This is a genomic window from Ruegeria sp. HKCCD7559, from assembly GCF_013110575.1.
Taxonomy (GTDB): domain Bacteria; phylum Pseudomonadota; class Alphaproteobacteria; order Rhodobacterales; family Rhodobacteraceae; genus Ruegeria.
Window position 1 is genome coordinate 54,267 of the sequence record NZ_WVQU01000005.1, and the last position, 229,204, is coordinate 283,470.

Below are 229,204 nucleotides of genomic sequence, written 5' to 3' on the forward strand. Positions count from 1 at the left end.
GAAAGCCTTATCGGACATCAAAGGTAGCCTGACGGTTAGAACCTCAGCACGCCACGGCATCGGAGGGAACAACCCTCCTAAGAGCATCGAAGATGAACGGTTGTCCGACGCGTTAACCTTGATCTGGGAAACGACCGACGACCTCTCGACGGCATTGGAAGAGGAAAGCCCTGCTCGTGAGTGGATTGAAGCAATTCTGGGCAAACTCAAAGCAGGACTGTTTGGCTTACTCAAGTGGTGCGTTGGTAAGGCAAATTTAGGAGTTGGCACTGCGGTCGTTGCAGGCTCAACCAAAGGCACTACAGCGATCGTTGACGCTTACATAGCTAAACACCCGGAGAAAATTGAAGCGTTGATCGAGGCCATTGAAAGGTGGCTCCCGCTCCTGTCCTGACCGGTGCCGGGCTGAAACCCGGCCTACGGGGGTGGCGGGATTGTATCGTTTCCGGCTCGTGCAATCACTTTTTCGCAACGTATGATTGATCCGCGCGCCCATTTGATTCATACTCCGCCGCAGACCGAGAGGGGCGCAAGACACCTCCGGGCAGGCAAAAACGAGGCTCGAGTATGAAACAGTTCCTCTTAATCGCATTTTGTGCGGCATCGCTGACGGCGGTGGCTCCGGTTGCGGATGCGGCGCAGATCAAGCGGGCGTGTCTGGCGTCGGACCGGTCGGCGGCGACGCGGGATCGGTGCAGTTGCATCCAGCGCGTGGCGGATCAGGCGCTTACCCGCAGCGATCAGAAAACCGTGGCCAAATGGTTCACCGACCCCCATCAGGCGCAGGAGTTGAAGATGTCGCAGACCGCGCGCGACGATGCGCTGTGGGACCGGTATCAGAACTTTGGCCAGATGGCGCAGGCGATCTGCAGCTAAGCCCCTCTGAAACCTTGACCTGATCCACGCTGCGCCCCAGAAAGGCGCAGCGAAAGGTGTATCTTATGGTGATGAAAGGGCTGACCCTGCGGGGCCTTGAGGTGTTCGAGGCTTTGGCGCGGACGGGATCGGTGGCACAGGCCGCCGAGATCACGGGGCTCAGCCAGCCATCCGTTTCCCAACAGTTGCGCAATCTGGAAAAGGCTTTGGGCACCGAACTGGTCGATCACGGGCGCCGACCGATGCGCCTGACGCAGGCCGGGCGCAGTTTTCTGGTGCGGGCCGAGGCGGTTCTGGCCGAGCTGCAAATGGCACAAAGCGAATTGTCGGTCATGGATCTGGGGCATCTGACCACGCTCTCCATCGGATTGATCGACGACTTCGACAATGACCTGACCCCACGGCTGGCCACGCTGCTGGCGGACAGTCTGACCCGATCGAATTTCAAACTGATCACCTTGTCGAGCCTCGATCTGTTCGAGGCCTTGGCCGAACAACGCCTGCATATGGCCGTCACCGCCCATAGCGGAGAAGTGCTGGAAGGGGTGGTCGAGTACCCTCTGGTCCGGGATCCGTTCATTCTGGTTGCGCCTCAGGGGGCGGGCGGAGTGGAGGCTGTGCAGAACAGCCTGCCATATCTGCGCTATGCCCGCGAGCAGCTGATCAGCCGGCAGATCGAGGCGCATATGGCGCGCGGCGCGCAGGAGTTCGAGGAACGGTTCGAGATCGGCTCGCACATGGCGCTTATGGCCATGGTTGCACGGGGTCTGGGTTGGGCGATCACGACGCCGCTGGGCTTCATGCGCGCAGCGCGTTTTCATGACGGGCTGGAGGCCCACCCTGCCCCGTTCGGGGATTTCTCGCGCAGCATATCATTGCTGGCGCGAACGGGCTGGTCCGATCAGGTGCCGCAGGAGGTCGCGGGCATGACACGGCGTCTGATGCAGAACCAGATCGTTGACCCGGCTTTGGCCAAACTGCCCTGGCTGAGCGGATCGCTGCGGGTGATCGGCGGTTAACTGTCCAGATGGGCAGCAAGGCCGTCAACCGCTGCCTCGATCAGGTCCAGCGCGCCATCGAAATCCCGTGTGTAATAGGGGTCAGGCACATGATCCGCGCCGGCCTCAGGGGCGAAATCGGTCAGCAGGCGCACCGGGGTGTCACTGCCGGCGGGGCGCAGATTCTCGATATCCGCGATGTTGTTGGCGTCCATGCCCAGGATCAGGTCGAAGCGGTCGAAATCGGCAGCGGTGAACTGACGCGCGCGCAGGTCGCCCAGATCGATTCCCCTGACCTTCGCAGCTGCCTGCATTGGGCCGTAGGGCGGTTTCCCCGCATGCCAGCCCATGGTTCCGGCACTATCGGTTACGTGATGCGGCGCGCGGGTGCGAAAAACGCCCTCTGCCGCAGGCGAGCGGCAGATATTGCCCAGGCAGACAAAGAGGATACGGTGTGACATGCACCAAGCTGTACCGCGCGGAGGAGAAATGGAAAAGATCGTGATTCTGACCGGGGCCGGAATATCAGTCGAGAGCGGGTTGAGCACCTTTCGCGATGAGGGTGGATTGTGGGCCCAGCACCGCATCGAGGATGTCGCCACACCGGAAGGATTCGCCCGCGACCCCGCACTGGTTCAAGGGTTTTACAATGCGCGGCGGGTTCAGGCCTCCGAAGTTCAACCCAATGCCGCTCATGAAGCACTGGCCCGGCTCCAACGGGACTGGCCCGGAGACGTCGTGATCGTAACCCAGAACGTGGACAGCCTGCACGAGGCGGGCGGCGCAAAGGATGTCATCCACATGCACGGAACTTTGGCGGGCGCGCTGTGTTCAGCCTGTGGCCATCGCTGGACCGCCCCGCCCGAAATGGCGGTTGGGGAATCCTGCCCCGCCTGTGCGCGGCCCACGGCCCGGCCCGATGTGGTCTGGTTTGGTGAAATGCCCTATTTCATGGACGAGATTTATGACCACCTGAGCAGCGCGTGGCTTTTTGCCGCCATTGGCACCTCGGGTCAGGTTTATCCGGCGGCAGCGTTCGTGCACGAGGCACAAGCGGCGGGCGCTCGGACGATCGAGATCAATCTGGAACCGTCGCCGGGCGCATCCGGGTTTGATGAAAGAGTTGTCGGCAAAGCGACCCAGACAGTTCCGCAATGGGTCGGGCACCTGCTTGCGCCGCATAGTTAAAGTACAGACAACACTCGCTTAATTCGGTTAGAATGCCCCCGAAACGACTGGAGGACAAGACATGACGGATCAGGACCCCCGGACCGGTGAAATTCTGGATGAAGGCAGCATGGCGGGGCGCGACATGCTGGGAGAGCAGCTTTCCAGCCTGTGGTGGACCTTTCTGCTGCGCGGAGTATTAGCCGGGCTTGTCGGTATTGCAGCACTGTTCTGGCCGTCTGGCAGCATCGCGTTGCTGCTGCGGCTGGTTGGCGTGCTGCTGATCCTCGATGGTGGCCTGACGCTTTTGGGCGTTGGGCGTCGCGGGGTAATGGGCGGCGCTGCAATCGGTGCGCTTCTGATCGGGCTTGTCCTGCTGATCTGGCCGGAAGGGACGGTCAAACTCGCCTTTTTCCTCATGGGCGCATGGGCGCTGATTATCGGGATCGGTTCGCTGGCGGCATCCGGGCAAATGCACGAGAGAGACCCTCAACGCGGCTCCATGCGCGTCTCGGGTTTTGTCGCGCTTGTGGTCGGGCTTGTTTTGATGATCTGGCCAGCGGTCGCGCTTGTTGCGCTGGGATGGGGCATCGCCTTTTCGGCACTGGCCATCGCCGCGGTCATGTTCTGGCTGGCATCCCGATTCCGCCAGGCCGGTGACCGCGTCGGTATGAAAAACGTCAACAAATAGCACCAGCGGCGGCCGCAGGAACAACAGGCCGGGCAATGCCCGGCCTGACGCATGGATGACGGCCGCAGCGCGGCCCGAAGACAGGCGTTGCCCTAGTTCGAATGAGATCCGTGCCCACCCATGTCCTGACGCTCCAGATCGACCGGGATTTCGATCTCAACCTCGCCAGCCTTTTCAAAGATCAGCGTCACCGGAACCATGGCGTCCTGCTCGAACGGTTCGGTCAGCCCCATGAACATCACGTGGTCTCCGCCGCGTTTCAGCATGTGGGTTTCGCCTGCCGGAATGGCAAAGCCTTCCTCGACATGCACCATCTTGGCCACGCCATTGTCGTCGACTTTGTGCGTGTGCAGTTCAACCCGAGCAGCGGCATCCGACGTCACGTCGACCAGACGGTCGTCCGCATCGCCCAGATTCTGGATCATCATGAACGCGGCACCTGCCTTGGCGGTCTTTCCCGACGACCGGGCAAAGGCGTCATCAACTTTGATAGTGCCTTCGGCAACAGCAGGCATGGCCAGGGTCACGGCGGCCAGGGTTGCAAACAGAGTAGTTTTGAGGGACATCGTGCCTCTCCTGTATTGTAGGTTTGAAAAAGTAGTGTCTTCAAACACGTACAGGCGGCGCGCGCGCCGGGGTGCCGGGGACCGGCAAGGCGATTTGATTGACCAGATGTCGCAGCGGCGCTAACTGCGCCTGCTCTGGTGCCATAGGCATGGGCGGCTGGGCAATGGCGACCGCGCCCATCAGGGACAGCGCGTAATCCGGGCAGTAATGCGGTGGCGCGGTGGGCTGTCCGTCTTCGTCCATATAGACAACGACCGGACCGGTGCCTGTGCACAACACCATCTGACCCACGGCCCTGTCCATGCCGCGGGACACAGCAAGGCCCTGCCCGGTCAGAACCAAAAGCAGGGACAGAGCATAAGGCAGGAATCGTGTTATGGCAGGTCTCATCCTGACCCGGGTATAGGTCAGTCAGCAAAGTAGCTTCAAGCGCCAAAGGGTCGCGCTTGAAGCTGGTTTCAGTAATCAATTCCCGGTCGTTTCACCTTGCTTGTATTGAAGCTGGTGTGGGAACGATTCACCCTGCGCTGCATCCGCGTACAAGCCGAAATTGCTTTGCGAAAAACCGCGGCCAGAAACAGGAAAAGGTAGAAACTTTTTAACGTCATAGTGAGGCCCCCGCCCGATGAATGACAGTGACGATAGGTCAGATTCGGCTTTCCGTATGTGAAGCAATTCACCAATGGCGAGAAATAATTTCGAATTTGAAAACAAAGCAAGGCAGCAGCGGGCGTCTCAAAACAAAAAAGCCCCGCACCTCAGAGGTGCAGGGCCTGAAATCCCGTAAGCGAAAAGGCTTAGGCCGTGGCTTGCGCCTTGGCGATTTCCTTCTTCACTTTCAGCGCGTTCGCCGACAGTTCTTCATCCTTGGCTTTGGCCAGGAATGCGTCCAGACCACCGCGGTGGTCAACCGAACGCAGGGCGGCTGCCGAGATGCGCAGCTTGACGCCGCGGCCCAGGGTCTCGGACTGCAGGGTAACGTCATTCAGGTTCGGCAGGAAACGACGACGAGTTCTGTTTTTGGCATGGCTGACATTGTTGCCAGTCATCGGGCCTTTTCCGGTCAGTTCGCAACGGCGCGACATGGTTTCTTCCTTTGTTTCTGGAGGCCGGGCACAAAGCCCTCGGCCAAATCACAAGGGGCACAACCCGAAGTCGCGCCCGAAAACTGGTTGGATGCGTGTAGTGGGAATCGCAGGAAGCGTCAAGACGGACCGAACGAATTCTTTCATTTTGCGCACGCCTTTGAAACCTTGCCCCCTTTCACCCCGTCAGCTCAGTGTGCCAAGCAGTTCTTCGGCCGCGCGGGCCGGGTTCAGACGCCCGGCCGAGACTTCAGCGTTCAGGCGTTCCATCTCAGCCTTGGCCCGCGGCGTGTCGAGCCGGGCCAGAAGGGCATGGCGGACTTCCTGATCGAACCAGTATCGCGCCTGTGCGGCCCGGTTGGCTTCCCAGATACCGTTGTCGCGGCGCCACCGGGTCAGGGATTGCATCTCGTCCCAGGCTTGCTCCAGCCCCTGTTCTTCGACCGCTGAAACGGTCATTGCCTTGGGGAAACCTTCGGGATCCTGCGGGCGCTTGCGCAGCAATCGCAACGCGCCGGCATAGTCTGCGCATGTCCGGGTCGCCGTGGCCTTCAGGTCGCCATCCGCCTTGTTGATCAGGATGATATCGGCCATCTCCATGATGCCACGTTTGACACCCTGCAATTCGTCCCCACCCGCCGGGGCCAACAGCAACAGGAACAGGTCCGACAATTCGGACACCACCGTTTCAGACTGCCCGACGCCCACGGTTTCAATCAGCACCACGTCATAGCCTGCGGCCTCGCACAGGGCGATGGCCTCGCGGGTCCGTCGGGCAACGCCGCCGAGATGGCTCTGGCTGGGGGAGGGGCGAATAAAGGCGTTCTTCTCGCGGCTCAGGCGTTCCATCCGGGTTTTGTCCCCCAGAATCGAGCCCCCCGAACGGGCAGAGCTGGGATCGACTGCCAGAACCGCGACACGCAGCCCCTGCCCCGTCAGCATCATGCCAAAGCTTTCGATGAAGGTGGACTTGCCCACCCCGGGCGTACCCGACAAACCGATCCGGAGCGCCTGACGCCCCGATCCTGCGAGCTGGGCCAACAGCTCGCTGGCCTGTGCACGATGATCGGCGCGATTGCTTTCCACCAGAGTGATCGCGCGGGCCAGCGCCCGGCGCTCGCCCTTCAAAATCCTGTCGCTGAGGCTGTCTGTCTGCATTCTTGTCCCGATCCTAGAGGCAGGAATAGTTGCCGCGCTCTGGGGGCGTTTGTCCAGACCGCAGGTCTCCGGAAATGCGATCAAAGCGAAAGCTGCGTCAATTCGTGCGTTGCTTGGCCCTTCAGGGTTGGGCCTGCCGCCTCGGTGTCACCAGAACGCGCGCGGCGCGAGAACTGGACGACACCAGCATGATCGCGGATAAGAGCCGGATGACGATACGCCTGCCCATCGACGACGCCATTCCCGAACTGCTGGACAGATTGCGCGCGCAGGGCCGCGCGGTATTGCAGGCCCCACCGGGGGCGGGCAAGACCACGCGGGTTCCCCTGGCAATGCTCGAGGCGGGTTTGTGCGAAGGCAGGATCGTGATGCTGGAGCCCCGGCGGCTGGCGGCCCGGGCCGCTGCCGAGCGGATGGCCGAGACCCTGGGAGAGCGCGCAGGGCAGACCGTGGGATACCGTGTGCGCGGCGAGGCGAAAGTGTCGAAAGACACCCGGATCGAGGTGGTGACCGAAGGCATCCTGACCCGGATGCTGCAATCCAACCCGGATCTGCCGGGAATTGGCGCAGTGATTTTCGATGAATTCCACGAACGGTCTCTGAACGCCGATCTGGGGCTGGCCTTGTGCCTCGAAGTGACCGACGCATTGCGGGACGATCTGATCCTGCTGGCCATGTCAGCCACGCTGGATGCGGATCCGGTCGGCGCGTTGATGGCGGCCCCTCTGGTCACATCGGACGGGCGCAGCTTTCCGGTTGAGACGCGCTGGCTGGATCGGCCATTGGGGCCGCAAGCGCGACGGTTGGATGCGTTGATCGATCTGGTGGTGCAGGCCGAGCGTGAGACCCGGAAGTCCGGCGGCGGAATTCTGGTTTTCCTGCCGGGAGAGGGTGAGATCCGACGCGCTGAAAGCCTTTTGAACGGTCGGTTGCCCGACAGTTGCGTGGTGCGCCCGTTATTCGGAGCCATGCCCTTTGCGGCCCAGCGTGCCGCGATTGCCCCGGTGGAACAAGGGCGCAAAGTCGTGCTGGCGACGTCGATTGCCGAAACCTCGCTGACGATCCCCGACATCAAGGTCGTGGTGGATATGGGACAGGCCCGGCGGGCTCGGTTCGATCCGGGATCGGGCATGTCCCGGCTGGTGACCGAACGGGTGACCCGGGCCGAGGCCACACAGCGCGCGGGCCGGGCCGGACGGGTGGCCGAAGGGGTGTGTTACCGGCTCTGGTCGAAGGGGGAAGACGGTGCGCTGGCCGCCTACCCGCCTGCCGAGATCGAAGCGGCGGATCTGACCGGGCTGGCGCTGGAGCTGTCCCTGTGGGGCGCTGACGCGGCCGATCTGGCCTTTCTGACTCCACCTCCCGAGGGGACGATGGCCGAGGCGCGGGCTTTGCTGTCAATGCTGGGCGCACTCGATACCAATGGGCGGATCACCGATCATGGGCGCGCCCTGGCGGCACTGCCCTTGCATCCCCGGCTGGGGCACATGCTTGTGCGGGCCGGTCCGAACGCCGCCCTGTTGGCAGCGTTGATGGCCGAGCGTGACCCCCTTCGCGGCGCGCCGGTGGATATCACCCTGCGGCAAGAGGCGCTGCGCGATCCCCGGGCCTTTCAGCGCAACAGGGTCTGGCAGGTCAACATGGGCGCAGTGGATCGGATCAATGCCGAAACCAGACGGCTGCGGAAACAGGCCAAGGGCGACTCGGTCGATCTGAGCCCCGCCGCCATGGCCGGGCTGGCCTATCCTGACCGCATCGGACAGCGGCGCAAGGGCGACGCGCCGCGCTATGTGCTGTCAGGGGGGAAAGGCGTTGTTCTGGACAGTGCGGATTCACTGGCCAACGCTCCGTTTCTGGTCGTCATCGACACGGATGGCAACCCGCGCGAGGCGAAGGTCCGGATGGCCACCCAGATTTCGGAACGCGACATCCGCGATCTGTTCGCGGATCAGATCGGCTGGGTCGAGACCTGCGCCTGGTCCAAACGCGAGCGGCGGGTCGTGTCGCGGCGGCAAGAGCGGTTCGGTGCGATCACATTGGACGACCGCATCTGGAAGGACGTCCCGGACGACGCTGTGGCCCGCGCGATGCTGGATGGGATACGCGATCTGGGCCTGCGGCTGGAGGGTGCCGCCGCGCGCCTGGCCGCCCGTGTCGAACTGGTGCGCGCCGATGGCGTCGATCTGCCCGATTTTTCGGTCGCAGGCCTGATGGCCGATATGGAAGACTGGTTGCTGCCCATGCTGTCAGAGGTCAAAAGCGCCGAAGACTGGAAGAAATTCGATCTTTTGCCCGCCCTGCGCGCGCGGCTGGACTGGGCGCAGACGCAGGAACTGGACCGGCGCGCTCCGGGGTCATTTGAAACGCCGCTGGGGCGCAAGGTGCCAATTGATTACAGCGCGGCCGTACCGGAAATCTCGGTCCGTTTGCAGGAAGTGTTTGGCGTGACCCGACACCCGGCGATCGGCGGCCAGCCTTTGAAGATCACTCTGCTGTCACCGGCGCAGCGCCCGATCCAGATAACGCGTGACCTGCCCGGTTTCTGGGCGGGCTCTTACGCGGATGTACGCAAGGACATGAGGGCGCAATACCCCAAACACCCCTGGCCCGAAGACCCGACCCAGGCTGATCCCACGCTGAGGGCAAAACGCAGACGTGACTAGAGCCGTCAGCAAAGCCCGAGCCTTGCCCAAAATCCACAAAACAACCCAGAAAACCCTCAAGAATCGGCCAAACCCGGCCAATACTGGAAGGTTTAATTGAAACTCACCATTTCCGTTGTTAAGTCGTATCAACTTTGAAGGCATAGAGTAGACTGACAAAAAACTGATGAATGCATGGCTGCAAAATATCTGGGAAGAGGTCGGGCGACCGCTGTTCCTGCGCCCCCGACGGGTGCAGTTTGCGGCGTTATGCACCCGCGTTTATGACGGGCACGATCAGGTTCTGCTGATCACCAGCCGTGACACCAAACGCTGGATCATCCCGAAAGGCTGGCCCATCGATGGTTTGAGTGGCGCGGAAACAGCCCTTCAGGAGGCCTGGGAAGAGGCCGGAGTGCGCGCGGATGCAGTTCACGATGAACCCGTCGGCCAATTCACCTATGACAAGATCCTCAAAAACGGATCAGCGCAACCGGTATTGACCAATGTCTACAGGATTTCGGTGCGCGCGCTGGCGGATGACTTTCCCGAGGCCGATCAGCGCGAGCGCAGCTGGTTTTCGCCGGTTGAAGCGGCCACTCTGGTGCAAGAGCCCGAGCTTCAGGCCTTGTTGCGCAGACTGTAAGGAATTCGCAACATTTCGATGGCACCCAGCTTGCCTGAGCATCCGGATACCGTTAGTGGCGCACGATCCTACAATATCTGACCAAGTTCATGTCTGACACGAATCCGAAACCACGCTGGCAAACGTTGGACAGCGACCTGCACCGAATTTCGCGGGTCGAAACCGCCAACATCCATGTCGCGCGCCACCTGCTGGCACCGGGGGTCGCACTGGCCTTCATGGCGCTTGCCGGGCTGACGGCGGCGGTCCTGTTCGGTCGGGCGGATGGCAGCCATGTCGTGGTCGCGGCGGCCGCGTTCGGGGCCTATATGGCGATCAATGTCGGTGCCAATGACGTGGCCAACAACATGGGGCCAGCGGTCGGCGCGAATGTGCTGACCATGGGCGGCGCCATCGTGATTGCCGCCATCGCCGAAAGCGCAGGTGCGTTGCTTGCGGGGGGTGACGTGGTCTCGACCATCTCAAAGGGGATTGTCGATCCCGCCTCGGTGCAAAACAGCGAGGTGTTCATCTGGGCCATGATGGCAGCGCTGATATCTTCGGCCATGTGGGTCAACCTGGCGACCTGGATTGGCGCCCCTGTGTCCACAACGCATTCAGTCGTGGGCGGGGTGATGGGTGCGGGCATTGCAGCAGCGGGCCTGAGCGCGGTGAACTGGGGCACGATGAGTGCAATTGCAGCCAGCTGGGTGATTTCGCCGATGCTCGGGGGTGCGGTTGCCGCGGCTTTTCTGGCGCTGATCAAGTCGAAAATCCAGAATCAGGACGACAAGATCGCCGCCGCACGCAAATGGGTACCTGTCCTTTTGGCGGTGATGGCGGGGGCCTTTGCCACCTATCTGTCCGTCAAAGGCCTGCAACGGATCGTGCATATCGATCCGGAAATGGCCCTGTTGATCGGGTTGGGCGTGGGGCTGCTGACTTGGTCCGTGACCGTCCCGTGGGTCAAGCGCAGATCCGAAGGGATGGAGAACCGAACCCGGTCGCTGAAGACGCTGTTCGGCCTGCCGCTTGTGATCTCGGCCACGTTCCTGAGCTTTGCCCACGGCGCAAATGACGTGGCCAATGCGGTCGGCCCGCTGGCCGCGATTGTCCATGCGGCCGAATTCGGAGAGTTCGCCGCGAAAGTTCCAATCCCGCTTTGGGTGATGATCATCGGAGCGTTCGGGATTTCCTTCGGTCTGTTCCTGTTCGGCCCCAGGCTGATCCGGATGGTGGGCCGCCAGATCACCAAGCTGAATCCTATACGCGCCTTTTGCGTCGCCCTGTCGGCGGCGATCACCGTAATTCTGGCCAGCTGGCTTGGCCTGCCGGTCAGTTCGACCCATATCGCCGTTGGTGCAGTCTTTGGCGTCGGCTTCTACCGAGAGTGGGATTCCGAGCGCCGGCGCAAACAGGGAAAGCGTCAACGCACAGAACATCACCTTGCCCCGGAAGAATACCGCCGTCGCAAGCTGGTACGGCGGTCGCATTTCATGACCATCGTGGCCGCGTGGGTAGTCACTGTGCCCGCCGCCGCAACCATGTCGGCCGTCATTTACTGGGTGTTGACCGCGTTCGCCTGAGGGAGACCGTCAGAGCCTGATCTGTTCCGGCGACAACGGGTGATCGGGTGCATGCTTGATCAGGTCTGACACCTGCGTGCAGATGGGTGTTGGCACTCCGGTTTCGTGACCCATCCGGATGATGTGACCTTGCAGGCTGTCAATTTCCGTTTGCCGCTCGGCCATGAGGTCATAGGCCATGGACGTTCGCGCGCTGGGGTCGATTGTCAGCATCCGGGCCGCGATGCGGGTGAACAGCGGTGTCGGCAGCCGCAGAATATGCGGGGTCATCCATGCCGGAAGCGGTGTGGTCGAGGCCACGGGATGACCCGCCGCCTTGAGGACGGTCAGCGCCTCGGACATCTGATCCGCCATGAGATTGCGCCAGTCGCGGTTCATCAGCTGATCCACCAACGTGAGGCCCGACAAGGCATTGAGCGCATTGTTCAGGTTGATCACCAGCTTGCCCCATTGCACGGCTTCGATCTGGTCGCTGGACTTTACGGGAAGGTCTGCGCTGCTCAGCTGCGCGGCCAGATCACCGGTGCCGCTTTGGATGACGATCTCTCCGGACGTGGCCCGATGATAGGTGGCAGGGCCGTTTGGCACCACGTTGAACGGAACCATACCCGCACGCACATCGCGCCCCGGCAAGGCCTCACGCAATGTTGCGGCAGCTTCGATACCGTTTTGCCAGGACAGGATCGGGGCATCCTGCCGCGTAAAGCGCTCAATTTGCTCGGCCATGTCTGCGGTTGCACCCGATTTGACGGTGACGATGACCAGTTCGGCCTGATCCAGACAGGCCGGATCTTCGCTGAGCGTCAGGCCCCCGGTCGGAATCGTGACGTCAAGGCCATCAAAGTCAGTGACCTTCAGCCCGTGCTCTCGGATCGGGTCCAGCACACGGGCGCGACCCAGCAGGGTTACAGCGTGGCCCGCACGGGCCAGCAAAGCACCACAGTAACAGCCAATGCTGCCCGCGCCTGCAAGGACAAGATTCATGATACCCCCTCCGGTACACCCGAAAAGGATCACCGCAAACGTCCTGTGACACAAGCCCGCTTGCCCCCGACGTCACGCGCTAGCGGGCCAGCCGGGGTTTGGTGCGCTCAAGCTCTTTGGAAATAGGGATAAATTCCTGATCGTCGCCCGGAGGCAGTTGAAATGCACCATTGGCCCAATCGGCGCTTTTCCACTCACGGGTTGCGGTTTCGATTTTTTCCTTCGAAGACGAAACGAAATTCCACCAGATGTAGCGGTCTTCATTCAGGGTCGCTCCGCCCAGCAGCATCAGCCGTGCGCCCAATGCACCGGCCTTGACAGACAGCTTGTCCCCGGGCCGGAACACCATCATGCGGCCCTCGTCAAACCTGTCGCCCGCGATTTCGACCGAACCTTGCGTAACATAGACACCGCGATCTTCGTGGTCGTCAGGCAGAGGGAAAGACGCGCCGGGTTCCAATTGCACGTCGAGATAGAAGGTTTCGGACAGCATCGTGACCGGGCTGGTTTCACCATAAGCCGAACCCAGGATCAACCGGGCGCTGACGCCTGCATCCTGAATATGCGGCAACGCGGCCTGTTTGTGATGTTCGAAATCTGGGGCCATATCCTCATGCGCTTCGGGCAAAGCAATCCAGGTCTGAATGCCGAACAGGCTGTGTTTCCTGCCGCGTGTTTCGTCACTGGTGCGCTCGGAATGGGTGACACCACGCCCTGCAACCATCCAGTTGACCTCGCCGGGATAGATCATCTGATGTGTGCCAAGGCTGTCACGGTGCTCGAATTCGCCCTGGTACAGATAGGTAACCGTGCCCAGTCCGATATGGGGGTGGGGGCGCACGTCGATGCCGCCTTCGGTGATGAATTCAGCCGGCCCCATTTGATCGAAAAATATGAAAGGGCCTACCAACTGTCGTTTTACCGAAGGCAGCGCGCGGCGCACTTCGAACCCTCCCAGGTCACGGGCACGCGGGATGATTAATGTGTCCAGCGCCGGATTCTCCGAAATGCACTCCGGATTGTGTGTCGGGTTCCAACTCATTTCAGCTCTCCCTTCGTTGCAGATGGTCAGGCCACCCGCGTTCACTCAGGTAAGAAATAGCCACGCAAAGCCGCCCATAAAGTGCACAATCGCACAGATTGAGTGCGGCGCCGTTCCGATCAACGCGGCCAGAGTTGCGGGAAAAACGGCCCGTCAATCCGATCCCCCTCGCCATAGCCTGCCGCCTCGAACTGCGCACGCTCGTCCTTGGCCCAGTCGCCGCGATACCGGATGACACCATCAGGTGCCGTCATGCGAAGGGTGAAGCGCCGCACCGTTTCCGACGGCGTGGTCGAGGACAACCCGCCATGCAGCGTTCGCATGTCGAAAAAGATACAATCCCCAAGCTCCAGATCCCATTGCAGCAACTCATACGCGCCTGGGTCGGCATTGACATCGGGTGGCGGATGATAGGTCAGCCCGGCGACTTCGGTGGGCTCATAGCTGGGATGTCCATCGACAAACCGCACCCGCATGAACAGCTTGTCCCATAGGTGTGAACCCTTCACGAATGCGATGCCGTTTTCCTTGGTCACGGGTTCCAGCGGCAGCCAAAGGACACACATCGCGCCTTCGAAGTCGAAGTAAGACAGGTCCTGATGGAAGGGCGGGCGCGAGGTCGAGCCGGCCTCGCGCAGGAACCAGTTGTCCATGACAAGGTTGATGGATGGCGCCCCCAGCAACCCGGCGGCAAGCGGAGCGCAGGGCGACTTGTGAACGAATTCGTTGAATTGCGGGATTTTGTTCCAGGCCCAGTAGTCTTCGTAATAGCCCGGGGCGTTCGGATCCTTGGTATGACGGGTGAAATTATCCGTCGGCGTGTCAAGGTCGGCGTCGATACCTGCGCGCAGCAATGACAACCAGTCGGATGAGAATTTCGACCGCAGAACAACAGCACCATCGCGTTGGAAGGCGGCAACGTCTTCCTGTGTGACCATATCTGCTGTCGTCATGGAATAATCATCCCGATGTGGTTCGGTGGCCCCGAGCATCGCACCAGGCACCGCCAGAGGTCAAAGAGATTCGTTTCGACGACCCGGAATCACTCACAGAACCGTGAGGACGCGGGGATCCAACCGCGCACTGCCTCGGATTTTGAACGAAACATGCTATGTTTCAGATGGAAGCCGCAGACTGACAAGATTGGATAGCGTATTGGAGGTTTCTCGATGACAGATGCGTTGCTGTCCCGCCGTTCCCTGATCACCCAAGGTGTTGCCGTTTTGGCGACCGGCGCCACAGGGCTTTTGGTGCCTGCCCGCGCAGCCGGGATTGCGCCGACGCCTTCGATGCGGGGCGGATCGAACAACTATCGCCCCGGCGCGCCAATCGTGGACCGGATCGGTGGCGGCGGGTTCTGGATGACCGGCACCGTACGACGGGCGGGCAATGGCGCCCCCCTGCCCGGCCAGCGCATACAGATCTGGGCCCATACCACAGAAGGGCACGAGCGTGACCCGCAAAGCCATGGAGCGACCTTGACGGATGAAAAGGGTGAATTCCGCCTGGAAATGCCGCAGATCGTTCCTGCATTCGGTCAACCGCACGGGCATCTGGCCTATGACAGCGGCGCGTTCGAAACCGTGTTCCTGCGGCCTGTGATGTCCAGTTCCAAAGACAAGACACTGGCTGCGCATTTCGTGTTGCAACCGCTCTGATCCCGGTGATCCGAACCGGTGCCATTTGGGCGACCCTGATCGCCGCCCTTGTCGTTCCCCTGATCGCTGCGGCAGGCAGCCCGTATCTTGCCTGGCGCGATCCAGCCTATATCCTCGCCGGGTTTGCCGGAATTCTGAGCTTGGGCCTGCTGCTGCTGCAACCGCTTCTGGCCGGAAGATACCTTCCGGGCCTGTCCGCAGTGATGAGCCGCCACATTCACCGCTGGATCGGCCTGACCCTTGTGCTGGCGATTGTTGTCCATGTCGCGGGGTTGTGGCTTACCAGCCCGCCGGATGTGGTGGATGCATTGTTGTTCGCATCGCCAACGCCGTTCTCGGCCTGGGGTGTCATTGCCATGTGGACCGCTTTCGGGGTGGCCCTGTTAGGGGTCTTCCGCAAACGTCTGCGCCTGCGTTTTCGTTTTTGGCGGCTGAGCCACACCGCACTGGCCGGGGTGACGATTGTCGGCAGCCTTGTTCACGCCATGCTGATCGAAGGCGCGATGGAGATCGTAACCAAAACAGCGCTTTGCGCACTGGTCCTCTTGGCGAGCGCAAGCACGCTCGCCAAATTGAAAGTGTGGGATATCCGTCGACGCCCTTAGACGCCCAGGCACCAGCGCATCACCGCCTTTTGTGCATGCAGACGGTTTTCGGCCTCATCAAAAATGACCGAGTTCGGGCCGTCCATGACCTCGGAGGTCGCTTCTTCCTCGCGGTGGGCCGGCAGGCAATGCATGAACAGCGCATCCGGTTTGGCATGCGACATGAGTTCAGCATTGACCTGATATGGACGCAGCATGTTGTGGCGGCGCTCTTTGGCCGACTGGGAATCATGCATCGAAACCCAGGTGTCCGCGACGACGAGGTCCGCGCCTTCCACCGCTTTGTGCGGATCCCTTTCGATCACGATTTTCGAACCTTTCTGGCGGGCAAACCCCATGAACTCCTCTTCCGGGTCAAGCTGAGCGGGGCCGGTGAAGGTCAGATCGAATCCGAATTGACCGGCGGCGTGCAGGAACGAGGCGCAGACGTTGTTGCCGTCGCCGGTCCAGACCACTTTCTTGCCCGCGATAGGGCCACGGTGTTCCTCGAACGTCAAAACATCGGCCATGATCTGGCAGGGATGGGTGCGGTCGGTCAGACCGTTGATGACGGGCACGTCGGAATATTCGGCCATTTCGGTCAGGATGGTTTCATCAAAGGTGCGGATCATGATCATGTCGACATAGCGCGACAGCACGCGGGCAGTATCGGCAATGGTTTCGCCGTGACCCAGCTGCATGTCCTTGCCCGACAGCACCATGGTCTGGCCGCCCATCTGGCGCACGCCCACATCAAAGGACACGCGCGTCCGGGTCGAGGGCTTTTCGAAGATCAGCGCGACCATGCGGTCTTTCAGCGGTTGTTCGTCATCAGGGGCGGCCTTGGGACGGCCCAGACGCGCCTGTTTCATCGCGCCCGCCTGATCGATCATGGACCGAAGCGCGGTAGCATCGGTTTTGTGGATGTCGAGAAAATGGTTCATGTCGGTTCGTTTCCTGGCTGTCGGTTGCCGGGGGCGCTGCCCCCGAACCCCCGGAGTATTTGGGAAAATATGAAAATCAGGCGGTTTGGAGCTGGGTCTCGATCTGCCGGGCGGCCTTGTCGAGGCGGATCATGGCCTGAGCGATATCGTCCTCGGTCAGAGTGAGAGGCGGCAACAGGCGGATCACGTTGTCGGCGGCGGGAACGGTGATGACGAGGTTGTCATAACCTGCATTGACCACGTCGATATTGGCAGGCTTGCACTTGAGGCCGAGCATCAGGCCCGATCCGCGCACCTCTTCGAACACGTCGGGGTGATCTGCGATCAGGGCTTCGAGCTTTTGGCGCAGCAGGCCCGCCTTGCGGTTGACGCTTTCCAAAAAGGCGGGTGTTGCCACATGATCGATCACCGCGCAGCCCACCGCGCAGCCCAGCGGGTTGCCGCCATAGGTCGAACCATGGGTGCCTGCTGTCATGCCGCTGGCCGCGTCTTCGGTGGCCAGGACTGCGCCCAGCGGGAAGCCGCCGCCGATGCCCTTGGCGACCATCATGATATCAGGGGTGATCCCAGCCCATTCATGGGCAAAGAGCTTGCCTGTCCGGCCAACGCCGCACTGGACTTCATCAAGGATCAGCAGCAGCCCGTTGTCGTCGCAGATCTGGCGCAGCGCCTTGAGTTCGGCGTCCGGCACCGGGCGAATACCGCCCTCGCCTTGGATGGGCTCGATCAGGATCGCGGCGGTCCTGTCGGTGATGGCGTCGGTCACGCCGTCCAGATCGCCGAAGGCCACATGCACGAAACCCGGCAGCAGAGGGCCGAAGCCCTTGGTCATTTTCTCGGACCCGGCAGCGGCGATGCCGGCTGACGACCGGCCGTGGAACGAACCGTTGAAAGTGATGATCTCGACCCGCTCGGGCTGATCCTTGTCATAGAAATACTTGCGGGCCATTTTTACGGCCAGTTCGCAGGATTCCGTGCCGGAGTTCGTGAAGAAAACCGTATCGGCAAAACTGTTTTCCACCAGCTTGTCAGCCAACGCCTGTTGCTGAGGAATGTTGTACAGGTTCGAGACATGCCACAGCGCATGGGCCTGGTCAGTCAGCGCGGCCACCAATGCCGGATGGGCATGGCCCAGCGCGTTCACGGCGATCCCTGCGCCGAGGTCCAGGAAACGTCGGCCATCCGCCTCGGTCAGCCAGGCGCCTTCACCCTTCACGAAGGTCAGGGGCGCACGGTTATAGGTCGGCAGAACGGACGGGATCATGGGATCATCCTTTTCAGGTAGTATGAGCCTCGTGAGTGATACACGAAGGCCCTGTTCGTCAACAATTTTGGTGAGGTCTGTGCCGATTTATCGGGCACACGAGATCAAACAGGCCGGTTACGCAAAGATGCGTCGGCGTCGGAGCAGTTGGATATGCACATGTTTGATCATGGCCGACCGTATAGCGATGCTTGCACAGGTTGGGAAGCCAGTATTTTGCAGGGATCGAATTTTGCCCTTGCCAAAGCCTGTGCAACGGCGCACCGCTTGGCCATGTTCCAACCCAAGCACCACAATCCACCGCTTGCCGCTGCGCTGATTTTCGTCGCCACCGCCTTTATCGCCGCGACGACGCTGCTGGCCAAGGCGCTCGGGACGGATGCGTTGGGCCCGTCCTTGCACGCCATGCAGATCAGTCACGGGCGGTTTCTGTTTGCCCTGCTGGCGATCGTGCTGGCGGTTGCAGCTTTGCGGCCCCGGTTGGTGCGGCCCCATTGGGGGCTTCACGTCGGGCGGACCAGTTTTGGCTGGGCGGGGGTGACATTGATGTTCGCGTCGGTTGCCTTCATTCCGATGGCGGATGCGACGGCCATATCCTTTCTGAACCCTGTCTTTGGTATGGTGCTGGCCATGCCTCTGCTGCACGAGCGGGTTGGTCCTTGGCGCTGGCTGGCGGCGGCTGTCGCCTTGACGGGCGCGTTGATCCTGCTGCGCCCGACCCCCGCCAGCTTTCAGCCTGCCGCGCTTCTGGCGCTGGCGGCGGCTGCGCTGATCGGGATGGAGCTGATTTTCATCAAAAAACTGTCCGGGCGCGAGCCACCGATGCAGATCCTGCTGATCAATAACGCGATGGGTTTGCTGATCGCCACTTTGGCCGTCAGCTTCGTCTTTCAGATGCCGACCCCGCAGCAGTGGGCGGCATTGGTGGGGATCGGCGTTCTGATGGCCTGTGCGCAGGCCTGTTTCGTCAACGGCATGGCGCGGGCGGATGCATCCTTTGTGGCCCCGATCAGCTATGCCACGCTGATCTTTGCCGCCCTTTACGACTTGGCGGTCTTTGATGTAATCCCCGACTGGATCAGTCTGATCGGGTCTGCGACCATTCTGGCCGGCGGGCTGATCCTGGTCTGGCGAGAAGCGGTGCGGCGCCGCGTCTGAGAGCCTGCCCTGCACGGCGGAAACGGGTGCGCCTGCATCCCGGCCCCGGCCCTTGCAACTGGTCGCGATGGCTGGGCTACCCTAAGCTTTGAGGCGATATCCGGTGCGCAGCATCAGCCAGGTGATGGTTCCGATCACGAGTGTTGCAAACGTACAAACCGCCATTCCCAGCCACGGAGAGCTGTCGGACACTCCGATCATTCCGTAGCGCAAACCATCGATCAGATAGAACACCGGGTTCAGGTGGGTCAGGCGGTTCAGCACGGGCGGCAGCGCCTCGACCGAGTAGAACGTGCCCGACAGGAAGGCCAGCGGCGTGACGATAAAGTTGGTGATTGCTGCCATCTGGTCGAACTTGTTGGCGAAGATACCGGCAAACAGGCCCAACGCGCCCATGAATGCCCCACCCAGAACAACAAAGGTCAGCGCGATTAGGGGGTGCTGAGGCGCAATGGAGAGCAAGACCAAAAACGCAATCGAGATCACCAGTGCAATCATCACGCCTCGGGCAATACCACCCGCGAGGTAACCCAGCAGAATCTCGAGCGGTGACAGCGGCGGCATCAAAGTATCGACGATATTGCCCTGCACCTTGGCGATCACCATCGAGGACGAGGTATTGGCAAAGGCATTCTGGATCACCGTCATCATCATGATCCCCGGTGCCAGAAACATCACAAACGGCACACCCATGATATCGGGCCGGCTGGGTCCGATGGCGATGGTGAAGATCAACAGGAACAGCCCCGCCGTAACCAGAGGTGCCAGAACCGTCTGCGTCCAGACGGCCAGAAAACGCAGGGTTTCGCGCTGCGCCAGCGTGTACAGGCCCATCCAGTTGACTGCTCCGAAGCGACGCGCGGTCTGATCTGCGGGATTTTGCATGATTTGCCCTCAAGCTGATTCGAAGACAGCTTGTAACTCGGGCAGCAGTGTTTAGAATAGGGGGCTGAGACGAATTCCCAAGGCGGCCCGAATCCGGGGCCGCTTTCCGCTTTTGAAAGGCTAACGATGTCCTGGACAGACGAGCGTGTTGAACTGCTGAAGAAGATGTGGGGCGAAGGCCAGTCGGCCAGCCAGATTGCCAAGGAACTGGGTGGCGTGACCCGCAATGCGGTGATCGGCAAGGTGCACCGCCTGGGCCTGTCGAACCGGACGGCAGGCGCATCCCCGGCCAAGGCGGAACCGAAAGAAAAACCGGCGCCCGCCCCCAAGGCCGAGGCCAAGCCCAAACCTGCACCCAAGACCGAACCGGCGCGTCCGGCCCCGGCCCCTACCTCCGAGGCGAAACCGGTCGTTCCGGCCCGCCGTCAGATCATCCCCGCCGGTCAGCCGCTGCCACCGCAGCCATCGGCCAATGAGATCAGCCCCGAGGCGCTGGCCAAGGTCAACGAGGTTGAAAAGAAAGCCAAGAAGCTGACTTTGATGGAATTGACCGAGAAGACATGCAAATGGCCCGTGGGCGACCCCGCGACCGAGGATTTCTGGTTCTGCGGCCTTCCGGTTGAGGCGGGCAAACCCTACTGCGAGGCACATGTGGGCGTGGCCTTCCAGCCGATGAGCTCGCGCAGGGATCGTCGGCGGTAATTGCGAACACAAGAACCTAAATCATGTCTATGGAACGTGAAAAGGGCGCAGGCATTTCGCCACGCCTCTACCGGAGACGTTGCATAGTCAAGAACGACGCAAGGCGTAACGGGTTCTTACAAAGAAAACACCCTCGCTGAATGCTGCGAGGGTGTTTTAGTTCGGAGCGTCAGCTTTGCGGACAAAGTTGCCGTAGGCTCATCGCTTTCTGATCCTCCCCCTCTGAAGTGGTCCGCCGTTATGGTTAAGAAAATGGAGGTACCACATGGTGAACAAGCGACCGAAGCCGGAAGAGATTGTCTCGAAGTTGCGGCGGGTTGAGATATTGATGGGGCAAGGCATGTCCCGTCTGGATGCGATCCGGCAGATTGGTGTTGTTGAACAGACCTATTATCGCTGGAAGAAGAAGTACGGCGGAATGGGTACGGATCAATTGAAGGAACTCAAGCGCCTTCAAAAAGAGAATGAGCGTCTTCGAAGGGCCGTCTCGGATCTTACCCTGGACAAACTGATCCTGACGGAGGCGGCCAAGGGAAACTACTGAGCCCCGCCCGTCGCCGTGCCTGCATCAACCATGTGCGCCACAAACTGCGTGTCTCAGAACGCCGGGCGTGTCGCGTCCTGAAACAGCACCGATCCACACAGCGAAAGCTGCCGAAAGGTCGAGCTGACGAGAAGCGCCTGGTGGCGGACATGATAGAATTGACCCGCCAGTATGGCCGCTACGGTTATCGCCGGATCGCGGCTTTGCTGAGAGATGCGGGCTGGCAGGTGAATGACAAGCGTGTCGAAAGGCTTTGGCGTCGGGAGGGGCTGAAAGTGCCAATGAAACAACCGAAGAAGGGACGGCTCTGGTTAAATGATGGATCGTGTGTTCGGCTGCGGCCGGAGCATCGAAACCATGTCTGGAGCTATGACTTCGTGCATTGTCGAACGGATGACGGAACGGCATTCCGCACGCTCAACGTCATCGATGAGTACAGCCGGGAGTGCTTGGCGATCCGTGTGGACCGCAAGCTGAACTCCAGCGATGTCATCGACGTGCTGAGTGACCTGTTCATCATGCGCGGTGTGCCAAGCTACATTCGCTCCGACAATGGCCCTGAGTTCATTGCCGTGGCGGTGCAAGACTGGATCAATGCAGTTGGAGCAAAGACCGCATACATCGAGCCAGGCAGCCCATGGGAGAACGGTTACTGTGAAAGTTTCAATGCGCGGTTCAGAGATGAGTTCCTGAATGGAGAAGTCTTCTACTGTCTAAGAGAAGCGCAGATTTTGATCGAAGAATGGAGGAAACACTACAACACAAAACGCCCTCACGGTGCTCTGGGATATAAACCGCCGGCCCCGGAAACCATCGTTCAAATGGACCAAAGGCCGGTCATGCACTAACAATCAACTTGGACCACACAAGTGGGGCTGATCACCTGCTTGTTTGTTTGCTGAATTGGCCGCTACTCAGGTCTTTGCCCGCGGAAATCACTACGGATGGTGCCGAGGCGTAGGGAACCCACACCAGTCGAGCCAAGGATGCGGGCAGGCCGGTGGGCTAGGGGCAGGCAATCAAATTACCGGCCCAACGCAGCCGGTGGCAAATCAGTTGCCATCTCGAGGAACGCCGCAAACGCCCACGTCCGTCACAGTGCCGGTCCTTGCACCGGGCGCGGTCCCGAACGCAATTCCCGGTCAGGTTCCTATCGCGACACCAGTAGCGGTACCCGGTCAGGTGCCAACGCCGATCGTAGCGCCGACACTAGCTCCGCCATTAGTGCCAAACCCGACACCAAACCGGGTTCCGACAGCCGTTCCCAATCAGGTTCCGCCGTTGGCTACCGGACCGACTGCTGTGCCGCCGCAAGTTCCGACTGCAACTCCCAATCAAGTTCCGATAGCTGTCCCAGGCCAGGTTCCGCCTCAACCCAATGTGCCGCCCCTGGTGCCAACAGCAACACCCAACCAAATACCAGTCGCTGTTCCTGGTCAGGTTCCGCCTCAACCTAACGGTCAAACTGCTGTGCCACCGCTCGTCCCAACCGCGACTCCCAATCAGGTTCCCACAGCGGTTCCTGGTCAGCTTCCACAGTTGACTCCAAAACCTACGGCAACTCATATGGCCGTCCCAGGACATCCGAAACCACAAGGCGTAGTGACAGTTATGCGCCCAAAGCCAAGGCCGACAACCGGTACTGTCCAGCCAACTGGCACAACACAAGTTACCCACCATTTGACCCACCAAAGCAATTCAAAGAAACTCGATCATGTCGCAGCAACACCTGGACGGCATGACCCGCACGACTTACCCAGGTTCCGCAACGCAGCGGCAAAGGAAAACTGGGAATGCGTTGCCAGCGGATTTGGACAGCGCCGTTACGATGCAGGGCGTGGTGTGTTGCTGAACAACGGAGCGTTGCGGCACCTCGGAAACGTGGACGCTATGGCGCGGGATGTACCAGCACGGCATCCAAAACACTCTGGGTGCATTATTTCGGTTAAACGAAAACAGCGCTGAAGCTTGTCTGGCAGCTATCGCTCGGACAATGATGTTAATCGACCAATAGTTCGTCCAAAATCGTCTGATTTGTTGGAGCTTGTACTGCCCTTATTCCCCTAGCACTAACGTTGGCTGACGTAGCACAACACTGCTCAGTACCTAAGTTTTTTCAAATAGGCCAACAATCTATAGTGCCGCACTTCCAAGATGGGCCTCCGGCTATCTGGGCCGGTCTGGTTAGGCGAGCAAAAGCATGAACGGCATCTTTGCAAAGTCAGATTTCTGCGCATTGCTGTCATGGGGGCATCGATCAGCATCGGTCAAAGTGGGCTCGAACCGAACCACTGCCGCGGTGCGACCGTAGGTCTGGTCTGAGTTGGCGAACGGCAAGTGCCGCCCGCCAACATGGTTCAAATGTCGATGTGCTCGGCAATGCTCAACGCATCTTCAAGTTCGACACCAAGATATCTGACAGTGCTGTCAACCTTTGTGTGCCCGAGCAGGAGTTGAATTGCCCTGAGATTTCCGGTTTTGCGGTAGATTTCCGCTGCTTTGGTCCGGCGCAGCGAATGGGTGCCGTATCCGCTGGGCTCCAGCCCAATCGCGGCCACCCAATCCCTCACAAGCCGGCCATATTGGCGTGTTGAGATATGCGGGCGGTCATGAAACCTGCTGGGAAACATGAAATGGCAGCCGAGCATCTCCGGTGACTTGATCCATGCGGCAATGGTATCCCGCGTGTTTTCAGAAAGTTCAAACTGAACAGGCCGCTTGGTTTTGCTCCGGATCACGGACACGCGTTCGCGAACGCGATCATCCTTTACCAGGTCGGCGACGGCCAGTTTCACCAAATCGCATCCGCGAAGCTTGCTATCAATGGCCGCATTGAACAGCGCAAGATCGCGCAGGTTGCCCGCCAGCTCGAGCCGCGCGCGGATCGCCCAGACCTTTTTCGGCCAAAGCGGCCGTTTCTGGCCGATGATCCGGCCCTTGTACCAGGCTCTTCGTTTCGGGGTGACAGCGGGAAGTTGGACTCTTGGCATTGTGCGCCCTCCAATCCTCCCGCCAAACCCTGACATATGCACAGCGCTGGCGCCTCAGTTTGCTGGTGGTTTGAATGGCCGTTATAAGCTTGCTGTTTCATTGGCGAACGCCGCAGACGCATTGGGCAGTAGAGAGCCCAAAGCAGAATTGCTTAATCTATACACTTTGCATTCGCAGCCAGCGAATTATTCTGCCTGCCAGTTGTGCGATCGGGTCTCCTCATTTAGCGTGTTTGCGATCGCCGTCCGAATTTACGCACCTGCGTGAAAAGCTTCGGGCAATTCAATTTATCATTCGATCGAGGCGCCAAGTGAGCAAATTGCGAAACTTCAATTTGATGGCTTTGGTCGCTGCACTCCTTTTTCCTGCTCCGGGAGGTGCTCCTCTGCTCGCGCAGGAGGCACCAGCGGAGACATACACTCTGGAGGCTGATGTGATCTACGGCGCGGGCCTCGTGACGAAGGACGGGACGCAAGTATCGCGTGATCTGTGGATGGACATCTACTATCCCGCCGAAAATGCTACCGAGCCACGGCCAGCTGTGATCCTTACTTTCGGCGGGGCTTTCCATCGCGGCAGTCCACGTCTGACATTTCAATCCGGAGGTGCGCAGGACACCTCGATGGGCAACTATTGCCGCCGATTTGCTGCGAGAGGTTATACCTGCTTTGCGATTGATTACCGGCTTACAACGGAACGCCCGGTGCTGTCCGGCGAGGGCTACCAAGAAGACTGGATAGATCCTGAAAGTCTGTTACCGCTTTTACCTCAAGCCAATTACATTCGGGGGACGATGAACCTGCCGCCGATAGATTTCGCGATTCCGGATCAAAAAAAGACAATGGTTGATGGCGTAGTCGCCGCCGCTGAAGACCTGCGCACAGCCGTTTTACACATTCGCAAGGCAGCCGGGACATACCAGATCGATCCAAACCGTATCGTTCTGGGAGGTTTTTCAGCAGGCGCGGTGACGTCCTGGAACGTCGCTTATGGCATGGGCGTCCCCGTTGCAGGTGTCTTTTTACTTTCCGGAACCGATGCGGGCTTTGACGTGAAAAAGACCGTGACATCGACCTCAGTAACACCACCGACTTTGATGTTTATGGGGCAATATGATCTTCCTGGCGCGCTATCCTCTGTGCCTGAACTCATCCAGCATTATGAAAAAGTCGGCGTTGACTATGAGTTCGCATGGGTTCCCGGGTTTGGCCATTTTTACCCTGCTGGTGCTGCCAGTCTGGGCGGCGATGCGGTGAGTGTGTCGATAGAAGGTCGGATTGCAGCCTTCCTTGACCGCTCCTTTGCCGATGATCGCTGAAGTGCGGCTTGCACATTCGCCTTCGGCAGTTTCTGCTAGTGACTGTATTTACAGCGCATACCAAAGAGAACTTTGCAACGCTCTTCAGGCAGTAGAGCACTTTGCGACGGTTATTTGCTTCAATCTTCATAACTATTTCGACGCTTTGACAAATCAGAGGCAAAATACCGACGACCACTTCATTCAGAAGTGCCGACAGCGTTGCGAACCAGCACACTTTACTTTCGATTGGAGGATTCAATGATCCGTAAAAGCGTCTGGCTGTCTGTAGCCGCTTTTCTGCTTTTTTCAGCCGCCAAATCTGGCAACGCTGATCAGGTGTTTGGATACGAAACTGAGCTCGACGTTGTTTACGGGACAGGAAAAATCGCGCCTGATGGTATTCAGACAGAGCGGGAACTGCGGATGGACGTCTATTCACCCTCTGCTGCCAACGCGGACTACACCAAGGCTGCGTCAGTTTCAGACGGCCCGCATCCGGCGGTAATATACGTGCATGGTGGCGCGCATCACCGCGGTGGAAGACGTATAGAACCCTTTCGGCTAGAGGCCGCTGTGCACTCGCGCCCGGAAGATTATGCGCGGTTGCTTGCGCCGCTTGGCTACGTTGTTTTTGTTATCGAGTATCGGCTTGCCACCGAATACCCTGAGCCTGCTTTAGCGCCGGGGGAAGGGAACCTGATTGCCGATGTTGACGCCTACATCACGCCGCAGGTGTTTGAGGCGACAGTTCGGGCTCGGAATGCAATGGGATTGCCACGGCTAGAGAACAGCCCCGAAGACAGGCTTTATCTGTGGAAAGCCGGGCTGGCTGGTGCGGAAGATGCCAACCTCGCCCTCGAATTTGTCATTGAGAACGCGGAGCGCTTCAATATCGATCCTGAGCGCATTGCAATGGGCGGGCATTCGGCCGGTGGCGGAATTACACTCAACGTCGGAATTGGTATGGACGCCCCACTTGCCGCGATTTTTCCGCTGTCCGGGCCGAACATTCTCTTCGAGCATGAGGCGGTGATGGACCACCCTGATTTGCCACCCACACTACTGGCGTACTCTCAATTCGACGAACACACGCAGTTAAGTGACCTGCCAGGAGTTGTGTCGCTTTTGAGGGAAGCCGGTGTGGAATACTCACTGTCATGGATTCCGGGATTTGCCCATTTTTATCCGCACAATGCTGTATCGCTGGGTGACGATGGCACTCGAATGTCTTTGGGAGACCGGATCATATCATTCCTTGATGTGCACTTGGGTTCAAAGTAAGGGTCCCCCGGCATCTACAAAAACCGAAAGCATTCACGAGTTCAGACGAACTTCAGCAATTTCGGATTTCCGCAAACGAGTGAATGACGAGAACGGCAGCAAAGTCCCGCTCCTGGTGAATTCGGCGTCTGTTCCTCGCTGCGGTCAACATGAATGACTGGTCCTTCCGCTGCGCGGCGGCACCGAAATTCACGCGCATGCAGCATTTCTGGTGCTGCGTGCGCGCGTACCAAGAAATTCGAATTTACAAGTTGGGCTCGAACCTGACAGTGAAGTGCCGGTGATCTTGGAGTCACCGGCACATTGTAGCCTTTCACTGCGCGGGATGTGTCGGCAGGTTCGGCATCGCGACCCATCCGGGCAGTTCGTCCGGCGAAACTGAAACATGCAGGCGTTCTGACGGGTCCTGCCCGACCTTGCGATGCTTTCGCAGCAGGAAAATCTTGCCCCAGCCGCGCCATGTGCCAACCGACGGCGCATGGGGATCAATGGGAAACCGATCGCGCCAGCCGTCGGGCAAAGGCAGACCGTGCAATTCCGCCTTGTCCAGCATCCAGATCAGGGAAATGTTGCTCAGCGGCCGCGCCTCTTCGTAGCCGTTCAATTGGCCACCTATGTCGCCATGGGTTCCGCGGAACCAGACCTGCTCCACATGGCCCTTGAACTCGGGCGTGCAGGTCCACAGAACTGGTTCGAACACTTCGCGCGTCTCATCCAGCGCCAAAGCGTGATACCCGTGGCGGGTGACCGGGCCCAGCTGATGGTTGTGAAAGGCGTGCTTCTCTTCGGCCCTACGCCACAGCAGCGGCAAACGCAAACCCAGCGCCTTGACCGTGTCCCAGACGCCGACCATCTCGATCTCGACCCCTTCGTGGCAGAAACGTCGGCGGAATTCGCTGGCGGCGATGCCCTCTGGATTGCATTCATAGTGGCGATACGCTTGCAGTATGTTTCGTTCAGTGGCGTGTTCCGCCTTGAGCAGGCCGATCATGTCGATCACGCCGGCCAGACTGCGCACGCCATAGGCACCGCGCGAATAACCGATGAAAAAGATCTTGTCGCCCGGCTTGTAGCGGGACGCCAAATACCCATAGGCGCGACGGATCTGGCGGTTGATGCCCCTGCCCATCATCACGTCCAGCGAGGACTTCCAGCTTTCCCACTGCACGCCTGCCTCGTAGAACACCGAAACCTTGCTGCCCATCTCGCAGCACAGGCGAAATGTCTGACCGGCGTGGGTTTCAAACCCCGGTTCCAGAGTGGACATGGTGCCATCAAGGATGATGACATGGCTGATCGGTTCGCGGTGCCGCGTCTCGGCGGAATGCTCGGACCGCAAAGGGCGCCCGAGCCATCCCAGAACCTTTCTACTCAGCCGCGACAGATTCATGCGTCAGCAATTCCCATACTTTGTGAGGTGTGAAAGGCATGTCCGCCTGCCGCACCCCATGATCCCAGAGCGCATCCTGAACCGCGTTTGCCACAGCGGCCAGCGCGCCCACGGTGCCAGCCTCGCCACACCCTTTCATCCCCATCGGGTTCGAGGTTGACGGAACCGGCGCCGAGGTAAACTTAATCATGGGTATGTCGGTTGCACGGGGCAAGGCGTAATCCATAAACGAAGCCGTGAGCAGTTGCCCATGTGCATCGTGCACGACATGTTCGGTCAGGGCCTGCCCGATTCCCTGCACCACCCCGCCATGCACCTGCCCTTCGGCCAGCATCGGATTGATAAGATTGCCAAAATCGTCAACCACGGTGTACCGGTCCACCCAGGTTTCGCCGGTGCAAGAATCGATCACGACTTCGGCAACATGCGCGCCGTTCGGATAGCTGCGCGCATCCAGGTTTGCGCGGGCCTCATGTTGCAGCAGATCCGTTCGACCATCGGCACGCGCCATCTCGGCAGCTTCGGTCAGGGTCGGCGTCAGGTTGGAGCCCGGCGCTCGGAATGTCTCGTGGTCAAAATGCACATCACTGTCCTCGACCCCCATCTTATCGGCTAGATAAGGCGTGAATGCGGCGATCATCTTGTCAATCGTGGCCAGGGTGGCCGTGCTTTGCACCGTGACCGAGCGGGACCCGCCAGTGCCGCCGCCATGGGCAAGCCGGTCGGTATCGCCCTGAATGACGGTGATCTTGTCCATGGGGATACCCGTCTGATCTGACAGGAACTGGGCGTAGACCGTCTCATGCCCCTGCCCGTTCGATTGTGTGCCGACGTAAAGATTCACCGTTCCATCCTCGCAAAACGCGACCTTCGCGTTTTCGGAAGGGTCCCCCAAAATGCTTTCGATATAGTAACAGAGACCCTGCCCCCGGGTCAGACCGCGTTCGGCATCCGCAGCTTTTCGGGCCTCGAACCCGGTGGTCTGGTCGGCCGCACGGGTGAGGACCATGTCGAAATCGCCGACATCATAAGTTTCGCCAGTGGAAGTGTTGTAGGGGAAATCGGCGGAGCGGATGAAATTCCTGCGCCGCAGTTCCCACGGGTCAATGCCCAGTTCGCGCGCGGCGCGGTCCATCGCGCGTTCAAGCACGTAAATCGCCTCGGGGCGGCCCGCACCGCGATACGCATCCACCTGCGTCGTGTTCGTATAAAAGCCTTCGACCCGCAAATAGGTGGTCTGGACGTCATAGACACCCATCAGCACTTTGCTGAACAGGCTGGTCTGGATCGCCTGACCGAAGTGGCTGTTATAGGCGCCAAGGTTCACCTTGCTGTGGACGCGATAGGCGGTGATCTTGTGATCGGCGTCAAAGGCCAGCTCGGCCAGCGAGGTCAGGTCGCGGCCCTGGTGATCGGAAAGCATCGCCTCGGACCGGTCGGACATCCAGTGCACCGGCTGACCCAGCTTCATCGCCGCCACGGAAACGCAGAAATATTCGGGGTATGGCATCACTTTCATACCGAAACCACCACCCACATCCGGGGTCGTGACGCGTATGTTGTCCGCATCCAGTTTCAGTTTTTGCGCCAGTTGGGCCTTCATCGCCCAAACGCCCTGACCTCCGTAAGAAAAATGCAGGCGCCCCTCGGACCAGTTCGCCTGACATCCGCGCGGCTCCAGCGAACTAATGATGACCCTGTTGTCGGCGACGTTCAGCGACACCGTATGCGCGGCCGCCTGAAAGGCAGCCTGGGTTGCGGTTTCGTCGCCCAGCCCCCAATCGAAAGCACGGTTCTCGGGCGCTTCCGCGTGCAGGATCTCACCGCCTGCCTTCACGTCCAGCTTGGCAGGGCGCTCTTTCGTGTCCATCCAAATCAACTCGACCGCGTCCTGCGCTTGTGCCAGCGTATCCGCGATAACAACCGCCACCGGCTCGCCCACGAAACGCACGCGATCCCTGGCCAGCATGTGCCGATCGGGCGCAGCGGCCTTCGATCCATCGCGGTTTTGTAAAACGGCAGCGTTTAGCACCGTGTCGATGCCCGAAGCTGCCAGATCGTCCAGCGTCATGACCAGCCGAACGCCGTCGGCAACCCGTGCGGCCTCGACATCCAGAGACGTGATGTCACCATGCGCCACCGGGCTGCGGAAGAATGCGGCAAACAAAGCGTTCCCGGGCACCGCATCATCCATGTAACGCCCCTGCCCGGTCAGGAACCGTTGATCCTCGGTCCGTTTCACCGGCTGGCTTCTGCCGAACTTTTCCATGGGTGGCCCTCCTGCGCGGTCTCAGGGGCGAGCCTAGCCCGCGACCAGGCGATGTCCAGCGGAGTTCACTGAAATTCGTTTGCGCGCAAAGGATGTTCGGCTAGCCTTGGGCCATGAGCTGGACGCATGATACCGTTTTTCCCTTCTCTGCCCCGATGACCAGCGGGCAGTCGACCACACATGACGTTTATGTCGGCGGTGAAGGCCCACCGATCCTGATCCTTCAGGAACTGCCCGGGATCGGGCCCGAAACGCTGGCGTTGTCCGCCAAGCTCAACGCATCCGGCTTTCGCGTCTACCTGCCTCATTTGTTTGGAACATATGGCAAGGTTGAAATGGCCAAAAACATGGCCCGGTTGTTCTGCGTGCGGCGCGAGTTCAACATTTTCGCCCGTGGCAAGCAGAGCCCCATTGCAGGATGGATGCGCGCCCTGACCCGTGAGATCAAGCAACGCGAAAACAGCGCCGGTGTGGGCGTCATCGGCATGTGCCTGACCGGCAGTTTCGCCCTGACCCTCATGGCCGAAGACGCCGTTCTGGGCGGGGTAGCCAGCCAACCTGCGCTGCCGATCCTCGGGGGTCGCCATCTGCACATGAGCGCTGAAGACATCGGCGCGGCCTCTGCGGGTATGACCGCGAAAGGCCCCGGTCTGGCGATGCGGTACTCCGAAGACAAGCTTGCACCAAAGAAACTGATGCAGGCGCTTGAACAGGCATTCGGCAATCTGCTGGAAACCGTCGAATATCCCGGCAAGGATCATTCGCTGCTGACGCTGGATTTCCATGAACCCGCCTATCAACGCGTTGACGCCTATTTCAAAGCACGCTTTGGCGTGGCTTAGGCGCACTAGGCCTTCCCCTTGCCGCGCGCATTCGCTATTGCAGGCGCGGACCCGAATTTGTTGACGCAGGACGCATCCCATGGCGATGGAAAAGACATTCAACGCGGCCGAGGCCGAGGCCCGGATCTACAAGGCCTGGGAACAGGCCGGAGCCTTCAAGGCAGGCGCGAACCGTTCGCGCGAGGAAAGCTTTACCATCATGATCCCGCCGCCCAACGTGACCGGTGCTCTGCATGTGGGCCATGCGTTCAACAACACCCTACAGGACATCCTGATCCGTTGGCACCGCATGCGTGGCTTTGACACGTTGTGGCAGCCCGGCCAGGACCACGCCGGCATCGCAACCCAGATGCAGGTCGAAAAGATGCTGGCCGCCACCCAACAACCCAGCCGCAACGAATTGGGCCGCGAAAAGTTTCTGGAGAAAGTCTGGGAATGGAAGGGTGAATACGGCGGCACCATCATCGAGCAGCTGAAACGCCTCGGCTCCTCCTGCGACTGGTCGCGCAACGCCTTTACCATGGCCGGTGCAGCGGGCGACCCGCGCACGGGCCATGAAAACAGCCCCAACTTCCACGACGCGGTCATCAAGGTTTTTGTCGACATGTACGACAAGGGCCTGATCTACCGCGGCAAGCGGCTGGTCAACTGGGATCCGCATTTCGAAACCGCGATCTCGGACCTCGAGGTCGAGAATATCGAGGTCGCCGGCCACATGTGGCACTTCAAGTACCCGCTGGCCGGGGGTGAGACGTACACTTACGTTGAAAAAGACGAGGACGGGAACGTCATCCTTGAGGAAGAGCGGGATTACATTTCCATCGCCACGACCCGCCCCGAGACCATGCTGGGCGACGGCGCGGTCGCGGTGCATCCCTCGGACGAACGCTATGCGCCGATCGTCGGCAAGCTGTGCGAAATCCCGGTTGGTCCGAAAGAGCATCGCCGCCAGATCCCGATCATCACCGACGACTACCCCGACCCCGATTTCGGCTCGGGCGCGGTGAAGATCACCGGCGCACATGACTTCAATGACAACATGGTCGCCAAGCGCGGCGGCATTCCGATGTACCGCCTGATGGACACCAAGGGCGCGATGCGGGCCGATGGGGCCCCTTATGCCGAAGAGGCAGGCAAGGCGCAGGACTATGCGCGTGGGCGCGCGTTTACTGAGAACGAAATCGACGCGATCAATCTGGTGCCGGATCATCTGCGTGGCCTCGACCGGTTCGAAGCGCGGGCCAAGGTGGTTGAAGAGATCACGGCTGATGGTCTGGCCGTGATGACCCGCGCGGATGATCCGCGCCTGGGATCGACCGCATTGAAGCCGGATCAGGAAGGCGCCGACACACTGGTGCCGCTGGTCGAGAGCAAACCGATCATGCAGCCCTTCGGCGACCGGTCGAAGGTGGTGATCGAGCCGATGTTCACCGATCAGTGGTTCGTCGATGCCGCCAAGGTCGTCGGCCCTGCGCTGGACGCGGTCAAGGACGGCACGGTCAAGATCATCCCCGAGTCGGGCGAGAAGACCTACTACCACTGGCTGGAAAATATCGAACCCTGGTGCATCAGCCGCCAACTGTGGTGGGGGCATCAGATTCCGGTTTGGTATGGTCTAGACCTGTCCGCAGAAGACTTCATTGACGACGAGAATGATGGCGACCTTGATCTGGTTGAATTGGGTCGTTTGCTGAACGAAGGCGGCATGCTGCATCGTGGCAATGTCATGGAATGTGCCGCGAGCTTCGAGGCCGTTACCGAAAAGTTCCTGGACGACAATGCGGACATTCCCAGCCCTCTGAGCCACGCGACCGTGATCGAAGTCGCCGACAAGCAGGAGGCGATCCATCGGTTCGCCGAAAGCCTGGCGCAGTACGCCGTTGAACAGGATCCGACCAAGCTGGTTTACCCGGTGTGGCGCGACCCTGACGTGCTGGACACGTGGTTCTCCTCTGGCCTGTGGCCCATCGGCACGCTGGGCTGGCCCGAACAGACCGAAGAGTTGCAGCGCTACTTCCCGACCGATGTTCTGATCACCGGTTTCGACATCCTGTTCTTCTGGGTCGCCCGGATGATGATGATGCAGCTGGCCGTGGTCGATCAGATCCCGTTCCACACCGTATATCTGCACCAGCTCGTCCGCGACGAGAAGGGCAAGAAGATGTCCAAGACCACCGGCAACGTCATCGACCCGCTGGAGATTGTGGACGAGTTCGGTGCCGACGCGCTGCGCTTTACCAACGCGTCGATGGCGGCGATTGGCGGGGTGCTGAAACTGTCCCGCGAACGCATCACCGGTTATCGCAACTTTGGCACCAAGCTGTGGAACGCCGTCCGCTTTGCCGAGATGAACGAGGTTTTCACCGACGCCGTGCCGCAATTGGATGCGGCTGATCTGAAGCCCAAAGCCGCCGTAAACCGCTGGATCATCGGCGAAACTGCCCGAGTGCGCGAAGAGGTCGACGCGGCGCTGGACAGCTACCGCTTCAACGACGCGGCGAACGGGCTTTATGCCTTTGTCTGGGGCAAGGTCTGTGACTGGTATGTGGAACTGTCCAAACCTCTGCTGCAAGGCGATGACGCCGAGGCCCAGGCTGAAACCCGCGCCACCATGCGCTGGGTTCTGGATCAGTGCCTGGTCCTGCTGCACCCGATCATGCCATTCATCACCGAGGAACTGTGGGGCCTGACCGGCACCCGCGCCAAGATGCTGGTGCATGCCGACTGGCCGACCTATGCCGCCGTCGATCTGGTTGATGCCGCCGCGGATCGCGAAATGAACTGGGTGATCTCGGTGATCGAGAACACCCGTTCGGCCCGCGCCCAGATGCGCGTTCCGGCCGGTTTGTACGTGCCGATGCTGGTGACCGAGATCGACGCCCACGGCCAGGCCGCCTGGGACCGGAACGAGGCGCTGATCAAGCGGCTGGCCCGGATCGACAGCCTGACCAAAGCCGACACGCTGCCCAAGGGCACGATCTCGATCGCGGCGCCCGGAGCGTCCTTTGGCCTGCCGCTGGCGGATATCATCGACATCGGAGCGGAAAAGGAACGGCTGGAAAAGGCCAAGGGCAAGCTGGCCAAGGAACTTGGTGGTCTGCGCGGGCGTCTGAACAACCCGAAATTCGTGGCCTCGGCCCCTGCAGAGGTCGTGGAAGAGGCCAAAGCCAACCTCGCCGCCCGCGAAGAGGAAGAAGCGAAACTGAACGAGGCGCTGGCCCGACTGACCGAAATCGCCTGATCTTCATCTTTTCCCAAATACTCAAATCCGGAACCCCGCCGCGACCACAACGGCGGGGTTTTCTTTTGCACGTTCAGACCTTGCCCGACCCTGCCCCTGCTTGTTAGCAATCAGCGAACACATTTCCCCGAGGCCGTCATGACGCACAAAGCCCCACCGTTCCAGACAGTCTCGACCGGGCTGGTTGTGGCAATCGTCGGCTTTTTCAGCTCTTTCCCGATTGTATTGCAAGGGTTGGCGGCGATGGGCGCGTCCCCGACGCAGGCGGCGTCCGGATTGATGATGGCGGCCATTGCCATGGGCCTGACCGCCATCGTGCTGAGCCTGTGGTATCGGCAGCCGATCAGCGTGGCCTGGTCCACGCCGGGTGCGGCCCTGCTGGCGGTTTCCGCCACACCTGCACTGGGGTTTGCCGAAGCGACAGGCGCGTTCCTTTGTGCAGGGGCTTTGACCGTGTTGGCCGGGCTGTGGCGACCATTGGGGCGAATGGCTGCGGCGATACCGACGACCCTGGCGCAGGCCATGTTGGGGGGCGTGTTGCTACCGCTTTGCATATTGCCCTTTCAGGCAGCGGTTGACCTGCCATGGCAAGCCTTGCCGGTAATTCTGACATGGTTCATCGCCGGCCGGATCAACCGCCTGTTTGCCGTTCCGGCTGCGGTCGTAGCAGCGGCAGCCGTCGTCGTTCTGAACGCCGGGGACGCGTCGCTGACGCCGACGCAATGGATCGCGGCTCCGGTCTGGACCACGCCCAGCTTCTCTGCGGCTTCGGTCATCGGGATTGCCGTGCCGCTGTTCATCGTCACGATGGCGACCCAGAACATCCCCGGCATCGCGGTGATCCGCAGCTTTGGCTATGCGCCGCAGACCGGCAAGCTGTTCTCGTCCGTGGGTATTTCCAGCATCTTGTCTTCTCCGTTCGGTGCCCCCGCCACCTGCCTTGCGGCGATCACCGCTGCGATGTGCGCGAACGAGGACAGCCACCCCGACCCCGCGCAACGCTATTGGTCTGCCGTGATGGGTGGGTTGTTCTATTGCCTGTTCGGGGTGTTCGCCGTGGCGATTACCGGGTTCGCCATTCATGCCGATCCACTGTTGATGGGCACGCTGACCGGTGTTGCGCTGATCGGGGTGATGGCCAATGCCACATCCGCCGCGCTGGAAGTTCCGGCCGAGCGCGAAGCGGCCATCCTGACCTTTGCCATCACTGCATCCGGCATTACCGCGTTTGGACTTGGTGCGGCCGTCTGGGGCTTGCTGGCAGGCGGGATGGCCTATCTTGTGAAACAACGCTTTCGGTAAACGGGTTCAAACCGCACTTCAAAGCAAGTATGAAGAGGCCATGTTTGGAGCGTTGGGAAAACTGGTCGAGCGCCAGATCAAGAAAGCCCAAGCCGAGGGTCAGTTGCAGGGCCTTGAGGGCGAAGGCCAACCGCTGCCTGACCGGTCATCCGAGGCATTGAGCGATCCGGCCACCGCCGCCGGCCATCGGATCATGGCGCAGGCAGGCGTGTTGCCGGAAGAATTCGACATCAAAAAACAGCTCGACACAGCGCGGCAGGATTATGCGACCCTGACGGACCCCGCCGAGCGCAAAGCCGCAATGGCCCGTATCGCCGATCTGGAAATGCGCTACAACATGGCCCGCGACGCACGGCAAGCCTTCATGCGGTGATCATTTGAACACGGGCTTGCGGCCCTGCATCTGCGCCATGACAACTTCCATCTGGTCGGGTTTGCCAATCAGTTCCACCTGCTCAGCAGATTCCGCCATCAAAACGTCTGCGCGGGGCTGAGTTTCGGCAACCTCGATCAGACGCTTGGCGGCACGGATGGCCGAAGGGCTTTGGCCCGCGATGTTTTCGGCTAGGGCCAACGCTTCGGTCAACGGATCGTCGGACAATTGCGTCACAAGGCCCCACTCCGCCGCCTGCGGCGCACCGATCGGGCGGGCCGTATAGGTCAGCAGCCGCAGCACGTCCGACCGGACCAGCCGAGGCAACAGAACCATGCCGCCCATATCGGGAATGATGCCCCATTTCATCTCCATCACGGCCAGTTTCGCTTCGGGATGCGCGATACGGATATCCGCGCCCAGCGCGATTTGCAGGCCACCGCCATAAGCCACGCCCTGAATTGCGCAGATCACCGGAACCGGAACGCGACGCCAGATCAGCGCCAGCTCCTGCATCTCGTTGGCGTCTTCATGGCTGCGGGTCATCAGCCATTCCGTGGGGTCCATATGGGCCATCTTGGCAAAGCTTGCCATGTCGAGCCCGGCGCAAAAGCTTTTGCCTTCGCCGGACAGGACCACGGCACGGGCATCCGACGCGGCGACCTCTTGCCCGGCGGACAAAAGTGCCTTGATCATTGCATCATCCAGCGCATTCATCTTGTCGCCTCGGGTCAGAGTGACATGGGCAACGTGGTCTTGATAGGCAACGGATACGCGTGACATGGAGGACCTCCGGAAACTCAATCGTGACAAACATGCCCGGACAGACTGCGGAATACCACTGCGACGTCAGGGCATGTCGCTGACAGGCATTCGCCCGAACCACGGGGAATCGAGCGTCATGACATAGAACTGATCCCCCGCAATCTTACCGCCGGTCGTGATGCCCAAGCGGCCTTGCGGGTCCTGTAGCGTGCGCAGGATCGTACCATCGCCATCAAACTGCACCATCATGCCGCGATGGATCGGCGCGGGGCGCACTGCCGGACCCAATCGCCAGATCACCTTGCGCAGGAACGGGTACGGCATCAGCGCCTCGGACGGGACACGCGGGCTGGCGAAGGCCATCCAATAGGTGCCGTCGCCCTGAGCCTCGAGGTTGTCGGGATAGCCGGGCAGGTTTTCCAGCAGGATCTCTTGCCGCCCTGCATTTGGTCCGGTCAGCCACAGCTTGTGCAGGCGCGCGCGACCTGTTTCCGCGATCAGCAGAAAATCCTCGTCAGGTGAAAGCGCGACACCGTTGGTATAGACAAAGCCCTCGGCGATTTTCTCGGTGCGGCCGTCGGGTGTGCGACGCGCGACGTAACCCGTATCGGACTGTTCCCAGATGGTGAGGACAGAGGTCGGTTTGGTCCCGCCCATGGTTTCAGGATCGAAGCGGTCAGATGAATTCGAGAAGTAGATCGTGCCATCCCGCGCCACATCCAGCTGGTTGGCGTAGATCACCGGCGCGCCGTTGATGTCGCCCACCAGCGTGTCCAATGTGCCCGGACCGGTCCAACGCATCACCCCCCGATAGCTGTCAGCGATGAAAAGCGCGCCATCCGGTCCGGCCTTGAGGCCGAGGGGACGACCGCCAAGTTGGTCAACCTCGACCGGTTCCGCCCCGTCGATGCGGTAGAGAGTGCCGGACAGGCTGGTTGTGTAGATCGTGCCATCTGGCATGAAAGCGATGTCTTCAGGGCCAATCTCTGCACCCGGCAGGCGAATCAGCTGCGCGACGCCCAGCGCGTTGTTCTCTGCGAAATCACCTGTGAAACCGGCATCTACCGGCATTTCGACGGCGACAGGTTTTACCGGGACGGGCCAGACCAGAAGATAGGCGAGGCCCAGGAGAACAACGATCGAGAGAATGCGCATCTGCGCTCCTTTATTCTTACTTCTTTTCCAGCGCGCCCAACGCCTGTGCGCGCTTGCTCATTGATCGGGCTTGGGGTTATCTGCGGACATGACCGGACCTCGATACACCCCGCTTGCCCAATCCCTGCCCGCCACCGTGCCCTTTGTCGGCCCGGAAACGCAAGAGCGCCAGCGCGGCGCGTCCTTTGTGGCCCGACTGGGCGCCAATGAGAGCATTTTCGGCCCCTCGCCCCGCGCGATCGAGGCCATGGCGCAAGCCGCGTCCGAGATCTGGATGTACGGCGACCCCGAAAACCATGACCTGCGCCATGCTTTGGCCGACCATCACGGCGTATCGCCGGAGAAAATCGTCGTGGGCGAAGGTATTGACGGGCTGCTGGGCTATCTGGTGCGGCTGATCGTCGGGCCCGGGGATGCGGTTGTCACCTCGGACGGGGCCTATCCGACCTTCAACTATCATGTGGCCGGGTTCGGCGGCATTCTTCACAAAGTGCCGTATTCAGGTGATCACGAGGACCCATCGGCGCTTTTTGCCAAGGCGGCTGAGGTTGGTGCCAAGCTGGTCTATCTGGCCAATCCGGACAATCCGATGGGCAGCTGGCATTCCGGCGCGGACATCGTGGCTACCATGGATGCCTTGCCTGATGGGTGCCTTCTGGTTCTGGATGAAGCCTATGTGGAATGTGCGCCCGAAGGGACGGCTGCACCTGTCAGTATAGATGATCCGCGCGTAATCCGGATGCGGACATTTTCTAAGGTCTATGGCATGGCGGGCGCGCGGGTTGGCTATGCCCTAGGAGCGCCCGACCTGATCGCAGCCTTCAACAAGGTGCGCAACCATTTCGGCATGAACCGAGCGGCGCAGGCCGGGGCGCTGGCCGCGTTGCAGGATGGCACCTGGCTGGAGCACATTAAGGCGCAAATCGCCGAGGCGCGTGAGCGGTTAGCAACGATTGCCTGCGAGAACGGGTTGGAGCCCCTGCCCTCCGCCACCAATTTCGTGGCGATTGACTGCGGGCGGGATGGCGATTTCGCCAAGGCCGTACTGGACGCTTTGGTTGCGCGGGGCTTGTTTGTCCGGATGCCGTTTGCAGCGCCCCAGAACAGGTGCATCCGGGTAAGCTGTGGTGAAACAGCAGATCTGGATGCTTTTGCGGTCGCATTGCCCAAGGCGCTAGCGGAAGTGCGGGCAAAGACAGGCTAGCGCTGGTCTGTCTTGCCATCAGGTCAAAGGGGGGCTGTCTGCCCCCCATCGCGCAAAGCGCGATCCCCCCGAGGATATTTTTGGCCAGATGAAGGGGCGGATCGGTGCTGTTGGTCTGAGGCGTGTCAGGCGGCCAGAACGGCGGCTGCGGCCTCGAGCGCGCCTTTGCCACGGGGGATATCAAGAGCGGCCATGGCCGTTTCCATACCCCCCAGCATCGCCATCACCATCTGCCCGTTGACATGGCCCATATGCCCGAGGCGAAAACAGCTGTCGTAGTCCTCCATCCCAAGACCAATGCCCAGCGTCAGGCCCAGCTGATGTTCAGTGAACGCGCGCAGGGCCGTGCCGCGACCTTCTGTCAATCGCAAGGCCGTGACGGCGTGACTGCGGTGGGCGCGATCGGCAACGTTCAGATGCAGCGCGCCGCCTTCGGCCCATGTTTCGCAGGCCGCCCAGATGGCAGTGGCCAGACGTTCATGGCGGGCCCAGACCTGTTCGATCCCCTCTGCATGGATCAGATCAAGCGCGGCGCGCAGGCCATAGAGGTGGTGCGTGGGCGCGGTGCCGTTGAAATACTGATAGAACAGGTCTGGATCGGCGCGCGGCTGCCAATCCCAATATTGCGAAACGCGCGGCATGGTGGCCCGTTTGGCTTGTGCTTTTTCGTTGAAGAAAACAAAGCCGATGCCCGCCGGGGTCATCAGGCCTTTTTGGCAAGCGGCAACTGTGACATCGACGCCCCAGCCATCCATCTCGAACCTGTCACAGCCAAGTGAGGCAATGCAGTCTGCCATCAGCAGCGCCGGGTGTTGCAGGTCGTCCAGAAGCCTGCGCAGCGCCGGGATGTCGTTCCGGATCGAACTGGATGTATCCACGTGGACCGCCAGAACCGCCTTGATCTGGTGGTTTCGATCCGCACGCAACGCGTCTGCGATCCGGTCAAAATCCCAGGTTGACGAGGTGCCGAAATCGATCAATTGAACCTTTGCCCCGATGCCTTCGGCCATCTCGGCCCAGCCATGGGTGAACCGACCCGAGGCAGGAGCCAGAACGGTTTCGCCGGGGGCGATCACGTTGGACAGAGCGGCCTCCCAGGTGCCGTGGCCATTGGCGATATAGATGGCAACGTTGTGATTTGTGCGGGCAACCCGGCACAGATCGTGGGTCAGGTCGGGCATCATGTCGATGAGCGCGCCATCATAGATGTTGGGCGACGGACGGTGCATGGCTTGCAAAACCGCATCCGGCATGACCGAAGGGCCCGGAATGGCCAAATATGTCCGCCCCTGGGAAAGGGATACCGTCTGTGTCATGGGGTCAACCTGTATAAATTGACGCCCACATTACCGAGAGGCCGCGCGGCGTCAATCCGCCAGCTTCGACGCCTCGCGCGCAAGTGTCTCGATCCCGGCCCAGTCGCCGTTTTCGACCAGTTGCTTTGGTGCGACCCAGCTTCCGCCAGCGCAGATCACGTTGGGCAATGACAGGTAGTCGCGGGCGTTGGCGGGGGACACGCCCCCGGTCGGGCAAAAGCTGATCTGGGGGAGCGGCGCGCCGATTGCCTTGAGCGCGGGCGCGCCGCCCGAGGCCTCGGCCGGGAAGAATTTCAACATGTCATAGCCTTTTTCCAGCAACGCCATAGCCTCGCTTGCCGTCGCGGCGCCGGGCAACAGCGGCAGGTCTTCGGCTTCGCAGGCCGCGATCAGGGCATCCGTGGCACCGGGGGAAACGCCGAACTGCGCGCCCGCCTTTTTGGCGGCGCAGACGTCTTCGGGTGTGACCAGCGTACCTGCGCCGACCACGCCGCCCGGCACCTTGGCCATCGCGCGGATCGCGTCGAGCGCGGCGGGCGTGCGCAAGGTGACCTCAAGCGCGGGCAAGCCGCCGGCGACCAATGCCTCGGCCAGCGGGCGGGCCTGCGCGACGTCATCGACAACCAGAACCGGAACAATGGGCGCCATAGCGCAGATTTCGCGGGTGCGTTGGGATTTGGACATGAGGTTAAACTCCGAAAACGCTGGCACCGGTGTCGGCCGAGCCGACATTCTGGCGGAACGCACCAAAAAGATCGCGCCCAGCGCCGTGTTGATTGGCGGACAGGTCGGCGGTCGCGGGGGACCGGTCCAGAACGCCTGCGGTGAGGATTTCCAGATCACCCCTGACCGCGTCGACGCGCAGGACGTCACCGTCCTGAAGGTATGCAATGGGGCCGCGGTCGAGCGCCTCGGGGACAACATGGATGGCGGCGGGTACTTTGCCGGAAGCGCCAGACATGCGGCCATCGGTGACCAGAGCCACTTTCTGGCCCCGGCCCTGCAGGATCGACAGCATGGGCGTCAGCGAGTGCAGTTCCGGCATCCCGTTGGCCTTGGGGCCCTGAAACCGGACCACGACGATAACGTCATCTGTGAACTCTCCGGCTTTGAAGGCGGCTTTCACCTCATCCTGATCGTGGAACACCCGCACGGGTGCTTCGACGACCTGATGTTCCGGCGCTACGGCTGATACTTTCATAACCCCAGTGCCCAGATTGCCGGTCAGGCGCGACAGGCCCCCGGTGGGTTGGAACGGGTCATTGGCTGGGCGCAGGATCTTTTCGTTCAGGCTGTGTCCCGAACCATCCTGCCAGATCAACTCGCCATCGATCAGTTTGGGTTCCTTGGTATAGTTGTGCAGCCCCTGACCTGCGACGGTCAGCGTGTCCGGGTGCAGCAAGCCTTGTTCAAGCAGAGTACCGATCGTGTACCCAAGGCCGCCGGCCGCGTGGTAATGGTTCACATCCGCCAGGCCGTTGGGATAGACCCGCGCGACCAGCGGCACCACAGCGGAAATATCGGAAAAATCCTGCCAGTCCAGCACGATACCACCAGCGCGCGCCATGGCGATCAGGTGGATCAGCAGATTGGTTGAACCACCGGTTGCCATCAGACCGACGATGCCATTGACGAAAGCGCGCTCGTCCAGAACCTGACAGACCGGAGTGTAGCTGTTGCCCAACGCGCTGAGCGACAGGGCACGGCGCGCGCCTTCCTCGGTCAGGGCGTCACGCAACGGGGTATTCGGATTGACGAAGCTGGAGCCCGGCAGGTGCAGCCCCATAAACTCCATCAGCATCTGGTTGGTATTGGCGGTGCCATAAAAAGTACAGGTACCGGGGCCGTGATAGGCCGCCATTTCAGCCTTCATCAGCTCTTCGCGGCCCACTTCCCCGGCGGCGAATTTCTGTCGGACCTTGGCTTTTTCGTCGTTCGGCAAGCCGCTGGTCATCGGGCCTGCGGGCAGGAATACGGCAGGCAGATGGCCAAAGGCCTGCGCGCCGATGATCAAGCCGGGCACAATCTTGTCGCACACCCCAAGAAAAACAGCCGCGTCATAGGTGTTGTGGCTAAGCGCCACACCGGTTGCCAACGCGATGACGTCGCGTGAGAACAGCGACAGCTCCATCCCCGCTTCGCCCTGGGTGACACCGTCGCACATGGCTGGCACACCGCCTGCCACCTGTGCCGTTCCGCCGGCGGCACGGATCGCATCGCGGATCAGGGCGGGATAGCGTTCAAACGGCTGATGAGCCGAAAGCATGTCATTATAGGCGGTGACAATACCCAGATTGCCCGCAGTGCCGGTGGCCATCGATTGCTGATCCTCGCCCGCGCCCGCATAGGCATGGGCCTGACCGCTACAGGACAGATGCGCACGGGCAGGACCCTTGGATCTGGCTTGCTCCATCCGTTCAAGATGTGGGCCGCGCAGATCGGCGCTGCGGTCGATGATCCGTTTGGTGACATCGGAAATGACTGAGTGAACCATGATTACCCTCCGATCTGACGCCAGCGGCGCCCATCGCGATGCATCAGCATCAATGCTTCTTCGGGGCCTGAACTGCCCTGATCGTACCGGGACGGGCGGTCTCCGCGCTGCTCCCAGCCCTGAATGATGGGATCGACCCAGGCCCAGGCGGCCTCGGCCTCGTCCCCACGCATGAACAGTGTCTGATCGCCACGGATGACATCCATGATCAGCCGCTCATAAGCGTCGGGGGCTTGCGCTTCGGCCCCAAGCGCATCGGCAAAGCTCATGTCCAGCGCAACATCCGACAGCCGGAAGCCCCCCGGTCCCGGATCCTTGATCGTGGTGCGCAGGGTGATGCCTTCGTCAGGCTGCAACCGGATCACCAGAACGTTTCCGTGCAGAGGGCCGACATTGGGAAAAATCGTGTGCGGCGGATCGCGGAAGAACACCGCAATTTCGGATTCCCGCGCGCGCAGACGCTTGCCAGTACGCAGATAGAACGGCACACCTGCCCAACGCCAGTTGCCGATATGAACCTTGAGGGCGATGAAGCTTTCGCTTCGGCTGGCGGGGTTGCCGACATGATCGACATAACCGCCCACGCCCTTATCGGCCCGATACTGACCGCGCGCGATGTCAGACTGGGCCACGGGCTCGAGCGCTTCGATCACCTTGACCTTTTCATCGCGCACCGCGTTGGGCGAGAATTTCGAAGGCGGTTCCATTGCGGTCAGACACAGCAACTGCACCAGATGGTTCTGGACCATGTCCCGCATTGCGCCGGACTGATCGTAATAGGCCCCGCGCCCTTCGACGCTTACGGTCTCGGCCACCGTGATCTGCACGTGGTCGATATGGGTCGAATTCCAGAGCGGTTCGAACAGCGAGTTGGCAAAGCGCAGCGCCATCAGATTCTGCACGGTCTCTTTGCCCAGATAATGGTCGATCCGGTAAATCTGATGTTCTTCGAAACAGGCACGCAAGCCTTCGTTCAGCGCCTTCGCCGAGGCAAGGTCGTGCCCAAATGGTTTTTCGACGACAATGCGGCTGTCCGGTGTCGCAAGACCGGCGTCGTGCAGCCGCTGCGCGATACCCGAAAAAAGGCTTGGACCAACGGACAAATAAAAGGCCCGCACGACGTCTTCGCGCATCCGTTCTTTCAGGTCGGACCACCCGGCCTCGCCCAGCGCATCCACGGGCACATATTCGACATGGGCAAGGAACCGATCCATTGTTTCCCGGGAAAAACCGGGCGCGAACTGTTCCATCGATTTTCGGACCTGATCGCGAAACCCGTCATTGTCGATATCAGAGCGTGCCGTACCGATGATCCGCGCGCCGTCGGGCATTTGGCCGACCTCGAAGCGATGGTACAGGCCCGGCAGGATTTTACGCTGCGCCAGATCGCCGGTCGCACCGAAGAGTACCAGATCAAATGGCTCTACCGGAATTACGCGTGAAACCATCACAGGCTCCTTCTGAATTTGCCGATATCAGCTTAGCACGGCGTGATACCCCGCAAAACCTGACATGTTATCGCTAACAATGCCTGTCTATTAGAAAGCCGCCCATGAAAAATCAAGCACAGTTTGAAGAAACCGTGCCGTTTAGCGCATCAGGTCTGATGGCGCAGCCAGTCCATGACCGCAGGACGCACCGATTGCTCTCCGCGGTGGCGCGCGTCAGCGATGATTTTGCGAACCTCCGTCAGATTGGACCGCAACAGCAGGCTTTTGACCGGGCCGATCGAGGCAGGCCGCATCGACAGCGTCCGAATCCCCATCGCCGCAAGGCACAAGGCCTCGACCGGGCGACCAGCATCTTCGCCACAGAAGCTGAGTGGCGTGTCCGAGATATCGCAGCGTTCGACGATGCGTTCCATCAGGCTCAGGAAGCTGACATTCAGCGTGTCATAGCGACGCCGGACCAGTTCGTTTTCACGGTCAGCAGCAAAGAAGAACTGCTTTAGATCGTTCCCGCCAATCGAAATGAAGTCCACTTCGTCAAAGAATTTCTGCGGCGCGAAGGCCAGCGACGGCGTTTCCAGCATCGCGCCAACTTCAAGCATCTCGGGCAGCACATGACCCAACCGTTTTTCCCGCTCGATGGTTTTGTTCACTTCCCAACGGGCTTCGCGATATTCCTCGGCCTGCGCGACAAAAGGGAACATGATGGTCAGCGGTCGACCATTGGCGGCGCGCAGCAGGGCCTGCAGCTGCATCCTCATGACGCCGCGCTTGTCCAGACCGACCCGAATGGCGCGCCAGCCCAGCGCCGGGTTTGGTTCCGCCACGTGCTTCATATAGGGCAGAACCTTGTCCGACCCGATGTCGAGTGTGCGGAATACCACCCTTTTGCCACCTGCCGCGTCCAGAACGCGCTGATACTGGCTGACCAGTTCTGACCGTTTCGGCATCTGGTTGCGGATCAGGAATTGCAGTTCAGTGCGGAACAGGCCAACGCCCTCGGCGCCCGAGGTGCCAAGCGATGGCAGGTCGGCCATCAGACCTGCATTCATCACAAGGTTAATCCGCGAGCCATCGCGCGTCACGCAGGGTGTTTCGCGGATCGACGCATAACGTTCCTGCGCCTTTGCCTGCATCGCGATCTTGTCGCGGAAGGCACTGACCACGCTGTCTTCCGGGCGCAGATGCACAACACCTTGATCACCATCCACCAGAACGTGATCTCCGTTCAGGGCCTCGGTGGTGATCCGGCCCACATGCACGACCAAAGGAATCGCAAGCGCCCGCGCAACAATCGTGGCATGACTGCCGACAGAGCCTTCTTCAAGCACGATCCCCTTCAGCGCCCGTCCGTATTCCAGCAAGTCGCCGGGGCCGATATTGCGCGCGATCAGGATCGGATCGGGTGGCAGATCAGCACTGTCCGTCTTGCCTTGCCCAGTCAGGATGCGCAGCAGGCGATTGCTGAGATCGTCCAGATCCGCAAGACGTTCACGCAAGTACGGATCGGTGACCTGTCCCATGCGCGCACGGGCCTGGGATTGTTCTTTCTCCACTGCGGCTTCGGCGCTGAGACCCAGGGCTATGTCTTCCTCCATCCGCCGCATCCAGCCTTTGGAATTGGCAAACATGCGGTAAGCTTCCAGGACCTTCAGCTGTTCCTTGTCGCCGCCCTGCGAAATTTCGAGCATCTTGTCGACGCCGACGCGCAGTTCTTCTACCGCATCGACCAAACGTTCGCGTTCCCGGTGAGGGTCTTCGGCAATGGGGTTGGTAACCACCACGCGGGGTTCGTGCAGCCAGACATGCCCTTCGGCAGACCCTTCCTGCGCCGGGCCGCCGCGCAGCAGAACCGATTGCTGGTGCAGGGGTGACAGGGCCGCGCCTTCGCCGACAAAGGCGCCAAGCTCGGCCATTTCGGCCAGCACCATGGCGACCACTTCTAGTGCATAGACCTCATCTGCGGAAAACTCGCGCGCCTCGCGGGACTGGACGACCAGAACGCCCAGCTTTTCCCCAAGGCGTTGAACCGGCACACCCAGGAACGAGGAGTACCGCTCCTCGCCGGTTTCCGGCATGTAACGGAAGCCCTTGGCCGACGGCGCGTCGGCGGTGTTGACGACCTTGCCGAACTTGGCGACCCGCCCCACAAGGCCTTCGCCCATGCGCATCCGGGTTTTATGAACCGCTTCCGGAGACAGCCCCTCGGTCGCGCAAAGTTCCAGCGTGTCTTCATCGCGAAACAGATAGATGGAACACACCTCGGCCCTGATGCTGTCGGCAATCAGGTGCGTGATCCGGTCAAGACGTTCCTGACCGGCGGCTTCGCTCGCCATTTCTTCGCGCAACCGCCGCAGCAGCTTGCGGGATTCTGTTTCCGTGCCGTCCGCCATGGCCCAACCGATTTAGTGTGTCAGGCGATACCTTTGGCCGATAAGCTCAGGCCGCCTTGTCCAGTTCAAAGGCATCATGCAGTGCCTGAACAGCAAGTTCCATGTATTTCCTGTCGACAAGGACGGAAATTTTGATCTCGGAGGTTGTAATGACCTTGATGTTGATCCCCTCATCCGAGAGCACCTTGAACATCTTGGCCGCCACGCCCGATTGCGAGCGCATCCCGATACCCACAACCGAGACCTTGCAGACATCAGTGTCTGCAACCAGTTCGGCATAGTTCAGCTCGCCCTTTTCCTTGATCTCCAGCAGCGCTTTTTCGGCGCGTGCCACCTGATCGGTGGGACAGGAAAAGGTCATGTCCGTACGCCCCTCGTCCGAGATGTTCTGGACGATCATGTCGACGTTCACACCCTCTTCGCTGAGCGCCGAGAAGATTGTCGTGGCGATGCCGGGGCGGTCCGCCACGGAAACAACGGTCATTTTCGCCTCGTCGCGGGAATAGGCCACACCGGCCACAACATTGGATTCCATGATATCCTCCTCGTCGCAGACCAGCGTGCCGGCCTCATCGGATTGTTCTTCAAAACTTGAGAGAACGCGCAGTTTGACTTTGTATCGCATCGCAAGTTCGACCGAGCGGGTTTGCAGCACCTTGGCACCAAGCGACGCCAGTTCCAGCATTTCTTCGAACGAGATGCGGTCCAGCTTGCGTGCCTTTTCGCAGATGCGCGGATCGGTGGTATAGACGCCATCAACGTCCGTATAGATGTCGCAGCGTTCGGCGTCGAAGGCTGCCGCAAAGGCAACCGCCGTGGTATCCGACCCACCCCGACCCAGCGTGGTGATGCGGCCTTCGGGGCTGATCCCTTGGAAGCCTGCAACCACGGCAACGCGCATTCCTTCGCCGAATTTCTGATTCAGGTTCTCGGTCGGGATTTCCTCGATCCGCGCCTGACTGTGCGCGCTGGTGGTCAGCAGCGGCACCTGCCAGCCCTGCCAGCTGCGCGCGGGGATGTCCATTTCCTGCAAGGTCAGCGCCATCAGTCCAGCGGTAACATTCTCGCCCGAGGACACGACCGCGTCGTATTCCCTGGCGTCGAACAGAGGCGACGTTTCGTTCACCCAGCCCACAAGCTCGTTGGTCTTGCCCGACATGGCCGAGACGATGACGATCACGTCATAGCCCTTGGCAACTTCAACGCCGATACGTTTGGCGGCGCGGCGGATGCGGTCCAGATTGGCGACCGATGTGCCGCCGAATTTCATTACGAGTACGGGCATGGGGGCAAAAGTCTCCGCGCCTTGGATTTGACGTTCCGTGCCTCATAAGCGAGGGGCACCGCAAGGGCAAGGGCGCAAAGGAGTTCTGCCTGCGGCGCAGGGCCGCTTTACATTGCACCGGCGCGATGTCAGCCTAAGGATAACAACCAGATCAAGAGGTTCCTCATGTTTCGCCTAGCCCTCGCCTTTGCCCTATTGTCATCGCCTGCACTGGCCCAGGTCGCGAGTGTCGCCGGGACGGACGGCAAGAACGCGTTGGGAACAATTCCCTGCGCTGCAAATGCCGGTGATCCCGTACAAAGCTGCCACGCGGAACTGCGCCGCCATGATGACGGAAACATAACGGTCGCAGTGGCCCTGGGAGGCGGACATGTGCGCAATATCTATTTCAAGGATGGTGTGCCGGAATCCAGCAATTCGACCTCGAAAATCTCACATGAAACGCGAGGCGATATGATGGTGGTCTACATTGAACCTGGTGAGGTCTTCGAAATCCCCAAAGCCGCATTGGCCTCTCAGTAGGCGTGCGGTTGCCCGTCATAGGTTTCAAAACAGCCCGTTGTGCTTAGCGACAAGGCATCAAATCGTTCAATCAGGCCGGACACGGCCTGATCCACATCGATATCCGCCGCTGCACCGCCCATATCCGTCTGAACCCAGCCCGGATGATAGATGCCGACGGCAATCCCGTCATCTTTGAGATCCATCGCCAGATTCCGCCCAAGGTTCAGAGCCGCCGCCTTGGATGCGCGGTAGATATAACTGCCACCCGGCGCAAGTGTGTGCGACGCCATTTTCGACGAAAGGATCGCAACTTTACCGCCCGCGGCGCGCAAGTTGGGCAACAGGGTCTGTATAGTCAGAAAGACCCCCGTGACATTTACCGCAAAGCTTTGCGCCCACATGTCGGCCGGGTAGCCATCGATCGAATGCCCCTTGTCCAGATACACGCCGGCATTGCAGACCAGCAGATCGACAGGCTGGTCTTTCATCTGTTCTGCCATGGCGGATTGCTGCACGGGATCGGACACATCCAGACGCACCTGCATGCTGCCGTCACGCGCCGTCCCAGTGACCTTGTCACCCTGGTTCACGTAATGCTTTGCCAGGGCTTGCCCGATGCCGCGATTGGCGCCGGTGATCATGATGTGCATGATCAATTGGTCTTTCTGCTGGGGACAAATGGCAACGGAGCCACCGGCACGCCATCTTCGATCAGGGATTTCGCCTCATCCAGCTTGGCTTCTCCGTAGATGGCACGCTCCGGAGCCTCGCCCAGATGAATCTTGCGCGCCTCGCTGGCGAAATCTTTCCCGACATAATCCGAGTTTTCTTCGACATGGCGGCGCATTTCGGCCAAAACCTTCTCGATTTCGGGCGATGGCGTTGCAACGTCGATCTTTTCTTCCGGAGTGGAACGGATTTCACTTTTCTTCCTGGCATTCCGCGCCGGGCGGACGCGAGGCGTCATGACCGCTTTCTCGACCTGCGTGCACCCGCAAACCGCGCAGGTGACCATACCCACAGAGGCCAGCTTGTCATAGGCTTCTGCGGATTGGAACCAACTGTCGAAACTGTGGCCTTCGCTGCATTTCAACGCGTATTGAATCATGTTCAGTCCAAAAAAACGATTGGCGAATAGATACCGATCAAGGTGACAATATCAAGCCTATCAGATGCTACTTCAATGTGAGTACGGCTTAAAGTCGCGCAACAATTCAGCGAGCTCATGAGAATCGACCTTTAGCGCCGCTTTTTTTGGCGAAAACCATTTGCGCCGACGCTCGGTCTTTTCCGGGTATTCCTGCGACACAGCGCTTACATGCACTGGAAAAACATCCACCAGACATAAGGATGGAGGCCGGTTCGAATGATGTTTGTGGTGCAGGAACTGCCCCAGTCGCACCCCGCTGATCCGACCAGATACGCCCGCCTCTTCCCAAGCCTCTTGCAATGCGGTTTCCTGCGGGCTCAGACCGGGGATGAGCCATCCTTTGGGAATGATCCATCGCCGTGCCTTGCGTGTCGTGACCAACAGAATCTTGGGACGGCCGCGCTTGATCCGGAAACACAAAGCCGAGGATTGCCGCAAAACTGGCTGCCTTGCAGCTTTTGGAAGGTCATGAAGCAACAATCGTGCTTTCATCAAGCGACGCTCCCTTTCGGTCGAACGTCAGCCATCCAAATTGGTACGCTCACCCAATCTAGCGGCTGCCACCTGCAATCATACCACATGATGTATCACACGCCAAGTCACTCACGTCGCCCAGGATATCGCCTACATTCGGGCAGAAAGCCGCCGTGCCAGATCCTCATGGGGGATGTCAGCGTCAATTGCCAACCGGCGCAAACCGAAATGCACGCGCGCTATCTGTTGGTAGTAGCGCGTGTAGACATAATTCGTGCCACCGCCGGCCAATGCCCCCAGCACAGGAACGGACTGGGCTGCAAGCTTTTGCCCCAGTACTATCGAAAAACGCGGCGCAACGGCGGCAATCAGGCGTTGCATGGCCGGTCCGGTCAGGGTCAGCCGGACCGAGAAAAACCCCAGGTCTGCCCCATCATCATGCGACAATGGTCCAGCTGCCGACAAGACGCGAACGCAATCGAACTTTACGTTTTCGGCAGAGGGATCAAACCCCTCGCGCGCGGCGGCCCCTTGAATGGCACGCAGCAGCATCGCGGTTGTCGCGGGCAGCTCCATCAAGGCTGTCGAAACGCCGCCCAGCCCCCCGGCCGCACCCATGGCAGTCGTCAGCGCGGTATTGACCCAGGGCTGTTGATCAGGAACCGCGCGCCGCGAGCCCTCGGCCGCATGCATCGCCAGCCATAACGCCTGTTCGGTTGCGCCTGTCAGGCCATTCCGAACGGGTTCTGGCAATTGCTCCAGCAAAGACTCGGCTGACCCCCCAAGTTTGTTGAGAAGTTTCACGCCGACCCCTCCGGCGGACCGGTAGTGATCCGCCAAACGATCCAGTTCGGCCTCGGTATCCACGTTTTCAACAAGAACAACGTTCTGCATTCACGCCCTCCTGCCTTTCAACATCGGCGTTGCGCAGCATGGTTTCAATAGGTCAGCGGCTCCAACGTGTCACCGCGCCCTGAACCCCGGACCAGGCGCCGGGCACCAGTTCCAGCCCCAAAACCCGGTCAGGGTTGGTGGGCGGAGGCATTTCGACCGCGTGCAATCGCGTGAAACCGAACCGGCTGTAATAGGGCTGATCCCCGACCAGCATGACCCTCTGCCAACCGCGGGTGCGCCCCGCTTCGACTCCTGCATGTATCAGATATCCACCCAGGCCTTCACCTTGGTGGGTGGGGTGCACGGCAACCGGCCCCAGCAGCAGAGCATCATGATCACCAACATGAACCGGCCAGAACCGGATCGCACCGGCCAGAATCCCCTGACCGTCGCGCACGACCAAAGACAAGCCCGCAACCGGCGGTACATCATCACGCAAGCGGTAGGACGACAAAGCCTCGCGACCCGGCGCAAAACACAGGTCATACAGGGCTTCGACCTCCCACCAGTCGTCCGGCTCTTCCGGCCTGATCCCGAATTGCTGCACCCTGCCCTCATTTACTTGCTGGCAATCGCCCTAGCACTTCGCTACGCCTTGGGCAAACGCTTGGAGATCAGATGTTCTACCGCCCCGAAGACGGCCACGGATTGCCGCACAACCCGTTCAACGCCATCATCACGCCGCGCCCGATTGGCTGGATTTCGACTCGGGACGCGGATGGGGTCAACAATCTGGCACCCTATTCCTTCTTTAACGGCGTCGCCTATACGCCACCACAGGTCATGTTTGCCTCGACCGGCACCAAACAGGATCAGAACGCCGGCAAGGACAGCATCGCCAATATCGAGGCCACGGGCGTGTTTTGCGTAAATGTCGTGGCCCAAGCGCATCGGGACGCAATGAATGCAAGTTCGGCCGGGTTGCCGAAAGAAGTTGATGAGTTTTCGCATGCCGGGCTTTCACCCATAGAATGCGAAACCATACCCTGCGCACGGATCGAAGGGGTCCCAGCTGCGCTGGAATGCAAGCTGACCCAGATCGTCACGCTGCCCGGTGAAGCCAATCGGGTGGTGTTTGGCGAAGTGACAGGTGTACACCTGCACGACGATCATATTCGGGATGGCAAGTTTGACGTGACCTCGTTCCAACCTTTGGCGCGGCTTGGGTATCGCGATTACTCTGTCGTTTCCGAGTTGTTCAGCCTTTCGAGACCGGATGACTGATGCCCCTGCCTGACGCTGCGCGCCGATATCCTGTCACTCTGCCTGACGGCACGGAACATAAAGGAACGGCCTTTCTGTCACGAGTTATCAACCACCCCAGAATTCAGGTGGGAGATTACACCTACGCATCAGAATTTGACGAACCCGAGGATTGGGCCAATCGGTTGGCCCCTTACCTGTTCGAGTTCTCGCGCGAAAAGCTGGTTTTGGGAAAGTTTTGCCAAATTGCCCATGGCGTCCGCTTTGTGACAGCCTCGGCAAATCACGCAACGGATGGGATAACCTGCTTTCCCTTTCCGGTTTTCGATCCGGAACAGATGCTGGAATTCCAGCCGGACGTCCGCGACACCGTGATCGGCAATGATGTCTGGATCGGCTATGGCGCGCTGATCATGCCAGGAGCCAGTATCGGTGACGGAGCGATAATCGGCGCGGGTTCAGTCGTGCGTGGAACCATCCCGCCGTATGCGATCGTCTCGGGCAATCCTGCCGAAGTACGGCGATACCGGTTTGACGCCGACACAATCGAGCGGTTGCTTGCTTTAAAGTGGTGGGATTGGCCAGCCGAACTGATCGCCGAAGCCGAAAGCGCTCTGCTGACGGGAGATATCGATAAGCTGGAGCGCTTGGACCCTTGAAAAAGGCGGCCTGATTGGCCGCCTTTCGAAGTCAGTGCCCGCCCAGAATACCGGTGCGGACAGAGTAATCTACCGCCAGTTCGTAGTCCGGGTCATCATCACTGTCGACCATGAGGTGTCCGGCTTTGTTCAGCAGTTTGTGACAATCCCGGCTCAGGTGGCGAAGCATGACTCGTTTGCCTGCTGCCTCGTATTTTCCTGCGATATTCTCGATGGCTTGCAGCGCGGACTGATCCACCACGCGGCTTTCGGCGAAATCGATGATGACGGTTTCGGGATCGTTCGGGACGTCGAACAGTTCGATAAAGCCGTCAGAGGACCCAAAGAACAACGGCCCCTGAATTTCATAGACTTTCGCGCCTTTCTCGGTCTCGGAGTCACGCGTGACCGCATGAATGCGCTTGGCATTGTTCCAGGCATAGGCCAGCGCCGAGACGATGACGCCGACCACAACGGCAACGGCCAAGTCCTCCATCACCGTTACGACAGTGACCAGAACGATGACGAACGCATCGGTCATTGGTACTTTGCGCAGAATTTTGAACGAGTTCCACGCAAAGGTGCCGATCACAACCATGAACATCACGCCAACCAGCGCGGCCAGCGGGATTTGTTCGATCAGGGGTGATGCGAACAGGATGAAGACCAGCAGGAAAAGCGCTGCTGCAATTCCGGCAATACGAGTACGCCCGCCGGATTTCACGTTGATCATCGACTGCCCGATCATCGCGCAACCGCCCATGCCGCCGAAAAATCCGGTCACGATATTCGATGCGCCCTGCGCGATGCATTCCTGAGACGCCCCACCACGCTTGCCTGTGATCTCACCCACAAGGTTCAGGGTCAGCAAGGATTCGATCAGGCCGATGGCGGCCAGAATGACTGCATATGGCAGGATGATCTCAAAGGTTTCCCAGTTCAGAGGAACCATTGGAATATGGAAGGAAGGCAGGCCGCCTTCGATCGATGCCAGATCGCCGACGCGCGGCACATCAAGGCCAAAACCGATCACGATTGCCGCGACAACCAGAATACCGGCCAGCGGCGCAGGAATGATGCGTGTAATCCGGGGCATGACCCAGATCACTGCCATTGTCAGCCCGACAAGACCCAACATGGTGTAAAGCTGCATCCCGGACAACCATTCGCCGCCGCCCATGCCATGACCGGTATTTTCCATGGTTCCGGGCACTTTGAACTGCCCCATCTGGGCAAGAAAGATCACGATGGCCAGACCGTTCACAAAGCCCAGCATGACAGGATGCGGCACCAAACGGATGAAGCGCCCCCAATGCATCGCCCCGGCGATGACCTGAAGGAGTCCCATAAGAACAACGGTCGCGAACAGGTATTCAACCCCATGCTCGGCCACCAGTGCCACCATGACAACCGCAAGCGCGCCGGTCGCGCCCGAGATCATGCCCGGCCGTCCACCGATCAGTGCGGTGATCAAACCGACCAAAAACGCCGCATAAAGACCGACCAGCGGGTGCACACCCGCCACAAAGGCAAAGGCCACCGCCTCGGGCACCAGTGCAAGGGCAACAGTCAGGCCGGACAGCAGCTCGATCCGCAGGCGTGAGACGGTCAGCCCTTCATCTGGAACCCAGCGCAGATCGGGAATGGCAAGGCGATTGGCAAAGCTTGCCAGCAAGGCTCGGGGCATCAGACAGTCCTATAGGATTATATGTTCGCGCGAAGGCGTCGTTGTAGCTGGCGCGCCGGCATTGAGCTACTGCATAAAACGGGATGCAGCCATGCGTGTGACGCATACGTGACGCTCGCGGCAAGTTGATTTGCAGAACCATGATGAAGCCACAACATGTGAGGCCATGCGTTGGATCCTCTTCTTACTGTTCCCGGCCCTTCCCGTCCTTGCACAGGATTTGGATGGCAATGACACGGCCGGCAACTGGCGGGTAACGCATCACGAGATTTTCGGCATCTGGAATTCGATCTGTGACGAGCGCGAAGAAGACAACACCCTGCGGCAGCGGTGTTACATCCGACGGGCCGAGGTGTTTTCCTTTCGGCCAAAATTTGCGGCACAGTTCGTTTTCATTACGCCCGAACCTGAAGGTTTCAAAGTTGAATTCGGGATCGAGCCGGGCACTTTCTTCAACCCATCCGGATTTCGCATCGACAACAGCGAAGAAGCCATATGGCGCACGCGGCGCCCCGGATGCCTGACCGGGCTTGGCTGTACCTTCGAAGACCAACGTGCCGAGGCGCTTTTGGACGCCATGCTGACCGGCGATGCGTTCCGCTTTGTGTTTCGAGACCGGCACGGACAATCACAGGATCTGACCTGGTCTCTGGGCATGTTTGGCGCGGCCTGGGATGATTTCACCGTGCAATCGCAGCAGCGCAACCTGTTGACGTTACGGGAATAGGCCTCTTGTCAAATCCGGGCTGAACCCGCACAAATTCAACATCAGATATTCAGGCGGAGCAGGACAGTGACCCAAACCAGAATAGCCGTCATCGGCGGATCGGGCATCTATGACATCGATGGGCTGGAAAACCCGGAATGGGTAGAGGTTGAGACCCCTTGGGGTACGCCGTCAGACCAGATCCTGACAGGGTCGCTTGACGGTATCGAAATGGCCTTTCTGCCACGTCATGGGCGCGGTCATGTGCATTCGCCCACCGATGTACCTTATCGCGCCAATATCGATGCGCTGAAACGGTTGGGCGTGACGGACGTGATCTCGGTGTCGGCCTGCGGATCGTTCCGCGAACATATGGCACCGGGTGACTTCGTGATTGTCGATCAGTTCATCGATCGCACTTTTGCACGGGACAAAAGCTTTTTCGCAACGGGCTGCGTTGCCCATGTCAGCGTTGCTCATCCCACCTGCCCACGCCTGTCGGACTCATGCGAGACGGCAGGTAAGGCCGCCGGCATCACAATCCACCGGGGCGGCACCTATCTGGCGATGGAGGGCCCCCAGTTTTCAAGCCTTGCGGAATCCAGGATGTATCGCGAGCAATGGGGCTGTGACGTGATCGGCATGACCAACATGCCCGAGGCGAAACTCGCCCGCGAGGCCGAGCTGTGTTACGCGTCGATCGCGATGGTCACCGATTATGACAGCTGGCACCCGGACCATGGCGAGGTGGACGTGACCACGATCATCGCCACCCTGACCGGCAATGCCGAAAAAGGCCGCGCACTGGTCAAGGGCCTGCCGTCCCTTCTGGGGGCCGAACGAACACCCTGCCCGCACGGTTGCGACCGGGCGCTGGAATACGCGATCCTGACCGCACCGGAAAAGCGCGACCCGGCGCTTATGGCCAAGTTGGATGCGGTGGCCGGGCGTGTGATGTAAACGCCCGGTTTTGCTACTGATGGCCGGAAATCGCGCCGAAACCCGGCCTGGCACAGGGTACTGGTAAGGTTTGTTGTCCTGCCGGTTTGTCAGAACGGAACGTTCCGTGGCATTTTTCTTTAAGTGTTTCCTGCGACTTCTTGGGTTTCGAGCGTAATGCGTTTTGCGTATTTGGCCTGTTTTAGCGCCTCGAACAGGGAAATTGAATCCGACATTGTCGACTTGAATCCAATTCGTAGTATGACAGAAAATCTGTATGAATTGAGTTGAGTAAAGGAACCGCATTATGCCTTTTGAAGTCTGGCTGGCCTTTGTGGCTGCATCTACGGCTTTGCTGCTGCTCCCCGGCCCGACGGTGTTGCTGGTTCTCAGCTATGCCCTGTCCAAGGGGCGCAGTGTCGCCGTCGCATCGGCCACGGGGGTGGCGGTGGGCGATCTTTTGGCCATGACCGCATCTTTGCTGGGGCTTGGCGCGCTTGTTCTGGCTTCGGCCACGTTGTTTTCCGTTCTCAAATGGGTGGGCGCGGCCTATCTGGTCTGGCTTGGGATCAAGCTGTTGCGCAGTGCGCCAGCCGGTGGATTGAACATGGTCGACACCGGGCGGGATGTCACAGCGCGCAGCGTATTTGGCCACGCAGCCGCCGTCACAGCCCTGAACCCGAAATCCATCGCCTTCTTCATTGCCTTTGTGCCGCAGTTCATACACCCCGCTGAACCGCTTGGACCTCAGTTCGTCATCCTGATTGCCACATTCGTCGGGCTGGCCTGGTTGAACGCGTTGGCCTACGCCCTGTTGGCAGACAGGTTGCGGCGTTTGATCGGCCGCGCCAGCGTAATCACTGCGATGACACAGTTTGGCGGGTTGACCTTGATCGGCATGGGTATGGCCACGGCGGTCCTACGCCGACCGGCCTGACACCGCATCAGTCTTCGGCGTGCTCTTTCATGAATCCACGGATAAATCTGCGGATTTCGCGCGCAGCCGACGTGTCCAGCTCTTTGCAAAGCTCGACAAACGAGTCACGTTCATCCCTGTCGAGGCGTAAGACCAACTGACTGTTTTTCTTGGTCGATCCTTTGCCTTCATTCCTGGCCACGTGTATTTTTCCCAACGAAGTTAAGCTCTATCTGGCGATGCTGTGCATATCCATAGCATAGTTTTTGTCGTTATCGGGCACTTAACGGCAAGGACAGGACATTGACAATGAACCTTGCCACCTTCGGACCGTTCTTGAGCCAGCTCCTCGCAATTGAAGCCGACCGCGCCTGAGACACGGACATGTCGAATTGCAAACCAAACAGATTGCTCATTGCGCTACCGGAAATTCGAGCGTGGAACTGTTTGGAACAGGTGGCAGCAAGCAAGAAAATGGGTCGGAGACTTATCTTGGCCGGCGCACAAGTTGCCTCGGTTTTTGGCCTGCTCAACGCTGCAACCTCACTCCCGTGCTGATCCAGCCGTGGAATTGTTCCTTGCATGGCCAACCCCGTTGGGCCAAACACAATACCTGTGTTTGACGCTAAAAGGTTGGTCCATGTCCAGAAATAAATCTGTCAAAGATTATATCCGAACCATCGTCGATTTCCCGCATGAAGGGATCATGTTTCGGGATGTGACAACTCTGTTTGCCGACCCCCGTGGGTTTCGGATGGCGATTGACCAGATGCTGCACCCCTATGCCGGTGAGCAGATAGACAAAGTGGTCGGGCTTGAAGCACGCGGGTTCATTCTGGGCGGTGCGATTGCACATCAGTTGAGCGTCGGTTTTGTCCCGATCCGCAAGAAAGGCAAACTGCCCGGCACGACAATCAGCCAGGACTACAAGTTGGAATACGGAGAGGCGATCGTCGAGATCCATGACGATGCCATCCAACCCGGCGAAAAAATTCTGGTGGTTGACGATCTGCTCGCCACGGGCGGAACTGCAGCGGCGGGCATCAAGCTGATCGAGCGGCTTGGGGGCGAAATCGTCTCGTGCGCCTTCATCATTGACCTGCCCGAGCTTGGCGGCAGTAAAGTGTTGGAAGAGATGGGCATGGACGTGCATGTCCTGTGCGAATTCGAAGGACTCTGACCAGGAGTTTTTCACAAAAACGTGACTGGAAACTAAAAACCGGAAAGGCTTAGGCTGGTTTTCGCGCCGATCAAGCCGCAAAACGGATCAATATAAGTGATCTTGTGGTCAGGCTGTCCCGTACCCTGTGTGATGCTACTTGAAGCATTTCAACCCAGGGAGTTTAGCTCATGTTCCGCAAATTCGCCGCCGCCGGTGTCGCCTCGATCCTCTTCAGCACTGCTGCATTCGCCGATGGTCACGGCAAGGACATTGTCGACACAGCCGTCGCCGCTGGCAGCTTTGAAACACTTGTCGCGGCAGTTCAGGCCGCCGAACTGGTGGACACACTTAAAGGCGAAGGCCCGTTCACCGTGTTTGCCCCCACCGATGATGCGTTCGCGGCTTTGCCAGAAGGCACCGTCGAAAACTTGCTGAAGCCCGAAAACAAGGATCAGCTGGTTGCCATTCTGACCTACCATGTCGTGCCGGGCAAAGTGATGTCAGGTGATCTGAGCGATGACATGACGGCTGCAACCGTACAAGGCGGCGATATCACGATCGATCTGGATTCGGGTGTGATGGTGAATGACGCCAACGTGGTTCAGGCCGACATCGAAACCAAGAACGGCGTGATCCATGTGATCGACAAGGTGATCCTGCCTGCATCGTAGGAAACAACCGGGCACGGTCCGACGTTCGGGCCGTGTTCACCCTTTCAGAACCGCGCCGGGATTCATGATGCCCTGCGGGTCCAATGCCCGCTTGATGGCCCGCATCGCGCCCAGCTTGGCTGGATCGCAGTAGCGTTCCAAATCGCTGGTCTTTAGGCGCCCGACCCCATGTTCGGCACTGACCGAACCGTCGAAGGAATAGACCAGATGATGGACGGCCTGCTTGATCGCGCCTCTTTGATCATCAAATTCCGATCGGTATCGCCCTTTGGGCGGGAACACGTTGTAATGCAGGTTGCCGTCACCAAGATGACCAAAGCAATTGATCCGGAAGGGCCCCAGGCGTGCAATCAATTCTCTGCCTTCGCAAATGAAATCGGGAATTCTGGAAATCGGGATCGAGATATCATGGCTCGACACTGACCCGATCAGACGATTGGCTTCGGGAATGCGTTCGCGCACCGCCCACAAATCGGCTCTCTGCGCTTCACTTTGGGCGATTACTCCGTCCTGAACCTGACCGAGTTCTTCAGCGCGAACAAAGAGTTCCTCCAACGCGGCAAATGGTGATTGCCCATCAGCCAGACCCAGCTCGATCAAAACGCTCCACTCCGGGGGCGAGGCGAACGGCTGACGGACATCCGGCAGAACCTCGGTCAGGAAATCAAGCCCTTGCCGGTGGATCAGTTCAAACGTGCTGACGGCCTCACCCACCTTGTCCCGCGCCAAAGCCAGCAGGTCGATCGCCGCTTCGGGAGAAGCCACCTGAAACACCGCGGTCCCGACACCGGTGGGTCGCGGGAACAGCTTCAGCGATGCGGCAGTGATGATCCCCAGCGTCCCCTCGGCCCCAATCAGCAGGTTGCGCAAGTCATAGCCGGTGTTGTCCTTTCGCAGCCGGCTGAGGCCATGCCAGATCTCACCACTGGGCAGCACCGCCTCAAGCCCCAGGCACAGGTCGCGCGCGTTGCCATACCGCAAAACGTTGACGCCCCCTGCGTTGGTCGACAGGTTGCCCCCGATCCGGCAGGATCCCTGCGCCGCCAATGACAAAGGAAACAACCGGTTTACCGCCTCGGCTGCGGCCTGAACGTCTTGAAGAATAGCCCCGGCTTCGGCGACCAGAACGTTCTCGGTTGGAAAGACAGACCGGATGACGGTCATCCGTTCCAACGAGATCACCAACGGCGCAGGCCCCGCCGACATCACCTGCCCGCCGACCAGGCCAGTGCCGCCGCCATATGGAACAATCGGAACCTGTGCCTGTGCAGCCAATTTTACAAGCTGCGCCACCTCATCGGTGTTGCGCGGCAAGGCCAGCAGACCGACCCGTCCCGAAAAACGCCCGCGCGGTTCTTCCAAATACCGTTCCTCTACGGGGCGCAGCACACCGTCGCCCAGTTTCGAACGGAGCAGCGCGGCAAAACGGTCATCAGCGGGGTTCAAACTCATACGCCTCCAATGCCCAAGCGATGCGGTTGCCGCAAGCCTTATTCAAGATCAATCAGATAGCGCGGCTCAAGCACCACAACCGTGGGGCGGTCCGGAAGGTTCCGCAACGACACGGTGATCTCCGACACCCCGTCGCGCTCAACCGGAAATGTATCCCTGATATCCACCAGGAAGCGATCCAGCGAAAACTGCGAGAACCAGTGCATCGGAATGATGACAGAACTTTTCAGCCGTTTCAGAACCGCAATCATATCGGGCAAAGGCATCGTGGTCCCGCCATCCACGGCGGCCATGACCACATCCAGCCGCCCGAGCGCGGCAAACTGTTCATCCGAAGGGACATGATGCAAATGCCCCAGATGACCTATGCACAACCCCTCAACCTCGAACACAAAAATCGAATTGCCGCGTTCTTCGACCCCACCATATACAGACCGGATATCGGTCGAGACATTGCGCACCAGCATCTCACCCAGATCCAGATGATGCTCGATACCTTTCCCGAACTCTCCCCACCCCGGGAGAACATGCGGAATGGCCGGGTCGGGATGCGCCGTCCAATGCGTGCCGTGGGCATGGTTCATCGTCACCACGTCGGGGATCAGGTTTGCGCTGCCGATAAATCCGGTAAAATCCGTCACCGCATTCAGCCCGCCGCGGGTCTGGATCATGAAAGACGCATGCGCGATATAGCTGATCCGCACCGAGAATTCCGGCACCGGATCCTGCCAGGCCGCCCTGTGCAGATACTCGATTCCGGGCGCCGCATCGGCAATGGCGACACAATGACTTGGCCGTCGCTCCTGCGCAGCGGCCCCGCCCGAAATCACCATCAATGCCGCAATCAACCAGCGCATACCCCGAGTGTAGCGCAGAAAGACAACAAGTCATGCCCGTTGTTCATCTGGCCCCAAATATCCCGGGGGAGGCGCGGCTTGCCGCGACGGGGGCAGCGCCCCCTATCCCGCGTCGGTTTTTCCACGCCGGTCAGACCGCAGGCTGGCATACAGAACATGCGTCCGCCACCGCCCGTTGATTTGCAAATACGACTGCGCCACGCCCTCGTATTTGAAGGCCGAGCTTTCCAGCAACCCGCGCGACGCCCGGTTTTCCGGCAGGCAGGCGGCTTCAATCCGGCTCAGGTCCAAACGGGTAAAGGCATGGTGAACCATCGCGCCGATGGCTTCACGCATATACCCTTGTCGGGCAAAGGCCTGACCGGTCCAGTACCCCAATGTGCCCGCCTGTGCGGGACCGCGCCGAATGTTGTCCAGCGTGATGGCCCCAACCAACACGTCATCTTCACGGCGAAACAGAAAAAGCGGAATTGCCGTCCCGGCCGCTACCGAACGTTGTGCCCAATACACACGGTTGGTAAAGGATTTGCGGCTCAGGTGGTCCTTGGCCCAGATCGGTTCCCAAGGCGTCAGGTAACCTTTCGAGGCTCGCCGCAACGCGGCCCAATCGTTGAAGTCGGAATGTACAGGCGGGCGCAGGCTGAGCCGCGCAGTCTCGAGTTTCAGCTTGCGTCTGCCCAACAGCATCACGCCGCGCGCCTCTCCTGTAGTTCGGCCAATGTCGGCGCCCCCGAAACCGGCCCGTACAGCGCCAAAGCGGCAGGTGCGTTGACGGCCATCTGCTCGGCAAATACGCGCACATTTTCGGTGCTGACCGCATCGATCTTGGCCACCGTATCTTCCAGAGACGGGACCCGCCCCCAGATCTGAACCAGCCGCGCCAGCCGTTCGGCCCGGTTTGACGGGCTTTCCAGCCCCATCAACATCCCGGCTTTCATTTGCGCACGGGCACGGGCAACCTCTTCCGTGGTCATGTCCTCTGCTGCGCGCTTCATCTCGTCGATGGTGATGGTGGCAAGCTCTGCCACCTGATCTGCCGAGGTACCGGCGTAGATCGTCGTCGTACCGGTATCCGCATAGGCACCAGTCTGGGCAAAGATCGTATAGCAGAGCCCGCGTGTTTCACGCACCTCCTGGAACAGCCGTGAGGACATGCCGCCACCCAGAGCCGTCGAATATATCTGCGCCGTATAGATCGCATCGTCGCGATAACCCGGGCTTTCCAGCGCAAGTGCAAAATGGGCCTGCTCCAGCTTTTTCTCCTGCCGTGCTTCACCACCGGTAAAGCGCGCAGGGTCGGCGATCAGCCCGGTGCGTGGTTGCAGATGACCGAACATCTCTTCGGCCATTTTCATCAGCTGATCGTGATCCACGGCACCGGCAGCAGACAGGATCATCTGATCGGGGCCATAATGCTCTGCTACGAAGCCAGAGAGGTCTTCTCGTGAAAACGCACTGACCCGTTCGGATGGTCCCAGAATGGTTCGGCCCAAAGGCTGGTCGTGATAGCTCTGCTCCTGTAACCAGTCAAAGATCACATCGTCGGGCGTGTCATAGGCCTGACCGATCTCCTGAAGGATCACGCCGCGTTCGACCTCGATTTCGCGCGGGTCGAAAACCGGGTTCAGAACGATGTCGCCGATCACGTCCATCGCCAGCGCCACGTCGTCCTTCAGAACGCGCGCGTAATAGGCCGTTACCTCGCGCGAGGTATAGGCGTTGATGTATCCGCCCACATCCTCGATCGCCTCGGCGATTTGCAGCGCCGAACGGCGCTCGGTTCCCTTGAACGCCATATGTTCAAGGAAATGCGCGATTCCGTTCTGTTCGATCCGCTCATGCCGCCCACCGGCGGTTACCCAGATGCCGATGGCCGCAGATTGCAGCCCCGGCATATGTTCACTGACGATACGAAACCCGTTCTTCAGTTGGTCTTGTCTGACAGTCACTCAGCGATGTGCCTTTTTATATGATCCTCAAGGGCACCCAGATCATTGGCGATGCGGGTCACCCGTTCCGGACGTTCATACAGATCAGACATGCGGGATGGAAGAGGTGGATGCACGTCGCTCGCCTTCTCGACTGCGGCGGGGAACTTGGCGGGATGCGCAGTGGCCAAGGTGATCATCGGGGTATCGGTGGCACGGTGGTCTTCGCCGACCTTGATCCCGACCGCAGTGTGCGGGCAGACCAGTTCCGCGCTGTGGGCAAGCGTATGCCTGATCGTCGCCAGCGTTTCGTCTTCGGACACCCGGCCCGAGTCGAAACTCTCGCGCAGCGCTTCCATCGCGCCCTGGCTGACGTTGAAGCCGCCATTTTTGAGCTCGTCCATCAGCTGCGCCACGGCACCGCCGTCCTCGCCATAGGCGTAATACAACGCCCGCTCAAAGTTCGAGCTGACCTGAATGTCCATCGACGGGCTGATCGAGGGGATGGTGTCGCCCTTGAAATACCCCTCACCCGACAGACAGCGGTGCAGGATGTCATTCTGGTTGGTTGCAACGACCAGACGGTCGATGGGCAAGCCCATGCGCTTGGCCAGATAGCCTGCGAAGATGTCGCCGAAATTGCCGGTCGGCACAGTGAAACTGACCTTGCGGTGCGGCGCGCCGAGGCTGACGGCGGCCGAGAAATAATAAACGATCTGCGCCAGCACCCGGGCGAAGTTGATCGAGTTCACACCTGCCAGCTTGACCCCGTCGCGGAAGTCGAAATCGTTGAACATATCTTTCAGCGCGGCCTGACAATCATCGAAATCGCCATCCACGGCCAAGGCATGAACGTTGCTGTCCGCAGGCGTCGTCATCTGGCGACGCTGCACCTCGGACACGCGGCCATGCGGGAACAGGATGAACACATCCACGGCATCCAGCCCCCGGAACGCCTCAATCGCGGCAGAACCGGTGTCGCCGCTGGTCGCGCCCACGATGGTCACGCGGTCATTGCGCCGTTTCAGGGCCACCTGGAACAGCTGGCCGATCAACTGCATGGCAAAGTCTTTGAAGGCCAGCGTGGGGCCGTGGAAGAGCTCCAGCAAGAAGTGATTCTCGTTCAGCTGCTTCAGCGGCGCGCGGGCGTCATGACCAAAACCCTCGTAGGCACGCGCGATGATCTGCTTGAACTCATCCTCTGCAAAGGAGCCGCTGACATAGGGCCACATCACACGGAACGCGATGTCTTCATAGGGCAGACCAGCAAGCGCCGCGATCTTGTCATGGCTCATCACAGGGATCTCGGCGGGCAGATAAAGCCCCCCATCGCGGGCCAATCCGGTCAGCATCGCCTCTTCAAAGGTCAGTTCTGGCGCTTGGCCACGGGTCGAGATGTATTTCATTGCTCTTCACTCTCAGAAGGGGCGCGATTGCGCCACAGAAAATAACCGGTCATCACAGCCCAAACCAGAGCCAAGCCAAACCAGGTGATTGCATATTGCAGGTGATCGTTTGGAATCCCCGCCGTATCCACCGGCAAAGGCGTCACGTTCGGGTCGGTCTGAGACCGTGCAATCAGCAACACCGGTTCGGCCCCCAGCGCGGCGGCCAGATTGGGCACGTCCCGGGCAAACCAGATGTTGTCGTCAATATCGGGCTCGGGCGTATAGCTGTCGACCTCATCCGGCCAGTGCAGGTTGCCGGTGATCTCCATCGGACCGGTCAGACGCGACGCCTGTTTTGCAGTTGTCGGCACAAACCCCCGATCGACCAGAATTGTGCGGTCCTCGGTGTTGAACGATTGGATGATGCGATACCCTGCCCCGACCTGTTTGACCGAAACAAGAACATGGATTTCGCCTGGTTCCATCTCACCCGAAACCGTTATCGGAAGGTATTTGTCGGTGTCCTCTGAAACCTGCCGGGGCAAGGCGATAGGGTCGGCTGAAATGCGACTTTCAATCTCTGCCAACAGCTCCTGTTTCCAGGCCAGACGCTGCATCTGCCAGATCCCCAGCGACAGCAGAACGCCCAAACCGGCGAGGCCGAAGATCAGCAGGAACAGAATGCGGCGCATGGCAGGGTCGAACCTCGTTTCAGGAACCGGCGTCTTGTTAAGGGGCGTGTGGGCCAAATTGCAACCACGCAATTGTATGGGGCGCAATCTTGCGCCCGGAACAGAGAAAAAGCCGCCCCTCAAGGGCGGCTTTTGCAATTTGATCAGCTGATCGGGCTTACATCAGCGGGGCCTGTCCCCAGATGTAGACTGCAAAAAACAGGAACAGCCAGACAACGTCAACGAAATGCCAGTACCAGGCCGCCGCTTCGAACCCGACATGCTTTTCCGGTGTGAAGTCGCCTTTGAGGGCCCGGATCAGGCAGACCGACAGGAAGATGGTGCCGATGATGACGTGGAAACCATGAAAACCGGTCGCCATGAAGAAGTTCGAATAGAACTGATCATCGCCAAATTTCCAACCTTCATGGGCCAGCAGCTCATAGTATTCGAACGCCTGCAAACCGGTAAAGGCAATGCCCAGAACGATACCGATGGCCAGACCGTTGATCAGCGCTTTGCGGTCGTTGTCATGCACCAGCGCGTGGTGGGCCCAGGTGATAGCACAGCCCGACAGCAGCAGAACCAGAGTGTTGATCAGCGGCAGGTGGAACGGGTCAACCGCGTGGATGTCCGGCTGGATGTATTCGGTGCCGGCATAGTCGTACATCGGGTACATGCGATGTTTGAAGAACGACCAGAACCAGGCAAAGAAGAACATCACCTCGGACATGACGAACAGGATAAAACCGTACCGCAGACCGATGCGAACCACAGGGGTGTGATCCCCCTGGCGGCTTTCGACAACAACTTCGGACCACCATGCGAACATGGTGTAAAGAACTGCGACCAGACCGGCCCAGAACATCCACGGGGTCAATCCGTGCATCCAAAGGACGGCTCCGAACAACATCACAAAGCCGCCGACAGCTCCGATCAGAGGCCAGATCGACGGGGCCAGAATGTGATAATCATGGTTTTTAGCGTGTGCCATCAGCGTCCCTCACCTACAGGCGTTAGTTCGTGTTTGTTTCTGCCTGCGCTTCAAGGGCGGCATAGCCCTCTGGCAGGTCAATTTCGTAGAATGTATACGACAGCGTGATCGTATGAACATACTTTGCTTCAAGATCTTCGACCATTTCAGGATCGACGAAGAAGGTCACCGGCATCTCTACCCGTTCGCCGGGTTGCAGCACCTGCTCTTCAAAGCAGAAACAGGCAATTTTTTGAAAATACCCGCCCGCCGAATAGGGTGCCACATTGTATGAGGCCTGACCCGCTATTGGACGATCCGTTGGGTTGTAGGCCTCATAGAAAGCCAGTCCGGTCTCGCCGATGCGCACTTCCATCTCGCGAACGACCGGTTTGAATTCCCAGGCCATGTTTTTGGCCTTGGACGCATCAAACCGTACGGTGACCGTGCGGTCCAGAATGTCTTCGGGGGCGGCTTCGGCCACACCGGTTGTACCGCCAAATCCGGTCACGCGGCAGAACCAGTCGTAGAATGGTACCGCCGCCCAGGCCAGGCTACCCATCAGGACAACCACACCCACGGTTTGAGCGACCGTTTTCTGTGGACCAGACAAAGCCATCAGTTCTGGATCTCCTGTGTGGCCATGTTGAAGTCAGTACCCGAGACCTTGACGATCGTCAGGCCGAAAATGATCACGATAAAGGCAGCCAGCGTCAGGCCGACGCCCAGATTGCGGCTGAACCGACGCTGATGCAGTTCATGGCTTTTGCGCAGGCTCATGACCATCCTCCCAAACCATAGGGTTTCAGCAAGGCTTCGGCCAGAATAGCGCCGAAATGCAGGAAGAGGTAGAGCAGCGAAAGCTTGAAAAAGCTGCGTTCGACCTTGAAACTATCGGCCTCCGAGTCATCCTCGGTCCGACGTGAAATTTGCCAGGCGCCGCGCAGGAACAACGCGTTCAACACCAAAGCCACGGTCAGATAGATGGGACCACCGATGCCAGAGAACGCGGTTCCCACCGCCAGTATCGCCAGCAGGGCCGTATAGACGAGAATGTGTACACGCGTCGCACGGCGACCATGCGTGACGGTCAGCATAGGCACGCCCGCGTCATCATAGTCCGAGCGCATGAACAGCGCGAGTGCCCAGAAATGCGGCGGTGTCCACATGAAGGTCAGGGCGAACATCAGCCACGGTTCAACCTCCATGGACCCGGTAGCAGCCACCCAGCCAATAACCGGCGGGAAGGCCCCGGCGGCACCGCCAATCACGATGTTCTGCGGCGTCGTGCGCTTCAGCCACATCGTGTAGACGACAACATAAAAGAAGATGGTGAAGCCAAGGAAAGCGCCTGCGAACCAGTTGGTCGCAAGGCCCAGCATGATGACCGACAGGCCCGACAGGGTCAGGCCGATGGCCATCGCCTCGCCCTCTTCCACTTTGCCGGACGGGATCGGGCGGCCCTTGGTACGTTTCATGACACGGTCGATATCCGCGTCCCACCACATGTTCAGCGCACCGGACGCGCCGCCGCCAATGGCGATGAACAGAATGGCGCAGAACCCGACAAAGGGGTGGACCGGAACCGGGGCCGCCAGCAGACCGACCAGCGCCGTGAACACGACCAGAGACATCACGCGCGGCTTCAGCAGGGCGAAGTAATCGCCAAAGCTGGCCTCGTCCGCGTGGGCGGTCGCTGTGCTGGCATTGATGCTTGCGTCGGTCATCTCGGGTCCTTCTGGGGCGAAAGCTGCGCGGTCAGCCCGCACAGCCTGCATTTCGTGTCAGGCGGGCTTTTACCCGCCCTCAGTGTGCTCAGTTCGAAGCAACCTGATAGCTTTGCGGCAGACCGGCATATTCTTCGATCGCACCTTGCAGCCACTGGTCATACGCTTCCTGGCTGACGACTTTCACGGTGATCGGCATATAAGCGTGGTCTTTGCCGCAGAGTTCCGAACACTGACCGAAATAGATGCCTTCCTTCTCGGCCTCGAACCAAAGTTCCGCCAGACGCCCGGGCACGCCATCCTGCTTCACGCCGAAGGACGGGATAGTCCAGGAGTGAATCACGTCAGATGCGGTAACCTGCATCACGACAACCTTGCCAACCGGGACAACAACGGCAGTGTCGGTGGCCAGCAGCCATTCGTCTTCGCTGTAACCCGCATCTGCCAGCTTGGCGCGCATGGCGTCATCCAGAACAAACGGAGTCACATCCGCGTCGGCCGGGCGCGCGCCCTCGTCCAGAGTGGCCGGATGGCCCAGCAGGTAGCTGTCAAAGGCAAAATCGTGATCAACATATTCATAGGTCCAGTACCACTGGTTGCCCACGACTTTGATGGTGATGTCGCCTTCCGGAATTTCCTGCTGTTTGAACAGAACCGGCAGCGAAAACGCACCGATGAAGACCAGAATCAGGATCGGGCCAAGGGTCCATGCAATCTCAACCGGGGTGTAGTGTGAAAAACGCGCCGGTTTCGGGTTAACGCGTTCGTTGTAACGCACGATGCAATAAACCAGCAGGCCGGCAACCAGCAGGCAGATGACGGTGATGATCACCAGAATCATGCCGTCCAGACGCTGAATTCCCGTGGCAAGGCTGGTGGCCGCGGGCTGAAAGCCCATACCGCCGTCAACCGGCTTGCCAATAATCTCAAGCTCCTGAGCCATGGCTGGAAGGCTGGAGAGGGCTGTCATAAACCCTGAAAGCATCAAAGCATTCTTCATGTTCTGTCCTGATCGTTTGATCTTTGCGTCCCTGGCGAAAAGGTGTGAATCGGTCGCACCTCTCCCGTTGTCTTTGGCCGCGTTAAAAACCATATTCCGTCGGGTAGATAAAGCAAAATGCTTGCGTCAAACAGACGCTATTTTTGATCTGGATCAAACCCGAAAGGTCGCAACCCATGTCCGACGCCCCGTTTCGCCCGTTTGAAAGCGCTCTACCACACGATGAAGCGCTTGCCATTTTGCGCTCGGCCACGGACGGGGCCGAGGACGGAGAGCTGTTTGTCGAGCGGCGAAAATCCGAGTCTCTCGTGTTCGATGACGGCCGTCTGCGCACCGCGTCTTACGATGCGTCGGAAGGGTTCGGGCTGCGTGCCGTACAAGGTGAAGTGGCTGGATATGCGCATTCCACAGACGTCTCGATTCCTGCCCTGAAACGGGCGGCGGAAACAGCAAGACTGGCTGTCGGGGATGGCGGCGGGGTCTTGGCGGATGCTCCGCGCTCCACCAATACGCGCCTCTATACGGACGAAGACCCGATTGATTCTGCCGCTTTCCCGGTCAAGATCGAGACATTGCGTGAGATCGACGCCTTCGCCCGCGATCTGGACCCGCGTGTGGTTCAGGTCAGCGCCACGATCGCGGCAGCCGTGCAAGAGGTCGAGATTCTGCGCCCCGATGGTGTGATGGTCCGCGATGTGCGCCCCATGACCCGCGTGAACGTGTCGGTCATTGTCGAACAGAACGGACGCCGCGAAAGCGGATCCGCCGGTGGTGGTGGCCGGGTTGGCCTGAGCGGGTTGATCGACCCCGCCGACTGGCAGGCCAAGGCCCGCGAAGCCCTGCGTATCGCACTAGTCAACCTGGACGCGGTTCCTGCACCGGCCGGTGTCATGGAAGTCGCGCTTGGCCCCGGCTGGCCGGGCATCCTGCTGCACGAGGCCATCGGCCACGGCCTGGAAGGCGACTTCAACCGCAAGGGCAGCTCGGCCTTTGCCGGGTTGATGGGGCAGCAGATTGCTTCGAAAGGCGTGACCGTGGTGGATGACGGCACGATTGCTGATCGTCGCGGCTCGATCACCGTGGATGATGAGGGCACGCCCAGCGCGCGCACGGTGCTGATCGAAGACGGTATTTTGACCGGATACATGCAGGACCGCCAGAATGCGCGACTGATGGGGGTTGCTCCTACGGGTAACGGGCGGCGGCAGAGCTATGCGCACAAACCCATGCCGCGCATGACCAACACGATCATGCTGGGTGGCGAAGCCGACCCGCAGGCCCTGGTGGCTGATATCAAGGACGGCATCTGGGCCGTTGGATTCGGCGGGGGTCAGGTGGACATCACCAACGGCAAGTTCGTTTTCTCGTGCACCGAGGCATATCGTGTCGTAAACGGCAAAATCGGCGCGCCGGTCAAGGGCGCCACGTTGATCGGTGACGGGCCGTCGGCCTTGAAACGCATCCGCGGGCTGGGCAACGATATGGCGCTGGACCCAGGTATGGGAACCTGTGGCAAGGACGGGCAATGGGTGCCGGTGGGTGTTGGCCAGCCGACCGTGCTGATGGACGGGCTGACTGTCGGTGGTTCGGCCGCCTGAGTCGGAAGCGGCGCGTTCCCGGAGGCGCAGGGTTAACCCGGCGTCTCTTTTTTCGCGAAAATTGCCTTAGGCGACCAAAGCGCCCTTTCTGACTGAGCATTATTTATTTTGCTTATTATCAATGTGTTCTATGCTTTTCTCTGACAGAATTGCAAAAAAACAGTTCTAATTTTCGACGATTCACAAGCTGTTAACTGCCTGTCCCGTAAACCAGTTCTGCAACAAGGCGGAGCAACGGATGACCGAAGAGCAGCTTTCTTCCAATCACCCCCCACTCCCACCCACCACGGAAGAGGACCGGTTCTCGTGGCTTCGTCTGTTGCGTTCTCGCAAGGTCGGTCCGGCGACATTTCGTCGGCTGCTTCGCGAACATGGCTCAGCGCAGAACGCGCTGGCCGCGCTGCCTGAAATGGCACGCGCCGCCGGTATAAAAGGGTATGAAACCTGCCCCCCCGGCGTGATCGAGGCGGAACTCAGGGCCGCAAAAGCCGCTAAAGCGCGGCTTTTGTGCCTTGGGTCCGCTGATTTCCCCGCGGCCCTGGCTGGACTCAGCGAAGCCCCGCCGCTGCTTTGGGCGATCGGAGACGTTTCGCTGCTGCAAAAACCAACGATTGCGATGGTCGGCGCGCGAAACTGTTCCTCGCTCGGCGCGCGGATGGCACGTGGCCTGGCCACCGAACTGGGCAGCAAGGGGCACGTAATCGTCTCTGGCCTGGCGCGTGGCATCGATACAGCCGCACATATGGCCGCGCTGGAGACTGGCACCGTGGCAGTCATGGCCGGTGGCGTTGATGTGATCTATCCCGCCGAAAACACGGAACTGGCCCATGACATCGCGTCCCGCGGCTTGCGGATTTCGGAACAACCGATGGGCGTAACACCCCAGGCCCGGCACTTTCCACGCCGAAATCGGATCATTTCGGGGCTTGCGCAGGCGGTTGTCGTCGTCGAGGCAGCCGCCAAGTCCGGCAGTCTGATCACGGCACGGGACGCACTGGATCAGGGGCGCGAGGTTCTGGCCGTTCCCGGCCATCCGTTCGACGCGCGGGCCGCCGGTTGCAATCTGTTGATTCGTGACGGCGCCACACTTGTCCGATCTGCTGAAGACGTTATTGAAGCCTTGCCGAGGCAGGACGACCTGATCTCCCGGCCAATCGAACCGCCCTCGGAACCAATCATGCGTCCTGCAAGAGACCTGCACGAGCAAATCATCGCGCGGCTTGGCCCCTCGCCCATCGCCGAAGATCAATTGCTGCGGGATATCGCGGCCTCGGCCGGTGAGCTTGGACCGGCGCTGATCGACCTTGAACTTGATGGGCGAATCCAGCGTCAGCCCGGAGGTCTGTTGTCGCTGGCAAGTTGATCGCACCCTCGTTCCGGCGTGCCCGATTTCTGAAGATTTGTGATAGCGCACTGAAATCACGGCGCTTTTCCACCGACGAAAGGAACGCATTGACAATTCCCGCTTGCCCCACACATTTTGCACCACCATAGAAGGCGCCAAATTCGTCGAGCGAGGTTTCCCCTTAAATGCCCGTAGTTGTTGTAGAATCTCCGGCCAAAGCAAAAACAATCAATAAATACCTGGGCCCCGACTACACGGTTCTGGCCTCTTACGGCCATGTGCGGGACCTGCCGCCAAAGGATGGATCGGTCGATCCTGAACATGACTTCTCGATGAAATGGGAGGTCGGGAACGACAGCCGCAAGCATGTCAAGGCCATTGCCGACGCGTTGAAAGAAGACAATGCGCTGATCCTCGCCACTGACCCCGACCGCGAGGGCGAGGCAATCAGCTGGCACCTACAGGAGGCGTTGACCAAACGCCGCTCGATCAAGAAGGATACGCCCGTCAGCCGCGTCACCTTCAACGCCATTACCAAGGACGCCGTGACCGAGGCGATGCAGAACCCGCGTCAGGTCGATATGCCGTTGGTCGAGGCCTATCTGGCCCGCCGCGCGCTGGATTATCTGGTGGGGTTCAACCTGTCTCCGGTTTTGTGGCGCAAACTGCCGGGTGCGAAATCGGCGGGTCGCGTGCAATCCGTCTGTCTGCGCCTGATCGTCGAGCGCGAGATGGAAATCGAGGCATTCAAGCCGGTGGAATACTGGTCGGTTCGGGCGCTGTTCGAGACACCGCGCGGGCAGACCTATGAGGCGCGTCTGGTCACGCTGGCCGGCAAGAAGCTGGACAAGCACGATCTGGCCAATGCGACACAGGCCGAGCTGGCGGTTCAGGCGATCACCAGCCGCGCGCTGAGCGTGACATCGGTCGAGGCCAAACCCGCCGCACGTAACCCAAGCGCTCCGTTCATGACCTCGACCCTGCAACAGGAGGCCAGCCGCAAATTCGGCATGGGCGCGCGCCATGCAATGCAGGTGGCGCAGCGGCTTTATGAGGCCGGGTACATTACCTATATGCGGACCGACGGGATCGATATGGCGCCCGAAGCCGTGGCCGCGACCCGCGACGCCATCGCGGATCGCTACGGTGCAGAATATGTGCCGGACAGCCCGCGCATCTACAAGAACAAGGCCAAGAACGCGCAGGAAGCCCACGAGTGTATCCGACCGACGGATATGTCGCGCGACGCCAAGGCGCTGAAAGTGACAGACGAGGATCAGCGCAAGCTTTATGACCTGATCTGGAAACGCACCATCGCCTGTCAGATGGCTGCCGCACGTCTGGAGCGCACCACCGTCGAGATCGGCAGCGACGACGGTCAGGTCGGCCTTCGCGCCACGGGCCAGGTGGTAATGTTCGATGGGTTCATGCGGGTATACGAAGAAGGCCGGGATGACGTCGCGGACGAGGATGAAAAGCGCCTGCCACAGATCACGCAGGGCGATCCGGCCCGTTTTGCCAAAGCCTCTCTGAAGGATCAGTTTGCCAAGGCGACCAGCGACAGCGGTGACAAGATCGCGAAAGAAGCAATCCTGTCCGAGAACGAATCCGTTCTGGCCCTTCAACACCATACCCAACCGCCCCCGCGCTATACCGAGGCCACTTTGGTCAAACGGATGGAAGAGCTGGGGATCGGGCGCCCATCTACCTATGCCTCGATCGTAACGACGATCCAGGACCGGGAATATGTCCGCAAGGACAAGAACAGGCTGATCCCCGAGGAAAAGGGCCGGATCGTCACCATCTTCCTGCTGAACTTCTTCCGCCAGTATGTTGGCTACGAGTTCACCGCGAATCTGGAAGAGCAACTGGATGACGTCAGCGCCGGGGAGCGCGACTACAAGGATCTGCTGGGCAAGTTTTGGCGTGATTTTTCAGCCGCGATTGGCGAGACCTCCGAGCTCCGGATTTCGGAAGTGTTGGATAAGCTAGACGAAGCTCTGGCTCCGCAGCTGTACCCGCCGCGCGAGGATGGGTCCGATCCGCGTATCTGCCCGAAATGCGGCACCGGTCAGTTGCACCTGAAGACCTCTCGTACGGGTGGGTTCGTCGGATGCGGGAACTATCCGGAATGTACCTATACGCGCCCGATTGCCGGTGAAGGCGCGGAAGGTGACGAAAGGCTGCTGGGCGAAGATGGCGGGGATGAGATCTGGCTGAAGTCCGGCCGGTTCGGCCCTTACGTTCAGCGGGGCGAACCCACGCCCGAGAACAAAAAGCCCCCGCGCGCATCCCTTCCGCGCGGGTGGAGCAAGGATGACATGGATCTGGAAAAGGCGCTGACGCTTCTGTCCCTGCCCCGTCAGATCGGCGAACACCCCGAAGGCGGCATGATCAGCGCGAATTTCGGGCGGTTCGGCCCCTACCTGATGCATCAGCTGCCGGAGGAGGCAAAGCCGGTCTACGCCAATCTGAAAGACCCCAATGACGTGTTCGAGATCGGCATGAACCGCGCCGTTGAATTGCTGGCCGAAAAACGGGCAAACCCCGGTCGTGGACGGCGGGCCGCGGCGAAACCTCTGAAGGAGTTGGGTGAGCATCCCGATGGCGGCGCGATGCAGGTTCTGGACGGGCGCTATGGGCCTTATGTGAAATGGGAAAAGGTCAACGCGACGATCCCCAAAGACATCAAACCCGAGGACGTAACGCAGGAAATGGCCATCGAGCTTGTCAACGAGCGCGCTGCCAAAAAAGGCACCAAGAAGAAGGCCACGTCTAAAAAGAAAGCAACCACCAAGAAAGCAACAACCTAGTCTGACAGGTGGTCGGGGTTGAAAAAGCCCCCCACAATCGCCGTTTCGGCATTGCGGGGGGCTGTCAGCAAATTACCTGGGCTGTGGGCCGCATCGCACTTCGAGCGTCGTCTGCCAGTCTTCCGAGCTGCTTGAGCTAGGATAGTAGCCGGGTGCGCTGCCTGAGTTCTGGGCAGCAGCCGTCAGGACATCGATGATCAGGGCTGCATTCTTGTCCACCCCCTGATAGCCGGTATCGCTGGCCAGAACGAAGGCCTCTTTGCCCTGCTGTGCGCACCGTGCGTTGGCGGTTGAAATTGCAGATTCAAGTGAAGACTTCTCAGAATATCCGGTACCAACAACTTTGATCTTGTTATCATCGAGCTGAAGTACCGCCGCCTGATCAGGCTCACAGGCTGACATAGCCAAAAGCGCAATACCTGCGGCTGCTCCGACCCAAATTCGTTCCATGTTTTCAATCTCCTATAACGGTACAGCGCTTATGCTGAATCGCCTGTTTCATTGCAACAACTCATTCTATTGGTAGAAATACCACCTACCCCTTGGTTTCATTGACTTCCCCGTGACGCGACGGCACAACCAGCCCATCACCATGTCATTGGGGGAGTTTTCCATGAAGAAAGTCTATGCCAATGCCACCGAGGCGCTCGATGGGCTGCTGTCGGATGGCATGCTGATTGCCGCAGGCGGGTTTGGCCTGTGCGGCATTCCGGAATTGTTGCTTGAGGCCATCCGGGATTCGGGCGTCAAAGACCTGAGCTTTGCGTCGAACAATGCCGGTGTGGACGATTTCGGAATCGGCATCCTGTTGCAGACCAAGCAGGTCAAGAAGATGATCAGCTCGTATGTCGGTGAAAACGCCGAGTTCATGCGCCAGTATCTGAGCGGTGAGCTGGAGCTGGAATTCAACCCCCAGGGAACACTGGCCGAACGGATGCGCGCCGGTGGAGCGGGCATCCCGGGCTTCTACACCAAGACCGGCGTCGGCACCGTGATAGCCGAAGGGAAAGAGCACAAGGACTTCAACGGCGAGACCTACATTCTGGAAGAAGGCATTTTTGCCGATCTGGCCATCGTCAAAGCCTGGAAGGCTGACGACACCGGCAATCTGGTTTTCCGCAAGACCGCCCGTAATTTCAACGTTCCTGCCGCGACCTGCGGCAAGATCTGCGTGGCCGAAGTGGAAGAGATCGTTCCGCGTGGTTCGCTGGACCCCGACTGCATCCACCTGCCCGGTATCTATGTGCATCGCATCATTCAGGGCGAACACGAAAAGCGCATCGAACAGCGCACCACCCGCAAGAAGGAGGAAGCATAATGCCCTGGGACCGCAATCAGATGGCCGCACGCGCGGCAGAGGAACTGGAAGACGGCATGTATGTGAACCTGGGTATCGGGATCCCGACGCTGGTGGCAAACTATGTGGGTGACAAGGACATCACGCTGCAATCGGAAAACGGCATGCTGGGCATGGGCCCCTTCCCCTTCGAGGGCGAAGAAGACCCGGACCTTATCAATGCAGGCAAGCAGACGATCACCGAACTGTCCCGCACGGCCTATTTCGACAGTGCCACGTCCTTCGCCATGATCCGCGGCGGCAAGATCGCAGCGGCGATTCTGGGCGCCATGGAAGTGGATGAAAAAGGCGATCTGGCAAACTGGATGATCCCCGGCAAGCTGGTGAAAGGCATGGGCGGCGCGATGGACCTGGTTGCAGGCGTCGGCCGGGTGATTGTCGTGATGGATCACACCAACAAGCACGGCGACAGCAAGGTCCTGAAGGAATGCACCCTGCCACTGACCGGAAAGGGCGTCGTGGATCGCATTATCACCAATCTTGGTGTGCTGGATGTGGTTGAACGCGGTCTGAAAATCGTCGAACTGGCGGAAGGTGTCAGCGAAGATGAGCTGCGCGCCGCAACGGAAGCAACAATCGTTTACTGATCAAATGGAAAGGCCCGCCGGATCACGGCGGGCCTTGTTAGTTGGAAGTCTGAAAAACACAGCCATCGGAAATCAGGTCTGGCGGCGTTGCGCACAAAGCCCGCGCGATCTGAAACGCGGCGAGGACTTTTGGCACGTAGTCCCGGGTTTCAGCATAGGGTGGCACACCGCTGTGTTTGCGTACGGCCCCCTCTCCTGCGTTGTATCCAGCCAATACAAGTATTGGATCATTCCCGAACTCTTCCATCAGCCAGTTGAGGTATTTTACACCGCCCGCAATGTTCTCAGAGGGCTTAAGGCTGTCCTTTACCCCGAATCTGGCCGCTGTCGCGGGCATTAACTGCATAAGCCCCTGCGCGCCTGCGGAACTGACCGCGTCTGTACGCCCGGCCGATTCCACCGAGATGACCGCAAGCACCAGCGCAGGTGAAACATTGGTTCCCACAGTGGAACGAAGGATATCGATCCCGCGTTCCTTTGCGATATCTTGCAGCGATTGCAGTCGCGGTGATCTCACGTTGGTTGCGGCCAGGGCGCTGATCGCCGCGTCAAGCCGCCCGGCCCCACCTTCATCAATGTGCGGTGAAATCAAGTTCCAGAAAGCCTTGTACGATCCTTTGGGATCTCGTTTGACTTCCGCACCGGGCGCCGGCAGCGGAGCGACTTTGGTACGCGCGATGATTTCCGGCACCACCAGTTCAGTGCCCGTGCTGGGCGCTGAAGGGTTGGCTGCATGTTCTTCCGGAGTGATCTGCACGGTCACACGCGGACGTTCACCGGGTTTTGGGACTTTGACGCGCTTGTATACGCCGCGCGGCTCTGTCTCGGTCGCATTTACGGATGCAGTACCCGATATCAGAAACGCCAGCACACCGGCGCATTGAAGTGCGTTCCGGAGATTCATTTGCCTGCCTCATGTTTTCTTTTTAGGCGATTTGAACCCCGAATCTTCCCGCAAGGCCAGAAAAACAAAGCGAAATGGGGCAGTTTCGCCTCATTTGGCGCAATTTTGCATCGCTATAGGGCCTTTGCTTCAATCGTTGTGATTTTTTTATCTTTTATTTTCAATATGTTATAAAAACTATAACCAAAAAGTTAAGCCGTACGAAAAAAAATCTGTGTTTGGCCCAATTCCTGCCACGCACAACAGGCAAACATTAATCCATACCGAGACGGACATGAGCGGCCTGAGAGAGAAAGCTCTGAAGAACGCCGAGGTTTGTTAAACTCTTTTTGATCCTTTAGGAGGGACGTAACATGATCAAGTTCATCAAGAACTTCCGCAAAGACGAAGACGGCGCAGTAACAGTTGACTGGGTTGTTCTGACCGCAGCAGTCATCGGCCTGGCAGCCGTTGCATACCAGCAGATCTCGGCTGGCGCGACCGGCCTGGCAACAGACGTGAACACCGCTCTGCAAGCATCGTCGATCAGCACCGGCAGCAACACCGCAACAGGTGGTATCACAGCTGCAGGCACCAACTAAGCCTCTGGTTTAGCAAGATTTCGAGACCGCGCCTTCAGGCGCGGTCTTTTTTGTTTCAGAAGTACCGGTACTTCTGAGGCAAAAATACAGGCTAATAGACATGACGCCGCCCGACACATCACGAGTGCCACCGAATTAGTCACGCCCTTTTCAGGTCTCACCGCAATAAGGAACACGAGAAAAAGTGCTGAATCTTAGATATATTCACCAAAATCAACTTTTGGCCTGATTTCCGCCATCCGAACGAACCACTGTTGGGCGACGTTACGGGAAACACTGAATTGTCGTATTGGAGATATGTAGATGCTAAAGTTCCTTAATCGGTTCAAATCGGACGAAGCAGGAGCGGTGACCGTTGACTGGGTGGTTTTGACCGCAGTATTGATCGGTCTGTCAGGCGCGACCTACCTCGTCATCAGCTCAAGTGTTGATGGTATCGGCGGTAACATCAACCAAGCCATGAGTTCCTCTGTTGTCAGCACCGGCTCGAACACCGGGCCTGGCGGTCTCGTCACAGCGGGAACCAACTGAACCACAGCGAGTTTTCACATTCACCCACTTTCCTGAGCTTGTTGGTGAACGTGTAGGGCAAATAAACGCGGCGGCCTTTTTGGGGCGCGGCGTTTGTTTCGTTGTTCTTCGTCTGGCCTGCCGTAAGGAAATGACAGCAGTCGTTTTGCGGAATTGTGCGAAAGCTGACGCAGAATCTAACAAGCAGACATTTTTGTCCCACATTTCGACACAATTTACATTTAACGCTTGGGCTGTTTCAAAGTGGCCCTTTGGCCGCTTAGTATCCGACTAAATAAGAAAGAGGTGCATGTATGCGAGCGGTATTCGGACTTGTCCTGATTGTCGGCGTTGCTCTGGCTGGGGGCGCCGTTTACATGGCGCGCAACTATATTGCGGCTTATCAAAGCGAACTGGCACGGCAGAAACAAGCGGCAGAAGAAGCGCTGGCCAATGCCAAAGTCGATGTCATTCCGACGGTAACTGTTTACGTTTCAAATCGTCCTCTAAAATACGGTGAACGCCTGACGCAGGAAGACGTACGCGCTGTAGACTGGCCGGAAAACGCGATTCCCGAAGGTACGTTCTCTGATCTCACTGCCCTGTTTCCCGAAAGTGGCGCCAATGAGCGTTATATTCTGAGAACCATGGAAAAAGACGAGGCGATTATGGAGGTCAAGATCACGCGTCCAGGCGAATCGGCTGGCCTAACATCTCGACTTGAAAAAGGTATGCGCGCCTTTGCAATCAGCGTCGACGTGGCCTCTGGTGTTTCAGGCTTCCTGCGTCCCGGCGACAATGTCGACATCTACTGGACCGGATCAAGCGGCACCATCGAGGGCAACACCGGCGGCATCACCAAGCTGATCGAAACCAATGTTCAACTCATCGCGGTCGACCAGACCGCTGGTTCGGACGTCGCAAGCGCAACGATTGCACGCACAGTCACGGTCGCAGCCACGCCGGAACAGGTCGCAGCACTCGCGCAGGCCCAGAACACCGGGCGGCTGTCACTGGCCCTTGTTGGGGTGCAGGATGACTCTGTTGCGTCGGCAATCGAGGTGGATCAGCGCAAACTGCTTGGAATAACGGCAGCCGCTCCGGAACCGAAGGAAGAGGTTGAACAGGTCTGCACGACGCGCATCAGACGCGGTGGCGAGATTGTCAACGTGCCTATCCCTTGTACAAATTGACGCCAATTCAGAGTGTTACAAGATCGGAGCCGCATCTCAGATGCGGCTCTTTTCTTGTTGTTGTTGCCAATTCTCCACATAAGGAAAATTCCAGAAACCATTGATTATTGCAATAAATTCGGATTTCGCGCAGTCTCTTTGCACATAGGGCATAAGACCCAAAAAACGAGGCGTGATCGGAGAGGCAGGTCACATGACAATACGTTCCTGGATCAGCGCAACCCTGCTGGGGTTGTCGCTTTTTATGGGCCCGGTCGGCGATGCCGCCTGGGCTGAATCCCTTCGCGTGGTAAAAAAGGGCACAGTGGAAACGCTGGAAGTTCCGATGAACCGCGCGATTGTTGTGGAAAGCGAACAACCTTTCGCAGAGCTCAGCATTGCCAATGCCGGCATTGCAGACATCTCATCGTTGTCCGAGCGCACGATCTATGTTCTGGGCAAGGCCCCGGGCCTGACCACGCTGACACTGTTTGACGGCGCAGGCAATCTTTTGGCCAATGTCCGCGTCCGGGTCGCACCAGATGTTACGGAATTCAAGGAACGTCTGCGTCAAATCCTGCCCAATGAACCCATCGAGGTTCGCACAGCGAATGATGGCATTGTTTTGTCCGGTACGATCTCCAGCTCGGCCAAACTGGCCCGCGCACTTGAATTGGCTGAACGGTACGCGCCCGAACGTGTATCGAACCTGATGTCTGTGGGTGGCGTCCAGCAGGTCATGCTGAAAGTTCGCTTTGCCGAGATGAACCGCTCGGTCGCTAAAGAGCTTTCTTCAACGCTTTCAGTTGCGGGCACTGATTTTGTCGGTGGTTTCAATCCGCAGAACCTTGTTCCCCCTGTCACAGTGGAAAATGGTGTCTTGTTGTTTGGCTTCGGGGTCGGATCGGCACAAGTCAACTTACTTCTGCAAGCCCTCGAGTCGAAGGGCCTTGTTCGCAACCTTGCCGAACCGAACCTTTCAGCCCTGTCCGGTCAGGAAGCAACGTTTCTGGCTGGTGGCGAAGTTCCGATTCCGGTGCCGCAAGACGACGGTGTCGTGGCAATCGAGTACAAACCCTTCGGTGTGAATATGAACTTCATTCCTCGGGTTGTGGACGGCGACCTGATCAATCTGGAAATGGGCACCTCGGTTTCGAGCATCGACACCAGCACCAACTTCACGATCAATGGAGACACCGTTCCCAGCTTTATCGTGCGGGAAGCCAAGACCACAATAGAACTGCGCGACGGGGAAAGCTTTGCCATCGCCGGACTGCTTCAGGACAACTTTGTGGACCAAGTCAACCAAGTGCCGTGGCTGGGAGATGTGCCGGTTCTGGGGTCCTTGTTCCGCAGCGCTGATTACCAGCGTGAACAAAGTGAACTTGTCATCATAATCACGGCGCATCTAGTTTCACCGACTCGAGGCGAAACTCTTGCGCTTCCAACCGATCGGGTCAAACCGCCCAGCGAATTCGACCTGTTCGTGAACGGTCGGGTGGCGCGCACACAGCGCGCGGGCGCCGGCGGAGCGTCTGAGGTTGCCAAACAGAGCTTCGGCAGCTCGTACGGCTACGTCCTAGATTGATCAGGAGGATAGGACCAATGCAGAAGTGGATCATCACACTGGGTCTTACGGTCGCCGTTGCCGCATGTACGCGCGAGGTCGGATACGAGATCGATGCCGGAACCTTTGGAAACGCGACATTGAACAATATCCAGGTTCAAAACGGCGAGTTGACCTATGCTCAGATTCTCGGTCGCAGATTTGCCGCGGATGTGCCCAGCCAAGTGAACTTTGCCTTCAACAGTTCGCAACTGGACGCATCAGCGCAAAGCATACTGTTGCAGCAGGCTGACTGGATCAAACAGTTCCCCGAAGCCAGGTTCCGGGTTTACGGACATACAGATGCCGTTGGGTCGACCAGCTACAACAAAAGCCTTGGGCTACGCCGCGCGCAGGCCGTCGTTGCGTTCCTTGAACGGCAAGGCATCTCGCGTTCACGACTTGAAGCCGTTGTATCCTTTGGGAAAACGCAGCCGTTGATCGCGACACCGAATCGGGATCGCCGCAACCGCCGGACGGTAACGGAAGTTTCTGGCTTTGTTGACCGTCACCCGCAACTGCTCGACGGTAAATACGCGAACATTATCTATCGCGAATACGTTGAAAGTGCGACGTGGAAGACCGTGATTGAGAATGTATCATCAACAGATACGGCCAACTAGTGCCGCCGGAAGCGGTGGATAATACGTTTGAAATGGGCGACATCGTCGCCCATTTCCCTACAATTGGTTCTTTTGCGCCCAATTCTCGCCCAACTTCAAAGCAACATTGTGAACAATAGGGTGACCTGCGGCCAAATTTGACCGTATTGGGGCGACAGCACATCAATCTGGCGGATTTCGTTCATATGACATGCTGAGCCCTCACGACGAGGATAGTGTTTATGACCAGCGCGACGCCGCAAGACGACAATACTGCAATCTTGGCCTGCACCATCAGTCGGGATGTTCAGAATTTCGACCTTCTGATCGAAGACATGGAAGCCATCTTGGGCGAACGCTGGGGAGATCTGGGATTTGCAGAAGCGTTGGCCTTTTTCAGCCAACCCGAAGCTGAAACGCTGGAATTCGTAGCACTGGCGATCGACGGAGAAGACGAAGACAACCTTTCTCTGCTAGGTGAGATAATCACTCAAGCCAATGAAAAGAAAGTAAAAGTTGTTCTGATCGCCGAGGATGTTACCCCGGCATCCCTGCACCAACTGCTGCGCAAGGGTGCTGACGAGTTCGTGCCCTATCCTCTTCCCGAAGGCGAATTGCAGGAAGCCATCGAGCGAATGAAGCAGCCCGACCCGGTTGCCGTTGCGCAAGCAGCCGCCGTTCCTTTGGCCGGCGGCGCGTCCAAGGAAGGCGCACTGTTTGTCGTTCAGGGCCTGGCAGGTGGCGTCGGCGCAACGACACTGGCCGTAAACCTGGCCTGGGAACTGGCCTGTGCCTCGGACAAAGACGCGCCGACTGTGTGTCTGATCGATCTGGACCTGCAATACGGGACTGTTTCCACCTATCTGGATCTGCCGCGACGAGAGACCGTGTTTGAAATGCTGTCGGATACCGATGCGATGGACAGCGAAGTATTCTCGCAAGCCCTTCAAACATATGAAGAAAAGCTTCAGGTTTTGACCGCACCCTCCGACATGGTGCCACTGGACTTGATCACCCCGGAAGACATTCAGCGCGTGATCGACATGGCGCGCGCGCATTTCGACTATGTCATTGTCGACATGCCAAAAACGCTGGTCCTGTGGTCGGAAACAGTTTTGCAGGCCGCCCATGTTTATTTCGCCCTGATCGAGCTGGACATGCGGTCCGCCCAGAATGCCCTGCGCCTGAAACGTGCATTGCAGGCAGAGGAGCTACCATTCAACAAGCTGCGTTTTGCGTTGAACCGCGCGCCGAAATTTACCGATCTGAACGGGAAAAGCCGCGTGAAACGCATGGGGGAAAGCCTTGGAATCTCCATCGACCTTCTGCTGCCTGATGGTGGCAAACCGGTCATGCAAAGTGGGGATCATGGTCTGCCTCTGGCAAATGCGGCCGCCAAGAACCCTTTGCGCCGCGAAATCGCAAAGCTGGCGAAGTCGCTCCACAGCCTCGGCAGCAGTGCCGAAGAAGCTGCGTAAACATCATCCCAAGGGGGGATAAGCCGTGTTTTCAAGATACAAAAAGCAACCCGCAGCGCAGCCCGTCAAAACGCCGGCACAACCGGCTGAAACAGCGGCGTCTTCTGCACAGGCGACACCTGTCGCGACTGCGGTGGCACGCAAACCCGTGAAAAAGATTGCTGGTGAGGTCACAAGTTCAGACAAAGACCGCAAACGCAAGGAGCGGTTGGGTGAGATCAAGATCGAACTGCACCGCGAACTGCTGGAGAACCTGAACCTGGCCGCGCTGGAAAACGCCGGCGAAGCCGAGTTGCGCGCTGAAATCAGTGCTATCGCCAGTGAAGTTCTGGAAACACGAAACATTGTTCTGAACCGCGAAGACCGGTCCCAACTGAACAAGGAACTGTATGACGAGGTGACGGGCCTTGGCCCGCTCGAGGCGCTGCTTCAGGACGATTCGGTCAACGATATTCTGGTGAATGGTCCACAACAGATTTTTGTGGAACGTGCCGGCAAGCTGGAACTCAGCGACATTACCTTTAAAGATGAAAAGCACCTGATGCGGATCATCGACAAGATCGTGTCCGCCGTGGGCCGCCGCGTCGATGAATCCAACCCGTATGTTGACGCCCGTCTGGCCGATGGATCGCGTTTCAATGCCATGGTGCCTCCGATCGCGGTGGACGGATCGCTTGTTTCCATTCGTAAATTCAAGAAAGACAAGCTGGGTATTGACGACCTGGTCAATTTCGGTGCGTTCACCGAAGAAATGGCCGCCTATTTGCAGGCCGCCGTGTCCACGCGACTGAATATCATCGTTTCCGGGGGTACGGGTTCGGGTAAAACGACCACGCTCAACGCCTTGTCCAGCTTCATCGACGATGCCGAGCGGATCCTGACCATCGAGGACACGGCTGAACTTCAACTGCAACAGACGCATGTGGGTCGGATGGAAAGCCGCCCGCCCAACGTGGAAGGCAAAGGTGAAGTCAGCCCGCGCGACTGTCTGAAGAACGCCCTGCGTATGCGTCCTGACCGTATCATCGTGGGTGAGACACGCGGCGCCGAGGTCATCGACATGTTGCAGGCCATGAACACCGGTCACGACGGATCAATGACCACGATTCACGCCAACTCGGCCCGTGACGGCATTTCACGTCTGGAAAACATGATCGCGATGGCCGGGATCGAAATGCCGATCAAGGCGGTCCGCAGTCAGATCGCCTCGGCTGTGAACCTGATCGTGCAGGCCAGCCGCCTACAGGACGGTTCGCGCCGGATGACCTCGATCACCGAGATCACCGGGATGGAAGGGGACGTGATTTCCATGCAGGAAATCTTTCGTTTTCAACGCGTTGGCCTGACACCAGACAACAAGATCATCGGGCATTTCACCGCCACTGGCGTCCGGAGCCACTATTCGGAACGGTTCCGTCTATGGGGCTTTGACTTGCCAGCGTCCATCTACGACCCAACCACAATGTAGGAGAACCGGGTATGCAATTGCCTATGGAGGCGATCATTTATGTCGCCATCTTTGTGGGGGTCCTTGCCTTGGTCGAGGGCATCTATCTTGTCGCCTTCGGCAAGTCCATTAGCCTGAACAGCCGCGTCAACCGGCGCCTGGATATGCTGGAAAAGGGTGCCGGACGCGAACAGGTGCTGGAGCAGCTGCGCAAAGAGATGCAGCAGCATATGAAATCGCAGAGCATTCCTCTGTATTCACTTCTTGCTGACAAGGCGCAAAAGGCTGCAATCGCGTTCTCTCCACGTCAATTGATTATGATCATGGGTCTGGTATCAGCCATGGCCTTTGTCGGTTTGAGCATTGGCACCGCTACGGACACGGCACTTCGTATCGTTGTTTCCATCGCGATCGGCATCGGCGGCGTTTACGCCTGGGTAAACCACAAGGCCAAGAAACGCATGGGAATGATCGAAGAACAACTGCCCGATGCGGTTGAGCTGATGGTACGATCTCTGCGTGTTGGCAATCCATTTGTGTCGACGATTCAGGTGGTTGCAAACGAAGTTCAGGATCCGCTGGGAACCGAATTTGGCGTTATCGCTGATGAATGTGCCTATGGTCGCGATGTGGGCGAGGCGCTGAAGGACATGGCTGAACGTCTGGACATGCAGGATATGCGCTTTCTTGCCGTAGCCGTGGGTATTCAGCAGCAATCTGGCGGCAACCTGGCCGAAATTCTGGCCGGATTGGCAAAGGTGATCCGCGCCCGTTTTCGCCTGTTCCGTCGGGTCAAGGCGATTACGGCCGAGGCGCAATGGTCCGGCAAGTTCCTGTCCGGGTTCCCTGTTGCCTGTCTGATTTTTATTCTGGTCAAGGACCCGGGCTATTACGACGACGTGTTGGATCACCCCTGGTTTATTCCCGCGTGTTTTGTTGTGGCGATCCTGCTGACATTGAACCTGATCGTCATGAAAATCATCACCAACATCAAGGTCTGAGGGCAGCACCATGGAAATCCTGACCAGCATCAATGACCTGTTGACCCAGCACCTGGGTGAATTCGGACCGCTTATCGTTGTCGGCGTACTTGGCCTGCTTATGGTTCTGGTCGCTGTCACACTGATGATGAAGCAGCCGGAAGACCCCCTGAAGAAACTGCAAAGATCGAATGCGGCTCCTCCAAAGCAGAAAAAAGGGAAGAAAGAGCAGCTTCGAAACTCGAGCCGAAACGAACAGCTTGAGAAGTTTGCAACTTTCCTCGAGCCCAAGAACGAGGAAGAATACTCGGCCGTCGAGCTGAAGCTGCGCCAGGCGGGCTACAGGTCGAAGGATTCGGTTCGGTTCTTCCACTTTGCGCAGTTTTCCTTGGGGATCCTTGGTATTTTCATTGGTGTTCTGCTGGTCACGGTTTTTTCCGGCGGCCAGGAATTTACCGGAACACAGATGATGATCCGGGTGCTTGTCCCCGGCGCGATCGGCTATTTCGCACCCAAATACTGGATCACGCGACGGGTCGAAGAGCGGAAGGAAGCGATCACCGCCGGTTTTCCCGATACGCTTGATCTGATGCTGGTCTGCGTCGAGGCCGGTCAATCGCTGGATCAGGCCATCGTTCGCGTGGCCAGTGAAATGAGCGCGTCTTATCCGGATATCGCGCAGGAATTCGAAACCGTCGCGTATGAAATGAAGGCCGGCAAGGACAAGGATACCGTCCTGCGCGACTTCGGCGTGCGCTGTGGCGTTCAGGACGTGAACTCTTTTGTCACCGTTATGATCCAATCGGCAACATTTGGTACATCAATCGCCGAGGCGTTGCGGGTTTACGCCGGTGAGATGCGCGACAAACGCGTGATGCGCGCCGAGGAGGCCGCGAACAAGTTGCCGACCAAGATGACTCTTGTCACAATGATGCTGACGGTTCCACCGCTGCTGATTATTCTGGTTGGCCCGTCGGCAAATGTTATTTCGAGTTTTGGACGCTAGGTCGGATAGAGCCATATGAAAGCTGAATTCAGGTGCTTCCCTTCCGGGTTTCGCCTAATGTTCCGGGCCACCATGGTTTTTGCCATGGTGGCTTCTTGTACAGAAGGCCTGTCACCCAACGGTTTGGATGCACCGGGAGTTGACACCAAAGGTCAGGCCGAGGACAGCATCGAGGTCGGAAACAGATTGATGGCCGCCGGAGAATACGAACTGGCGCTTCAAACCTTTACCCGGGCCGCGCTGGAACAGGGTATGACGCCCCAGGTCCTGACGTCTCTGGGTACCGCAAATGTGGGGCTACGCCGCTTGGGACAGGCCGAAAAACTTCTGCGCAGAGCCGTCGAAGACGACACGGACTGGCCGGTGGCCTGGAACAATCTGGGTGTCCTGCTGATGGAAAAACAGGAATACCCCGAGGCCGCGCAAGTGTTTCAGCGTGCCTATGCGCTGGACAATGGCGAAAGTGACGCAATCCGGGACAATCTGCGCTTAGCACTCGCAAAAATGGAAAATCCTGTTAATAATACCCCACAAGAACAACAAGAATACACACTGGAGCAGCTTGGCGACGGGCAATTCACGCTACGCAAGATCCAGTAATTGAGGCGAGAGCAGTAAAGGACGCAAAAAATGCGCCAGCAATTCTTGATTCCGAGTGTTGTTATCAGTGGTCTGATCCTTTCGGCCTGTGCAAAGGAAACCGAAGAGGAAAAGGTTGAACGAACGTTTCAGGAAGTGAACGTTATTGACGAAACAAACCTGAGCGATGTGCTTCTGAGCGCCGCAGATCCAAACGAAGCGGTGACCTATTTCCACGGCGCAGCGCTCAAGAACCCGGACCGGATCGATCTTCAGCGCGGACTGGCAATTTCTTTGGGCCGTGCCAAACGCACGACCGAGGCCGTGACCGCATGGAAGCGCGTCACAACGATGAAGGGCACGAACGCCGCGGACAAGGTTGAATACGCGGACGCATTGGTCCGAAACGGCGACTGGTCGCAGGCGAAAACCGTTCTGGATTCGGTTCCCCCAACCTTTGAAACCTTCAAACGGTATCGCCTCGAGGCAGTCGTTGCGGATTCCCGGAAAGAGTGGAAACGCGCGGATCATTTCTATGAAACCGCTGTCGGGCTGACGACACGTCCTGGCAGTGTGATGAACAACTGGGGATATTCCAAACTGACCCGCGGCGAATATGCCGAAGCGGAGCGGTTGTTCTCGGAAGCGATCCGTCAGGACAACTCGCTGTTTACTGCCAAGAACAACCTGGTTTTGGCCCGATCAGCGCAAGGCAACTATAGCCTGCCAGTCGTCCCGATGACTCAGGTCGAGCGAGCGCGTCTGCTCAACACGATGGGTATTTCGGCAGTCAAACAGGGCGATATAACCACCGCCAAGAACCTTTTCCGCGAAGCCATTTCAACCCACCCGCAGCATTTCGACGAGGCGGTCCGCTCGCTTCGGGCGCTTGAAGGGGCCTGACACATGCAAATACCCGCAGTGGCAGCGGCCTGGTTTCTGCCGTTTGTGCTGCCGATCTGCTTTTACGTGGCCTTCACGGATATGCGTGAGATGCGGATCAAGAACCATGCAGTCCTTGCGCTGACGCTGGTTTACATCGTGATAGGACTGATCGCCATCCCGCCCTGGTCTACAGGCAGTGTCGGCGGCAACCTGGGGCCGATCACCGTGTCTATGCCGGTCTATTTCTGGCAACTGCTGCATATCGTCGTGGTTTTGGTCATTGGTATCTTCCTGAACGCCGCGGGCACCATGGGCGCTGGCGATGCCAAGTTTCTGGCCGCCGCATCGGCGTTTGTCTGGCTGGGCGATCTGCGAATTATGCTTATGATCCTGACCGCCTGTATTCTGGCTTCCGTGGTCACTCATCGTTTGGCCAAGATCACAAGGCTGCGCACGATCGCGCCGCATTGGGAAAGCTGGAGCCGGGGCAAACAGTTTCCGATGGGTTTCGCCTTGGGCGGATCATTGGCGATGTACCTGATTCTGGGCACTGTTCTCGGATCGTAAACTATCATCAGCGCGCCTTGCCGCTGCCTTTGTCCCGCCACAAAGCTGGTTCATTTTCTTCAAGACGCCCGTTTTCGGGTTCTTGGCGTGACATTTTGATGGACGAGCACCGCGCATGAATATGCAGAATTCCTCTGTTATGGCCCCCCCTGCCCCCAAAGGTCTGGGCGAAATGAAGCTTCCGCTTGTAATGATGCGGGACATTCTGCTGAAGACGATTTTTCGCAAAAACGCGAGCACGGTATCAGAAGTCGCCGAAGCCATCTGTCTGCCTGGTTCGGTAACACAGGAACTGGTCGATATCGCGCGCGATCAGAAACTGCTTGAAGCGACCGGGACACTGAACGCCAATAGCGGCAATGAGATGGGATATCAGCTGACCGATGCAGGCAAGGCCCGTGCGCTGGATGCGCTGAGCCAATCCGAATATTTCGGCGCAATGCCGGTGCCGTTGGATGTCTATCGCGAGCAGGTCAAACGCCAGTCGATCCGAAATATTCAGGTCACGCGAGAGCAACTGGTTGGCGCAATGGGTCATCTGGTTCTGCCCGACAGCCTGCTGGACCATCTGGGCCCGGCGGTCAGTGCGGGCCGATCGATTCTGATGTACGGTCCTCCGGGCAACGGTAAATCCTCAATCTCGAACGGGATCCGGGATGCGTTGGGTGATAACGTCTATGTGCCCTACGCTATCGAATATGCGGGTCAGGTGATCACGGTCTATGACCCGATCGTGCACACGGCGATCGAACAGGAGCCGGACGACCCCAACAGCCTGCGTCGTCGCAAGCGGTTCGATTCTCGCTATGTGCAATGCGAACGCCCTACCGTCGTAACCGGTGGTGAGCTCTCGCTCAGTATGTTGGATCTGGTCTACAATCCGACCGCCCGAACCTATCAGGCCCCCTTGCAGCTGAAATCCACCGGTGGCATTTTCATCGTTGATGACCTTGGCCGTCAGGCCGAACCGCCGCAGGCGCTGGTCAACCGTTGGATTGTCCCGCTTGAAGAAAACAAGGATATCCTCGGCCTTCAATCAGGTGAAAAGTTCGAAGTTCCGTTTGACACGCTGGTCATCTTCTCGACCAACTTCCACCCCAATGAGATCTTCGACCAAGCGGCCTTGCGCCGGATCTTCTTCAAGATCAAGATTGACGGCCCCAATCAGGAGAACTTCCTGAAAATCTTTGCCATGGTGGCCCGCAAACGAGGTATGCCGCTGGATGAGGCGGCATTGGTGCACCTGTTGAAGGTCAAGTACCCGACCATCAACAATATTTATGCCAACTACCAACCGATCTTCCTGATCGATCAGATGATCTCGATCTGCGAGTTCGAAGGCATCCCTTATCAGATGAGCCCGGACCTGATTGACCGTGCCTGGGCCAACATGTTCGTAAAAGACGAGAAAATCGTCAAATAACGCCGTGCCAATCCCTCCTCCGGGCGGGTAATCTGCAACCATGACGCAGATTCCCGCTCGGATTGGTACGTGGTTCTCCTCCAAAGGTTGGTCCATCCACCCACATCAGAAAGAAATGTTCGACCGGGCGAAGGAACCGGCAACCCTGCTGATCGCCCCAACCGGTGGCGGCAAGACCATGGCCGGATTTCTGCCTTCCCTGTCCGAACTGGCCGACGGGGACCACAACGGGTTGCATACACTCTATGTCTCGCCGCTCAAGGCGCTGGCGGCGGATATCAAACGTAACCTGCGCACCCCGGTGGATGAGATCGGCCTGCCCATCCGGATCGAGGATCGCACCGGTGACACCTCGGCCACGCAGAAGAAACGCCAAAGGGCCGATCCACCCCATATCCTGCTGACCACACCGGAAAGTCTGGCACTGCTGACCTCGTACAAAGATGCGCCGCGCATGTTCGATGGGGTACAGCGGATCATCGTCGACGAAGTCCACGCGCTGGCGGAAAGCAAGCGCGGCGATCAGCTGATGCTGGCCCTGGCACGTCTTCAGCGCCTCAACCCGGGTCTGCGTCGTGTAGGCCTGTCAGCCACAGTCGAAGACCCTGCGGCAATTGCCGGCTTTCTGGCGCGCCACCCGGACGCCTGCCGGATCGTGCAGGCCGATCCCGGCCCGGACCCGGACATCCAGATGCTGGAAACAACGGAAACGCCGCCCTGGTCCGGCGGAGGCGCGGCCTATTCGATTCCGGCTGTGCTGGACCAGATCCGGCGGCACAAGACCACGCTGATCTTTCACAACACCCGCGCGCAGGCCGAAATCTACTTTCACAATCTGTGGCTGGCGAATGACGACGGCCTGCCCATCGGCATCCATCATGGCAGCCTTGACCGGCAGCAACGCGAGCGGGTCGAGGCCGCGATGGTGCGTGGCGAATTGCGCGCCATCGTCTGCACCGGCAGCCTCGATCTGGGCATTGATTGGGGCGATGTCGATTTGGTGATTCAGATCGGTGCGCCCAAGAACGTCAAGCGGCTGGTGCAAAGGATTGGTCGGGCCAACCACCGCTACAACGCGCCTTCCAAGGCGCTGCTGGTTCCTGCGAACCGTTTTGAGGTTGTCGAATGCGTCGCTGCGCTCGAGGCCGCCAAAGCCCATGACCTGGACGGAGAACCCCGAGGCCCCGGCCCCCGCGATGTGTTGTGCCAGCACATTCTGATTGCGGCCTGTGCCGGGCCCTTTGACGCTGATGATCTATATGCCGAGATGACATCCGCGGGACCTTACGCACAGTTGACCCGATCCGAATTTGACGCCTGTCTGGATTTCTGTGCCACCGGTGGCTACGCCTTGCGCGCCTATGATCGCTGGCAAAGGTTACAGCAGCGCGCCGACGGGCAATGGCAATTGCGCGATCCCCGCGCAGCGTCGCGCATTCGCATGAATTTGGGCACGATTCAGGACACGGATACACTCAAAGTTCGCCTTAGACGCAGCCGTGGCGGTAAACCGTTGGGCGAAGTCGAGGAAGCCTTTGCTGCTTCGCTGACCCCCGGCGATACCTTCCTGATCGGCGGACAGATTGTGCGGTATGAAGGTCTGCGTGAAATGGTGGTCGAAGTCAGCCGTCGCGCCGATCGCAAACCAAAGATCGCGACCTTCTCGGGCACGAAATTTGCGACCTCAACGCAACTCAGCGACCGCATTCTGCGCATGTTCGCCCAAACTGACTGGCCGCACCTGCCTTCCCATACGGCTGATTGGCTGGACTTGCAGCGCCAAATGTCCCGCCTGCCTCAACGCGATCGTCTGCTGATCGAAAGCTTTCCAAGCGACGGGCGAGAGCATCTGTGCGTATACGGATTCGCCGGCCGCAACGCGCAACAAACACTGGGGCTGCTGCTGACCAAACGGATGGAGGAAACCGGTTTGGCGCCGCTGGGGTTTGTCGCTACAGACTATGCCACGCTGATTTGGGGTTTGGATGCGGTCACTGACCCACGCCCTTTGTTTCAACCCGAAGCGCTGCGTGACGGGCTGGACACATGGCTGGCAGGCAACGCAGTCATGAAGCGTACCTTTCGCGCGTCGGCCACGATTGCCGGTCTGATCGAACGCAACTTGGCCGGGCAACGTAAAACCGGGCGGCAAGCCACGTTTTCGTCGGATATTCTCTATGACACTTTGCTGAAATATGATCCCGATCATCTGTTGATGCAGATCACCCGCGAAGAAGCCATGCGCGGGTTGGTTGACTTCGGTCGGATCGAGGCAATGCTGGCGCGCATCGGCGACCGCATCGACCTGCTGCGTCTGGACCGCATTTCCCCACTGGCCGCGCCGCTGTTTCTTGAGGTCGGAAAGGTACCTGTCAAAGGAGCCGCCGAAGAAAGGCTGCTTGCCGAAGAAAGCGCCCGCCTGCTGGAAGCCGCCGGGTTGGACCAGCTTTGAAGCCCTTGCGCAAGATGTGGAATCAGGTCAAGAACGTATCATGAACGTGTGTGAATTTTCCTTTGCAAACCAGCAACTCGCTGCGTTGCCGTCTGGCGCATTATGGTGGCCGGCGCGGCGACTGCTTTGTGTTTCGGACCTGCATCTGGGAAAATCAGAACGTATGGCCCGACGGGGCGGGGCTACGCTTCCGCCTTATGACAGTCGCGAAACGCTTGACCGGCTGGCGCGCGATCTGGAACACACCAACGCCGAAACCGTCATCTGCCTGGGTGACAGCTTTGACGATCTCGAAGCGGCCCAAACCTTGCCCGACGCAGAAGGGTTGAGGATTGCGACTTTGCAGGCCGGGCGCCAATGGATCTGGATCGAAGGGAATCACGATCCCGGCCCGATCGAGATGGGGGGCTCTCATCTGGTCGAATGGCAGTGCGGCCCTCTTGTCTTTCGTCACATCGCCCAAGATCGGCCGCAAGGTGAAATTTCAGGCCATTTTCATCCGAAAGCACAGATTCGGACAAAAGGAAGGCACATTTCCCGGCCCGCCTTTCTGCTGGACAGAAACCGGCTGATCCTGCCTGCCTACGGAACTTACACCGGGGGGTTGCGCAGTTCGGATCGGGCACTTTCCGATCTCATGGGCTCGGACGCAATGGCCATTCTAACGGGTCCGCAACCACAGATGATCCCAATGCCGCGTTGAGTTCAGATCAACCCGTCTTCTTCCAACTTCGGTTTGTACTTGCGGCTTACTGGAACCAGATCGCCGTTCATCAGGCGCAAAAAGGTTTTACCCGCTTTTTTTTCAAGCCCAACAATGGACGCGTCTACCACCCAATGTGACCGGTGCGAACAGTGCCCGGGGACCGGCTCCATCTCGGCAATTGCGTCCGTAAAGCGCGAGCGGACCGTGAACGTGCCTTCTGAAGTGACAATATCCACATTGTGGTCCCTGACCGTCAAACGATGGATTTGACCATCGAAGTCAGGCGGCAGACGCCTGATCAGGCGCGGCTTCTCGGCGTCCGGGGTCGAGGCCATCAATGGGTTCAGATCATTGCGTTGCACAAGAACCAAACCCGTTGCAAACAGGACCCCATATACCGCTACGGTCTGGGCGCCAGGTACTATGTGGCCCCCGCACGTGAACAGGACCCACGCCAATATCCAAAGGGACGGCGTGAACAGAACCAGGATCAGTGCCGCGAATGCCAGATCACGGACGGGAACATTCAACAGAACAGGGTTTTTCTGCATCAGCTTGCGCGCCAAACCGGTGACTGTCAGGGCAAGGACCATCACCCCGGTCCAGAAAAGAAGACGCAAACCGAAGCTCAGATCCGCGACCAGAAACGGAGGAAACGCGTAGGCAAGCAAGGGAAGAAAGACAAGGCCCGCCGTCACTCGCTGTGGGGTACAAGCATTCCGAATAGTGTTAATCCCAGACGTCATACCGCTTTTGTGCATGACTCAACAAAATTCAACCTTAGCACGACACGCACTGATGCACCTTACCTGTAACCAACTGGGAATACTGGGATATCACGATTTCTTAAGCTGTCAAACCCATTCAGGGCAAAATGGCTACAGCGTGCAACGATTGTCTCGCGGGGTCACGCACAACCGAAGAGTGTGCCGGGCCGATATGATCGACCCGACCAGATTGCCTTAGGCAGTCAAACCTTCGGGTTCGGGCAGAGCGTTGGCGCGGCAGCACGCAGTCAAAGTGTTGGCCAACAGGCATGCAATGGTCATTGGACCTACACCACCCGGAACCGGAGTGATGGCGCCAGCACGCTGGGACGCGCTGGCATAGTCCACGTCACCGACCAGCTTGTTCTTTCCGTCGCGTTCGATGCGGTTGATGCCTACGTCGATCACGGTCGCGCCTTCCTTGATCCAGTCGCCCGGAACCATCTCGGGGCGGCCAACAGCGGCAACAACGATGTCGGCGCGGCGTACGACATCCGGCAGATCCTTGGTGCGCGAATGCGCGATGGTCACGGTGCAGCTGTCGCCCAGCAGCAGCTGCGCCATCGGTTTGCCCACAATGTTCGAGCGGCCGATCACAACGGCGTCCATGCCGGAAAGCGAACCGTGGTGGTCACGCAGCATCATCAGGCAGCCCAGCGGGGTGCAGGGCACCATCGATTTCTGACCGGTGCCCAGAAGGCCCACGTTCGAAATGTGGAAGCCATCCACATCCTTGGCCGGGTCGATCGAGTTGATCACCAGATCCTCGTTCAGGTGTTTGGGCAGCGGCAACTGAACCAGAATGCCATGCACGGCCGGGTCGTTGTTCAGCTTGTCGATCAGCGCCAGCAGGTCTTCTTCCGACGTCGCGGCGTCCAGTTTGTGCTCGTACGAGTTCATGCCGACTTCAACGGTCATTTTGCCCTTCGAGCGGACATAAACCTGGCTGGCTGGGTCTTCGCCCACAAGAACCACGGCCAGGCCGGGGGTGATGCCGTTTTCTTCTTTCAGCTTTGCGACCTGATCGGCAACTTGACCGCGCACTTTTGCGGCAAAGGCCTTACCGTCGATAACCTGAGCTACCATACTTCGATCCCTTCTTTCAAAAAACGGATCGGGCGCACAGAACGCCCGGTCAGTCAGTCGGTGCCAATCACGCGCTCTTCGCGTGCAATCGACCAGTCAATCAATATGCGCCACAGCTTCTCGGCCAGATCCGGGTCCATCCCCAGCGCGTCCGAGCTTGCACGCACGCGTTGCACCACCTCTTCGACGCGTTCCGGGATACGGGCCGGAAGGCCCTCGCCCGGTTTCAGCTGCGACGCGCGGTCGATATAGCTGGCGCGTGTCACCAGCATTTCGATCAGTTGGCGATCCAGCTTGTCGATCTCAGCCCGCAGCTCCTGCATCGTGTTGCAGTTCTGAGGCGGTGTCAGAGTGGGCATCGTCATCTCCTCATGGCCCGGGAATGAATCCCCGGACCACGAGATGTCCTATTCGGCGGCTTAGAACAAGCCCTCGATCTCACCTGCGTCATTGAGGCAGATGGTTTCGGCAGCCGGTTTGCGGGGCAGACCAGGCATGGTCATGATCTCGCCGCAGACGACCACGATGAAGCCTGCGCCCGCGCTCAGGCGTACCTCGCGCACCGGAACCGAATGGCCCGTGGGTGCACCGCGCAGCGATGGGTCGGTCGAGAAGGAATACTGCGTCTTGGCCATGCAGACCGGCAGGTTGCCATATCCGGCTTCTTCCCATTCACGTAGCTGGTTGCGGATCTTGTTGTCAGCCAGAACCTCGTCAGCGCGGTAGATGCGCTTGGCGATGGTTTCGATCTTCTCGAACAGAGGCATATCGTCGGGGTAGATCGGTGCGAAGTTCGCGGTGCCACCTTCGACGATTTCGACGACTTTCTCGGCCAATGGGGCAGACCCTTCGGAACCCAGCTCCCAGTGACGCGATAGAACCGCCTCGACGCCGTGCTCGCCACAATAGTCTTTCACCGCCTGAACTTCGGCATCGGTATCGGTGACGAAGTGGTTGATCGCGACGACAACCGGTACACCGAAGGATTTCACGTTCTCGATGTGACGGCCAAGGTTGGCACAGCCTGATTTGACGGCCTCAACGTTTTCCGCACCCAGATCGGCCTTGGCAACGCCTCCGTTCATCTTCATTGCCCGCACGGTCGCAACCAGCACCACAGCCGACGGGGCAATGCCCGCCTTGCGGCACTTGATGTTCATGAACTTCTCGGCACCCAGATCCGCACCGAAACCGGCTTCGGTCACGACATAGTCGGCAACTTTCAGAGCGGTCTTGGTCGCGATGACCGAGTTACAGCCATGCGCGATGTTCGCAAACGGGCCGCCGTGGACGAAGGCCGGGTTGTTTTCCAGCGTCTGCACCAGGTTCGGCTGCATCGCGTCCTTCAGCAGAACGGTCATTGCGCCTTCGGCCTTGATGTCACGGCAGTAGACCGGCGTCTTGTCGCGGCGGTAAGCAACGATGATGTCGCCCAGACGCTTTTCAAGGTCCTTCAGGTCGTTTGCCAGGCAGAGGATCGCCATAACCTCGGACGCCACGGTGATGTCAAAACCAGCTTCGCGCGGGAAGCCGTTCGATACACCACCCAGTGAAGCTGTGATCTGACGCAGGGCACGGTCGTTCATATCGACCACACGGCGCCATGCGACACGGCGGGTGTCGATCTCTTGCTCGTTACCCCAGTAGATGTGGTTGTCGATCATTGCCGACAGCAGCGAGTGCGCCGAGGTGATGGCGTGGAAGTCACCGGTGAAGTGCAGGTTCATCTCTTCCATCGGAACGACCTGCGCATAACCGCCACCCGCGGCGCCGCCCTTCATACCGAAGTTGGGGCCAAGCGAGGCTTCGCGGATACAGATCATCGCGTTCTTGCCGATGCGGTTCAGGCCGTCACCCAGACCCACTGTGGTCGTGGTCTTGCCCTCACCTGCCGGGGTCGGGTTGATTGCAGTCACCAGGATCAGCTTGCCGTCTTCGCGGTCCTGAACCGAGTTGATGAAGTTCTGGCTGACCTTCGCCTTGTCATGGCCGTAAGGCAGCAGATCCGCAGAGTCGATGCCGATCTTGGCACCGATTTCCTGAATCGGCTTTTTGTTCGCTTCGCGGGCGATTTCGATATCGGATTTGTAGCTCATTGGCCGGGGTCCTTGATTGAATACCGTGCAAAACCGACGCGGGGCGTCGGCGCTGTGCATTCCATACCCTTGTGTACAATCCCGATAGCCATGGATTCCGACATTCTGGCGTCGCGAAGCGTCGTAAGTTCGTTTCAGGGGTTTCTAATCGGAAACAAGCCCGTTTTCACAAGCCCAAACAGGTTGATCCGGAACAAACAGTTTCAGCCGGTCCCCCAGTTGAATGCGCCCCGGGCGTTCCACCCATCCCGTGACGCCCCGACGCCCGGCCGCCGCAGGTTTGAAAGCTGCGCCATGCCCCGGTTGATCCGCTTCGATCTCGCGCCCCGGCAGAACACAAGGGGCGTTTTCCATGTCCACTGTTATCGTCGCCCCGTTCGTTGCCTGAAGACGCGAGGACGGGGGAATATGAGAGAAATCCGGGATTCCGCGCAGCACAATGGAAGCCCCAAGATAGGACGGGTCAAGCTGATCCAACCCCATGTCCTGCGCAATTTGCTGCAACTCCTCCTCGGACAAAACTGAAAGCTGACGCACGTTGCGAATTTCAGTGCCTTTCGGGTAAAGGTTCGAGACCCGGACACAGGACGCCCGATTGAGGCCTTCGTGGCGCTCACCCTTCACGCCGTCAAAACCCAGATCCAGCGTATCAACAGCCTGGGCCCGCAAAGAGGTTCCCGCAGGGACATAGCCAAGCCAGACTGCTTCAGCGGCAAATTTGGTTTCACGCAAAAACGGCATAGCCTTCCCTTTTCATCCTTTTTCTTGCGCGCATATTGCCCGGCAAAACACCGATGAAAAGAAAAAAGACCCGGACTATGCGCCGGGTCTTTTTTGACTATGCGGTGGGTTCAGGCTCCATCCCGCCATCGGGCGGAGATTTCTTGGCCTTTGTCTTGGGAATGGCCGTGACACTGGGCGCGCTGCCTTCATCCGGCTTGTCGCCTTCATCATCCTCGCTGGGTGATTCACCGTTCATAACGCGCTTGATCTCATCACCCGTCAGGGTTTCGTATTCAAGCAGGCCCTGCGCCAGGCGTTCCCATGCTTCGTGCTGTTCGGTCAGAATCTGGTGCGCGCGCTCATAACCCTGCTGGATAAGGCGCTTCACCTCTTCTTCGATCAACTCTTTCGTATGGGCCGACACCGAGAACCCTGCGGTGTTGCCCTGATAGCCTTCATGCGCCTCGGCATAGTCGATGTTGCCAACCTTGTCCGACATGCCCCAGCGCATCACCATGGCACGCGCCAGCTGACTGGCCTGCATGATATCTCCGGCCGGGCCGTTCGAAACGTGGTCTTCACCGTATTTGATGACCTCGGCGGCTTTGCCGGCCATGGTCATGGCCAGCTTTTGCTCACACTCATCACGGTGGTAGTTCAGGCGATCCATTTCAGGCAGCGAAACCACCATACCCAGCGCACCACCGCGCGGAATGATCGTGGCTTTGTAGACAGGATCGCACAACGGCAGGGTCAGGCCGACAACGGCATGGCCGGCCTCGTGATAGGCTGTCTTTTCCTTCTGGTCCTGGGTCAGCACCATCGAGCGGCGCTCGGCGCCCATCATCACCTTGTCCTTGGCGTTCTCAAAGTCTTCCATGGTGACAAAGCGGCGACCCACGCGGGCGGCCATCAAAGCAGCCTCGTTCACGAGGTTCGCCAGATCGGCACCCGAGAAGCCCGGCGTGCCGCGAGCAATGATGCGCAGATCGACATCGGGGCCCAAAGGTGTCTTGCGTGCGTGCACGCCCAGAATCTTCTCACGGCCTTTGATGTCGGGGTTGCCAACGGTCACATTACGGTCAAAGCGGCCTGGACGCAGCAGTGCGGGATCCAGAACATCCTTACGGTTGGTGGCCGCCAGAATGATCACGCCTTCATTGGCCTCAAAGCCGTCCATCTCAACCAGCAACTGGTTGAGGGTCTGTTCGCGTTCGTCATTACCACCGCCGTAGCCAGCGCCACGATGGCGACCCACCGCGTCGATCTCGTCGATAAAGACGATACAAGGCGCATTCTTCTTGGCCTGTTCAAACATGTCCCGGACACGGGATGCACCGACACCCACGAACATCTCGACAAAGTCGGACCCTGAAATAGTGAAGAACGGCACACCCGCCTCACCCGCGATGGCACGGGCCAGCAAGGTCTTACCGGTGCCCGGAGGTCCGACCAGCAGCGCGCCCTTGGGGATCTTACCGCCAAGGCGGCTGAACTTCTGTGGATTGCGCAGGAATTCGACGATCTCTTCCAGTTCTTCCTTGGCCTCGTCGATGCCCGCGACGTCGTCAAATGTGACGCGGCCATGCTTTTCGGTCAGCATCTTGGCCTTCGACTTGCCAAAGCCCATCGCACCGCCTTTGCCGCCGCCCTGCATCCGGTTCATGAAATAGACCCAGACACCGATCAGCAACAGGAACGGCAACAGCGTGATCAGGAAAGACTGGAAGCCCGACTGCTGTTGCTTGACCGCTTGAACCGGGATGTTCTCATCGATCAAAAGCTTGGTGACCTCGGCATCGCCGGGTTTGATCGTGACGTAAGTTGCACCGCTCTCGGTCGTATAGCGGATCTGTTCACCATCCAGCGTCACGTTCTTGACTTCACCGCCTTGCACGGCGCCGACGAAATCGGAGTAAGTTCTTTCATTGCTCTGAAGCGTTCCGCCCGGTCCACTGAACAGATTGAACAGTGCAAGGATTAGCAGGAACAGAACGACCCAAAACGCGATATTGCGAGCGTTGCCCAAGGAAATTCTCCCAAAAGTTCCGGCAGGTGAGAAGCTGCCAAGTTACCTCTTAAAATAGAGAGGATTGTGGTATGTTCAATGCGATAAAAAAGATGCGTGGAACTCGGGCCATTCCGGCGTCGTGTCCGCGCGCCATCCATTCGCGAATCCCGCAAGCGGAGCGGCCAGCACCACGCCCCCCTTCCAGACCGCGGGCGTCGCACTCAAGGCCAGCCTGGGCCGGCCTGTTTCGCGCCATTCAGGCACCTGTCGCAGCCCGTCTTCACCCAGAGCGCGGATCTCGGCACCGGAAATTTCGGGACCGGTCAAGACCCATTTGCCATCCCAAACTTCGTCACGTGCTGAAATCCGAGCCTCCACGGCCTTGAATTCCCTGCAAATCCAAACACTCATCCCTTCCGGGACCAACAGGCAACCGCTGAGCGACCCTGCCCGCCCGTCGGTTATGGCCTTCATGGCCTGCTCGACCGCCGCCTGACGCGGGGGATATCCCTGCCCTGCGATCCAGGCAAGGCATCCAAGCAACACGCGGCGTCGGATTTCCTTGGGCAATGCGGCAAAACCGGCCCTGTTCACCTTCACGTCGCATTGTTCGATCTGGGCGACATTCCGTGCGGATTCCTGCGCAAAAACACCCAGGGCTGCATTGGCCTGCGCCAGATTGTCGGCCACTCGAGACAGTGAAAGCGCATCAATTCCCAGTGGTTTGAGGCCGGACATGGCCTCTCGTGCCTTGATCCGGTCGAAACGAGGGTCCTGATTCGACGGGTCTTCGACCCATGTTGCGCCGATACCGGTCAGGTAGGCTCTCAGATCCTTGCGTGTGATCCCCAGCATTGGCCGCAGCAATGTCACCCCTTCCCATTGCCGACTTGCCGACATGCCGGACAGTCCCGTGACACCTGATGAACGACCCAATCGCATCAGCAACGTTTCCGCCTGATCATCTGCCGTGTGCCCCAACGCGATGGCGTCGATTCCGCGCTGTTGCGCCCAACCGGCAAGCAGGCCGTAACGCGCCTTGCGGGCCTCGTCCTGAACATTGCCCGATCCGTCCCAACCCGCCCAATGCAAAATGTCATGCGGCAGCCCCAAAGCAGCGGCCTGGCGCGACACTGTCACGGCCTCCTGCGCTGCGTCGGGGCGCAAGCCGTGATCGACCGTGGCCACAAAAAGGGCGATCTCTTCGTTTTGGGCGACTTGATGCAAAAGATGCATCAACGCCACGGAATCCCCACCGCCCGAGACCGCCACGCCCAGTTTAGGCGGAAGCCTTTCGGGAAGCCGGGCGCGAAGCTCTGCAAGCAGGTTTTCGCTGTGACGGTTCAAGAACACCCCAGCGCAGACATCTCTTGCGTCGCATCCGCAAACGCCGGTGCGGATGGAAAGCGCACGCCAACTTCGTTGAGCGTGATGCAGGCCTGATCGGTCTGCCCCAGACGCCCCAGCGCCGCGCCCAACTCGAACAGCGCCTCGGGGGCAAATGCGCCTTCGGAATCTCCGGTAAAGCTTGCCAAGAACGCCCGTGCCGCTTCGCGGGTGTCGCCAAGGCCTTCGAGCGCACGACCCCGTTTCAGATTCGCTTCGGGCGCCAGGGGGCTGCCAGGATAGTTCGCATCAAACTGCGCAAACAAATCAGCCGCAGTCTGGTAATTCCCATCGGCCAGTGCTTGCGATGCCGCGTCGAAATCCGCCCGCTCGCCCACGGCCAGTTCACCCTGATCGGTTTGGGATGGCGTGGCAGGCGTGATGACGGCCGTACCTACATCTGTGCCCTCTCCGCCCAGTGTGCTGGTCGGTTCGCCTGAAATCTCGCAGTTTGCCTCAAGCTCGCACAGGCGGAACTCCAGATCTCCGATGCGATTGGTGCCGTCTGAGACGATGTTTTGCACACGCTGGTTAAGCTGCTCGGTCTGACGGGTCAGGCGTTGCAGTTCCGCTTCAATGGCGTCAACCCGATCGAGAACCGAACTGCCGGACAAGTTTGGCGCGGGCGATCCTGTGGTGGAAAACTCGCGCTTCAGACGCTGAATTTCCACATGCAGCACCGTCAGCTCCTGACGTATGTCGGCCAGGGTTTGCTGATCCTGTGCCTGTGCAACACCGGCTGTCGCCATGACCGCCGCCAATACCCATCCTGCCATACGCATTGTCTTACCCCAGTGTTGATCCGGTCAGCACAGTCACTGCGCGGCGGTTCTTGGAATAGCATTCCTCAACGCTGCAAATCTCAATTGGGCGCTCCTTGCCGTAGCTGACGGTTTTGAGACGGTTGCCAGCAACACCGCGCGAAATCAGATACTCACGAGCGGCATTTGCGCGACGCGCACCCAGCGCAAGGTTGTATTCGCGGGTGCCCTGCTCGTCCGCGTGACCTTCGATCGTGGCAACAAAATCCGGATTGGCCAGAAGCCAGTCCGCTTGCCCTTGCAACACGGTCTGCGCCTGTGGTGTCAGGGTGGACTGGTCCACGGCGAACAGAACACGATCCCCGACGGTCTGCTGGAAATACGCAGGCGAACGCGGGTCACTGGGCGAGCCCGGTACGATTGCGCCTGTGCTACCAGCACCGCTGCCGCCCAAGGCGGATGGGTCATTGTTCGTACAGGCGGCGATCACACTCAGCGCGCCCAACGCCAGGACTTTGCTCAATACATTCATTTCAAGTGCCTCGTGTTTTGATTGTTGCCGCCTGTCTACCACAGGGACGATTCGTTGTGAACTTTGCTGCGATCAATTCTGTAGTGGGCCCCATGACGGATCACTGCCGCCATCCGGTGTACGCACCGGGCGCAGGTTGCGGCCCGAGATATCCACCGAATACAGCGAGGCCCGGCCGCTGGCGCCCTGCGTTTCACGGGTGAACATGATGACGCGGCCATTGGGCGACCAGGTTGGGCCTTCATCCAGAAACGAGGCGGTCAACAAGCGTTCCTCTGATCCGTCCGTGCGCATCACCCCGATGTGGAAGCGACCCTGATTTTGCTTGGTAAAGGCAATCAGATCGCCGCGCGGCGACCATACCGGCGTGCCATAACGACCCGAGCCAAAGCTGATCCGCGTTGCCTCGCCGCCATTCGCGGGCATCACGTAAAGCTGCGGCGTGCCCGAACGGTCGCTTTCAAACACGATCCGGCTGCCATCCGGCGAATAGCTGGGGGCGGTTTCAATCGCCGGCGTGTTGGTCAGACGCGTGCTTTGCCCCGACGCCAGATCCATTTTCCACAGGTCCGTGTTTCCCCCCTGAATCAAGGAATACACGATCGACCGGCCATCCGGCGAAAAGCGAGGCGAAAAGCTCATGGTTCCGTCCTGCGTCTTCAGTTCCTGTCGTTTGACGCGGCCCACATCCAGAACATAGATGCGCGGGCTGCCGCTTTCATAGCTGGTGTACAGCAACCGATCGCCAGTAGGCGAAAAGCGCGGCGCCAGAACGATTGCGGCACTGTCGGTCATGTACTGCACGTTCGCCCCATCATAATCCATGATCGCTAGACGTTTCAGGCGTTGGTTTTTCGGTCCACTTTCCGAAACAAAGGCCACGCGGCTGTCAAAATAACCGCCCTCGCCTGTAATCCGGCTGTACACCTGATCTGCCACTTTGTGGGCCATGCGCCGCCAGCCCTCGGTGGTGCCTGCCAATTGCAACCCATTGCCCAGCTCCTGACCCGAAAACACATCCCAGACCCGGAACCGAACCGTGAGGTTCTTGCCCGAAACATTGACCGCCCCCGTAATCAGCGCGTCGGCATTGATCGCTTTCCAATCGGCAAACTGAACTGGTGCTTCGAAGCTGCTGACCCGACTGATGAAGGCATCCGAAGAGATCTCGCGGAACAACCCGGTTCCTGTCAGATCAGCCGCCACCACGCGCGAGATGTCCTGTGCATATTGCGCCGCTGACGGACCATCGGGAACAAAGCTCGGCACCGCAAAGGGCAATGGTTCGATAATGCCCTGGTCCAACTCCAGTCGCAGGGGACCGTTCTGTGCAAGAACCGGCGCAGACATCAGCGTCAGGCCGACAAAGAGGCTGGTCAGAAGTTTCATCATTTGATCCGCATCCTCTCGGGATTGAATGTAATCTCAACATCCTGCCAATGAGCGTATTTGTCAGCAGGCAAATCATATCCTCTGGCCCCGCAGCGCAAAATCGCGCGCCGGGCGGCCTGATAAGCCTGATTGGCCGCACCAGCAGACCCACCAGAACTGTCCAGCATCCGAATGCTGCCATCCACAACCGTACCATCACGGTTTAGCGAAAAAGCCACAACGACCACAGTACTCAGTGCATCCGTAGACAAAGAGCCCACATTCCAGCACTTGGACACGGCCAATCGCATCGCGTCCTTCTCGCCGCTGGTCAGCGGTGGGCCGGATGGCTGGGTTCCACTGCCCAAGGCTTCGGCCAAAGCGTCATTGATCGCGGCCTCGTCGGCTTGCGCGTCAGGTTCGGGCGCCGCCTCGGGCGTCTCTGCCACAACGGGTTCGGGCGGTGGGCTTGGGCGGTTCGGACGCACCCGCGGTCGCGGTGACGTAAGCGGAGACTGCTCTTTGGTTTCCTCTGCCTCGGTCACGATCTCGGGCGCCGCTTCTTCCGGCGCGGTCTGATCCTGTTGTTCTTGCTGAACCTCGGCGCCCTCGTCCAGAGACACCGGCGGCGTTTCGAAATCATCCGGTTTTGCCTCGGGCGGTGGTGGCGCTATGGCCTCGGGGGCAACACGATCGGATGGGCGCGGCTGCGCCTCGGGCCCCGGAGGCACCGGCTGTGCGGCAGGTTCGACCTCGGGCTCTGTCAGTACCGGCAGCTCATCCGGCACGTCCGGTTCCGGCGGTGCTTCGACGATAACGGGGGCAGGCTCGGGTTCGGGTTCGGCAGGCACGACGGGTTCAGGGCGCGGCTGTTCCTCGACCACAGGTTCTGGCGGCGTGCTATCAGCCTGTGGTTCGGGCGGTTGTTGCAATGCCGTCGGCACCTCCGGGATATCAGGCGCATCCCGCTGGGCCGTCATGGCCGCGAATTGTTCAGCGGTTATCACGGACACATCCTGTACGGCCATCGGCAAAGGCTCGGACCGGAAGGTACCGCCGAAAAGCGCCGCTCCGATCAGGCTGACATGCGCAATCGCCGAAATCTTGGTGCCGGTATCCACCGTGCGCCCTCACTCTCCACCTTCGTCCAGCGTCGGCCCGCCCGTATCGGTCACAAGCCCAACGTTGGAAAACCCGCCCGCGTTCAGCGCGCCCATGACCTGCATGACCTGCGCGTAAGGAATCGCGCCATCGGCGCGCAGGAAAACCCGGTCACTGCTCCGCTCTGCGGCGATGGCCCGCAGCTTGCCGATCAGTTCCTCGCGCAACACGTCAGTTGTCTGGATCTGCACACGTCCATCTGCCGTCAGGGTTACGGTCAAAGGTTCTTCATTGTCACCGGGCAAAGCACTGGCGGCGGTCTTGGGCAGATCTACCGGAACACCGACGGTCAGCAATGGCGCGGCCACCATGAAGATAATCAGCAAAACCAGCATGACATCCACAAACGGTGTCACGTTGATCTCGGCCATGGGTTGCGCACGACCGCGACGCCGACCGCGTCTGCGCCCGTTTCCACCCGAGGATTGCTGAACCGCCGCGCCCATTGTCAGCTATCCAACTGGCGCGACAGGATGGTCGCGAACTCGTCAGCAAAGGCTTCGTAGCCGCCCACGATGCGGTCACAGTCAGCACTGAGCTTGTTGTAGAAAATAACCGCCGGGATCGCGGCCAGAAGGCCGAGCCCCGTTGCCAATAGTGCCTCGGCAATACCCGGGGCCACGACCGCCAGGTTGGTATTCTGCTGTTCGGCGATTTCAATAAACGCATTCATGATGCCCCAGACGGTACCAAACAGGCCGATGAACGGCGCAGTCGATCCAACCGTGGCCAGTATGGGCAGACCTTTCTGCAAGGTCTCTGCCTCTTTCGCTATGGCCACATCCATGGACCGGTCTATCCGCGCGGTCGCTCCGGCAATCAATCCGCCATCATTTCGGTGCGACCTGCGCCATTCGATCATTCCGGCCGCAAAAATCTTTTCAGAACTGCCATCCGGCTGGGTTCCGATCTGCTCGAACAGCTCGTCCAAAGGGTTGCCGGACCAGAAGCTCTCGTCAAATGCCTGCGCCTCGCGACGGGCCGCGCGGTAATTTATCAGCTTCTGGATGATGATGCCCCAGGACCAGATGGATGCACCGATCAGCATCAACATCACCAATTTGACGATAAAGGTCGCGCGGGCATACAGCCCCCACATGGAGAAATCGATCTCCTGCGCCAGCGCCAGCGTTTCAGCTTCCATGAACCTGCTCTTTGTTTTTGCCTGACGGCCGTTTGTTTGGCCTTGTTTTGCCAAACGCTAACGCAGTTGGGGTTGAAATGCCAATAGAACCACCCCCGACCCTCAAATTGTTACATCAATGCGCGAATCTCTGCCGGAAGCCGGATCGGCCTGCCATCCTTGTTGATACACACGGCAGTGACCGAAGCGCGAAAAATCTCGGTCTCGCCACGCCGGACCAGCTGCGCCATGGTCAGCCGCACACCCGAGATTTCCGTGACTTCGGTTTCGACGATCAGTTCGTCATCGAACCTGGCTGGCGAAAGGTAATCGGCCTCGACCCGCCGCACGACCCAAACAATGCCTTCTTCCCGCATCGCGTTCTGGTCATTGCCCAGATTGCGCACCCAATCCGAACGCGCACGTTCGATATACCTCAGATAGTTCGCGTGATAGACGACGCCGCCCATGTCAGTGTCTTCATAATATACACGAACCGGGTAGGAATGTTTCATTGCGGTGGCTCCAACCGGGCAAACAACCTGAGCGCATGAGACGCATCCTGCGCCGAACCGGGCAAAACCGGATCGTAAGCAGCCCGAATCAACGCAGCAATATCGGGGCGCAGGATCGTCGTTTCGCCCGCCACGGCCAGCGGAGATTGCGTCCGAAACGCAGTATCGGACCAAAGCAGGATGGTCTGCACCACCTGGCTCAGCGCCAGCGTTTCCGCCGGTATCTTGGACAACTGCTTGTCCATGCGCAGAAAAACAAAAGCCGCGCGGATCGCACCGTCTTCTTCGAACCGGAAGATGCGGTACTGGTTTGCATCCGCTTCAACCAAGCGCCCGACCAACGGTGCCAGATCCGGGATCAGACGATCAAGATCCGGCACGTCCAGCAGCTCTTTCCAATCCCGGAAGAAGAAGACCATGCAGTTGGCACCAAGTTCGGGGTCGGTTTCGGCCATTTTGTGACCGGCCAAGGTGACAAACGCCTCGAAGGCGCCCTTCACAGTGGACAGCGTTTCATCTTCAACGCCAAACACAATCGGCACGATGGGTCGTCCCCAACGGGCAAACAGAAACTCACCGCTTTCGCGCGTGAACAGCGCCTCAATCTCTTCCGGTGTCACGGTCAAGCCTTCATCTTTTCGAAAATACTCTCGCCGAAGGCATAAATTTTCCAAGCGCAAGCTTCAACCGAACAGATCGCTCTGCCGCTTGGGTGCAGCCATGCCCAGATGCGTCCAGGCCTTTTGCGCCAACATCCGCCCACGCGGTGTCCGCTGGATCAACCCCTGTTGCAACAGAAAGGGCTCGATCACTTCTTCCAGCGAGTCCCGGCTTTCAGACAGCGCGGCTGACATCGTTTCGATCCCGACAGGACCACCACCGTAATTTTCGGCGATCAGTTTCAGATATCGGCGGTCCGCACCATCCAGCCCCAAATGGTCCACACCCAGCCGCGTCAAGGCTCCGTCAGCCAGTTCGCGGGTGATCCGCCCATCTCCTTCGACAATGGCGAAGTCCACCACCCGGCGCAGCAGACGTCCGGCGATGCGCGGTGTACCGCGCGACCTGCGCGCAATCTCGCGTGCGCCCTCATCATCTGCCGGAGCGCCGAGTTTCCGCGCGTTTCGGGTGACGATCTCATGCAGTTCATCCACGGTGTAGAACTGCAACCGGGTCGGAATACCAAACCGGTCGCGCAAAGGTGTGGTCAGCAAACCCATGCGCGTCGTGGCCCCGACAAGCGTGAAGGGTTGCAACTCGATCCGAACCGTTCGCGCAGCGGGCCCCTCGCCGATCACCAGATCAAGCTCGAAATCCTCCATCGCGGGGTAAAGCACCTCTTCCACCGCCGGGTTCAGGCGGTGGATTTCGTCGATGAACAGGACATCACGCGCTTCGAGATTGGTCAGGATCGCAGCCAGATCGCCCGCTTTCGCCAGAACCGGCCCGGACGTCATGCGAAAATTCACCCCCAGTTCACGCGCCATGATCTGCGCCAGCGTCGTCTTGCCCAACCCCGGAGGGCCATGGAACAACGTGTGATCCATCGCCTCGCCCCGCTGGCGGGCGGATTGGATGAAGATGCGCAGATTGGCGCGCGCCTCGGCCTGACCGATGAACTCATCCAAGCCCTGCGGGCGCAATGCGCGGTCGTTGTCCTCGGGCAATGGGTCCGGGCGCACAGTGGGATCAGCGTCTACCATTCATTCAGCCTTTCGGAGCCAGCAATTGCAGGGCGGCACGGATCAAACCCGCTTCGTCTGCATCCGGGTTGTTGGCGGCGGCCTCGGCAACCGCGGCTGCTGCATCCGACGGCCCATAACCCAGATTGGACAAGGCAGACAGCGCACCCGCTGATGCCGCAGCGGCCCCAGAGGCTGGTTTTGGCGTCCGCTTCGGAGCAGGCGCTGCCTCGACAGGCTCTACAACTTCGATCGAAGGGCCATCCATCGCATCAATCACCGTGCCACCCATGGCCATCACGCCCGGCGCCTTGTCCTTGAGGTCCAGAACGATCCGCTGCGCTGTTTTCGGCCCCACACCTTTCGCCGCCTTGACCGCCGCCCAATCTCCCAGTGCGATTGCGCGGCTGACACCGTCCGGCCCCAGCGCGCTGAGGATCGCCAGAGAGACTTTCGCTCCGACCCCCTGAACCGAGCACAAAAGGCGATGCCATTCCTTCTCGACCAGCGAAAGAAAGCCATAAAGCTGCATCAGGTCTTCGCGCACGACCATGTCCGTATAGATCGAAACCGCCTCGCCCACGCCCGGCAGTGCCGCCATGGTCCGGTCAGAGCAATAGACGATGTATCCCACCCCCCGGACATCGATCAGCACGTGATCTGCGGCGCGATAGTCCAGCCTTCCGGTGAGTTTTCCGATCATGCCCGCACCTCTTTCACACGCACCTGTTGGGTCTTGCCGTAATAGGCATGGCAAATCGCAATCGCCAGAGCATCGGCTGCATCCGCCCCTTTGGGCTGACATCCGGGCAATTGCAGTTTGACCATGTGCAGCACCTGCTCCTTTTCCGCGTGCCCGACACCCACGACCGTTTTCTTGACCCGGTTCGGGGCGTATTCCCCCACCGGCAATCCGGCCTGTGCCAGTGTCAGCAACGCAACCCCCCGCGCCTGACCCAGTTTGAGCGTACCGGCACCGTCCTTGTTCACAAAGGTCTGTTCGATGGCTGCCTGGTCCGGTTGGTGATCGGCGATGACTTCGACAATCTGGTTGTGGAGAGACAACAACCGCTCACCCAGATCATCCCCATCCGACTTGCACAAACCGTTGGCCACGTGGCTCAGGCGGCTGCCATTTGATTCGATGACGCCCCACCCCAGGGTCCTAAGCCCCGGATCAATGCCCAGAATTCGCATGTTTTGCCTCGGCCTGCTCGGGTTCTGTGATCTTTTTTCAACGCCTAGCACGAAGCGTGAACATTTTCCAAGCGAATTGACCCAAGGCCTGAAAACGACACCCCTGTCCCAAGGGCGACTCAACGTGCCGTTTGCGACTTCAAAAAGTCTGAATTCGACACTTTTGTGAACGCGTTTTCACCAATTATTTAAGGGGATTACAGCCTTTTGCAGCGTTGCAGGAAACGCATAGGACACATGCAAAAACTGAACTTGTGCGGGCGATTTGGCGGCACTAGATGCCGGGCAGATCGCAAGACTGCAAAGTGAACACCAACCAGAAGGAAACAGGATATGGCTGCACTGGACACCACCCGCTTCGCCTCCACTGGCTCGTTCGGCCTCGTTGGCCGTATCGGCGCATTTTTCGTATCGGCCGTGAACGCAGCTGTCGAATGGAATGACGCCCGCGTTACCCGCAACGCGCTGACCGGTCTGAGCGATCGTGAACTGGAAGATATCGGCCTGTGCCGCGGCGACATTGACGCCATCGCCCAAGGTCTCCGGTAATACCGACCACTACTCGCATTCGCCCCTTCCTCCTCCCTTGAGGGGCAAACAAAAACACCGCGCGCCCCGGGCACGCGGTGTTTTTTTTGGAAACTGAGTCAAATTGAGATTCAGTATAAAACCTTGTTGAGTTGCACGGCAATCGCCTGCGACACCGGGTCGATCTGCATCACCCAGGCACCTGCTTTTTCGACCGATGTTCCTTCGTTCAAACTGTCGATCCGATATTGGTATCCGGTCGGGCCAAGGCTGGACAAAAGAAACGCCTTGAACGCCACAACACTCAGAAGCGTAAGCAACAGCACCCTGGCCGGCACTGCCGAGCTTACCCGCTGCGGCTTCATGACGACCAGGCCATCCTTGCGCATCGTCGCGCGATAGCCACGGCTCATCTTTTGATGTTTTTTGTTCAGGCGATTAACGCGCTGAGTGAACTCCAGTTGTTTACCCGTCATGGCAGCCTCCAAAAACCGCCCCCCTCGACTTCAGTCAGAAAACGGTAAATAGAGAATACGACAAAAACGTGGCAAAATTCCACAAAACTCCTGCAAATGGCCTAGTTTGCGCCCTGTTTCATTAAGATTAGGGTCGTCCACTCACCAATCTCACCTCTATGAGCGAGATTGAATTCATTTTGAGAATAAACCGACACCACGTCATCGGCCTGTTCGTTAAGGACCCCTGACAGGATTGCATAGCCTCCGGGACGCAGATTCGCCGCGATTTCCGGCGAGAGGGCGACCAGAGGACCTTTCAGAATATTGGCAAAGATCAGGTCGTAGGGTGCGTGCGCCCTGAGATCGGGGTGATCGAAACCCGCGGCTTCCACGCACCGTACGGCACCGGACATCCCGTTCGCCTTGAGATTGGCTTCGGCCACGTCAACGGCCACTTCATCAATGTCACTGGCAATGATGTCACCGTCCCAAACCCGGGCTGCGGCCATGGCCAGAACGGCGGTGCCGCAGCCGATATCTGCCACTTTCGTCGCGGTGAACCCTTCGTCCAGCAATCTGTCAAAGGCCTTGAGGCAACCCAACGTCGTACCATGGTGGCCGGTGCCAAAGGCCATTGCGGCCTCGATCAGCAATGGAATGCGACCTTCGGGCAGCTTGTCGGCATCATGGCTTCCATAGACAAAGAAACGCCCCGCCTCGACGGGTGCAAGCTCGCGTCGCACATGCGCAACCCAGTCGGTTTCCGGCAGCTCTGAAACAACAAACGGTTTGGCGTCGAACGCCGCGGCCAGAACCGCCAGCGCGGTCTCGTCAGGGGCTTCGGTGAAATATCCGCCGACCTCCCACAGGCCGGATCCGTCTTCGACTTCGAACACACCAACGCCGGTTGGCTCTGGCTCCAGACGTTCCATCGCCTCGCCCAGACCTTCGGCGGCCTTCTTACCTGTCAGCGTCGTCAGTGCGGTGAATGTGGGCATTGGGGCCTCCTGTCTCGATTGACACCGCGCCTAGGACGCCGCGCCGTCAAGGTCAAGCGCCGAGACCTATTCCGCAGGGGCCGGAGCGTATTTGGTCAGGATAGTCTCGTTGCCAGGCTCGGGGTGACGCGGGATCAACAGGGACAACAGCAGCGAAACGATCGCCATCGCCGCGGCCAGGCCAAACACAGCGCCCGGCGACACGACCCAAAGCAGGCCAAGCAAAGCGGGCAAAAACACCGCCGCAATATGATTGATCGTAAAGGCCACCGCAGCGGTCGGCGCGATGTCAGCAGGGTCAGCGATTTTCTGGAAATAGGTTTTCAATGCCAAAGCCAGCGCAAACAGCACGTGGTCGATCACATAAAGGATTGCCGCAAGCAGAACGCCCCAACCGAACCAATAGATGCCGCCATAGGCTGCGAACACGATGGCCAGGCCGGTATATTCAAATATCAGCGTGCGCCGCTCACCGAACTTTGCCACCGCCTTTCCCAGCAATGGGGCGGCCAACATGTTGATCATCAGATTGATCAGATAAAGGCTGGTGAGCTCATGCACTTCAAAGCCGAATTTCTCGACCATCATGAACCCGGCAAAAACGACAAATATCTGCCGCCGCGCGCCTGCCATGAACTGCAATGCATAATACAGCCAATACCGGCGACGCAGGATCAGCTTCTTGGTCTGCGGCGTGGGCGCATCGAATTGCGGATAGGCGAACAGACAGAACAGTGCCAACGCAGCCGTAACTCCACCCGACGCCATGAAAACAAAGTTGTAGGACAGATCAAAGCGATCCCAGGTCAGTACGATCAGCCCATACACCACCATGGTCGCCGCCGATCCCATCGCAACCAGCCATCCCAGCACCTGCGGAGCACGATCCTTGGGCAGCCACTGCAATTGAAGCGACTGGTTCACGGTCTCGTAGTAATGGAACCCGATCGAGCTGAACAAGGTCACAAACAGCAACCCGCCCAGGCTGGGGAACCACGCGGTCACCGCCGTTGCGACACCAAGCATCATCAGAGAGATCATCGCCAGCACCTGCTCGCGAATGAAAATGATGACGGCAATCACCCCAACCGCCAGAAACCCCGGAATCTCGCGCACCGTGTGCAGCAGACCGATATCCGCGCCATCAAAGTTCGCCACCTCAATAACAAAGTTGTTCAGCAACGCGCTCCATGCGTTGAACGCAATGGGCATGGTCAGCGCCATCATGAACAACAGCGTGATGGGGCGGCGCCAGAACGGCAGGCTCTGCGCCTCTGTAAGGGGCATGGGTTTCAGCATGAGACCCCTCTACGCCCATTTCGCTGCTTTGGCGAGAGGGAAGCGGTCTGCGCACAATCACCCTGCACAGATGCAGAGGTCAGTAAAAATTCTGTGGGTCGATATCGACGGTCAGGCGGATATCGCCCTTCAGGCGCAACGGGGCGATCCAGCGGGCAATGGCATCCTGAATCGGCGCCCCTTTCGGGGCTTTCACCAACAAGCGCACTCTGTGGCGACCGCGTATACGTGCAATAGGTGCCGGCGCCGGGCCAAAGACCTGAGCACCGATCGCGCGCAGGGGCGAATCGTTGCGGGCCATTGCATTGCCGATATCGAAGACCGGCCCGACCTCGGGGCCCGACAACACGATCCCGGCCATGCGACCATAGGGCGGCACGCCTGCCGCCTGCCGACCCGCTGCCTCGGCTTTCCAGAACCCTTCCTCATCACCCGACAGGATGGCCCGGATCACCGGGTGTTCCGGTTGAAATGTCTGCAAAAGCGCCTGCCCTGGCTTGTCCGCCCGTCCCGCGCGCCCAGCCACTTGCCGCATCAATTGAAACGTACGCTCAGCCGCGCGCAGATCCGCGCCGTGCAGAGACAGGTCAGCGTCAATCACACCGACCAATGTGAGCTTGGGAAAGTTGTGCCCCTTCGCCACCAACTGCGTACCGATGATAATGTCGGCATCCCCGGCGGCGATCTCTTCTATCTTGGCTTTCAATGCCCGGGCTGAACCAAAAAGATCAGAACTCAGCATCGCGATTTTCGCCTCGGGGAAGGTCGCCTCGGCTTCTTCCCCCAGCCGTTCGATCCCCGGCCCGACCGGGGCCAGCTTGCCTTCCACGCCGCAGGAGGGGCAATCTTCGGGCATCGGCTTGGTTTCGCCGCATTGGTGGCACATCAATCGCTTGAGAAACCGATGCTCGACCATGCGTGCGTCGCACTGATCACAGGCGATCTGCTCGCCACAGGCCCGGCACAAGGTCACCGGCGCATAGCCACGGCGGTTGATGAACAACAGCGATTGTTCACCTTTTTCGATCCGCTGCTGCACCGCTTGCCGCAAAGACGGAGAAACCCACGTTCCGGGCTGCATCTGCTCGGCCCGCATGTCGATGGGCTTCATCTCGGGCAATACCGCCGCCCCAAAACGCGAGGTCAGGTCAAGCCTTTCGTACTTGCCCGCCTCGGCATTGGCCCAACTTTCAAGCGAAGGTGTCGCACTGGCCAGGATCACCCGCGCGCCACAAATCGCCGAGCGCAGAACCGCCATGTCGCGTGCGCTGTAGTGCACGCCGTCTTCCTGTTTGTAGGACGTGTCGTGTTCTTCATCGACGACCACAAGCCCCAGATCGCGGAATGGCAGAAACAGCGCCGACCGGGCGCCAACGACCAGTTGCGCATTGCCTTGCCCGACCATCCGCCAGACCCGCCGCCGTTCCGTCATGGTTGCGCCGGAATGCCATTCCGCCGGGCGCGCACCGAACCGCGCCTCGACCCGGGTCAGAAATTCTGCGGTCAGGGCGATCTCGGGCAGCAGGACCAAGGCCTGCCGCCCCATGCGCAGCGCCTCAGCCACAGCCTCCAAATAGACCTCAGTCTTGCCGGAACCGGTAACCCCTTTCAGCAGCGTGGTGCCGTAATCACCGGTCCGCTGCCCAGCCTGAAGCCGTTCGACCGCCGCTGCCTGATCCGCTGTCAGGTCTCTCCCGGGAAGGTCCGGATCAAGATGAGGATAAGGCAGGTCGCGCGGGCTGTCCTCTTCGCGCACGGCGCCTTGTTTGACCAACCCTTTGACAACAGATGACGTTACACCCGCCTGCTCGGCGAGCTCTTTCAAGGTAAAAGCCAGCCCGCCGTAGTCGCGCAATACCTCCAGAACCCGGGTCCGCGCATCGGTCAATCGGTCTGGTTGGCCTTCACCCAAGCGATAGACCTTGCGCATCGATGGCGGATCACCCAAGCCCGGTGCCCGCGTCGCCAGACGCAGCATCGCAGGCATTGGTGTCAGAGTGTAATCGGCGACCTTTTCCAGAAACACCCGCATCTCTTCACGCATCGGTGCAACGTCAAGAACCCGGATTACCGAGCGCGCCTTGCTCAGGTCAAAGCCGCCCTGCCCCGGCCCCCAAACCACCCCCAGAACCTTGCGCGGGCCCAAAGGAACCTCGACAAACGCGCCCAGAACGCACCCGCCTTCGGGCGCTTTGTAATCCAGCGTCCGGTCAAGCGGCTGCGTTGTAAGCACCGCAACCAGCTCTCCTTGGTCGAAAAATCCGTTAGCGCTCACGGCATATCCTTCGCAGGGGGTTCCAGCAGGGGTCTCTTTGAGGTAAAGCCATCCGCGACCAAGGCCAACCCATCAAAGGACTGCCCTCATGAAATTCTTCGTAGACACCGCCGAGATCGACGCCATTGCCGAACTGAACGATCTGGGCATGGTGGACGGCGTAACCACCAACCCTTCGCTGATCCTGAAGTCAGGTCGCGACATTCTGGAAGTGACCAAAGAGATATGTGATTTGGTCGATGGCCCGGTATCGGCCGAGGTTGTCGCCACCGAAGCTGACGACATGATCGCCGAAGGCCGCAAACTGGCCAAGATCGCACCGAACATCGCGGTCAAAGTTCCGCTGACATGGGCCGGCCTGAAAACCTGCAAGACGCTCAGCGACGAAGGCCAGATGGTCAATGTGACGCTCTGCTTCTCGACCAATCAGGCGATTCTGGCTGCGAAAGCGGGCGCGACATTCATCTCGCCTTTCATCGGACGGCTTGACGATATCAACCTCGACGGCATGGACCTGATCGCAGACATCCGTCAGGTCTATGACAACTACGGGTTCGAGACCGAAATCCTTGCTGCATCGATCCGTACCGTCAACCACGTGACCGACAGCGCCCGCATCGGAGCCGACGTGATCACCGCACCGCCTGCCGTAATCAAGAAGCTGGCCGACCATCCGCTGACCGACAAAGGTCTGGAAACCTTTCTGGCCGACTGGGCCAAAACCGGTCAGAAAATCCTCTGATCTGGCTTGCAACCGCGCGGCGCCATCAGGCGCCGCGCCCGGCCCAACGGCCAAATGCCTGATCTGTGATCGGGCATGGCGGGCGGGAGCCCCTTGCCACAACATGCAAGGAAATCCACCCTTGCGTGCATTTTTTCCAAGGCAAATCCGGTCCGGCATGTTATAAGCCGCGACAACAAAAAAAGACCGGACGGGACATGAGCAGCACCCCCAAACTCGAGGATAACCTCCGCGCGGCAATTCTGGCCGAGCCGGATGTCGTACTGGACGACAAAGACCTGATGCAGGCGCTTGTCGCTGCCAACGAGCAAGCGCGCGGCGACAACGTGATAGACCTGCGCGGCATTGCAATGCAACGGCTCGAGGCGCGGCTGGATCGGCTGGAAGACACCCACCGTTCCGTCATCGCTGCGGCCTATGAAAACCTCGCGGGCACCAATCAGGTCCACCGCGCCATTCTGCGATTGCTGGAACCTGTCGAGTTCGAAGATTTCCTGCGCGCGCTGGGCGCCGATGTGGCGGACATCCTGCGCGTCGACAGCGTTACGCTGGTTCTGGAAACAACCGTGGTTCAGAACGATCCCGCAATCGACACGTTGGGCGGGGTCCTGACGATCGCGGAACCCGGTTTCATCGACCGGTACCTGACCATTGATCGCGGCGGTCCTGCGCGGGATGTGATCTTGCGGGAAATCCACCAGCCAAACCGACGTATTTTCGGGTCACAGGCCGATCAGCTTCGTTCCGAGGCCTGCCTGAAGCTGGACCTCGGGGCCGGTCGCCTTCCGGGCATGATCGTCATGGCCGCCCGCGACCCGCGGCATTTCACCCCGCAGCTGGGCACCGATCTTCTGGCCTTTTTTGCCGGCGTGTTCGAACGCTCGATGCGCCACTGGTTGTCGTGAGCCTGGTCTCGCCCGCTTGCCGCGACGCGCTTCAGCATTGGCTGGACAGCCTGAGCGCGCTTGCCGGACGATCCGAGAATACGCTAAACGCCTATCGTGGCGATGTCGTCGAGTTTCTGTCGTTCATGACCCTGCATCACGCCGAACGGCATGGCCTGAAGGCGCTGGAACGGATCACGGTGTCGGATATGCGCGCCTGGATGGCGGATCAGCGTGGCGCGGACGTCAGCGCGCGGTCTTTGGCGCGCAAACTGTCGGCGGTCAAAAGCTTCTACCGTTGGCTGGCAGAGCGTGAGGGGTTCGAGCCCACCGCCGTTCTGTCCACCCGCGCGCCGAAATTCACCAAGAAACTGCCCCGTCCGCTGGCCGAAGATGCAGCCCGCGCCATGATCGATACAGTGGAACTGCAATCCACATCCGACTGGGTCGCGGCGCGCGACGTCGCGGTTGTCACGCTGCTGTACGGATGCGGCCTGCGCATATCCGAGGCGCTGTCCCTGACCGGAGCGGACGCGCCTTTGCCCACCACGCTGCGCATCGTCGGGAAAGGCGACAAAGAGAGGGTCGTACCGGTTCTTCCTGCCGCTCGCGAAGCGGTCGACGGATATTTGAAGCTGTGTCCCCATCCACAAGCACAGGACAAAGCCCTGTTTCGAGGCGTCCGTGGCGGGCCATTGAACCCGCGTGCAATCCAAGGGGTCATGGCCAAGGCACGTATGCAATTGGGGCTGCCCTCAACCGCAACACCCCACGCGATGCGGCACAGCTTTGCCACCCACCTGCTGTCAGCCGGAGGCGACCTGCGTGCCATTCAAGAGCTTCTAGGCCACGCCTCTTTGTCGACGACGCAGGCCTATACGGCAGTGGACACTGCGCGGTTGATGGAGGTCTACAACAGCGCGCATCCCAAAGCCTGAAGTGCACATGACTCGAAAACCCGGGCTTTTGGTTTGCATCTCGGACGCGCATCAGTCATGACGCTCGCATGACACTCAGATTCAAAGCTCTTTCCGTTCATCTCTTTACTGCAACAGGCGCTGTTTTTGCCATGTTGGCCATGCTGGCCGCGGTCGAAGAGAAATGGAGCCTTATGTATCTTTGGCTTGTCGTGTCTTTCATTGTAGATGGTATCGATGGCCCGTTGGCGCGACATTATCACGTCAAGCACAACGCGCCCGAGTTCGACGGCGTTCTGCTGGATCTGATCATCGATTACCTGACCTATGTGTTCATTCCGGCTTTTGCCCTGTTCAAATCGGGGCTGATGGACGGCTGGACCGGATGGTTCGCGATCATCGTCATCACATTTGCCAGTGCGATGTATTTCGCGGATACACGCATGAAGACCAAGGACAATTCCTTTTCCGGTTTTCCCGGGTGCTGGAACATGTTCGTGATCGTGATCTTCGCACTGGAACCGAATTTCTGGATCATCCTGCTGCTGGTCACCCTGCTGTCGCTGGCCATGTTTCTACCGCTGAAATTCGTGCATCCCGTGCGCACCGAGCGCTGGCGCAGCCTGACCTTGCCGATGGCGCTGGCATGGACGTTCTTCGCGGGTTGGGCCGCATGGGTCGATTTTCACCCCGAAAGCTGGGCCCATTGGGGGCTGGTCATCACCAGCCTGTACCTGACCTTCGCAGGCATCGCCCAACAGGTTGTTCCGCAGCGCCACGCCTGACGCAGCGCTGCCCGTCCCGTTTTACAGAACGTCCTGCACCTCGAACTCGGTGCCGTTATGGGTAAAGACGTCGCCCTTTTGCAGACCTGCCATCGCCAGATATATCGGGCTTTGGGTTGAAATGCCCATATAGGTCTTGCCATCCACTTCAAACCGCGTTGTCGAGACACACACGACAAATCTGCGGTTGTTGAACTTGATCACAGCTCCTGGCCTGACCGTGTCGGCAAGGCTGAAATCGGTATTTTCGATGACATCAATCTTGGCATGATGCGCATGAACCGGGGCATCGAAGGCAGCCGCCAGGTCGGCGTTTTCCCGCGATGCGGCAATGTCATCCTTGTCGTGACCTTCCCTGTCATCCAACTGGGCATCTTTCAAAAACGCATCGTAATGCGCCTGCGCCGTTGCAAGCTCTTGCGCTTCAAGCGACATCAACCGGTCGATAATGGCCTTCTTGCGGGCTGCACGGTCTTGTTCAGTGGTCATGCAATGCGGTCCTTCAAATTCAGCAATGGTTACAAGTTGTGTCTGCAAAAAGCGGATTGCAACCGAATTTCGACGCTCAGATCAAAAGACCTGCCGCCCGCTCATGCCGCAACAGGGCAACTTTCGTCTCAACACCACCGTCGCCCGAAAAACCGCCCAGGCCATTAGCAGCCAGTACCCGGTGACAGGGAATGATCACGGGAATGGGGTTTGCTCCGCAGGCCTGGCCAACCGGCTGGGCGGGTTGCCCCAGTTCTTTGGCGATATCGCCATAGGTGCGCGTTTCTCCAAGCGGGATGGCATACATCAGGTCACAGACCCGCTTTTGAAACTCTGAACCGTCAATGTGATACGGCAGATCGAAACGGTCAAGCCGCCCTTGATCATAGGCCCTCAACTGGGCGGCGGCTTCGCGCAGCAGCGCAGTCGGCTCACCCTCGTCCCTGCCGTTCCAGACAAGCCGTGTAAGGGCCCCGTCTGTTTCTTCAACACCAAGTCGTCCGAACTGAGTTTCAACGGAAATCATCGCCATGGACCGACGGTTTCAGATCAAAGCGCCAAGCACAAGCGCGGGAATGTGCAAGACCACGCAAAACGTCATTTTTGGGCATTGGCGCCATTCGTGATACGCTCCTGCCGTTACTTAAAGAGATTTTGGAGAACGCAATGGGTCGACATTTGATCCTCACAGTACATGGAATCGGTGAACAAAAACCCGGCGAAACCGTCGATCAGGTCGTTGGCGCAGCAACAACTTGGCTGGATGGAAACCCCAGACCACCGATCGAAGTCGAACGCGGCATGATCGAACTGGCCGAATCCACCTTCGACGGAAATCCACGAAATGCAGAGCTGTTCGAAGTCAATCTGCGCACGGTGACTGACCCGGCTGTTCCTCAGGACAAGGCCCTGTTTGCCGAAGTTTATTGGGCTGATCGCTCTCCGGCCCCGAAAGGAGCGATCAAAACCGTGCTGGACCTGATTTGGGTCGTTCTGGCGTTGGGATATCTGGCGATGGACAATGTCGAGCAAACCCACATCCGAAAAGGCGTTGCTTCGGACCAACCCAATGGCAGGAATACACTGGCGGCACAGCTGGTACATCTTTTCACATGGGTCTTCTTCGGTGCGGTTGCGACGCTGAACGTATTTTTGTTGATCGGTGCCGCAGCGGTCATGACCGACCGGATACCTGTCTCGGTTTTCCAGAACCCTACCCTGTTGTTCTGGCTTCTGTTCGTGCTGTACGCCGGCGGAGCCATTGTCGGGCTGGGGCAAAGCCGATCCGCACCGACCTATCTCAGGCGGGTCTTCTGGCGAGGAATGCTCGCAATGGGAACAGCACTGACCCTGTGCCTAGTCATTGGGCCGCTGGGCCTGAAATTGTGGGCATGCGCCCCTTCCGAAACCGGAAATTGCCCGCCGGCCCTGGAGCAATTCGTGGCGTTTCAGGTTTTTCTGCTCTCCATCTTCTGGGCCACTCTTATCTTCCTGACAATCATTCTTTACGCGTTGTCCGCCTGGACGTTGCGGATCAATGACACACTTTCAGAGCACAGGCGGCTGTACCCCAGCATCTGTGCAGGCATGCTGGTTTTCTGGATGTTCTTCATTTCCGGCCTCTGGTTGACCATAGAGCAATTACTGGAAACTGTTTCGGGCCTGTCCGGCGGTCAGCTGCAACGTCTTTTTGAAAGCAATTTGAACGAGTCCATCGAAACTCTCAGTGTGGCCTTTGTTGCCATCGTTCTGTTGGGGTTCGTTGGCGTCGGGCTTTTTGCAGGTCGCAAAACGTACAAGGCCAACCTTCACACCCGCAGCGGTCTGATTAGCCGGGCGATTGTAAACCGGCTGGCGCAGTGGGTCTTTCTGTTTGGTACAATCGTGCTGGTTCTGGTCACGATCCGAGAGATCGCAGCCAACCAGAGTTTTGAGGCCGCATGCAACGTGGGCATAGGTGAAACCAACCCGATCTCTTGGGCTTTGGACAGGTTGGCCTGTTCGCAGGGCGAGATCGGCCTGATCGTTCTTGGCGCAACTGCGTTGATGTACCGGTTTTCTGATTTTGTTTCCGCCGGTCTGGGCGTTGCACGGGATATCGTTACCTACGCCATTCGCGACAAATGCTATCTGGAAAAAGATCTGGAAACGCGGCAACGCAACTATCCGGATCGTAAGGCGATAGACGAGCGTTTCTATCGCACGTTGTACTATGTTCTCGATATCTTTCCAGCGGATCATATCACGGTGATATCCCATTCGCAGGGCACCGTGATCGCCACACAGATGCTTGCTGACCCACGTGTCCAAAGACGCATCGGCGGGCGGGCTCTGACACTCATCACGATGGGCTCTCCGGTCACCCATATCTATCAGCGCTATTTTCCCGAGATGTTCACCATCACCGCCAGTCAGTTGAACGCCGCGTGGTTCAACATCTTCCGGCAGGACGATTTTGTCGGAACCGAGATCGAGGGTGGGCTCATTTTTGCAAATCGAAACATCCCGGTCGATCCCGGCGGGCACACCGGTTACTTTACGGACTATCAGGTTTGGAAAGCCCTGTCAGATCCTGCCATTGGCTTTGATCTGTTCAATCCAACACGGCAATCTGTGCAGACATAGCCCAAAATGCCCCCCGACTGAATTCGGGGGGCGCGTTGATTTATCCCAGCGCCTCATTGCAGCGCCCGCAGACGCCCGCGTGGGTGTGGCGGCCCACATCAGGCAGGATTTTCCAGCAACGCTGACATTTCTCGCCTTCTGCTTTTTCGAACACGACGGCAACGCCTTCGATTTCCGGCACACGGAACGCCTCGGCCGGGGCGGGATCGCCGGTCACGGTCAGGCCCGAGGTGATGCACATGTCGTCCACGTCGAACGTGGCCAGCAGATCGCGGGTATCACCATCCTCGACATGCACGATCGGTGCCGCCTCGAGGCTGGAGCCGATCACCTTGTCCTGACGCTGAACCTCGAGCGCGGCAGTCACGGCCCGGCGCACACGACGCACCTTGGCCATGTTGGCCTCAAGCTCGGCATCGCGCCAATCGGCGGGTGTGTCCGGGAAATCCACCAGATGGACCGAACTGTCATCGCCCGGGAACCGCTCCAGCCAGACCTCTTCCATGGTGAAGACCAGAACCGGGGCCAGCCAGGTGGTCAGGCGGTGGAACAGAATATCCAGAACAGTGCGCGCGGCGCGGCGGCGTGTGCTGTCCCCGTCGCAGTACAGAACATCCTTGCGAACGTCGAAATAGAAGGACGACAGATCAACCGTCGCAAAGTTGAACACGGCGCTGAAAACACCCTGGAAATCAAACGCGGCATAACCCTTGCGCACCTGCTCATCCAATTCCGCCAGACGGCTGAGAACCCAGCGTTCCAGACGCGGCATATCCTCGGGCATGACGCGGTCGGCCTCGGTGAAGTCGGCCAATGAGCCCAGCATGAACCGCATGGTGTTGCGCAGACGGCGATAGCTGTCGGCAGTGCCCTTCAGAATCTCCGGCCCGATCCGCTGGTCGGCGGTATAGTCGGTCTGAGCCACCCATAGGCGCAGAATATCGGCGCCGTATTGCTTGACGACCTCTTCCGGCACGATGGTGTTGCCCAGCGACTTGGACATCTTGTTGCCCTTGGCGTCCAGCGTGAAACCGTGGGTCACTACGTTGCGATAGGGCGCGCGGCCCTTGGTGCCGCAGGCTTGCAGCATGGACGAATGGAACCAGCCGCGGTGCTGGTCGGTGCCTTCCATGTAGACATCGGCAATGCCATCCTCGGTCCCGTCCTCGCGGTCGCGCAGAACGAAGGCGTGGGTGGAACCCGAGTCGAACCACACATCCAGCACATCAAAGACCTGTTCGTAATCGTCCGGGTTGGCGATTCCGTCGAGGATCTTTTCCTTGAAGCCGTCGGTGTACCAGACGTCCGCGCCGTCCTTCTCGAACGCTGCCTTGATGCGGGCGTTGAGTTCGGCGTTGCGTAACAGGTAATCCGCGTCGGTGGGCAGAGCGCCCTTCTTGGTGAAGCAGGTCAGCGGCACACCCCATGCACGCTGGCGCGACAGAACCCAGTCCGGGCGGGCCTCGATCATTGAATAGAGGCGGTTACGACCCGTCTGCGGGGTCCATTTCACCAGCTCGTCGATGGAGCGCAGAGCACGTTCGCGGATGGTGTCGCCCATCTCGCCCATACCGTCATCCAGCTTGCGGTCGACGGATGCGAACCACTGCGGCGTGTTGCGGTAGATGATTGGAGCTTTCGAGCGCCACGAATGCGGATAGCTGTGCTTGATCTTGCCGCGCGCCAGCAGCCCGCCGACTTCGGCCAGCTTGTCGATGACGGCCTTGTTTGCGTCACCCTCGCCGCCCTTGCGGGACAGGATGTATTTGCCGCCAAAGAACGGCAGATCAGCGCGGAACGAGCCATCGTCCATCACGTTATAGGTGATGACCTGCTCCAGCATGCCCAGATCACGGTACAGCTCGAATTCCTCCATCCCGTGGGACGGCGCGCAGTGGACGAATCCAGTACCTTCGGTATCGGTCACGAAGTCAGCGGCGCGGAAATCGCGGATGTCGTCCCATTCGCCATTGCCGCCATCGGCGCCGGCCAGCGGGTGAAGCAGCTGAACGCTCTCCAACTCGTCGGCAGTCACGTCACGCACACGGGTCCACTGATCGTCGTTCAGACGGGCACGGCCCAATACATCGGCGGCCAGGTTGTCGGCCAACAGGAACTTGTCGCCTACCTTGGCCCAGCATTCTTCCGGCGCGCCGGTGACTTCGTAGAGTCCATAGGAGATGTCTTTACCGTATACGACGGCCTTGTTCGACGGCATGGTCCACGGCGTGGTCGTCCAGATCACCACACAGGCGTCATCCAGATCACCCGCGTTGACGATCTTGAACTTCACCCAGATGGTGAAGCTTTCCTTGTCGTGATACTCGACCTCGGCCTCGGCCAGGGCCGTCTTTTCGATGGGCGACCACATGACTGGCTTTGAACCCTGATAGAGCGTGCCGTTCATCAGGAACTTCATGAATTCGTCCGCAATCACCGCCTCGGCGTGATAATCCATGGTGATGTAGGGATCGGGCCAGTTGCCAGTGATGCCCAGACGCTTGAACTCTTCGCGCTGCACGTCGATCCAGCCTTCGGCGAACTTGCGGCATTCCTGACGGAAATCGACGATGTTCACCTCGTCCTTGTTCTTGCCCTTCTTGCGGTACTGTTCCTCGATCTTCCATTCGATCGGCAGGCCGTGGCAGTCCCAGCCGGGGACGTATCGCGCATCAAAGCCCATCATCTGATGGGATCGCACGATCATGTCCTTGATGGTCTTGTTCAGGGCGTGGCCGATATGCAGGTGACCATTCGCGTAAGGGGGGCCATCGTGCAGGGTAAAGGGCGTGCGGCCCTTTTTCTCGCGCAGGCGGTCATAGACACCGATGGTCTCCCACCGTTCAAGCCATGCGGGTTCGCGCTTGGGCAGGCCGGCGCGCATGGGGAAATCGGTTTTGGGCAGGTTCAGCGTGTCTTTGTAATCAGGTGTCTGGATCGTGTCGGCGCACATTTGGGGCGTCCTTTGGATGATCTGGTCGTCTATTGGATCGAAGCGGTCGGTGCGAAGTCTCAAACACCTTTGCCCGGCGTCTCAGGAGGTCAGAGCGCCGGGGATATAATTCGAATAATGATGGCCATCCGGTCATACATGGCGCGCTTATATGACGCCGGCACCTAATGGTCCAGAGGTTCTGCCCGCTGCGGCGAATGGCGCAGTTTCGCCCACCGGTTCAGCCACGCAAGACCGGCCAGCGCAAGGCCCAGCGCCAACAGCGAAAACACCCGGATCAGGCCGCCCAGACCGGCGATGTCGATCAGGAAGACCTTGGCCACCGCCAGCCCGATCACCGCCAGCCCGGCCTTGCGCATCAGGTCGGATCGGCGGGCAAGAGATTGATAGAACAAAGCGGCCCCGATCAGCAGCAGCACCAAAGTGTAGGTATACAGTTCCGGCTGGGTGACGCCGTTGCCTTCATACATACCCGCCGCGCCCTGCCAGACGTGACGGATGGTCAAACCCAACCAAACTGCCGCCAACGTCCCTGCAACGGCAAAGCTTGCTTGCATGATCGGTTTCGGCATTTCCCGGATCCTCCAGACCGATCCACCGATGGCCAATGCGGGCAACAGATAAGCAACGGCCAGCGTATTCAAAACCGGCGGCCCAAGCACCGGATCCGCATTCGGATCAAACAAGGGGTTCTGGTCCGCCAATGCCTGCAACAGATAGAAAAGGCCATGCCCCGCAAAGAACAGAGCAAGCAGGTATCGCAGATAGTTCAGTTTGCCACCCAGCCCGAACCTCTGCACCTGCGCGAACGCAAGCAAAAGCCAGATGACGGCCAGCAGACCCAGGCCCCAATGGCTGTTGTCAGCGCCGCCCTCGCCGAAGCCTTCAAGCCAACGCAGCAGCAGCAATGAAAGCAGGATACCCGCTGTCGCCCAGGCCGCGCTTTCCAGCAGCAGCGCCGCCAGTGGGCGCTTCAACGGACGCAAAAGCCTCCAGCCCACGACAAATCCCAATGTGGCCGCGCCATAGACCAACGCCATCTCAGGCACCGGAGCGGAATTGGCCCAGTCCAGCCCGGGATCAAGCACCAAACGCACCGTGACGGTAAAGACACCGGCCCAGATGAACCAGCTCATCGGCGGCAGGATGAACCTGCGGTCCAACGCGGCCGCAACCACAACGCTGGCGACCAATGCAACCGTCAGCGCCGCCGAGCTGAGCACGATGACGCAGGCAAAGACCAGACACGACAGCATGGACAGGGTGGCCAGTGCCGCCCGCATCCGGTCATCGCCGTCAACGCGGGCAAAGCGTTCAGCCAGAACCACCATCAACACAGCCAGCGCAATCGCATGGAGCGCCCAGGGATAAGCCCCGATCACCAAAGCCGGATGCCAGCCTGTTTCCAGCGCGATGGCCAGCACGGGTGCAAAAAGCGCGGCCCCTCCGGCCCAGACGGCGCGATACTGGCTTGCCTTGAATGACCGCCACGCCATCAGAGCCGACATCAAACCTCCCAAAGCGGCCAGCACAGTGACCACCATCGGATAGTCGGCCTCGGGCGTTTCCGCGTAAGTGCCCGCAAACCTGTCCAGAACCGCGCCATTCTCAAGCCCGTGAGAGGCGACAAAGACCACCAAACCGGCCGCAGGCAGGACGGTCAGGTCCCGAAGGGCCGGTGCATCCTTGGCCCATAGGAGCAGCGCCAGAACAAGGGCAGACAACAGGCTGACGCCCAACCAGAATTCGGGCTCCGTATCCGCCCAATGCCAGGCCAGGATCACCGTACTTGCCGCGACGGCCCCGGCGGCCAGTCGAGTTGGGAATTCCGGCCAGGGGCGGGCCTTTGGGCGGCGGATCATCTCAGTCAGCATGGGGCCCGCGTGATTTGGCCAAATGCGCCGCACCGGAATGGCGGTCGCCAAAAGCGCCAGCACCGTTGCCGCGATCAGGTATCCCGATTCCGTACTCGGCGCGCCCATCACCAGAAGCAGGTTCGCCGCATAGGCACCGAACAGCGTCAGGACCGAGATCCATGCCCAGCGCCGTACCGTGTCGATACCCAACCCCAAGACTGCGACCAGCAGGAAATACGCGTAAAGCCACGACGGATCATCGGACGCGCCTCCGACCAGGAAAGGCGCCGCGAAGGCACCGATCAGACCGACCGCAGCCAGCAGCGGACCGTGGAACCACCCCAGAACGAGGCCCACCAGCGCAACAACGACCATCCCTGCCAGTGCCGTTTCGGCACCGATCAGGTTGTACAGCTGGCGCGCGGACAGGATCGCCCCGAACAAAGTGACAAGCCCGGCACCGGAAAAGACCGAGGGCAGATAGGCGGTTGCCACCGCTTCGTCATCACCGAACTTGCGGCGCAGGACTTCTCCTCCGAGGATCAGAACCGTGCCGAAACCCAGGGCTGCGACAACACGGGCCGCCGGCGGCAGCAAACCGTTTTCGACGCCGTATTGCACAAGGAAAATACCGGCCAGTGCCAGAGACAGGGCCGAAACCACATAAAACCAGTTCTCGCGCAGCCACGCGCCCAAAGCCGCAAACCTGTCATGGCGAAACACGACAGCCGGAGAAGAAACCTCTGCATCCTGAGCGTCGGCACTGTTGCCTTCCTGCCGTTTTGGAGCCGACCAGGGTGCCGGCCTGCGCGGCTTCTCTTCAGCAGCAGGTTGCGGTGCAGGCGTTTCCTGTTCCGGTTGCGGCAGGACCGTCGCATCGCCTGAGGCCAAGGCGTCGATTTGCGCTTCCAGCTGCTCTACCCGGCGACGCAAACGGGAATGCCCGACCAAAAGAGCGATCAATGTCACAGGGATGGCCAGAACAATCAGGCCAACAAGAACAAGCAGCGATTCCAACCGAGTCTCCGATCCTTTTGGAGGTCAGGCTATCTTGAGCCGTCCGAAAGTGACAGTCAGGAAAGCTGTGAACCGATCTAAAGCACCGAAATCGCCGGGCGCGCGATCGTCGGCCTGAAAAGGTCCGGGGTCTGCGGTAAGGCCCACTGCAACAACCGTCATCCCAGCGCCGCAAATTTCATGGGTGGAACAGGGACCCGACGAGATACGCGATCAGCGCGGCCAGCCCGCCGATCAAAAGCGTCTCGATCCCCGACCGCCACCAGGGGGCCAGTGACCACCGGCTTTTGAGCGCGCCAATCGCAAAGAAGACAGCCATGGTCATCCAGGCCGAGATCGCAAACGCGTTCGGCACGGACACCAGAAACGGCAGCAATGGGATCATCCCCGCCACCAGAAACGCAAAGAAGGTGGCCAATGCGGCTTTCATCGGATGCGGGTCGACACTGCCCAGACCATATTCACCTTCGATCATCAGGTTGATCCAGTTTTCGGTGCTCGAGGTGATCTCTGCCGTGGCCTCGATCAGAATGTCGCCAGACAGCCCTTTTTGCGCAAGGATCTCTCGCACTTCTTCGCGCTCACCATCCGGGTACAACGCAATGTGGCGTTCCTCGACCGCGCGGATGCGGCGAATGTTGTCCAGCTCGGCCTTGGTGCCTGAATAATTGCCCGCAGCCATCGAAAACCCGTCAGCCAGAACATTCGCCAGGCCAAGCGCCACGATAACGAAAGGGGAAAGACCTGCCCCTGCAACGCCTGCCACAATGGCAAATGTGGTGACGGACCCGTCGATGCCGCCATAGACGACATCGCGCAACACGCCGCGTCCGGGCGGTGCGTTGATCCGTTCGGCGATTTCCTGCGGGCTGTGACCGTGATCCGTCATGGCTGGCTCCTTTGACACATTCAGTGTGCCGAAGCGCAGGCCGGGGCGCCTTGCTTTGGATCAACCCTTGGAAAACAGGCCCTGCAAGGCGCGTTTGATGATGCCCCGCGTCGAAGGTTTGTGCCTGTCCGAGAAGGGCAACGGGCGGCACACCTCCATCGCGGCCACACCCACACGAGCGCTGAGTGCCCCGTTGACCAGACCCTCGCCGAACCGGCGTGACAGTTTGCTCAGAACGGAACCGCCCAGGACAGGCTCCAGCAGATCATCGCCGACTGCAACCGCCCCTGTCGCCACCAGATGCACAAATACACTGCGGGTCAGACGCCAGCCGCCCAGCGTACCCGCGCGCCCGCCATAGATTTCGGCAACCCGGCGGATCATCCGCAATGACGCGGCCAGCGCGGTTATCACATCCGCAAGCGCCAGCGGCACCAATGCGGTCACGGTTGCAACTTGCCGGGCCGCGGCCTCGACCTCGCGGCTGGCGGCTTCGTCCAGAGGCGCCAACAGCTCAACTTCGGCAAGTTCCAGCAGAGCTGACGCATCGAACTGATCTGCCATCCGCTCGGCCAATCGTTCGCGGCCCCAGCGTGTGTCTTCCCGGCCCTTGTAGAATGCGATGATACGATTGGTGACTGCGCGGGCCTGAGCCAGATCGTCCTCTGCCAACGCGGTATCTGCGGCCCGGCGCAGGCCATCCACACGGGACAATCGCCCCAATGCGGCCAGTTCACGGATTGCGATCATAAGCGCCACAAGAACCAGCGCGGCGATCAACCCGGTTACGATCCACCCCAAAACAGGCGTTCGCGCCACCAGCGAAGTTGCAAAATCCCACGCGGCCACCGATACGGCCGCCCCGACCACTGCCAGGGCCAGCCCCCAGAACCAGCGCGCCAGAGCCGATGGCTTGCGCGCCGCCAGCCGTGCCGCGCCTTGCATCGCCTGCCCTTGTGGTTGCGCGATGTCCGGCACCGGCGGGGCCTTGGCGACATCGGCAGGGGGCTCATCCGCTTCAAGATCGATCAAAACCGGGCCTTTAGCCATTGATCACATCCTCGCTGCGCCAGACAAACCGTATGTCCGGCAGGTTTTCGTCGTTGTCCGCCCCATCGCTGCGGGCCACCTCGGCAAAGCCGTTACGTTCATAAAACCGGCAGGCTCGGGCATTGTTCTGAAACGCGTACAAGCTCAGCTCTGAGCGGGCCGATTTGGCGTGATCCAGCAATTGCCGACCAATCCCGCGGCCCCGAACCGAAGCATCCAGATAAAGCGAATGGATTTCACGACCGTCGAGCGCCAAAAAACCAACAACGCCGGCCTCGGTTTCGGCCACGGTCACCCATTCCAGATCAATCATTCGACCACAGAAAGCAATTGTCTCGGCGCAGCTGTGCAATTCAGGCATCCAGTCGTTTTCCAAGACGAAACCGTGCAGGATCGACCCGATGGTGCCCGCATCCGTCGGGCGCGCGCGGCGCAGAATTGTCGTCACAACCGATCTCCGATCAAGAACTGTGCCGCCCTGTCCAGCCGGATATGCGGCGGGCCATCACCAGGTTTTAGCGACAGCTTTGCCGGGGCAAAGGCCATGAAGCCGTAATCTTCGCCCAACCACGCATCAGCCCCGTTTCGGGCCGGACCCAACAGATGCGCTGGATCCTCGGGCAATTCTCCCGGGTAGAAGGCGGCCTGTTTGCCGTTCTCCAACAGGGTACCCCGAACGCATGGCAAGTCTGTCCCGTCGTGGTGGCGCAGTTCTTCGGTCGTAGCACGCAGCGAAGCCAGAGACAGGGCCTCGGTCCGGGCTCCGGCGAAATTCGCCCGATCACGCGCCTCGCGCGTCAACGCCTCGATAATCGCGGTCAGGCGGGGATGCTGCATGTGGTGCAGGTGGTCCGCTTTTGTCGCCGCAAAAAGGATGCGTTCAACCCTTTTGCCCAGCAGCAATTGGCTGAGCCACGCGTTTCGGCCGGGGCGAAAGGCCGACAGGATATCGGCCATGGCGCGGCGCATATCCTCGACCGCCTGTGGACCTTTGTGAATAGCGCCCAGCGCATCGACGAGAACCACCTGCCGGTCGATGCGCGAGAAATGATCGCGAAAAAACGGTTTCACGACCTGGGCTTTATAGGCTTCGTATCGCCGTTCCATCTCGCGTTGAAGCGTTCTGCGCCGCGGCGGGCCAGACACCACCAACGGCGCAAAGGTCAGAACCGGAGATCCGGCCAGATCCCCCGGCAGCAGGAACCGTCCGGGGGTACAGTCGTAATACCCCGCTTCACGCGCCTGATTGAGATAGGTTGTGAACGACGATGCCAGCGCCTGCGCGGTCGGCTCGTCATGTGCGCCGGACGGGTCTGCGGCATTGACCTGCCCCAGATACTCGGCTGCCTCCGAGCGGGCCTCGATACGTTCCAGTGTTTCCCGAGACCAGTCTGCATAAGACTTGTCCAGCAGGGCCAGATCCAGAAGCCATTCGCCGGGGTAATCGACGATATCCAGATGGACGGTGCGCGGTCCCTGCAAGCCAGCAAGCAAGCCGGCTGGGCGGGCTTTGAAGGACAGGCGCAGCTCTGACACCGCGCGTGTGCTGTCCGGCCAGTGCGGTGACGGACCCGTCAGGGCGGACAGGTGCGCTTCATAATCGAACCGGGGCACGGTGTCATCCGGTTGGGGTTGCAGATAGGCGGCATTGATCCGACCTTCCTGCTGCGCAACCAACCCGGTCATGCGCCCCCGATCCAGCAGGTTCGCCACCAACGAGGTGATGAAAACCGTCTTGCCCGATCGCGCCAACCCGGTGACACCCAGGCGGATGACAGGCTCAAAAAACGTCTCGGATACGCTGTCGCCGATGGTTTCGACGCCGCGCACAAGACTGTCTGCCAGAGATGAGATGACCAATCTGTCGCCCCGCAATTATCGTTTCACCCAAGATAGGTAGAGGGTACCGCACATACCAGCGCTTTCGCCCCCTTGCCCGTTCCCGCGCCGCGCTGTACCAGCGGCACATGCCCAGATACGCGTTGAAAGTCGAATACCAGGGGGAACCGTTTGCCGGATGGCAGCGGCAGAAGGATCAGCCGTCCGTGCAGGGCGCAATCGAACAGGCCCTGTCCCGTATCCAGCCGGGTGCGCATACGATTGCTGCCGCAGGGCGTACCGACGCCGGGGTTCATGCATTGGGTCAGGTCGCCCATTGCGACATGGCCAAGGAGTGGGACCCGTTCCGCCTGTCCGAAGCGCTAAACTATCACCTCAAACCGCAGCCGGTGGCGATCGTGGACGCCGCACGCGTGACCGACGATTGGCACGCGCGGTTTTCGGCGGTCGAACGGCAATACCTGTTCCGCATCCTGATGCGACGCGCGCCTGCAACCCATGACAAAGGGCAGGTTTGGCAGATCAATCATCCGCTGGATGTCGAGGCCATGCAGGAAGCGGCGAACATGCTGCTGGGTCGCCATGATTTCACGACCTTCAGGTCGTCGATTTGCCAGGCGGCCAGCCCGGTCAAAACTCTGGATGAGTTGCGGGTTGAACAGGTTCAGGGATTTTCCGGCCCCGAGGTCCATTTCCACGTTAGGGCACGGTCATTCCTGCACAATCAGGTGCGCAGTTTCGTCGGAACCCTGGAACGTGTGGGCGCCGGCGCGTGGACCCCGGAAGATGTTCACGAGGCGTTGGAAGCCGCCGACCGTGCGGCCTGCGGGCCAGTGTGCCCGCCGCAAGGGTTGTATCTGGCGCGGGTTGGTTACCCGGAACCGGTATTCGACTGACCTAAATCGCACGCAGCAGCAATCCACTTGCGATCACGGCAATGATCAGCCCGGCGACCAGTTCGATGGTTGGGGCCAACACCGATGCGAACCGTGTGGCTGAGGCTGAGGCCAGCAGACCTCCGCGAAGGCCAAAGGACGTCCATCCCACCAATGTCGTCACCAGCGCCGTGCCCAATGCCATGGCAAAAGCCCCGGCGATGCCGACCATCGCGATGCCCATCTGCCACGTCAGAATCAGCACGAACAAAGCCCCTGTGCATGGTCGTGCCGCGATGCCCGCAATCAGGATAAGGGCCTCGCGCAGTGAACCCACATTTGCAATTTCCTGCGCCGTGGGGCCATGGCGGTGACCGCAATCTGAACAGACCTCTCCTTCGTGGTGGTGATGATGCGTGTGATCGTTTTCACGATGATGGTGATCATGGGATGACGCGGTTTTCCGTCTCCTTGCGAAACTGCGCAAGGACCGGACCACCAGCCAAAGACCGATAAGGGCAATTGCACCGTAGCTGATCGGAGCCATGACCTGTTCCGTCGTTCCAACAAGGCTTTCACGGGACATTTGGAACACCAACACCCCGGCATAGACCAAGACGACGGCCGTCACCGCCTGCCCGAGGCTGGACAATACGCTGATCGCCGACAACCGCCAGAAGGCGACACGCCGACCCAAACCGTAACCCCCGATCAGGACCTTTCCGTGGCCGGGGCCGATGGCGTGAAAGAACCCGTAGGCGAAACAGACCGTCAACAGCGTTGCCACCGCCTCGGGTTGCTCGGCACGCGCGGCACGCAAGGACCGGGCGATCTGGTTCTGGAATTCTCGTTGCTCCCCCGCAGCCCAGGCCGCAAGGCTGTCAAAGCCTCCGCTGCCCCAAAACCAGAGCAGCAGTGCAATCGCCAGGCCGACAGGCAGGATCAGGTAGCGGGACATGAAACGCGGATCTCGGTGGCAAAACGTTCACCGACCAGAGGGATGTCATTTTCCTCGAGGTCATAGTCGGCGTCCAGGGTCAGCAGAAAGGCCTGCATCTGGGCCAGTTCGCCGTCGATATCCGGGTCAAACCGGTCAATCTGGCACGCGGCGGGGCCCGTCACGGTCACGGGTCGCGTCACCTCGTACGCGGTATAAAACGTCTCATCAAACGCTTTCGCAGACAGCGCCGTGGCCGCGACGGAACCGGCCTCCACCGCCCTGAGATGCGTGGTGACAACGCGCCCGTCTTCAACTGTCGCCTGCGCCTCCATCGGGCCCGACAGCGCGACGGGGGTTCCGTCTGTGGTAACGACAAGATCGCCGTTATATCCTTCCACCCACTGCGTATCGAACCCGGTCAGGAACCGTTCTTCGCTTTCCGTCAGAACGCCGTCAGCATCCTGATCCAGCTTCATGTCTTCCAGAACCAACAACGAGTAGAATTCGTCATACGCCCAGGTCACGCGAACATGGGTCAGTTGACCAGCGTCATCCACGATGAACTCCAGCCCGGTATCAATGAAGACATGGGGGTGGGCGTTGGCCTCCATCGGCAAACAAAGGATCATAGTGGTTATAAGATAACGCATAGGTGCAAGATAGGTCTCCGTCCGCGTGGCGGCAACGACATTTTCACTCCCGATGCGAAATCCGGCCCACCATCAGGTCGGCGGAAACAGAACCAGTGTTTGCAGCGCAGTACCCACTGGACCTTGCGTATCAAAGAGCACGGACTGAGACATGCCGATGCCGGAAGGCTGCCAATGCGAAATCGATTTTGAGGCCAGCCAATCCGAAACCGGTTCACGGTGGATATGCACGGTCAGGTCCGTATTCATGAACCCCATTTCAGTGGTCGGCGCATTCCATGAGATACCGTTTCCACAATCGGCCAACGGGCACAGGGCCTGTATGGGCGATTGATCCTCGCCCTGCAAAAGCTGCGGAGTACGCATCCAAATCGTTTTGGGCCCGGCCCCCTGTTTTCCCCCTGCGGGATAGCGAATATCGCTGTAATGGGCAAAGCCTGGCAGATCGTGGCGAATTTCACCTATCGGAAAAGGGCCATCGACAACGTCCTCTATTTTCGGCGCATCCATCTCGACATTCGGCACCTGCCCCAGATCGCGCCGCAACAGGTGCATGGTTGTTGCCGTGGCGCACAACGTATCGTCGAGATCGTGCACCGTGACCCGCGTGGTCCCAAGCGTCTTTGTGTGGCGCGTGGTCTCTGCCGCAACGCGAAGCCCGGCCAGCGGGAGCGGCCTCAGCAAATCGACAGTCAGTCGGGTCAGCATCTTCTCGGGGCCGATTTCGGTTTCCGCGGCCCGTACGATCAAGCCGCTGACCGGCCCCGCGTGGCAATGTGCGGCAGACCAAGGCCCGCGCGCGGCATCGTTACCAACAAACGCCCCGTCCTCGCGCTGATGAAAATAAGTCGTGTTGGTAAAGTCGAGCGCTTCCGCCATGTGATCCTCAGGTTTGTTCTTGCGCAAATCGTTTCCGTTTGTCTGAACCCAGGCGTTCAAACACTTTCCCCATTCCGACTTTGGCGGCGAAAATGTAGGACACGCCGGCCTTGCGATCAGTTTCGCCATTACCGCCAGGGACACATGCGTCATCCATCCGAGTGACCTCGACCCCGGTCATATCAGCAACGTCTTGCAGATGATCATGAATTTGCACGGCCAGGCTGATTGTCATGTTTTCGGAAATGTCCCTCTGAAGCACCGGGTCCGGGCTATACTTTCGCCGCAAGGATGGCTTAACTGCCCGGGCCCTGTCCACCGCAGTGACGGGACGTCACCACATCTAACATATGCAGGAGCCGCACATGGCGTTGTTGATCGAAACCGGGCTATCCAACTGGATAAGTGATGACGAAATTGCCCGCAGTTTACAGGCCGTGTTACCGGATGCGGATATCCGCACCGCCGAAACGCTGGGCAATCCTGATGACATAACCATGCTGGCCGTGGTTGACATGCAACGTGACCACCCGACGCGATTGCCGAACCTGAAACTGGTACAAAAGCTGGGCGCAGGGGTCGAGACCATTGTCAGCCATCCCGGTCTGCCCGGTCACGTTCGCATCACCCGCCTGAAGCCTGACGCACCGGCACAGGGCATTGCCGAGTGGTTTCTGGCCTATATCCTGCGCGCTCAGCGACACATGGCGTTTCACGAAGCGGCTCAAACCCGCGCCGAGTGGTCCCCGCGAGCACCGGTTTTTACACCGGACACCGTGGTCGGTGTTCTGGGTCTTGGCCACATCGGCGCCCGCACCGCGCGGATGCTGCACGCCGTGGGCTTTCAAGTCATGGGCTGGAGCCGTACGCCCAAAGCCATTGAAGGCGTAACTTGCATGCATGGGCAGGACGCGTTGCCCGCGCTTCTTGGCCAATGTGACCACGTTTGCGCCATCCTGCCCTCGACCCCTCAGACCGCTGGCCTGTTTGATGCCCGGATGCTGGCGGCGATGAAACCCGGCAGTCAGCTGCTGAACGCCGGGCGCGGAAATCTGATTGATGAGGGCGCACTTATCGCGGCACTGGACGCAGGGGTTCCGGGGCATGCCGTTTTGGACGTCACCTCGCAGGAACCTTTGCCACAAGACAGCCCGCTATGGCGCCACCCCGGTGTGACGATCACACCACATGTTTCAGGCTGGCATCTGGGCGACGCCTTGTCGGATGTGGCTGAAAACTTCCGGCGCCTCAGCTCCGGCGCGGCCTTGCTGCATGAAGTCAATCGTGATCAGGGTTACTGAAATCTGAGCTGATGATCAGGGCGTAAGGATCCAATTGCCGTTGCCGTCGTTGCACCGGCGGGTTCGGATTTCCCTGCTCTGATCACCGCCGTCCGGCTGAATCACATGCTGAAGACCAACGCAGTTTCCCTGTACCGATCGTACCCGGATTGTCCCTTTGGAACCCGTGTCGTCATTCTTCCATGACCGTTCCTGGCCCACGGAAGGCGTACCGCTGGTCAAAAGCGCGTTCGAGGCTGCGTTGACCACTTCGAAATCTGCCGGAGACAACCCCATCTCGGCTATGATTCGCGAAAGGGGCTTGGCCTCGACCACAGTGCTCATCAAAAAAATGCCGCATGCGGCGATAGCGGTAAAACTTGGGGCATTCATGGCGGCCTCGCAGAGCTGAAATCATTTGTGGTCAAGGTTATACCCCTAACCCGGCAGGGCCAAGCCCCCGACACGTACCTTCGAAACATACCAAAAAAGCTGTCTGCGTGGCCCCTGTTCGCAAGCCCGCAATACAGGCGATCCGGGGTGGGTCAGGCATTGGCGGCACAGGGGCTGCAACCGGCATTTGCCATTGCCCACAGCTCGTCGGTAACACCTGCCCGACGGGGTGGCGTCGCAAATTTCTGACCTTGGGGCTTCACAGGCGGGCCGGAATTTGCTGAAATCCAAGTAAATTCTGATTTTGAGCACTGGAGATTGTTCCATGAAACTACGCCCTGCCCTGCTGGCCGTCGCAGCACTCGCTTCATCCGCGGCCCTTTTTGCATCCCCCATCTCGGCCAAGGAAGAAACCAAATCCGTGTTCGTCATGAGCCGCACCTGGGCGGTGACACAGGTTTCCGATGCGCCGGTTGTCTATCGCGCCACGCGTGACAACAACAACCTCAACCCATTCGGTCCGCCACCGCGCCTGCGCACCGTTCAGGCCATTGCCGCGATTCAGCAGGCAACCGGGTGCAAGCCGATCGTGGCCAGCATGTATCAGAACATCTCGGGCCAGTTTTTCTCGCAGGTCAGCTGCAACTGACACAGCGTCAGATCAGGCATTGAGGTCGCCGGACCGGCCTGCCATAGCTTGCGCATGAAACTCGCAATAAACGGATTCGGCCGTATTGGCCGTACGATCCTGCGGCAGGTTCTGGCCCTGCCGGCAGGGTCAGATATCGAGCTGGTGCTGATCAATGACATCGCGCCGCTGGACACCTGTGCATACCTGTTCAAATACGACAGCACGTTTGGCCCCTATTCCGGCGATGTGTCCACAGGGAACGCCGCGCTGATCGTGGATGGTCACTCAATTCCCATGACACACAGCGCTGATCTGACCCGCGTTGATCTGTCGGGCGTTGACGTCATGCTGGATTGTACGGGTATCGCCCGCAGTTCGGACGTTGCGCGTCGCGGTTTGTCTGCGGGCGCAGGCAAAGTGCTGATCTCAGGCCCCTCCCCTGCTGCTGATGTCACCGTCGTTCTGGGTGCGAACGAAGACCAGTTGGGCAGCGCCCGGATTGTGTCAAACGCATCCTGCACCACAAATGGGCTGGTGCCACTGGTCAAGGTCATCGACGAGATCGGCGGTATCGTGTCGGGGCACATGACCACCATCCACTGCTATACCAACAGCCAACCGATGGTGGATGCGCCGCGCGGCGACCTTGCCCGTTCCCGGGCGGGGGCGCTGTCGATGGTTCCGACCACATCGAGCGCGATGCACCTGATCGATGTCGTCCTTCCGCATCTGGCCGGGCGTATCTCGGGCGCGGCTGTCCGCGTTCCGACGGCAAGTGTGTCAGCCGTGGACCTCGTGGTCACATTGCAGCGCGGCATGAGCGCCGAAACCTTCGATCAAGCCCTGAAACAATCCGTTGCTGCATCCCCGGTGCTTGGCTGGACTGATTTGCCGCTGGTCTCGTCCGACTTGCGGTCCCGCCCTGAATCGCTGGTTGTTGCCGGGCCCGAGACCCGTATGGTGGGTGAAAATCAGGTCAGGGTCTTTGGCTGGTACGACAACGAATGGGGCTTCTCGGCGCGAATGCTGGACGTGGCCCGCCTGATGGCAGCCGAATAGCCGGGCGGCAACCTCAACACAATTTGGCCGAAAAAATTCTCGTCTCATGTATAATTCCTTTCCCCATCCGCTTTCAGATGCTCTAACCTGAATTCAAAGGGCCGTGCACGACACGGACAAGAGAACTGGAATTGGGACAGTTGGGGCAATTCATGCAAAGGAGCAAGCGGCAATGCCGCCTGGGGCGCTGGCTGATGGCCACAGTTGTGACTTTGGCCCCAACCACGCTGGCGGCGCTGGAAACGTCTCTCACCGCCCCTGGTGCATCGAAAGAACTGGTTGAACGTCTCAAGCAGACATCCTCAGTAACCACGGCTGAAGAACGCGGCCTCGACACCCCGCTTGAAATCCTCTCGGCGGCCTTGTCGGATTACCGTACGATCGTGCAAATCCTTTACGACGAGGGCTATTTCAGCCCGGTCGTCAGCATCAAGCTTGATGGACAGGAAGCGGCCGAGCTGAGCTCTCTCACGGTGCCTGCACAAATAAACCGTGCTGCGATTGCCGTTGAAACCGGGCCAAGCTTCAAATTCGGCACCGCCACTGTTCAGCCCCTGGCCCCTGAAACCAAACTCCCCGAGGATTTTGCCCCCGGGAAACTGGCGACGACCGGTGCCATTCAACAGGCCTCCTCGGCCGGTGTTCAGGGATGGAGGGACGCGGGTCACGCAAAAGCCGGAATTGCGGGTCAGACAATCATCGCGCGCCACGCCCAAGCTCGTCTGGATGCCCAGATCGACCTTGATCCCGGGCGCAGGCTGACATTTGGCAAGATGTTCATCAAGGGCAATTCAGATGTACGCCACAGATCCATCGAAAAGATCGCCGGGTTCCCAAGTGGAGAGGTCTATTCCCCTGAGAAAATCCAGAAGGTGGGAACACGGTTGCGCCGGACCGGCACGTTCAACGTGGTCTCGTTGCAGGAACGAGAGGTTCCAAACCCCGATGGCACACTGGATTTCGACGCCACGTTCGAAGACCTGCCCAAACGTCGGTTGACCTTTGGTGTCGAACTGGCCTCTCGTGATGGTGTGGATGTGACCGCGACGTGGACCCATCGCAACATGTTCAGGCGCGCAGAACGTCTGCGCTTCGAAGCGGCGGTCCGAAATATTGGCGGTGCAGAGGATATTGATGGCCGGATCGGATTGCGTCTGGATCAACCCGACCGGCTTGGCCCTGATGACAACACCTTCTGGAGCGCCCTGCTGGAACGCCGCAACACGGAAAACTACAATGTGACGGTGGCGTCGCTGGCCTATGGTGCGCGCCGAACGTTCTCGGACAATCTTTACGCCGAGGCATCGGCCGGATTTCAGTGGTCGGATGCAGATGACGCATATGGCAGCGGGCGCAAGTTCAGGTATTTCATCGTGCCGTTCCGATCCGAATGGGATGAGCGTGACAGCAAAGTCAGCGCCACGCGCGGTTTCTATCTGGATTCCCAGATCATGCCTTTTGTCGGCTTTTCCGGCAGCGACACTGGAATTCGTCTGTTTTTCGATGGCCGCGCCTATACCAGCCTTGGCACCGGAGGAAGGATTGTACTGGCGGGGCGGGCGCAATTGGGATCCGTGATTGGCCCACCCGCAGACGGTGTCACACCTGATTTTCTGTTCTTTTCCGGTGGCGCGGGAACCGTGCGCGGGCAGCCGTATGAAAGCCTCGGCATTCCGGTCGGGACCGGCGTCGCAGGCGGCAAGTCATTTATTGGCTTGTCCGGTGAGATCCGAGGCAAGGTTACCGACAGCCTGTCGCTGGTCGGGTTTTATGACTACGGTGTCGTCGATACGTCTTCCTTTGTCGGCAGCGGCGCGGAAGACCACTCGGGCGCCGGTATCGGCGTAAGATATGATCTGGGCGGGTTTGGCCCCCTGCGTCTTGATCTGGCCTATCCTGTCAGCGGCCCCACCGGGGACGGGCTACAGTTCTACATCGGGATCGGACAGGCATTTTGAGACGGTACCTTTCATACCCTCTGCTGATCGCCGCGCTGGCAATCGTGCCTGTCGCCGGACATCCGCAGGAGGACGAAGGCGGCAGCATGATCGAGCGGTTCCTGCAGGATACACTGTCGGGCGACGATCAGAACGTCACCGTCAAAGGCCTGCAAGGTGCGCTGAGTTCACGTGCCACGATTGCCGAGATCACGGTTGCCGATGACGAAGGGGTCTGGCTGACCATAAAGGATGCCGAACTTGACTGGAACCGGCTGGCTTTGATCCGTGGGCGGTTTTCGGTCAATGCCTTGACTGCACAAGAGATCGACGTCGCCCGCGCGCCGGGCACCACCACCAAAGATACGCCGCCGCCAACCGCAGAGGCAAAAGGTTTCCAACTGCCTGAACTGCCCGTTGCCATCGAAATCGGTGAAATTCGTGTCGACGAGCTGGCTTTGGGCGAGCCTCTGATCGGAGTAGCCGCAGAACTGGCGGTCAATGGCAACCTGTCACTTGCCGACGGGACGCTGGACACCGATCTGGATATCACCCGGCTGGACCGGGCGGGCGATGAAATCAAGCTGGCAGCGGGCTTCCAGAATTCAACCAGCCAGATCGATCTTGACCTTCAGGTGACAGAGGCAGCGGGCGGCCTGATCTCGGCCGCTCTGAAAATTCCGGACAGTCCACCGATTGGGTTGACCGCGAAAGGGTCCGGACCGGTGACCGACTTCACCGCAGATATCGGCCTCAGCAGCGATGGTCAGCCTCGGGTGACAGGGCAGGTTCGGTTACGCTCGGCCCCGACTGCCGCGGCCAGCGCAGAAGAGGGCATTGCGTTTACTGCCGATCTCGGTGGTGATTTGACACCTTTTGTCGCCGAAGAAATGGATACGTTTTTCGGTGCCAAAACACAGCTCTATGTGGATGGGCGAACCCAACCTGAGGGTGCGCTGGAAATTGACGAGCTTGAGATCTCGTCACAAGCACTGAACCTGAAAGGCCAGCTACAATTGGCGGCAGGTGGGCGATTGCAACTCGCGGCCCTGCAAGGACGCATAACGCCACCGGAGGGTGAAAGGGTAACTCTTCCAGCCTCGGGCGGTGACACGTCCGTTGGAGCAGCACAGATTTCGGCGCTGTACGACGAAAAAAACGGCAATCATTGGGACTTGAGTCTGACAGCAGATGCCGTGCAGGCCGAGCAGGTTGATTTGGAGCGCGCGCAAATTACTGCTCACGGGACCCTGGAACAGGGCGCAGCGCTAAAAATCAATGGCAACCTGCAGGCCGCGTTGGACGGTATTAGTCTGGCGGACGAGGCCCTGAATGCAGCAATAGGCGACCTCGTCACTCTGGATGGCACTTTCGAATATGGCAGTGACCAATCCCTGAACCTGACAGGTCTCGAACTGGTCGGTTCGGATTACGAATTGGGCGTCGACGCATTGGTCAGCGGCCTGTCCTCCGGTTTGGCCGTCGACGGCACCGCCACTTTGAAAGCCACGGATCTGTCCCGGTTTTCGGAACTGGCGCAACTGGAGTTGGGAGGCGAGGTCTCGGCCAAGGTGACCGGTCGGGGCTCGCCACTGGAAGGCAGTTTCGACGGCAAGCTGGAGGTCGAAGGAACCGACCTCTCGACCGGGCGTGATGACATCGATCCGGTGATCAAGGGCAACACAGCAATAACGCTCGACGCCAAGCGTGGCGCAGATGGCATAACCATCCAAGATTTCACCCTGATCGGTGATACCTTGCGCGCCCAGGCCGACGGCACCGTAACGACCCCTGATGGCAACGTGACGATCGATGGTCATGCGACGGTCAATTCCCGGGACCTGTCCGTGTTTTCGGGCCTTGCCAAACGCGAGCTTGGGGGTGCAGTGCAAGCGAAACTGAACGGAAAAGGAACTGTTCAGACGCTGAAGTTTGACGGCACGGCCAGCGTATCGGGCCGGGATATCAAAACCGGTCTGGCCGAGATCGACCCGCTGTTGGTCGGTCGCAACGAGATCACGTTCGACGGTGCGCTGAGCCAGGAACAGATTGTGATCCGCGACGCATCGGTGAACGGTTCAGCGCTGACCGTCAAGGCCTCTGCCACCATAGACGACCCAAGGAAAGCCCTTGCCATTGACGGGCAGGTCAATCTGAACATCCCGGACCTGTCACCGTTTTCAAGCCTTGCAAAACGCGATCTGGCAGGGGCGATCCGTGCGGATATTGTCGGCAAGGGCGCAGTCGGCAGCAAAGCGTTCGACGTAAAAGGCAATCTGGCGGCGGACGACATCAAAACCGGGATCGACGCCGTTGACGACCTGATCCAGGGTCGAACGAACCTGACCGTGGACGCGATGAACGACGATGAAGGCCTGGATATCCGTACGTTCCAACTGATAGGAACGGCCCTTTCGGCGAATGCATCGGGCAAGCTGAACCGAGACGCCGGCGGTTTGGACTTTTCCGCCAAACTGGATGACCTTGCCCGTCTGTCGCAAACCTTGTCCGGCCCGCTGAACCTGAGCGGGAACGTCGCTCCGACCGGCTCTGGGTTGGAAGGCACTGCCCGCCTGGACGGGCCCGACAGCTCTTACGCCAGCCTTCAAGGAACGGTCGGCCAGAATGGCTCGGCTGATGTGGATTTTGACGCCAAACTGAACCGGATCGAGCGGTTCGTTCCCGAATTTCCTGGCACTGTGGCAGCAAAGGGAACGGCCAAACGCGATAACGGTGTCTGGACGATTGACGCCAAGGCGCAAGGGCCTGCCGACATAGACACCACGTTGGCTGGCACCTTTGATGAAACCAGCGGTCAGGCGGATCTGAAGGCACAGGGCGGCATCAACCTTGGGATCGCGAATGTCTTCATCACACCCAACAAGATCGACGGGTCGGCGCGCTTCGATCTGGCACTCAAGGGTGCTCCGGCGCTGGCGTCGCTGAGCGGTTCAGTCACCACTTCGGGCACATCCCTTGCCATTCCGGGTGCTGGTCAGACCATTACCGGGATCAGTGGTCAGGTGGATCTGGCGCAAAGTCGCGCAAACATTACACTGAATGGCGGAGTTCGGGCGGGAGGCAACTTTACCGTCAACGGGCCTGTTGACCTGACCCCTCCGTTCAACGCCCAGATTACCACCACCCTGAACAACCTGGTGCTGACAGACCGGTTGCTGTATGAAACCACCCTGAACGGTCAGATTGCCATGACCGGGGCGTTGGCCGGAAACAGTTCGCTTGCCGGTCAGATCACGTTTGACGAAACCAACATCAACCTTGCCGCCGCGTCCGGCGCGGTAGGCGCGGCACCTATCCCGGACATCCAGCACATCAACGAAAGTCGCGCCGGTTTCATCACGCGAGAGCGGGCCGGATTGGTCGTGACCGAAGGATCGGAGAAAAGCGCATCCCGTATTGCGCTGGATATCAGCCTGCTTGCACCCAAGGCGGTTTTCGTCAGAGGACGCGGGGTGAACGCAGAACTGGGGGGTCGAATTTTCATCGGCGGCACTACCGCCTCTGTTGTTCCGTCCGGTCAGATCGAACTGATCCGAGGGAATTTCGACATTCTGGGCCGCAGATTGGCACTGACCAAGGGGATCGTCACGTTGCAGGGCGACCTGACCCCGTATATCGAGTTCGAGTCTTCAGCCAGCACGTCTGACGGCACCGCGACGATCGAAATTGCCGGCCCGCTGGATTCACCTGAGGTCAATGTGTTTTCCGACCCTGAACGTCCGGCTGAAGAAGCGCTGGCAATGTTGCTGTTCGGGAACCGGTTTTCAGAAATCTCGCCTTTCCTGATCGCGCAAATGGCAGCATCACTGGCGCAGCTTAGCGGTGCGGGTGGTGATGCAACCAAAGGTCTCCGCGACTCCACCGGAGTCGACACGGTCGACATAGGAGCTTCGGAAAGCGGCGCGGGCCGTTTGGGCGCGGGCGCGTACCTGGGTGAAAACCTCTATACGGATTTCACCGTGAACACCGAAGGTGACACCGAAGTGAACCTAAACCTCGATGTCACGGACAATTTCACGGTGCGCGGTACGGTCGATGGCCGAGGGGAAACCGGCCTGGGTCTGTTCTTCGAGCGTGACTATTGACCAGCTGCCAACAAAAGCCGCGTTGAGCCATCCGTTTGTTTCGCACCAGCAGGTGACGGGTGTTCACATTGCCTTATGGACGCCTGGTTCCGATTTCGTTGGTGGTCGCGATGCCATCGCCAGTGCGGAAATTTCCGTGGTGCCGAGACCAAATGAAAACGCGACGAATTGCCGGGGCAAGTCAGATGAGGCAATCGTTTGAACGACGGCGCGGCAAAGAAAAAAGCGGCCCCTTCCAGAGGCCGCCCTTGTTCAGTCTGGCCGCGATCTTACTCCGCTGCCATCGCATCCTCGATCTTTTCGACACGAATGGCCGAGAACTTGAACTCGGGGATCTTGCCGTAGGGGTCGATAGCCGAGTTCGTCAGGATGTTCGCCGCCGCTTCGACATAGGCAAACGGGATGAACACCATGTCTTCGGCAATGGCCCGGTCGGCGCGCACCATGATTTCAATCGAACCGCGACGCGTGGTCAGGCGGATCATTTCGCCCGGTTCAATCCCCATCAGCTTCAGCGTGCGCGGGTTCATCGAGCAGTTGGCTTCTGGCTCGACCGCGTCAAGAACCTTTGCCCGGCGGGTCATTGAACCGGTATGCCAATGTTCCAGCTGACGGCCGGTGGTGGCAATCATCGGGTATTCATCATCGGGCGCTTCATCAGGCGGGATGACATTGGCCGGAGTGAACCTTGCTTTGCCCCCCGCGCGGGGGAAGCCATCGCCGAACACAATAGGCTGGCCGGGATCGGTTTCGCTGAGCGACGGATAGGTGATCGTCTCGTTTTCCAGCCGTTCCCACGTGATATTGTCAAGCGACTGCATGGTCAGTTTCATCTCGGCAAAGACCTCGGACACATCTGTGTAATCCCAGTTCAGCCCGATACGCTGCGCCAGTTCGACCGTGATCTTCCAATCCTCGCGCGCCTCACCCGGAGGCGCCACGGCCGGACGGACACGTTGCACCTGACGGTTGGTGTTCGAAACCGTGCCGTTCTTTTCATACAGCGCCGAGGCCGGCAGGATGATGTCGGCATAGTTCGCGGTTTCGGTCAGGAAGATGTCCTGCACGATCATCAGGTCCAGCTTGGCCAGGGCCTCACGTGCGTGGCCAACATCCGGATCGGACATGGCCGGGTTTTCACCCTGAATGTACATGCCCTTGATGTTGCCTGCATAGGCTTGGTCAATGATCTCGGTGACGGTCAAACCCTTCTCGTTTGAGAAATCGTCCGATTTCCAGACCTCGGTGAACTGCGCGCGAATGCCGTCATCCGTCACCGTCTTGTAGTCCGGCAGGAACATCGGGATCAGCCCGGCGTCTGATGCGCCCTGCACGTTGTTCTGGCCCCGCAGAGGGTGCAGACCCGCGCCGGGTTTGCCGACATTCCCGGTCATCAGGGCCAGCGAGATCAGGCAGCGCGAATTGTCGGTGCCGTGGATATGCTGGCTGACGCCCATGCCCCAGAAGATCAGACCCGCCTTGGCATTGGCAAAGGTGCGCGCAACGCGACGCAGCTGATCCGGATCGATGCCGCAGATCGGTGCCATCGCCTCGGGCGTGAACTGGCGCAGGTGCTCTTTCTCGGCCTCCCAGTTCTCGGTCCAGCGGTGGATGTACTGGCTGTCATAAAGCTCTTCTTCGACGATCACGTTCATGATCGCGTTCAGCATCGAGACATCGGCACCGGGCCGGAACTGCAGCATTTCGTCCGCGAATTTGCGCATGCCGACGCCGCGCGGGTCCATCACGATCAGCTTGCCGCCGCGCTTGGCGAACTGCTTGAAATAGGTGGCCGCGACAGGGTGGTTTTCAATCGGGTTCGACCCGATGATGATGGCCACATCGGCATTCTCGATCTCGTTGAAGGTCGCCGTCACCGCGCCCGAGCCCACGTTCTCGATCAGAGCGGCAACGGACGAGGCATGGCACAGACGGGTGCAGTGGTCGACATTGTTGTGTTTGAAACCCTGACGGATGAACTTCTGGAACAGATAGGCTTCCTCGTTGGTGCATTTGGCCGATCCAAAGCCCGCAACGCTGCGCGGGTCTTGGTCGCGCAGGGCCATCAGTCTGGTGGCCGCCAGATCCATCGCCTCTTCCCAGGTCGCTTCGCGGAAATGGGTCGACAGGTTGCCGGGATCAACGTTCAGACCTTTTGCCGGTGCATCCTCGCGCCGGATCAGCGGTTTGGTCAGGCGGTGCGGGTGGTGGATATAGTCGAACCCGAACCGGCCCTTGACGCACAGACGGCCTTCGTTGGCGGGGCCGTTGATGCCCTCGACATATTTGACCTTGCCGTCCTTGACCTTGAGGCTGACCTTGCAGCCCACCCCGCAGAAGGGGCAGACGCTTTCGGTTTCGGAATCGTAATCCTTGCTGTCGCCATGCTGCTGGTCGTCCAGGACGGTGGCGGGCATCAGCGCGCCGGTCGGGCAGGCCTGAACGCATTCGCCGCAGGCCACGCAGGTCGACTCGCCCATCGGGTCGTTCTGGTCGAACACCACCTGCGCGGTATGCCCGCGCCCGGCCATGCCGATCACGTCATTCACCTGAACGTCGCGGCAGGCGCGGACGCAGAGGTTGCAGTTGATGCAGGCATCCAGATTGACCCGCATCGCCACATGGCTGTCATCCAGCAACGGGATCTTCTCGGGCTCTTTCGCCGGAAAGCGGCTGTCGCTGACATCGTTCAGCTTGGCCATATCCCAGAAATGGCTCGATTTGTCATGCGGCTGCTCGGGCTGGTCGGCCACCAACAGTTCCATGACCATGGCGCGCGATTTTTCGGCGCGGTCGGTGTCGGTTTTCACCACCATCCCGTCAGCCGCCGGACGGATGCACGAGGCGACCAGCGTACGCTCGCCTTCCACCTCGACCATGCAGGCGCGGCAGTTGCCATCGGGTTTGTAGCCCGGCGCCGGTTTGTGACACAGATGCGGGATCACCAGTCCACGGCCATTGGCCGCTTCCCAGATGGTGGTGCCTTCGGGCACGGTGACGTCATCGCCGTTCAGGTTGAAGGTGACGGTCTTGTTTGGGCTTGCATCAAGCATGGCTCTGTCTCCCTCAGATTTCTTCAGCGAAGTGTTTCATGACCAGGCGGATCGGGTTCGGGGCCGCCTGCCCCAGCCCGCAGATCGAGGCGTCGCCCATCACCTGGCACAGATCTTCCAGCAGGTCGGTATCCCACTTCTCGGCCTGCATCAGCTTCACCGCCTTTTCGCAGCCCGCCCGGCAGGGCGTGCACTGGCCACAGCTTTCGTCCTCGAAGAACCGCAGCATGTTCAGCGCCGCATCGCGGGCCGTGTCCTGATCGGACAGAACCACAACCGCAGCGGATCCGACGAAGGTGCCCAGCGGCTGCAGGGTGTCAAAGTCGAGCGGGACGTCGTCGATGCTGGAGGGGAGAAGACCTGACGACGGCCCGCCCGGTTGATACGCCTTGAACACATGACCTTCGGCCATGCCCCCGGCGGCATCAATCACGTCAAGAATGGTCGACCCTGCCGGCAGCAGGTAGACGCCGGGTTTCGCCACCCGGCCCGAGACCGAATAGCTGCGCAGCCCCTTGCGGCCATTCTTTTCAACTGAATTGAGGATCTCCGGACCTTCCCGGCAGATTTTGGACACCCAGTAGAGCGTTTCCACGTTGTGCACCAGCGTCGGTCGTCCAAAGACGCCGACCTGCGCCACGAAGGGCGGGCGATGACGCGGCAGGCCCTTTTTGCCCTCGATCGATTCGATCATTGCGGATTCTTCGCCGCAGATGTAAGCGCCCGCGCCGCGACGTAGGTCAATATAGCCCCGCTCGACGATTCCGGCATCTTCCAGCGCGGCAATCTCGCGCCGCAGAATCTCCAGCACAGCTGGGTATTCGTCGCGCATGTAGATGAAGCAGGTCTCTGCCTGAACCGCCCAGGCAGCGATCAGCATACCTTCGAGGAAAACATGCGGCGTGTGTTCCAGATAGTAGCGATCCTTGAAGGTGCCGGGTTCGCCCTCGTCCCCGTTCACGGCCAGATAGCGCGAGCCGTCATTCATGCGGACAAAGCCCCATTTCTTGCCCGACGGAAAACCGGCGCCGCCCAAACCGCGCAGGCCCGAGGCCAGAACCTGTTCCTGAACCACTTCCCAGTCGCCGCCCTCGCGCAGCTCTTTCAGCTTGGTATAGCCGTCATTGGCCTCGTAGGCCGCGAAGGTTTCGTAATCGGGTAGATGAGCATGGGTGTCATCGGCAGCAATAGCGGCCTGCACCTTTTCAGGGGTCGCGTGGTCGATATGGTTGTGACCAATCTCGAGCACCGGTGCCGTGTCGCAGCGTCCCATGCAGGGCGCGCGCAGAACGCGCACTTCGGACGGGTCCAGCCCATCCTCCAACGCTTTTTTCAACTGCTGCGCACCAGCCATTTCGCAGGACAGGGAATCACAGACACGAATGGTCAGCGCGGGGGGCGGTGTTTCACCTTCTTTCACCACGTCGAAATGGGCATAGAAGGTCGCGATCTCGTAAATCTCGGCCTGCCCGATCCGCATCTCGACGGCCAGCGCGGCAATATGGTCGGCGCTGATATGGCCGTGCGTGTCCTGAATCAGATGCAAATACTCGATCAACAGGTCGCGGCGGCGTGGGCGGTCGCCCAGCAGGCGCGCAATTTCGGCCTGTGCTTCATCCGTAAACTGTCGGCCTTTGGGCGTGTGCCGCCCCTTGCCTTTACCTGACTTCCAGACGCCCTTGGGTGCGCCTGATGGCTTGGTGTCTAATGGTGCCATAATGCCCTCCGATTCAGGCCCCGTGTCTCATCAGGCTAGCATATCGTCAAATCGCTTTTTGCAATCGCACGATAACGACATCTTATCACCGTAAAGACGTCACCACAGCGCGCAGTGCCTGCACCGTTGGCAGTTCAGGATCTCGGCTCAGGGTGGCCAGACAGATCGGTTTGCTGACAATCGGATCGACCAGCGGCAGCACCTTTGTCCCCTGCAACTCGCCCAATGCCCGAATAAGGACACGTGGCACAACCGTGGCAGCCAGCCCCTCGCGTGCCATCACCATCGACGCGGTAAATCCGCTGGTTTCGGCAACCACGTCCGGGTGCAGCCCCTGTTCGGCAAAGATACGATCCAGAATACGCCGGTTTTGCATCTGCGGCTCGAGCAGGCTCAGCGGAAATTCAGCCACGCGCGCCCAAGGCAAGGGGCCGTTTTCGTCCGTCATGTGTGACGGAACCAGCAGAACATAGGTTTCCTCGTACAAAGGTTGCACCTGTCGCAGATCGGTCCCGATGCTGTCGCCATATGTTATCCCGGCGTCCAGGCTTCCTTCGTCCAGCCGGTGTTGAATGGCGGTGGCAGACATGGTTTCGATGCGCGTAACGATGCGCGGATGCGCTTGCCGAAAGCGTTTGGTGAGGCGCCCGGTAAAGGCGATGGCCGTCGGAATCACGCCAAGGATCAGCGTACCGGTGATCTCGCCCTTGGTGGCCAGCACCTGCTGTTCCAGTGCTTTGGTGTCATCGAGAATGCGACGCGCCCGCTGGACGATCATCTCGCCCTCTTCGGTCAGACCCTGAAACCGGTTGGCGCGGCGGACGATAGAGACGCCCAATCGGTCTTCGAGGTTACGGATACGCATCGAGAACGCGGGTTGAGATATCCCGCATTCCTCTGCCGCCTTGGCAAAATGCCGATGCCGTGCCAAGGCACTGAGCAATTGCAGGTCGCGAATTTCGATCATCTCAGGGCATTCCTGTTGGCGGGTCGTTCGTCAGAGTATCGGATATTCGACGGCAGAGAAAAGAGCGCTTAAATTGCGCGGGCTGCGACTTGTGATTCCCGAACTCAAGGCATTTACCATGCAGGAACAGTGAATCGTATGACGTCTTCAACCAAGCGAAACAAAGCTGACAAAACCCGGAAATTACCTTAGCTTCCAGAGGCGGAGGTTTCAGGATGACGGAACGAATAACAGGTGGGTGCAAATGTGGCCTGGTTCGCTATGCAGGCACCCGACTTGATGTACCAATGTTTCGCTGTCACTGTCGCGACTGCCAGCACCTCACAGGTTCCGGGCATTCAGAGATGATGCCTTTGGTCCGTGACTCTTTTGAAATAAGTAGTGCTTGCAAAACGTACGAAATGCTGGGCGGGTCGGGCAACCCAACGTTCAGCGGCTTCTGCCCGAACTGTGGAGCGCAACTTACAAGGCGCAGCAGTCTTATGGATGATCGTATCTATGTTCACGCATCATCGCTAGATGATCCGCGAAAATACAACCCGGAAAAATCAATCTATCAAGAGTCTGCGCAATCTTGGGATGCAACCTCAGTCGTCGGACAGACTTAAAAGCACAGGACAGTTTATTTCCCGATTTGAGTTGGCGGGCCTCGATACGCCAATACGATTGCGGATTGTGGCGCAATTTCAGGTGTTGAACAAAAAGTGCATCACGTCGCCATCCTTGACGATATAGCTTTTCCCCTCGGCCCGCATCTTGCCTGCCTCTTTTGCCCCTTGCTCGCCGTTGCAGGCGACAAAGTCTTCATAGGCGATGGTCTCGGCGCGGATGAATCCCTTTTCGAAATCACCATGAATGACACCAGCCGCCTGCGGTGCAGCGGTGCCGGTGCGGATGGTCCAAGCGCGGGCCTCTTTCGGGCCGACCGTAAAATAGGTTTCCAGTTTCAGCAGGTCGTAACCGGCACGGATCAGACGGTCGAGACCGGGCTCTTCCAGACCCATTTCCTCAAGGAACATCTGTGCCTCGTCCGCTTCAAGCAGGCTGATCTCTTCTTCGATCTTGGCGCTGATAATGACGTGAGAGTTGCCCTGGGCGGCAGCCATCTCGGCAACTTTCGCCGAGTATTCGTTGCCTTCAGCGGCTTCTTCCTCGGACACGTTGCAAACATAAAGAACCGGCTTGGTGGTCAGCAGTTGCAACATCTTCCAGGCCTTGGCGTCCTCGTCCGAAACCTCGACCAACCGTGCAGGTTTGCCGCCTTCCAGCATCTTTTGCGCTTCGGCAAGCAGGCGGTCCTGCTGTTGGGCCTCTTTGTCATTGCCTTTCAGCTTGCGCACCAGATTGGCGCGGCGCTTTTCGATGCTTTCCAGATCGGCGAGCATCAGCTCAGTCTCGATGGTGTCAGCATCGGCCACGGGGTCGATGCGGCCTTCTACATGGGTCACGTCGCCATCTTCGAAACAGCGCAAGACATGGGCGATGGCATCGACCTCGCGAATATTTGCCAGAAACTGGTTCCCGAGCCCCTCGCCTTTCGAGGCCCCCTTCACCAGTCCGGCGATATCCACGAATGTCATGCGCGTCGGGATGATCTGTTTTGACGATGCGATTGCGGCCAACTTGTCGAGCCGCTCATCCGGCACGGCCACATCGCCGACATTGGGCTCAATCGTGCAGAACGGGAAATTCGCGGCTTGCGCGGCAGCGGTTTTGGTCAACGCATTGAACAGGGTCGACTTGCCCACGTTCGGCAGACCCACGATTCCCATCTTAAAGCCCATAACGGCCTCCTGCATAGAATACGAACGCAGCTTCTATGCAGGTCCGCATCAATGCGCAAGTGATTGCCGGGCCACTTTGTTTGAGTCCCTTCGGCCACATCACGAAATTGTTCTCAAATCGTGTTCTTGTCGGCCCTGAAAACCGAAGGGTAGGATGAACAATTAACATAGCGCGATCAAATTAAATGGCGGAATATAATGGAAAAACTACTTCTTGCAGCCGTACTGACGGTCTCTACATTTGCTACAGCCCATGCTCAGACGGTTGTTCTTGGTGCCGGGTATTCAGATTTTTCCGAGGCGACGTCCGAAGATCAGGCACTGATCGCTCTCGAGTACCATCACACTCCTTTTCACGAGGCAACTCGGTTCAGTGCTGGCTGGGGTGCTGCGTTTTCTGTGAACGAAGACGGGGATACGCATATCGGTGTTGGGCTGGTCGGGCTATATTCTCTGGGTGAGCGCTGGTTCGTCGAAGGCAGTGTCATGCCGGGGTACTTCAATGCCAGCAACGACCAGAACGACCTGGGCGGAGACTTTCAGATCCGCAGCCTTTTGGGTCTTGGATATAACCTGAACAACGGCAACAGAATGTCAGTTGCGATCACGCACAAGTCGAACGCCAGCACCAACGATGAGAACCCTGGTGTAAACGCGGTTCTGCTGCGGTACCATCTGGGCTTCTGAGCTATTCCTGCGTTGGCGGGATTGATTTTCGGTCAAAGTTTCTGCACACGGGTCCAAACCCGATTGCAAGGACATCCGATGACCCGTATCGACGCTAAGTTTGCCGCCCTGAAAGCCGAAGGAAAGAAGGCTTTTGTTGCCTATGTGATGGCAGGGGACCCGGACTATGACACCTCGCTCGACGTGGTCAAAGGCCTGCCCGGCGCGGGTGTGGACATCATCGAACTTGGTTTGCCCTTCACTGATCCGATGGCGGATGGCCCCACAATTCAGGCAGCGGGTCAACGCGCGTTGGACGGCGGGATGACGTTGCAGCGCACATTGGATCTGGCGCGCGCGTTCAGGGAAACAGATGACACAACGCCAATTGTCCTGATGGGGTACTACAACCCGATTTACAGCCGGGGTGTAGAGGCTTTTCTGGCCGATGCCAAAGATGCCGGTATTGACGCGCTGATCGTTGTCGATCTGCCGCCCGAGGAAGACGAAGAGCTTTGCCTGCCTGCGCAGGCGGCCGGCCTGAACTTCATTCGCCTTGCAACACCTACCACGGATGACCAGCGCCTGCCGCGCGTTTTGCAAAACACCTCGGGCTTCGTGTATTACGTCTCAATCACTGGCATCACCGGCGCGGCCGAGGCGCAGGCAACGGATGTGGCCCCCGAGGTTGCCCGTATCCAGGCCGCAACCGAGCTGCCGGTGATCGTGGGCTTTGGCATCAATACGCCCGAGAAATCCCGCAATATCGCGTCCGTGGCAGATGGTGCCGTAGTCGGATCGGCGATCGTCAGCCAGATCGGTGCAGGCAAACCGGTCAATGAAGTGCTGGATTTTGTAAAGTCCCTGTCGGATGGCGCTCATAGCGCCTGATCCCGCAGATAACACAAGACTAAAAAGCCTGCCGCAGACTGTTCTGGGGCAGGCTTTTTTTGACTGCCCGACGCCGGGCCAGATCATTGCAGGCGTTGACATGCATTGGTAAGGAAAACGAACCAGTAAGTTCGGAGGTCTGAGTAATGCCTGTGATAACCAATATCGAAAACCTCAGGCGCATATACGAGCGTCGCGTGCCGCGGATGTTCTACGATTACGCTGAAAGCGGCAGCTGGACGGAACAGACTTTCCGCGAAAACAGTTCCGATTTTGAAAAGATCCGCCTGCGCCAGCGGGTTGCCGTTGATATGTCCGGGCGTTCGACGGCCTCGGAAATGATCGGCCAGAAGGTGTCAATGCCGGTCGCGTTGGCCCCGGTCGGGTTGACGGGGATGCAGCATGCGGACGGAGAGATGAAGGCCGCCAAAGCCGCCGAGGATTTTGGTGTACCCTTTACCCTTTCCACAATGTCGATCAACTCGATCGAAGACGTGGCCGAGCACACCGACAAGCCGTTCTGGTTTCAGCTCTACACGATGAAGGACGATGACTATGTCAGCCGTCTGATCCAGCGGGCCAAGGACGCCAAGTGTTCGGCGCTGGTGATTACGTTGGATCTGCAGATTCTGGGCCAACGGCACAAAGACCTGAAGAACGGCCTGTCCGCACCACCCAAGCTGACCGCAAAGACCATAGCGAACCTGATGACCAAATGGGCCTGGGGCATTGAAATGCTGGGTGCCAAACGGCGCGAGTTCGGCAATATAGTGGGACATGTGCAAGGTATCTCGGACGCGTCTTCACTGGGGGCCTGGACCGCTGAACAGTTCGACCCCACCCTCGACTGGAGCAAAGTCGAAAAACTGATGGAAAAGTGGGGCGGAAAAGTGATCCTGAAAGGGATACTCGACGCGGAAGATGCCAAAATGGCTGCCAAGCTGGGAGCGGATGCCATAGTCGTGTCGAACCATGGTGGGCGTCAGCTGGATGGTGCGCTCAGCTCGATTCGGGTATTGCCCGAGATCATGGACGCTGTCGGCAACGATGTCGAAGTGCATCTGGACAGTGGTATCCGCTCGGGTCAGGACGTGCTTAAGGCATTGGCACTGGGGGCCAGGGGGACGTATATCGGCCGCGCATTTGTTTATGGGCTGGGCGCCATGGGCCAGAAAGGCGTCACCACCGCGCTGGAAGTGATTCAGAAGGAACTGGATACAACAATGGCGCTGTGCGGTGAAAAAACCGTTAGCGCGCTGGGGGCGCACAATCTTCTGGTACCAGAAGATTTTGGTGGTCGCTGGCAAGCCTGAGACCGCGGCAGATTTGGGGCTCTGCCCCCGCCGCCCGTTCCGGGCGTCTCCCCCGGGATATTTGTGGCCAGATGAAGCAGCGGACCCTTCACTCATTTGACGAAGAACACTCCGAAGCGCGCGGTTGGGCCATAGAGAACGACAAGCTGTGATTTCCCCCCTTTCCAAACCGGATGAATCGAGATAAGGACGCGGCTTCACGCGGGTATACAGCCTTGGAGGATACCCGCCCTAACATTGGAGAATTATCATGGCTGGAGAGATTCCTGATCTCGTAGCTCTGGAACGGACGGGGACAGGCAAGGGCGCCGCTCGCAAAACGCGCCGCGAAGGCATGGTTCCGGGCGTAGTGTTTGGCGGCGACAAAGATCCGCTGCCGATTCAGATTCCGTTCAACGAACTGTTCAAGCGCCTGAAGGCCGGTCGCTTCAAGTCGACCCTGTGGAACCTGAAAGTCGAAGGCCATGAAGACGTTCGCGTCATCTGCCGCGACGTTCAGCGTGATGTCGTCAAAGACCTGCCGACCCACCTGGACCTGATGCGCCTGCGCCGGACCACCAAGATCGCACTGTACATTCCGGTTGAGTTCATCAACGAAGATGAAGCCCCCGGCATCAAGAAGGGCGGCGTGCTGACCGTTGTCCGCCCGGAAGTCGAGCTGTTGTGCACCGCAGGTGACATTCCTGAGAAGATCACCGTTGATGTGGCCGGAATGAACATCAACGACGTCGTCACCATTTCGTCGGTTGAACTGCCCGAAGGCACCAAGCCGACCATCGACCGCGACTTCGTGATCGCAAACGTCTCGGCACCGACCGGTCTGTCGACAAGCGACGACGAAGAAGGTGAAGAAGCAGAAGTTGCAGTCGATGAAGTCGAAGTCGTCGGCAAAGAAGAAGAATAAATTCGGATCAAACGTCTGATTTTTGAAACGGGGTTCTGACGAACCCCGTTTTTTTTGTGGTTATGACGCGCGGCGCCGGCTGGATTTCCATGGCAATTCCGGGCATCACATAGCCTCGAGGCTATAGAGGCGGAGCATGGTCATGAAACTCTTTGTCGGATTGGGAAACCCGGGGCAGAAATACGCCCGAAACCGGCACAACATCGGGTTCATGGCTGTGGAGCGGATTGCGGAAGATCATGGGTTTGGCCCATGGAAGTCCAAGTTTCAGGGCGAGATCTCGGAAGGGCGGTTAGGGTCTGAAAAAATCTTTTTGCTGAAACCACAGACCTTCATGAACCGGTCCGGTCAATCCGTGGGTGAAGCGATGCGTTTCTACAAACTCGAGTCCACAGATGTTGTCGTGTTCCATGACGAGCTGGACCTCGCCCCGGGCAAAGTGCGGGTAAAGGCGGGCGGCGGACACGCTGGGCATAATGGTCTGCGTTCGATCCACGACCATATAGGCGCAGCCTATGACCGTGTCCGGCTTGGGATCGGACATCCGGGCCGCAAGGAAATGGTCTCGGCTTATGTCCTGAGCGACTTTGCGAAATCCGAGAGTGACTGGCTGGACGACGTTCTGCGGGGTGTTTCGGACGGCGCGCCCCATCTGGCGCGAGATGATGGCGGTAAATTCATGAACGCGGTGGCCCTGCGCACTGCTCCGCCCCGGTCGTCCAAGACGGCCGCTCCGAAAGCTGAAACCGCATCTAAGGCACCTCCGAAGCCACCAGCCGACGAACGGTCGGCCATGCAGAAACTGTTGGACAAGTTCAAATAGCGCCCCGCCCTCTTTCCGTTACGTCGGCGTTGCGAAAGCGGGATGTCCACGTTCCAATACACGCAAACAAGGGAGGCTATGCGATGCGGTCCATACTGAAGTGGGTTCTGCGCATTGTGCTGGCGCTGGCTTTGGCCGCCGCTGCCGTTGGGCTTTGGAAACGCGAAGAGTTACAGCGCCTGATGGCGGTGAACTCTCTGTTTTCCGAGGACAAGATCGTTCACAACTTTTCGCATATGGATGAAGCCTTTCTGACCGTGGATCTGCCGCGTGGAAACGCCCCAACATGGGAACTACCCTACGGCGAAGGTTTCGATCTTCCGGAAGGCACCGACACTTGGATCAATGAACGCTCGGTCACTTCTTTGCTTATCATGCAGAACGGCAAGATCCGGTTCGAGGAATACTATCTGGGCACCGGTCCCGATGATCGCCGGATTTCGTGGTCAGTGGCAAAAAGTTATCTGTCGGCGCTTTTCGGCATTCTCCTGCAAGAGGGCGCAATCGATTCATTGGATGATCCCGTCGTCAAATACGCCCCCAAACTTGCAGGCAGCGCATATGACAGGGCGACAATTCGGAACGTTCTGAACATGGCCAGCGGCGTCACGTTTGACGAAGATTATCTGGACCCGAAATCTGACATCAACAGGATGGGCCGTGTGATTGCCCTGGGCGGTGAACTGGACGATTTCGCGGCCTCATTGCAGGACAGTTTCGCGCCCCCCGGTGAAACCTGGCAATATGTTTCCATAGACACGCATGTATTGGGCATGGTGATACGCGGGGCGACCGGTCGCAGTGTCGCGGATCTTTTGACGGAAAAAATCCTTCAGCCCCTGGGCCTTGAGCGGGACGGGTATTATGTCACTGACGGCGCTGGTGTCGCCTTCGTTTTGGGCGGATTGAACTTCACGACACGTGACTTTGCACGGTTCGGGCAAATGATCCTGCAAGATGGGGCATTGAACGGCCGGCAAGTGGTGCCCTCCGACTGGATATTCGAGGCAACTCAACCCAGCGCCCCGACCGCTCAGGGGAAGATTGGATATGGGTACCAGTGGTGGATCCCGCGCGGCGCCCATGAGGGAGAGTTTCTGGCCCGGGGCGTGTATGGGCAATACATCTATTTCAACCAACCTCGCGGCGTTCTGATTGTGTCTACCGGCGCTGATCGGAAATTTCGCGACACTGGCGTAAACGACCAGAATATCAAAATGTTCCGCAAGATCGCAGAAAGCCTGTAAGGTGTGTTCATGCAGAAGGAAGACAGTATCAATGTACTCGGCGGCGTTCTGGCGCCCTGCTCACGCGATCCTCTGACCGGGTTCTTCCGCGACGGTGCGTGCAATACCTGCCCCGAGGATCAGGGAAGCCATACGGTTTGTGCCGTGATGACGGCCGAGTTTCTGGCATTCTCGAAATACGTCGGCAATGATCTGAGCACGGCTCGGCCCGAGTTCGATTTCCCGGGCCTCAAGCCCGGTGACAGCTGGTGTCTGTGTGCCGGCCGGTTCCTACAAGCCCATGACGAAGGATGCGCCCCAAAGGTTCACCTGGAGGCGACCCATCAACGCGCGCTCGAGATTGTGCCGCTTGAAATCTTGCTTCAGAACAAGGCGAATGCCTAGACAGCCATTGCGCCTGGGGCGAGACCTGATCCGCGATCCAGTTTCGCCCCAAGGTCAGAACGCCATTTGCCAGATCAGGCTGATGCTGTAGTTTTCAAAACCGCTTTCACCAATGCCATCGTAGAACACGTTTGCTGCAAGCAAGCTGTTGTTTTCCAACCGATAGTCCAGGCCCAGATCCGCACGGGCTCGGGCGGTGTCGCCAATCGGTGTCACGCCCGGGGCGGTGCCAGTACCCGAAGTCGTGCTCCAAATCCCCGAAAGCCCGCCCGTCAGCATCATCTCTCCTCGTGACACTTGAAGCGGGTGGCTGAAATCCACACCCAGCCGTGCCGTCGTCAAACTGAAATCCTGCTGTGGAATCAGATTACCCAAGCTGTCGGTATAAGCTTTCTGATCGTCACTGGCATAACTTACGTCCAGCAAGGGCATCAATGTCAGGGCGCCACGCTTTATCTCACCTGTTACGCGCGACTGGACCAGCCAACGGTCACTGTCGAAACTGTCTTCGTAGGTGCCAAACGGAGAGATGTTGTTGTCGGCCTGGCCATAAAGTACCCGCCCTTCAAGAAACACCGAATGATTGGGCAATTTTGCCACCACATAAGGACCAACCAGCCAGCCCGTACCGTCCACGCTGGCCGGGCCGTTTTCCGTTTCGGCATAGTCGAACTGAAGCATGGCGCCGATCAACAGGTTCGAATTGATCTGGCGATGAGCCCCGACAACAGCCAGTGCATAGGAGTTGTCATAATCATCCTGAGAACTCCAGTTGCCGGTCACACTGAACCAGACGGGGCGCGCCGGATCACTGGCGAAATTCAGATAGCCCGAGCCCTGCGTGACCGAAGCGTCCAGTACACCCGACCCCGAACCTTGCAGAAACTGGGTCAGTTTCGGCTGGTTCGACACAAGGCTGCTGGCCCGGGCGTTCTGGAACGCCTGAATCTGACGTTGAGCATTTGTCACGGCCTGAAGCGTGCTAACCCTGTTCGACTCAAGGTTCAGATTTCCAGCCGCGTCCGAGAACACCCCTGCCGGAATGAAAAGCTCGATGGTACCGTTGTTCTGGGGCGTCAAAGTGGCGACATAGCTGGTGCCGGACCCGGTCAGAGTGGTCGTTGCATTGGTGACGGACAGGTCGCCCACGGTGAAATCGGTGCTTGGTTCGCTCAGCGTAATGGTTGCTTGAAACGTTCCGCTGCCGGTCGGCGTCAGGGCCCCAATCGTTGCAGTTGGCTGTGTCGTATCCACCAGAACGCGCGTGTTGACGATTTGGGTGTTCGTTACACCGGACAACGCGATCTCATAGCGATAAAGCGGCCCTCCGACGGTTTCGCGCGCATTGAACGTAATCCCCATATACCCGTCTGCCGCATATGTGGAATCCGCGCCATCCTGACTGAGAATGGTTGCGCCGATATAGCCCAGGGAAGCAAGGCCGGCAGGCGTGATCGCACTCAGGTTCAGAATGCCGTTGTTGAAATAGAAACTACCGCCGGGAACCTGCCCCGACCCACCCAGCGAAACAAAGGCCGATCCGGTAAGTGGGATATTGTTGAAAAAGATGCTTCCCCCGTTCGGCGTCGGAACTGAGGTTATGAAGAAGCCGCCACCAAGGGCCGCACCCTCTTTCGCGCTTCCGATCATGAGTGCTGAAATCAGAAAACAGAGGCACAACAGCCTCGAAATAACGGACCTGACCATTTTACCTCCTACAACACCGCGAGGGCGCTAAACACCAGGGCGCCCGGGCAAAGACACTGTGCCCCGAGCCACGTCATCCATTGTCCCATCCATTGCAGAGACGTCCCCTGAACCGGCCGCAACTACGCCAGTTACCCAATAGTTAATTCAAATTGGAGACACTGTATAGAATTGGAAGCAACTCAACTTTGGCGTGCGGGCCACATGGCTGTGCACAAACCAAAAGACAAAGGCAAAAAATGTCGGAAAGCACTTCGAACCCCGGTGTTTTCAAGGAGTCTTCTCGGCAAGACGTCACAACAAGCCGTGACTTTGCAAGTCACGTGCTCAAAATATGCCGGTTACAGATTCTCGACCTTGACGGGATATTCGAAACAATCCCAGGCAGAGATCGCAACTGGCAGTTGTCGGGAAACAAATGCAGGCACAATGATCGAGGTTTCCCAGCAGCCGGCGATTCCTCGGGCCTCTGTGTTGTCCTTACATGCGCCTTGGCGGCGGCCCTTTTTTGCAGGGCAACCTGATTTGGGCGGACATGTCACATGTTTGACTATCCCGCCTGTCCTGCCCTGGAACGTCAGGACGTTTCGCCTTGAAAATGCTGCTTTCAGGACCGCTTGAGCCAAGGACGCCATAACAGAGCAACCGGGACATGCCGCCCCGGTTCACACTCAACCCGCCGTACGGCCTTCGGTGTCTGACATATCGAAATTCAGATATTTGGCCACGGTCTGAACGTCCTTGTCTCCACGGCCGCACATGTTCATGCAGATCAGGTGATCCTTGGGCAATTCCGGTGCGATCTTCATCACATGGGCCAATGCGTGGCTTGGTTCCAGCGCTGGGATGATCCCCTCGGTTGCGCAGCTCAGCTGGAACGCCTCGAGCGCTTCCTTGTCAGTGATCGAGACGTAATTCGCGCGTCCAATTTCGTGCAACCAGGAATGCTCGGGCCCGATGCCCGGATAGTCCAGCCCGGCCGAGATTGAATAGCCTTCAAGAATCTGGCCATCGTCATCCTGCAACAGATAGGTCCGGTTGCCGTGCAGCACGCCCGGCCGTCCGCCAGTCAGCGAAGCGCAATGCTCCATTTTCTCGTTCACACCTTTTCCGCCCGCCTCGACGCCTATGATGTTGACGTCCTTGTCGTCGAGGAAAGGATAGAACAGACCCATCGCGTTCGAACCGCCGCCGATTGCCGCGATGATCGTATCTGGCAAACGGCCTTCAGCCTTCAACATCTGCTCTTTCGCTTCCTTGCCGATGATCGACTGGAAATCGCGGACCATTGCCGGATAGGGGTGCGGCCCAGCCACGGTGCCGATGCAGTAGAACGTGTCGCGCACATTAGTCACCCAGTCGCGCAGCGCGTCATTCATCGCATCCTTGAGCGTCCCACGACCCGAGGTCACAGGGATCACCTCGGCCCCCAGAAGACGCATGCGGAATACGTTCGGGGCCTGACGCTGCACGTCGTGCGCCCCCATATAGACAATGCATTTCAAGCCAAACTTGGCACATACGGTGGCGGTGGCCACGCCGTGTTGCCCTGCCCCGGTTTCAGCAATGATCCGGGTCTTGCCCATACGCCGCGCCAGAATTATCTGCCCCAGCACGTTGTTGATCTTGTGCGCGCCGGTGTGGTTCAGCTCGTCACGCTTCAGATAGATCTTGGCACCCCCCAGATGCTCGGTCAGGCGTTCCGCAAAATACAGCGGCGAAGGACGACCCACATAGTTTGCCCACAGGTCATCCATTTCGACCCAGAACGTCGGATCATCTTTGGCCTTGTTGTATTCCTCTTCCAGTGACAGGATCAGCGGCATCAGAGTTTCACTGACAAAGCGCCCGCCGAAGATGCCGAAACGTCCCTGTTCGTCAGGGCCGGACATGAAGGAATTGAAAAGATCGTTGGCCATGGGTGTCTCCCTCGTCGTATCTGTTGTTCATAGGTGGTGGCAGCGGGATTTGCCATGGGCAAAACGCATCATTCCACAACCTGCGTGTTTTGACGCCAGACCTGAACCGCCTGCGCCGAGCTGGGCACACCAATGCACGGAAAATGATGAAACCTGTTCACATCCGCCAAACGATCGGCCGCCAACAAGGCACGCCTGTGTGGGCCGGATTGGGAAAATGTCAGCATTGCTTCGATGTCTTGCCAGACACTGAATGAAAAATAGATGCCATCCTGCCTGAACAAGTCAGCGTGCAGGCACAATGGGTCGCCTTGCGCCTGCCGACAGGCCTGTCCCGCGCGCCAGAAGAACTCCGGCGCATGGTACCAATGTTTCAAGGAAACGCCCCCGATTGCTGCGAGCATGCTCAACCCCTCTGTTTCGTGGGGTACGCAGCAAGATCTTTATCAGATCACCTGAGAGCCGATGCAAAGTCGCGGATCAGGGCAGCATCTTTCACACCCGGCGCGCTTTCGACACCGGATGACACATCCACCTGCCGGGCACCTGTCATCCGGACTGCTTCGGCAACGTTCTGGGGTGTCAGGCCACCGGCCAGCATCCAAGGCCGGCGCCAGTATTTCCGTCCGGCCAACAGCCGCCAGTCAAAAGCCAACCCGTTGCCGCCCGGCAATTCAGCCTCTCTGGGCGGTTTCGCATCGATCAGCAGTTGATCGGCCACCTCCGAGTAAAGATCGACGGCCGCCAGATCCTCGGCCTCGGCCACTCCTATGGCTTTCATCACCGGCAAACCAAATCGCTCGCGAATTTCGGAAACCCGTTCGGGCGATTCCTTGCCATGCAGTTGAAGCATATCAAGCGGTACAGTCGAAACGATTCCGTCCAATTCTTCGTCAGTGGCATTCACCACCAAAGCCACCTTGGCAACGCCAACTGGGACCAGATGCGCCAGTTCTGCGGCCCGCGAAATATCCAGATTGCGTGGCGATTTCGGAAAGAAAACGAACCCAACATAGCCTGCCCCGGCGTCTGCCGCAGCGCGCACGTGATCCGGTGCGGTCAGACCGCAGATTTTGAACCGAACATCAGGCATAGCGGTCAGGCTCAGCTCGCCTCATCCAGAATGGCAAGTACATCGTCCTTGCCTTGGTTTTGCTTTTTCTTGAGCTTCTTGACTTCGCGCTCAAGCTTGCGCACTTCGGTTTTCTTCACGGTCGCGTCGCGGCGGTGCTTGTGTTCCCGCAGCCATTCCCACAGGAAACCAATAACCAATCCTGCCGCAACACCTCCCAAAACCACCAGAAACAGCGGCAGTGACGCGCTGAGGTTAAAACCAAGAAGCTCGGCCAGAGCATCCGGCATCAGTTTCAGTTCTACGGACTGAACATTGGCAAGAGACACGGAAATCAGGATGATCCCGAGAGCCGCCAGAAAAGCATATCGAAGGTAGCGCATCATGGTGTCAGGCTTTACCGTTCAATCGATCCCTGAGCAACTTGCCAGTTTTGAAAAACGGTACACATTTTTCTTCGACCTGCACCGTTTCGCCCGTGCGCGGGTTGCGCCCAACACGTGCGTCGCGTTTTTTCACGGAAAAGGCACCAAAGCCCCGCAGTTCGACACGGTCACCGCGCGCCATGGCGTCTGTGACTTCTTCGAATACGGTGTTCACGATCCGCTCGACATCACGCTGATAGAGATGCGGGTTTTCGTCAGCGATTTTCTGAATCAATTCTGAACGGATCATGCGTGATACCCTCCCAGGCAGCCGGTGTGACAGGTCTACTGTTTTGACAGTATAGGAAAAAACCCGGAAGGGGGGAACGGATACTCTGAGTTTTGAGGCTTTATTTTGCCACATTCTCGCGCGAAATTTTATCTGTCAGGCCGATTTCCACACTTAATGCGCGATCAATCCCCTAATTAACCCTGCGGTTCGGAACATATTGATTCGCAACAAAAACGGCCCCGCACTGTCGTACGGGGCCGAAATTCATGCTTGGGATACTGCCTTGGCTCAGTCGCCGGATTTCAACGCTGCACCCAGGATATCGCCCAGCGATGCGCCCGAATCGGAAGAACCGTACTGTTCCACGGCCTCTTTCTCTTCGGCGATCTCGCGCGCCTTGATCGACAGGCCCAGACGACGGGTCTTGCTGTCGACGTTGGTGACGCGGACGTCGACCTTGTCGCCGACCGAGAAACGCTCGGGGCGCTGTTCGGCACGGTCACGCGACAGATCCGAACGACGGATGAACGACTTCATGCCTTCGTATTCGACCTCGATGCCGCCATCTTCGATCGCGGTGACTTCGACGGTGATGACCGAGCCACGCTTCACGCCGCCCACGGCTTCGGCGAACTTGTCACCGCCCAGGGCTTTGATCGACAGCGAGATACGCTCTTTTTCGACGTCAACTTCCGAGACAACCGCCTGAACGACATCGCCCTTGCGGTAGTTCTGGATTGCATCCTCGCCACGCTCGTCCCAGGACAGGTCGGACAGGTGAACCATGCCGTCGATGTCGCCTTCGAGGCCGATGAACAGACCGAATTCGGTGATGTTCTTGACTTCGCCTTCGACCTCGGTGCCCTCGGGGTGGGTTTCTGCAAACACTTCCCACGGGTTGCGCTGAGTCTGCTTCAGGCCCAGAGACACGCGACGCTTGGCGCCGTCGATTTCCAGAACCATGACGTCGACTTCCTGGCTGGTCGAAACGATCTTGCCGGGGTGGACGTTTTTCTTGGTCCAGGACATCTCGGAGACGTGCACCAGACCTTCGACACCGGCTTCCAGCTCGACGAACGCGCCGTAGTCGGTGATGTTGGTGACACGACCCTGATGGACCGAGCCCAGCGGGTACTTGGCAGCAACCAGATCCCACGGATCTTCCTGCAACTGCTTCATGCCCAGGCTGATGCGGTGGGTCTCTTTGTTGATCTTGATGACCTGAACCTTGATGGTTTCGCCGATCGTCAGGATCTCGGACGGGTGGTTCACACGGCGCCATGCCATGTCGGTGACGTGCAGCAGGCCGTCAACGCCGCCCAGGTCAACGAATGCACCGTATTCGGTGATGTTCTTGACAACACCCTCGACGGTCTGACCTTCGGACAGGTTGCCGATGACTTCGGCACGCTGTTCGGCACGCGATTCTTCCAGGATGGCGCGGCGCGAAACAACGATGTTGCCACGGCGGCGGTCCATTTTCAGAATCTGGAACGGCTGCTTCAGACCCATCAGCGGGCCAGCGTCGCGCACGGGGCGCACGTCAACCTGCGAGCCGGGCAGAAACGCAACTGCGCCACCCAGATCGACGGTGAAACCACCTTTGACCCGACCAAAGATTGCACCTTCGACGCGCTGGTCGTCGGCATATGCTTTTTCCAGACGGTCCCATGCCTCTTCACGGCGGGCCATCTCGCGCGAGATGACGGCTTCGCCACGGGCGTTTTCTGCGGCACGCAGGTAAACTTCGACCTCGTCACCTACAGCGATTTCAGGGGCTTCGCCGGGATTTGCGAATTCTTTCAGATCAACGCGGCCTTCCATTTTGTAGCCGACGTCGATGATGGCCTGGCCGGCTTCGATCGCCAGAACCTTGCCTTTGACAACAGAACCCTCTTCGGGTGTGTCCATTTCGAAGCTTTCATTCAGGAGGGCTTCGAATTCCTCCATGGATGCGTTAGCCATGTGGCGTTGTTTTCCTTTACAATACGTTTTTGCTGGCCGAGCGGTTGTCTCCGCCGGTCTTGTTTCATGGTGCCATCGGACGTGACCCGGTGCGCCCCTGAGCAAACAAACACAAAGGGCCGAGGTAACCCGGCCCTGCTCAGAAACGTCATCCGGACGTTGACCGCCCTTGTATCGACAGCGCGCGTATAGGCGGATTCCCCGGTATGTGCAAGGGCAAAGCCCATATTTTCAAGGTTTGGCGGCTCTGTACCCAGGCGCGTTGCCGGTTTTGAAGGTCCAAACCCCGGCATCGCGCCGCAGCATGGCCTGTTCAATTGCGTCCAGTCGCATCAACGCTGCGGAAGGGTTGCGCGCGCCTCCGGCCCGGGTCCAAATTTTTTGCGCAGAAACGGGGCTCCACGGCAAACTTGCCGAGGCCAACCACTGGCGCAGCCCTGACGGCAGAGAGTCGTAAACCTGCATAGGCGCCGCCTGTCGTCTCCGACGTTTGAGGGTGCTCCGCAAGTTCCGACCCTTTGTTTGCCCTTGTTTCTTCTGTTGTCGCAATGCGGTCGCCTTTCACTATATATGTGATTACATTACATATTGATAAAACAGTTGGAAGTAAAAAAGACGGGGAGTTTGAACCCCGCCTTTCCTGCAAACATTCCCTGCGCGACGGGCAGGAAGCAGTCAGAACAGTTGCAAATCCTTTTTACCGCTTTGGATTTCAGCAAAGTTCGGCATGTTCTCGATGACCACAGGGGCTGGCGCCGTGCCCGGCATCGCCACTGTCGGCTTCATTGCCGCCGCCATTCCAAAGGCAGGTTGATCAAGTTCCCCCCGGATATCGCGCAACAGTGTTTTGTGATCCGGCATGGATTTAACGATCTTCGCCAGATCCATTTTCGCGTTCTTCATACCCTGGAACCAAATCGGTTTCTTCAACGGTCGAAGACGATCACGGATGCCTGAACCATAGCCCGTATCATAAACCTGTTTGCCCAAAAGAACGGTTTGATAAACGCGGCTGTCAAACAAAGTGGCGAACTCGATATCGTGATCCATCGGCAGGCGATACTGCCACAGTTCAAGATTTTCGGCCAACCGATCCGGTATCTTCATCTCAGTGCGCGCATCGATCCAGTATTGGTCATCGGTACGGTTGCCCAACCGATAGTGTAAACAGATGAATTCCAGTACCTCGTTATAAAGCTTGTCCATCTGCCGATTGTATCTGTCCCTCAGCGAAGGCTCGATGTCTCGCGTGGGCAAATGCTCGGCGAACCAGCGTATCGCATGGTCAATCATATGGATCGCCGTGCTTTCCAGCGGTTCAATGAACCCGCCGGACAGGCCTATGGCCACGCAATTCTTGACCCAGGCATTGCGCACGCGACCGACGCGCATCGGGATCACGCGCGGTGTCAAACCTTTGCCGCTGTCACCCAGCCACTCAAGGTACTCGTCCGCCGCCTGGTCATCCGTTCGGTGTGCCGACGAATAGACATATCCTGTGCCCACACGGTTAAAAAGCGGCACGCGCCACGTCCAACCTGCGCCCAAGGCAGTGGATCTGGTGGCGCTTTCGATCTTGTCAGGATCCGGATGCTCGATCTGCAACGCCATGGCCCTATCATTGGGCAGGTAGTCCGAGTAATCCAAAAATGGCTCACCGAGTGCCTTGTTGATGATCAGCCCACGAAACCCGGTGCAATCCACGACCATCTCAATATCATGGCGGCCTTTTGCCTCGAGCATGAGATGACTGACATTGCCCTGTTCATCCAGCTCGACCGTTTGCACCTCATCCCGGATATGTTCCACTCCGCGCTTCGTGCAGACCCTGGTCAGCATGCCTGCAAACTTTACGGCATCCAGATGATAGGCATAACCAAACCGTTGTTCGAATTCCGGCTGCCCCAACTGACGCGCGCCCTTGCACAAACGGGCCAGATCATCATGCGGCGAGATGGACTGCGTGAAATCCCTGTCGCCATTGCCGAAGCGCAGGAAATACTCGGCAGCCTCCAGTCCCTCAAGCATCTGGCCGTGCGCAAAGGGGTTCATGTAGTCGATGCGATTGCCCTTGGCGTCATTGTTCCAATTGCAGAACTTCACACCCAGCTTGAACGATGCGTTTGTCTCGCGGAAGAAACTCCGCTCTGAAATGCCCGCCTGACGCAGCGTGACAGGCATCCGCGGAACCGTGGCTTCACCCACCCCCACGGTCGAGATGTTCGGGCTTTCGATCAGACAGATTTGCGGTCGATCCTTGGGCGCTGACGTGCGGGAAAACACCATATCCAGGATCAGCGCGGTCATCCATCCAGCCGTACCGCCACCCACGATAGTGATTTTGTTCAAACGATTGTTCATGTAGTTTTGTCCCTGTTGGCTCGGGAATTTTTTGCTGCGCCCCTGCTTTTTGCGGGTTGTGTCGCAGCTTTCCCTTTTCGCTGGGAAGAAACTATAACAGCTTTCCTCAATCCATCTAGGGTCTATGAAGGCCCGGCCGCGCAACGTCGGCCAACCAGCAGGCGTCACGCCATTCCCATATTCACGGTGCAGGTCAGATCTCTTCGCCTTTCTTCAGCAGTTCTTCAATCAACTCACGTTGCAGATCGGTGCTGTCGCCGCCTCCGAACTCTGCCGCGCCACCGGAATACAGGGTGCCATATGTCCTGGCGATGTTCACAGTCTGGGCCAGCCCCGAGATCAGCTGATCTTTTTCCAACAGGGACAACGGGTGGATAAACGCAGCCCACAAGGTGCCATTGGCGATCGCGTAACGGGCATCCAGAGTGCTGCCGAAATTGGCCTGCATCATTCGAATCAAGTCTTCCTCCGACAGCGCCTCGGCGCTGCGGATCGGGACCATGGCCCGCATCCGATCCGCATTGGTGTCGGTGATGACCAAGACCTGTACCCCTGCAATCGTCAATTGAAACCCGGGGCCGCTCGGCTCTGCTTCGGGGTCAAGCGCGAAAAGAATGTTGCCCAGCCGTTCGTACGTCATGGGCGGCTCGGCTTCGGGTGGGCTTTGCACGGGCTCTTGCGCGGCAAGGCTTCGGGCAATGAAAACAAGAATGAGGGCTAATCGGATCATGATGGCACTCCTGCAGGCATTCTTTCAGCATAGGTACGCAAAACCACACTGACCAAACAAAGCTTGGTGAACGCGCCTTCTGGCCATTCAGATACTTGTACGATCTGCAATATCTGATGGCCTATCTGCGATTACACGTCCAACTTTCACCCCCTAACTATGTTTCACCGGTCGACGATCCGATCGACCCGAACCCAGAACCAAGAGGAAACGTGTAATGAAAACTATCGTCTTCACCGCCCTGGCGGCCGCCATCGCCCTGTCCACTCCGGCTTTTGCCGCGGACGAAATTAACGTGTCGAACGGCATCTCGGCCGCAGGTGCCCCGCTTGCCGCACATGGGGTCGATCTGGTTGCTTTGGTCAATGATGGCAACCCGGTCGAAGGCTTCGCCACCCACTCGGCGACATATGATGGCGCGTCCTACTACTTCACCACCGCCGCCAACCTAGAGGCGTTCATGGCGAACCCGGCGGCCTATCTGCCGCAGCATGGTGGATTCTGTTCATTCGGCGTGTCGGTCGGCAAGAAGTTCGACGGAGACCCGGATCAGTACCTGGTCGCAGATGGAAAACTGTACCTGTTCCTGAACGCCGAAACCCGCGCGGCCTTCCTGAAGGACGTTCCCGCCACCACAAAAACGGCGGACGAACAGTGGGCAAATATCAAGAGCATCGCCGTAGGCGAGCTGTAAATGTCGCCCCTGCCTGCGACGTCAGCGCGTCGCGGGCAGTTTTGCGCTTATGAGTTCAAGCGCTTTGGCCAATGCAGCCTCGATACTGAGGTCTGTTGTGTCCAGTCGCACTGCATCCTCGGCTGGCTTCATCGGCGCAGCGCTGCGCTCTGCGTCGCGCGCATCCCGCTCTTTGACATCTGCCAGAACCTGTTCGCGCGTCACGTCAGCACCTTTTGCGCTAAGCTCCAGAAACCGGCGTTCAGCTCGCACCTCTGGGCTGGCCGTTACAAACAGCTTCACCTCGGCATTGGGACAAATCACCGTCCCGATGTCGCGCCCATCCAAGACGGCACCGCCCGACCTTCGGGCAAAGGCGCGCTGAAAATCCACCAAGGCGGCGCGAACCTCGGGGATCACCGCCACTTTGGATGCGGCCTGCGCGATTTCAGCCGTGCGCAGATCACCCTGCTCAAGCTCTTCGGCGGTCAGGGCCTGCGCTGCTTCAAGCGCGCCAAACCCTTCAAGAGTACGCCGCCCAACGGCGCGATACAGCAAGCCGGTGTCCAAATGCGCGAACCCGAAATGCGCCGCAACGGCCTTGGAGATCGTGCCCTTGCCCGCAGCCGCAGGTCCGTCAATGGCGACAGTGAAGCTCACCTGCGCTCTACCTTTGCACCAAGCGACGCCATTAACGGTTCAAAAATCGGGAAGGATGTCGCGATCGGACCACCATCATCCACGCTTACCGGGTTCTGCGCGCCCATGCCCATCACCATGAAGGACATGGCAATGCGGTGATCCAGGAAGCTTTCGCACGTCCCGCCGCCGGGAACCTTGCCGATACCCAACCCTTCGACCGACCACCAGTCGTCACCCTCGTCGACCGTGACGCCGTTGGCGCGCAGACCGCGCGCCATGGCATCGATGCGGTCGCTTTCCTTCACCCGGAGTTCCTTCACTCCGCCCATCATCGTGGTGCCCGTGGCGTTTGCGGCAACCACGGACAAAACGGGATATTCGTCAATCATCGAGGCCGCGCGTTCAGGCGGTACGTCAATACCCTTCATGTCTGGCGAGTATTTCGCGCGCAGATCGGCAACCGGCTCGCCGCCCTCTTCGCGCTCGTTTTCATAGGTCAGGTCGGCGCCCATCTCGCGCAGCGTCGTGAACAGGCCCGCGCGCGTGGGGTTCAGGCCGATACCCGGCACCAGAACGTCCGAACCGGGCGTGATCAGCGCCGCGCAAACCGGGAAGGCCGCGCTGGACGGGTCGCGTGGAACGGCGATGACTTGCGGCTTCAACTCCGGGCGCCCCGTCAAAGTGATGACCCGGCCTTCGTCGGTGTCTTCCACCGTAATTTCGGCACCGAAACCGGACAACATCCGCTCGGAATGATCGCGGGTCGCCTCTTTCTCGATAACCACGGTTTTACCGGGGGCATTCAGCCCCGCCAGCAGGACGGCGGATTTCACCTGGGCCGAGGGCACCGGAACTTCGTACCGGACCGGAGTCGGGTCTGCCGCACCGACGATCGTCATGGGCAAACGCCCCCCCGAGCGGCCCACGGCCTGCGCACCAAACAACGCAAGCGGATCCGTTACTCGCGCCATGGGACGCTTGTTCAGGCTGGCATCGCCGTTAAAAGTTGCCGTAATCGGCGAGGTCGCCATGGCACCCATGATCAGCCGGACTCCGGTGCCGGAATTGCCGCAGTTAATCACCTGATCCGGTTCGGCAAACCCGCCAACGCCCACGCCATGCACGGTCCATTCGCCGCCGCCATGATCTGTGACTTCTGCCCCGAAGGCCCGCATTGCCTTTGCGGTGTCCAAGACGTCCTCACCTTCGAGCAACCCCGATATCCTGGTCTCGCCTACAGCCATCGCGCCAAGGATCAGTGACCGGTGCGAAATTGACTTGTCGCCCGGCACCTCTGCCGTGCCGGTCAGCGGGCCGCAGGGATGCGAAGTCATCGGGATGGGCGTTCCGTGTCCGGACATGGGGGCTCCTTTTGCGCTATCAGTGCTCAAGCCGATTAGCGAATTGGCACCGGTTGGTCCAGCGGCAATCAGTCTTTGCGGCGGAAGGTCAGGTAATGGGGCGTGCGTCCTTCACGCAAGGCTTTCTGCTCGTAGCGTGTGGAAATCCAGTCGTCCCACGGCTCGCGCCAATCTGCGGGGCGCTCGGCCAGCCACTCGAACCCGGCGCGGGGGACTTCCTCCAGTGTCTGCCGCACATAGTCGGGGATGTCCGTGGCGACCCGGAAGATCGATCCGGGCTTCAAGACCTTTGCCAATGGTTCAAGATGTTCCGGCGTCACGAAACGGCGACGATGATGCCGGGTTTTCGGCCACGGGTCAGGATACAGAAGGAAGGCGCGCGATATACTGGCCTCTGGCAGCACGTCGAACAGGTCTCGGGCATCGCCGGGATGCACAGCAAGGTTATCAACCCCCGCCTGCCGAATTTTGCCCAGCAGCATGGCAACGCCGTTGATATAGGGCTCGGCCCCGATGATGCCGATGTCGGGGTTGCTTTGCGCCTGATGAACCAGATGCTCGCCGCCGCCAAAGCCGACTTCCAGCCAAACCGGTTTGCCGCCGAACAACGTGTTCAGGTCCAACGGCCTGCGTTCGGGGTTTGTATCCCAATCCACCGCACCGGGTGACAAAGCCGCCAGATCTTCGTTCAGATAGGTCTTTTGGCTGGGCTTCAGGGTCTTGCCCTTGAAGCGGCCATAGAAGTTTCTGCGCGGGCGTTGTGGGGTCTCGGTGCTCATGGCGGTCGCCATACTGCGCGCCAGAGAACGTTGCAAGGGCGCGCGGCACTCACAAGGAAAAAGCGCGCCCTCAAAGGCGCGCTTTGTGTTGTTCAGGTCAGACTGCGGATTTCAACGCATCGACCAGATCGGTGCGCTCCCAGCTGAAACCACCATCATCGCTCGGCTGGCGACCAAAGTGGCCGTATGCAGCTGTGCGCTGATAGATCGGCTTGTTCAGTTGCAGATGCTGGCGAATGCCGCGCGGTGTCAGATCCATGACCTCACCCACAGCTTTTTCGATAACCGCATCCGCCAATTGACCGGTTCCATGTGTGTCGGCATAGATCGACAGCGGCTTGGACACGCCAATCGCATAGCTCAGCTGAATCGTGCAGCGTTCGGCCATGCCGGCCGCCACGACGTTTTTGGCCAGATAGCGTGCTGCGTATGCTGCCGAACGGTCAACCTTGGTCGGGTCCTTGCCCGAGAACGCGCCGCCGCCATGAGGGGCCGCACCGCCATAGGTGTCCACGATGATCTTGCGCCCGGTCAAGCCCGCGTCGCCATCCGGCCCGCCAATAACGAATTTGCCGGTCGGGTTGACGTGCCATTCGGTTTCGGCCGACAGCCAGCCGTCAGGCAGGGTTTCACGGATATAAGGCTCGACGATGGCGCGGATGTCATTCGAAGTCAGCGCTTCATCCAGGTGCTGCGTAGACAAAACGATCGAGCTGACGCCGACCGGCTTGCCGTCGCGATAAACGACTGACAGCTGCGACTTTGCATCGGGGCCCAAAGCAGGTTCGGTGCCATTCTTGCGCACTTCAGCCAGACGTCGCAGGATGGCGTGCGAATACTGGATCGGCGCGGGCATCAGCGCCGGAGTTTCAGTCGTGGCATAACCGAACATGATGCCCTGGTCGCCGGCACCTTCGTCCTTGTCGTCCGCAGCGTCAACGCCCTGAGCGATATGGGCAGATTGTTCGTGCAGCAAATTGGTTACTTCGATAGTTTCGTGGTGAAACTTGTCCTGCTCGTAACCGATGTCTTTGACACAGTCGCGGGCGATCTGTTCGATGCGACCCATGTAATCGTGCAGCTTGTCTTGATCAGACAGACCTACTTCGCCACCGATCACAACCCGGTTGGTCGTGGCAAAAGTTTCGCAGGCCACACGGGCTTCTGGTTCTTCATTGAGAAATGCATCAAGGACAGCATCCGAGATACGGTCACAGACCTTGTCGGGATGCCCTTCGGAAACGGATTCCGAAGTAAATGTATAGTTCTGTCGGGACATAAATGCGCTCCATTAGGGGTTTCTCCGCCACGCCAGGAAGCCGTTGTGACAGGTCACAGACGCATACGCTCGCTTAAAGATGGGGTCAATCTCTAATTATTTGCTCAGGCGACGGATGTTGAACCACGCCAATGCAGCAAGAAACAATAGCAACCCAAGAACAGGGCTGTCCCCGATGCGGGAATAAACTGTTGGCTGATGTGGCTGCGGCAGGATCGCATCCACGTATCCCGCCTTGCCCAGCGCCAATGAGGCCGTGACCTGACCCAACGGGTCAATCATGGCCGATATGCCGGTATTGGCCGAACGGATCATCGGCAGACCCTGTTCAATCGCCCTCATCCGGGCCTGTGCCAGATGCTGAAACGGTCCCGAACGCGTTCCGAACCACGCGTCATTTGTGATCTGCAACAGAAAGTCTGCCCGACCCGCCGCCCCGTTCACATCTTGCGGGAACACGGCTTCGTAACAGATCAGAGGCAGCGCCCTTCCCAATTTGCCAAGGCCCAAGAGCTCGGGCCCCGGCCCTGCGCTGAATCCATGCCCCGTTGTGGCCGCCATCCCATAAATCCCAAAACGGCCCATCAACTCGCCAAAAGGCACATATTCTCCAAACGGGGCCAGATGGTGTTTGTCATACAGACCGCCCTGCTGCCCGGCTTCATCCAGATAGACCATCGAGTTGAAAATCCTCGGGCCGTCTCCACGCTGGATCCCCAAAACCACGGGCGTCCCCTGAGCGGCATCCGCAATGGCCGTCAAATACGGTTGCGCGCTGCCCAGCCAGGCTGGAACTGCGGTCTCGGGCCAGACGATCAGGTCCGGTCTGGGCAAAGCGGCGGAATATTCAATCTGACGGGCAAAGAACAAGGGCGCATATGCCGGGTCCCACTTTTGGTGTTGCGGCGCGTTGGGCTGAACGACACGAACTGTGTGCCGGCCTTCCTGAACCGTTGGCCGCATCGACGCATAGCCAATCGCCAGCACCGCCGCCGCAGCTGTAAATCCCAGTGGACGGACCAGTGCCCGCAAGCGTCTTTCCTGAATCAGTGCCGCCCCTATCGGAAACGCCACGGCAAATGTCAGCGCATTCAAGCCATACGGCCCCACCAGAGACAGCACTTGCGCCACGGGCGTATTCATCCAGATTTGCGCCACTCCGCCCCAAGGGAACCCGGTCAGCACGTATCCCCGGGCCAGTTCGGCCAGCGACAGCGTTGCGATCAGCAAAACGCCTTGCTGCATGGCGGTCGCGCCAACATGCCGCGCAAGTCGAAACGCAATTGCCCAGAACAGGGCGAGCCCGCCAGCCATGAACACCAGCGCAAACGGTGCCATCCAGGCGTGACGCTCTGCATCCACCTGAAAGGGCTCGATGATCCAGCTGAGCGCATGGGCAAAATAGCCGGTGGCGAAGAACCAGCCGATCCACCCCGCGCGAGCACGGGTTTCACTGGCGAGGAACACCGGAACGATCAAAACCAGTGCAACAACCGTAGCGCCCCAATACCCATGCGGTGCCTGGCCAAAAGCGCCGAAGGCGCCCAGTGCGGCGGCGGCAAACAATCTCAACGATAACGGCCAGCCCCGGACAGGCGTCATGCAGCGACGTCCGGCAGCATGACGCGCAACCGTTTGATGCGTCGCGGGTCGGCTTCGATCACTTCGAATTCCGGCCCTTCCGGATGAATCACGACCTCACCCCGTGCCGGAACACGCCCGGACAGCATGAACACTAGCCCCCCCAGCGTGTCGATGTCTTCTTCATCCACATCCTCGTGGCTGGTCAAGGATCTGCCGATCTCGGCCTCGAAGTCCTCAAGCGGCACACGTGCCTGCACAACGTAACAGCCCGGCTTTTCCTGCACCCAAAGCTGATCTTCGTCTGCATCGTGTTCGTCCGCGATCTCACCCACGACCTGCTCGATCAAGTCTTCGATCGTCAGCAGCCCGTCGACGCCGCCATACTCATCAATCACCAACGCCATATGGCGACGTTCGGTCTGCATCTTGGTCAGCAGGACACCGATCGGCATTGAAGGCGGCACGAACAAAAGCGTGCGCAACATGGATTTCAGGTCAAACTTGTCCGCACCGCCATTGAAACCATGGGTCAGCGCTAAATCCTTGAGGTGAACGAAGCCCAACGGCGTATCCAGCGTTCCTTCATAGACCGGAATTCTGGACAACCCACTGTCCCGGAATACGTCAGCCAGCTCATCCTTGGTGATGGTCGAAGGAACCGCGATGATCTCGGCCGTGGGAATGGCCACGTCTTCGACGCGCATCCTGCGCAGGTTCATCATCCCGTGAGGCCGAGCTGCCGCTGCGCTCTGCCCGTTCATCCCCGGGTTTTGCTGAGTCTCCTGACTCGAAAACGCATCGAAAATTCGGGAAATAAACCCGCTTTTCTCTTCTGTATCATTGCCGCTGTCCTGAGGTTGCGCGCTTTGCGCCGCCCTAGAACTGCCGTCTGTTTCGCCCATTACCTTGTTCCAACTGATCGGGTCACATGACCCACCTTATACCTTATATGGGTCATCTATACCCAACTTGCCAAGTATCTCGACCTCAATCCCTTCCATCAAAGCGGCGTCGGGGTCACGAATGTGATCATATCCCAGCAAATGCAACGTTCCGTGAACAAGCAAATGGATGACGTGATCGTCAATGTCCTTGCCTGCCTCATCCGCCTCACGCGCGCAGGTGTCGAAGGAGATCGCAATATCGCCCAAAGGAATTTCACCGGTGAAATCCGGCTTTGGCGGATGGGGCGCTTGCCCGGCTTCCTCCGGGGCCAAATCTTCTGCCGGCCAGCTCAGAACATTGGTGGCGGCTGGTTTGCCGCGAAACTCGGCGTTCAGTTCCGAAATGCGTGCGTCATCGCATCCCAGAACGCTGATCTCGCAAAGTTCAGGGTCCAGTTCCGCATAGGAAAGGACAGCGGATATCGCTTGCCGCGACAAAGCTTCAAGCCCTTGCCACCGGTCGTCTTCGACAGTGAGTTCCAGATTCATCTTATCGCACAAAAGCCCTGTGAATGAGCCTTGCAATCAAGTGGATTCCCGGCCCGCATCCGCCTCATACGCCTCGATGATCGCGGCCACAAGCGGGTGGCGAACCACGTCCTTGGACGTGAAATAGTTGAAACTGATGTTGGGGATCGTTTTCAACAGTCTTTCCGCATCCTGCAAACCCGACTGAACGCCGCGCGGCAAATCCACCTGAGACCTGTCGCCGGTGATTACCATGCGGCTGCCTTCGCCCAGACGAGTCAGGAACATCTTCATCTGCATGGTCGTGGCGTTTTGTGCTTCGTCCAGCACCACAAAAGCATTGGCCAACGTGCGTCCACGCATGAACGCCAGCGGCGCTATTTCGATTCGCTTTTCCTCAATCAACTTGGCCAGTTGCTTGCCGGGCAGAAAATCATTCAGCGCGTCGTACAGCGGCTGCATGTAGGGATCGACCTTGTCTTTCATGTCACCGGGCAGATAGCCCAATTTTTCACCCGCTTCGACCGCCGGGCGGCTGAGGATGATTCGATCCACATGCCCGCCAATGAACATCGACACGCCCACGGCAACAGCCAGATAGGTTTTCCCTGTGCCAGCAGGCCCAATGCCAAATGCAAGCTCATTTTGAAACAGTGACTGCACATAAGCTTTCTGGGCGTCCGTGCGCGGTTCCACCAGTTTCTTGCGGGTTTTGATCTCGACTGAACCGCCCTTGAACATTTCCAACTGATCGCCGTCGCGGCTGCCGGTCCCCTGTTCCGAACCACCCATCCGCAGTTCTCGGTCCACGTCCGCGGCCTCGACCTCGCGCCCGCCTTCCAAGCGCGTGTAAAGCGATTGCAGCACTTCAATAGCCTGCTTCTGGGCGTCTTCATCGCCCATCACGACAAGCTGGTTGCCGCGGCGTACGATCTGGACGGAAAGCTTGCTTTCGATGTCGGTCAGATTGCGGTCGTATTCGCCGCACAGGTCAATCAACAATCGGTTGTCGGGAAACTCTAAAAACGCCTCGCGTTGGGGCATTTCGTCTTGCGGTGGGGTCAGGGCACCGATGGCCAATCCGTTCTCCTGTCTTGGCGGTTCACCCCGAGCGTAGACAACAAATCTCGGTGGGCGCAAGCCACAGTTTCAAAAATAAGCCCGCGGATGACAAAAGCGCCGATCATACAAAAGAAAAAAGCCTGTCAGACGCGCATCAGAACGTATAGTTCAGCCCGAATCTCAAGCCGCCGTATTTCGGTGTGGACTTCGTGGAAAAGCCCGAACCGAATTGAACGTCTTCGGATTTGAACTGGACGTATTCGTATTCGCCGGTGACCGACCAATTGTCGGTCAGCTTGTGTTCGGCACCGATGCTTGCGGTATATCCGCCCCGCCGATCCGATGCCGAAAAGCTCTGTACTGTAGCTCCGGATGTGATGTTGTTGGTTGTTTCAACATCGCCCCACAGGTAACCGACGCTGAAAAAGTACAGAACCCGACCATCTCGGCTTGTCAGGCCGCTTCGATATTTGAGGGACAAAACGTCAGATATCTCTGCCCCACCCTCAACGTTCGAACCGCCGATCTGGGCCCTGACACTGTCGTCCAAGGATCCGAAATCATAACTGACTTCAAAACCATAGACGAAATCACGCCCCCACCTTGAAGGCAGAACACCACGCCAACCACCACGAAAGCCGCCGTATGCGCCGGATACGTTCAGGTCGCCAATATCAAACAGCCCGGCGGGCGTTCTCAGACCAAATCGATCGTCCCAGCCTGAGGCGTAGCCTCCAGCAATCCCCAGGTAAAATGCACTGACGTCACTGCTGAACTTCTTGGGGCTGATAACGACAGGATCGGTTGTCGTACCCTTCAGGTCTCCGGCAATCGTCGCGCTGGCAAAAAAAGTAACAACCGAGGCCAAAGGCAAGGTTTTCACTAGGCTCAGGGTCCTGAAGCTGTTCAAGATTGGCACTCGTACCTCCATCACTCCGATCTTAAGATCGGCGTACAATCGTTTTTTGACGCAATAACGGCGCCTGAAAAACATGGCTCCTCTCGGAGCATAGTTCCAAGCAATAAATCAAGGGTAAATTTTGGAAACAAACACCAACTATGGTGTCTGAACGGCGGAATCTTACCGACTCAGAGCAGCTCACCCGCCAAAGAGTTGGCGCCCGAGTCGGTGATCCGGACCTCTTTCAGATCACCAACGGCAATCTCGGGCCCTTTCACATGCACCGAATGCAGATACTCGGATTTTCCGACCATCTGGCCCGGCAGGCGGCCCGGTTTTTCAAACAAAACGCGGACTGTACGACCGACCATACCGTCCTGAATTTCCCTTTGGTGCCGTGTGATAAGGGCCTGAAGGCGCTGCAATCGATCATCCGCCGCAGCCGGATCAACCTGAGCCCGCTCGGCCGCTGGTGTTCCCGGGCGTGTGGAATACTTGAAGGAATAGGCGTAGCCGTATTTGACCTCTTCAACCAAATCCATCGTTGCCTGAAAATCCTCTTCGGTTTCTTCTGGGAAGCCGACGATGAAGTCCCCCGACATCACAATATCCGGGCGCGCCGCACGAATGCGTTCGATCAGGCGCAGATAGCTTTCTGCCGTGTGGCTGCGATTCATTCGCTTGAGGATACGGTCCGAGCCCGACTGAACCGGCAGGTGCAGATACGGCATCAGTTTCTCACAGCTGCCATGTGCCTCGATCAGGTCGTCGGCCATGTCATTGGGGTGCGACGTGGTGAAACGAATACGTTCCAGCCCGTCAACCTTGTTCAGTTCCCAGATCAGCCCGGCCAGGGTCATGTCTCCGTCGGGGCCGGCCCCGTGATAGGCGTTCACGTTCTGACCCAACAGCGTGATCTCGCGCACGCCGCGTTCAACCAGATCATGGGCTTCGCGGATGATGCGATCAGCGGGGCGGCTGACTTCGGCCCCACGCGTATAAGGCACCACGCAGAAGGCGCAGAACTTGTCGCACCCTTCCTGAACGGTCAGAAACGCCGTCGGGCCGCGTTTGGCCTTGGGACGGTTTTTCAGTTTTTCAAACTTGTCTTCCTCGGGGAAATCGGTGTCCAGTGCCTTTTCGCCCGCACGGGTCTTGGCCTCCATCTCGGGCAGACGGTGATAGCTTTGCGGACCGACGACCAGATCGACCAGCGGTTGGCGGCGCATGATTTCTTCACCTTCGGCCTGCGCAACACAGCCTGCCACACCGATTTTCAGGTCAGGCTTTTCGGCTTTCAGACCCTTGAAGCGACCGAGTTCCGAATACACTTTCTCAGCCGCTTTTTCGCGGATGTGACAAGTGTTCAGCAGAATCATGTCGGCATCGTCAGGCGTTTTGGTTTCGACATAGCCCTGCCCGCCCAGCGCCTCGGACATGCGTTCACTGTCATAGACGTTCATCTGACAGCCATAAGTCTTGATAAACAGCTTCTTCGGTTCAGACATGGGACGGGCCTTTGCATTCGCTGGATCGGCGTCATCTATACGCTTCGAACGCCGCTTGCAATGCGGGCGCAATTACCCGAATTTGGCAGGACTTTCCAGCAAGGCCGGACCAAAAAGCACCCGATGACGTACGATTCCCTCGACCATTTCCTGAAATCGGGACAGGCCGCACTGGCCAAAGGCCCCGTAGCATTGATTTTTGCCGAGGACGACGTCGAGTTGGCCAGCACGCTGCACCATCATCTGAGGCTGGGTTTCAAATCCGTCATCGTCTTTGCACCGGACGAGTTTCATCTGACAGAGGACCTGTCCGCCAAGGTGCATCGGGTCAATTTGAAATGTGTTCCCCGGCTGGTCGTGTTCGAAACCATAAACAGGATCATTCAGGCCGCACCCGGCATCTGGATGTATTATTGCTACAACGCCGAATACCTGTTCTTTCCCTACTGCGAAACGCGCAGCGTGGGCGAGATGCTTGTCTTTCATGGTGAAGAGCGTCGCAATGCGATGCTCAGCTATGTCATTGACCTGTACGCCGAGGATCTGACCGCACATCCCAATGGCGTGGCCCCCGATCAGGCCATGTTCGACAGTGTTGGCTATTATGCCCATACCCGCCACGACCCAAGCGGCCAACCGCTGGACCGTCAGGTGGATCTTTCGGGCGGGTTGCGGTGGCGGTTCGAGGACCACATTCCCTACGAACGTCGCAGGATCGACCGCATCGCATTGTTCAAAGCACAAAAAAACCTGGTGCTGAGACCCGATCACACCTTCAACGAACCGGAATACAATACCTATTCCTGTCCTTGGCATCACAACCTGACGGCCGCCATTTGTTCTTTCCGTGCCGCGAAGGCGCTGAAATCCAATGCAGGGTCAACCTTTGACATCCGAAGCTTTCGCTGGCGCAACGCGGTGCCGTTTGAATGGCAGTCCCGCCAGCTGCTGGATCTCGGGCTGATCGAATCAGGTCAGTGGTTCTGAGCCGGCCTGGCGCTGCAACAAGATCGGAAACCAATCCTCGCGCAGGCGCTGTCCCGGCGTCATGTCATGACCGGGAAACGGGGGCGAGGTTCGGCCGGGGCGCTCTACATACCGGGCATCGTCGCCCACCAGCCGCAGTGAAAAGGCGCGGCGACGGCTGTCCGACTGGTTTCCGCGCGCACCGTGCAGCGTGCGATAGTTGAAAGCGACGGCATCGCCGGGCTCCATCTCGAATTCGATGACCTTCATACCTTCGGCATCCGGATCCGGCACGGGGATGTACTGACCTTCATCCGGGAAAAAGCCGTCCTCGGAAACCCATCGGGTCGGCAGAACTTCTTTATCCCATCGGTGCGACCCGGCAACACACCGCAGCGTCGCCTGTCTGACCGGATCAAGCGGAGACCAGAAGCTTATCGTCTGCTGACCCTCGACGAAATAATATGGGCCGTCCTGATGCCACGGTGTCGCCATCGACGTACCGGGCTCCTTGACCAGCACGTGATCGTGAAACATCTGAACGCGTTTCGATTGCATCAGATCCGCAGCAACCTCAGCTGCGGGAGACGTCTCGATCACGTCGCGGAACTGCGGAATCCGGGTCCAATTGCAGTAATCATCAAAGAAACGACCTGTTTCACCCGCCTTCTTGTTTTCCGAGGCATAGGGACCGGGATCGGCCATATTCGCGGCCACACCATCGCGCAGTTGATCCACGTGATCCGCAAACAGCCCTTTGACCAGTACGACGCCGTCGGCCTGATAAGTGTCGATCATCTGCTGAGTAACAAGACGGTGTGGCATCGGAAGCTCCTGAAGTTTTTTTGCTTTTGACCGGAAAAATGTATTCTGTTCAAATCATATCTTTCGAAGTTATTATTAATCTCATGTTATATATTTCGTTGCGCCAATATGAATATGTCTGTGCAGTCGGGCGTCACGGCAGTTTGTCGGCGGCAGCCCAGCATCTCAATGTTTCGCAACCGGCCTTGTCCACTGCGCTGACGCGTGTTGAAGCCCATTTGGGGTATCCGCTGTTCGTTCGCCGCCGGGGTGCAGCCATGGCACTGACACCTCAGGGACGTACGTTCATAGAGAACGCCGAGGTCTTGCTGAAAAATGCTGCGCGAATCGAAACGTCCGATACCTCCGCGCCGGGCACATCCAGGCTGAGATTGGGCTGCTTTACGGACCTGGCCCCCTTCCTTTTGGCCCCGGCCCTGCAACTTCTCCGCAACACGTTCACCGATCTCAACCTTACCTATGTGGCCGGGTCCTTCGAAGGGCTGCTGAATGGATTGATGGATGGCCAGATTGACATCGCAATCACATACGACCTGACCATGGATGCGGGGTTCGCCCGTACAAAACTGTTCGACAGCAGACCGAAGGCCTTGATGTCCCCGGATCATCCATTGGCGACAACCACAGAAGTCACCCTTGCAGCGCTGGAAGGTCATCCGTTGATTCTGTCTTCGGAAGGATTATCCGCCCAACACATTCTCGGCCTGTTCCGACAAAACGGGCTGCGCCCTACCGTCGCGCACCGGGCGGCATCCCTTGAGATTCAACGCAGCCTTGCCGCCCATGGTGAGGGAATCGGGATCAGCTATGCCAGCCCACCCAGCAGCTTCAGCTATGACAACAAGCATCTGGTCAGCGTACCGATTGCCAATCCGGACACAGCAGAATCCGTCGTTCTGGCGCGGCACGGCACAGGACCCTCTGACACGACCACAGAAAAGGCCGAACGTGTTTTGGTGGCCGGGCTGACAGGCGTTTAAGGTCTGTTACTTCTTGCGCAAGCGAATGACGACATCGACAGAGGCGATTTCGACACCTTCCGGCGCCTCGGGAAGGCGCTGAATGACCAGCTGATCCGACGGCGCATCGCTTAGCCTTGCGTCGTCTTCCCAATAAAAGTGGGGATGATCATGCGTGTTCGTGTCGAAATAGCTTTTCGATCCGTCCACTGTGATTTCTTGCAGCACACCCGCATCGCAAAAAGCACGCAAAGTGTTGTAGACCGTTGCCAGAGACACCGCATCCCCATTCGCCTTTGCCGATTCAAAAAGGCTTTCTGCGGTGACGTGGCGATGGCGGCCGTCGCCCACCAGAAGCTCGGCCAGCGCCACGCGCTGACGCGTCGGTCGCAAGCCGGCATTCACCAGCCAACCTGTTGCGATTTCGCGGCTCTGAGGTGTCATCGATCCGATACCCATTATTCCTGCCTTTATATATAGGGGCGCATCACCGGCAATTACAAATGAAATTCATTCGCAAGATAAGAACCAACACAACATGATGTGGCGCGCCGCTCTTGCAGGACCTTGCAAACGGGTGTTAGACGAAGCCAGATGTAAAGACAGACCCCCGGCAGGAAAGGTGGCAGAATGGCCCAGTTCCCTAGCAGTTTTGACAAAGATGATCTGCTGAAATGCGCTCGTGGTGAGTTATTTGGCCCCGGCAACGCACAATTGCCCGCCCCACCGATGCTGATGATGGACCGGATCACCGACATCTCTGCCGATGGTGGTCTGCACGGCAAGGGCCATGTGCTGGCCGAATTCGACATCACACCCGACCTTTGGTTCTTTGAGTGCCACTTTCCGGGCAACCCGATCATGCCGGGCTGTCTGGGGCTGGACGGGCTTTGGCAACTGACCGGTTTCAACCTTGGCTGGCGTGGATGGCAGGGGCGCGGCATGGCCGTCGGCGTCGGCGAAGTAAAGCTGACCGGCATGGTTCGCCCGGACCGCAAGATGCTGACGTATAAAATCGATTTCAAAAAAGCGATTCAAACGCGCCGCCTGACAATGGGTGTGGCGGATGGCATTGTCGAAGCCGATGGCGAGATGATTTATGATGTCAAGGACATGAAGGTCGTTCTATCCGAGGCCTGAGCCTGAACGGTCTGAAACAAGGAGTGCGCACATGCGTCGAGTAGTCGTCACCGGTCTGGGGGTTGTGTCCTCGATCGGGAACAATGCCGAAGAGGTTCTGACCTCGCTCAAAGCAGGTAAATCCGGGATCGTGGCCAGCGAGCAGATGGCAGAACATGGTTTTCGCAGCCAGATCGCGGGTACGCTCAAGATCGACGTGGCCCAGCATGTGGACAAGCGCACATTGCGCTTTATGGGTCCAGGGGCCGCCTATGCACATATCGCCATGAGCCAGGCGATTGCCGATTCTGGTCTGACCGAAGACCAGATCGTCAATCCACGCACCGGGCTGGTTGCGGGGTCTGGCGGACCTTCGACCAGCGCGATGCTGACGGCGCATCAAACCGTTCTGAAGACGGGCGCGACCAAGCGGATCGGGCCATTTGCCGTGCCAAAATGCATGTGCTCGACGATCTCGGCCAATCTGGCGACCGCGTTCAAGATCAAGGGCATCAACTATTCGATCACCTCGGCCTGCTCGACCTCGCTGCATTGCATCGGCAACGCGGCCGAACAGATCATGCTGGGCAAGCAGGACGTGATGTTCGCCGGCGGCGGTGAAGAACTGGACTGGACGCTTTCCTGCCTGTTCGACGCAATGGGCGCGATGTCGTCGAAATATAATGACACACCCGATAAAGCCTCGCGCGCGTTCGACGAAAACCGCGATGGTTTCGTGATTTCGGGCGGCGGTGGAATCGTTGTTCTGGAAGAGCTGGACCACGCTCTGGCCCGCGGCGCCAAAATTTATGCTGAAGTTACAGGTTATGCCGCAACTTCAGATGGTCACGACATGGTTGCTCCTTCAGGTGAGGGCGGCGAGCGCGCGATGCGACTAGCTCTGAGTACCCTGCCCGAGGGGCGCAAGGTCGGCTATATCAATGCTCACGGCACCTCGACCCCCGTCGGCGACGTGGGTGAGGTAGAGGCGGTGCGCCGCATCTTTGGCGAAGGCAATGTACCCCCCATCTCCTCGACGAAGTCGATGACAGGCCACGCTCAGGGCGCGGCGGGCGCGCTTGAGACGATTTTCTGCCTGCTGATGCTGGAAAATGATTTCATTACTCCATCGATCAATGTCGACACGCTTGCCGAAGGCATTCAGCCCGGTGAAATTGCAACTCAAGTGGTTGAAAACGCAGGACTGGACAGTGTCATGACCAACAGCTTCGGCTTTGGCGGCACGAACGGGTCCATGGTTCTTTCAAAGTATAACGGGTGAAAGTAATGTCGGATCTTCTCAAAGGTAAACGCGGCCTGATCATGGGCGTGGCCAATGACCGCTCGATTGCGTGGGGCATTGCCAAGGCCATGCACGAGGCTGGCGCCGAACTGGCATTCACCTATCAGGGCGAGGCATTCGGAAAGCGGCTGGAGCCGCTGGCTCAGAGCCTGGGCAGCGATTTCATGGTCGATGCGGATGTCACCGACGACGAGTCGCTGGATCGCGCTTTTGGCGAGCTGGCCGAACGTTGGCCCACCATAGATTTCCTGGTGCATGCTATCGCCTATTCGGACAAGTCCGAGCTGACAGGTCGGTTCCTGAATACCACACGTGCGAATTTCAAGCATTCGATGGATGTCTCGGCCTATTCCTTCATCGAGGTCGCGCGTCGCGCCTATCCGTTGATGAAAGACAATGGCGGTTCCCTGCTGACCCTGACGTATCAGGGCTCCAACCGGGTTGTGCCCAACTACAACGTGATGGGTGTCGCAAAGGCTGCGCTGGAATCGGCAACGCGCTATTTGGCCAACGATCTTGGCCCCGATGGCATCCGCGTGAACGCGATTTCCCCAGGGCCGATGAGAACCCTCGCCGGTGCAGCGATCGGCGGTGCCCGCAAGACCTACAAATTCTGCGATCAGAATGCACCGATGCGCTCTAACGCCACACTTGAAGCTGTCGGCGGAACGGCTGTGTACCTGACGTCAGATGCAGGTGCCTGCACGTCGGGAGAGATCATCCGCGTTGACGGTGGCTTCCACGTTCTGGGCATGCCTCAGCCCGAATCCATGTGACCATATCTTTCCCTGCCGCTGCCCAGATTTCACCATCATTAGGCGGCAGGTAATCGATATGAGCAAACTTGACCAAATCATTGCAAACAATGCACGCGCGACGCAAAGCCGGCGAAAGCCCGGCTTTCTCAGCCAACGGGCCAGGGTGCTATTGCTTACGTTGACTTCACTGTTGCTGGTGTTCGTCTTCTTTACGCAGCCACAGGTAAGGGCCGCGATTCACGCTCTGATAGGGTGAGATCCGGGCCGGACATCCGGCCCGAACCATGTCTCAGTTGACTGAAACGACTTCGATCTCGAAAACCAGATCCTGCCCTGCCAGCGGGTGATTTGCATCCAGAGTAACGGTGGCTTCGTTTGAATCCACAACCGTTACAGGCACGGCCTGACCTTCTGGCGTTTGCATCTGCAACTGTGTCCCGGGATCCAGGGGGATGTCGTCTGGAATGCCTTCACGGGGAATTTCCTGACGCATCGCAGGGTTGATCGGGCCGTAGGCGTCTGTACAGGCAATTTCCACCCGCGTCTTGTCCCCGGTGGACAGGCCCGGCATGGCACGGTCCAGCCCCGGGATGATCTGGCCCGACCCGACCACGAATTCCAACGGATCACGCCCGTCCGAGCTGTCAAAGACTTTGCCGTCCAGCAATGTCCCGGTGTAGTGGATGCGAACCGTGTCGCCTTGTTTGATTTCGGTCATCGTGGCCTCCGGCCGTTCCAAGGGGTTAAGCGGCCAACCCTATAGGTTGACACAATGTTGTAAACCCTCGGCTCTTTCACCCTCTGCGCCGATGTGCCAACCTGCGCGCAATCTAAGGAGGACCATATGCCGATCACGACCTGTGTGTTCGATGCCTACGGAACATTGTTCGATGTTGCCGCGGCTGCCCGGCAGGCGGCAGACGAGCCGGGTTTCGAAGCCCTGAAAGACAAATGGACCACCGTTGCGGGGCATTGGCGTCTGAAACAACTGCAATACACATGGCTGCGCGCCGTGGCGGATGCGCATGCGGATTTCTGGGACGTTACCCAGGACGGGCTGGATTGGGCTCTGGAGGCCGCAGGCCTGCAAGGCAACCCGGGGCTGCGCCAACGTCTGCTTGATCTCTATTGGGAATTGCAGGCCTATCCAGAAGTTCCGGCCATGCTGAAAGCCCTCAAGGATGGTGGGCTGCAAACGGCGATCCTGTCCAACGGGTCGCCCCCGATGCTGGACGGAGCCGTGAAGTCCGCCGGAATCGGCGATGTATTGGATGATGTGCTGTCGGTCGAAAGCGTCGGCGTCTTCAAACCCCACGCCCGTGTCTATGATCTGGTGCAAGACAGGTTTGGCTGCGCACGCGATGACGTTTTGTTCGTCAGTTCGAACGGCTGGGACGCTGCCGGGGCCAGCGGGTACGGTTTTGTGACCGCATGGGTCAATCGGATTGGTGAACCCATGGATCGCCTTCCCTGGACACCTGCGCATGTGCTGTCCGATCTGGCCTCGATTCCCAAGCTGGCCGGTCTCTGATGTCAGAATTCATGACAACGGACGGCAGGCGCATCTATTTCAAAGAGTCCGGCACCGGCACGCCGCTTTTGTGCCTGGCCGGTCTGACCCGAAACAGCCGCGACTTTTCGTTTTTTGCGCCACATGCCTCGGGCCTGCGCATGATCGCCATGGATTACAGGGGGCGCGGGCGTTCGGAATACGACCCCGACTTCATGAATTACAATATCTTCCGCGAATCCCATGACGCGATTGAGCTGCTCGATCATCTGGGGATCGAGAAAGCAGTCATTCTGGGAACATCGCGCGGCGGGCTGATCGCCATGGCGCTGGCCGCAAGCCACCCCGAACGTCTGGCCGCCGTAATTCTGAATGACGTGGGTCCGGTTATCGAGCCGTCGGGCATCGCCAAGATCATGGCCTACGTGGGGGCGCAGCCCACCGCCAAAACCTATGATGAAGCCGCCGCCGCATTGAAACACGTAATGGAGCCACAATTTCCCGGTGTTCCACTGGAGACCTGGCGCACGCAGGCAGAATTTCAGTATGAAATGCGCAAAGACAGGCTGAAGCTGCGATATGATCCAGCCCTGCGCAAGGCGCTTCTTGAACAAGCTGCAAGCGCGGCAGCCCCTGATCTTTGGGTGTTCTTCGAAGCCTTGCGTGGCATTCCCACCGGTGTGATCCGGGGCGCGAATTCCGATGTTCTGGGCGCGGACACTCTGGCCGAGATGCGGCATCGACACCCGGAGCTGATCTCGGTCGAGGTACCGGATCGCGGGCATGTTCCGTTCCTGAACGAAGTCCAATCACTGGACCTGATACAGAAGGTATTGAAGAACGCCGCATGAGCACATTTGAGATGATCGAAGCCGCCGCAGAACGGCTGAAAGGACACGTTCGCGAAACGCCGATCCTGTCGTCGCCCTTTCTCGACACGCTTGCGGGCCGCCGCATTTGGGTCAAACCGGAATGCCTGCAACATACCGGCAGTTTCAAGTTTCGCGGCGCGTGGTCGGCCATTTCGGCGCTGGATGAAGGCATACGCCAGCGTGGTGTGATCGCATATTCATCGGGCAACCATGCGCAAGGCGTTGCGATGGCCGCTTCGAAACATGGGATTGCCTCGGTCATTGTCATGCCGTCGGACGCGCCGCAGCTCAAGATCGACAACACCCGCGCGCTGGGCGGCGAAGTCGTTTTGTACGATCGCGCGAATGAAAAACGGGAGGAAATAGGCGAAGCCATCGCTGCTGAACGTGGTCTGACCCTGATCCGCCCCTATGACGAACCGCAAGTCATCGCGGGACAAGGCACAACCGGGCTGGAAATCGCCAGGCAGGCAGCGGAAATTGGGGTTTCGCAGTCGGATGTTCTGATCTGTTGCGGCGGCGGAGGATTGACCTCGGGCATTGCGCTGGCGATGGAGAAACACGCACCGAATTTGCGGGCGCGCCCCTGTGAGCCGGAAGGGTTCGACGACGTCAAACGATCCTTGGCGTCAGGTCGCATTCAAAACAACAATGCGGCGTCAGGTAACATATGCGATGCGATCCTGACACCGCAGCCCGGCGACATCACCTTTCCGATCCTTCACCGTCTTTGCGGCCCCGGACTCTCTGTCACCGAAGACGAGGCATTGCAGGCCATGGCATATGCCTTTCTGCGCCTTAAAATCGTGTTGGAACCCGGCGGCGCCGTAGCACTGGCCGCGGCCCTTTTCCGGGGCGACGAGATCGAAGGCGACGACGTGATCGTCGTCACATCGGGCGGGAATGTCGATCCGGGAATATTTGCTAAGGCGTTGGAATTCCTGACCTGACATCGGTGCGAAAGCCGTGCAAATTACGTCAGGACGGCATGACGACAAGGACCTTTGTCATGATGATCGCTGATCTGGGCGACGTGAAACTGAACTATCGCATCGACGGCCCCACGGACGGTGCACCCATTGTGTTTGCCAATTCCCTGGGAACCGACCTGCATCTTTGGGACGCGGTGCTGCCATACATGCCCGACGGGCTGCGCATCATCCGGTATGACAAACGTGGGCACGGGCAATCCTCGGTGCCCCCTGCACCCTATTCGATGGGCGCTTTGGTGCGGGATGCCGAGGCGCTGCTAGATCACCTTCAGGTTCGCGATTGCGTCTTTGTCGGCCTCTCGATTGGCGGGATGATCGCGCAGGGGCTGGCGATCAAACGCATGGACCAGATTCGTGCGCTGGTGCTATCGAACACCGCTGCCAAGATCGCCACGCCTTCGATCTGGCAAGAGCGCATTCAGGCGGTGCGAAAGGGCGGGATCGAGGCTTTGGCCAATGCCACGATGGAGCGTTGGTTCTCGCGCGAATTCCGCCACTCCCAAAATTACCTGCCCTGGCGCGATATGATGGTCAGCCAACCAGTCGAAGGGTATCTGGGCTGCTGTGCCGCCATTGCCGGTACCGACTTTTATACCCCCACAAGCGGCCTGCGCCTGCCCACGCTTGGAATTGCGGGCAGCGAAGACGGATCGACCCCACCCGATCTGGTGCGGGAAACGATTGATCTTGTTCCCGGATCCCGATTTCGGCTGATCCGCCGCGTTGGACATTTGCCTTGCGTTGAGAATCCCGCGGAATACGCAGAAATCCTGACCGGATTTCTGACCGAGATCGGACATGTCTGAAGGAGAATGACAATGGCGTCCTTCCTGTTGGTCCATGGCTCGTGTCACGGCGCCTGGTGCTGGCGCGACCTGATCCCTGCTTCGGAAGCCCTGGGCCATACCGCCCGCGCCATCGACATGCCCAGCCATGGTGCAGACCCCACGCCGGTGGCCGACGTCACGCTGGACGGTTGCCGCGATGCCATTTTGAACGCCTGTACACCCGATACGATCGTCGTCGGCCATTCCTGGGCCGGCTTTCCGATCAGCGCAGCGGCCGAGGCCCGCCCGGATGCGATGCGCGCCTTGATTTACCTGTGTGCCTATGTCCCTCGGGATGGTCTTTCGATGGCGGAAATGCGCAGGCGCGGGCCACGGCAAACCATTGCGCACGCAGTGGAAAAATCTGCGGACGGGCTTTCCTATACCGTGTCAGTGGATGCGATCCCACAGCTGTTTTATCACGATTGCCCGGACGACGTCCTGCCATACGCATACGCGCGCCTGTGTCCGCAAGCCATCCTGCCACAAGAAACACCGCTGCCTGTCGGCCCACGCTTTTCCAAGGTCCCCAAGGCCTATATCCGAACAACCGACGACCACACGATACCGACCGAGTACCAGGCAGACATGAGCGCCTGCGTCCCCGAAAACCTTCGACGTACAATCGACAGCTCGCATTCGCCGTTTTTTTCACATCCGCAGGAATTGGCTGAGCTTCTGTCCGAACTGGCGGGCAAACTCTAACAACCTGCCGCAACGACATGGGGTGTCCCGCAGAACTGTCTCTTCCCTCATTCGTCGGGCATGACTAGGGTGCCGCTCACAACTCATGTGTTCAGGTCCCATGCGTCTGCCGTTTTTCTTTATCCTCTGCATCGTCATGATCGATGCTATGGGCATTGGTCTTGTGATGCCGATCATGCCGCAACTGATCGTCGAGGTTCAGGGCGGCACCCTGGCCAATGCCGCGATCTGGGGCGGTGTGCTGAGCACAGCCTTTGCCGCGATGCAATTCATCTTCGGCCCCATTCTGGGAAACCTTTCCGATGCTTACGGGCGCAGAACGGTATTGCTGGTGTCCTTGTTCGTCATGGCGCTGGACTACGTCGTCATGGCCTTGGCGGGCAGCATCTGGCTTTTGCTGGTCGGACGTATCGTCGGCGGCATAACGGCGGCCACCCATTCGACGGCGGCGGCTTTCATGGCCGATGTGTCCGACCCAAAAGACAAGGCCGCAAATTTCGGCCTTCTGGGCGCGGCATTTGGCGTGGGGTTCGTTCTGGGTCCGGTGATCGGCGGATTGCTAAGCGAATTTGGAACCCGCGCACCATTCTGGGCTGCTGCGGGTTTGGCGGCGCTGACCTTCTGCATCGGATATTTCGTGATGCCGGAAACGGTGACCGATGAAAACAGGCGTGCCTTCAACCTGCGGCGCGCGAACCCGGTGAACTCGCTTCGCGCCATAGCATCATTGCCCGGCATCCGGCCTATGCTGTGGGTCTATTTCCTGTATTCGGTTTCAATCTACGTCTATCCGGCCATCTGGTCCTATTTCACGACCGAGCGCTTCGGTTGGTCCGCGCAGATGATCGGCCTGTCGCTTGGAATCTATGGTATCGGCATGGCCGTCGTGCAAGGCGGTCTGATCCGCCCGGCCATCCGGCTTTTGGGCGAGCGGGCAACAATCATCTATGGCATGATCTTTGAAATCATAAGCTTCGCCATTCTGGCCTTTCTGACCAACGGCCTGATAGCACTGCTTCTCATTCCGATTACCGCCATTGGGGCGGTCATCACGCCCGCCCTTCAGGCGATGATGTCGCGGGCCACACCAGATTCTCAGCAAGGTGAATTGCAGGGTGTCCTGACTGCGTTGCATGCGCTTTCGATGGTGATCTCACCGTTGGTGATGACCAGCGTATTCGCGCAGTTCATTCGACCTGACACCCCGCTCTACCTGCCTGGCGCCCCGTTTCTGCTGGCACTCTTGTTGATGCTGGCAGGGTTCCTACTGTTTAGACGGTCCCGGCCTGTCGTGGCGTAACAACGACACGCAAATGGCGGTTTCTGCCTTGCGAGCCGCCTTTTCCCGCGCCACCGTGAACCCAACGGGAGTGAGGGACAACATGCAAAAAATCAAAGCCGCAGTCTGCCGGGCATTTGGCGAGCCATTGGTGATCGAAGACATTTATCTGGCCCCCCCCGGCACGGGCGAGGTCCAGGTGACACTGGATGCCGTGGCCATCTGCCATTCGGACATTTCCTATGCCGAAGGCGCATGGGGAGGGTTCCTGCCAGCGGTTTACGGGCACGAAGCCGCAGGCGTGATCACCGCAGTCGGAGACGCGGCCGGGGATTTCAAGGTCGGCGACCCTGTGGTGGTGACCCTGATCCGCGCCTGCGGGTCTTGCCCTGCCTGTGCAGGCGGGCAACCGACAATTTGCGAAACACCTTACGACACTGTCAAAGGTCCATTGAAAACAGGCGATGGCGGCGCGCTCGAACAGGCGATGGCATGCGGGGCCTTTGCTGAAAAGGTCGTGGTAAGCCACCGCCAGATTGTCAAAATCCCGGATGACCTGCCTAAGGAACTGGCCAGCCTGCTGTCCTGCGGCGTGATCACCGGGGTCGGCGCTGCGGTTAATGCGGCAGGCGTGCGCCCTGGTCAGGACGTGGTGGTCATTGGGGCGGGCGGGGTCGGCCTGAACGCAATTCAAGGCGCGCGGATTGCAGGCGCGCGGCGGATCGTGGCCGTGGACATGACCGAAGAAAAGCTTGAGATCGCCAAAGAGTTCGGCGCAACCCACGGCGTTTTGGCCAGCTTGGATCAACCATGGAAAGCCGCATACAGGGCGCTGGGGGGGCGCGGTGCCGATGCCGTTCTGATCACCGTCGGCGCGATTCCCGCTTATGATCAGGCTCCGCGCTATCTTGGGCGCGGCGGCAAGGCGATCATGATCGGAATGCCACATTCCGGTGACATGGCCAGCTATGAACCCGTTGTATTGGCAGCCCTGGGCCAGGGTGTCGTCGGGTCGAAAATGGGCGACGTGGTCATTCAGCGCGACATACCCTGGATGGTGGACCTGTATAAGCAGGGACGGCTGAAACTGGACGAGCTGATCTCGGGCCGCTGGTCTCTGGATCAGATCAACGAGGCCATCGCCGACACCAAATCCGGATCGGCCAAGCGAAATGTGATCCTGTTCGACAGGACCTGACCCACCGAAAGGATTTGGGATGAAACTTCAGGATCTCGACGTCATCGTCACCGCCCCGCCCGCCCCGGGCTGGGGAGGGCGATACTGGATACTTGTCAAAGTGACGACCGATACCGGCATCACGGGATGGGGTGAGTGTTATGCCTCGTCCGTGGGCCCTGTAGCGATGCGTCATGTCATTCAGGACGTGTTCGACCGGCATATGTTGGGAGAAAACCCCGAAAACATTGAACTCATGTTCCGCCGCGCCTATTCCAGCGGCTTTACGCAGCGGCCGGACCTGACGGTGATGGGCGCATTCTCGGGGTTGGAAATTGCCTGCTGGGACATTCTGGGCAAAGATCGCGACAGGCCGGTGCATGCGCTGCTGGGCGGCAGGATGAATGACCGGATCCGGGCCTATACTTACCTGTACCCCCTGCCCCAGCACAACCTGAACGATTTCTGGACCTCTGCCGAACAGGCCGGTGAAACGGCGGCGGAAATGGTGAACCGTGGCTACACCGCCGTGAAATTCGACCCGGCCGGCCCCTATACCATCCGCGGCGGGCACATGCCCGCGATGAGCGACATTTCCATGTCCGTCGCCTTCTGCAAAGCGATCCGCGAGGCCGTGGGGGACAGGGCCGATCTGCTGTTCGGCACCCATGGCCAGTTCAACACAGCCGGTGCAATTCGGCTGGGGCAGGCGTTGGAACCATACCAACCCCTGTGGTTCGAGGAACCTACGCCGCCGGACAATATCGAAGACATGGCCCGCGTCGCGCGCAATGTACGCATTCCGGTTGCCACCGGAGAACGGATGACCACAAAGGCCGAATTCGGAGCCGTCCTGCGCGCCGGAGCCGCCGAAATCCTGCAACCGGCGCTGGGGCGTGCAGGCGGAATATGGGAGATGAAGAAAGTCGCCGCCATGGCCGAGGTCTTCAACGCGCAGATGGCACCGCACCTCTATGCGGGTCCGGTGGAATGGGCCGCCAATATTCATCTGGCGGCGTCCATTCCCAACCTGCTGCTTCTGGAAACCATCGAAACACCGTTCCACGATCTACTGATCAAGGGCTCGATCCGGGTCGAGAATGGCTTTGTCGCCGCCCCGGATGCTGCGGGCCTTGGGATCGATGTCGATGAAGACCTGGCCCGCGCGCACCCATATGACGGCGACGGGTTGCATCTGCAAATGCAGGAGGACCCATGCGATTACGTTGAAGGCAACGCTTTTCAAGGGGGCGCCCCGGCAACCGAGGGGTGACAATACAAATGGCCTTGATGCATATTGGCATCACGAAACGCGATATGACGGTCCGAAAGTGGCACTTAACGAAACCGAACCTCAGGCACACCCAACAGACGCTCCGCCGGACATGAAAGACAACGCTGCACGCGCGGCTGCATTTCTTAAAACACTGGCACATGAAGGGCGCCTGATGATCTTGTGCCATCTTGGCGGTGGTGAAAAATCCGTCGGCCAACTTGAAGAGCTGCTTCAGCTGCGGCAGGCTGCCGTCAGCCAGATGCTGGCACGCCTGCGCGAGGAAGAGTTGGTCTCGACGCGCCGGGAAGGCAAAACTGTCTATTATTCATTGCGCGACGGTGCCACGGAAAAAGTGATCCGCCTGCTTTATGATTTGTTCTGCAACACGGACTCTTGATCGCTAATTGGACACATAGCCGGCGATAACCTGCAACAGCTTGAATGCGGTCGCCGCGTCGTTTTCCACAACGGCAAGGAATTCTTCTTCACCGATCCGCAAGCAGGAAAGCTGGGTTTCCGCCACCATGCTCAGCGCACGTGGTTCTTTTCTGATCAGGCCCAACTCTCCGACCAAAGCACCAGGCCCGACTTTGGTGATCAATTGGTCAGGCCCCTGTTCTTGCGGCAGATACAAACCTGCTTCGCCCTCCAGCACCACATAGGCACCGTCGGTGGGTTGGTCATCTTTCAAGAACACCACCTGCCCCGGCGCGGCATCAAACCAGCGCGCACCAAAGGCCAGCAGGCGCAGCTGACGCCGGTCCAGACCCGAAAACAAGGGGGTTTGTTCCAGAGCGCGCAGTTTCCGCGTCAAATCCGCCGATGCTGCACTGTCTTCCTCCACCGCCACAGGCCCTCCGTCCGAGACCACACGACCTTGCCGGATTTCAACATACATGTCGAATGCACCGGGGTTTTCAAACTGATCATTCAGATAGACGACGGTGGTGTCCGGCAGCAGTTCACGGAGCCGTTTATAGACCGCCACCTGCGTTTTCATGTCGTAGCTGGCCAGCGCGTTTTCCAGAATCAGGATGTCAGGTTTCTTGATCGTCGCTCGGGTAAAGGCCAAGGGTTCGGCAAATACCGCCGGAAGATTCTGACCGCCCAAAGCAACCTGGACATCATAGATCAGCTCTGTGACCAATGGGCGCGCGCCGTTTTCAGCCAACACATCCACTATCACCTTGCGGGCTTCGTCCGAACGGGAACCGCCAATCTGGCTGACTTTTCCGAACAGCGCATTTTCCATGACCGTCAATCCGGGCGCAAAGACGTTCGGATCCAATGGAACGAAGACGTCTTGCAAACGCTCCATCAGTTTCTCGGAATGGCTGTGCCGGAGTTCGAGGATGCGATCCTTCAGTTCATCCGTGAACGCAGGTCCGATCTGTTCGGCAGAGATCACAAATGGCACCGCCAACATGTTGGCAAGCTGTTCGTCATCCAGCCCGTCCGAACCTTCTTTGCGGGTCTGGTCCACCAGATCCACCGCAATTTCATAGGTTTTTGCATCAAGACCAAGCTTTTGGAACAACGGGTGGTCGGTTCCATCCATCCCGAAGATCTGGCGCAGCATGTCGATCACGTCGCGGGTCAACGCGATCAATGTCTCGTCCAGCCCCAGTTCACGCAACTGTCCGAGAAAGACCTTTTGCTGCGCAAGCAAAGCCTGTGTCACAGGAACACGTGGCGTTGCGAAAAGCAGATTTTCAGCCACAGGCAGGGCCGCATTATAGGTGTTCCGGTCAAAGACAAGCGCCTGTTGTTCCAGCCCGGCATCCCGAACCGCCTGCTGCACGACCGGGCGCAGCTCGATCAGTTTCTTTGCCAGTTCACAATGCTCGGCCGCATCGAAGCTTTGTTCGGCGCCCCGTTGGAACAGCGCTGCGCCAAACCCCATTCCATCAATCAACTGCAACCACCAGGCACGCAGTTCTGTGGCGTCCTGAAAGCCGGCCAGAGTTGGGTCCAGCCATTCCGCCCCAAACGGATCGGCACTGTTGCCTGCCCTCAAGGTTTCGAGAAAATCCGGGTCGTCCGGCGGGTCAGTCAGCGGTTTGAACCGCATCGGCATCATCACGTTGTCGCCCAGCGTACCCTGGAACATGACAGGGCGTGATGTGACATACCCGATACGCGCGGCGACAACCACCTGATGCAACTCGGCCAGTTTCAGATCTCCGATCCGAACCTGGCCAGCACTGGGACGTATTTCCCGTGTCAGCAATTCGCCGATGGCGCGTCGATCTTCCTCGCTGGGGGCGGCGATCCCAATTGTCTTTCCGGCAGGAAAACTGAGGTCCAGATCATCAAGCACCTGATTGCCATCCATGTCACGCACCGAAACGTGGTCCAGCACGATGTCGCCGTTCAGGTGTGGCCACTCGGAGGGTTCACTTTCGAACAAGGTTTCATCATGCATTCCGGCCGGGGCAAAACGGTCAATGACCACATCCCAGCGCAGCGACATGTCCTGGGTCTGGTTGTAATAGGTCAGCAGTTCCTTCCAAGGTGAGCTGAGATCCTTGTACGCAGCCAATGCGGCAACCAGCGCCCCCAGCGAAACCGAGCCCTGAAGCACCAACAGACCACCAACCAGATAGAACATGAACGGTGTAAGCTGCGAGATGAAGTTGTTCAGGAATTTCATGAAGAACTTCTTTTGATAGATCTCGAAACGGATGCCGAACAGGCGTCCCAATTGCTCTGAGATCATCGACCGGCGAAAACGCCAGCCGCCATTGGTCCGCAGGGTGGACGCGCCCGCCGCGTTCTCGCCAATCTGCGCCGCCAGAACTCGAACCTCCTGAATGCGTTTCTTGTTCAGCAGGTTGATCTGGCGTTGCAGCTTGGGGATCAACCAGGCCTGCAAGGGTATCAGCGCCACGGCGGCCAGCCCGAACCAGACGCTTTGTAGGAACAGGAAGGAAAGTATGGTGATCATTTGGCCAGCCTGAAGAACCGGCTGGCTGATCGCGTCGCCCATCAGGCCGCCCATCGGCTCGCTTTCGGCGGTGATCATTGACACCATTTCACCCTGGCTGACACGCTCGAAATAGGGTTGAGGAAAGCGCAGCGCCCGGCTGATCAACTGATAGCGAAAGCGCCGCAGCATCCGTTCACTCAGCACGCCCTTCATGGTGTTGATGCGCATTTTCATCAGGCCATGGCACAGCACGGCCGCCAGAAAGGCAAAGCACAGAGCAACCAGAAAATTGGTCTGCGACATGGAATAGCCCCAGATCGTCACCTCAGAAGTGGACGACCCGATCGCGTCATTGATTATTCGTTTTGGCAACTCAAGTGTGAGATACAGCAAAGGAAACAGCGTCGCCGTCACGGCCAGCAGGACCAGCTGTTCGCGCTTGGAGTATTTCCAGATAAAGCGGAAAATTGTGCGTTCTATGGAACCTGCCCCTGCTGCTGACCTTCGACGTGGATTAAACGCAATGCATGCAATTTCAACAGCATGAATCAAATATCATCCAGACAGGATAAGCAAATTTTTCCCTTTTGGAAAATTTCTTGACTGAATGTGAACTAGTTCATTTACGCGTGCCCGTTTTATTGCCTAATGTTGGCGTCAGAACGATATCGGGAGGGTTCTTTTGACTGCCAGTATTGGCGCAGTGTTTCTTATGCTTTGTCTTTTGCTGATCAAGCATATGTTCGCTGACTACTACCTCCAGACACCGAAGATGCTTTCCGGTCGGGGTGAGTATTTTCACTTGGGACGCGCGCAACATGCCGCTGTGCATGTTGTGGGTTCTATCGTCGTTTTTTTGGTGTTCGGCGCGCCGCTGGTTTTTATTCTGATTGTCGGGGCGCTGGAATGGTTCATCCATTTCAATATCGATTTCATCAAGGCCAGCTATTCAGACAAAAAGCGACTTGAGCCAACGCAACCCGCTTTTTGGCGCGCCGCAGGTTTGGATCAGTTGATGCACAACCTGACTTATGTTGCGATGGTTTGGGCCTGGGTTACCTTCGCCGCCTGAACGGTGTCAGGCCGCGTTCTCCGATACGGCAAGCCGATAGGCCCTAAGCCACATCCGATCCAATGCGTCAATCGCAGCAGGGTCGAACCGGTGCTCAACTTCCCAATACCGACCCGAGGCTACATAATAGCCAAGATCATCTTCCATTCGCTGCACACTGTGCATGGCTGCAATATCGGGAAGCGGTGCGGCTGCCAGGTCAGAAAGGTTGACGGATGGAAATACCAGCCGGCTTGGGGCACCGGATAACCGTACGGTTCTGCACCCCTGAGCGGCTGCATAAAGCCCCAGTCGGGCGGCCTTCGCTTCAAGCGAACGCAGTGTCACGTCCTTTCGCAAAGGGTCCGCCGTGCCATTTCCGTAAAAATGTGTTCGCCCCGATCCTGAATACATCATGTCGCAACCGGAAAAAGCCAGAACATCCGGCTTCAAGACTGACAAGGCCCAATAGCCTGCCGTGAAAGCCATCGTTCCGCCGGCATAAACGAACCCGCCATAGTCATTCTGTCTTGGGACGTATTCGTCGGCAGTGACTATGTGTTGAGTGCCAAGAACTTTTTCAGGGCGGCGCTCTGCCGGGAAGTCTTCGGGATGGATCAGGTAATCCCAGTCTTCTCGGATGCGCCATGCGTTGTTGATGGCGACGATATGCGTGAAAGGCGCGCGCGACCATGCCCGCGCCTCCAGCGCCGATGGGGCGCTGCCAAGGATCAATACGGTTGTCTTTCGGTCGGTCATGTCAGGGCCGGGCTTGTTGACAGCCACACACGACATAGACCGTTTGCGAAACGCGACTAGCCCAGAACCGAGAAACTGCTTTCCTCATTGATCGGTCGTTTGCGCGAGTAGAAGCCCACGTCGATTGTCCGCTTGATGTATGGCAATTCGAACTGCAACGGTTTCGCGTCGTGATCGGCGCCACCTTCACAGTAATCGATCAGTGCCGCCATCATCTTGCCCGCAATGGGCGCATTCTTGTATTGGTTTCCGCTTGAACCACAGGCCATGTAGAACCCCGGCAGGCTGGATTTGTCATAGATCGGAATCCAGTCGGTAGACGCATCATAAAGGTCAACCACGCCCCGCGTTTTCGATGGAATACCAAGGCTGGGCACACGCTGCGCATACCGCATGGCCTGCGTGGTCCATTGATCGGTGAATTCACGATTGTAGTTCACATCGTCCTCGCACCACTGATGCGGATCACATCCCGGATCCTCAGATCCGACAAGGATGTGATTGCCGTGTTCCGGGCGGCAATAGCAGGCAATGTCACTGTCCGAAACGATGGTTCCGTCGTGTTCAAAATCGAACCCTTCAGGGGCTGGAACGTGCACGACCTCTTGCCGCAAGGGTCGGGTTTTGATGGTCATATCGTCCAGAACGCCGGCCATCTTGTTGATGATGGACGAACCAGGTCCTGCCACATTGACCACAACCTTGGCGTGGATTTCCTCGCCCGAGGCCAGCTTGACGCCGGAAACGCGCCCGCCCTCGGTCAGGATTTCCGTGACTTCAGCGCCGGTGCGCAGCTCGGCCCCATGCTGTTTCGCGGCATCCATCAGGTTCTGAGCCGACAGGGCCGGGTCGGTGACATAACCCGCCTGAGGCCAGTACACCCCGCCCGTCATTTTACGCCCGTTGGGTTGGCCGAATTCAGGATCGTCCATACGGCGCGCGGGGGCAAAGCTGTCCAGCGAATAGACCGGCAAGCGTTCCAGCACTTTTTCATCTGACCATTCTTCGAACGGGCAATTCAGCTCGGACGAATTGCGCATGTGTTTTTCCAGCATCCCGTTCGCCTCGGTTTTCATGACCAGACAGCCGGTTTCGCGGAACTGCGCAAGGTTGGCGTCTTTCGGCAAGCCAAGGTACTCGGCCCAGTCGCGCCAGTAGTGGTAGCCTTCCCAGGCAAACGCGGTTCCATCGAATGTGGAATAATGCATCCGGATAATCGCGCAGGACCCCGCGGTAGAACCGTGCCCGACCTGAGAATTCCGGTCCAATGACAGGGTTTTCCATCCCGCCTTGGACATCTCGAACGCAATGGCCGCGCCGATCACGCCGGTTCCGATGATGATTGCGTCTGGTTGGCTCATGTCTGGTTTCCTTTCCAAGTGCGTAGGGAATACGCGCTGAATTCTTCAACTTCCTCGGGTTTCGGCTCGACACCTGTGAAGGCGTAAAGGTAATGCGGCACCATCGACAGCCGCATCTCGATAGGTTCGTTCAATTGCGCCAGATCATAACCGATCTGCATGTAATACAGCACGCGCGCCCGGGTTTCGGCTTCGATCTCGGAATAGCCGTAGCGGGCGAACATGGCGTGCAGCGCTTTCAGCCTGCGGGCGTCCGACTGATCCAGCATACGCCGCACCTTGCCCGATTTTCGCGCCCAGTCACGTACGGCAAAATCCAGCGCAGTATCGAACAGATCGGTGTTCACCACGCACCGATGAACGTTGCAGACGGCCGCCGTTATCGTCTCGGCCGGTGCTTCGGCCTGCGCGACCAAGGCGGCGGTGTTGGTGGCCTGCCAGCGCGCCAGCAACGCATCCAGCAACTCTTGCCGGGATTTAAAGTACCAATAGAACGACGACCGCGATACTGCCATCCGTTCGGCCAGGTTCAGGACCTTGATCTGGTCCACCCCGTCCGAAATCAGCACATCCATCGCCACGTTCAGCCAGTCGTCACGCGTGACCTTGATGTTGCCGATCAATGGTTCGGCCTCGGGGTCATCGCGATGAAGGATCGGTTTCGGGCTCATTCAACTCTCCGGTGGGGCACCGCCCTCGGCGGTACGACGGGCAATGAAGTCATGTAAATCACCTGTCCGATCATTGTCGACAGCGGGCGCCCGGAAGTCGTTCAGAATGCCTTTCCAAACATCCGTTGCCCGATGGTTCGCGTCCACCGAACCACGCTCGGCCCACGTGCCGAAATTGGCGTAGTCATGGACATGCGGTTGATAGAATTCAGTATTATAGCGCTCCATCGTCTGGCTTGATGCGAAGAAGTGGCCACTGGGTTCAACCTCACTCAATGCAGTTTCAAACCCGATCTCGGACGGCCCCGCCTGCGCACCTGCGCACAGTTCGGCGACCATATTCAGCACTTCCGCGTCGCAGACCAGCTTTTCGAAGGAAACCGTCAACCCGCCTTCCAACCAGCCTGCGGAGTGGATGATCACCGTTGCCCCGGCCATAAGGCATCCCCAAAGCCCAAACTGGTTTTCGTTCGCGGCTTGTACATCGTTGGTGTTTGACGCCGATCCGGCAGCCGACCGCCAGGGCAAACCAAGATGCCGCGCCAGTTGGCCCGCAGCCAGTGATGCCTGAAAGTGCGACGGCGTCCCAAAAGCGGGCGCGCCGGACTTCATGTCCACGTTACTGGTGAACGTGCCATAGCAGACCGGCGCTCCAGGATTGGCAAGTTGGGTCAAAGTCAGCGCGGCAAGGGCCTCGGCATGAGACAAGGTGATCGCCCCGGCCACAGTAATCGGCGCCATCGCGCCCATCAGGGTAAACGGCGTGATGATCGACATCTGACCGTGGCGGGCAAAGTCGATCAGACCTTGCGCCATCGGGATGTCCAAGGTGCGCGGGCTGTTGGTGTTGATGATCGTATAGCAATGCGCATGGCCCCGGAACGCATCATCCGAAAGACCGCGGGCCGTGGTCAGTATCTCAAAGCAGTCCATCACCTGCGGGGTTCCGCGCGAAAAGAAGAACGGAAACTTGTCTGTCAGTTCCATCTGGGCCCGAGTCGTGAAGTAATGACGCAGATGGGTCGGCACATCTTGCGGCTCGACCTGTGGCGAAATCATCTGGAACACGTCGAAATGATGCGTGAGCTTCAAAAACTCCAGATAATCCTGACCTGTCGCCGGGCGCCGACCACGCTCAAGGTCGGTTGCGTTCGGCGCACCGGCTCCGGGTTGAAACACCAGCGAGCCCAGTTCAAGAATAAAATCGCGACGCCGCGAGCCGGCGCGGCAGGCGATGGATTTGGGCGCTGACGCGACTGCGGCTTCAACTATCTCGCGCCCGATAAACACCATCTCAGTGTCTTCATCCACCCGCGCGCCGCCCTGTTTGAACAGTTTCCGCGCCTCGGGCAGCAGGGTCTTTACCCCCAACTCTTCCAGTGTCCGCAAGGCGGTGTCATGCATATCCGCGATTTGATCGGCCGGGAACACTTCCATCTGTGGGAAAGGATTCCTGAGCTGGCGATAGTTCACATCGCGACCGGTCTGCGGGGCGGCTTCAGCCCCCCGCCCCCGCCGTCGGCGCCCGCGCTCTGCAGCAGTCATGATCAGCCTCGCATCGCTTTGCCTTCGGGGTCATAAGGTGACGGCGCAATCACACGCGCCGGACGTTCAACCCCCACCACGTGAACGGACAGTTCCGTGCCCGGTTCCGCCTTGTCCCGATCAATCAGGGCCATCGCCAGTGACTTGCCGGTATAGTGCCCGTAGCCGCCCGAGGTTACGAACCCAACGCGTTCGCCATTGGCCCAGACCGGTTCGTATCCGCTGGCATCTGCGTCCAGAGCATCGATTTCCAGTGTCGCCTGAAATTGCGCGGGGCCGTTGCCGTCACGTTCGGCAAGCGCGCCCGCCTTTCCAACAAAGTCCTTGTCCCAGTCGATCCAGCGGTCCATTCCGGTCATGCCCGGTGTGTAGGCCTGCGTGAACTCCGCCGACCAGATGCCAAAGCTTTTCTCAAGCCGCGTGGACAGCATCGCGTTGAAACCGCATTCGCGGATGCCTTCCTCGGCCCCCGCTTCCAGCAGGAGACGGCGCAGCTTGATATGGTCGCCATAGCGGCAGTTGATCTCGTACCCCTTTTCTCCGGTCACCGACATGCGGGCGACGCGGGCGCGCACGAGGCCGATATCGAAATCGCCGCACCCCATGAACTTCAAGCCCGAGATATCCTGTTCCGCCAGTTTTTCCACAACTGCCTGTGACTTCGGCCCGACCACGGCAAAGCCGCAATATTCCTCGCCCAAATCACGGATATTGACGCCATCCATCATGTGATCGTCGAACCAGCGCATATGCCAGGCCCGCAGGTAATAGCTGCCCATGATCCACCAGGTCCCGTCGCCCCAATTCAGCACCGTCAGATCACCCTTCAGGCGTCCATCCTCACCCAACATCGGGGCCAGTTTCGCACGACCCGGGCCGGGGAGCTTGGAGGCCATTACCTTATCTAGCCAAGCTTCTGCGTTCGGACCGGAAACCTCGAACCGCGAAAAGCCCGAAATATCCAGCAAGCCCGCACCTTCGCGGATCACTTTGCATTCCTCCGCCACGATGTCATGCCCGTTCGAACGCTTGAGCGTCGGGGTTTCCTCGAACCCTTTCGGCGCGAAATAAAGCGGTACTTCAAGATCCCAGCTGACGCCCCATTTGCACCCTGCCTCGGTCATCGCATCATGCGCCGGTGCCATTTTCAGCGGCCGTCCTGCGGGCAGTTGCTCGTTCGGATAGGTCATCACGAAGCGGCGGGAATAGAACTGGCCCGTCGTCTCGCGGATATAGCGCTTGTTCTGTGCAAAATCGCCATAGCGCGCCACATCCATCGGCCACGCGTCGGCCTCGGGTTCGCCATGGATCATCCATTCGGCCAGCGTCTTGCCGACGCCGCCGCCTTGCAGGAACCCGGCCATCACCGCGCAGGCGGTCCAATAGCCCCGCTTGCCCGGCACCGGACCGACCAGAGGGTTGCCGTCGGGCGAGAAGGTGAACGCACCGTTCACCCATGTCTTGATGCCCACGTTCTGGATCGCCGGATAGCGTTCGAACCCCAGCGTCAGTTCGTTTTCGATACGGTCCAGCTGCTCCTGGAACAGCTCTTCGCCATAATTCCACGGCGCGCCGTCCATGGCCCAGTGTTCGTGATCGACCTCGTAGATTCCGACCAGAACACCCTTCTGATCCTGCCGCATATAGGTGAAGCCCTCGAGATCCACGGTCATCGGCATCTCGAAATCGGCCGCTGCGACCTCGGGCACCGTGTCGGTGATCAGGTAATGGTGTTTCAGCGGCGAGACCGGCAGTTCGACCCCTGCCATGCGTCCCACCTGCTTGGCCCACAGGCCGGCGGCGTTGACCACATGTTCGCAGGTGATCGTGCCCCTGTCGGTCACCACCTGCCAGCCATCCGCCGTCTGGATCAGTTCCTCGACCTTGGTTTCCTCGTAGTATTCCGCCCCGCGCTTTTTCGCGGCGGTGGCATAGGCCTGCACGGTGCCCGTGGTGTCGATATAGCCTTCGCGGTCGGCCCACATCGCGCCCAGAATGCCGTCGGTGGACATGATCGGGCAGCGTTTCTGCGCCTCTTCAGGGCTCAGCAGTTCACAGTCATCAATGCCGATGGACTGGAAGATACGGTAATTGGCCTGCAACCACTCCCACCGCTCGGGGGTTCCCGCCAGCGTCAGACCACCGGTCATGTGCAGGCCGATATTCTGGCCTGATTCCTTCTCGATCTCGCTGAGCAGATCAATGGTATAGGCCTGCAAAGACGCCATGTTCGGATCGGCATTCAAAGCATGAATGCCTCCCGCTGCGTGCCAGGACGACCCAGACGCCAGCCGCCGCCGTTCCAACATGACGACATCCGACCAGCCAAACTTGGCCAGGTGATACAGAACCGAGGCCCCGACAACGCCTCCTCCGATGACCACGACGCGATATTGGGATTTCATCCCGACCTCCCCTGAACAGAATCTGAGGAGACGCTAGTGGCACTGTTCACATCTGTCTAGACATTTCTGTACAGTGCTGATCACAACGCAACCCGGCACGGTTCAGCAGGTTTACAGACTTGCGCTTGGACGAGATTGGATGGCTTGAAACCACGCAAGGGTGGCCGCGTTGTCTTCCGGGATACGCATCTTGATGACGCGGGCGAAATCGACAAAAACGAAAGCCGAGATATCCGCCAGGGAAAACACGTCACCGGCCACAAACAGGCTTTCCGTCAGACGTGATTCCAGCATTTCAAAGAAGGATGCCACACGCTCGCGCCCGCGCTGTGCAAGTTCGGGAATCTGGGCATGATTGGAAGGGCCCGGAATGGCGCGATCCTTGAAGGCGGGATGTCCATTGCGCAATGCCTCGGCAATCGGTGCCCCGCCCTGATGTTCGACGATCGCGTTCCACATCAGAACCAAACCTTTTTCCTTGGGGGTTCGGCCCATCAAAGGCGGTTCCGGAAACTGTGCCTCCAGAAATGCCGCAATGCCCAGATTTTCTGTCAGAACGGTTCCGTCATCCGTTACCAGAACCGGGATCGTGGCCCGTGGGTTCACAGCGCGAAAGGCTTCGCTCAACTGTTCACCTTTCGCAATCGAGACCTCACGCGTTTCGATATCCAATCCTTTTTCGGCAATGAACATCCGCGCACGACGAGGGTTTGGAGCAGTGGAGCAATCGTAGAAAATCATGCCGTTACTCCTTTTCGGTCAGCGGCGATATATGAAACAGCGCCCTTCGACGGCGCCTTCGGGCAACGGCATCTCGGTCAGCCCTTCGAAATACATCCGATCACTCGAGACCATCAGCCCGCCCGGAGCAAGCAAAGGCTCGATGAGCGGAGATACAAACCGCGCGAATTTGTCATTCTTTTCGCGATTATGCCCGCCAAGATCCGCGTGGATCAGGCTGGCTGACGCACCGAACCGTTCAACCGATGCAGGTAGGGTATCCCGCACATCACCCAGAATCACGCGATCTTCGGGCGGGGTCGAGTCGGGGTGCGAGGCCACCGCGCGTTCGAACACATAGACCGGGCGACCATCCATGTGCTGCACAAGATGGTGATACGTACGCCCGTTGCCCAAACCCAATTCGAACACCGGACCTGTCATGCCCGCAGTGTGCCGGATTGCGTGATCCAGACAAGCGCGCTGAGACACCATGCGATCGATGAACAGATCCAGACGGCTTTGATTCTTGGACACCGGAAAATATCTCCTTGATACCATTCGAGAGCATAAATGCGCCCGATGCCGTCCTTGATGGCAAAATCTCAAGACTTTGTGTAGCGACGAAGCCCATAGTTTCACGATTTCGCGACATTTCGGCCCAAGAACGGGTTTGACTAGACGGGCGGAACCGCGCGACACTGAACAAAAAATCACGGGGAGTTGAAGTAACCGATGTCATCGAACGGTCAAACGGGTGGAAAACCCGCATGAGCGCGTTGTTGTCCGTAAGAGACCTCAGCATCGGCTTTGGTACGGGCAATTCCGTGGTCACGGATGTGAACTTCGATGTCGAAGCCGGACAGACGCTTGCCCTTGTCGGAGAATCGGGATCGGGAAAAACAATCACATGCCGCGCAGCCTTACGTATCCTGCCCCGCACGGCGCAGATTCGAAGCGGCACGATTACCCTGAACGATTCCAAGGGCATGTGCGAGCTCACCACGGTTTCCGAACGTGAGCTGCGCGACATCCGCGGCAATCGGGTTTCAATGATCTTTCAGGAGCCCATGAGATCGCTGTCCCCGCTGCACAAGATCGGCAATCAGGTCAGCGAGGTTTTGTGGCTGCATCGTGGGCTGTCCGAGTCCGCGGCGCGCAAAAAGGTCCTGACGCAATTCGAACGCGTCGGTTTCCCTGATCCACAGCGTGCCTATGACTCCTACCCATTCGAGTTGTCCGGCGGTATGCGCCAACGTGCCATGATCGCCATGGCAATGGTGTCCAAACCCGAATTGCTGATCGCGGACGAACCGACCACCGCACTGGATGTGACCACGCAGGCGCAGGTTCTGGGCCTGATCAAGGAATTGCAGCGTGAAACCGGCATGGCGCTTATTCTGGTGACTCATGACCTGGGTGTCGTCGCCAACATGGCCGAGCAGGTCGTCGTCATGCACAAGGGACGTATCATGGAGGCCGGCCCCGCCGCCCCGATCCTGACCGCGCCCGCACACCCGTATACCAAGCAGCTTTTTGATGCCGCGCCGGAAATACCGGATCAGGATGCGGTGGGTATACCGATGCCCGACACGGATCTGATCCTGCAGATGAAGGATGTGTCCAAGACCTATACCATGCGGTCCAGCAAAGGATGGCAATCCGACAAAGCAATCTATGCCTGCCGAGGAGTCGACCTGAACCTGGCGCGCGGCAAGACTTTGGCAATTGTCGGTGAAAGCGGATCTGGAAAGACAACGGCGGCCCGCATCGCCTTGGGGGCTGAATTGCCCGACCCCGGTGGTGAAGTCCTGTTTCGTACCGCCCCCGACGCCGACCCGATCACGGTGCACAAAATGACCCGAGCCCAGCGCACAGCGTTTCAGCGCAAGGCGCAGATGGTGTTTCAGGACCCTTACAGTTCGCTCAGCCCGCGGATGCGCATCCAGGACGCCATGACCGAGCCACTGGAAATCCATCGCATCGGCACAACAGCCGAACAGCGTGACAAAGCCGCCGAGATGTTGCAGCGCGTCGGCCTGACGGGTGATATGCTCAAACGCTATCCGCACGCGTTTTCCGGAGGGCAGCGACAACGCCTTTCAGTGGCGCGGGCCATGATGCTGGACCCGCAGTTGATCGTGTGCGACGAACCGACCTCGGCATTGGATGTGTCTGTTCAGGAACAAATCCTGACTTTGCTGGAAAACCTGCAAGACAGCCTGAACCTGTCCTACCTGTTCATCTCACATGATCTGGCCGTTGTCGCACGGATCGCAGACGAAGTTGCCGTCATGCGGCGGGGTCTGATCGTCGAACAGGCACCGCCCGAAACTCTTTTCTACAATCCGCGCCATCCATACACCAAGGCGCTGATTGCCGCTCAACCCGAACCCGACATCAATCGCCCGATTGACCTTCAATTGGTTTCTCTGGGTGCCGGCGCGCCGGACAGTTGGGATGAAGCCTTTCGTTTCTCGGACACCGTGATACCCTCATTGGTGGAATTGGAACCGGGCCATAAGGTACGTTGCCATGTTTAATACCATTCGCCCTCTGCTGCTGGCCGCAATGCTGGCGTTTTCAGGGACCCTGCCCGCCGCGGCAGAGACAATCCCGACACCTCAGGAAAGCGCATTCTGGAGCGCCGAGGTTGAAAGCGGCAATCTTCCGCCAGTGCAGGAGCGTTTGCCCAAGGACCCTCTGATTGTGGATCTGGCCGCAAAAGGAAGAGAATTCGGGAAACCGGGTGGCACTCTGCGCACCATGGTCACACGATCCAAAGATATCCGGCAGATGGTTGTCTACGGCTATGCAAGGTTGGTCGGGTTCAACCAAGATTACGAATTGGTACCCGACCTGCTGGCCTCGTATGAAAACGAGGGCAATCGCAAATTCACCCTGAAACTGCGCGAAGGACACAAGTGGTCGGACGGCTCACCCTTTACCTCGGAAGACTTCCGCTATTGGTGGGAAGACGTCGCCAACAACGAGTTGCTCAGCCCGTCAGGCCCACCCGATTTTCTGATCGTCGAAGGCAAATTGCCCACGGTCACGTTTCCTGATGAGACCACGGTGATCTTCGAATGGGATGATCCCAACCCGAACTTTCTGCAATCTCTGGCACAAGCACGACCGCCGTTTATTTACCGGCCGGCCGCCTTTCTGAAACAGTATCACGAGAAATACGCAGATGCGGAAGAGCTTGCCTTTCAGGTTGAAGATGCCCGGGTCAAAAGTTGGGCAGCGCTGCACAACAAGCTGGATAATCTTTACAAATTCGACAACCATGAACTTCCCACGTTGCAGCCATGGCTGAACGCCAGCTCGGGCAAGAAAATCCGTCACAGCTTTGTGCGCAACCCCTATTATCACCGCATCGACAGCAAGGGGGTGCAGCTTCCCTATATTGACGTGGTCGAGATGGAGATCGTCGCCCCCGGTCTTGTTGCCGCTAAGACCAACGCCGGTGAAAGCGACCTGCAAGGCCGTGGCCTTGCCTTCCGAGACGCGTCGATCCTCAAGAAAGGCGAAGCACAGGGCGGATACAAAACGCTGTTGTGGAAAACCGGCGTGGCCTCGCAGGTCGCGATCTACCCGAACCTGAACTTCTCTGATGACGTCTGGCGCAATGTACTGAGGGACGCTCGTGTTCGGCGCGCCTTGTCGCTGGCCATCGACCGGCAGACCATCAACCAGGCGCTTTACTTCAAACTCGCACACCCTGCCGCGAACTCGGTTCTTCCCGCCTCGCCCTTCTACAGTGAAGAAAACGCTGCGGCCTGGGCACAATACGATATTGATCAGGCCAATGCACTTTTGGATGAGGCTGGTCTGGATCAGCGCGACAAGAACGGCATTCGCCTTTTGCCTGACGGCCGTCCGATGGAGCTGGTTATCGAAACCGCAGGTGAGCGGCAGGAAGTCGAAAACGCGCTTCAGATCGTAACCGATACCTGGCGTGAAATCGGTGTCAAACTGGTCATGCGCCCGCTGGACAGGGACATCCTGCGCAACCGCGTTTTCGCGGGCAATTCCATGGCGTCCGTCTGGTTCGGTTGGGATGACGGTATTCCACAGGCGCATACATCTCCGGCTTATCTGGCCCCGACAGATCAGGTGTTTCTGGCCTGGCCAAAATGGGGGCAGCACTATCAGACCGGTGGCGAAGCGGGTGAGGCCCCCGACATGCCAGAGGCGCAGCGCCTGATGGAATTGGCGCATGAATGGCAAATCGCCGCGACCGATGAAGAACGCGCAGCTGTCTGGACCGAGATGTTGAAAATCCATGCCGATCAGGTCTATGCGATTGGCATCCTGAACGGCGCCCCCCAGCCCATTGTGGTGTCAAACCGCCTGCGCAATGTTCCGGAACAGGCTATGTGGGCTTGGGAACCCGGTGCACATTTCGGCATTCACCGCCCGGACGAATTCTTTTTCGCCGACTGAGCAGGAGCAGCTAAATGATCATGCTGCGCTACGTGGTGTATCGCTTTTTCACGATGCTGCTGACTTTGTTGGTGGTCTCGGTTCTGGTTTTTGTAATCATCAACCTTCCGCCCGGCGACTATCTGAGCAACCAGATCGCTGAACTTCAGGCCTCGGGCCAGTCCGCAGGTGTCGCAAAGGCAGAGTTTCTGCGCGCTGAATACGCTCTGGACCGTCCGATGTGGGAACAATACCTGATCTGGATGGGATTCTGGCCCGGACCGCACGGGTTTTCCGGGTTGATTCAGGGCAATTACGGGTGGTCCTTTGAATTCGACCGTCCCGTTTCCGAAATCGTCGGTGACACGCTTTGGTTGACGGTTGTGGTCAATCTGGCTGCAATCCTGTTTGTTTATGCCGTCGCATTGCCACTGGGCGTTATCGCCGCCGCGCGGTCCCGGACATGGATCGACTATACCTCGGCCTTCGTCGGATATCTGGGGCTAGCAACGCCGAACTTTTTGCTGGCGCTGATCCTGTTCTATTATGGCCACCAGTATTTCAACCTGCCGATCGGGGGCTTGATGGATCCGAGTTTCGAAGGCCAGCCGATGAGTTGGGAGAAATTGAAGTCCATCCTCATCCACCTGATCGTACCGACCTTCGTCATCGGTACTTCAGGGGCATCGGCGATGATGCAGCGTCTGCGCGCGAACATGCTGGACGAACTCGGCAAACCCTATGTGGAAACCGCCATCGCGAAGGGCATGGCCCCGTCACGAATGCTGACCAAGTATCCCCTGCGGGTGGCCTTCAACCCCTTTGTCGCCGATATCGGCAACCTGCTGCCGTCGATGGTGTCCGGCTCGGTTCTGGTATCGGTCGTTCTGGGCCTGCAAACCATCGGCCCCACACTGCTGACTGCTTTGAAGACGCAGGATCAGTTCTTGTCGGCGTTCATCCTGATGTTCGTCGCCCTGCTGACGCTGATCGGCACGATGATTTCGGATATCCTGCTGGTGATGCTGGATCCGCGCATTCGGTATGAGGGGCGCGAGGCATGACTGATCGTCCTGACAACCGCTATGTCGATGACGCGCCGTTTGATCCGCAGGCCTCGATTCAGCAGCTGGAACGCGCCGATCTGGATGCCCCCAACTGGGTTCTGGTCTGGCGCAAGTTCAAAACCCACAAGCTGGGCCTGATCTCGGGCATTTTCCTGCTGTTTTGTTATCTAATGCTGCCCTTTGCCGGGTTTATTGCGCCTTACGGGCCAAATGACCGAAACGGAGAGCACCTGTACGCGCCGCCACAATCGGTAAACTGGTTTCACGAGGGCGAGTTCATCGGCCCACATGTCTATCCGATCGTCGCCGAGGCGGACCTTGAAACCTTCCAATGGAAGTTCGTCCCCGACACCGAAGACCCGCGCCCAATCCGGTTCTTCTGCGAAGGCTCTGAATACAAGCTGGCCGGTTTCGTACCGTCGGATACACACCTGTTCTGCCCGCCAGAGGGGACAACGCTGTTCCTGTGGGGATCCGACCGGCTGGGCCGAGACATCTTCAGCCGTATTCTCTATGGCGCACAGCTGTCTTTGACGGTGGGTCTGATCGGTATCTCGGTGTCCTTCTTTCTTGGCATCCTGTTCGGTTCGATGGCCGGCTATTTCGGCGGACGTATCGACTGGACCATCAACCGTGTCATCGAAATCCTGCGTTCGTTGCCGGAACTGCCTCTGTGGCTGGCCCTTTCCGCCGCCGTGCCTTCGAACTGGAGCCCGGTCGCAGTGTTCTTCATCATTTCGATCATTCTGGGCATCCTCGACTGGCCGGGCCTGGCGCGCTCGGTTCGCGCAAAATTCCTGTCTTTGCGGGAAGAGGAATATGTCCGGGCCGCAGAGATGATGGGGGCAAGTTCGGGCCGTGTGATCCGCAAGCACCTGCTGCCCAACTTCATGTCGCACCTGATCGCGTCGGCCACTTTGTCGATCCCGGCCATGATCCTTGGGGAAACAGCGCTCAGCTTTCTTGGCCTCGGCCTGCGCGCACCTGCGGTCAGTTGGGGCGTGATGCTGAATGACGCGCAGAACCTCGCGTCGATCGAGATCTATCCCTGGACGGCAATCCCGATGCTGCCGATCATTGTCGTGGTCTTGGCGTTCAACTTCCTTGGTGACGGGCTGCGCGACAGTCTCGACCCCTATCAGCAATGAGTCTGCTGGCCACTCTTCCCGCTGCCGGCAGCTATCACAGGGTCGGTGCCGGTATGCTGCCAAGCGCCTTCGCCGTTTCCGAACTGGCCACCGCCAGTTTCGCAGCCGTGGGGCGGGAAATGGCCCAGCTGATCCAGGCGATCAACCTGTCCACGAAGGCACCCGAAGTCTCGATTGATCATCGGCTGGCATCTCTGTGGTTCGGCTATTCCTTCAAGCCGGATGGTTGGGACATGCCCAGTTTGTGGGATGCGGTCGCGGGCGACTACAAAGCCGCTGATGGCTGGATTAGGCTGCACACAAACCTGCCCCGCCATCGCTCTGCCGCGTTGAAAGTCCTTGGCACCCGGCCAGAGCGTGAAGCCGTGGCAAAAGCCGTCAGATCTTGGTCAGTATCGGATCTGGAAACGGCGGTTGTTGCCGAAGGTGGGGTCGCCGCTGCCATGCGCAGCCGGACGGAATGGCTTGATCACCCACAAGGCCGCGCCGTGTCGCGCGACCCTTTGATCGGATGGCAGGGACCGCGCTATGTCAATCTGCGCGACAGACCTCGGGCCACTGCTGATCGGCCTCTGGCAGGGTTACGGGTGCTGGATCTGACGCGCGTTCTGGCCGGCCCGGTTTCTACGCGAACGCTTGCAGGGTTCGGAGCCGAGGTCTTGCGCATCGACCCACCTGGCTGGGATGAACCGGGGGTGATCCCCGACATATCTCTGGGAAAGCGCTGCGCCTATCTTGATTTGAAATCCGAAACCGGCCTTGAACGATTGCATGGGTTGCTGGCTCAGGCGGATGTGTTCGTACACGGGTATCGACCCGGCGCGCTGGAGGCACTGGGTCTGACCCGGGCCAAACGTGACGAGCTGGCTCCGAACCGGATCGAAGTCACGCTGGATGCCTATGGCTGGCAAGGTCCATGGTCGACCCGGCGCGGGTTTGACAGCCTTGTCCAGATGAGCGCGGGTATCGCCCATGCCGGGATGGAGTGGGCGAACGCGGACAAGCCGACCCCGTTGCCTGTTCAGGCTCTGGACCACGCGACCGGCTATCTGATGGCTGCTGCCGTCCTGTCCGCACTGGCCGAGGCCGCGTCAGGCAATTCCATCATGCACGCGCATCTCTCTCTGGCGCGCACCGCCGAACTTCTGGCCGTGCTCGGCAAAGACGACGCAGAAGCTTCACCCATCAGCCCGGCAACACCGGATTACGGCACGGCGACAGAGGCGTCCGGCTGGGGGCCGGGCCATCGCCTCAACCCTGCGCTGAGGGTCGGCGAAGCGACGATGCGCTGGGATTTGCCCGCGTCGAAACTGGGCAGTTCAGAACCTGTCTGGCCGCTCGACGCCTACTGACCATCCGGTACGCAGCCGCGCCCCTATCGATCGTCGCCCCCAGGGCCGATATCGTCCAGGTAATCCTCATCGATCGCTGCCTGCACCGCGCCTGTTACCGCCTCACGCTGTTTCGGCGTCAGGTCATCGGCGTCTTTGCCGTCTGCCAACCTCACGGTGACTTCGCGATGCGCGAATTTGATGCCTTCCCGCGCGAACAATTCACGAATTTCCTGATAGACCTTCTTGCGCACCAGCCACTGATCGCCCGGTTTGGTCATGAACTTGACCCGGATGATCATCGCTGAATCCTGCATTTCGATCACGCCCTGGGACTTCAGCGGCTGTATGAAGTTTTCGCCGATCACAGGATCGCTCAGCAACTCCTGCCCCAGCTTCTTGATCAGCTTTCGCACCTTTTCCACGTCAGTGTCATAGGTCACGCGCAGCGGCAGTTTCATGATCACCCAGTCACGGGAATAGTTCGTCAGAACCTTGATTTCGCCAAAAGGAATCGTGTTCAACGCGCCAAGATGGTGACGCAGCTGGAAGGACCGGACCGAGATCTTCTCGACCGTTCCCTTGACGTCTCCGATATCGATGTACTCACCCTTCCGAAAGGCATCATCCATCAGGAAAAACGCCCCGGAAAAGATGTCTCGCACCAGTGTTTGAGATCCGAAACCGACAGCCAGACCAACCACACCGGCACCCGCAAACAGCGGGCTGACATTGATACCAAGTTCCATGAGAACGATCAGCATGATGGTCACGACCACAACGGCCAGAATTGCGCCGCGGAACAATGGCAGCAGCGTCGCCAGCCGGCTTTGTCCGCCTTCCCCGCCCTCATCGCCCAGTTCGGCCTCGGTGCCATCATCGACTTCTTCCGCTATCTTGCTGTCGATCCAGATGCGAAAGAAATGAAACAGGATGTAGCCGATGAAGATGATGACCATTACATCCAGCACGCGTGCAACCGGCAGGTCCTCGCTCCATTCCGCATCGGGATACCAAATCACCACAAGGGCATAGACACCGATCACAAAGGCCAGAATTCCAGCCACCCGACGCGCCAGATCCTCATAGGTCAGAAGATACTGTTTGCGCTGTTCTGCCTCGGGCGTTTCCACGGGCTCGGCATCCGCTTCGGCAGCGGCGGTTTCTTCGTTTATCTCGTTGATCTTGCGCGAACGGTCAAAATACCGCTCCAGCACGTAGTTCATCGCACCATAGGCAACGACGACAGACATGAAGATCATATAGCTGCTTGCGATCAGCGGCAGCGGCGTTGGGTTCTCCAGTGCAAGATCAACCGCCAGGCGGAACCAGCTGAACACGACATAGACGATCAGTGCAGGTGCCCAGCCGAAGGAGACGAACCGCAACAACCACGAGACCTGATCCGGCGCTCTTCCGCCCCGGATGGCATTTGAAATGGCCCGGGCATTGAACAGGATCATCAGAATATTGCCGAAAGCGCCCACCATTGTCAGGCAGCCATAGACCATGGCGTAGACGTTGTAGTTCAGCCCGAAATCCGCAACCCAGGTCGAAAACAGGACAACCGTGATGTCATAGGTCGCGAGGGCCGAAGCCCACAGATACAGCCGCTTGGCGTCCCGGTCCGAGAACGGTGGCAGCCGGTATTGACTCAGGTAAGGTGACAATACCATCCGCCACAGATCGGACACCGTGCGCGACAGGAAGAACGCCGTGAAGATCGCCGTGACCGTGAACTGGATCGAGATATCGTCCGCTTCGCCAAAAAACAGGTATCCGACGATCAGGGCCATGAGCATGGCAAATATCGTCGCTCCGATCCCCATCAGAAACCGGAACAGAAGGAAGGGCATCTTTTCTCGGTAACCCTGCGGTTCATCCTTGATCCGCGCCACGACCCAGCGACGCGCGATGCGTTTCCCGTATATCTCAATAGACAGCCAGCGGCCCAACAACAGGAACAGGATGTTCCAGCCCAGAACTTCCACATAGGTCTGAATGCGACCGTCCGGACTGGTCTGGCGCAGGATATACTTCACTTCGAACACCGAATACGGCAGCGCCTCAAGCCGTGACTGCATGGACTCACGGAATTTCGAGAACCGCTCCTGCGCCTTCATCAGCTGCGATCCCTCACCCATGGGATTGTTCGAATCGCCCGCCGCATCATTCGTACCCGCATCCGTGCCGCCTGCCGTTGTCACAACCTGCCCGGCGCTGTCGATGACGATCACACTAGCCCCGGCTTCGCTGGCGGCGCGAATTGCGGCAGCCAGGTCACTTTCCGGCGAGGACGCAGACGAACTGTCCGCGTTGTATCCCGGAATCAAGGATGTTTGCGCTGAAACGCTTACCGGAAGCGCCAGTACAAAAGCCCACAAAGCCAGAAGTGTTGCGGCCAGAAAGATATGTTTCATGGGGTTTTGCATCCAGTTTTTCCGATAGCGATCAGATTACAGAAGGGTTTTAGGCAGTTCAAACACTCGGGTGCACCCTGTTCAATATCGTGTTCGGGCGTGTTCTTGGCGCACTGCGTAATTCCGGATGTTTTCAATCTGGCGAAAATTGAATATGAACGGCAGTTGAAGGCCCTGCCCCTTTGCCAGTTCATCGGTTCTTTTGCGATCCCTCTCAAGCTTTGGTGCGACATGACGCGAAACCGTCAATATGCTGTTGCCAAATCGCAATGCTTGGAACATTTGCTGAAGAGCAATTCCTCCTTTGGCAAGCGCGACGGGGATATATACAGTAACGCTTGCAAACGCGCGGATTTCGAACCGGGATCAAGAAGACAGGCAACACTATGAGCCTAGGCAAAACCAATTCCAAACCGGGCCGCGCACCGCGTATCCTGTTTTACAGTCACGATACGTTCGGGCTGGGCCATCTTCGCCGGTCTCGGGCTTTGGCGGCCGCGATCACGCAGGCGGACCAAAGCGCATCCGCGCTGATCCTGACGGGATCACCCGTGGCCGGACGGTTTACCTTTCCCCGCCGCGTTGACCACGTGCGCCTGCCCGGTGTCACCAAACGCGCAGACGGGTCTTATGCTGCACGCACGATCGGGATGGGCATCGAAGAAGTGACCGAGTTGCGGTCAGGTCTTATTCAAACCGCCGTTCAGCAGTTCGACCCTGACGTGTTGATCGTAGACAAGGAACCGACGGGGTTTCGGGGTGAGCTGCTGCCGACACTGAACCATCTGCAAAAGAACTGCGGAACCAAAATGGTGCTTGGGTTGCGCGATGTTCTGGATGAACCCGAAGTCCTGGCCGCCGAGTGGGCGCGCAAGGAGGCCGTTGAAGCCACCGAACGGTTTTATCACGAAATCTGGGTTTACGGCTTGCAGTCGATTTATGACCCGACGCAGGGGTTGCCGCTGAGCGCTTCGGCGCAGTCCCGCATCCACTGGACGGGATATCTGCGCCGCGATCTTGGTCCGGTCGGCGAGCCTCCGCAACAACCCTACATCCTGATCACGCCCGGCGGTGGCGGCGACGGCAAGGCGATGGTCAACCTCGTCCTGTCTGCATATGAAAAAGACCCGGATCTGTCGCCGCGCGCGGTTTTGGTCTATGGCCCCTTCCTGTCCGGTGAGTTGCGCGAAGATTTCGAAACCCGCGTTGCCGCGTTGAACGGCCGCGTCACTGCCGTTGGGTTCGAATCCCAGATCGAAACGCTGTTTGCAGGGGCCGAAGGCGTCGTCTGCATGGGCGGCTACAACACGTTCTGCGAGGTTCTTTCCTTTGACAAACGCGCTGTCATCGTTCCGCGCACCACGCCCCGTCTGGAACAGTGGATACGGGCCTCGCGCGCAGAAGGGCTGGGCCTTGTCCGAATGCTGGATGAAAACCGGGATGGCCTGACGCCGGACGCGATGATCCGCGCCATTCGGGAATTACCGCACCAGTCCCTACCGTCGCAGGCGATACAAAGCGGATTGCTGGACGGGCTGGATTATGTCACCGACCGCATCGAGAGCCTGCTGACCTGGGAACAGGAACGAGCCACCGGATGACCTCAGATTCTCCTCGATTGGCGGTTGTGGTCAAAGGTTGGCCACGACTGTCCGAAACGTTCATTGCGCAGGAACTTGTCGCCTTGCAGGAGGCCGGGCATCGCTTAGACATCTGGTCTTTGCGGCACCCGACCGATACGAAACGTCATCCCTTGCATGACCGGTTCACAGGACAGGTCCGATACCTGCCCGAGTATCTTCATGATGAACCCAAACGGGTCTGGGCGGCACGGGCCCTTGCCCAAACGCTTCCCGGTTACGACAGGGCCTATCGGACCTGGCGTCAGGACTTGAAGCGCGACCCGACGCCCAATCGCATCCGACGGTTTGGGCAAGCCTGCGTTCTGGCCGCAGAATTGCCTGCCCGGACGCAAGGGTTGTACGCTCATTTCATGCACACGCCGTCATCCGTTGCCCGTTACGCCGCCATCATGCGCGCATTGCCGTGGAGTTTTTCGGCTCATGCCAAGGATATCTGGACGTCGCCGGATTGGGAAAAACGTGAAAAGCTGCAAGCCGCCTCCTACGGGGCCACGTTTGGCGCCACCTGCACAGCCATCGGAGCGGAACATCTGCGCAGCCTGGCCGATGACCCCAAGCGCGTGGACCTGATCTATCACGGTTTGGACCTGTCTCGCTTTCCCAAGCCCCCAACGCGACAGCTGCGTGCTGTGAATGATCCTTTTCACATGATTTCTGTCGGGCGGCTGGTCGAGAAAAAAGGCTTCGATCGTCTGATCGCGGCTTTCGCATTGCTGCCCGATGACCTGAACTGGCACTGGACCCATATCGGCGGCGGCGCATTGGATGACGTTTTGAGGGCACAGGCGAACGCAGCCGGCATTGCGAACCGGATCACTTGGAAAGGGGCTTGCGACCAGCCCGAGGTCATCGCAGCAATGCGTGATGCCGACCTGTTCGTTCTGCCCAGCCGTATCGCGAAGGACGGAGACCGCGACGGGTTGCCGAATGTGCTGATGGAGGCCGCGTCTCAGTTGTTGCCAATCCTGTCGACACCGGTCTCGGCGATCCCCGAGTTTATCGAAACCGGAACACATGGGGTTTTGTCCGATGACGCCCCATCTGCACTTGCGGAAGCCGTCGAACGTTTGTCAGCCAATCCGCAGCAAGCGTCACAGATGGCGCATGCGGCCTATGACCGCCTGATCGCTGAGTTCCGGATGGCTCCCGGCATCGCACGGCTGTCGGAACGACTCAACTCCATGTGCATGGAAAACGCCTAATGGCGCGGGTCGCGTTTTATGCCCCGATGAAATCTCCTGACAGCCCGAAACCTTCGGGCGACCGTGAAATGGCCCGGAACCTGATGCAGGCGCTGACCGCCGAGGGTGATACGGTCGATCTGGCGACCGACTTGCGCATTTATGACAAAAACGGCGACGAAGACCTGCAACATGCCCTGAGACGCGCGGCAGAAGATGAAGCGAAACGACTTGTCTCTGACATGCCATCCGATACCGATTTGTGGGTGACCTACCACAATTATTACAAGGCACCTGACCTGCTGGGCCCTCGGGTTTGCAAGGCGCGCGGCATTCCCTATGTGCAACTGGAAAGCACCCGCGCATCCAGTCGGTTAAACGGACCGTGGGCTGAGTTCGCCAAGGCGGCGCATCAGGCCTGCGATGCAGCGGATGTGATCTTTTATCATACGGCCAACGACCTGATCACTTTGCAGCGGGATCGCTTTGGCGATCAGGCTTTGGTCGAATTGCCTCCGTTCCTGCCCATCTCGGAACTGCCTCCGGCCGCCACAGGTGGCGCACCCATGCTGACTGTCGGCATGATGCGGCATGGGGACAAGCTGGCGTCCTATCAGATATTGTCCGAGACCCTGGCGCATTTGACCGGGGACTGGCACCTGAACATCGCAGGAGACGGCCCGGCGCGCAGGCAGGTTGAGGCGCTGATGGCGCCGTTCGGACAGCGGGTGCGTTTTCTGGGTCAGCTTGACCGGGAAGAACTGCAACGCGTCTATCAACAATCATCTCTGCTCGCATGGCCCGGAGTGAATGAGGCTTACGGCATGATTTACCTCGAGGCGCAGGTTGCGGGATTGCCTGTGGTCGCTCAGGATCGGCCCGGTGTACGCGATGTTCTGTCCCCGGCGGCCTATCCATCCGTCGAAAGCGGCGCCAGGGGATTTGCGGATGGCATGCAGGCCCTTTTGTCGGATTCCACGCTGCGCCACACTCTGGGCGCTGCGGCACGCAACTACGTGGCAGAGCGCCACCTGATGCCACAGGCGACCGAGCGCTTGTGGGCAACCCTCCGACCCCTGCTGAAGGACGTAACATGACCCGGCTTGCACTGCTCCGCCACGGGCACACCCATTGGAACCGCGCGGGACGGATCCAGGGGCGCAGCGACATACCGCTGGACGATGACGCCCGAGCCGAATTGGCGGGCTATGGATTGCCGCAGGACTGGGCCAAGGCTGACATCTGGTCCAGCCCCCTGCACCGCGCCAGTGAGACGGCGCAAATCGTGACCGGTCGCGACCCGAACACCTCGGACGCGTTGACCGAGATGAACTGGGGCGATTGGGAAGGTCAGCGCGGGGTCGACCTGATCGCGGACGCATCCAGCGGATATCGTCATATCGAGCATTGGGGCTGGGATTTCCGCCCACCAAACGGAGAAAGCCCGGCCGAGGTTCGGGACAGGCTTCGCCCCTGGCTGTCCGCGCTGCGGCAGGATACGGTCGCAGTCTGTCATATCGGTATCATGCGGGTCATTCTGGCTTGGGCATGGGGTTGGAATTTCGAAGGACCTGCCCCCTTTAAGATCAAACGCAATCGGCTGTATATCGTCGACATGAAGACCATGACCGCCGACGCCGACCCCGTTCGCCTGATCAAATACGAGGCCCCGCAATGAAGGTGATGATCATCGTCACGCACCTGTTGGGCACCGGGCATCTCAGCCGGGCGCTGACATTGGGGCGGGCCTTTCGGGATGATGGCCACGACGTCATGGTCGTGACGGGTGGCATGCCCGCGCCGCAATTGGACAGCACGGGCATGACCCTGTTCGGCTTGCCGCCGCTCAGGTCAGACGGAACCAACTTCACCCGTTTGCTGACCGAAAGCGGCGACGAGGCTGACGCGGCCTATCACGCCACGCGCGAGGCCGCCCTGGTGCAGGCGGTGAACAGCTTCCAGCCGCAGATCCTGATCACCGAGCTTTACCCCTTTGGTCGCCGATCACTGTCGGCCGAGTTCGATGCGGCCTTGAATGCGGCAAGCGCGTTGCCTGAGCGTCCCGTCATTCTCGGATCCATCCGCGACATTCTGGCTCCGCCCTCCAAACGCGCCAAGGCCGAGCGCGCGGATGAAATCGTGTCTCGGCATTATGACGGCATTCTGGTGCATTCCACCGAAAGCGTTACACCCCTGTCGGTCAGCTGGCCGGTGTCGGACCGATTGGCCAAGCGACTTCACTACACCGGCTTTGTGGCGCCTGCATTGCCCCAACCTCACCCCGACGTGGCGGGCCAGGATGAAATCCTGGTCAGCGCTGGCGGCGGATCCGTCGGGCAACCGATCTTTCGCGCGGCCATCGAGGCCGCCCGAAAGATGCCCAACAGGCGCTGGCGCCTGCTGGTCGGTGGAACGGATGCAAAGGTGCGGATCGCGGAATTGTCCCGGATGGCCGAAGGTGCTTCGGTTGGTCTGGAACCTGTGCGGCCGGATTTCCGCCAGATGCTGCCCCTGGCAGCGGCATCGGTAAGCATGTGCGGCTACAACACTGCCATGGATATCCTTCAAAGTGGCACCCCCGCCGTGTTTGTACCTTTCGACGACGGCAAAGAGGTGGAACAAGGGCTGCGCGGGCAGAGCCTGTCCGATCTGCCCGCAATCGAAGTTCTGGAAAGCCGAGCATTGAGCGGGGCGACATTGGCTCGGGCGGTGGAGCGTGTCGTGGCCGACGGCCCCCGTGTACAACAGGATTTCGGTTTTGACGGGGCCATCCAATCCGTCCACATCGCCAAGCGCCTGCTGGAGCAGCGCACATGAACCCCGACTGGCGCCCACTTGACGTCGAGTTGAATCATTGGCGTGCCGAAAGCTTGCTCTTGCCTTTGTGGTGGCGCGATGATGATGCCATCGCGCCAACACCGCAATTGGACCGCCTTTCCGAGCTGGCCGACAAACTGGGCCTGCCCGTGCATCTGGCCGTCATTCCACGCGACGCGACGCCCGCGCTGGCGGAATACGTCGCCGCGCGCGCGTCTCTTGTTCCGGTCGTACACGGGTGGGCGCATACAAACCATGCACCTCGCGGCGAGAAGAAGGCCGAGTTTCGGCTCGACCGTCCGCTGGACATGATGGTGACGGATGCGGAGGCCGGGATGGTGCGTCTTCGGTCCCTGTTTGGTGACAATATACGACAAATGTTCGTGCCCCCCTGGAATCGCATTGCACCCGAAATGGCCAAACAGTTGCCAAAGCTGGGATACCGCATCCTGTCCACCGCAACGCCCCGAAAATCATGCCTGGCCGCCCCGGGTCTTGAGCAGATCAATACCCACCTTGATCCGATCGACTGGCGCGGGTCGCGTGGCTTGATCTCAGCCGACGCCCTGATCGCGCAGACTGCTGGTCTTCTGCGAGACCGACGCGAAGGCCGTTCAGACAACACCGAGCCCTTTGGCATATTGACCCATCATCTGGTCCATGATCAGGACATCTGGACCTTTACCGAGGCCCTTCTGAGCAAACTGCTGAGCGGGCCCGCCACAGCCTGGGTCGCGCCAGAGAACGAATGAGGACATCACCATGAGCCGATTGGATTCCATGCTGCGCCGACTGACGGCCCAACGCGACGGATTGAACTGGGCGGCCGAGCGGATCAGCGGCCAGCCGGGGGATGTGCTGGATATGGGCCTGGGCAATGGCCGCACCTATGACCACCTGCGTGAAATCCTGCCAGAGCGCCGGATCTGGGTGATGGACCGGATCCTGCAATGCCATCCGGACAGCACCCCCCCGGCCGAGGATTTCCTGCAAGGTGAGGCCGAACCGATGCTGCTCAGACTGGCGGCCGACGGGCATAGAATCGCGCTGGCGCATTACGATTTCGGACGCGGCATCAAGCACGAGGACGTCGCCGAAGCAGAGCGTCTCAGCCCGCTGATCGCAAAAGTCATGCAGCCCGGCGGGTTGTTGATTTCAGGTCAGCCCCTGGTCGGCTTTGCCCAGATCCGGGGGCCCAAGACAATCGCCCCGGACCGTTACCTGTTCTACACCGCCTGATCACGCCACGCGTCGACCGCGCGCCCAAACCGAACTCGGGACGGGTACACCCGCGCGCATCCGGAAGCGGATGACATCGGCGCGGGCGTCGACGCGCAACTCGCCCCGCTCCTCCAACCCTGCGGCCCGAGCCGGTGCCAGCGTAACCGTCTTCATCCCCCGCGCCAGGTCGCCCCAAATCTCGCCCAGCCTAACCGCCGACAGCAACAAGGCCGACGGCACATAATCCGAAGACAGGATGTCCAGATACCCAAGCTGAGCCAGCTCGTAGGCAGCAACATTGCCTGAATGCGACCCCCCGCGGATTATGTTCGGCGCGCCCATCATGACCCGAATGTCGTTCTTGTGGCAGGCGCGTGCCGCTTCGACGGTTGTGGGGAACTCGGCCAGACGGATGCCGTGATCTACGGACACTTTCACCTGATCTTCAGTCGTGTCGTCATGGCTGGCCAATACTGCTCCGAAACGGCGGGCAGCTTTGACAGCTTCGACCTCGTGCAGTACGCCATTGCGATCTCGAAGCCCTTTCAATTGCGCCACGTGCTGAAAGAACGTGTCATCATCCATGGCATATTTGCCCTTCAGAAAGGTCTCCAGCTTGCCCATATCGCGAAACTGACGCTGACCGGGTGTGTGATCCATTATGGACACAATGCCAACCCTGTCTTCCGGTCCAAATTCGCTCAGCTCTTCAACCAGAGTTTCCGAACACACCTCGGCCCGCAAGTGCAGAAAGTGGCTGATCTTGAGCGCATCCTGTTCGTGCAGATCCCACAACTCCTGCGACAGGCCGCGGGCGTATTTCCCATACCGCCGGGCGCCCGACGGGATCGATCCAACCCGCATGGCATCGAACACTGTCGTGATCCCGGCGCCGGCCAATTCCGCATCATGCGCAAGAATTGCGGCGGCATGGGGCCAGTTCACCTGTGGGCGCGGTTGAATGTGACGTTCAAGGTTGTCCGTGTGCAACTCGACAAGGCCGGGGCTGACATAGTCGCCTTCGCAATCTATCGCGCCCGCGGGGACCCCGTTTCCGGTGTCGATTTCAGCGATGGCCTCACCCACAATCCGGACACTGCCGGTTACGGTTTCATTCGGCAAAACAAGCGTGGCATTGGCAAGGATCAACTCTTCTGTCATCTGAACTTCACGCATGTTGAGACCGAGGAAGGCCACGCAAGAGGAGGCCGACATGACATTCACGCGATACGCGATCTATTTTGCGCCGCCTGCGGGAAAGGAATGGGCGAAATTTGCAACCAGTTGGCTGGGTTGGGACATGGAGGCGGGAAAGCCTGTTGCCCATCCGATTGTCGAAGGCATCGACGTTGCCGCTGTCACGGAAGTACCGCGCAAGTACGGGCTGCACGCGACGCTGAAGCCACCGTTCAGACTGCGCGACGGCAAAACGTTCGAAGCCCTGCAAGAGGCGTGCAGCTCGCTCGCCTCCCGCCAACCACCTGTGTCGCTGGATGGCCTCGAGATCGCCCGGTTTGGGCGCTTTCTGACCCTGCGTCCGTTGGGTGAGACGCGGGCACTGAATGCGCTTGCCGCGGCCTGTGTTCGGGAACTGGACAGCTTTCGTGCGCCTACCTCCAAGGCCGAACTGGCCCGCCGTCGCGCCGCCGGGTTGACCCCAGAGCAAGACGCCAACCTGGTTCAGTGGGGCTATCCTTACGTACTGGACGCGTTCCGCTTTCACATCACGCTGAGCGGCAAGCTGGACAAACCAACCCTGAGAGCAACTCGGAACGCGCTGCAAACCGATCTGGTCCCACTGCTGCCGCAGCCCTTCCAGATCACGGATCTGGCCCTTACGGGCGAGGCTGAGGACGGGCGCTTCTACCTTATCCATCGCTACGGGCTTTCCGGTTGAAGGTGCGACAGGATTTCGGCAACCGTATCTTCCATCGCACCGGAGTTGTCGAATTCCAGGACCTGGTTCAAACCGTTGGGCAAAGACGTTTGGGCCCGGTCCAGACGCCGCGTCTGTTCCGCCTTGCTTTCCCGCCCTCTTAAGGACAAGCGTTCGGACAGAACCTCGGGCTTGGCCGTCAGGGAAATCACGATCAGATCACCAAACACCTCCTGCGCCTCAAGCAACACCGTTCGTGACAGGTTGACCAGAACGGCCACGGCCACCTGCCGCTGCCGCGTGATCGTCTTTGGCACACCGTAATATAGCCCATGCGCATGCCAACTCAGCGCAAACGCACCAACCCGTTCCATTCGCTGAAATGTATCGACCGAGACCCGGTCGAAATCTTCGCCGTCTTCGCCTTCGGGACGGGTAATCACCCGCCGCTGCCGCTGAACACCCGGCGCCCGGACCACCAACGCGTTCATTACGCTGTCCTTTCCGACCCCCGAAGGACCCACGACCGCTATGATCGGAGCAAGCGTCATGCAGCCATCCCCGGCGTGAAGTCCGAGACATCGACCTCGCGATCGCAGACCCGTTCGCGTGCGTCGAGATCGTGAAAAATCCCGACAATCGTCACGCCCTTGTTCTTTGTCTCTTCGATCAGGGACAAAACCGTTTCCCGGTTCTGCGCATCCAAGCTTGCGGTCGGTTCATCCAACAGCATTGCCGGATATTCATGCGCAAAGCCCCGCGCAATGTTCACTCTCTGCTTTTCGCCGCCCGAGAAAGTCGTCGGGCTGAGGGTCCACAGACGTTCGGGAATATTCAGCCGTTTCAGCAATCCGGCTGCCCTGTCCATTGCCACTTGCCTGTCACAGCCCGCTGCCAGCAGCGGCTCTGCCACAACGTCCAGCGTCGGCACCCGAGGCACGACCCGCAGGAACTGGCTGACATAGCCCAACGTGTCACGACGCAGCAACAGGATCTGCCGCGGTTCAGCCCGGGCCACGTCCAACCCTGCGACCAGCACCTGACCAGTGGCCGCCAGATAGTTGCCGTAGATCACCCGCATCAGCGTGGATTTGCCTGCACCCGACGGCCCGGTCAGGGCGACGCACTCACCCGGTTCCACTTTCAGAGACGCGCCTTTCACCACCGGGATCGCGGCGCCGCCCTGATTGTGCAGGGTGAAGCTTTTGCTGACATCGACAAGTTCAATCATCGCTTCATCTTTCCCCAAAGCCTCAAACCTGCAAAACGCTGGACACCAGCAACTGCGTATAGGCATGTTGCGGGTCGTCCAGTACCTGATCCGTCAGCCCGGCCTCGACCACGCGACCGCTTTTCATCACCATCAACCGATCCGCCAGCAGACGCACCACGGCAAGATCATGGGTGACGATGATCGCACTCAACCTCATCTCACGCACAAGTCCGCGCAACAAATCCAGTAAACGCGCCTGTACCGACACATCCAGACCACCGGTCGGTTCGTCCATGAACACCAGCCGAGGACCTGTCACCAGATTGCGCGCGATCTGCAAACGCTGCTGCATCCCGCCCGAAAACGCGCTTGGGCGGTCATCGACGCGGCTCTCGTCAATCTCGACCCGGCCCAACCAGTCAATGGCCTTGCCCCGAATGCTGCCATAGTGGCGTCCGCCGACGGCCATCAGCCGCTCGCCAATGTTGCCTCCGGCGCTGACAGACATCCGCAACCCGTCGCGCGCATGTTGATGGACAAAGGCCCAATCGGTGCGGCTCAGCATCCGGCGCTCTGGCTCGGACATTGTGACCGTATCGACCGGGCCGTCTGCACGGGTATCAAAGATCACCTGCCCGGCATCCGGCTTCAGAAGGCCGGCCATACAGTTGAGCAAGGTCGACTTGCCCGACCCACTTTCACCAACGATTCCCATTACTTCTCCGGGGAAGAGATCAAAATTCACATCCGCGCATCCGATCCGGCGGCCATAGCTTTTTTCAATGCCTTTGACTTGCAACAGAGGGGTCATTGCGCGTTCTTTCCGGCCAATTGGCCTGCATGCCCCGCCTCACGCCGTGACCGGCAGTAATCCGTGTCAGAACAGACAAACATCCGGTTGCCCGCGTCATCCATGATAACCTCGTCCAGATAGCTGTCTTCGGCCCCGCACAGATCGCAGGGATGATCGGCCTTGGTGGCCTCGAACGGATAATCCTCGAAATCGAGGCTCACGACTTTGGTATGCGGAGGCACCGCATAAATACGCTGCTCGCGCCCGGCTCCAAACAGCTGGATCGCGTCCATCTCAAGCTTTGGATTGTCGAATTTCGGAATCGGGGACGGGTCCATGACATAGCGTCCAGCCACGTTCACCGGATAGGCATAAGCGGTCGAAATCGCCCCGTGCTGGCTGATATCCTCGTACAGTTTCACATGCATCAGCCCGTATTCCTCAAGACTGTGCATCTTGCGCGTCTCAGTCTCGCGCGGTTCCAAAAAGCGCAGAGGTTCCGGAATCGGCACCTGATAAACGATGATCTGGTCTTCGCGCAGTTTTGCTTCGGGGATCCGGTGGCGGGTCTGAATGATTGTGGCCTGTTCCGTCTTTTCCGTGGTGGCGACGCCTGCGGTGTTTTCAAAGAACTTGCGGATGGATACGGCGTTGGTCGTGTCGTCTGCGCCCTGATCGATCACCTTGAACGTATCCTCGGGCGTCAACGTCGCGGCTGAAACCTGTACGCCCCCGGTACCCCAGCCATAGGGCATCGGCATCTCGCGGCTGGCAAACGGCACCTGATACCCCGGTATGGTCAGACCCTTGAGGATCGCCCGCCGGATCATCCGCTTGGTTTGTTCGTCCAGATAGGCGAAGTTGTACGCGCTCATAAGCAGCCTCTTTCTGCAAGAGCGCGTTCAAGCGCGTGCGGCGCGGTGAAGTGGATCCCATCCATGCCCACCGCACGCGCGCCTTCGACATTGTGCAGCCCGTCATCGATGAAAATGCAGTTCTCGGGTGAAATCCCGGCCCGCTTGCACAACAGATGGAAAATCTCTGGCTGAGGCTTCAAAAGCTTCTCCTGCCCCGACACGACGGTGACACCAAACACTTCGCCCAATTCGGGATGTGCCCCCACGCCGACAGGCCAGGTTTCCGCTGACCAATTGGTGATCGCGTGAACCGGAGTGCCTTTCTCTTTCAGGCGGTAAAGCAGGCGCCAGCTTCCCTCGATCTTTTGCGGAACGGTTCTGGCATAACGTTCAACGTAAACACTGAGGCGCTGCCGATCTTCCGCATTTTCCAGTTCAGCGGCCAGATCGGCGAACATCTCTCCTCCATCGGCCCGCAGATTGCGTTCGGGGAAATTGATGCGCGTCAGGAACTCTGCCACCGCCTCGCGGCTACCCATCTCCTCCAGCCATGCCAGATGCGGATCCCACTTGACCAGAACGTTTCCGATATCAAAAACGACGGCTTTCATTCCATGGCCTCCTCTGACATGCGCTCTTGGGCCTTTCGGCGCAGTTTGCGGACCAGTTCCATCTCGGACTGGAAATCGACATAATGCGGCAGCTTGATATGTTCGAGAAAGCCGGTAGCCTGAATGTTGTCCGCATGGCTCAGAACAAATTCTTCATCCTGCGCGGGCGCGCCCACGTTGTCTTCACCCAACTCTTCCCACCGCAAGGCCCGATCGACCAGCGCCATCGCGATGGACTTTCGTTCAGACTGGCCAAAGACCAGCCCATAGCCCCGCGTGAACTGTGGCGGTTCCGTTTTCGAACCGGTGAACTGGTTCACCGTCTCACATTCGGTCAGCTCGACCTCGCCGATATCGATGGCAAAGCCCAGCTCGGGGATGTCCAGCTCAACCACGACCTTGCCGATACGCAATTCTCCGACAAAGGCGTGGTTGCGGGCGTAACCGCGCTGGGTCGAATAAGCCATGCCCAGCACAAATCCCTCGTCCCCACGGGTCAGCGACTGAAGGCGCACCGGGCGGGTGGACGGGAACTCCATCGGTTCACGGGTCAGATCGCCCGGAACGTCATCGCGGGCCGGTTCATCCTGAATGATACCCTCATCCTTCAGGAATGCGGTAACATGTGGCGTTGATTCCAGCCGCACAGGGCCTTCAGGCGCCTTTGGAACTTCGCTCTCGGCCGCCAGCTTGAAGTCCAGCAATCGGTGGGTGTA

General features: G+C 59.0%; 217 protein-coding genes and 1 riboswitch (2 of these 218 only partly in view). Of the genes, 97 read left to right on the forward strand and 120 right to left on the reverse strand.

Annotation, left to right across the window (positions count from 1 at the left end):
- The 3 genes from GS605_RS14200 to GS605_RS14210 all read left to right on the forward strand — a co-directional run.
- A protein-coding gene (locus tag GS605_RS14200) for a hypothetical protein (protein ID WP_171724392.1) crosses the window boundary here: on the forward strand, window positions 1-394 show its 3' portion. 251 nt of this gene lie to the left of the window's left edge; only the last 394 of its 645 coding nucleotides appear in the window; its start codon lies off the left edge, out of view; the stop codon is at window positions 392-394.
- A 173-nt stretch (window positions 395-567) separates the two neighbouring features.
- Entirely contained in the window at window positions 568-876 is a 309-nt protein-coding gene (locus GS605_RS14205; protein ID WP_171229650.1) for a hypothetical protein, read from the forward strand.
- A 65-nt stretch (window positions 877-941) separates the two neighbouring features.
- Window positions 942-1,895: a LysR family transcriptional regulator gene (locus tag GS605_RS14210; protein ID WP_171205681.1), complete on the forward strand. Its 954-nt coding sequence runs from the start codon at window positions 942-944 to the stop codon at window positions 1,893-1,895.
- Here the strand turns inward: GS605_RS14210 and GS605_RS14215 are convergent.
- A complete protein-coding gene (locus GS605_RS14215) occupies window positions 1,892-2,335 on the reverse strand; it encodes a low molecular weight protein-tyrosine-phosphatase (protein ID WP_171724393.1) in 444 nt (147 codons plus the stop codon). The two genes, GS605_RS14210 and GS605_RS14215, sit on opposite strands and share 4 nt — an antisense overlap.
- A gap of 28 nt (window positions 2,336-2,363) precedes the next feature.
- On the opposite strand from GS605_RS14215, the gene GS605_RS14220 reads away from it, so the two are divergent.
- Window positions 2,364-3,062 carry an NAD-dependent deacylase gene (locus GS605_RS14220; RefSeq protein WP_171724519.1) on the forward strand — a complete coding sequence of 233 codons (699 nt, stop codon included), beginning with the start codon at window positions 2,364-2,366 and terminating at the stop codon, window positions 3,060-3,062.
- Between the two features lie 61 nt (window positions 3,063-3,123).
- Window positions 3,124-3,732 (forward strand): HdeD family acid-resistance protein, encoded by a 609-nt coding sequence (locus tag GS605_RS14225; RefSeq protein ID WP_171638196.1) that lies wholly within the window; start codon window positions 3,124-3,126, stop codon window positions 3,730-3,732.
- 92 nt (window positions 3,733-3,824) lie between these two features.
- On the opposite strand, the gene GS605_RS14230 is transcribed toward GS605_RS14225, so the two are convergent.
- The 4 genes from GS605_RS14230 to meaB form a co-directional block, all read right to left on the reverse strand.
- Entirely contained in the window at window positions 3,825-4,298 is a 474-nt protein-coding gene (locus tag GS605_RS14230) for a copper chaperone PCu(A)C (RefSeq protein ID WP_171638198.1), read from the reverse strand.
- A 40-nt stretch (window positions 4,299-4,338) separates the two neighbouring features.
- Complete coding sequence (locus GS605_RS14235; RefSeq protein ID WP_171638200.1) at window positions 4,339-4,689, reverse strand: hypothetical protein; 351 nt, start codon at window positions 4,687-4,689, stop codon at window positions 4,339-4,341.
- A 407-nt stretch (window positions 4,690-5,096) separates the two neighbouring features.
- Window positions 5,097-5,384, reverse strand: coding sequence for a 50S ribosomal protein L28 (gene rpmB / locus GS605_RS14240; protein WP_050603240.1), 288 nt, complete (start codon window positions 5,382-5,384; stop codon window positions 5,097-5,099).
- A gap of 186 nt (window positions 5,385-5,570) precedes the next feature.
- Window positions 5,571-6,542: a methylmalonyl Co-A mutase-associated GTPase MeaB gene (gene meaB, locus GS605_RS14245; RefSeq protein ID WP_171724394.1), complete on the reverse strand. Its 972-nt coding sequence runs from the start codon at window positions 6,540-6,542 to the stop codon at window positions 5,571-5,573.
- A 188-nt stretch (window positions 6,543-6,730) separates the two neighbouring features.
- On the opposite strand from meaB, the gene hrpB reads away from it, so the two are divergent.
- The 3 genes from hrpB to GS605_RS14260 all read left to right on the forward strand — a co-directional run bounded on the left by hrpB (window position 6,731) and on the right by GS605_RS14260 (window position 11,395).
- Window positions 6,731-9,205, forward strand: a complete 2,475-nt coding sequence (gene hrpB / locus GS605_RS14250; RefSeq protein ID WP_371807762.1) for an ATP-dependent helicase HrpB — start codon at window positions 6,731-6,733, stop codon at window positions 9,203-9,205.
- A 166-nt stretch (window positions 9,206-9,371) separates the two neighbouring features.
- Window positions 9,372-9,830 (forward strand): NUDIX hydrolase, encoded by a 459-nt coding sequence (locus GS605_RS14255; protein ID WP_171724395.1) that lies wholly within the window; start codon window positions 9,372-9,374, stop codon window positions 9,828-9,830.
- 89 nt (window positions 9,831-9,919) lie between these two features.
- A complete protein-coding gene (locus GS605_RS14260; protein WP_171724396.1) occupies window positions 9,920-11,395 on the forward strand; it encodes an inorganic phosphate transporter in 1,476 nt (491 codons plus the stop codon).
- A 9-nt stretch (window positions 11,396-11,404) separates the two neighbouring features.
- Here GS605_RS14260 and GS605_RS14265 read toward each other — a convergent pair whose 3' ends face one another.
- From GS605_RS14265 to GS605_RS14275, 3 genes are all read right to left on the reverse strand, one after another.
- A complete protein-coding gene (locus GS605_RS14265) occupies window positions 11,405-12,379 on the reverse strand; it encodes a 2-dehydropantoate 2-reductase (RefSeq protein WP_171638204.1) in 975 nt (324 codons plus the stop codon).
- 79 nt (window positions 12,380-12,458) lie between these two features.
- Complete coding sequence (locus GS605_RS14270; protein ID WP_171638206.1) at window positions 12,459-13,421, reverse strand: pirin family protein; 963 nt, start codon at window positions 13,419-13,421, stop codon at window positions 12,459-12,461.
- A gap of 119 nt (window positions 13,422-13,540) precedes the next feature.
- Complete coding sequence (locus tag GS605_RS14275; RefSeq protein WP_171724397.1) at window positions 13,541-14,374, reverse strand: phytanoyl-CoA dioxygenase family protein; 834 nt, start codon at window positions 14,372-14,374, stop codon at window positions 13,541-13,543.
- A 216-nt stretch (window positions 14,375-14,590) separates the two neighbouring features.
- On the opposite strand from GS605_RS14275, the gene GS605_RS14280 reads away from it, so the two are divergent.
- Both GS605_RS14280 and GS605_RS14285 read left to right on the forward strand, forming a co-directional pair.
- Complete coding sequence (locus tag GS605_RS14280; RefSeq protein WP_171724398.1) at window positions 14,591-15,079, forward strand: twin-arginine translocation pathway signal; 489 nt, start codon at window positions 14,591-14,593, stop codon at window positions 15,077-15,079.
- An 8-nt stretch (window positions 15,080-15,087) separates the two neighbouring features.
- Window positions 15,088-15,684 carry a ferric reductase-like transmembrane domain-containing protein gene (locus GS605_RS14285; RefSeq protein WP_371807767.1) on the forward strand — a complete coding sequence of 199 codons (597 nt, stop codon included), beginning with the start codon at window positions 15,088-15,090 and terminating at the stop codon, window positions 15,682-15,684.
- Here GS605_RS14285 and argF read toward each other — a convergent pair.
- Both argF and GS605_RS14295 read right to left on the reverse strand, forming a co-directional pair.
- A complete protein-coding gene (gene argF, locus GS605_RS14290; RefSeq protein WP_171724400.1) occupies window positions 15,681-16,607 on the reverse strand; it encodes an ornithine carbamoyltransferase in 927 nt (308 codons plus the stop codon). The two genes, GS605_RS14285 and argF, sit on opposite strands and share 4 nt — an antisense overlap.
- A gap of 76 nt (window positions 16,608-16,683) precedes the next feature.
- Window positions 16,684-17,871 carry an aspartate aminotransferase family protein gene (locus tag GS605_RS14295; RefSeq protein ID WP_171724401.1) on the reverse strand — a complete coding sequence of 396 codons (1,188 nt, stop codon included), beginning with the start codon at window positions 17,869-17,871 and terminating at the stop codon, window positions 16,684-16,686.
- A 273-nt stretch (window positions 17,872-18,144) separates the two neighbouring features.
- Here GS605_RS14295 and GS605_RS14300 point away from each other — a divergent pair, with 273 nt between their 5' ends.
- On the forward strand, window positions 18,145-19,029 hold the full coding sequence (locus GS605_RS14300) for a DMT family transporter (protein ID WP_171724521.1): 885 nt from the start codon (window positions 18,145-18,147) through the stop codon (window positions 19,027-19,029).
- A gap of 81 nt (window positions 19,030-19,110) precedes the next feature.
- On the opposite strand, the gene GS605_RS14305 is transcribed toward GS605_RS14300, so the two are convergent.
- Window positions 19,111-19,914, reverse strand: a complete 804-nt coding sequence (locus GS605_RS14305; protein WP_171638216.1) for an ABC transporter permease — start codon at window positions 19,912-19,914, stop codon at window positions 19,111-19,113.
- Between the two features lie 126 nt (window positions 19,915-20,040).
- On the opposite strand from GS605_RS14305, the gene GS605_RS14310 reads away from it, so the two are divergent.
- A complete protein-coding gene (locus GS605_RS14310) occupies window positions 20,041-20,616 on the forward strand; it encodes a GcrA family cell cycle regulator (protein ID WP_171724402.1) in 576 nt (191 codons plus the stop codon).
- 265 nt (window positions 20,617-20,881) lie between these two features.
- Window positions 20,882-22,008, forward strand: a protein-coding gene (locus GS605_RS14315) for an IS3 family transposase (protein ID WP_171724403.1) whose coding sequence is annotated in 2 segments (ribosomal slippage) — window positions 20,882-21,146 and window positions 21,146-22,008 — 1,128 coding nt in all. Because the reading frame shifts where the segments join, the coding sequence is not laid out codon by codon here.
- Window positions 22,009-23,517: 1,509 nt separating this feature from the next.
- Here GS605_RS14315 and GS605_RS14320 read toward each other — a convergent pair.
- Window positions 23,518-24,150: a tyrosine-type recombinase/integrase gene (locus GS605_RS14320; RefSeq protein WP_171724404.1), complete on the reverse strand. Its 633-nt coding sequence runs from the start codon at window positions 24,148-24,150 to the stop codon at window positions 23,518-23,520.
- 74 nt (window positions 24,151-24,224) lie between these two features.
- Here GS605_RS14320 and GS605_RS14325 point away from each other — a divergent pair, with 74 nt between their 5' ends.
- The gene (locus GS605_RS14325; protein WP_171724405.1) at window positions 24,225-25,469 is read left to right on the forward strand and encodes an alpha/beta hydrolase; all 1,245 of its coding nucleotides are present in this window, start codon (window positions 24,225-24,227) and stop codon (window positions 25,467-25,469) included.
- A gap of 240 nt (window positions 25,470-25,709) precedes the next feature.
- Entirely contained in the window at window positions 25,710-26,732 is a 1,023-nt protein-coding gene (locus GS605_RS14330; protein ID WP_171724406.1) for an alpha/beta hydrolase, read from the forward strand.
- Window positions 26,733-27,045: 313 nt separating this feature from the next.
- Here the strand turns inward: GS605_RS14330 and GS605_RS14335 are convergent, their stop codons facing one another.
- Window positions 27,046-28,122 carry a DUF2235 domain-containing protein gene (locus tag GS605_RS14335; RefSeq protein ID WP_171724407.1) on the reverse strand — a complete coding sequence of 359 codons (1,077 nt, stop codon included), beginning with the start codon at window positions 28,120-28,122 and terminating at the stop codon, window positions 27,046-27,048.
- Complete coding sequence (locus tag GS605_RS14340; RefSeq protein ID WP_171724408.1) at window positions 28,100-30,391, reverse strand: xanthine dehydrogenase family protein molybdopterin-binding subunit; 2,292 nt, start codon at window positions 30,389-30,391, stop codon at window positions 28,100-28,102. The genes GS605_RS14335 and GS605_RS14340 overlap by 23 nt, the downstream gene beginning before the upstream one ends.
- Window positions 30,392-30,504: 113 nt before the next feature.
- On the opposite strand from GS605_RS14340, the gene GS605_RS14345 reads away from it, so the two are divergent.
- From GS605_RS14345 to GS605_RS14360, 4 genes are all read left to right on the forward strand, one after another.
- Window positions 30,505-31,233 carry a dienelactone hydrolase family protein gene (locus tag GS605_RS14345; RefSeq protein ID WP_171636936.1) on the forward strand — a complete coding sequence of 243 codons (729 nt, stop codon included), beginning with the start codon at window positions 30,505-30,507 and terminating at the stop codon, window positions 31,231-31,233.
- Window positions 31,234-31,312: 79 nt separating this feature from the next.
- Window positions 31,313-34,474 carry a valine--tRNA ligase gene (locus tag GS605_RS14350; protein WP_171724409.1) on the forward strand — a complete coding sequence of 1,054 codons (3,162 nt, stop codon included), beginning with the start codon at window positions 31,313-31,315 and terminating at the stop codon, window positions 34,472-34,474.
- A 138-nt stretch (window positions 34,475-34,612) separates the two neighbouring features.
- Window positions 34,613-35,776 (forward strand): benzoate/H(+) symporter BenE family transporter, encoded by a 1,164-nt coding sequence (locus GS605_RS14355; RefSeq protein ID WP_171724410.1) that lies wholly within the window; start codon window positions 34,613-34,615, stop codon window positions 35,774-35,776.
- A 40-nt stretch (window positions 35,777-35,816) separates the two neighbouring features.
- Window positions 35,817-36,149, forward strand: a complete 333-nt coding sequence (locus tag GS605_RS14360) for a DUF1992 domain-containing protein (protein WP_171724411.1) — start codon at window positions 35,817-35,819, stop codon at window positions 36,147-36,149.
- Here the strand turns inward: GS605_RS14360 and GS605_RS14365 are convergent, their stop codons facing one another.
- Together GS605_RS14365 and GS605_RS14370 are read right to left on the reverse strand one after the other, a co-directional pair.
- Window positions 36,150-36,932 (reverse strand): crotonase/enoyl-CoA hydratase family protein, encoded by a 783-nt coding sequence (locus tag GS605_RS14365; protein WP_171724412.1) that lies wholly within the window; start codon window positions 36,930-36,932, stop codon window positions 36,150-36,152. It abuts the gene before it with no gap.
- A gap of 66 nt (window positions 36,933-36,998) precedes the next feature.
- The gene (locus tag GS605_RS14370; protein ID WP_171724413.1) at window positions 36,999-38,069 is read right to left on the reverse strand and encodes an SMP-30/gluconolactonase/LRE family protein; all 1,071 of its coding nucleotides are present in this window, start codon (window positions 38,067-38,069) and stop codon (window positions 36,999-37,001) included.
- Window positions 38,070-38,157: 88 nt separating this feature from the next.
- Here GS605_RS14370 and GS605_RS14375 point away from each other — a divergent pair, with 88 nt between their 5' ends.
- Window positions 38,158-39,273 (forward strand): pyridoxal phosphate-dependent aminotransferase, encoded by a 1,116-nt coding sequence (locus GS605_RS14375; RefSeq protein ID WP_171724414.1) that lies wholly within the window; start codon window positions 38,158-38,160, stop codon window positions 39,271-39,273.
- 125 nt (window positions 39,274-39,398) lie between these two features.
- Here GS605_RS14375 and GS605_RS14380 read toward each other — a convergent pair whose 3' ends face one another.
- The 6 genes from GS605_RS14380 to GS605_RS14405 form a co-directional block, all read right to left on the reverse strand.
- Window positions 39,399-40,589, reverse strand: coding sequence for an alanine--glyoxylate aminotransferase family protein (locus GS605_RS14380; protein ID WP_171724415.1), 1,191 nt, complete (start codon window positions 40,587-40,589; stop codon window positions 39,399-39,401).
- A 51-nt stretch (window positions 40,590-40,640) separates the two neighbouring features.
- Window positions 40,641-41,273, reverse strand: a complete 633-nt coding sequence (locus GS605_RS14385; RefSeq protein WP_171636920.1) for a bifunctional 4-hydroxy-2-oxoglutarate aldolase/2-dehydro-3-deoxy-phosphogluconate aldolase — start codon at window positions 41,271-41,273, stop codon at window positions 40,641-40,643.
- 4 nt (window positions 41,274-41,277) lie between these two features.
- The gene (gene edd / locus GS605_RS14390) at window positions 41,278-43,083 is read right to left on the reverse strand and encodes a phosphogluconate dehydratase (RefSeq protein WP_216598296.1); all 1,806 of its coding nucleotides are present in this window, start codon (window positions 43,081-43,083) and stop codon (window positions 41,278-41,280) included.
- A gap of 2 nt (window positions 43,084-43,085) precedes the next feature.
- Window positions 43,086-44,531, reverse strand: a complete 1,446-nt coding sequence (zwf, locus tag GS605_RS14395; RefSeq protein WP_171724416.1) for a glucose-6-phosphate dehydrogenase — start codon at window positions 44,529-44,531, stop codon at window positions 43,086-43,088.
- A 149-nt stretch (window positions 44,532-44,680) separates the two neighbouring features.
- Window positions 44,681-46,924, reverse strand: coding sequence for a phosphoenolpyruvate--protein phosphotransferase (gene ptsP / locus GS605_RS14400; protein WP_171724417.1), 2,244 nt, complete (start codon window positions 46,922-46,924; stop codon window positions 44,681-44,683).
- Between the two features lie 46 nt (window positions 46,925-46,970).
- On the reverse strand, window positions 46,971-48,209 hold the full coding sequence (locus tag GS605_RS14405; RefSeq protein ID WP_171636914.1) for an aspartate kinase: 1,239 nt from the start codon (window positions 48,207-48,209) through the stop codon (window positions 46,971-46,973).
- 165 nt (window positions 48,210-48,374) lie between these two features.
- Here GS605_RS14405 and GS605_RS14410 point away from each other — a divergent pair, with 165 nt between their 5' ends.
- Entirely contained in the window at window positions 48,375-48,731 is a 357-nt protein-coding gene (locus GS605_RS14410) for a hypothetical protein (RefSeq protein ID WP_171363717.1), read from the forward strand.
- On the opposite strand, the gene GS605_RS14415 is transcribed toward GS605_RS14410, so the two are convergent.
- The 5 genes from GS605_RS14415 to GS605_RS14435 form a co-directional block, all read right to left on the reverse strand.
- Window positions 48,725-49,363 (reverse strand): SDR family oxidoreductase, encoded by a 639-nt coding sequence (locus GS605_RS14415; protein ID WP_171636912.1) that lies wholly within the window; start codon window positions 49,361-49,363, stop codon window positions 48,725-48,727. The two genes, GS605_RS14410 and GS605_RS14415, sit on opposite strands and share 7 nt — an antisense overlap.
- A 2-nt stretch (window positions 49,364-49,365) precedes the next feature.
- The gene (locus GS605_RS14420) at window positions 49,366-49,821 is read right to left on the reverse strand and encodes a DUF1178 family protein (protein ID WP_171330180.1); all 456 of its coding nucleotides are present in this window, start codon (window positions 49,819-49,821) and stop codon (window positions 49,366-49,368) included.
- 72 nt (window positions 49,822-49,893) lie between these two features.
- Window positions 49,894-50,355: an NUDIX hydrolase gene (locus GS605_RS14425; RefSeq protein WP_171636911.1), complete on the reverse strand. Its 462-nt coding sequence runs from the start codon at window positions 50,353-50,355 to the stop codon at window positions 49,894-49,896.
- Window positions 50,356-50,487: 132 nt separating this feature from the next.
- Complete coding sequence (locus GS605_RS14430) at window positions 50,488-51,231, reverse strand: EcsC family protein (RefSeq protein WP_171724418.1); 744 nt, start codon at window positions 51,229-51,231, stop codon at window positions 50,488-50,490.
- A 52-nt stretch (window positions 51,232-51,283) separates the two neighbouring features.
- Window positions 51,284-51,778: a GNAT family N-acetyltransferase gene (locus GS605_RS14435; RefSeq protein ID WP_171636909.1), complete on the reverse strand. Its 495-nt coding sequence runs from the start codon at window positions 51,776-51,778 to the stop codon at window positions 51,284-51,286.
- A 71-nt stretch (window positions 51,779-51,849) separates the two neighbouring features.
- On the opposite strand from GS605_RS14435, the gene GS605_RS14440 reads away from it, so the two are divergent.
- Both GS605_RS14440 and GS605_RS14445 read left to right on the forward strand, forming a co-directional pair.
- Window positions 51,850-52,455: a flavin reductase family protein gene (locus tag GS605_RS14440; protein WP_171636908.1), complete on the forward strand. Its 606-nt coding sequence runs from the start codon at window positions 51,850-51,852 to the stop codon at window positions 52,453-52,455.
- Complete coding sequence (locus GS605_RS14445; protein ID WP_171724419.1) at window positions 52,455-53,093, forward strand: CatB-related O-acetyltransferase; 639 nt, start codon at window positions 52,455-52,457, stop codon at window positions 53,091-53,093. The genes GS605_RS14440 and GS605_RS14445 overlap by 1 nt, the downstream gene beginning before the upstream one ends.
- 31 nt (window positions 53,094-53,124) lie before the next feature.
- On the opposite strand, the gene GS605_RS14450 is transcribed toward GS605_RS14445, so the two are convergent.
- A complete protein-coding gene (locus tag GS605_RS14450) occupies window positions 53,125-54,759 on the reverse strand; it encodes a SulP family inorganic anion transporter (protein ID WP_171636902.1) in 1,635 nt (544 codons plus the stop codon).
- A gap of 166 nt (window positions 54,760-54,925) precedes the next feature.
- On the opposite strand from GS605_RS14450, the gene GS605_RS14455 reads away from it, so the two are divergent.
- The 3 genes from GS605_RS14455 to GS605_RS14465 all read left to right on the forward strand — a co-directional run bounded on the left by GS605_RS14455 (window position 54,926) and on the right by GS605_RS14465 (window position 57,341).
- Complete coding sequence (locus tag GS605_RS14455; RefSeq protein ID WP_171724420.1) at window positions 54,926-55,486, forward strand: hypothetical protein; 561 nt, start codon at window positions 54,926-54,928, stop codon at window positions 55,484-55,486.
- Window positions 55,487-55,552: 66 nt separating this feature from the next.
- On the forward strand, window positions 55,553-56,425 hold the full coding sequence (locus tag GS605_RS14460; RefSeq protein ID WP_171724421.1) for an S-methyl-5'-thioadenosine phosphorylase: 873 nt from the start codon (window positions 55,553-55,555) through the stop codon (window positions 56,423-56,425).
- Between the two features lie 286 nt (window positions 56,426-56,711).
- Window positions 56,712-57,341, forward strand: a complete 630-nt coding sequence (locus GS605_RS14465; protein WP_171724422.1) for a LysE family translocator — start codon at window positions 56,712-56,714, stop codon at window positions 57,339-57,341.
- 7 nt (window positions 57,342-57,348) lie between these two features.
- Here GS605_RS14465 and GS605_RS14470 read toward each other — a convergent pair whose 3' ends face one another.
- Window positions 57,349-57,522: a hypothetical protein gene (locus GS605_RS14470; RefSeq protein ID WP_171117543.1), complete on the reverse strand. Its 174-nt coding sequence runs from the start codon at window positions 57,520-57,522 to the stop codon at window positions 57,349-57,351.
- Between the two features lie 438 nt (window positions 57,523-57,960).
- Between GS605_RS14470 and GS605_RS14475 the strand changes: the two genes are divergently transcribed.
- Window positions 57,961-58,500: an adenine phosphoribosyltransferase gene (locus GS605_RS14475; RefSeq protein ID WP_171636894.1), complete on the forward strand. Its 540-nt coding sequence runs from the start codon at window positions 57,961-57,963 to the stop codon at window positions 58,498-58,500.
- A gap of 170 nt (window positions 58,501-58,670) precedes the next feature.
- Window positions 58,671-59,153 (forward strand): fasciclin domain-containing protein, encoded by a 483-nt coding sequence (locus tag GS605_RS14480; protein ID WP_117869700.1) that lies wholly within the window; start codon window positions 58,671-58,673, stop codon window positions 59,151-59,153.
- A 36-nt stretch (window positions 59,154-59,189) separates the two neighbouring features.
- Here the strand turns inward: GS605_RS14480 and GS605_RS14485 are convergent, their stop codons facing one another.
- The 11 genes from GS605_RS14485 to coxB form a co-directional block, all read right to left on the reverse strand.
- A complete protein-coding gene (locus GS605_RS14485; protein WP_171724423.1) occupies window positions 59,190-60,605 on the reverse strand; it encodes an FAD-binding oxidoreductase in 1,416 nt (471 codons plus the stop codon).
- A 38-nt stretch (window positions 60,606-60,643) separates the two neighbouring features.
- Window positions 60,644-61,462 carry an MBL fold metallo-hydrolase gene (locus tag GS605_RS14490; protein ID WP_171205647.1) on the reverse strand — a complete coding sequence of 273 codons (819 nt, stop codon included), beginning with the start codon at window positions 61,460-61,462 and terminating at the stop codon, window positions 60,644-60,646.
- A gap of 102 nt (window positions 61,463-61,564) precedes the next feature.
- Complete coding sequence (locus GS605_RS14495; protein ID WP_171636888.1) at window positions 61,565-62,149, reverse strand: GNAT family N-acetyltransferase; 585 nt, start codon at window positions 62,147-62,149, stop codon at window positions 61,565-61,567.
- The gene (locus tag GS605_RS14500) at window positions 62,149-63,411 is read right to left on the reverse strand and encodes an insulinase family protein (RefSeq protein WP_171724424.1); all 1,263 of its coding nucleotides are present in this window, start codon (window positions 63,409-63,411) and stop codon (window positions 62,149-62,151) included. Before GS605_RS14500 ends, GS605_RS14495 begins: the two co-directional genes overlap by 1 nt.
- A complete protein-coding gene (gene thrC, locus GS605_RS14505; RefSeq protein ID WP_171724425.1) occupies window positions 63,408-64,796 on the reverse strand; it encodes a threonine synthase in 1,389 nt (462 codons plus the stop codon). The genes GS605_RS14500 and thrC overlap by 4 nt, the downstream gene beginning before the upstream one ends.
- Window positions 64,793-65,470: an SURF1 family protein gene (locus GS605_RS14510; RefSeq protein ID WP_171724426.1), complete on the reverse strand. Its 678-nt coding sequence runs from the start codon at window positions 65,468-65,470 to the stop codon at window positions 64,793-64,795. Before GS605_RS14510 ends, thrC begins: the two co-directional genes overlap by 4 nt.
- Window positions 65,471-65,627: 157 nt before the next feature.
- Window positions 65,628-66,443 (reverse strand): cytochrome c oxidase subunit 3, encoded by an 816-nt coding sequence (locus GS605_RS14515; RefSeq protein ID WP_152457261.1) that lies wholly within the window; start codon window positions 66,441-66,443, stop codon window positions 65,628-65,630.
- 22 nt (window positions 66,444-66,465) lie between these two features.
- Complete coding sequence (locus tag GS605_RS14520) at window positions 66,466-67,041, reverse strand: cytochrome c oxidase assembly protein (RefSeq protein WP_152457260.1); 576 nt, start codon at window positions 67,039-67,041, stop codon at window positions 66,466-66,468.
- On the reverse strand, window positions 67,041-67,202 hold the full coding sequence (locus tag GS605_RS14525; RefSeq protein ID WP_171636882.1) for a hypothetical protein: 162 nt from the start codon (window positions 67,200-67,202) through the stop codon (window positions 67,041-67,043). Before GS605_RS14525 ends, GS605_RS14520 begins: the two co-directional genes overlap by 1 nt.
- Entirely contained in the window at window positions 67,199-68,149 is a 951-nt protein-coding gene (gene cyoE, locus GS605_RS14530; RefSeq protein WP_171724427.1) for a heme o synthase, read from the reverse strand. Before cyoE ends, GS605_RS14525 begins: the two co-directional genes overlap by 4 nt.
- 88 nt (window positions 68,150-68,237) lie before the next feature.
- The gene (gene coxB / locus GS605_RS14535; protein WP_171636878.1) at window positions 68,238-69,149 is read right to left on the reverse strand and encodes a cytochrome c oxidase subunit II; all 912 of its coding nucleotides are present in this window, start codon (window positions 69,147-69,149) and stop codon (window positions 68,238-68,240) included.
- Between the two features lie 176 nt (window positions 69,150-69,325).
- On the opposite strand from coxB, the gene tldD reads away from it, so the two are divergent.
- The 3 genes from tldD (at window position 69,326) to topA (ending at window position 74,905) form a co-directional block, all read left to right on the forward strand.
- The gene (gene tldD, locus GS605_RS14540) at window positions 69,326-70,747 is read left to right on the forward strand and encodes a metalloprotease TldD (RefSeq protein ID WP_171724428.1); all 1,422 of its coding nucleotides are present in this window, start codon (window positions 69,326-69,328) and stop codon (window positions 70,745-70,747) included.
- A gap of 238 nt (window positions 70,748-70,985) precedes the next feature.
- Entirely contained in the window at window positions 70,986-72,110 is a 1,125-nt protein-coding gene (dprA, locus tag GS605_RS14545; protein ID WP_171724429.1) for a DNA-processing protein DprA, read from the forward strand.
- A gap of 167 nt (window positions 72,111-72,277) precedes the next feature.
- Window positions 72,278-74,905 (forward strand): type I DNA topoisomerase, encoded by a 2,628-nt coding sequence (gene topA, locus GS605_RS14550; RefSeq protein ID WP_171636871.1) that lies wholly within the window; start codon window positions 72,278-72,280, stop codon window positions 74,903-74,905.
- Between the two features lie 72 nt (window positions 74,906-74,977).
- On the opposite strand, the gene GS605_RS14555 is transcribed toward topA, so the two are convergent.
- Window positions 74,978-75,355 (reverse strand): hypothetical protein, encoded by a 378-nt coding sequence (locus tag GS605_RS14555; protein WP_171636869.1) that lies wholly within the window; start codon window positions 75,353-75,355, stop codon window positions 74,978-74,980.
- 163 nt (window positions 75,356-75,518) lie between these two features.
- Here GS605_RS14555 and GS605_RS14560 point away from each other — a divergent pair, with 163 nt between their 5' ends.
- Together GS605_RS14560 and GS605_RS14565 are read left to right on the forward strand one after the other, a co-directional pair.
- Window positions 75,519-76,223 (forward strand): CoA transferase subunit A, encoded by a 705-nt coding sequence (locus tag GS605_RS14560; protein WP_171724430.1) that lies wholly within the window; start codon window positions 75,519-75,521, stop codon window positions 76,221-76,223.
- Window positions 76,223-76,849 carry a 3-oxoacid CoA-transferase subunit B gene (locus GS605_RS14565; protein WP_171724431.1) on the forward strand — a complete coding sequence of 209 codons (627 nt, stop codon included), beginning with the start codon at window positions 76,223-76,225 and terminating at the stop codon, window positions 76,847-76,849. Before GS605_RS14560 ends, GS605_RS14565 begins: the two co-directional genes overlap by 1 nt.
- Window positions 76,850-76,886: 37 nt before the next feature.
- Here GS605_RS14565 and GS605_RS14570 read toward each other — a convergent pair whose 3' ends face one another.
- Complete coding sequence (locus tag GS605_RS14570; RefSeq protein WP_171636865.1) at window positions 76,887-77,753, reverse strand: lytic transglycosylase domain-containing protein; 867 nt, start codon at window positions 77,751-77,753, stop codon at window positions 76,887-76,889.
- Window positions 77,754-78,106: 353 nt separating this feature from the next.
- Between GS605_RS14570 and GS605_RS14575 the strand changes: the two genes are divergently transcribed.
- From GS605_RS14575 to pdeM, 15 genes are all read left to right on the forward strand, one after another.
- A complete protein-coding gene (locus tag GS605_RS14575; RefSeq protein WP_171724432.1) occupies window positions 78,107-78,334 on the forward strand; it encodes a Flp family type IVb pilin in 228 nt (75 codons plus the stop codon).
- A gap of 303 nt (window positions 78,335-78,637) precedes the next feature.
- The gene (locus tag GS605_RS14580; protein ID WP_171724433.1) at window positions 78,638-78,865 is read left to right on the forward strand and encodes a hypothetical protein; all 228 of its coding nucleotides are present in this window, start codon (window positions 78,638-78,640) and stop codon (window positions 78,863-78,865) included.
- A gap of 293 nt (window positions 78,866-79,158) precedes the next feature.
- Entirely contained in the window at window positions 79,159-80,037 is an 879-nt protein-coding gene (gene cpaB, locus GS605_RS14585; RefSeq protein ID WP_171724434.1) for a Flp pilus assembly protein CpaB, read from the forward strand.
- A gap of 193 nt (window positions 80,038-80,230) precedes the next feature.
- Window positions 80,231-81,604 carry a type II and III secretion system protein family protein gene (locus tag GS605_RS14590; protein ID WP_171636859.1) on the forward strand — a complete coding sequence of 458 codons (1,374 nt, stop codon included), beginning with the start codon at window positions 80,231-80,233 and terminating at the stop codon, window positions 81,602-81,604.
- A 17-nt stretch (window positions 81,605-81,621) separates the two neighbouring features.
- Window positions 81,622-82,245, forward strand: coding sequence for an OmpA family protein (locus GS605_RS14595; RefSeq protein ID WP_171636857.1), 624 nt, complete (start codon window positions 81,622-81,624; stop codon window positions 82,243-82,245).
- Window positions 82,246-82,466: 221 nt separating this feature from the next.
- Window positions 82,467-83,702 (forward strand): AAA family ATPase, encoded by a 1,236-nt coding sequence (locus GS605_RS14600; protein WP_152457246.1) that lies wholly within the window; start codon window positions 82,467-82,469, stop codon window positions 83,700-83,702.
- Window positions 83,703-83,727: 25 nt separating this feature from the next.
- Window positions 83,728-85,170 (forward strand): CpaF family protein, encoded by a 1,443-nt coding sequence (locus GS605_RS14605; protein ID WP_171636855.1) that lies wholly within the window; start codon window positions 83,728-83,730, stop codon window positions 85,168-85,170.
- An 11-nt stretch (window positions 85,171-85,181) separates the two neighbouring features.
- Window positions 85,182-86,150, forward strand: coding sequence for a type II secretion system F family protein (locus tag GS605_RS14610; protein ID WP_117869719.1), 969 nt, complete (start codon window positions 85,182-85,184; stop codon window positions 86,148-86,150).
- A gap of 10 nt (window positions 86,151-86,160) precedes the next feature.
- Entirely contained in the window at window positions 86,161-87,135 is a 975-nt protein-coding gene (locus GS605_RS14615; RefSeq protein ID WP_171636852.1) for a type II secretion system F family protein, read from the forward strand.
- 57 nt (window positions 87,136-87,192) lie between these two features.
- Window positions 87,193-87,735 (forward strand): tetratricopeptide repeat protein, encoded by a 543-nt coding sequence (locus GS605_RS14620; RefSeq protein ID WP_371732270.1) that lies wholly within the window; start codon window positions 87,193-87,195, stop codon window positions 87,733-87,735.
- A 30-nt stretch (window positions 87,736-87,765) separates the two neighbouring features.
- Window positions 87,766-88,617 carry a lipopolysaccharide assembly protein LapB gene (locus GS605_RS14625; protein WP_171636850.1) on the forward strand — a complete coding sequence of 284 codons (852 nt, stop codon included), beginning with the start codon at window positions 87,766-87,768 and terminating at the stop codon, window positions 88,615-88,617.
- A gap of 3 nt (window positions 88,618-88,620) precedes the next feature.
- Complete coding sequence (locus GS605_RS14630; RefSeq protein ID WP_171724435.1) at window positions 88,621-89,166, forward strand: prepilin peptidase; 546 nt, start codon at window positions 88,621-88,623, stop codon at window positions 89,164-89,166.
- Window positions 89,167-89,281: 115 nt separating this feature from the next.
- Window positions 89,282-90,589: an ATPase gene (locus tag GS605_RS14635; protein ID WP_171636847.1), complete on the forward strand. Its 1,308-nt coding sequence runs from the start codon at window positions 89,282-89,284 to the stop codon at window positions 90,587-90,589.
- Between the two features lie 40 nt (window positions 90,590-90,629).
- A complete protein-coding gene (locus GS605_RS14640) occupies window positions 90,630-93,041 on the forward strand; it encodes a ligase-associated DNA damage response DEXH box helicase (protein WP_171724436.1) in 2,412 nt (803 codons plus the stop codon).
- A gap of 40 nt (window positions 93,042-93,081) precedes the next feature.
- Window positions 93,082-93,744, forward strand: coding sequence for a ligase-associated DNA damage response endonuclease PdeM (gene pdeM, locus GS605_RS14645; protein WP_171724437.1), 663 nt, complete (start codon window positions 93,082-93,084; stop codon window positions 93,742-93,744).
- Window positions 93,745-93,746: 2 nt separating this feature from the next.
- Here pdeM and GS605_RS14650 read toward each other — a convergent pair whose 3' ends face one another.
- The 18 genes from GS605_RS14650 to ruvC all read right to left on the reverse strand — a co-directional run bounded on the left by GS605_RS14650 (window position 93,747) and on the right by ruvC (window position 110,158).
- Window positions 93,747-94,340, reverse strand: coding sequence for a LytTR family DNA-binding domain-containing protein (locus GS605_RS14650; protein WP_245218136.1), 594 nt, complete (start codon window positions 94,338-94,340; stop codon window positions 93,747-93,749).
- A 369-nt stretch (window positions 94,341-94,709) separates the two neighbouring features.
- Window positions 94,710-95,600: a bifunctional methylenetetrahydrofolate dehydrogenase/methenyltetrahydrofolate cyclohydrolase FolD gene (gene folD / locus GS605_RS14655; RefSeq protein ID WP_171636839.1), complete on the reverse strand. Its 891-nt coding sequence runs from the start codon at window positions 95,598-95,600 to the stop codon at window positions 94,710-94,712.
- Window positions 95,601-95,653: 53 nt separating this feature from the next.
- Complete coding sequence (locus tag GS605_RS14660) at window positions 95,654-95,959, reverse strand: chorismate mutase (protein WP_171636837.1); 306 nt, start codon at window positions 95,957-95,959, stop codon at window positions 95,654-95,656.
- Between the two features lie 60 nt (window positions 95,960-96,019).
- Complete coding sequence (locus tag GS605_RS14665) at window positions 96,020-97,696, reverse strand: formate--tetrahydrofolate ligase (RefSeq protein WP_171170859.1); 1,677 nt, start codon at window positions 97,694-97,696, stop codon at window positions 96,020-96,022.
- 144 nt (window positions 97,697-97,840) lie between these two features.
- The gene (locus tag GS605_RS14670) at window positions 97,841-98,437 is read right to left on the reverse strand and encodes an MOSC domain-containing protein (RefSeq protein WP_171636835.1); all 597 of its coding nucleotides are present in this window, start codon (window positions 98,435-98,437) and stop codon (window positions 97,841-97,843) included.
- A gap of 97 nt (window positions 98,438-98,534) precedes the next feature.
- Window positions 98,535-100,448: an ATP-dependent zinc metalloprotease FtsH gene (ftsH, locus tag GS605_RS14675; protein ID WP_171636833.1), complete on the reverse strand. Its 1,914-nt coding sequence runs from the start codon at window positions 100,446-100,448 to the stop codon at window positions 98,535-98,537.
- 75 nt (window positions 100,449-100,523) lie between these two features.
- Window positions 100,524-101,783 (reverse strand): tRNA lysidine(34) synthetase TilS, encoded by a 1,260-nt coding sequence (tilS, locus tag GS605_RS14680; RefSeq protein WP_371807763.1) that lies wholly within the window; start codon window positions 101,781-101,783, stop codon window positions 100,524-100,526.
- Entirely contained in the window at window positions 101,774-102,598 is an 825-nt protein-coding gene (ybgF, locus tag GS605_RS14685; protein WP_171724439.1) for a tol-pal system protein YbgF, read from the reverse strand. Before ybgF ends, tilS begins: the two co-directional genes overlap by 10 nt.
- A 4-nt stretch (window positions 102,599-102,602) precedes the next feature.
- Window positions 102,603-103,109 (reverse strand): peptidoglycan-associated lipoprotein Pal, encoded by a 507-nt coding sequence (gene pal, locus GS605_RS14690; protein WP_171724440.1) that lies wholly within the window; start codon window positions 103,107-103,109, stop codon window positions 102,603-102,605.
- 72 nt (window positions 103,110-103,181) lie between these two features.
- Complete coding sequence (gene tolB, locus GS605_RS14695; RefSeq protein ID WP_171636829.1) at window positions 103,182-104,501, reverse strand: Tol-Pal system beta propeller repeat protein TolB; 1,320 nt, start codon at window positions 104,499-104,501, stop codon at window positions 103,182-103,184.
- On the reverse strand, window positions 104,498-105,601 hold the full coding sequence (locus GS605_RS14700) for an energy transducer TonB (protein WP_171724441.1): 1,104 nt from the start codon (window positions 105,599-105,601) through the stop codon (window positions 104,498-104,500). The genes tolB and GS605_RS14700 overlap by 4 nt, the downstream gene beginning before the upstream one ends.
- Before the next feature lie 9 nt (window positions 105,602-105,610).
- The gene (gene tolR, locus GS605_RS14705; RefSeq protein ID WP_152457226.1) at window positions 105,611-106,087 is read right to left on the reverse strand and encodes a protein TolR; all 477 of its coding nucleotides are present in this window, start codon (window positions 106,085-106,087) and stop codon (window positions 105,611-105,613) included.
- A gap of 2 nt (window positions 106,088-106,089) precedes the next feature.
- Window positions 106,090-106,785 (reverse strand): protein TolQ, encoded by a 696-nt coding sequence (gene tolQ, locus GS605_RS14710; protein ID WP_152457225.1) that lies wholly within the window; start codon window positions 106,783-106,785, stop codon window positions 106,090-106,092.
- 110 nt (window positions 106,786-106,895) lie between these two features.
- Complete coding sequence (gene ybgC, locus GS605_RS14715; protein WP_171636827.1) at window positions 106,896-107,279, reverse strand: tol-pal system-associated acyl-CoA thioesterase; 384 nt, start codon at window positions 107,277-107,279, stop codon at window positions 106,896-106,898.
- Window positions 107,276-107,899 carry a hypothetical protein gene (locus GS605_RS14720; RefSeq protein ID WP_171724522.1) on the reverse strand — a complete coding sequence of 208 codons (624 nt, stop codon included), beginning with the start codon at window positions 107,897-107,899 and terminating at the stop codon, window positions 107,276-107,278. The genes ybgC and GS605_RS14720 overlap by 4 nt, the downstream gene beginning before the upstream one ends.
- 63 nt (window positions 107,900-107,962) lie before the next feature.
- Entirely contained in the window at window positions 107,963-108,982 is a 1,020-nt protein-coding gene (ruvB, locus tag GS605_RS14725) for a Holliday junction branch migration DNA helicase RuvB (protein ID WP_171229583.1), read from the reverse strand.
- 4 nt (window positions 108,983-108,986) lie between these two features.
- Window positions 108,987-109,664, reverse strand: coding sequence for a Holliday junction branch migration protein RuvA (gene ruvA, locus GS605_RS14730; protein ID WP_171229582.1), 678 nt, complete (start codon window positions 109,662-109,664; stop codon window positions 108,987-108,989).
- Window positions 109,661-110,158 carry a crossover junction endodeoxyribonuclease RuvC gene (gene ruvC, locus GS605_RS14735; RefSeq protein ID WP_152457220.1) on the reverse strand — a complete coding sequence of 166 codons (498 nt, stop codon included), beginning with the start codon at window positions 110,156-110,158 and terminating at the stop codon, window positions 109,661-109,663. The genes ruvA and ruvC overlap by 4 nt, the downstream gene beginning before the upstream one ends.
- Before the next feature lie 333 nt (window positions 110,159-110,491).
- On the opposite strand from ruvC, the gene GS605_RS14740 reads away from it, so the two are divergent.
- Window positions 110,492-110,707 carry a DUF1127 domain-containing protein gene (locus GS605_RS14740; protein WP_171636824.1) on the forward strand — a complete coding sequence of 72 codons (216 nt, stop codon included), beginning with the start codon at window positions 110,492-110,494 and terminating at the stop codon, window positions 110,705-110,707.
- 110 nt (window positions 110,708-110,817) lie between these two features.
- On the opposite strand, the gene GS605_RS14745 is transcribed toward GS605_RS14740, so the two are convergent.
- From GS605_RS14745 to GS605_RS14760, 4 genes are all read right to left on the reverse strand, one after another.
- Complete coding sequence (locus GS605_RS14745) at window positions 110,818-111,174, reverse strand: hypothetical protein (protein ID WP_245218135.1); 357 nt, start codon at window positions 111,172-111,174, stop codon at window positions 110,818-110,820.
- Between the two features lie 89 nt (window positions 111,175-111,263).
- Window positions 111,264-112,142: a 50S ribosomal protein L11 methyltransferase gene (locus tag GS605_RS14750; RefSeq protein ID WP_171724442.1), complete on the reverse strand. Its 879-nt coding sequence runs from the start codon at window positions 112,140-112,142 to the stop codon at window positions 111,264-111,266.
- Window positions 112,143-112,208: 66 nt separating this feature from the next.
- Window positions 112,209-113,441, reverse strand: coding sequence for an MFS transporter (locus GS605_RS14755; RefSeq protein WP_171724443.1), 1,233 nt, complete (start codon window positions 113,439-113,441; stop codon window positions 112,209-112,211).
- A 79-nt stretch (window positions 113,442-113,520) separates the two neighbouring features.
- Window positions 113,521-115,716 (reverse strand): primosomal protein N', encoded by a 2,196-nt coding sequence (locus GS605_RS14760; protein ID WP_171724444.1) that lies wholly within the window; start codon window positions 115,714-115,716, stop codon window positions 113,521-113,523.
- An 88-nt stretch (window positions 115,717-115,804) separates the two neighbouring features.
- Between GS605_RS14760 and fsa the strand changes: the two genes are divergently transcribed.
- From fsa to GS605_RS14780, 4 genes are all read left to right on the forward strand, one after another.
- Complete coding sequence (gene fsa / locus GS605_RS14765) at window positions 115,805-116,458, forward strand: fructose-6-phosphate aldolase (RefSeq protein ID WP_152457215.1); 654 nt, start codon at window positions 115,805-115,807, stop codon at window positions 116,456-116,458.
- Between the two features lie 197 nt (window positions 116,459-116,655).
- On the forward strand, window positions 116,656-117,363 hold the full coding sequence (locus GS605_RS14770; protein WP_171636814.1) for a DUF484 family protein: 708 nt from the start codon (window positions 116,656-116,658) through the stop codon (window positions 117,361-117,363).
- Window positions 117,360-118,280: a tyrosine-type recombinase/integrase gene (locus GS605_RS14775; RefSeq protein ID WP_171636812.1), complete on the forward strand. Its 921-nt coding sequence runs from the start codon at window positions 117,360-117,362 to the stop codon at window positions 118,278-118,280. The genes GS605_RS14770 and GS605_RS14775 overlap by 4 nt, the downstream gene beginning before the upstream one ends.
- Window positions 118,281-118,348: 68 nt before the next feature.
- The gene (locus GS605_RS14780; RefSeq protein WP_170344959.1) at window positions 118,349-119,044 is read left to right on the forward strand and encodes a phosphatidylcholine/phosphatidylserine synthase; all 696 of its coding nucleotides are present in this window, start codon (window positions 118,349-118,351) and stop codon (window positions 119,042-119,044) included.
- 21 nt (window positions 119,045-119,065) lie between these two features.
- On the opposite strand, the gene GS605_RS14785 is transcribed toward GS605_RS14780, so the two are convergent.
- Together GS605_RS14785 and GS605_RS14790 are read right to left on the reverse strand one after the other, a co-directional pair.
- Window positions 119,066-119,533 carry a hypothetical protein gene (locus GS605_RS14785; protein ID WP_152457211.1) on the reverse strand — a complete coding sequence of 156 codons (468 nt, stop codon included), beginning with the start codon at window positions 119,531-119,533 and terminating at the stop codon, window positions 119,066-119,068.
- 76 nt (window positions 119,534-119,609) lie between these two features.
- Window positions 119,610-120,065, reverse strand: a complete 456-nt coding sequence (locus GS605_RS14790; protein WP_171724445.1) for a methylated-DNA--[protein]-cysteine S-methyltransferase — start codon at window positions 120,063-120,065, stop codon at window positions 119,610-119,612.
- A 134-nt stretch (window positions 120,066-120,199) separates the two neighbouring features.
- Here GS605_RS14790 and GS605_RS14795 point away from each other — a divergent pair, with 134 nt between their 5' ends.
- Entirely contained in the window at window positions 120,200-122,158 is a 1,959-nt protein-coding gene (locus GS605_RS14795; protein WP_171724446.1) for a hypothetical protein, read from the forward strand.
- A gap of 40 nt (window positions 122,159-122,198) precedes the next feature.
- Here the strand turns inward: GS605_RS14795 and ileS are convergent, their stop codons facing one another.
- From ileS to GS605_RS14825, 6 genes are all read right to left on the reverse strand, one after another.
- Entirely contained in the window at window positions 122,199-125,111 is a 2,913-nt protein-coding gene (gene ileS / locus GS605_RS14800; RefSeq protein ID WP_171724447.1) for an isoleucine--tRNA ligase, read from the reverse strand.
- Between the two features lie 164 nt (window positions 125,112-125,275).
- A complete protein-coding gene (locus GS605_RS14805; RefSeq protein WP_171724448.1) occupies window positions 125,276-127,984 on the reverse strand; it encodes a DUF2339 domain-containing protein in 2,709 nt (902 codons plus the stop codon).
- Window positions 127,985-128,162: 178 nt separating this feature from the next.
- Window positions 128,163-128,873: a VIT1/CCC1 transporter family protein gene (locus GS605_RS14810; RefSeq protein WP_171636806.1), complete on the reverse strand. Its 711-nt coding sequence runs from the start codon at window positions 128,871-128,873 to the stop codon at window positions 128,163-128,165.
- A 60-nt stretch (window positions 128,874-128,933) separates the two neighbouring features.
- Window positions 128,934-129,923 (reverse strand): YcjF family protein, encoded by a 990-nt coding sequence (locus GS605_RS14815; RefSeq protein ID WP_171724449.1) that lies wholly within the window; start codon window positions 129,921-129,923, stop codon window positions 128,934-128,936.
- On the reverse strand, window positions 129,916-130,371 hold the full coding sequence (locus GS605_RS14820; RefSeq protein WP_171724450.1) for a GNAT family N-acetyltransferase: 456 nt from the start codon (window positions 130,369-130,371) through the stop codon (window positions 129,916-129,918). Before GS605_RS14820 ends, GS605_RS14815 begins: the two co-directional genes overlap by 8 nt.
- Complete coding sequence (locus GS605_RS14825) at window positions 130,368-131,783, reverse strand: YcjX family protein (RefSeq protein WP_171724451.1); 1,416 nt, start codon at window positions 131,781-131,783, stop codon at window positions 130,368-130,370. Before GS605_RS14825 ends, GS605_RS14820 begins: the two co-directional genes overlap by 4 nt.
- 107 nt (window positions 131,784-131,890) lie before the next feature.
- Here GS605_RS14825 and truA point away from each other — a divergent pair, with 107 nt between their 5' ends.
- A complete protein-coding gene (gene truA / locus GS605_RS14830) occupies window positions 131,891-132,658 on the forward strand; it encodes a tRNA pseudouridine(38-40) synthase TruA (protein WP_171724452.1) in 768 nt (255 codons plus the stop codon).
- Between the two features lies 1 nt (window position 132,659).
- On the opposite strand, the gene GS605_RS14835 is transcribed toward truA, so the two are convergent.
- From GS605_RS14835 to GS605_RS14850, 4 genes are all read right to left on the reverse strand, one after another.
- Window positions 132,660-133,595, reverse strand: coding sequence for a nickel/cobalt transporter (locus GS605_RS14835; protein ID WP_171724453.1), 936 nt, complete (start codon window positions 133,593-133,595; stop codon window positions 132,660-132,662).
- A complete protein-coding gene (locus GS605_RS14840; protein ID WP_171724454.1) occupies window positions 133,580-134,227 on the reverse strand; it encodes a DUF1007 family protein in 648 nt (215 codons plus the stop codon). The genes GS605_RS14835 and GS605_RS14840 overlap by 16 nt, the downstream gene beginning before the upstream one ends.
- A 72-nt stretch (window positions 134,228-134,299) precedes the next feature.
- Window positions 134,300-135,106 carry a thioesterase family protein gene (locus tag GS605_RS14845; protein ID WP_171724455.1) on the reverse strand — a complete coding sequence of 269 codons (807 nt, stop codon included), beginning with the start codon at window positions 135,104-135,106 and terminating at the stop codon, window positions 134,300-134,302.
- A gap of 7 nt (window positions 135,107-135,113) precedes the next feature.
- Entirely contained in the window at window positions 135,114-135,341 is a 228-nt protein-coding gene (locus GS605_RS14850; protein ID WP_171636793.1) for a hypothetical protein, read from the reverse strand.
- Between the two features lie 130 nt (window positions 135,342-135,471).
- Here GS605_RS14850 and GS605_RS14855 point away from each other — a divergent pair, with 130 nt between their 5' ends.
- On the forward strand, window positions 135,472-136,407 hold the full coding sequence (locus GS605_RS14855) for a glyoxylate/hydroxypyruvate reductase A (RefSeq protein ID WP_171636791.1): 936 nt from the start codon (window positions 135,472-135,474) through the stop codon (window positions 136,405-136,407).
- A gap of 15 nt (window positions 136,408-136,422) precedes the next feature.
- On the opposite strand, the gene GS605_RS14860 is transcribed toward GS605_RS14855, so the two are convergent.
- Window positions 136,423-136,731, reverse strand: a complete 309-nt coding sequence (locus GS605_RS14860; protein ID WP_171724456.1) for a hypothetical protein — start codon at window positions 136,729-136,731, stop codon at window positions 136,423-136,425.
- Between the two features lie 373 nt (window positions 136,732-137,104).
- Here GS605_RS14860 and GS605_RS14865 point away from each other — a divergent pair, with 373 nt between their 5' ends.
- The 4 genes from GS605_RS14865 (at window position 137,105) to GS605_RS14880 (ending at window position 144,512) form a co-directional block, all read left to right on the forward strand.
- On the forward strand, window positions 137,105-137,428 hold the full coding sequence (locus GS605_RS14865) for a hypothetical protein (RefSeq protein WP_170344942.1): 324 nt from the start codon (window positions 137,105-137,107) through the stop codon (window positions 137,426-137,428).
- A gap of 54 nt (window positions 137,429-137,482) precedes the next feature.
- Entirely contained in the window at window positions 137,483-138,469 is a 987-nt protein-coding gene (locus tag GS605_RS14870; protein ID WP_171724457.1) for a type I glyceraldehyde-3-phosphate dehydrogenase, read from the forward strand.
- 152 nt (window positions 138,470-138,621) lie between these two features.
- Window positions 138,622-140,427, forward strand: coding sequence for an autotransporter assembly complex family protein (locus tag GS605_RS14875; protein WP_171724458.1), 1,806 nt, complete (start codon window positions 138,622-138,624; stop codon window positions 140,425-140,427).
- A complete protein-coding gene (locus tag GS605_RS14880; RefSeq protein WP_253283313.1) occupies window positions 140,424-144,512 on the forward strand; it encodes a translocation/assembly module TamB domain-containing protein in 4,089 nt (1,362 codons plus the stop codon). The genes GS605_RS14875 and GS605_RS14880 overlap by 4 nt, the downstream gene beginning before the upstream one ends.
- Window positions 144,513-144,781: 269 nt before the next feature.
- On the opposite strand, the gene fdhF is transcribed toward GS605_RS14880, so the two are convergent.
- The 3 genes from fdhF to GS605_RS14895 all read right to left on the reverse strand — a co-directional run bounded on the left by fdhF (window position 144,782) and on the right by GS605_RS14895 (window position 150,249).
- Window positions 144,782-147,565 (reverse strand): formate dehydrogenase subunit alpha, encoded by a 2,784-nt coding sequence (gene fdhF, locus GS605_RS14885; RefSeq protein WP_171724459.1) that lies wholly within the window; start codon window positions 147,563-147,565, stop codon window positions 144,782-144,784.
- Window positions 147,566-147,578: 13 nt separating this feature from the next.
- Window positions 147,579-149,282, reverse strand: coding sequence for an NAD(P)H-dependent oxidoreductase subunit E (locus GS605_RS14890; RefSeq protein WP_171724460.1), 1,704 nt, complete (start codon window positions 149,280-149,282; stop codon window positions 147,579-147,581).
- An 85-nt stretch (window positions 149,283-149,367) separates the two neighbouring features.
- A complete protein-coding gene (locus GS605_RS14895) occupies window positions 149,368-150,249 on the reverse strand; it encodes a LysR family transcriptional regulator (protein ID WP_171636780.1) in 882 nt (293 codons plus the stop codon).
- 287 nt (window positions 150,250-150,536) lie between these two features.
- On the opposite strand from GS605_RS14895, the gene GS605_RS21275 reads away from it, so the two are divergent.
- Window positions 150,537-150,857 (forward strand): GFA family protein, encoded by a 321-nt coding sequence (locus tag GS605_RS21275; RefSeq protein WP_371807768.1) that lies wholly within the window; start codon window positions 150,537-150,539, stop codon window positions 150,855-150,857.
- Window positions 150,858-150,935: 78 nt separating this feature from the next.
- Here GS605_RS21275 and ychF read toward each other — a convergent pair whose 3' ends face one another.
- Window positions 150,936-152,033: a redox-regulated ATPase YchF gene (gene ychF, locus GS605_RS14905; RefSeq protein WP_171724461.1), complete on the reverse strand. Its 1,098-nt coding sequence runs from the start codon at window positions 152,031-152,033 to the stop codon at window positions 150,936-150,938.
- A 198-nt stretch (window positions 152,034-152,231) separates the two neighbouring features.
- On the opposite strand from ychF, the gene GS605_RS14910 reads away from it, so the two are divergent.
- From GS605_RS14910 to GS605_RS14940, 7 genes are all read left to right on the forward strand, one after another.
- The gene (locus tag GS605_RS14910) at window positions 152,232-152,720 is read left to right on the forward strand and encodes an acyloxyacyl hydrolase (RefSeq protein ID WP_171724462.1); all 489 of its coding nucleotides are present in this window, start codon (window positions 152,232-152,234) and stop codon (window positions 152,718-152,720) included.
- A gap of 78 nt (window positions 152,721-152,798) precedes the next feature.
- Entirely contained in the window at window positions 152,799-153,590 is a 792-nt protein-coding gene (gene trpA / locus GS605_RS14915; RefSeq protein WP_171724463.1) for a tryptophan synthase subunit alpha, read from the forward strand.
- A gap of 146 nt (window positions 153,591-153,736) precedes the next feature.
- Window positions 153,737-154,903 carry an alpha-hydroxy acid oxidase gene (locus GS605_RS14920; RefSeq protein WP_171724464.1) on the forward strand — a complete coding sequence of 389 codons (1,167 nt, stop codon included), beginning with the start codon at window positions 153,737-153,739 and terminating at the stop codon, window positions 154,901-154,903.
- Between the two features lie 250 nt (window positions 154,904-155,153).
- Window positions 155,154-155,807, forward strand: a complete 654-nt coding sequence (locus tag GS605_RS14925; RefSeq protein WP_171636768.1) for a 50S ribosomal protein L25/general stress protein Ctc — start codon at window positions 155,154-155,156, stop codon at window positions 155,805-155,807.
- A gap of 142 nt (window positions 155,808-155,949) precedes the next feature.
- Window positions 155,950-156,630, forward strand: a complete 681-nt coding sequence (gene pth, locus GS605_RS14930; RefSeq protein ID WP_171724465.1) for an aminoacyl-tRNA hydrolase — start codon at window positions 155,950-155,952, stop codon at window positions 156,628-156,630.
- A gap of 83 nt (window positions 156,631-156,713) precedes the next feature.
- Window positions 156,714-157,877, forward strand: coding sequence for a serine hydrolase (locus tag GS605_RS14935; protein WP_171724466.1), 1,164 nt, complete (start codon window positions 156,714-156,716; stop codon window positions 157,875-157,877).
- A gap of 9 nt (window positions 157,878-157,886) precedes the next feature.
- A complete protein-coding gene (locus tag GS605_RS14940; protein ID WP_171724467.1) occupies window positions 157,887-158,261 on the forward strand; it encodes a DUF2237 family protein in 375 nt (124 codons plus the stop codon).
- A gap of 54 nt (window positions 158,262-158,315) precedes the next feature.
- Here the strand turns inward: GS605_RS14940 and GS605_RS14945 are convergent, their stop codons facing one another.
- The 10 genes from GS605_RS14945 to GS605_RS14985 form a co-directional block, all read right to left on the reverse strand.
- A complete protein-coding gene (locus GS605_RS14945; RefSeq protein WP_171724468.1) occupies window positions 158,316-159,968 on the reverse strand; it encodes an Ig-like domain-containing protein in 1,653 nt (550 codons plus the stop codon).
- A 671-nt stretch (window positions 159,969-160,639) separates the two neighbouring features.
- Window positions 160,640-161,887 (reverse strand): tryptophan synthase subunit beta, encoded by a 1,248-nt coding sequence (trpB, locus tag GS605_RS14950; RefSeq protein ID WP_171724469.1) that lies wholly within the window; start codon window positions 161,885-161,887, stop codon window positions 160,640-160,642.
- A gap of 68 nt (window positions 161,888-161,955) precedes the next feature.
- Window positions 161,956-162,291: a hypothetical protein gene (locus GS605_RS14955; protein ID WP_171636762.1), complete on the reverse strand. Its 336-nt coding sequence runs from the start codon at window positions 162,289-162,291 to the stop codon at window positions 161,956-161,958.
- A 47-nt stretch (window positions 162,292-162,338) separates the two neighbouring features.
- The gene (locus GS605_RS14960) at window positions 162,339-162,980 is read right to left on the reverse strand and encodes a phosphoribosylanthranilate isomerase (protein ID WP_171724470.1); all 642 of its coding nucleotides are present in this window, start codon (window positions 162,978-162,980) and stop codon (window positions 162,339-162,341) included.
- 11 nt (window positions 162,981-162,991) lie between these two features.
- A complete protein-coding gene (locus GS605_RS14965; RefSeq protein ID WP_171724471.1) occupies window positions 162,992-163,342 on the reverse strand; it encodes a lipopolysaccharide assembly protein LapA domain-containing protein in 351 nt (116 codons plus the stop codon).
- A gap of 7 nt (window positions 163,343-163,349) precedes the next feature.
- The gene (gene ihfB / locus GS605_RS14970; protein ID WP_050603110.1) at window positions 163,350-163,634 is read right to left on the reverse strand and encodes an integration host factor subunit beta; all 285 of its coding nucleotides are present in this window, start codon (window positions 163,632-163,634) and stop codon (window positions 163,350-163,352) included.
- 270 nt (window positions 163,635-163,904) lie between these two features.
- Window positions 163,905-165,581, reverse strand: coding sequence for a 30S ribosomal protein S1 (gene rpsA / locus GS605_RS14975; protein ID WP_068337749.1), 1,677 nt, complete (start codon window positions 165,579-165,581; stop codon window positions 163,905-163,907).
- Window positions 165,582-165,812: 231 nt separating this feature from the next.
- The gene (locus tag GS605_RS21075) at window positions 165,813-166,130 is read right to left on the reverse strand and encodes a DUF6525 family protein (RefSeq protein ID WP_371807764.1); all 318 of its coding nucleotides are present in this window, start codon (window positions 166,128-166,130) and stop codon (window positions 165,813-165,815) included.
- A gap of 126 nt (window positions 166,131-166,256) precedes the next feature.
- Window positions 166,257-167,942, reverse strand: coding sequence for a tryptophan halogenase family protein (locus GS605_RS14980; protein ID WP_171636759.1), 1,686 nt, complete (start codon window positions 167,940-167,942; stop codon window positions 166,257-166,259).
- A gap of 193 nt (window positions 167,943-168,135) precedes the next feature.
- Window positions 168,136-168,672 (reverse strand): hypothetical protein, encoded by a 537-nt coding sequence (locus GS605_RS14985; RefSeq protein WP_171724472.1) that lies wholly within the window; start codon window positions 168,670-168,672, stop codon window positions 168,136-168,138.
- A 217-nt stretch (window positions 168,673-168,889) separates the two neighbouring features.
- Between GS605_RS14985 and GS605_RS14990 the strand changes: the two genes are divergently transcribed.
- Complete coding sequence (locus GS605_RS14990) at window positions 168,890-169,366, forward strand: YHS domain-containing (seleno)protein (RefSeq protein ID WP_171724473.1); 477 nt, start codon at window positions 168,890-168,892, stop codon at window positions 169,364-169,366.
- Window positions 169,367-169,387: 21 nt separating this feature from the next.
- On the opposite strand, the gene cmk is transcribed toward GS605_RS14990, so the two are convergent.
- From cmk to miaB, 10 genes are all read right to left on the reverse strand, one after another.
- Window positions 169,388-170,005, reverse strand: coding sequence for a (d)CMP kinase (cmk, locus tag GS605_RS14995; RefSeq protein ID WP_171724474.1), 618 nt, complete (start codon window positions 170,003-170,005; stop codon window positions 169,388-169,390).
- Window positions 170,002-171,348, reverse strand: a complete 1,347-nt coding sequence (gene aroA / locus GS605_RS15000) for a 3-phosphoshikimate 1-carboxyvinyltransferase (protein WP_171724475.1) — start codon at window positions 171,346-171,348, stop codon at window positions 170,002-170,004. Before aroA ends, cmk begins: the two co-directional genes overlap by 4 nt.
- 68 nt (window positions 171,349-171,416) lie before the next feature.
- Complete coding sequence (gene trmB / locus GS605_RS15005; RefSeq protein WP_171724476.1) at window positions 171,417-172,127, reverse strand: tRNA (guanosine(46)-N7)-methyltransferase TrmB; 711 nt, start codon at window positions 172,125-172,127, stop codon at window positions 171,417-171,419.
- Between the two features lie 97 nt (window positions 172,128-172,224).
- Window positions 172,225-173,406 (reverse strand): methionine adenosyltransferase, encoded by a 1,182-nt coding sequence (metK, locus tag GS605_RS15010; protein WP_171724477.1) that lies wholly within the window; start codon window positions 173,404-173,406, stop codon window positions 172,225-172,227.
- Between the two features lie 5 nt (window positions 173,407-173,411).
- Window positions 173,412-173,461: riboswitch (SAM-SAH riboswitch) on the reverse strand.
- Between the two features lie 41 nt (window positions 173,462-173,502).
- On the reverse strand, window positions 173,503-175,008 hold the full coding sequence (gene lnt, locus GS605_RS15015) for an apolipoprotein N-acyltransferase (RefSeq protein ID WP_171724478.1): 1,506 nt from the start codon (window positions 175,006-175,008) through the stop codon (window positions 173,503-173,505).
- Entirely contained in the window at window positions 175,005-175,892 is an 888-nt protein-coding gene (locus GS605_RS15020) for a hemolysin family protein (RefSeq protein ID WP_171636747.1), read from the reverse strand. Before GS605_RS15020 ends, lnt begins: the two co-directional genes overlap by 4 nt.
- Window positions 175,893-175,928: 36 nt before the next feature.
- Complete coding sequence (ybeY, locus tag GS605_RS15025) at window positions 175,929-176,423, reverse strand: rRNA maturation RNase YbeY (RefSeq protein ID WP_171724479.1); 495 nt, start codon at window positions 176,421-176,423, stop codon at window positions 175,929-175,931.
- A 36-nt stretch (window positions 176,424-176,459) separates the two neighbouring features.
- Window positions 176,460-177,482 (reverse strand): PhoH family protein, encoded by a 1,023-nt coding sequence (locus GS605_RS15030; RefSeq protein WP_171636743.1) that lies wholly within the window; start codon window positions 177,480-177,482, stop codon window positions 176,460-176,462.
- 136 nt (window positions 177,483-177,618) lie between these two features.
- Window positions 177,619-178,383 (reverse strand): outer membrane protein, encoded by a 765-nt coding sequence (locus GS605_RS15035; RefSeq protein WP_371807765.1) that lies wholly within the window; start codon window positions 178,381-178,383, stop codon window positions 177,619-177,621.
- Between the two features lie 170 nt (window positions 178,384-178,553).
- Window positions 178,554-179,873, reverse strand: a complete 1,320-nt coding sequence (gene miaB / locus GS605_RS15040) for a tRNA (N6-isopentenyl adenosine(37)-C2)-methylthiotransferase MiaB (RefSeq protein WP_171636739.1) — start codon at window positions 179,871-179,873, stop codon at window positions 178,554-178,556.
- A gap of 123 nt (window positions 179,874-179,996) precedes the next feature.
- Here miaB and GS605_RS15045 point away from each other — a divergent pair, with 123 nt between their 5' ends.
- Window positions 179,997-180,860 (forward strand): hypothetical protein, encoded by an 864-nt coding sequence (locus GS605_RS15045; protein ID WP_171724481.1) that lies wholly within the window; start codon window positions 179,997-179,999, stop codon window positions 180,858-180,860.
- On the opposite strand, the gene GS605_RS15050 is transcribed toward GS605_RS15045, so the two are convergent.
- Entirely contained in the window at window positions 180,843-181,664 is an 822-nt protein-coding gene (locus tag GS605_RS15050) for a phytanoyl-CoA dioxygenase family protein (RefSeq protein ID WP_171724482.1), read from the reverse strand. The two genes, GS605_RS15045 and GS605_RS15050, sit on opposite strands and share 18 nt — an antisense overlap.
- Window positions 181,665-181,747: 83 nt before the next feature.
- Between GS605_RS15050 and GS605_RS15055 the strand changes: the two genes are divergently transcribed.
- A complete protein-coding gene (locus GS605_RS15055; protein ID WP_171724483.1) occupies window positions 181,748-182,644 on the forward strand; it encodes a LysR family transcriptional regulator in 897 nt (298 codons plus the stop codon).
- Between the two features lie 6 nt (window positions 182,645-182,650).
- On the opposite strand, the gene irrA is transcribed toward GS605_RS15055, so the two are convergent.
- A complete protein-coding gene (gene irrA / locus GS605_RS15060; RefSeq protein ID WP_170344907.1) occupies window positions 182,651-183,067 on the reverse strand; it encodes an iron response transcriptional regulator IrrA in 417 nt (138 codons plus the stop codon).
- A 186-nt stretch (window positions 183,068-183,253) separates the two neighbouring features.
- On the opposite strand from irrA, the gene fabA reads away from it, so the two are divergent.
- From fabA to GS605_RS15075, 3 genes are read left to right on the forward strand one after another with little or no spacing between them, the layout of a single operon-like run.
- A complete protein-coding gene (gene fabA / locus GS605_RS15065) occupies window positions 183,254-183,763 on the forward strand; it encodes a bifunctional 3-hydroxydecanoyl-ACP dehydratase/trans-2-decenoyl-ACP isomerase (RefSeq protein ID WP_152457158.1) in 510 nt (169 codons plus the stop codon).
- 31 nt (window positions 183,764-183,794) lie between these two features.
- Window positions 183,795-185,024, forward strand: a complete 1,230-nt coding sequence (gene fabB / locus GS605_RS15070; RefSeq protein ID WP_171117367.1) for a beta-ketoacyl-ACP synthase I — start codon at window positions 183,795-183,797, stop codon at window positions 185,022-185,024.
- Between the two features lie 5 nt (window positions 185,025-185,029).
- Window positions 185,030-185,821, forward strand: a complete 792-nt coding sequence (locus GS605_RS15075; protein ID WP_171636730.1) for an enoyl-ACP reductase — start codon at window positions 185,030-185,032, stop codon at window positions 185,819-185,821.
- 271 nt (window positions 185,822-186,092) lie between these two features.
- Here the strand turns inward: GS605_RS15075 and GS605_RS15080 are convergent, their stop codons facing one another.
- On the reverse strand, window positions 186,093-186,521 hold the full coding sequence (locus GS605_RS15080) for a peptidylprolyl isomerase (RefSeq protein ID WP_171330048.1): 429 nt from the start codon (window positions 186,519-186,521) through the stop codon (window positions 186,093-186,095).
- A gap of 126 nt (window positions 186,522-186,647) precedes the next feature.
- Here GS605_RS15080 and GS605_RS15085 point away from each other — a divergent pair, with 126 nt between their 5' ends.
- From GS605_RS15085 to GS605_RS15125, 9 genes are all read left to right on the forward strand, one after another.
- Entirely contained in the window at window positions 186,648-187,334 is a 687-nt protein-coding gene (locus tag GS605_RS15085; RefSeq protein ID WP_171724484.1) for a haloacid dehalogenase type II, read from the forward strand.
- Window positions 187,334-188,164, forward strand: a complete 831-nt coding sequence (locus tag GS605_RS15090; protein WP_171724485.1) for an alpha/beta fold hydrolase — start codon at window positions 187,334-187,336, stop codon at window positions 188,162-188,164. The genes GS605_RS15085 and GS605_RS15090 overlap by 1 nt, the downstream gene beginning before the upstream one ends.
- The gene (locus tag GS605_RS15095; protein ID WP_171724486.1) at window positions 188,161-189,135 is read left to right on the forward strand and encodes a threonine/serine dehydratase; all 975 of its coding nucleotides are present in this window, start codon (window positions 188,161-188,163) and stop codon (window positions 189,133-189,135) included. Before GS605_RS15090 ends, GS605_RS15095 begins: the two co-directional genes overlap by 4 nt.
- Window positions 189,136-189,194: 59 nt before the next feature.
- Entirely contained in the window at window positions 189,195-189,983 is a 789-nt protein-coding gene (pcaD, locus tag GS605_RS15100; protein ID WP_171724487.1) for a 3-oxoadipate enol-lactonase, read from the forward strand.
- 12 nt (window positions 189,984-189,995) lie between these two features.
- Entirely contained in the window at window positions 189,996-190,709 is a 714-nt protein-coding gene (locus GS605_RS15105; RefSeq protein ID WP_171724488.1) for an alpha/beta fold hydrolase, read from the forward strand.
- Between the two features lie 100 nt (window positions 190,710-190,809).
- A complete protein-coding gene (locus GS605_RS15110) occupies window positions 190,810-192,009 on the forward strand; it encodes a TCR/Tet family MFS transporter (RefSeq protein ID WP_171724489.1) in 1,200 nt (399 codons plus the stop codon).
- 82 nt (window positions 192,010-192,091) lie between these two features.
- Window positions 192,092-193,186 carry a Zn-dependent alcohol dehydrogenase gene (locus GS605_RS15115; RefSeq protein WP_171724490.1) on the forward strand — a complete coding sequence of 365 codons (1,095 nt, stop codon included), beginning with the start codon at window positions 192,092-192,094 and terminating at the stop codon, window positions 193,184-193,186.
- A 19-nt stretch (window positions 193,187-193,205) separates the two neighbouring features.
- On the forward strand, window positions 193,206-194,438 hold the full coding sequence (locus tag GS605_RS15120) for a mandelate racemase/muconate lactonizing enzyme family protein (RefSeq protein ID WP_171724491.1): 1,233 nt from the start codon (window positions 193,206-193,208) through the stop codon (window positions 194,436-194,438).
- A 112-nt stretch (window positions 194,439-194,550) separates the two neighbouring features.
- A complete protein-coding gene (locus tag GS605_RS15125) occupies window positions 194,551-194,838 on the forward strand; it encodes a helix-turn-helix transcriptional regulator (RefSeq protein WP_171636950.1) in 288 nt (95 codons plus the stop codon).
- Between the two features lie 3 nt (window positions 194,839-194,841).
- Here GS605_RS15125 and GS605_RS15130 read toward each other — a convergent pair whose 3' ends face one another.
- A complete protein-coding gene (locus GS605_RS15130) occupies window positions 194,842-197,838 on the reverse strand; it encodes a cyclic nucleotide-binding domain-containing protein (RefSeq protein ID WP_171724524.1) in 2,997 nt (998 codons plus the stop codon).
- Window positions 197,839-198,082: 244 nt separating this feature from the next.
- Between GS605_RS15130 and GS605_RS15135 the strand changes: the two genes are divergently transcribed.
- Window positions 198,083-198,442, forward strand: a complete 360-nt coding sequence (locus GS605_RS15135) for a DUF3307 domain-containing protein (protein WP_371807769.1) — start codon at window positions 198,083-198,085, stop codon at window positions 198,440-198,442.
- Window positions 198,443-198,448: 6 nt separating this feature from the next.
- Here the strand turns inward: GS605_RS15135 and GS605_RS15140 are convergent, their stop codons facing one another.
- The 7 genes from GS605_RS15140 to GS605_RS15170 all read right to left on the reverse strand — a co-directional run bounded on the left by GS605_RS15140 (window position 198,449) and on the right by GS605_RS15170 (window position 206,443).
- Window positions 198,449-199,180 carry a hypothetical protein gene (locus GS605_RS15140; RefSeq protein WP_171724493.1) on the reverse strand — a complete coding sequence of 244 codons (732 nt, stop codon included), beginning with the start codon at window positions 199,178-199,180 and terminating at the stop codon, window positions 198,449-198,451.
- Window positions 199,181-199,236: 56 nt separating this feature from the next.
- The gene (locus tag GS605_RS15145; protein ID WP_171724494.1) at window positions 199,237-200,541 is read right to left on the reverse strand and encodes an FAD-binding oxidoreductase; all 1,305 of its coding nucleotides are present in this window, start codon (window positions 200,539-200,541) and stop codon (window positions 199,237-199,239) included.
- Window positions 200,538-201,212, reverse strand: coding sequence for a TetR/AcrR family transcriptional regulator (locus GS605_RS15150; RefSeq protein WP_171724495.1), 675 nt, complete (start codon window positions 201,210-201,212; stop codon window positions 200,538-200,540). The genes GS605_RS15145 and GS605_RS15150 overlap by 4 nt, the downstream gene beginning before the upstream one ends.
- Window positions 201,213-202,757, reverse strand: a complete 1,545-nt coding sequence (locus GS605_RS15155) for a trimethylamine methyltransferase family protein (protein WP_171724496.1) — start codon at window positions 202,755-202,757, stop codon at window positions 201,213-201,215.
- Between the two features lie 2 nt (window positions 202,758-202,759).
- Window positions 202,760-205,162, reverse strand: a complete 2,403-nt coding sequence (locus GS605_RS15160; protein WP_171724497.1) for an FAD-dependent oxidoreductase — start codon at window positions 205,160-205,162, stop codon at window positions 202,760-202,762.
- A 111-nt stretch (window positions 205,163-205,273) separates the two neighbouring features.
- The gene (locus GS605_RS15165; protein WP_171724498.1) at window positions 205,274-205,903 is read right to left on the reverse strand and encodes a glutathione S-transferase family protein; all 630 of its coding nucleotides are present in this window, start codon (window positions 205,901-205,903) and stop codon (window positions 205,274-205,276) included.
- Between the two features lie 18 nt (window positions 205,904-205,921).
- Complete coding sequence (locus tag GS605_RS15170) at window positions 205,922-206,443, reverse strand: class I SAM-dependent methyltransferase (protein ID WP_171724499.1); 522 nt, start codon at window positions 206,441-206,443, stop codon at window positions 205,922-205,924.
- A 209-nt stretch (window positions 206,444-206,652) separates the two neighbouring features.
- On the opposite strand from GS605_RS15170, the gene GS605_RS15175 reads away from it, so the two are divergent.
- The 5 genes from GS605_RS15175 to GS605_RS15195 are packed head-to-tail and all read left to right on the forward strand — an operon-like array spanning window position 206,653 to window position 213,877.
- Window positions 206,653-208,425 (forward strand): ABC transporter ATP-binding protein, encoded by a 1,773-nt coding sequence (locus GS605_RS15175; protein WP_171636699.1) that lies wholly within the window; start codon window positions 206,653-206,655, stop codon window positions 208,423-208,425.
- Entirely contained in the window at window positions 208,418-210,331 is a 1,914-nt protein-coding gene (locus tag GS605_RS15180; protein ID WP_171636697.1) for an ABC transporter substrate-binding protein, read from the forward strand. The genes GS605_RS15175 and GS605_RS15180 overlap by 8 nt, the downstream gene beginning before the upstream one ends.
- A 14-nt stretch (window positions 210,332-210,345) precedes the next feature.
- Window positions 210,346-211,374, forward strand: a complete 1,029-nt coding sequence (locus GS605_RS15185; protein WP_152457137.1) for an ABC transporter permease — start codon at window positions 210,346-210,348, stop codon at window positions 211,372-211,374.
- Complete coding sequence (locus tag GS605_RS15190) at window positions 211,371-212,525, forward strand: ABC transporter permease (RefSeq protein WP_171724500.1); 1,155 nt, start codon at window positions 211,371-211,373, stop codon at window positions 212,523-212,525. The genes GS605_RS15185 and GS605_RS15190 overlap by 4 nt, the downstream gene beginning before the upstream one ends.
- Window positions 212,522-213,877 carry a CoA transferase gene (locus tag GS605_RS15195; RefSeq protein WP_171724501.1) on the forward strand — a complete coding sequence of 452 codons (1,356 nt, stop codon included), beginning with the start codon at window positions 212,522-212,524 and terminating at the stop codon, window positions 213,875-213,877. The genes GS605_RS15190 and GS605_RS15195 overlap by 4 nt, the downstream gene beginning before the upstream one ends.
- Window positions 213,878-213,900: 23 nt before the next feature.
- On the opposite strand, the gene GS605_RS15200 is transcribed toward GS605_RS15195, so the two are convergent.
- Window positions 213,901-216,276: a mechanosensitive ion channel family protein gene (locus GS605_RS15200; protein WP_171724502.1), complete on the reverse strand. Its 2,376-nt coding sequence runs from the start codon at window positions 216,274-216,276 to the stop codon at window positions 213,901-213,903.
- 386 nt (window positions 216,277-216,662) lie between these two features.
- Here GS605_RS15200 and GS605_RS15205 point away from each other — a divergent pair, with 386 nt between their 5' ends.
- From GS605_RS15205 to GS605_RS15235, 7 genes are read left to right on the forward strand one after another with little or no spacing between them, the layout of a single operon-like run.
- Entirely contained in the window at window positions 216,663-217,877 is a 1,215-nt protein-coding gene (locus GS605_RS15205) for a glycosyltransferase family protein (protein ID WP_171636690.1), read from the forward strand.
- Entirely contained in the window at window positions 217,874-219,121 is a 1,248-nt protein-coding gene (locus GS605_RS15210; protein WP_171724503.1) for a glycosyltransferase family 4 protein, read from the forward strand. Before GS605_RS15205 ends, GS605_RS15210 begins: the two co-directional genes overlap by 4 nt.
- Complete coding sequence (locus GS605_RS15215; protein WP_171724504.1) at window positions 219,121-220,197, forward strand: glycosyltransferase family 4 protein; 1,077 nt, start codon at window positions 219,121-219,123, stop codon at window positions 220,195-220,197. Before GS605_RS15210 ends, GS605_RS15215 begins: the two co-directional genes overlap by 1 nt.
- Window positions 220,194-220,778 (forward strand): histidine phosphatase family protein, encoded by a 585-nt coding sequence (locus GS605_RS15220; RefSeq protein ID WP_171636684.1) that lies wholly within the window; start codon window positions 220,194-220,196, stop codon window positions 220,776-220,778. The genes GS605_RS15215 and GS605_RS15220 overlap by 4 nt, the downstream gene beginning before the upstream one ends.
- Window positions 220,775-221,917 carry a glycosyltransferase family protein gene (locus GS605_RS15225; RefSeq protein ID WP_171724505.1) on the forward strand — a complete coding sequence of 381 codons (1,143 nt, stop codon included), beginning with the start codon at window positions 220,775-220,777 and terminating at the stop codon, window positions 221,915-221,917. The genes GS605_RS15220 and GS605_RS15225 overlap by 4 nt, the downstream gene beginning before the upstream one ends.
- On the forward strand, window positions 221,914-222,669 hold the full coding sequence (locus GS605_RS15230; protein WP_171724506.1) for a polysaccharide deacetylase family protein: 756 nt from the start codon (window positions 221,914-221,916) through the stop codon (window positions 222,667-222,669). Before GS605_RS15225 ends, GS605_RS15230 begins: the two co-directional genes overlap by 4 nt.
- A 10-nt stretch (window positions 222,670-222,679) precedes the next feature.
- Window positions 222,680-223,156, forward strand: coding sequence for a class I SAM-dependent methyltransferase (locus GS605_RS15235; RefSeq protein WP_171724507.1), 477 nt, complete (start codon window positions 222,680-222,682; stop codon window positions 223,154-223,156).
- Here GS605_RS15235 and GS605_RS15240 read toward each other — a convergent pair whose 3' ends face one another.
- On the reverse strand, window positions 223,157-224,299 hold the full coding sequence (locus GS605_RS15240; protein ID WP_171724525.1) for an alpha-D-ribose 1-methylphosphonate 5-triphosphate diphosphatase: 1,143 nt from the start codon (window positions 224,297-224,299) through the stop codon (window positions 223,157-223,159).
- Window positions 224,300-224,351: 52 nt separating this feature from the next.
- On the opposite strand from GS605_RS15240, the gene GS605_RS15245 reads away from it, so the two are divergent.
- Window positions 224,352-225,035 (forward strand): DUF1045 domain-containing protein, encoded by a 684-nt coding sequence (locus GS605_RS15245; protein WP_171724508.1) that lies wholly within the window; start codon window positions 224,352-224,354, stop codon window positions 225,033-225,035.
- Here GS605_RS15245 and GS605_RS15250 read toward each other — a convergent pair.
- The 6 genes in view from GS605_RS15250 to GS605_RS15275 are tightly spaced (at most 22 nt apart) and all read right to left on the reverse strand, a layout consistent with a single transcriptional unit that may run on beyond the window.
- Window positions 225,017-225,565 carry a phosphonate metabolism protein/1,5-bisphosphokinase (PRPP-forming) PhnN gene (locus tag GS605_RS15250; protein ID WP_171724509.1) on the reverse strand — a complete coding sequence of 183 codons (549 nt, stop codon included), beginning with the start codon at window positions 225,563-225,565 and terminating at the stop codon, window positions 225,017-225,019. The two genes, GS605_RS15245 and GS605_RS15250, sit on opposite strands and share 19 nt — an antisense overlap.
- Window positions 225,562-226,245: a phosphonate C-P lyase system protein PhnL gene (phnL, locus tag GS605_RS15255; RefSeq protein ID WP_171724510.1), complete on the reverse strand. Its 684-nt coding sequence runs from the start codon at window positions 226,243-226,245 to the stop codon at window positions 225,562-225,564. The genes GS605_RS15250 and phnL overlap by 4 nt, the downstream gene beginning before the upstream one ends.
- Window positions 226,246-226,267: 22 nt before the next feature.
- A complete protein-coding gene (phnK, locus tag GS605_RS15260; protein WP_171636672.1) occupies window positions 226,268-227,038 on the reverse strand; it encodes a phosphonate C-P lyase system protein PhnK in 771 nt (256 codons plus the stop codon).
- Complete coding sequence (locus GS605_RS15265) at window positions 227,035-227,895, reverse strand: alpha-D-ribose 1-methylphosphonate 5-phosphate C-P-lyase PhnJ (protein WP_171724511.1); 861 nt, start codon at window positions 227,893-227,895, stop codon at window positions 227,035-227,037. Before GS605_RS15265 ends, phnK begins: the two co-directional genes overlap by 4 nt.
- Complete coding sequence (locus tag GS605_RS15270) at window positions 227,892-228,488, reverse strand: HAD family phosphatase (protein WP_171724512.1); 597 nt, start codon at window positions 228,486-228,488, stop codon at window positions 227,892-227,894. Before GS605_RS15270 ends, GS605_RS15265 begins: the two co-directional genes overlap by 4 nt.
- Window positions 228,485-229,204, reverse strand: the 3' portion of a protein-coding gene (locus GS605_RS15275) for a carbon-phosphorus lyase complex subunit PhnI (protein WP_171724513.1). Its footprint extends 369 nt past the window's final position; 720 of the gene's 1,089 nt are visible here — the last part of the coding sequence; the start codon falls outside the window, past its right edge — the gene reads right to left on this strand; its stop codon occupies window positions 228,485-228,487. The genes GS605_RS15270 and GS605_RS15275 overlap by 4 nt, the downstream gene beginning before the upstream one ends.

Bases quoted from the DNA above. Each gene is read 5' to 3' on its own strand.
- GS605_RS14280 (WP_171724398.1), top strand. From the start codon at position 14,591: ATGACAGATGCGTTGCTGTCCCGCCGTTCCCTGATCACCCAAGGTGTT.
- GS605_RS14965 (WP_171724471.1), bottom strand. From the start codon at position 163,342: ATGCGCTACCTTCGATATGCTTTTCTGGCGGCTCTCGGGATCATCCTG.
- GS605_RS14305 (WP_171638216.1), bottom strand. From the start codon at position 19,914: ATGCAAAATCCCGCAGATCAGACCGCGCGTCGCTTCGGAGCAGTCAAC.
- GS605_RS14640 (WP_171724436.1), top strand. From the start codon at position 90,630: ATGACGCAGATTCCCGCTCGGATTGGTACGTGGTTCTCCTCCAAAGGT.
- GS605_RS15165 (WP_171724498.1), bottom strand. From the start codon at position 205,903: ATGATTTTCTACGATTGCTCCACTGCTCCAAACCCTCGTCGTGCGCGG.
- ptsP (WP_171724417.1), bottom strand. From the start codon at position 46,924: ATGGCGGACGGCACGGAAACAGAATCCCGCAAGCTGCTGCGGCGGTTG.
- GS605_RS14215 (WP_171724393.1), bottom strand. From the start codon at position 2,335: ATGTCACACCGTATCCTCTTTGTCTGCCTGGGCAATATCTGCCGCTCG.
- GS605_RS14465 (WP_171724422.1), top strand. From the start codon at position 56,712: ATGCCTTTTGAAGTCTGGCTGGCCTTTGTGGCTGCATCTACGGCTTTG.
- coxB (WP_171636878.1), bottom strand. From the start codon at position 69,149: ATGAAGAATGCTTTGATGCTTTCAGGGTTTATGACAGCCCTCTCCAGC.
- GS605_RS14790 (WP_171724445.1), bottom strand. From the start codon at position 120,065: ATGGCGATGATTTCCGTTGAAACTCAGTTCGGACGACTTGGTGTTGAA.
- GS605_RS14750 (WP_171724442.1), bottom strand. From the start codon at position 112,142: ATGCCCACATTCACCGCACTGACGACGCTGACAGGTAAGAAGGCCGCC.
- GS605_RS14420 (WP_171330180.1), bottom strand. From the start codon at position 49,821: ATGATTCAATACGCGTTGAAATGCAGCGAAGGCCACAGTTTCGACAGT.
- GS605_RS14835 (WP_171724453.1), bottom strand. From the start codon at position 133,595: ATGTCCCGCTACCTGATCCTGCCTGTCGGCCTGGCGATTGCACTGCTG.
- GS605_RS14510 (WP_171724426.1), bottom strand. From the start codon at position 65,470: ATGCGCCGCATTCTGTTCCTGCTGATCTTCGGCCTCGCCGGTTTGGGC.
- GS605_RS14265 (WP_171638204.1), bottom strand. From the start codon at position 12,379: ATGAATCTTGTCCTTGCAGGCGCGGGCAGCATTGGCTGTTACTGTGGT.
- GS605_RS15270 (WP_171724512.1), bottom strand. From the start codon at position 228,488: ATGAAAGCCGTCGTTTTTGATATCGGAAACGTTCTGGTCAAGTGGGAT.
- GS605_RS14860 (WP_171724456.1), bottom strand. From the start codon at position 136,731: ATGAGCACTGTGGTCGAGGCCAAGCCCCTTTCGCGAATCATAGCCGAG.
- GS605_RS15190 (WP_171724500.1), top strand. From the start codon at position 211,371: ATGACTGATCGTCCTGACAACCGCTATGTCGATGACGCGCCGTTTGAT.
- GS605_RS14325 (WP_171724405.1), top strand. From the start codon at position 24,225: ATGGCCGTTATAAGCTTGCTGTTTCATTGGCGAACGCCGCAGACGCAT.
- argF (WP_171724400.1), bottom strand. From the start codon at position 16,607: ATGAACCATTTTCTCGACATCCACAAAACCGATGCTACCGCGCTTCGG.
- GS605_RS14370 (WP_171724413.1), bottom strand. From the start codon at position 38,069: ATGCGCATTCTCTCGATCGTTGTTCTCCTGGGCCTCGCCTATCTTCTG.
- GS605_RS15125 (WP_171636950.1), top strand. From the start codon at position 194,551: ATGAAAGACAACGCTGCACGCGCGGCTGCATTTCTTAAAACACTGGCA.
- GS605_RS14575 (WP_171724432.1), top strand. From the start codon at position 78,107: ATGATCAAGTTCATCAAGAACTTCCGCAAAGACGAAGACGGCGCAGTA.
- GS605_RS15135 (WP_371807769.1), top strand. From the start codon at position 198,083: ATGCTTTGTCTTTTGCTGATCAAGCATATGTTCGCTGACTACTACCTC.
- GS605_RS14560 (WP_171724430.1), top strand. From the start codon at position 75,519: ATGAAGAAAGTCTATGCCAATGCCACCGAGGCGCTCGATGGGCTGCTG.
- GS605_RS15020 (WP_171636747.1), bottom strand. From the start codon at position 175,892: ATGGGCGAAACAGACGGCAGTTCTAGGGCGGCGCAAAGCGCGCAACCT.
- GS605_RS14595 (WP_171636857.1), top strand. From the start codon at position 81,622: ATGCAGAAGTGGATCATCACACTGGGTCTTACGGTCGCCGTTGCCGCA.
- tolR (WP_152457226.1), bottom strand. From the start codon at position 106,087: ATGGGCGCGGCGGTTCAGCAATCCTCGGGTGGAAACGGGCGCAGACGC.
- GS605_RS14920 (WP_171724464.1), top strand. From the start codon at position 153,737: ATGCCTGTGATAACCAATATCGAAAACCTCAGGCGCATATACGAGCGT.
- GS605_RS14650 (WP_245218136.1), bottom strand. From the start codon at position 94,340: ATGGTCCTTGCCCTGACAGTCACCGGTTTGGCGCGCAAGCTGATGCAG.
- GS605_RS15215 (WP_171724504.1), top strand. From the start codon at position 219,121: ATGGCGCGGGTCGCGTTTTATGCCCCGATGAAATCTCCTGACAGCCCG.
- dprA (WP_171724429.1), top strand. From the start codon at position 70,986: ATGACCGAAGAGCAGCTTTCTTCCAATCACCCCCCACTCCCACCCACC.
- ihfB (WP_050603110.1), bottom strand. From the start codon at position 163,634: ATGATCCGTTCAGAATTGATTCAGAAAATCGCTGACGAAAACCCGCAT.
- GS605_RS14815 (WP_171724449.1), bottom strand. From the start codon at position 129,923: ATGGCTAAAGGCCCGGTTTTGATCGATCTTGAAGCGGATGAGCCCCCT.
- trpA (WP_171724463.1), top strand. From the start codon at position 152,799: ATGACCCGTATCGACGCTAAGTTTGCCGCCCTGAAAGCCGAAGGAAAG.
- trpB (WP_171724469.1), bottom strand. From the start codon at position 161,887: ATGGCCAACGATCTTTTCAATTCCTTCATGTCCGGCCCTGACGAACAG.
- GS605_RS14990 (WP_171724473.1), top strand. From the start codon at position 168,890: ATGAAAACTATCGTCTTCACCGCCCTGGCGGCCGCCATCGCCCTGTCC.
- GS605_RS14895 (WP_171636780.1), bottom strand. From the start codon at position 150,249: ATGATCGAAATTCGCGACCTGCAATTGCTCAGTGCCTTGGCACGGCAT.
- GS605_RS14580 (WP_171724433.1), top strand. From the start codon at position 78,638: ATGCTAAAGTTCCTTAATCGGTTCAAATCGGACGAAGCAGGAGCGGTG.
- GS605_RS15235 (WP_171724507.1), top strand. From the start codon at position 222,680: ATGAGCCGATTGGATTCCATGCTGCGCCGACTGACGGCCCAACGCGAC.
- GS605_RS14455 (WP_171724420.1), top strand. From the start codon at position 54,926: ATGCGTTGGATCCTCTTCTTACTGTTCCCGGCCCTTCCCGTCCTTGCA.
- GS605_RS14350 (WP_171724409.1), top strand. From the start codon at position 31,313: ATGGCGATGGAAAAGACATTCAACGCGGCCGAGGCCGAGGCCCGGATC.
- GS605_RS15265 (WP_171724511.1), bottom strand. From the start codon at position 227,895: ATGAGCGCGTACAACTTCGCCTATCTGGACGAACAAACCAAGCGGATG.
- ychF (WP_171724461.1), bottom strand. From the start codon at position 152,033: ATGGGCTTTAAGATGGGAATCGTGGGTCTGCCGAACGTGGGCAAGTCG.
- GS605_RS15050 (WP_171724482.1), bottom strand. From the start codon at position 181,664: ATGCCACACCGTCTTGTTACTCAGCAGATGATCGACACTTATCAGGCC.
- ruvA (WP_171229582.1), bottom strand. From the start codon at position 109,664: ATGATCGGAAAACTCACCGGAAGGCTGGACTATCGCGCCGCAGATCAC.
- GS605_RS14845 (WP_171724455.1), bottom strand. From the start codon at position 135,106: ATGGCGGAAGCGCTCGACTTTACCAACACGACTTATTTTCATCAGCGC.
- GS605_RS14430 (WP_171724418.1), bottom strand. From the start codon at position 51,231: ATGCAGAACGTTGTTCTTGTTGAAAACGTGGATACCGAGGCCGAACTG.
- GS605_RS14410 (WP_171363717.1), top strand. From the start codon at position 48,375: ATGTTTCGCCTAGCCCTCGCCTTTGCCCTATTGTCATCGCCTGCACTG.
- GS605_RS14620 (WP_371732270.1), top strand. From the start codon at position 87,193: ATGTTCCGGGCCACCATGGTTTTTGCCATGGTGGCTTCTTGTACAGAA.
- GS605_RS14330 (WP_171724406.1), top strand. From the start codon at position 25,710: ATGATCCGTAAAAGCGTCTGGCTGTCTGTAGCCGCTTTTCTGCTTTTT.
- fsa (WP_152457215.1), top strand. From the start codon at position 115,805: ATGAAATTCTTCGTAGACACCGCCGAGATCGACGCCATTGCCGAACTG.
- fabB (WP_171117367.1), top strand. From the start codon at position 183,795: ATGCGTCGAGTAGTCGTCACCGGTCTGGGGGTTGTGTCCTCGATCGGG.
- GS605_RS14485 (WP_171724423.1), bottom strand. From the start codon at position 60,605: ATGAGTTTGAACCCCGCTGATGACCGTTTTGCCGCGCTGCTCCGTTCG.
- GS605_RS14660 (WP_171636837.1), bottom strand. From the start codon at position 95,959: ATGCCCACTCTGACACCGCCTCAGAACTGCAACACGATGCAGGAGCTG.
- pdeM (WP_171724437.1), top strand. From the start codon at position 93,082: ATGAACGTGTGTGAATTTTCCTTTGCAAACCAGCAACTCGCTGCGTTG.
- GS605_RS15075 (WP_171636730.1), top strand. From the start codon at position 185,030: ATGTCGGATCTTCTCAAAGGTAAACGCGGCCTGATCATGGGCGTGGCC.
- irrA (WP_170344907.1), bottom strand. From the start codon at position 183,067: ATGACACCTCAGAGCCGCGAAATCGCAACAGGTTGGCTGGTGAATGCC.
- GS605_RS14425 (WP_171636911.1), bottom strand. From the start codon at position 50,355: ATGAAAGCACGATTGTTGCTTCATGACCTTCCAAAAGCTGCAAGGCAG.
- GS605_RS14940 (WP_171724467.1), top strand. From the start codon at position 157,887: ATGCAGAAGGAAGACAGTATCAATGTACTCGGCGGCGTTCTGGCGCCC.
- GS605_RS14525 (WP_171636882.1), bottom strand. From the start codon at position 67,202: ATGAGCCTGCGCAAAAGCCATGAACTGCATCAGCGTCGGTTCAGCCGC.
- folD (WP_171636839.1), bottom strand. From the start codon at position 95,600: ATGGTAGCTCAGGTTATCGACGGTAAGGCCTTTGCCGCAAAAGTGCGC.
- GS605_RS15180 (WP_171636697.1), top strand. From the start codon at position 208,418: ATGTTTAATACCATTCGCCCTCTGCTGCTGGCCGCAATGCTGGCGTTT.
- GS605_RS15095 (WP_171724486.1), top strand. From the start codon at position 188,161: ATGAGCACATTTGAGATGATCGAAGCCGCCGCAGAACGGCTGAAAGGA.
- GS605_RS14925 (WP_171636768.1), top strand. From the start codon at position 155,154: ATGGCTGGAGAGATTCCTGATCTCGTAGCTCTGGAACGGACGGGGACA.
- GS605_RS14220 (WP_171724519.1), top strand. From the start codon at position 2,364: ATGGAAAAGATCGTGATTCTGACCGGGGCCGGAATATCAGTCGAGAGC.
- tolQ (WP_152457225.1), bottom strand. From the start codon at position 106,785: ATGGAAGCTGAAACGCTGGCGCTGGCGCAGGAGATCGATTTCTCCATG.
- GS605_RS15170 (WP_171724499.1), bottom strand. From the start codon at position 206,443: ATGGTATCAAGGAGATATTTTCCGGTGTCCAAGAATCAAAGCCGTCTG.
- GS605_RS14450 (WP_171636902.1), bottom strand. From the start codon at position 54,759: ATGCCCCGAGCCTTGCTGGCAAGCTTTGCCAATCGCCTTGCCATTCCC.
- GS605_RS14795 (WP_171724446.1), top strand. From the start codon at position 120,200: ATGGGTCGACATTTGATCCTCACAGTACATGGAATCGGTGAACAAAAA.
- GS605_RS14300 (WP_171724521.1), top strand. From the start codon at position 18,145: ATGTTCCAACCCAAGCACCACAATCCACCGCTTGCCGCTGCGCTGATT.
- GS605_RS14780 (WP_170344959.1), top strand. From the start codon at position 118,349: ATGACACTCAGATTCAAAGCTCTTTCCGTTCATCTCTTTACTGCAACA.
- GS605_RS15150 (WP_171724495.1), bottom strand. From the start codon at position 201,212: ATGAGCCCGAAACCGATCCTTCATCGCGATGACCCCGAGGCCGAACCA.
- GS605_RS15240 (WP_171724525.1), bottom strand. From the start codon at position 224,299: ATGACAGAAGAGTTGATCCTTGCCAATGCCACGCTTGTTTTGCCGAAT.
- GS605_RS21275 (WP_371807768.1), top strand. From the start codon at position 150,537: ATGTTTCGCTGTCACTGTCGCGACTGCCAGCACCTCACAGGTTCCGGG.
- GS605_RS14665 (WP_171170859.1), bottom strand. From the start codon at position 97,696: ATGAGCTACAAATCCGATATCGAAATCGCCCGCGAAGCGAACAAAAAG.
- fabA (WP_152457158.1), top strand. From the start codon at position 183,254: ATGGCCCAGTTCCCTAGCAGTTTTGACAAAGATGATCTGCTGAAATGC.
- GS605_RS14985 (WP_171724472.1), bottom strand. From the start codon at position 168,672: ATGATCCGATTAGCCCTCATTCTTGTTTTCATTGCCCGAAGCCTTGCC.
- GS605_RS14980 (WP_171636759.1), bottom strand. From the start codon at position 167,942: ATGAACAATCGTTTGAACAAAATCACTATCGTGGGTGGCGGTACGGCT.
- GS605_RS14770 (WP_171636814.1), top strand. From the start codon at position 116,656: ATGAGCAGCACCCCCAAACTCGAGGATAACCTCCGCGCGGCAATTCTG.
- GS605_RS14335 (WP_171724407.1), bottom strand. From the start codon at position 28,122: ATGAATCTGTCGCGGCTGAGTAGAAAGGTTCTGGGATGGCTCGGGCGC.
- ruvB (WP_171229583.1), bottom strand. From the start codon at position 108,982: ATGGTAGACGCTGATCCCACTGTGCGCCCGGACCCATTGCCCGAGGAC.
- GS605_RS15055 (WP_171724483.1), top strand. From the start codon at position 181,748: ATGTTATATATTTCGTTGCGCCAATATGAATATGTCTGTGCAGTCGGG.
- pth (WP_171724465.1), top strand. From the start codon at position 155,950: ATGAAACTCTTTGTCGGATTGGGAAACCCGGGGCAGAAATACGCCCGA.
- lnt (WP_171724478.1), bottom strand. From the start codon at position 175,008: ATGACGCCTGTCCGGGGCTGGCCGTTATCGTTGAGATTGTTTGCCGCC.
- GS605_RS14865 (WP_170344942.1), top strand. From the start codon at position 137,105: ATGAAACTACGCCCTGCCCTGCTGGCCGTCGCAGCACTCGCTTCATCC.
- GS605_RS14255 (WP_171724395.1), top strand. From the start codon at position 9,372: ATGAATGCATGGCTGCAAAATATCTGGGAAGAGGTCGGGCGACCGCTG.
- GS605_RS14515 (WP_152457261.1), bottom strand. From the start codon at position 66,443: ATGGCACACGCTAAAAACCATGATTATCACATTCTGGCCCCGTCGATC.
- GS605_RS14910 (WP_171724462.1), top strand. From the start codon at position 152,232: ATGGAAAAACTACTTCTTGCAGCCGTACTGACGGTCTCTACATTTGCT.
- rpmB (WP_050603240.1), bottom strand. From the start codon at position 5,384: ATGTCGCGCCGTTGCGAACTGACCGGAAAAGGCCCGATGACTGGCAAC.
- ybgC (WP_171636827.1), bottom strand. From the start codon at position 107,279: ATGAAACATTCCTACCCGGTTCGTGTATATTATGAAGACACTGACATG.
- GS605_RS14345 (WP_171636936.1), top strand. From the start codon at position 30,505: ATGAGCTGGACGCATGATACCGTTTTTCCCTTCTCTGCCCCGATGACC.
- GS605_RS14225 (WP_171638196.1), top strand. From the start codon at position 3,124: ATGACGGATCAGGACCCCCGGACCGGTGAAATTCTGGATGAAGGCAGC.
- phnK (WP_171636672.1), bottom strand. From the start codon at position 227,038: ATGACCCCTCTGTTGCAAGTCAAAGGCATTGAAAAAAGCTATGGCCGC.
- GS605_RS14235 (WP_171638200.1), bottom strand. From the start codon at position 4,689: ATGAGACCTGCCATAACACGATTCCTGCCTTATGCTCTGTCCCTGCTT.
- GS605_RS14360 (WP_171724411.1), top strand. From the start codon at position 35,817: ATGTTTGGAGCGTTGGGAAAACTGGTCGAGCGCCAGATCAAGAAAGCC.
- GS605_RS15230 (WP_171724506.1), top strand. From the start codon at position 221,914: ATGAACCCCGACTGGCGCCCACTTGACGTCGAGTTGAATCATTGGCGT.
- GS605_RS14610 (WP_117869719.1), top strand. From the start codon at position 85,182: ATGCAATTGCCTATGGAGGCGATCATTTATGTCGCCATCTTTGTGGGG.
- GS605_RS14945 (WP_171724468.1), bottom strand. From the start codon at position 159,968: ATGGTCAGGTCCGTTATTTCGAGGCTGTTGTGCCTCTGTTTTCTGATT.
- GS605_RS14385 (WP_171636920.1), bottom strand. From the start codon at position 41,273: ATGTCCAAATCCCAACGCACCCGCGAAATCTGCGCTATGGCGCCCATT.
- GS605_RS15200 (WP_171724502.1), bottom strand. From the start codon at position 216,276: ATGAAACATATCTTTCTGGCCGCAACACTTCTGGCTTTGTGGGCTTTT.
- GS605_RS14755 (WP_171724443.1), bottom strand. From the start codon at position 113,441: ATGCTGAAACCCATGCCCCTTACAGAGGCGCAGAGCCTGCCGTTCTGG.
- GS605_RS14890 (WP_171724460.1), bottom strand. From the start codon at position 149,282: ATGGCACCATTAGACACCAAGCCATCAGGCGCACCCAAGGGCGTCTGG.
- GS605_RS14935 (WP_171724466.1), top strand. From the start codon at position 156,714: ATGCGGTCCATACTGAAGTGGGTTCTGCGCATTGTGCTGGCGCTGGCT.
- ybeY (WP_171724479.1), bottom strand. From the start codon at position 176,423: ATGAATCTGGAACTCACTGTCGAAGACGACCGGTGGCAAGGGCTTGAA.
- GS605_RS14475 (WP_171636894.1), top strand. From the start codon at position 57,961: ATGTCCAGAAATAAATCTGTCAAAGATTATATCCGAACCATCGTCGAT.
- rpsA (WP_068337749.1), bottom strand. From the start codon at position 165,581: ATGGCTAACGCATCCATGGAGGAATTCGAAGCCCTCCTGAATGAAAGC.
- GS605_RS15245 (WP_171724508.1), top strand. From the start codon at position 224,352: ATGACATTCACGCGATACGCGATCTATTTTGCGCCGCCTGCGGGAAAG.
- GS605_RS14810 (WP_171636806.1), bottom strand. From the start codon at position 128,873: ATGACGGATCACGGTCACAGCCCGCAGGAAATCGCCGAACGGATCAAC.
- GS605_RS15220 (WP_171636684.1), top strand. From the start codon at position 220,194: ATGACCCGGCTTGCACTGCTCCGCCACGGGCACACCCATTGGAACCGC.
- GS605_RS14210 (WP_171205681.1), top strand. From the start codon at position 942: ATGGTGATGAAAGGGCTGACCCTGCGGGGCCTTGAGGTGTTCGAGGCT.
- GS605_RS15185 (WP_152457137.1), top strand. From the start codon at position 210,346: ATGATCATGCTGCGCTACGTGGTGTATCGCTTTTTCACGATGCTGCTG.
- GS605_RS14615 (WP_171636852.1), top strand. From the start codon at position 86,161: ATGGAAATCCTGACCAGCATCAATGACCTGTTGACCCAGCACCTGGGT.
- GS605_RS14570 (WP_171636865.1), bottom strand. From the start codon at position 77,753: ATGAATCTCCGGAACGCACTTCAATGCGCCGGTGTGCTGGCGTTTCTG.
- zwf (WP_171724416.1), bottom strand. From the start codon at position 44,531: ATGGTTTCACGCGTAATTCCGGTAGAGCCATTTGATCTGGTACTCTTC.
- phnL (WP_171724510.1), bottom strand. From the start codon at position 226,245: ATGATTGAACTTGTCGATGTCAGCAAAAGCTTCACCCTGCACAATCAG.
- GS605_RS14365 (WP_171724412.1), bottom strand. From the start codon at position 36,932: ATGTCACGCGTATCCGTTGCCTATCAAGACCACGTTGCCCATGTCACT.
- GS605_RS14670 (WP_171636835.1), bottom strand. From the start codon at position 98,437: ATGCCGTTTTTGCGTGAAACCAAATTTGCCGCTGAAGCAGTCTGGCTT.
- GS605_RS14635 (WP_171636847.1), top strand. From the start codon at position 89,282: ATGAATATGCAGAATTCCTCTGTTATGGCCCCCCCTGCCCCCAAAGGT.
- truA (WP_171724452.1), top strand. From the start codon at position 131,891: ATGCCCAGATACGCGTTGAAAGTCGAATACCAGGGGGAACCGTTTGCC.
- GS605_RS14565 (WP_171724431.1), top strand. From the start codon at position 76,223: ATGCCCTGGGACCGCAATCAGATGGCCGCACGCGCGGCAGAGGAACTG.
- GS605_RS14320 (WP_171724404.1), bottom strand. From the start codon at position 24,150: ATGCCAAGAGTCCAACTTCCCGCTGTCACCCCGAAACGAAGAGCCTGG.
- GS605_RS14955 (WP_171636762.1), bottom strand. From the start codon at position 162,291: ATGCTCGCAGCAATCGGGGGCGTTTCCTTGAAACATTGGTACCATGCG.
- ybgF (WP_171724439.1), bottom strand. From the start codon at position 102,598: ATGCGTATGGCAGGATGGGTATTGGCGGCGGTCATGGCGACAGCCGGT.
- trmB (WP_171724476.1), bottom strand. From the start codon at position 172,127: ATGAGCACCGAGACCCCACAACGCCCGCGCAGAAACTTCTATGGCCGC.
- GS605_RS14740 (WP_171636824.1), top strand. From the start codon at position 110,492: ATGGCTGCACTGGACACCACCCGCTTCGCCTCCACTGGCTCGTTCGGC.
- GS605_RS15085 (WP_171724484.1), top strand. From the start codon at position 186,648: ATGCCGATCACGACCTGTGTGTTCGATGCCTACGGAACATTGTTCGAT.
- GS605_RS15115 (WP_171724490.1), top strand. From the start codon at position 192,092: ATGCAAAAAATCAAAGCCGCAGTCTGCCGGGCATTTGGCGAGCCATTG.
- meaB (WP_171724394.1), bottom strand. From the start codon at position 6,542: ATGCAGACAGACAGCCTCAGCGACAGGATTTTGAAGGGCGAGCGCCGG.
- GS605_RS15175 (WP_171636699.1), top strand. From the start codon at position 206,653: ATGAGCGCGTTGTTGTCCGTAAGAGACCTCAGCATCGGCTTTGGTACG.
- GS605_RS15045 (WP_171724481.1), top strand. From the start codon at position 179,997: ATGACGTACGATTCCCTCGACCATTTCCTGAAATCGGGACAGGCCGCA.
- GS605_RS15250 (WP_171724509.1), bottom strand. From the start codon at position 225,565: ATGACGCTTGCTCCGATCATAGCGGTCGTGGGTCCTTCGGGGGTCGGA.
- GS605_RS14340 (WP_171724408.1), bottom strand. From the start codon at position 30,391: ATGGAAAAGTTCGGCAGAAGCCAGCCGGTGAAACGGACCGAGGATCAA.
- GS605_RS14405 (WP_171636914.1), bottom strand. From the start codon at position 48,209: ATGCCCGTACTCGTAATGAAATTCGGCGGCACATCGGTCGCCAATCTG.
- metK (WP_171724477.1), bottom strand. From the start codon at position 173,406: ATGTCCCGACAGAACTATACATTTACTTCGGAATCCGTTTCCGAAGGG.
- GS605_RS14480 (WP_117869700.1), top strand. From the start codon at position 58,671: ATGTTCCGCAAATTCGCCGCCGCCGGTGTCGCCTCGATCCTCTTCAGC.
- GS605_RS14275 (WP_171724397.1), bottom strand. From the start codon at position 14,374: ATGACGACAGCAGATATGGTCACACAGGAAGACGTTGCCGCCTTCCAA.
- tolB (WP_171636829.1), bottom strand. From the start codon at position 104,501: ATGATGAAACTTCTGACCAGCCTCTTTGTCGGCCTGACGCTGATGTCT.
- GS605_RS14785 (WP_152457211.1), bottom strand. From the start codon at position 119,533: ATGACCACTGAACAAGACCGTGCAGCCCGCAAGAAGGCCATTATCGAC.
- GS605_RS14230 (WP_171638198.1), bottom strand. From the start codon at position 4,298: ATGTCCCTCAAAACTACTCTGTTTGCAACCCTGGCCGCCGTGACCCTG.
- GS605_RS14310 (WP_171724402.1), top strand. From the start codon at position 20,041: ATGTCCTGGACAGACGAGCGTGTTGAACTGCTGAAGAAGATGTGGGGC.
- GS605_RS14295 (WP_171724401.1), bottom strand. From the start codon at position 17,871: ATGATCCCGTCCGTTCTGCCGACCTATAACCGTGCGCCCCTGACCTTC.
- thrC (WP_171724425.1), bottom strand. From the start codon at position 64,796: ATGAAATACATCTCGACCCGTGGCCAAGCGCCAGAACTGACCTTTGAA.
- GS605_RS15145 (WP_171724494.1), bottom strand. From the start codon at position 200,541: ATGAGCCAACCAGACGCAATCATCATCGGAACCGGCGTGATCGGCGCG.
- GS605_RS14870 (WP_171724457.1), top strand. From the start codon at position 137,483: ATGAAACTCGCAATAAACGGATTCGGCCGTATTGGCCGTACGATCCTG.
- GS605_RS15155 (WP_171724496.1), bottom strand. From the start codon at position 202,757: ATGACTGCTGCAGAGCGCGGGCGCCGACGGCGGGGGCGGGGGGCTGAA.
- pcaD (WP_171724487.1), top strand. From the start codon at position 189,195: ATGATGATCGCTGATCTGGGCGACGTGAAACTGAACTATCGCATCGAC.
- hrpB (WP_371807762.1), top strand. From the start codon at position 6,731: ATGATCGCGGATAAGAGCCGGATGACGATACGCCTGCCCATCGACGAC.
- ruvC (WP_152457220.1), bottom strand. From the start codon at position 110,158: ATGCGAATTCTGGGCATTGATCCGGGGCTTAGGACCCTGGGGTGGGGC.
- ileS (WP_171724447.1), bottom strand. From the start codon at position 125,111: ATGTGCGCCGACACGATCCAGACACCTGATTACAAAGACACGCTGAAC.
- GS605_RS15210 (WP_171724503.1), top strand. From the start codon at position 217,874: ATGACCTCAGATTCTCCTCGATTGGCGGTTGTGGTCAAAGGTTGGCCA.
- GS605_RS15110 (WP_171724489.1), top strand. From the start codon at position 190,810: ATGCGTCTGCCGTTTTTCTTTATCCTCTGCATCGTCATGATCGATGCT.
- GS605_RS14495 (WP_171636888.1), bottom strand. From the start codon at position 62,149: ATGCTGTTGGGCAGACGCAAGCTGAAACTCGAGACTGCGCGGCTCAGC.
- GS605_RS14630 (WP_171724435.1), top strand. From the start codon at position 88,621: ATGCAAATACCCGCAGTGGCAGCGGCCTGGTTTCTGCCGTTTGTGCTG.
- GS605_RS14520 (WP_152457260.1), bottom strand. From the start codon at position 67,041: ATGGCTTTGTCTGGTCCACAGAAAACGGTCGCTCAAACCGTGGGTGTG.
- cyoE (WP_171724427.1), bottom strand. From the start codon at position 68,149: ATGACCGACGCAAGCATCAATGCCAGCACAGCGACCGCCCACGCGGAC.
- GS605_RS14590 (WP_171636859.1), top strand. From the start codon at position 80,231: ATGACAATACGTTCCTGGATCAGCGCAACCCTGCTGGGGTTGTCGCTT.
- GS605_RS14625 (WP_171636850.1), top strand. From the start codon at position 87,766: ATGCGCCAGCAATTCTTGATTCCGAGTGTTGTTATCAGTGGTCTGATC.
- GS605_RS14375 (WP_171724414.1), top strand. From the start codon at position 38,158: ATGACCGGACCTCGATACACCCCGCTTGCCCAATCCCTGCCCGCCACC.
- GS605_RS15140 (WP_171724493.1), bottom strand. From the start codon at position 199,180: ATGACCGACCGAAAGACAACCGTATTGATCCTTGGCAGCGCCCCATCG.
- GS605_RS15160 (WP_171724497.1), bottom strand. From the start codon at position 205,162: ATGAAATCCCAATATCGCGTCGTGGTCATCGGAGGAGGCGTTGTCGGG.
- GS605_RS14555 (WP_171636869.1), bottom strand. From the start codon at position 75,355: ATGGAACGAATTTGGGTCGGAGCAGCCGCAGGTATTGCGCTTTTGGCT.
- pal (WP_171724440.1), bottom strand. From the start codon at position 103,109: ATGAATGTATTGAGCAAAGTCCTGGCGTTGGGCGCGCTGAGTGTGATC.
- GS605_RS14205 (WP_171229650.1), top strand. From the start codon at position 568: ATGAAACAGTTCCTCTTAATCGCATTTTGTGCGGCATCGCTGACGGCG.
- GS605_RS15195 (WP_171724501.1), top strand. From the start codon at position 212,522: ATGAGTCTGCTGGCCACTCTTCCCGCTGCCGGCAGCTATCACAGGGTC.
- miaB (WP_171636739.1), bottom strand. From the start codon at position 179,873: ATGTCTGAACCGAAGAAGCTGTTTATCAAGACTTATGGCTGTCAGATG.
- GS605_RS14850 (WP_171636793.1), bottom strand. From the start codon at position 135,341: ATGACAATCAGCCTGGCCGTGCAAATTCATGATCATCTGCAAGACGTT.
- GS605_RS14380 (WP_171724415.1), bottom strand. From the start codon at position 40,589: ATGACACAGACGGTATCCCTTTCCCAGGGGCGGACATATTTGGCCATT.
- GS605_RS15090 (WP_171724485.1), top strand. From the start codon at position 187,334: ATGTCAGAATTCATGACAACGGACGGCAGGCGCATCTATTTCAAAGAG.
- cpaB (WP_171724434.1), top strand. From the start codon at position 79,159: ATGCGAGCGGTATTCGGACTTGTCCTGATTGTCGGCGTTGCTCTGGCT.
- GS605_RS15080 (WP_171330048.1), bottom strand. From the start codon at position 186,521: ATGACCGAAATCAAACAAGGCGACACGGTTCGCATCCACTACACCGGG.
- GS605_RS14875 (WP_171724458.1), top strand. From the start codon at position 138,622: ATGCAAAGGAGCAAGCGGCAATGCCGCCTGGGGCGCTGGCTGATGGCC.
- GS605_RS15205 (WP_171636690.1), top strand. From the start codon at position 216,663: ATGAGCCTAGGCAAAACCAATTCCAAACCGGGCCGCGCACCGCGTATC.
- GS605_RS15120 (WP_171724491.1), top strand. From the start codon at position 193,206: ATGAAACTTCAGGATCTCGACGTCATCGTCACCGCCCCGCCCGCCCCG.
- topA (WP_171636871.1), top strand. From the start codon at position 72,278: ATGCCCGTAGTTGTTGTAGAATCTCCGGCCAAAGCAAAAACAATCAAT.
- GS605_RS14840 (WP_171724454.1), bottom strand. From the start codon at position 134,227: ATGCGTTATCTTATAACCACTATGATCCTTTGTTTGCCGATGGAGGCC.
- GS605_RS14600 (WP_152457246.1), top strand. From the start codon at position 82,467: ATGACCAGCGCGACGCCGCAAGACGACAATACTGCAATCTTGGCCTGC.
- GS605_RS14855 (WP_171636791.1), top strand. From the start codon at position 135,472: ATGGCGTTGTTGATCGAAACCGGGCTATCCAACTGGATAAGTGATGAC.
- GS605_RS14270 (WP_171638206.1), bottom strand. From the start codon at position 13,421: ATGAGTTGGAACCCGACACACAATCCGGAGTGCATTTCGGAGAATCCG.
- tldD (WP_171724428.1), top strand. From the start codon at position 69,326: ATGTCCGACGCCCCGTTTCGCCCGTTTGAAAGCGCTCTACCACACGAT.
- GS605_RS15225 (WP_171724505.1), top strand. From the start codon at position 220,775: ATGAAGGTGATGATCATCGTCACGCACCTGTTGGGCACCGGGCATCTC.
- aroA (WP_171724475.1), bottom strand. From the start codon at position 171,348: ATGTCCGGACACGGAACGCCCATCCCGATGACTTCGCATCCCTGCGGC.
- GS605_RS14490 (WP_171205647.1), bottom strand. From the start codon at position 61,462: ATGCGCTGGTTGATTGCGGCATTGATGGTGATTTCGGGCGGGGCCGCT.
- GS605_RS14960 (WP_171724470.1), bottom strand. From the start codon at position 162,980: ATGCCTGATGTTCGGTTCAAAATCTGCGGTCTGACCGCACCGGATCAC.
- edd (WP_216598296.1), bottom strand. From the start codon at position 43,083: ATGGTTCACTCAGTCATTTCCGATGTCACCAAACGGATCATCGACCGC.
- GS605_RS15105 (WP_171724488.1), top strand. From the start codon at position 189,996: ATGGCGTCCTTCCTGTTGGTCCATGGCTCGTGTCACGGCGCCTGGTGC.
- GS605_RS14260 (WP_171724396.1), top strand. From the start codon at position 9,920: ATGTCTGACACGAATCCGAAACCACGCTGGCAAACGTTGGACAGCGAC.
- GS605_RS14415 (WP_171636912.1), bottom strand. From the start codon at position 49,363: ATGCACATCATGATCACCGGCGCCAATCGCGGCATCGGGCAAGCCCTG.
- GS605_RS14445 (WP_171724419.1), top strand. From the start codon at position 52,455: ATGCCCCTGCCTGACGCTGCGCGCCGATATCCTGTCACTCTGCCTGAC.
- GS605_RS14440 (WP_171636908.1), top strand. From the start codon at position 51,850: ATGTTCTACCGCCCCGAAGACGGCCACGGATTGCCGCACAACCCGTTC.
- GS605_RS14355 (WP_171724410.1), top strand. From the start codon at position 34,613: ATGACGCACAAAGCCCCACCGTTCCAGACAGTCTCGACCGGGCTGGTT.
- fdhF (WP_171724459.1), bottom strand. From the start codon at position 147,565: ATGCTTGATGCAAGCCCAAACAAGACCGTCACCTTCAACCTGAACGGC.